General features: G+C 65.7%; 212 protein-coding genes and 4 tRNA genes (2 of these 216 running past the window's edge). 97 read left to right on the top strand and 119 right to left on the bottom strand.

The window, feature by feature from the left end; translation table 11 throughout:
• The 5 genes from AC6IY7_RS18415 to rnr form a co-directional block, all read right to left on the bottom strand.
• A protein-coding gene (locus AC6IY7_RS18415; protein WP_497780849.1) for a 3-deoxy-manno-octulosonate cytidylyltransferase crosses the window boundary here: on the bottom strand, positions 1-388 show its 5' portion. The gene continues 359 nt to the left of window position 1, outside the view; 388 of the gene's 747 nt are visible here — the first part of the coding sequence; it begins with the start codon at positions 386-388; the stop codon falls past the left edge of the window.
• A 61-nt stretch (positions 389-449) separates the two neighbouring features.
• A complete protein-coding gene (locus tag AC6IY7_RS18410) occupies positions 450-851 on the bottom strand; it encodes a hypothetical protein (RefSeq protein WP_497780848.1) in 402 nt (133 codons plus the stop codon).
• A 723-nt stretch (positions 852-1,574) separates the two neighbouring features.
• Positions 1,575-1,742 (bottom strand): 50S ribosomal protein L33, encoded by a 168-nt coding sequence (gene rpmG, locus AC6IY7_RS18405; RefSeq protein WP_003612885.1) that lies wholly within the window; start codon positions 1,740-1,742, stop codon positions 1,575-1,577.
• A 208-nt stretch (positions 1,743-1,950) separates the two neighbouring features.
• The gene (locus AC6IY7_RS18400) at positions 1,951-3,801 is read right to left on the bottom strand and encodes a nitrilase-related carbon-nitrogen hydrolase (protein ID WP_497780846.1); all 1,851 of its coding nucleotides are present in this window, start codon (positions 3,799-3,801) and stop codon (positions 1,951-1,953) included.
• Between the two features lie 137 nt (positions 3,802-3,938).
• Positions 3,939-6,245 carry a ribonuclease R gene (gene rnr / locus AC6IY7_RS18395; protein ID WP_497780845.1) on the bottom strand — a complete coding sequence of 769 codons (2,307 nt, stop codon included), beginning with the start codon at positions 6,243-6,245 and terminating at the stop codon, positions 3,939-3,941.
• A 301-nt stretch (positions 6,246-6,546) separates the two neighbouring features.
• On the opposite strand from rnr, the gene AC6IY7_RS18390 reads away from it, so the two are divergent.
• On the top strand, positions 6,547-8,265 hold the full coding sequence (locus AC6IY7_RS18390) for a VWA domain-containing protein (protein WP_497782885.1): 1,719 nt from the start codon (positions 6,547-6,549) through the stop codon (positions 8,263-8,265).
• 7 nt (positions 8,266-8,272) lie between these two features.
• On the opposite strand, the gene AC6IY7_RS18385 is transcribed toward AC6IY7_RS18390, so the two are convergent.
• The 3 genes from AC6IY7_RS18385 to topA all read right to left on the bottom strand — a co-directional run bounded on the left by AC6IY7_RS18385 (position 8,273) and on the right by topA (position 13,275).
• Positions 8,273-8,929 (bottom strand): RloB family protein, encoded by a 657-nt coding sequence (locus tag AC6IY7_RS18385; RefSeq protein WP_497780844.1) that lies wholly within the window; start codon positions 8,927-8,929, stop codon positions 8,273-8,275.
• Between the two features lie 3 nt (positions 8,930-8,932).
• Positions 8,933-10,237: an AAA family ATPase gene (locus AC6IY7_RS18380; protein ID WP_497780843.1), complete on the bottom strand. Its 1,305-nt coding sequence runs from the start codon at positions 10,235-10,237 to the stop codon at positions 8,933-8,935.
• A 122-nt stretch (positions 10,238-10,359) separates the two neighbouring features.
• Entirely contained in the window at positions 10,360-13,275 is a 2,916-nt protein-coding gene (topA, locus tag AC6IY7_RS18375) for a type I DNA topoisomerase (RefSeq protein ID WP_497780842.1), read from the bottom strand.
• Positions 13,276-13,639: 364 nt separating this feature from the next.
• On the opposite strand from topA, the gene AC6IY7_RS18370 reads away from it, so the two are divergent.
• Positions 13,640-14,722 carry a hypothetical protein gene (locus AC6IY7_RS18370; protein ID WP_497780841.1) on the top strand — a complete coding sequence of 361 codons (1,083 nt, stop codon included), beginning with the start codon at positions 13,640-13,642 and terminating at the stop codon, positions 14,720-14,722.
• A gap of 196 nt (positions 14,723-14,918) precedes the next feature.
• Positions 14,919-15,632 (top strand): DUF1013 domain-containing protein, encoded by a 714-nt coding sequence (locus tag AC6IY7_RS18365; RefSeq protein WP_497780840.1) that lies wholly within the window; start codon positions 14,919-14,921, stop codon positions 15,630-15,632.
• A gap of 232 nt (positions 15,633-15,864) precedes the next feature.
• Here the strand turns inward: AC6IY7_RS18365 and AC6IY7_RS18360 are convergent, their stop codons facing one another.
• Positions 15,865-16,035 (bottom strand): hypothetical protein, encoded by a 171-nt coding sequence (locus AC6IY7_RS18360; RefSeq protein ID WP_166144260.1) that lies wholly within the window; start codon positions 16,033-16,035, stop codon positions 15,865-15,867.
• A 295-nt stretch (positions 16,036-16,330) separates the two neighbouring features.
• Between AC6IY7_RS18360 and AC6IY7_RS18355 the strand changes: the two genes are divergently transcribed.
• From AC6IY7_RS18355 to AC6IY7_RS18335, 5 genes are all read left to right on the top strand, one after another.
• Positions 16,331-18,139 carry an ABC transporter transmembrane domain-containing protein gene (locus AC6IY7_RS18355; protein WP_497780838.1) on the top strand — a complete coding sequence of 603 codons (1,809 nt, stop codon included), beginning with the start codon at positions 16,331-16,333 and terminating at the stop codon, positions 18,137-18,139.
• A 221-nt stretch (positions 18,140-18,360) separates the two neighbouring features.
• Positions 18,361-19,851: an IMP dehydrogenase gene (gene guaB / locus AC6IY7_RS18350; protein ID WP_497780837.1), complete on the top strand. Its 1,491-nt coding sequence runs from the start codon at positions 18,361-18,363 to the stop codon at positions 19,849-19,851.
• Between the two features lies 1 nt (position 19,852).
• A complete protein-coding gene (locus AC6IY7_RS18345) occupies positions 19,853-20,779 on the top strand; it encodes a ketopantoate reductase family protein (protein WP_497780836.1) in 927 nt (308 codons plus the stop codon).
• Between the two features lie 66 nt (positions 20,780-20,845).
• The gene (locus tag AC6IY7_RS18340) at positions 20,846-21,229 is read left to right on the top strand and encodes a hypothetical protein (protein ID WP_497780835.1); all 384 of its coding nucleotides are present in this window, start codon (positions 20,846-20,848) and stop codon (positions 21,227-21,229) included.
• 136 nt (positions 21,230-21,365) lie between these two features.
• A complete protein-coding gene (locus tag AC6IY7_RS18335) occupies positions 21,366-21,626 on the top strand; it encodes a hypothetical protein (RefSeq protein ID WP_497780834.1) in 261 nt (86 codons plus the stop codon).
• A gap of 7 nt (positions 21,627-21,633) precedes the next feature.
• On the opposite strand, the gene AC6IY7_RS18330 is transcribed toward AC6IY7_RS18335, so the two are convergent.
• From AC6IY7_RS18330 to AC6IY7_RS18315, 4 genes are all read right to left on the bottom strand, one after another.
• Complete coding sequence (locus AC6IY7_RS18330; RefSeq protein ID WP_497780833.1) at positions 21,634-21,891, bottom strand: hypothetical protein; 258 nt, start codon at positions 21,889-21,891, stop codon at positions 21,634-21,636.
• An 11-nt stretch (positions 21,892-21,902) separates the two neighbouring features.
• On the bottom strand, positions 21,903-22,304 hold the full coding sequence (locus tag AC6IY7_RS18325; RefSeq protein WP_497780832.1) for a cytochrome C: 402 nt from the start codon (positions 22,302-22,304) through the stop codon (positions 21,903-21,905).
• 12 nt (positions 22,305-22,316) lie between these two features.
• A complete protein-coding gene (locus tag AC6IY7_RS18320; RefSeq protein ID WP_497780830.1) occupies positions 22,317-23,396 on the bottom strand; it encodes a metallophosphoesterase family protein in 1,080 nt (359 codons plus the stop codon).
• A 74-nt stretch (positions 23,397-23,470) separates the two neighbouring features.
• Positions 23,471-24,625 carry a cytochrome-c peroxidase gene (locus tag AC6IY7_RS18315; RefSeq protein ID WP_497780828.1) on the bottom strand — a complete coding sequence of 385 codons (1,155 nt, stop codon included), beginning with the start codon at positions 24,623-24,625 and terminating at the stop codon, positions 23,471-23,473.
• A 393-nt stretch (positions 24,626-25,018) separates the two neighbouring features.
• Between AC6IY7_RS18315 and AC6IY7_RS18310 the strand changes: the two genes are divergently transcribed.
• From AC6IY7_RS18310 to AC6IY7_RS18270, 9 genes are all read left to right on the top strand, one after another.
• Positions 25,019-26,080, top strand: a complete 1,062-nt coding sequence (locus tag AC6IY7_RS18310; RefSeq protein ID WP_497780826.1) for a cytochrome-c peroxidase — start codon at positions 25,019-25,021, stop codon at positions 26,078-26,080.
• Between the two features lie 136 nt (positions 26,081-26,216).
• Entirely contained in the window at positions 26,217-27,668 is a 1,452-nt protein-coding gene (gene acpA, locus AC6IY7_RS18305; protein ID WP_497780825.1) for an acid phosphatase, read from the top strand.
• 590 nt (positions 27,669-28,258) lie between these two features.
• Complete coding sequence (gene amoC / locus AC6IY7_RS18300) at positions 28,259-29,029, top strand: bacterial ammonia monooxygenase, subunit AmoC (protein ID WP_497780824.1); 771 nt, start codon at positions 28,259-28,261, stop codon at positions 29,027-29,029.
• Positions 29,030-29,289: 260 nt separating this feature from the next.
• Positions 29,290-30,048, top strand: a complete 759-nt coding sequence (gene amoA, locus AC6IY7_RS18295; RefSeq protein ID WP_497780823.1) for a bacterial ammonia monooxygenase, subunit AmoA — start codon at positions 29,290-29,292, stop codon at positions 30,046-30,048.
• A gap of 161 nt (positions 30,049-30,209) precedes the next feature.
• Positions 30,210-31,505, top strand: coding sequence for a bacterial ammonia monooxygenase, subunit AmoB (gene amoB / locus AC6IY7_RS18290; RefSeq protein WP_497780822.1), 1,296 nt, complete (start codon positions 30,210-30,212; stop codon positions 31,503-31,505).
• A 432-nt stretch (positions 31,506-31,937) separates the two neighbouring features.
• Positions 31,938-32,552: a hypothetical protein gene (locus tag AC6IY7_RS18285; RefSeq protein ID WP_497780821.1), complete on the top strand. Its 615-nt coding sequence runs from the start codon at positions 31,938-31,940 to the stop codon at positions 32,550-32,552.
• A 62-nt stretch (positions 32,553-32,614) separates the two neighbouring features.
• Entirely contained in the window at positions 32,615-32,980 is a 366-nt protein-coding gene (locus AC6IY7_RS18280; RefSeq protein WP_497780820.1) for a copper resistance CopC family protein, read from the top strand.
• 88 nt (positions 32,981-33,068) lie between these two features.
• Positions 33,069-35,012, top strand: a complete 1,944-nt coding sequence (locus AC6IY7_RS18275) for a c-type cytochrome (RefSeq protein ID WP_497780819.1) — start codon at positions 33,069-33,071, stop codon at positions 35,010-35,012.
• A 135-nt stretch (positions 35,013-35,147) separates the two neighbouring features.
• Positions 35,148-35,750 carry a copper chaperone PCu(A)C gene (locus tag AC6IY7_RS18270; RefSeq protein ID WP_497780818.1) on the top strand — a complete coding sequence of 201 codons (603 nt, stop codon included), beginning with the start codon at positions 35,148-35,150 and terminating at the stop codon, positions 35,748-35,750.
• Positions 35,751-35,816: 66 nt separating this feature from the next.
• On the opposite strand, the gene AC6IY7_RS18265 is transcribed toward AC6IY7_RS18270, so the two are convergent.
• Together AC6IY7_RS18265 and AC6IY7_RS18260 are read right to left on the bottom strand one after the other, a co-directional pair.
• Positions 35,817-36,056, bottom strand: a complete 240-nt coding sequence (locus tag AC6IY7_RS18265; RefSeq protein WP_497780817.1) for a hypothetical protein — start codon at positions 36,054-36,056, stop codon at positions 35,817-35,819.
• 165 nt (positions 36,057-36,221) lie between these two features.
• Positions 36,222-37,457 (bottom strand): glycosyltransferase family 87 protein, encoded by a 1,236-nt coding sequence (locus tag AC6IY7_RS18260; protein ID WP_497780816.1) that lies wholly within the window; start codon positions 37,455-37,457, stop codon positions 36,222-36,224.
• Between the two features lie 206 nt (positions 37,458-37,663).
• Between AC6IY7_RS18260 and AC6IY7_RS18255 the strand changes: the two genes are divergently transcribed.
• Together AC6IY7_RS18255 and AC6IY7_RS18250 are read left to right on the top strand one after the other, a co-directional pair.
• Positions 37,664-38,866 (top strand): pyridoxal phosphate-dependent aminotransferase, encoded by a 1,203-nt coding sequence (locus tag AC6IY7_RS18255; RefSeq protein WP_497780815.1) that lies wholly within the window; start codon positions 37,664-37,666, stop codon positions 38,864-38,866.
• 305 nt (positions 38,867-39,171) lie between these two features.
• The gene (locus AC6IY7_RS18250) at positions 39,172-40,137 is read left to right on the top strand and encodes an OmpA family protein (RefSeq protein WP_497780814.1); all 966 of its coding nucleotides are present in this window, start codon (positions 39,172-39,174) and stop codon (positions 40,135-40,137) included.
• Between the two features lie 170 nt (positions 40,138-40,307).
• Here the strand turns inward: AC6IY7_RS18250 and AC6IY7_RS18245 are convergent, their stop codons facing one another.
• Positions 40,308-40,907 carry a superoxide dismutase gene (locus AC6IY7_RS18245; protein ID WP_497780813.1) on the bottom strand — a complete coding sequence of 200 codons (600 nt, stop codon included), beginning with the start codon at positions 40,905-40,907 and terminating at the stop codon, positions 40,308-40,310.
• Between the two features lie 185 nt (positions 40,908-41,092).
• Positions 41,093-41,716, bottom strand: a complete 624-nt coding sequence (locus AC6IY7_RS18240; RefSeq protein ID WP_497780812.1) for a hypothetical protein — start codon at positions 41,714-41,716, stop codon at positions 41,093-41,095.
• A gap of 395 nt (positions 41,717-42,111) precedes the next feature.
• Between AC6IY7_RS18240 and AC6IY7_RS18235 the strand changes: the two genes are divergently transcribed.
• The gene (locus AC6IY7_RS18235; RefSeq protein WP_497780811.1) at positions 42,112-42,654 is read left to right on the top strand and encodes a hypothetical protein; all 543 of its coding nucleotides are present in this window, start codon (positions 42,112-42,114) and stop codon (positions 42,652-42,654) included.
• Positions 42,655-42,717: 63 nt separating this feature from the next.
• Here AC6IY7_RS18235 and xth read toward each other — a convergent pair whose 3' ends face one another.
• The 5 genes from xth to AC6IY7_RS18210 all read right to left on the bottom strand — a co-directional run bounded on the left by xth (position 42,718) and on the right by AC6IY7_RS18210 (position 47,564).
• Positions 42,718-43,518 (bottom strand): exodeoxyribonuclease III, encoded by an 801-nt coding sequence (gene xth, locus AC6IY7_RS18230; RefSeq protein WP_497780810.1) that lies wholly within the window; start codon positions 43,516-43,518, stop codon positions 42,718-42,720.
• 48 nt (positions 43,519-43,566) lie between these two features.
• Positions 43,567-44,652 carry a YcjF family protein gene (locus AC6IY7_RS18225; RefSeq protein ID WP_497780809.1) on the bottom strand — a complete coding sequence of 362 codons (1,086 nt, stop codon included), beginning with the start codon at positions 44,650-44,652 and terminating at the stop codon, positions 43,567-43,569.
• 262 nt (positions 44,653-44,914) lie between these two features.
• Positions 44,915-46,282: an HTH domain-containing protein gene (locus AC6IY7_RS18220; RefSeq protein ID WP_497780808.1), complete on the bottom strand. Its 1,368-nt coding sequence runs from the start codon at positions 46,280-46,282 to the stop codon at positions 44,915-44,917.
• 180 nt (positions 46,283-46,462) lie between these two features.
• Positions 46,463-47,254, bottom strand: a complete 792-nt coding sequence (locus AC6IY7_RS18215; protein WP_497780807.1) for a helix-turn-helix transcriptional regulator — start codon at positions 47,252-47,254, stop codon at positions 46,463-46,465.
• 37 nt (positions 47,255-47,291) lie between these two features.
• Positions 47,292-47,564, bottom strand: a complete 273-nt coding sequence (locus AC6IY7_RS18210) for a hypothetical protein (protein WP_497780806.1) — start codon at positions 47,562-47,564, stop codon at positions 47,292-47,294.
• Between the two features lie 219 nt (positions 47,565-47,783).
• Here AC6IY7_RS18210 and plsY point away from each other — a divergent pair, with 219 nt between their 5' ends.
• Both plsY and dprA read left to right on the top strand, forming a co-directional pair.
• Positions 47,784-48,380, top strand: coding sequence for a glycerol-3-phosphate 1-O-acyltransferase PlsY (gene plsY, locus AC6IY7_RS18205; RefSeq protein WP_497780805.1), 597 nt, complete (start codon positions 47,784-47,786; stop codon positions 48,378-48,380).
• Complete coding sequence (dprA, locus tag AC6IY7_RS18200; protein ID WP_497780804.1) at positions 48,377-49,639, top strand: DNA-processing protein DprA; 1,263 nt, start codon at positions 48,377-48,379, stop codon at positions 49,637-49,639. Before plsY ends, dprA begins: the two co-directional genes overlap by 4 nt.
• Positions 49,640-49,651: 12 nt before the next feature.
• Here the strand turns inward: dprA and AC6IY7_RS18195 are convergent, their stop codons facing one another.
• Positions 49,652-49,870 (bottom strand): hypothetical protein, encoded by a 219-nt coding sequence (locus AC6IY7_RS18195; RefSeq protein WP_497780803.1) that lies wholly within the window; start codon positions 49,868-49,870, stop codon positions 49,652-49,654.
• Positions 49,871-50,466: 596 nt separating this feature from the next.
• Here AC6IY7_RS18195 and AC6IY7_RS18190 point away from each other — a divergent pair.
• Positions 50,467-50,976 (top strand): hypothetical protein, encoded by a 510-nt coding sequence (locus AC6IY7_RS18190; protein WP_497780802.1) that lies wholly within the window; start codon positions 50,467-50,469, stop codon positions 50,974-50,976.
• A gap of 10 nt (positions 50,977-50,986) precedes the next feature.
• Here AC6IY7_RS18190 and ruvX read toward each other — a convergent pair whose 3' ends face one another.
• Complete coding sequence (gene ruvX / locus AC6IY7_RS18185) at positions 50,987-51,469, bottom strand: Holliday junction resolvase RuvX (protein WP_497780801.1); 483 nt, start codon at positions 51,467-51,469, stop codon at positions 50,987-50,989.
• 154 nt (positions 51,470-51,623) lie between these two features.
• On the opposite strand from ruvX, the gene gatC reads away from it, so the two are divergent.
• From gatC to AC6IY7_RS18160, 5 genes are all read left to right on the top strand, one after another.
• A complete protein-coding gene (gatC, locus tag AC6IY7_RS18180) occupies positions 51,624-51,911 on the top strand; it encodes an Asp-tRNA(Asn)/Glu-tRNA(Gln) amidotransferase subunit GatC (RefSeq protein ID WP_497780800.1) in 288 nt (95 codons plus the stop codon).
• A gap of 72 nt (positions 51,912-51,983) precedes the next feature.
• Positions 51,984-53,483, top strand: coding sequence for an Asp-tRNA(Asn)/Glu-tRNA(Gln) amidotransferase subunit GatA (gatA, locus tag AC6IY7_RS18175; RefSeq protein WP_497780799.1), 1,500 nt, complete (start codon positions 51,984-51,986; stop codon positions 53,481-53,483).
• Positions 53,480-53,815, top strand: a complete 336-nt coding sequence (locus AC6IY7_RS18170) for a chorismate mutase (protein WP_497780798.1) — start codon at positions 53,480-53,482, stop codon at positions 53,813-53,815. The genes gatA and AC6IY7_RS18170 overlap by 4 nt, the downstream gene beginning before the upstream one ends.
• Positions 53,816-54,060: 245 nt before the next feature.
• Positions 54,061-55,533 carry an Asp-tRNA(Asn)/Glu-tRNA(Gln) amidotransferase subunit GatB gene (gatB, locus tag AC6IY7_RS18165; RefSeq protein WP_497780797.1) on the top strand — a complete coding sequence of 491 codons (1,473 nt, stop codon included), beginning with the start codon at positions 54,061-54,063 and terminating at the stop codon, positions 55,531-55,533.
• 573 nt (positions 55,534-56,106) lie between these two features.
• The gene (locus tag AC6IY7_RS18160) at positions 56,107-56,553 is read left to right on the top strand and encodes a histone (RefSeq protein ID WP_497780795.1); all 447 of its coding nucleotides are present in this window, start codon (positions 56,107-56,109) and stop codon (positions 56,551-56,553) included.
• 215 nt (positions 56,554-56,768) lie between these two features.
• Here AC6IY7_RS18160 and AC6IY7_RS18155 read toward each other — a convergent pair whose 3' ends face one another.
• Complete coding sequence (locus AC6IY7_RS18155) at positions 56,769-57,200, bottom strand: hypothetical protein (protein WP_497780794.1); 432 nt, start codon at positions 57,198-57,200, stop codon at positions 56,769-56,771.
• A 192-nt stretch (positions 57,201-57,392) separates the two neighbouring features.
• On the opposite strand from AC6IY7_RS18155, the gene hemB reads away from it, so the two are divergent.
• A complete protein-coding gene (gene hemB, locus AC6IY7_RS18150; RefSeq protein ID WP_497780793.1) occupies positions 57,393-58,418 on the top strand; it encodes a porphobilinogen synthase in 1,026 nt (341 codons plus the stop codon).
• Positions 58,419-58,643: 225 nt separating this feature from the next.
• Here the strand turns inward: hemB and AC6IY7_RS18145 are convergent, their stop codons facing one another.
• Positions 58,644-61,163: a hypothetical protein gene (locus AC6IY7_RS18145; RefSeq protein WP_497780792.1), complete on the bottom strand. Its 2,520-nt coding sequence runs from the start codon at positions 61,161-61,163 to the stop codon at positions 58,644-58,646.
• A 382-nt stretch (positions 61,164-61,545) separates the two neighbouring features.
• Between AC6IY7_RS18145 and AC6IY7_RS18140 the strand changes: the two genes are divergently transcribed.
• Together AC6IY7_RS18140 and pyk are read left to right on the top strand one after the other, a co-directional pair.
• Positions 61,546-61,869 (top strand): DUF1036 domain-containing protein, encoded by a 324-nt coding sequence (locus tag AC6IY7_RS18140; protein WP_497780791.1) that lies wholly within the window; start codon positions 61,546-61,548, stop codon positions 61,867-61,869.
• A 44-nt stretch (positions 61,870-61,913) separates the two neighbouring features.
• Complete coding sequence (pyk, locus tag AC6IY7_RS18135; protein ID WP_497780790.1) at positions 61,914-63,347, top strand: pyruvate kinase; 1,434 nt, start codon at positions 61,914-61,916, stop codon at positions 63,345-63,347.
• 69 nt (positions 63,348-63,416) lie between these two features.
• Here the strand turns inward: pyk and AC6IY7_RS18130 are convergent, their stop codons facing one another.
• Both AC6IY7_RS18130 and AC6IY7_RS18125 read right to left on the bottom strand, forming a co-directional pair.
• The gene (locus AC6IY7_RS18130) at positions 63,417-63,908 is read right to left on the bottom strand and encodes a GNAT family N-acetyltransferase (protein WP_497780789.1); all 492 of its coding nucleotides are present in this window, start codon (positions 63,906-63,908) and stop codon (positions 63,417-63,419) included.
• 2 nt (positions 63,909-63,910) lie between these two features.
• Complete coding sequence (locus AC6IY7_RS18125) at positions 63,911-64,702, bottom strand: inositol monophosphatase family protein (RefSeq protein ID WP_497780788.1); 792 nt, start codon at positions 64,700-64,702, stop codon at positions 63,911-63,913.
• A 208-nt stretch (positions 64,703-64,910) separates the two neighbouring features.
• Between AC6IY7_RS18125 and AC6IY7_RS18120 the strand changes: the two genes are divergently transcribed.
• Together AC6IY7_RS18120 and rcdA are read left to right on the top strand one after the other, a co-directional pair.
• Entirely contained in the window at positions 64,911-65,180 is a 270-nt protein-coding gene (locus tag AC6IY7_RS18120; RefSeq protein ID WP_497780787.1) for a hypothetical protein, read from the top strand.
• Positions 65,181-65,529: 349 nt separating this feature from the next.
• The gene (rcdA, locus tag AC6IY7_RS18115; RefSeq protein WP_497780786.1) at positions 65,530-66,066 is read left to right on the top strand and encodes a protease adaptor protein RcdA; all 537 of its coding nucleotides are present in this window, start codon (positions 65,530-65,532) and stop codon (positions 66,064-66,066) included.
• Between the two features lie 111 nt (positions 66,067-66,177).
• On the opposite strand, the gene rpmE is transcribed toward rcdA, so the two are convergent.
• Together rpmE and cpdR are read right to left on the bottom strand one after the other, a co-directional pair.
• Complete coding sequence (gene rpmE / locus AC6IY7_RS18110; RefSeq protein ID WP_497780785.1) at positions 66,178-66,408, bottom strand: 50S ribosomal protein L31; 231 nt, start codon at positions 66,406-66,408, stop codon at positions 66,178-66,180.
• Positions 66,409-66,539: 131 nt separating this feature from the next.
• On the bottom strand, positions 66,540-66,914 hold the full coding sequence (gene cpdR, locus AC6IY7_RS18105) for a cell cycle two-component system response regulator CpdR (RefSeq protein ID WP_018265194.1): 375 nt from the start codon (positions 66,912-66,914) through the stop codon (positions 66,540-66,542).
• Positions 66,915-67,139: 225 nt separating this feature from the next.
• On the opposite strand from cpdR, the gene AC6IY7_RS18100 reads away from it, so the two are divergent.
• The 4 genes from AC6IY7_RS18100 (at position 67,140) to hrpB (ending at position 71,868) form a co-directional block, all read left to right on the top strand.
• Positions 67,140-68,060 carry an N-formylglutamate amidohydrolase gene (locus AC6IY7_RS18100; RefSeq protein ID WP_497780784.1) on the top strand — a complete coding sequence of 307 codons (921 nt, stop codon included), beginning with the start codon at positions 67,140-67,142 and terminating at the stop codon, positions 68,058-68,060.
• A 20-nt stretch (positions 68,061-68,080) separates the two neighbouring features.
• Positions 68,081-68,917, top strand: a complete 837-nt coding sequence (gene hisN, locus AC6IY7_RS18095; RefSeq protein ID WP_497780783.1) for a histidinol-phosphatase — start codon at positions 68,081-68,083, stop codon at positions 68,915-68,917.
• Positions 68,918-68,997: 80 nt separating this feature from the next.
• Complete coding sequence (locus AC6IY7_RS18090; RefSeq protein WP_497780781.1) at positions 68,998-69,363, top strand: ComEA family DNA-binding protein; 366 nt, start codon at positions 68,998-69,000, stop codon at positions 69,361-69,363.
• A 27-nt stretch (positions 69,364-69,390) separates the two neighbouring features.
• Positions 69,391-71,868, top strand: coding sequence for an ATP-dependent helicase HrpB (gene hrpB, locus AC6IY7_RS18085; RefSeq protein ID WP_497780780.1), 2,478 nt, complete (start codon positions 69,391-69,393; stop codon positions 71,866-71,868).
• Between the two features lie 13 nt (positions 71,869-71,881).
• Here the strand turns inward: hrpB and AC6IY7_RS18080 are convergent, their stop codons facing one another.
• Together AC6IY7_RS18080 and AC6IY7_RS18075 are read right to left on the bottom strand one after the other, a co-directional pair.
• Complete coding sequence (locus tag AC6IY7_RS18080) at positions 71,882-72,205, bottom strand: type II toxin-antitoxin system HicB family antitoxin (protein ID WP_497780779.1); 324 nt, start codon at positions 72,203-72,205, stop codon at positions 71,882-71,884.
• Entirely contained in the window at positions 72,202-72,456 is a 255-nt protein-coding gene (locus tag AC6IY7_RS18075) for a type II toxin-antitoxin system HicA family toxin (RefSeq protein WP_497780778.1), read from the bottom strand. Before AC6IY7_RS18075 ends, AC6IY7_RS18080 begins: the two co-directional genes overlap by 4 nt.
• 156 nt (positions 72,457-72,612) lie before the next feature.
• Between AC6IY7_RS18075 and AC6IY7_RS18070 the strand changes: the two genes are divergently transcribed.
• Both AC6IY7_RS18070 and AC6IY7_RS18065 read left to right on the top strand, forming a co-directional pair.
• Positions 72,613-74,007 (top strand): MmgE/PrpD family protein, encoded by a 1,395-nt coding sequence (locus tag AC6IY7_RS18070; RefSeq protein WP_497780777.1) that lies wholly within the window; start codon positions 72,613-72,615, stop codon positions 74,005-74,007.
• 72 nt (positions 74,008-74,079) lie between these two features.
• Complete coding sequence (locus AC6IY7_RS18065; protein ID WP_497780776.1) at positions 74,080-74,901, top strand: phosphosulfolactate synthase; 822 nt, start codon at positions 74,080-74,082, stop codon at positions 74,899-74,901.
• Here the strand turns inward: AC6IY7_RS18065 and AC6IY7_RS18060 are convergent, their stop codons facing one another.
• The 3 genes from AC6IY7_RS18060 to AC6IY7_RS18050 form a co-directional block, all read right to left on the bottom strand.
• The gene (locus AC6IY7_RS18060; RefSeq protein WP_497780775.1) at positions 74,902-75,288 is read right to left on the bottom strand and encodes a GtrA family protein; all 387 of its coding nucleotides are present in this window, start codon (positions 75,286-75,288) and stop codon (positions 74,902-74,904) included.
• A 52-nt stretch (positions 75,289-75,340) separates the two neighbouring features.
• A complete protein-coding gene (locus AC6IY7_RS18055; RefSeq protein WP_497780774.1) occupies positions 75,341-75,895 on the bottom strand; it encodes a retropepsin-like aspartic protease family protein in 555 nt (184 codons plus the stop codon).
• A 147-nt stretch (positions 75,896-76,042) separates the two neighbouring features.
• The gene (locus AC6IY7_RS18050; RefSeq protein WP_497780773.1) at positions 76,043-76,699 is read right to left on the bottom strand and encodes a nucleoside hydrolase; all 657 of its coding nucleotides are present in this window, start codon (positions 76,697-76,699) and stop codon (positions 76,043-76,045) included.
• Between the two features lie 429 nt (positions 76,700-77,128).
• Between AC6IY7_RS18050 and AC6IY7_RS18045 the strand changes: the two genes are divergently transcribed.
• Positions 77,129-78,571: a Hint domain-containing protein gene (locus AC6IY7_RS18045; protein ID WP_497780772.1), complete on the top strand. Its 1,443-nt coding sequence runs from the start codon at positions 77,129-77,131 to the stop codon at positions 78,569-78,571.
• On the opposite strand, the gene AC6IY7_RS18040 is transcribed toward AC6IY7_RS18045, so the two are convergent.
• Genes AC6IY7_RS18040 through AC6IY7_RS18020 form a run of 5 tightly spaced genes read right to left on the bottom strand, consistent with a single transcriptional unit; the run spans position 78,529 to position 81,449 of the window.
• A complete protein-coding gene (locus AC6IY7_RS18040) occupies positions 78,529-79,512 on the bottom strand; it encodes a sulfotransferase family protein (protein WP_497780771.1) in 984 nt (327 codons plus the stop codon). The genes AC6IY7_RS18045 and AC6IY7_RS18040 overlap by 43 nt on opposite strands.
• Complete coding sequence (locus AC6IY7_RS18035; protein WP_497780770.1) at positions 79,509-79,727, bottom strand: hypothetical protein; 219 nt, start codon at positions 79,725-79,727, stop codon at positions 79,509-79,511. Before AC6IY7_RS18035 ends, AC6IY7_RS18040 begins: the two co-directional genes overlap by 4 nt.
• Before the next feature lie 12 nt (positions 79,728-79,739).
• A complete protein-coding gene (locus tag AC6IY7_RS18030) occupies positions 79,740-80,330 on the bottom strand; it encodes an aspartyl/asparaginyl beta-hydroxylase domain-containing protein (protein ID WP_497780769.1) in 591 nt (196 codons plus the stop codon).
• An 18-nt stretch (positions 80,331-80,348) separates the two neighbouring features.
• Positions 80,349-80,903, bottom strand: coding sequence for a GNAT family N-acetyltransferase (locus tag AC6IY7_RS18025; RefSeq protein WP_497780768.1), 555 nt, complete (start codon positions 80,901-80,903; stop codon positions 80,349-80,351).
• 9 nt (positions 80,904-80,912) lie between these two features.
• Positions 80,913-81,449: a phage tail protein gene (locus tag AC6IY7_RS18020; RefSeq protein ID WP_497780767.1), complete on the bottom strand. Its 537-nt coding sequence runs from the start codon at positions 81,447-81,449 to the stop codon at positions 80,913-80,915.
• Between the two features lie 266 nt (positions 81,450-81,715).
• Between AC6IY7_RS18020 and purE the strand changes: the two genes are divergently transcribed.
• The gene (gene purE, locus AC6IY7_RS18015; protein WP_497782884.1) at positions 81,716-82,180 is read left to right on the top strand and encodes a 5-(carboxyamino)imidazole ribonucleotide mutase; all 465 of its coding nucleotides are present in this window, start codon (positions 81,716-81,718) and stop codon (positions 82,178-82,180) included.
• Positions 82,181-82,191: 11 nt separating this feature from the next.
• A complete protein-coding gene (locus tag AC6IY7_RS18010) occupies positions 82,192-83,265 on the top strand; it encodes a 5-(carboxyamino)imidazole ribonucleotide synthase (RefSeq protein ID WP_497782883.1) in 1,074 nt (357 codons plus the stop codon).
• Positions 83,266-83,340: 75 nt separating this feature from the next.
• Here the strand turns inward: AC6IY7_RS18010 and AC6IY7_RS18005 are convergent, their stop codons facing one another.
• The 6 genes from AC6IY7_RS18005 to AC6IY7_RS17980 all read right to left on the bottom strand — a co-directional run bounded on the left by AC6IY7_RS18005 (position 83,341) and on the right by AC6IY7_RS17980 (position 91,600).
• Positions 83,341-85,797, bottom strand: coding sequence for a TonB-dependent receptor (locus AC6IY7_RS18005; protein WP_497780766.1), 2,457 nt, complete (start codon positions 85,795-85,797; stop codon positions 83,341-83,343).
• A gap of 303 nt (positions 85,798-86,100) precedes the next feature.
• Positions 86,101-86,787, bottom strand: coding sequence for an arylesterase (locus AC6IY7_RS18000; RefSeq protein ID WP_497780765.1), 687 nt, complete (start codon positions 86,785-86,787; stop codon positions 86,101-86,103).
• Between the two features lie 219 nt (positions 86,788-87,006).
• Complete coding sequence (locus AC6IY7_RS17995) at positions 87,007-89,019, bottom strand: acetyl-CoA carboxylase biotin carboxylase subunit (RefSeq protein ID WP_497780764.1); 2,013 nt, start codon at positions 89,017-89,019, stop codon at positions 87,007-87,009.
• Between the two features lie 81 nt (positions 89,020-89,100).
• Positions 89,101-89,736, bottom strand: coding sequence for an ATP-dependent Clp endopeptidase proteolytic subunit ClpP (gene clpP, locus AC6IY7_RS17990; RefSeq protein ID WP_497780763.1), 636 nt, complete (start codon positions 89,734-89,736; stop codon positions 89,101-89,103).
• Between the two features lie 340 nt (positions 89,737-90,076).
• Entirely contained in the window at positions 90,077-91,441 is a 1,365-nt protein-coding gene (tig, locus tag AC6IY7_RS17985) for a trigger factor (RefSeq protein WP_497780762.1), read from the bottom strand.
• Between the two features lie 74 nt (positions 91,442-91,515).
• Positions 91,516-91,600 (bottom strand) — tRNA-Leu (locus AC6IY7_RS17980).
• A 282-nt stretch (positions 91,601-91,882) separates the two neighbouring features.
• Here AC6IY7_RS17980 and AC6IY7_RS17975 point away from each other — a divergent pair.
• The 3 genes from AC6IY7_RS17975 to AC6IY7_RS17965 all read left to right on the top strand — a co-directional run bounded on the left by AC6IY7_RS17975 (position 91,883) and on the right by AC6IY7_RS17965 (position 96,746).
• A complete protein-coding gene (locus AC6IY7_RS17975; protein WP_497780761.1) occupies positions 91,883-93,238 on the top strand; it encodes a multicopper oxidase family protein in 1,356 nt (451 codons plus the stop codon).
• 260 nt (positions 93,239-93,498) lie between these two features.
• Positions 93,499-94,401: a crotonase/enoyl-CoA hydratase family protein gene (locus tag AC6IY7_RS17970; RefSeq protein ID WP_497780760.1), complete on the top strand. Its 903-nt coding sequence runs from the start codon at positions 93,499-93,501 to the stop codon at positions 94,399-94,401.
• 41 nt (positions 94,402-94,442) lie between these two features.
• Complete coding sequence (locus AC6IY7_RS17965; protein WP_497780759.1) at positions 94,443-96,746, top strand: putative bifunctional diguanylate cyclase/phosphodiesterase; 2,304 nt, start codon at positions 94,443-94,445, stop codon at positions 96,744-96,746.
• 49 nt (positions 96,747-96,795) lie between these two features.
• On the opposite strand, the gene AC6IY7_RS17960 is transcribed toward AC6IY7_RS17965, so the two are convergent.
• Entirely contained in the window at positions 96,796-97,551 is a 756-nt protein-coding gene (locus AC6IY7_RS17960) for a Clp protease/crotonase-like domain-containing protein (protein ID WP_497780758.1), read from the bottom strand.
• 487 nt (positions 97,552-98,038) lie between these two features.
• On the opposite strand from AC6IY7_RS17960, the gene AC6IY7_RS17955 reads away from it, so the two are divergent.
• Entirely contained in the window at positions 98,039-98,608 is a 570-nt protein-coding gene (locus tag AC6IY7_RS17955; RefSeq protein WP_497780757.1) for a hypothetical protein, read from the top strand.
• Positions 98,609-98,677: 69 nt separating this feature from the next.
• Here the strand turns inward: AC6IY7_RS17955 and AC6IY7_RS17950 are convergent, their stop codons facing one another.
• Both AC6IY7_RS17950 and AC6IY7_RS17945 read right to left on the bottom strand, forming a co-directional pair.
• A complete protein-coding gene (locus AC6IY7_RS17950) occupies positions 98,678-99,355 on the bottom strand; it encodes an ABC transporter ATP-binding protein (protein ID WP_497780756.1) in 678 nt (225 codons plus the stop codon).
• Between the two features lie 5 nt (positions 99,356-99,360).
• On the bottom strand, positions 99,361-100,662 hold the full coding sequence (locus AC6IY7_RS17945) for a lipoprotein-releasing ABC transporter permease subunit (protein ID WP_497780755.1): 1,302 nt from the start codon (positions 100,660-100,662) through the stop codon (positions 99,361-99,363).
• A 261-nt stretch (positions 100,663-100,923) separates the two neighbouring features.
• Here AC6IY7_RS17945 and AC6IY7_RS17940 point away from each other — a divergent pair, with 261 nt between their 5' ends.
• Positions 100,924-101,250, top strand: coding sequence for a GNAT family N-acetyltransferase (locus AC6IY7_RS17940; protein ID WP_497780754.1), 327 nt, complete (start codon positions 100,924-100,926; stop codon positions 101,248-101,250).
• 109 nt (positions 101,251-101,359) lie between these two features.
• On the opposite strand, the gene AC6IY7_RS17935 is transcribed toward AC6IY7_RS17940, so the two are convergent.
• Positions 101,360-103,207 carry an ABC-F family ATP-binding cassette domain-containing protein gene (locus AC6IY7_RS17935; RefSeq protein ID WP_497780753.1) on the bottom strand — a complete coding sequence of 616 codons (1,848 nt, stop codon included), beginning with the start codon at positions 103,205-103,207 and terminating at the stop codon, positions 101,360-101,362.
• Positions 103,208-103,387: 180 nt separating this feature from the next.
• Between AC6IY7_RS17935 and AC6IY7_RS17930 the strand changes: the two genes are divergently transcribed.
• A tRNA-Glu gene (locus tag AC6IY7_RS17930) sits at positions 103,388-103,463 on the top strand.
• Positions 103,464-103,481: 18 nt separating this feature from the next.
• Here AC6IY7_RS17930 and AC6IY7_RS17925 read toward each other — a convergent pair.
• Positions 103,482-104,621: a HupE/UreJ family protein gene (locus AC6IY7_RS17925; RefSeq protein WP_497780752.1), complete on the bottom strand. Its 1,140-nt coding sequence runs from the start codon at positions 104,619-104,621 to the stop codon at positions 103,482-103,484.
• A gap of 284 nt (positions 104,622-104,905) precedes the next feature.
• On the opposite strand from AC6IY7_RS17925, the gene AC6IY7_RS17920 reads away from it, so the two are divergent.
• Complete coding sequence (locus AC6IY7_RS17920) at positions 104,906-105,466, top strand: copper resistance CopC family protein (RefSeq protein WP_497780751.1); 561 nt, start codon at positions 104,906-104,908, stop codon at positions 105,464-105,466.
• A gap of 82 nt (positions 105,467-105,548) precedes the next feature.
• A complete protein-coding gene (locus AC6IY7_RS17915; RefSeq protein WP_497780750.1) occupies positions 105,549-106,118 on the top strand; it encodes a hypothetical protein in 570 nt (189 codons plus the stop codon).
• A gap of 71 nt (positions 106,119-106,189) precedes the next feature.
• Here AC6IY7_RS17915 and AC6IY7_RS17910 read toward each other — a convergent pair whose 3' ends face one another.
• From AC6IY7_RS17910 to AC6IY7_RS17890, 5 genes are all read right to left on the bottom strand, one after another.
• Entirely contained in the window at positions 106,190-107,350 is a 1,161-nt protein-coding gene (locus AC6IY7_RS17910) for a PepSY-associated TM helix domain-containing protein (protein WP_497780749.1), read from the bottom strand.
• A 640-nt stretch (positions 107,351-107,990) separates the two neighbouring features.
• Entirely contained in the window at positions 107,991-108,209 is a 219-nt protein-coding gene (locus AC6IY7_RS17905) for a YdcH family protein (RefSeq protein WP_497780748.1), read from the bottom strand.
• A gap of 121 nt (positions 108,210-108,330) precedes the next feature.
• Positions 108,331-108,924, bottom strand: coding sequence for a hypothetical protein (locus tag AC6IY7_RS17900; protein WP_497780747.1), 594 nt, complete (start codon positions 108,922-108,924; stop codon positions 108,331-108,333).
• Between the two features lie 10 nt (positions 108,925-108,934).
• Positions 108,935-110,371 carry a protein adenylyltransferase SelO gene (locus tag AC6IY7_RS17895; protein ID WP_497780746.1) on the bottom strand — a complete coding sequence of 479 codons (1,437 nt, stop codon included), beginning with the start codon at positions 110,369-110,371 and terminating at the stop codon, positions 108,935-108,937.
• Positions 110,372-110,516: 145 nt separating this feature from the next.
• Positions 110,517-110,696, bottom strand: coding sequence for a YdcH family protein (locus AC6IY7_RS17890; protein WP_331939441.1), 180 nt, complete (start codon positions 110,694-110,696; stop codon positions 110,517-110,519).
• Positions 110,697-110,959: 263 nt separating this feature from the next.
• Between AC6IY7_RS17890 and AC6IY7_RS17885 the strand changes: the two genes are divergently transcribed.
• Both AC6IY7_RS17885 and AC6IY7_RS17880 read left to right on the top strand, forming a co-directional pair.
• Positions 110,960-111,034, top strand: a tRNA-Val gene (locus tag AC6IY7_RS17885).
• 298 nt (positions 111,035-111,332) lie between these two features.
• Positions 111,333-111,788 (top strand): Ros/MucR family transcriptional regulator, encoded by a 456-nt coding sequence (locus AC6IY7_RS17880; RefSeq protein ID WP_497780745.1) that lies wholly within the window; start codon positions 111,333-111,335, stop codon positions 111,786-111,788.
• Positions 111,789-111,861: 73 nt separating this feature from the next.
• Here AC6IY7_RS17880 and AC6IY7_RS17875 read toward each other — a convergent pair whose 3' ends face one another.
• Both AC6IY7_RS17875 and AC6IY7_RS17870 read right to left on the bottom strand, forming a co-directional pair.
• Entirely contained in the window at positions 111,862-113,865 is a 2,004-nt protein-coding gene (locus AC6IY7_RS17875; RefSeq protein WP_497782882.1) for a GumC family protein, read from the bottom strand.
• Positions 113,866-113,972: 107 nt separating this feature from the next.
• Positions 113,973-114,692, bottom strand: a complete 720-nt coding sequence (locus tag AC6IY7_RS17870; RefSeq protein WP_497780744.1) for a metallophosphoesterase family protein — start codon at positions 114,690-114,692, stop codon at positions 113,973-113,975.
• A gap of 129 nt (positions 114,693-114,821) precedes the next feature.
• Here AC6IY7_RS17870 and AC6IY7_RS17865 point away from each other — a divergent pair, with 129 nt between their 5' ends.
• Positions 114,822-116,528 (top strand): sugar transferase, encoded by a 1,707-nt coding sequence (locus AC6IY7_RS17865; protein ID WP_497780743.1) that lies wholly within the window; start codon positions 114,822-114,824, stop codon positions 116,526-116,528.
• A 31-nt stretch (positions 116,529-116,559) separates the two neighbouring features.
• Positions 116,560-117,834, top strand: coding sequence for a glycosyltransferase family 4 protein (locus tag AC6IY7_RS17860; protein ID WP_497780742.1), 1,275 nt, complete (start codon positions 116,560-116,562; stop codon positions 117,832-117,834).
• 38 nt (positions 117,835-117,872) lie between these two features.
• Here AC6IY7_RS17860 and AC6IY7_RS17855 read toward each other — a convergent pair whose 3' ends face one another.
• The 15 genes from AC6IY7_RS17855 to AC6IY7_RS17785 form a co-directional block, all read right to left on the bottom strand.
• Positions 117,873-118,703: a glycosyltransferase family 2 protein gene (locus AC6IY7_RS17855; protein ID WP_497780741.1), complete on the bottom strand. Its 831-nt coding sequence runs from the start codon at positions 118,701-118,703 to the stop codon at positions 117,873-117,875.
• A 1-nt stretch (position 118,704) separates the two neighbouring features.
• Complete coding sequence (locus AC6IY7_RS17850; protein ID WP_497780740.1) at positions 118,705-119,823, bottom strand: glycosyltransferase; 1,119 nt, start codon at positions 119,821-119,823, stop codon at positions 118,705-118,707.
• Between the two features lie 79 nt (positions 119,824-119,902).
• Positions 119,903-120,976 (bottom strand): glycosyltransferase family 4 protein, encoded by a 1,074-nt coding sequence (locus AC6IY7_RS17845; RefSeq protein ID WP_497780739.1) that lies wholly within the window; start codon positions 120,974-120,976, stop codon positions 119,903-119,905.
• Entirely contained in the window at positions 120,955-122,397 is a 1,443-nt protein-coding gene (locus tag AC6IY7_RS17840) for a hypothetical protein (protein ID WP_497780738.1), read from the bottom strand. The genes AC6IY7_RS17845 and AC6IY7_RS17840 overlap by 22 nt, the downstream gene beginning before the upstream one ends.
• Before the next feature lie 6 nt (positions 122,398-122,403).
• Entirely contained in the window at positions 122,404-123,591 is a 1,188-nt protein-coding gene (locus tag AC6IY7_RS17835; protein WP_497780737.1) for a glycosyltransferase family 4 protein, read from the bottom strand.
• Positions 123,592-123,646: 55 nt separating this feature from the next.
• The gene (locus AC6IY7_RS17830; RefSeq protein ID WP_497780736.1) at positions 123,647-124,543 is read right to left on the bottom strand and encodes a glycosyltransferase family 2 protein; all 897 of its coding nucleotides are present in this window, start codon (positions 124,541-124,543) and stop codon (positions 123,647-123,649) included.
• Positions 124,540-125,496 (bottom strand): glycosyltransferase family 2 protein, encoded by a 957-nt coding sequence (locus tag AC6IY7_RS17825; RefSeq protein WP_497780735.1) that lies wholly within the window; start codon positions 125,494-125,496, stop codon positions 124,540-124,542. The genes AC6IY7_RS17830 and AC6IY7_RS17825 overlap by 4 nt, the downstream gene beginning before the upstream one ends.
• Complete coding sequence (locus AC6IY7_RS17820) at positions 125,490-126,659, bottom strand: glycosyltransferase (protein ID WP_497780734.1); 1,170 nt, start codon at positions 126,657-126,659, stop codon at positions 125,490-125,492. The genes AC6IY7_RS17825 and AC6IY7_RS17820 overlap by 7 nt, the downstream gene beginning before the upstream one ends.
• Positions 126,660-126,674: 15 nt before the next feature.
• Positions 126,675-127,973, bottom strand: coding sequence for an ABC transporter ATP-binding protein (locus tag AC6IY7_RS17815; RefSeq protein WP_497780733.1), 1,299 nt, complete (start codon positions 127,971-127,973; stop codon positions 126,675-126,677).
• Positions 127,970-128,842, bottom strand: coding sequence for an ABC transporter permease (locus AC6IY7_RS17810; RefSeq protein WP_497780732.1), 873 nt, complete (start codon positions 128,840-128,842; stop codon positions 127,970-127,972). The genes AC6IY7_RS17815 and AC6IY7_RS17810 overlap by 4 nt, the downstream gene beginning before the upstream one ends.
• Before the next feature lie 49 nt (positions 128,843-128,891).
• Positions 128,892-129,539: a hypothetical protein gene (locus AC6IY7_RS17805; protein ID WP_497780731.1), complete on the bottom strand. Its 648-nt coding sequence runs from the start codon at positions 129,537-129,539 to the stop codon at positions 128,892-128,894.
• Positions 129,536-131,788 carry a GumC family protein gene (locus AC6IY7_RS17800; protein ID WP_497780730.1) on the bottom strand — a complete coding sequence of 751 codons (2,253 nt, stop codon included), beginning with the start codon at positions 131,786-131,788 and terminating at the stop codon, positions 129,536-129,538. The genes AC6IY7_RS17805 and AC6IY7_RS17800 overlap by 4 nt, the downstream gene beginning before the upstream one ends.
• Positions 131,782-133,314: an O-antigen ligase family protein gene (locus tag AC6IY7_RS17795; protein WP_497780729.1), complete on the bottom strand. Its 1,533-nt coding sequence runs from the start codon at positions 133,312-133,314 to the stop codon at positions 131,782-131,784. Before AC6IY7_RS17795 ends, AC6IY7_RS17800 begins: the two co-directional genes overlap by 7 nt.
• Positions 133,315-133,520: 206 nt before the next feature.
• Positions 133,521-134,891 (bottom strand): outer membrane beta-barrel protein, encoded by a 1,371-nt coding sequence (locus tag AC6IY7_RS17790; RefSeq protein WP_497780728.1) that lies wholly within the window; start codon positions 134,889-134,891, stop codon positions 133,521-133,523.
• A gap of 107 nt (positions 134,892-134,998) precedes the next feature.
• Entirely contained in the window at positions 134,999-135,586 is a 588-nt protein-coding gene (locus AC6IY7_RS17785; protein WP_497780727.1) for a polysaccharide biosynthesis/export family protein, read from the bottom strand.
• 222 nt (positions 135,587-135,808) lie between these two features.
• Between AC6IY7_RS17785 and AC6IY7_RS17780 the strand changes: the two genes are divergently transcribed.
• From AC6IY7_RS17780 to AC6IY7_RS17760, 5 genes are all read left to right on the top strand, one after another.
• A complete protein-coding gene (locus tag AC6IY7_RS17780) occupies positions 135,809-136,453 on the top strand; it encodes a DUF1190 domain-containing protein (protein WP_497780726.1) in 645 nt (214 codons plus the stop codon).
• 75 nt (positions 136,454-136,528) lie between these two features.
• Complete coding sequence (locus tag AC6IY7_RS17775) at positions 136,529-137,125, top strand: TadE/TadG family type IV pilus assembly protein (protein WP_497780725.1); 597 nt, start codon at positions 136,529-136,531, stop codon at positions 137,123-137,125.
• Between the two features lie 24 nt (positions 137,126-137,149).
• A complete protein-coding gene (locus tag AC6IY7_RS17770; RefSeq protein ID WP_497780724.1) occupies positions 137,150-137,722 on the top strand; it encodes a TadE/TadG family type IV pilus assembly protein in 573 nt (190 codons plus the stop codon).
• 22 nt (positions 137,723-137,744) lie between these two features.
• Entirely contained in the window at positions 137,745-139,172 is a 1,428-nt protein-coding gene (locus AC6IY7_RS17765) for a TadE/TadG family type IV pilus assembly protein (protein ID WP_497780723.1), read from the top strand.
• A 106-nt stretch (positions 139,173-139,278) separates the two neighbouring features.
• Positions 139,279-140,670: a carbohydrate porin gene (locus tag AC6IY7_RS17760; RefSeq protein WP_497780722.1), complete on the top strand. Its 1,392-nt coding sequence runs from the start codon at positions 139,279-139,281 to the stop codon at positions 140,668-140,670.
• Between the two features lie 4 nt (positions 140,671-140,674).
• Here AC6IY7_RS17760 and AC6IY7_RS17755 read toward each other — a convergent pair whose 3' ends face one another.
• Entirely contained in the window at positions 140,675-141,121 is a 447-nt protein-coding gene (locus tag AC6IY7_RS17755) for a four-helix bundle copper-binding protein (RefSeq protein ID WP_497780721.1), read from the bottom strand.
• 164 nt (positions 141,122-141,285) lie between these two features.
• Here AC6IY7_RS17755 and AC6IY7_RS17750 point away from each other — a divergent pair, with 164 nt between their 5' ends.
• Positions 141,286-141,516 (top strand): hypothetical protein, encoded by a 231-nt coding sequence (locus tag AC6IY7_RS17750; RefSeq protein WP_497780720.1) that lies wholly within the window; start codon positions 141,286-141,288, stop codon positions 141,514-141,516.
• Between the two features lie 21 nt (positions 141,517-141,537).
• Here the strand turns inward: AC6IY7_RS17750 and AC6IY7_RS17745 are convergent, their stop codons facing one another.
• The 5 genes from AC6IY7_RS17745 to tpiA all read right to left on the bottom strand — a co-directional run bounded on the left by AC6IY7_RS17745 (position 141,538) and on the right by tpiA (position 144,695).
• Positions 141,538-141,846 (bottom strand): hypothetical protein, encoded by a 309-nt coding sequence (locus AC6IY7_RS17745; RefSeq protein ID WP_497780719.1) that lies wholly within the window; start codon positions 141,844-141,846, stop codon positions 141,538-141,540.
• An 82-nt stretch (positions 141,847-141,928) separates the two neighbouring features.
• On the bottom strand, positions 141,929-142,144 hold the full coding sequence (locus tag AC6IY7_RS17740) for a hypothetical protein (RefSeq protein ID WP_497780718.1): 216 nt from the start codon (positions 142,142-142,144) through the stop codon (positions 141,929-141,931).
• Between the two features lie 103 nt (positions 142,145-142,247).
• Entirely contained in the window at positions 142,248-143,285 is a 1,038-nt protein-coding gene (locus AC6IY7_RS17735) for a 3-deoxy-7-phosphoheptulonate synthase (protein WP_497782881.1), read from the bottom strand.
• Positions 143,286-143,608: 323 nt separating this feature from the next.
• On the bottom strand, positions 143,609-143,839 hold the full coding sequence (locus AC6IY7_RS17730; RefSeq protein WP_497780717.1) for a hypothetical protein: 231 nt from the start codon (positions 143,837-143,839) through the stop codon (positions 143,609-143,611).
• A gap of 97 nt (positions 143,840-143,936) precedes the next feature.
• The gene (tpiA, locus tag AC6IY7_RS17725; protein WP_497780716.1) at positions 143,937-144,695 is read right to left on the bottom strand and encodes a triose-phosphate isomerase; all 759 of its coding nucleotides are present in this window, start codon (positions 144,693-144,695) and stop codon (positions 143,937-143,939) included.
• 214 nt (positions 144,696-144,909) lie between these two features.
• Here tpiA and ndk point away from each other — a divergent pair, with 214 nt between their 5' ends.
• On the top strand, positions 144,910-145,332 hold the full coding sequence (ndk, locus tag AC6IY7_RS17720) for a nucleoside-diphosphate kinase (RefSeq protein WP_497780715.1): 423 nt from the start codon (positions 144,910-144,912) through the stop codon (positions 145,330-145,332).
• A 3-nt stretch (positions 145,333-145,335) separates the two neighbouring features.
• On the opposite strand, the gene AC6IY7_RS17715 is transcribed toward ndk, so the two are convergent.
• From AC6IY7_RS17715 to AC6IY7_RS17655, 13 genes are all read right to left on the bottom strand, one after another.
• Positions 145,336-146,046 (bottom strand): glutathione S-transferase family protein, encoded by a 711-nt coding sequence (locus AC6IY7_RS17715; RefSeq protein ID WP_497780714.1) that lies wholly within the window; start codon positions 146,044-146,046, stop codon positions 145,336-145,338.
• A 506-nt stretch (positions 146,047-146,552) separates the two neighbouring features.
• Positions 146,553-147,155 (bottom strand): phosphoribosylglycinamide formyltransferase, encoded by a 603-nt coding sequence (gene purN, locus AC6IY7_RS17710; RefSeq protein WP_497782880.1) that lies wholly within the window; start codon positions 147,153-147,155, stop codon positions 146,553-146,555.
• 47 nt (positions 147,156-147,202) lie between these two features.
• On the bottom strand, positions 147,203-148,273 hold the full coding sequence (purM, locus tag AC6IY7_RS17705; protein WP_497782879.1) for a phosphoribosylformylglycinamidine cyclo-ligase: 1,071 nt from the start codon (positions 148,271-148,273) through the stop codon (positions 147,203-147,205).
• Between the two features lie 119 nt (positions 148,274-148,392).
• On the bottom strand, positions 148,393-148,671 hold the full coding sequence (locus tag AC6IY7_RS17700; protein ID WP_497780713.1) for a CPCC family cysteine-rich protein: 279 nt from the start codon (positions 148,669-148,671) through the stop codon (positions 148,393-148,395).
• 37 nt (positions 148,672-148,708) lie between these two features.
• Positions 148,709-149,077, bottom strand: coding sequence for a HesB/IscA family protein (locus AC6IY7_RS17695; protein WP_497780712.1), 369 nt, complete (start codon positions 149,075-149,077; stop codon positions 148,709-148,711).
• Positions 149,078-149,133: 56 nt separating this feature from the next.
• The gene (locus AC6IY7_RS17690; protein ID WP_497780711.1) at positions 149,134-149,559 is read right to left on the bottom strand and encodes a VOC family protein; all 426 of its coding nucleotides are present in this window, start codon (positions 149,557-149,559) and stop codon (positions 149,134-149,136) included.
• A gap of 15 nt (positions 149,560-149,574) precedes the next feature.
• A complete protein-coding gene (locus tag AC6IY7_RS17685) occupies positions 149,575-149,931 on the bottom strand; it encodes an iron-sulfur cluster assembly protein (RefSeq protein WP_497782878.1) in 357 nt (118 codons plus the stop codon).
• Positions 149,932-149,998: 67 nt separating this feature from the next.
• On the bottom strand, positions 149,999-151,249 hold the full coding sequence (locus tag AC6IY7_RS17680) for a cysteine desulfurase (protein ID WP_497780710.1): 1,251 nt from the start codon (positions 151,247-151,249) through the stop codon (positions 149,999-150,001).
• Entirely contained in the window at positions 151,246-152,550 is a 1,305-nt protein-coding gene (gene sufD, locus AC6IY7_RS17675) for a Fe-S cluster assembly protein SufD (protein ID WP_497780709.1), read from the bottom strand. Before sufD ends, AC6IY7_RS17680 begins: the two co-directional genes overlap by 4 nt.
• 10 nt (positions 152,551-152,560) lie before the next feature.
• Positions 152,561-153,310, bottom strand: coding sequence for a Fe-S cluster assembly ATPase SufC (gene sufC / locus AC6IY7_RS17670; RefSeq protein WP_497780708.1), 750 nt, complete (start codon positions 153,308-153,310; stop codon positions 152,561-152,563).
• A gap of 143 nt (positions 153,311-153,453) precedes the next feature.
• The gene (gene sufB, locus AC6IY7_RS17665; RefSeq protein WP_497780707.1) at positions 153,454-154,923 is read right to left on the bottom strand and encodes a Fe-S cluster assembly protein SufB; all 1,470 of its coding nucleotides are present in this window, start codon (positions 154,921-154,923) and stop codon (positions 153,454-153,456) included.
• A 67-nt stretch (positions 154,924-154,990) separates the two neighbouring features.
• Positions 154,991-156,151, bottom strand: coding sequence for a cysteine desulfurase family protein (locus AC6IY7_RS17660; RefSeq protein WP_497780706.1), 1,161 nt, complete (start codon positions 156,149-156,151; stop codon positions 154,991-154,993).
• A 9-nt stretch (positions 156,152-156,160) separates the two neighbouring features.
• A complete protein-coding gene (locus AC6IY7_RS17655; RefSeq protein ID WP_497780705.1) occupies positions 156,161-157,258 on the bottom strand; it encodes an acyltransferase family protein in 1,098 nt (365 codons plus the stop codon).
• A 270-nt stretch (positions 157,259-157,528) separates the two neighbouring features.
• Here AC6IY7_RS17655 and AC6IY7_RS17650 point away from each other — a divergent pair, with 270 nt between their 5' ends.
• On the top strand, positions 157,529-158,203 hold the full coding sequence (locus AC6IY7_RS17650; RefSeq protein ID WP_497780704.1) for an alpha/beta hydrolase: 675 nt from the start codon (positions 157,529-157,531) through the stop codon (positions 158,201-158,203).
• Positions 158,204-158,272: 69 nt separating this feature from the next.
• On the opposite strand, the gene AC6IY7_RS17645 is transcribed toward AC6IY7_RS17650, so the two are convergent.
• From AC6IY7_RS17645 to AC6IY7_RS17635, 3 genes are all read right to left on the bottom strand, one after another.
• The gene (locus tag AC6IY7_RS17645) at positions 158,273-159,112 is read right to left on the bottom strand and encodes an outer membrane protein (RefSeq protein WP_497780703.1); all 840 of its coding nucleotides are present in this window, start codon (positions 159,110-159,112) and stop codon (positions 158,273-158,275) included.
• 403 nt (positions 159,113-159,515) lie between these two features.
• A complete protein-coding gene (locus AC6IY7_RS17640; protein WP_497780702.1) occupies positions 159,516-160,109 on the bottom strand; it encodes a redoxin family protein in 594 nt (197 codons plus the stop codon).
• A gap of 101 nt (positions 160,110-160,210) precedes the next feature.
• On the bottom strand, positions 160,211-161,341 hold the full coding sequence (locus AC6IY7_RS17635) for an anhydro-N-acetylmuramic acid kinase (RefSeq protein WP_497780701.1): 1,131 nt from the start codon (positions 161,339-161,341) through the stop codon (positions 160,211-160,213).
• Between the two features lie 118 nt (positions 161,342-161,459).
• Here AC6IY7_RS17635 and nhaA point away from each other — a divergent pair, with 118 nt between their 5' ends.
• The 3 genes from nhaA to AC6IY7_RS17620 all read left to right on the top strand — a co-directional run bounded on the left by nhaA (position 161,460) and on the right by AC6IY7_RS17620 (position 163,506).
• Positions 161,460-162,662: a Na+/H+ antiporter NhaA gene (gene nhaA, locus AC6IY7_RS17630; RefSeq protein ID WP_497780700.1), complete on the top strand. Its 1,203-nt coding sequence runs from the start codon at positions 161,460-161,462 to the stop codon at positions 162,660-162,662.
• 51 nt (positions 162,663-162,713) lie between these two features.
• Positions 162,714-163,052 carry a hypothetical protein gene (locus AC6IY7_RS17625; protein WP_497780699.1) on the top strand — a complete coding sequence of 113 codons (339 nt, stop codon included), beginning with the start codon at positions 162,714-162,716 and terminating at the stop codon, positions 163,050-163,052.
• A 91-nt stretch (positions 163,053-163,143) separates the two neighbouring features.
• Positions 163,144-163,506, top strand: a complete 363-nt coding sequence (locus AC6IY7_RS17620; RefSeq protein ID WP_497780698.1) for a hypothetical protein — start codon at positions 163,144-163,146, stop codon at positions 163,504-163,506.
• A 151-nt stretch (positions 163,507-163,657) separates the two neighbouring features.
• On the opposite strand, the gene AC6IY7_RS17615 is transcribed toward AC6IY7_RS17620, so the two are convergent.
• Both AC6IY7_RS17615 and AC6IY7_RS17610 read right to left on the bottom strand, forming a co-directional pair.
• Positions 163,658-163,731, bottom strand: a tRNA-Cys gene (locus AC6IY7_RS17615).
• A 150-nt stretch (positions 163,732-163,881) separates the two neighbouring features.
• Positions 163,882-164,199, bottom strand: a complete 318-nt coding sequence (locus AC6IY7_RS17610) for a GCG_CRPN prefix-to-repeats domain-containing protein (protein ID WP_497780697.1) — start codon at positions 164,197-164,199, stop codon at positions 163,882-163,884.
• Between the two features lie 175 nt (positions 164,200-164,374).
• Between AC6IY7_RS17610 and AC6IY7_RS17605 the strand changes: the two genes are divergently transcribed.
• The 5 genes from AC6IY7_RS17605 (at position 164,375) to AC6IY7_RS17585 (ending at position 170,676) form a co-directional block, all read left to right on the top strand.
• Positions 164,375-165,640 carry a hypothetical protein gene (locus tag AC6IY7_RS17605; RefSeq protein ID WP_497780696.1) on the top strand — a complete coding sequence of 422 codons (1,266 nt, stop codon included), beginning with the start codon at positions 164,375-164,377 and terminating at the stop codon, positions 165,638-165,640.
• 386 nt (positions 165,641-166,026) lie between these two features.
• A complete protein-coding gene (gyrA, locus tag AC6IY7_RS17600) occupies positions 166,027-168,768 on the top strand; it encodes a DNA gyrase subunit A (protein ID WP_497780695.1) in 2,742 nt (913 codons plus the stop codon).
• Positions 168,769-168,996: 228 nt separating this feature from the next.
• Positions 168,997-169,632: a glutathione S-transferase family protein gene (locus tag AC6IY7_RS17595; RefSeq protein ID WP_497780694.1), complete on the top strand. Its 636-nt coding sequence runs from the start codon at positions 168,997-168,999 to the stop codon at positions 169,630-169,632.
• A 45-nt stretch (positions 169,633-169,677) separates the two neighbouring features.
• Positions 169,678-170,235 carry a Uma2 family endonuclease gene (locus AC6IY7_RS17590; protein WP_497780693.1) on the top strand — a complete coding sequence of 186 codons (558 nt, stop codon included), beginning with the start codon at positions 169,678-169,680 and terminating at the stop codon, positions 170,233-170,235.
• Between the two features lie 105 nt (positions 170,236-170,340).
• Entirely contained in the window at positions 170,341-170,676 is a 336-nt protein-coding gene (locus AC6IY7_RS17585; protein WP_497780692.1) for a hypothetical protein, read from the top strand.
• 63 nt (positions 170,677-170,739) lie between these two features.
• Here AC6IY7_RS17585 and AC6IY7_RS17580 read toward each other — a convergent pair whose 3' ends face one another.
• On the bottom strand, positions 170,740-171,399 hold the full coding sequence (locus AC6IY7_RS17580; protein WP_497780691.1) for a class I SAM-dependent methyltransferase: 660 nt from the start codon (positions 171,397-171,399) through the stop codon (positions 170,740-170,742).
• Positions 171,400-171,451: 52 nt separating this feature from the next.
• Between AC6IY7_RS17580 and AC6IY7_RS17575 the strand changes: the two genes are divergently transcribed.
• Entirely contained in the window at positions 171,452-172,048 is a 597-nt protein-coding gene (locus tag AC6IY7_RS17575; protein WP_497780690.1) for a glutathione S-transferase, read from the top strand.
• Between the two features lie 59 nt (positions 172,049-172,107).
• Here AC6IY7_RS17575 and AC6IY7_RS17570 read toward each other — a convergent pair whose 3' ends face one another.
• From AC6IY7_RS17570 to AC6IY7_RS17550, 5 genes are all read right to left on the bottom strand, one after another.
• Positions 172,108-173,565, bottom strand: coding sequence for a replicative DNA helicase (locus tag AC6IY7_RS17570; protein ID WP_497780689.1), 1,458 nt, complete (start codon positions 173,563-173,565; stop codon positions 172,108-172,110).
• A 461-nt stretch (positions 173,566-174,026) separates the two neighbouring features.
• A complete protein-coding gene (rplI, locus tag AC6IY7_RS17565; RefSeq protein ID WP_497780688.1) occupies positions 174,027-174,593 on the bottom strand; it encodes a 50S ribosomal protein L9 in 567 nt (188 codons plus the stop codon).
• 44 nt (positions 174,594-174,637) lie between these two features.
• Positions 174,638-175,648, bottom strand: coding sequence for a DUF2232 domain-containing protein (locus AC6IY7_RS17560; protein WP_497780687.1), 1,011 nt, complete (start codon positions 175,646-175,648; stop codon positions 174,638-174,640).
• Between the two features lie 163 nt (positions 175,649-175,811).
• On the bottom strand, positions 175,812-178,370 hold the full coding sequence (locus AC6IY7_RS17555; protein WP_497780686.1) for an ABC transporter permease: 2,559 nt from the start codon (positions 178,368-178,370) through the stop codon (positions 175,812-175,814).
• Positions 178,367-179,056, bottom strand: coding sequence for an ABC transporter ATP-binding protein (locus tag AC6IY7_RS17550; RefSeq protein ID WP_497780685.1), 690 nt, complete (start codon positions 179,054-179,056; stop codon positions 178,367-178,369). Before AC6IY7_RS17550 ends, AC6IY7_RS17555 begins: the two co-directional genes overlap by 4 nt.
• A 180-nt stretch (positions 179,057-179,236) precedes the next feature.
• Here AC6IY7_RS17550 and AC6IY7_RS17545 point away from each other — a divergent pair, with 180 nt between their 5' ends.
• Together AC6IY7_RS17545 and thpR are read left to right on the top strand one after the other, a co-directional pair.
• A complete protein-coding gene (locus tag AC6IY7_RS17545) occupies positions 179,237-179,848 on the top strand; it encodes an arylesterase (protein WP_497780684.1) in 612 nt (203 codons plus the stop codon).
• Between the two features lie 284 nt (positions 179,849-180,132).
• Positions 180,133-180,717, top strand: a complete 585-nt coding sequence (gene thpR / locus AC6IY7_RS17540; protein ID WP_497780683.1) for an RNA 2',3'-cyclic phosphodiesterase — start codon at positions 180,133-180,135, stop codon at positions 180,715-180,717.
• Between the two features lie 3 nt (positions 180,718-180,720).
• Here thpR and AC6IY7_RS17535 read toward each other — a convergent pair whose 3' ends face one another.
• The 4 genes from AC6IY7_RS17535 to ftsE all read right to left on the bottom strand — a co-directional run bounded on the left by AC6IY7_RS17535 (position 180,721) and on the right by ftsE (position 184,102).
• Complete coding sequence (locus AC6IY7_RS17535; RefSeq protein WP_497780682.1) at positions 180,721-181,497, bottom strand: lysophospholipid acyltransferase family protein; 777 nt, start codon at positions 181,495-181,497, stop codon at positions 180,721-180,723.
• A gap of 153 nt (positions 181,498-181,650) precedes the next feature.
• Entirely contained in the window at positions 181,651-182,289 is a 639-nt protein-coding gene (locus AC6IY7_RS17530) for a YdcF family protein (RefSeq protein WP_497780681.1), read from the bottom strand.
• 162 nt (positions 182,290-182,451) lie between these two features.
• The gene (locus AC6IY7_RS17525; RefSeq protein ID WP_497780680.1) at positions 182,452-183,453 is read right to left on the bottom strand and encodes a cell division protein FtsX; all 1,002 of its coding nucleotides are present in this window, start codon (positions 183,451-183,453) and stop codon (positions 182,452-182,454) included.
• Positions 183,440-184,102 (bottom strand): cell division ATP-binding protein FtsE, encoded by a 663-nt coding sequence (gene ftsE / locus AC6IY7_RS17520; RefSeq protein ID WP_497780679.1) that lies wholly within the window; start codon positions 184,100-184,102, stop codon positions 183,440-183,442. The genes AC6IY7_RS17525 and ftsE overlap by 14 nt, the downstream gene beginning before the upstream one ends.
• A gap of 144 nt (positions 184,103-184,246) precedes the next feature.
• Between ftsE and AC6IY7_RS17515 the strand changes: the two genes are divergently transcribed.
• The 4 genes from AC6IY7_RS17515 (at position 184,247) to tuf (ending at position 190,141) form a co-directional block, all read left to right on the top strand.
• Positions 184,247-184,837, top strand: coding sequence for a hypothetical protein (locus AC6IY7_RS17515; RefSeq protein WP_497780678.1), 591 nt, complete (start codon positions 184,247-184,249; stop codon positions 184,835-184,837).
• Between the two features lie 43 nt (positions 184,838-184,880).
• A complete protein-coding gene (locus tag AC6IY7_RS17510) occupies positions 184,881-186,185 on the top strand; it encodes a dihydroorotase (RefSeq protein ID WP_497780677.1) in 1,305 nt (434 codons plus the stop codon).
• Positions 186,186-186,413: 228 nt separating this feature from the next.
• Complete coding sequence (locus tag AC6IY7_RS17505; RefSeq protein WP_497780676.1) at positions 186,414-188,759, top strand: TonB-dependent receptor; 2,346 nt, start codon at positions 186,414-186,416, stop codon at positions 188,757-188,759.
• Between the two features lie 191 nt (positions 188,760-188,950).
• On the top strand, positions 188,951-190,141 hold the full coding sequence (gene tuf, locus AC6IY7_RS17500; RefSeq protein WP_497780675.1) for an elongation factor Tu: 1,191 nt from the start codon (positions 188,951-188,953) through the stop codon (positions 190,139-190,141).
• 191 nt (positions 190,142-190,332) lie between these two features.
• Here the strand turns inward: tuf and AC6IY7_RS17495 are convergent, their stop codons facing one another.
• Positions 190,333-190,539, bottom strand: a complete 207-nt coding sequence (locus tag AC6IY7_RS17495) for a hypothetical protein (RefSeq protein ID WP_497780674.1) — start codon at positions 190,537-190,539, stop codon at positions 190,333-190,335.
• A 169-nt stretch (positions 190,540-190,708) separates the two neighbouring features.
• Here AC6IY7_RS17495 and AC6IY7_RS17490 point away from each other — a divergent pair, with 169 nt between their 5' ends.
• Positions 190,709-191,485, top strand: a complete 777-nt coding sequence (locus AC6IY7_RS17490) for a DUF1499 domain-containing protein (protein WP_497780673.1) — start codon at positions 190,709-190,711, stop codon at positions 191,483-191,485.
• A 67-nt stretch (positions 191,486-191,552) separates the two neighbouring features.
• Here the strand turns inward: AC6IY7_RS17490 and AC6IY7_RS17485 are convergent, their stop codons facing one another.
• Together AC6IY7_RS17485 and AC6IY7_RS17480 are read right to left on the bottom strand one after the other, a co-directional pair.
• Positions 191,553-192,464, bottom strand: coding sequence for an MBL fold metallo-hydrolase (locus AC6IY7_RS17485; protein ID WP_497780672.1), 912 nt, complete (start codon positions 192,462-192,464; stop codon positions 191,553-191,555).
• Positions 192,461-195,766 carry an error-prone DNA polymerase gene (locus AC6IY7_RS17480; RefSeq protein ID WP_497780671.1) on the bottom strand — a complete coding sequence of 1,102 codons (3,306 nt, stop codon included), beginning with the start codon at positions 195,764-195,766 and terminating at the stop codon, positions 192,461-192,463. The genes AC6IY7_RS17485 and AC6IY7_RS17480 overlap by 4 nt, the downstream gene beginning before the upstream one ends.
• A 332-nt stretch (positions 195,767-196,098) precedes the next feature.
• Here AC6IY7_RS17480 and AC6IY7_RS17475 point away from each other — a divergent pair, with 332 nt between their 5' ends.
• Complete coding sequence (locus AC6IY7_RS17475) at positions 196,099-197,982, top strand: methanol/ethanol family PQQ-dependent dehydrogenase (RefSeq protein ID WP_497782877.1); 1,884 nt, start codon at positions 196,099-196,101, stop codon at positions 197,980-197,982.
• 21 nt (positions 197,983-198,003) lie between these two features.
• Here the strand turns inward: AC6IY7_RS17475 and AC6IY7_RS17470 are convergent, their stop codons facing one another.
• Together AC6IY7_RS17470 and AC6IY7_RS17465 are read right to left on the bottom strand one after the other, a co-directional pair.
• On the bottom strand, positions 198,004-198,846 hold the full coding sequence (locus tag AC6IY7_RS17470; protein WP_497780670.1) for an RNA methyltransferase: 843 nt from the start codon (positions 198,844-198,846) through the stop codon (positions 198,004-198,006).
• Between the two features lie 36 nt (positions 198,847-198,882).
• On the bottom strand, positions 198,883-199,128 hold the full coding sequence (locus tag AC6IY7_RS17465; RefSeq protein WP_497780669.1) for a type II toxin-antitoxin system ParD family antitoxin: 246 nt from the start codon (positions 199,126-199,128) through the stop codon (positions 198,883-198,885).
• 245 nt (positions 199,129-199,373) lie between these two features.
• Between AC6IY7_RS17465 and AC6IY7_RS17460 the strand changes: the two genes are divergently transcribed.
• Both AC6IY7_RS17460 and dksA read left to right on the top strand, forming a co-directional pair.
• Positions 199,374-200,594 carry an NADP-dependent isocitrate dehydrogenase gene (locus AC6IY7_RS17460; protein ID WP_497780668.1) on the top strand — a complete coding sequence of 407 codons (1,221 nt, stop codon included), beginning with the start codon at positions 199,374-199,376 and terminating at the stop codon, positions 200,592-200,594.
• Between the two features lie 79 nt (positions 200,595-200,673).
• Positions 200,674-201,090 carry an RNA polymerase-binding protein DksA gene (gene dksA / locus AC6IY7_RS17455; RefSeq protein ID WP_024880015.1) on the top strand — a complete coding sequence of 139 codons (417 nt, stop codon included), beginning with the start codon at positions 200,674-200,676 and terminating at the stop codon, positions 201,088-201,090.
• A 73-nt stretch (positions 201,091-201,163) separates the two neighbouring features.
• On the opposite strand, the gene AC6IY7_RS17450 is transcribed toward dksA, so the two are convergent.
• The gene (locus AC6IY7_RS17450; protein ID WP_497780667.1) at positions 201,164-202,021 is read right to left on the bottom strand and encodes a hypothetical protein; all 858 of its coding nucleotides are present in this window, start codon (positions 202,019-202,021) and stop codon (positions 201,164-201,166) included.
• A 253-nt stretch (positions 202,022-202,274) separates the two neighbouring features.
• Between AC6IY7_RS17450 and cckA the strand changes: the two genes are divergently transcribed.
• The 11 genes from cckA (at position 202,275) to AC6IY7_RS17395 (ending at position 211,867) form a co-directional block, all read left to right on the top strand.
• On the top strand, positions 202,275-204,788 hold the full coding sequence (gene cckA, locus AC6IY7_RS17445) for a cell cycle histidine kinase CckA (RefSeq protein ID WP_497780666.1): 2,514 nt from the start codon (positions 202,275-202,277) through the stop codon (positions 204,786-204,788).
• A 183-nt stretch (positions 204,789-204,971) separates the two neighbouring features.
• Positions 204,972-205,472 (top strand): pantetheine-phosphate adenylyltransferase, encoded by a 501-nt coding sequence (coaD, locus tag AC6IY7_RS17440; RefSeq protein WP_497780665.1) that lies wholly within the window; start codon positions 204,972-204,974, stop codon positions 205,470-205,472.
• Positions 205,473-205,504: 32 nt separating this feature from the next.
• Positions 205,505-206,053 carry a peptidylprolyl isomerase gene (locus AC6IY7_RS17435; protein ID WP_497782876.1) on the top strand — a complete coding sequence of 183 codons (549 nt, stop codon included), beginning with the start codon at positions 205,505-205,507 and terminating at the stop codon, positions 206,051-206,053.
• Positions 206,054-206,156: 103 nt separating this feature from the next.
• Positions 206,157-206,609, top strand: coding sequence for a peptidylprolyl isomerase (locus tag AC6IY7_RS17430; RefSeq protein ID WP_196409817.1), 453 nt, complete (start codon positions 206,157-206,159; stop codon positions 206,607-206,609).
• 235 nt (positions 206,610-206,844) lie between these two features.
• On the top strand, positions 206,845-207,897 hold the full coding sequence (queA, locus tag AC6IY7_RS17425; protein WP_497780664.1) for a tRNA preQ1(34) S-adenosylmethionine ribosyltransferase-isomerase QueA: 1,053 nt from the start codon (positions 206,845-206,847) through the stop codon (positions 207,895-207,897).
• Positions 207,894-208,238, top strand: a complete 345-nt coding sequence (locus tag AC6IY7_RS17420; protein WP_497780663.1) for a hypothetical protein — start codon at positions 207,894-207,896, stop codon at positions 208,236-208,238. Before queA ends, AC6IY7_RS17420 begins: the two co-directional genes overlap by 4 nt.
• Before the next feature lie 14 nt (positions 208,239-208,252).
• On the top strand, positions 208,253-209,383 hold the full coding sequence (tgt, locus tag AC6IY7_RS17415; protein WP_497780662.1) for a tRNA guanosine(34) transglycosylase Tgt: 1,131 nt from the start codon (positions 208,253-208,255) through the stop codon (positions 209,381-209,383).
• Between the two features lie 22 nt (positions 209,384-209,405).
• Positions 209,406-210,620: a DNA methyltransferase gene (locus AC6IY7_RS17410; protein ID WP_497780661.1), complete on the top strand. Its 1,215-nt coding sequence runs from the start codon at positions 209,406-209,408 to the stop codon at positions 210,618-210,620.
• A 70-nt stretch (positions 210,621-210,690) separates the two neighbouring features.
• On the top strand, positions 210,691-210,963 hold the full coding sequence (locus AC6IY7_RS17405) for a BrnT family toxin (protein ID WP_497780660.1): 273 nt from the start codon (positions 210,691-210,693) through the stop codon (positions 210,961-210,963).
• Positions 210,944-211,171, top strand: coding sequence for a BrnA antitoxin family protein (locus AC6IY7_RS17400; RefSeq protein WP_497780659.1), 228 nt, complete (start codon positions 210,944-210,946; stop codon positions 211,169-211,171). Before AC6IY7_RS17405 ends, AC6IY7_RS17400 begins: the two co-directional genes overlap by 20 nt.
• Before the next feature lie 36 nt (positions 211,172-211,207).
• Positions 211,208-211,867, top strand: a complete 660-nt coding sequence (locus AC6IY7_RS17395) for a M15 family metallopeptidase (protein ID WP_497780658.1) — start codon at positions 211,208-211,210, stop codon at positions 211,865-211,867.
• Here the strand turns inward: AC6IY7_RS17395 and AC6IY7_RS17390 are convergent, their stop codons facing one another.
• The gene (locus tag AC6IY7_RS17390) at positions 211,868-213,550 is read right to left on the bottom strand and encodes a cation:proton antiporter domain-containing protein (RefSeq protein ID WP_497780657.1); all 1,683 of its coding nucleotides are present in this window, start codon (positions 213,548-213,550) and stop codon (positions 211,868-211,870) included.
• Positions 213,551-213,668: 118 nt separating this feature from the next.
• Positions 213,669-213,923, bottom strand: coding sequence for a hypothetical protein (locus tag AC6IY7_RS17385; protein WP_497780656.1), 255 nt, complete (start codon positions 213,921-213,923; stop codon positions 213,669-213,671).
• 183 nt (positions 213,924-214,106) lie between these two features.
• On the opposite strand from AC6IY7_RS17385, the gene AC6IY7_RS17380 reads away from it, so the two are divergent.
• Positions 214,107-214,397 (top strand): hypothetical protein, encoded by a 291-nt coding sequence (locus AC6IY7_RS17380; RefSeq protein WP_497780655.1) that lies wholly within the window; start codon positions 214,107-214,109, stop codon positions 214,395-214,397.
• A 169-nt stretch (positions 214,398-214,566) separates the two neighbouring features.
• On the opposite strand, the gene AC6IY7_RS17375 is transcribed toward AC6IY7_RS17380, so the two are convergent.
• Together AC6IY7_RS17375 and AC6IY7_RS17370 are read right to left on the bottom strand one after the other, a co-directional pair.
• Positions 214,567-215,811: a CCA tRNA nucleotidyltransferase gene (locus tag AC6IY7_RS17375; RefSeq protein WP_497780654.1), complete on the bottom strand. Its 1,245-nt coding sequence runs from the start codon at positions 215,809-215,811 to the stop codon at positions 214,567-214,569.
• Between the two features lies 1 nt (position 215,812).
• The gene (locus AC6IY7_RS17370) at positions 215,813-216,073 is read right to left on the bottom strand and encodes a DUF6111 family protein (protein ID WP_497780653.1); all 261 of its coding nucleotides are present in this window, start codon (positions 216,071-216,073) and stop codon (positions 215,813-215,815) included.
• Between the two features lie 372 nt (positions 216,074-216,445).
• Between AC6IY7_RS17370 and AC6IY7_RS17365 the strand changes: the two genes are divergently transcribed.
• Genes AC6IY7_RS17365 through AC6IY7_RS17350 form a run of 4 tightly spaced genes read left to right on the top strand, consistent with a single transcriptional unit; the run spans position 216,446 to position 223,224 of the window.
• Positions 216,446-217,438 carry an AAA family ATPase gene (locus tag AC6IY7_RS17365; protein WP_497780652.1) on the top strand — a complete coding sequence of 331 codons (993 nt, stop codon included), beginning with the start codon at positions 216,446-216,448 and terminating at the stop codon, positions 217,436-217,438.
• Between the two features lies 1 nt (position 217,439).
• Positions 217,440-218,366 carry a DUF58 domain-containing protein gene (locus tag AC6IY7_RS17360; protein ID WP_497780651.1) on the top strand — a complete coding sequence of 309 codons (927 nt, stop codon included), beginning with the start codon at positions 217,440-217,442 and terminating at the stop codon, positions 218,364-218,366.
• Positions 218,366-221,146 carry a DUF4159 domain-containing protein gene (locus AC6IY7_RS17355; protein ID WP_497780650.1) on the top strand — a complete coding sequence of 927 codons (2,781 nt, stop codon included), beginning with the start codon at positions 218,366-218,368 and terminating at the stop codon, positions 221,144-221,146. The genes AC6IY7_RS17360 and AC6IY7_RS17355 overlap by 1 nt, the downstream gene beginning before the upstream one ends.
• Positions 221,143-223,224: a hypothetical protein gene (locus AC6IY7_RS17350; protein ID WP_497780649.1), complete on the top strand. Its 2,082-nt coding sequence runs from the start codon at positions 221,143-221,145 to the stop codon at positions 223,222-223,224. The genes AC6IY7_RS17355 and AC6IY7_RS17350 overlap by 4 nt, the downstream gene beginning before the upstream one ends.
• A 135-nt stretch (positions 223,225-223,359) precedes the next feature.
• Here AC6IY7_RS17350 and mazG read toward each other — a convergent pair whose 3' ends face one another.
• Positions 223,360-224,178 (bottom strand): nucleoside triphosphate pyrophosphohydrolase, encoded by an 819-nt coding sequence (gene mazG / locus AC6IY7_RS17345; RefSeq protein ID WP_497780648.1) that lies wholly within the window; start codon positions 224,176-224,178, stop codon positions 223,360-223,362.
• 351 nt (positions 224,179-224,529) lie between these two features.
• On the bottom strand, positions 224,530-224,755 hold the 3' portion of the coding sequence (locus tag AC6IY7_RS17340) for a cold-shock protein (protein ID WP_497780647.1). It continues 449 nt past the right edge of the window; 226 of the gene's 675 nt are visible here — the last part of the coding sequence; its start codon lies off the right edge, out of view; the stop codon is at positions 224,530-224,532.

The following is a 224,755-nucleotide window of genomic DNA, read 5'->3' as shown; positions in this document are numbered from 1 at the left end:
CCGCCAGCGTGGCGATATCGACCGAAGAGTCCTGCAGCGGCTCCAGCGCGGTCGTGAGCGCGGCGGGCGCAATATCGGGCTGGTCTCCCTGCAGATTGACGATCACGTCATAAAGCGCCGCCGGATCGAGCTCGCCGAGCGCCTCGCCGATGCGGTCGCTGCCACAGGCGTGATCGCCGCTGGTGATCACGGCGCGCCCGCCCGCCGCCTCGACGATGCGCGCGATCTCCGCCGAGTCGGTCGCGACTGCGACCGGACCGATGGTGGCGGCGAGCGCCTTTTCCAGCACATGCAGGATCATCGGCCGGCCGGCGATCGGCGCGAGAGCCTTGCCCGGAAGGCGGGAGGAGCCCATCCGGGCGGGGATGACGACCAGCGGGCGGGTCATTGCGGGCGGGTCATTGGATAAAAACCGCTCTCCTTCGCCGGGCGGCCGCTCTCGCGGCGCCTCAGTAGGCGTTCTGGTCCTCGCCGACCCAGCCCTTGTCGGACCGCACGAAATGCAGCGTGCCCTCGGCCTTCAGCACTTCGCCCTTCTGGAAGCTCTGGCTCTGCGCGAGGCCGAGATAGGCGCAGCGGCCACGCGCGCGCTCCTCCGCACAATTGGCCTCATAAGCCTCGGGGAATTGCACTTCGGCCTCGTACCAGAGCTCATAGGCTTCGGCGCTCGGCGTCTTCAGCGCGCGGCCGTCGGTCTTTTTGAAGGAGATCAGCTTGCCGCTGACGCTCTGCTTGGCGAGCAGGTTGCGCAGCACCTTGGCGCCGACCGCGTCATTGGGCTCGCTGCCGCCGCTGCAGGCGGCGAGCGCCAGGGCCGCCGCGCCCGCCAGCGCCAATCCAAGACCTCGCATTCCGAGACCTCGCATCCCAAGAGCTGGCATCCCAAGAGCCGGCATCCCAAGACTCCGCACCCCAAGAGCTCGCATCGTCATCGATATTTCCTCCCGCGCCGGCGCCGGCGCTCTGCTTGGTGGCCAGTGGCCCGTCGCTTCCGAAGGCCCCCGGCCGGGTGGGTTTGCCACAAAGCTCGATCCCGAGCAAAGGCGGCGTAGACATCCGCATCCCTTCGATGTGACAGAGCAGGCCCACCGCGACGGGGTCGTTTCACAAGCCACTGTTTTTGACTTAATATCTGGAAACTTGTAGAAAATCTTGCCAGATGGTTGCATTTTTATGCAGCTGAGCTAACCTCAGCCATGCCAAAACGTGGTGCGCGTCAGGCAGCGTCGGGGGGCAAGAAGAAGAAGAACCCCAGGCGTGCTTTTGTGTTCGATGCGTATCGGCAAACAACTTCGAATACCCTGCGGAGTGCTCAGGTCCGCCGCATCTCCTGGGTCCGTGGGGTTGGCCGGCTGGCGTTGGTTGGAGTGGCCTCCTTAAAGCCAGCGCCAGTCGGCCGCCTTCGTTTCGGGGGAAACGAAGGCGGCCGCTAGCCGGCAGGCGCGAAGACGGAGAAGAGAAATCTTCTCCTCCGGCCTGAAACGAAACGAGCCCGGAACGGATTTTCCGTTCCGGGCTCGTTTCGTTTTATCGGCTCGTTTCGAGAGAGAAGAGGCGGGGAGGCCCGCCTCGCCTCACTTGATCTTGGTTTCCTTGAACTCGACATGCTTGCGCACGACGGGATCGTATTTCTTGAACACGAGCTTCTCGGTCTTGGTGCGGGCGTTCTTCTTCGTCACATAGAAGGTGCCCGTGTCGGCCGTCGACAGAAGCTTGATCTTGATCATGGCGGATTTGGCCATTGCCGTCAGTCCTGAACTGGTGAGGGGACACTCTCGCTCCCGATCCATCACGAACCCGGCGGCGAATTGGCCGGCACCATAAGGACGCGGGCGCCTTTGTCAAGGCAGGCAAAGACGGTGGCCGGGCAAAGGCGCGTTTTCGCTCCGAATTCACCCTTCTGGGCGTGTTTTGCGTCCATTTCACAGATGTTTCGCCTGTCCGACGTCGTCAGCGCCGCGACGGACAGGCGCCGCCGTCGCGCCAGCGATTCAGGCAGGCGTCGTCATTGCGCAGGGTGAGCGGAGCGAACCATCGCGCCTGCTGGCCGTCGATCAGCTGGCTCTGATCGATCCAGGTCCCGACCGCTGGAATCACGGTCTGATAGCGGACCGCGTCTTCGCCTGGCGCGGCGGTGAGCGTCGGGGTGGAGACGACAGGCTCGGGCCCATAGATTGCCGCTGCCGTGCTTTCGCCTTTGCGGCGGCCGCCGCTCACCAGCCAGAGCTGATTCTGCTTCGCCGCGGCATAGGGGAAGAAATCCGCGCGGCCGGTCGGCGGATCGGGAACGCCGAACAGCGCCGAATCGATCTCGACCTTCAGCGGCGAGGGCGCGCCGGCCGGCGCCGCGAGAATATCGACGCGTTGGACGCCATAGAGTCCGCCGAGTTCCGGCGTCGCGAGCTCTTCCGCCGTGGCGAGGCCGATGCGGCCGAGCGGCGTCGAAACGACGGCGATCTCATTTCCCGGCTTCGCCCAGGCCCGCGCCTCGCCCGGATGCGTCGCGCGATAGCGGCCGAGAATGGCCCCGTCCGGCCCGGCGAGAACGACCGTATGATAGACGCGCTCGCCTTCCCGCTCCGGGTAGCTGCCGGCGACATAGGCCTTGTGCGCGCGGGCGAGAGAGGCGAGCACGCGCTCGAAAGCGCCGCCTTGCTCTTCCGCGCGGGATTTTATCTCCTCGGGTGAAAGGCTCGAGGGAAGGCCGGAAAGCTCGGGAAGGACAGTCAGCGAACCTTTCTGTGGCTTCGTCTTCTCCATCAGCGACGGCCCCTCGGGCCATTGGGCGGCGACCAGCGTCGCCTTGCGCCTGGTCTTGGCGGCGTTGGGGTCGATGGGGCTGCGATGGAGCGCGAGCCACGGCGTGTAGAGCTCCGGCCGGCGCAGGGCCAGCCGTTCGGCGCGGGTCTTGCCGGCCTCGGCCGGCGTGATGTCCGTGCTGTAGACGCCTTTGAGCCCGGGGGGCAGCTCTTCCGGCGGCGCGACGGGCGCCTGGACGAGCCTATGCCCCTCGGGCGACCATATGCTCGAGCCGCCATTGTAATAGAGCTTGCCGCCCGTGATGGGGTTGGTCTCGACGCCGCTGCGGGTCGCGCCGATCACCCATAGGCCGTTCTGCGCGCTCAAATATTGGACGTTCGCGACGGTCGAGTGATCGCCTTTGGATTGCGCAGCGGGCGTCCCTGGCATCACGCGGTCGGAGACGGAGTGCCAGGCGATGATCTCGGCCCCGCGCAGCGCCGCGAGACGCGCATATTGCCAATAAGTGTCGTCATAGCAGATCAGCAGCGCGATGCGGCCGATCGGCGTGTCGAAAACCTCGACGCCGGTGTCCCCGGGCGCGAAGACCTTTTGATCCTGCGGATTGAGCCCGATCTTGCGATATTTGCCGATGACGCCCTTCGGTCCGAGCAGCACGGCCGTATTGTAGGGTAGGCCGGTTTCGGCGTCCCGCTCGGCGATCCCGACGCTCATATACATGCCGGTCCGGGCGAGGACGGGAAGCAGAGCCTTCGTCGTGTCGCCGGGAATCGTGTCGAGATAGGGCGCGATCTGCGACGGATCGCTGAACAAATAGCCGCTGACGGCGGTCTCTGGAAAAACGGCGAAGGTCACGCCCTGCCGGGCGACCTGTTCCACCGCGTCGGCGAGACGGCGGATGTTGCCGTCGAGATCGCCCCAGGCAGGGATGAAATCCACCGCCGCGACCTTGATGGACCGCGCGGACGGCGCCTGAGCCGCGGCGACGCCCGCAGTCCAGAGCAGAGCGAGAAGGATAGCGACTGCCGTTTTCCGCTTCATGCGCGCGTCCCCGCGAGACGAGACCGGCCGCTGCGGCCGGGTCCTTCGCATGAAATATCGGGCGCTATCGCCCCGCGACCGCCGCGACCACCGCGGACGGCGCTCGAGGCGAAAGTTTCGTCAAACCGCCGGCCGTCTCATTTGCGCCGCTTCTGCTTCGCGCGCTCGACGCGGCCGCGTCCCGAGAGGCGCCCGCTCTTCATCGGCGTCGATCTGCGTGCGCCGCCCGCCACCTCGAAGCGCAGCGCTCCGGCGATCGGCGTCGCCTCGACGAGCCGCGCCTCTATCACGTCGCCGAGCCTGAAGCTCTCGCCCGAGCTGCTGGTCAGCGCATGGCCGGCCTCGTCGTAGCGAAAATATTCGCGCCCGAGCGTCGCCGCCGGAATGAAGCCGTCGGCGCCGGTGTCGAGCAGCCGCACGAACAGCCCCACGCGCGTCACGCCCGAGATGCGCGCCGGAAAGCGCGCGCCGATCTGCGCCGCGAGATGGGCGGCGATGAGCCGATCGACGGTCTCGCGCTCGGCCGCCATGGCGCGCCGCTCGGCGCCGGAGATGCGCGCCGCCACCTCGGCGAGCTCGCCCGCCGCAATATCCGGCATGGCGCCGGGGCCGAAATTCAGCGCGCGGATCAGCGCGCGATGCACGACGAGATCGGCGTAGCGGCGAATCGGCGAGGTGAAATGCGCATAGCGGCGCAGGTTAAGGCCGAAATGGCCGTAGTTCTCATGCGTATATTCGGCCTGCGCCTGCGTGCGCAGAATGATCTCATTGACGATATTCTCATGCTCCTTGCCGCGCACGCGCGCTAGAATGACGTTGAAATGCGAGGGCCGCAGCACCTGGCCCTTTGCGAGCTTCACGCCGATCGTCGAGAGGAATTCCGAGAGCGCCGCGATCTTCTCGCGCGAAGGCTCGTCATGGGCGCGATAGATGAGCTTTTGCCGGTTCTCCTCGAGGACTTCCGCCGCCGCCACATTGGCGAGGATCATGAATTCCTCGATGAGCCGATGCGTCGAAAGACGCGGCGGCACGACGACGCGGTCGACCGTTCCGTCGGCTTTCAGCAGAATTTTGCGTTCCGGCAGCTCCAGCTCCAGCGGCGCGCGCAATTCGCGCGCCTGATCGGCGGCCTGATAGGCGCGAAACAGCGGCTGCAGCACATGCTCCATCAGCGGCGCGCAAATCTCGTCCGGGCGTCCGTCGAGCGCCTCCTGCGCTTGCGCGTAATTGAGCTTGGCCTTGGAGCGCATCATCACGCGATGGAAAGAATGGTCGAGCTTGTGGCCCTTCGCCGTGATGCGCATGCGCACGGCGAGCGCGGGCCGATCCTCGTGCGGTTTCAGCGAGCACAGATCGTTGGAGATGCGCTCCGGCAGCATGGGCACGACGCGATCGGGGAAATAGACCGAATTGCCGCGCTCCAGCGCATCCTTGTCGAGCGCCGAATGCGGGCGGACGTAATAGGCGACGTCGGCGATGGCGACAGTGACGATATGGCCGTCCTCATTGTCCGGCGCCGTGTCGGGCTCGGCGAAGACGGCGTCGTCATGGTCCTTGGCGTCGGGCGGATCGATGGTGACGAGCGGCAGCTCGCGCCAATCCTCGCGATGCGCCTCGATGCGGGCGGCTTTCGCCGCCGCGGCCTCGGCGATCGCCTCGGCGCGGAACTCGTCCGGAATGCCATGGACGCGCAGCGCGATCATGCTGATCGCCTTTTCCGTCGCCAGCGAGCCCAGCGTCTCGCGCACGCGGGCGCGCGGCGCGCCGAGCCGCGTCTTGCCGACGAGGTCGACGGAGACGAGATCGCCGTCCTTCGCCTCGCCGCGATCTTCCGCCGCTATGGCGAGCTCGCGGCCGGCCTGCTTCTTGTCGACCGGCTCGATATGCGCGACGCCATTGGCGGCGACGCGCAGCACGCCGATGACGCGCGCGCGCGCCTTCGACAGTAGCTTTACCACGCGCCCGGCATAGGGGGGATCATTGGGGCCGGCGTCGCGATCCGGCTCGGCGCGAACCAGCGCGCGGTCGCCGACGCCGGGCAGCGGCTCGCCGGGCTTGGGCCGGCGCGGCGCGGAGATGCGAATGCGGGGAGGGGCCCCGAGCTCGTCGGCGTCCCATTCGGCCGGCGCGGCGATCAACTCGCCGTCGGAATCGCGTCCCACTATATCGGCCAGCACGACGGCGGGCAGCACGCCCGGCCGCGTGAGCCGCTTGCCGCGCCGCTCGAGCGCGCCCTCCGCTTCGAGCTCGGCCAAGAGGCGCTTCAGCCCGATTCGATCGGAGCCGGTGACGCCGAAAGCGCGCGCGATCTCGCGCTTTCCGATTTTTCCCGTATTGCCCGCGCGGCTCATCGCCTCACGCTCACGGGCGATGAAGGCGAGAATGTCCTCTCGGGAGGGAAGGGGCGAGGGAGGCGAGCCGAGCTCGCGGGGTTTTCTGGTCAAAGTCGGTCTCGAAGGCCGCGGAATCGTCCGGTCGGCGGGCGCCGGGACGTCGATATATACACCGCGCGCCGCCCGCCGCGCGTCGACGATTTGCGCTCCGTTTACGCTTTCTCGAGGTTATCGGACGTCAATCGTATTTGCCCGGATCCATTTAGAGCCGGATGAGAAATTTGCCGTAAGCATAAGCTGTTCTATTTTCACAAACCTCGAGAGCTCCACTATGCGGCCTATATCGGGATCGGCTCGCTCTTTCGCGCAAGATCGGGGCGGAAATGTCGCGATCATACTCGGCTTGAGCTTCGTGCCGGTCATCATGATGATCGGCGCAGGAATCGATTACGGCCGCGTAGCCGCGGCGCGCGGCTCGCTGCAGCAGGCGGCGGACGCGGCCGTGCTCGCTGTGGCCAAGGGCATTGTCACCTCCACCACCGATCAGCAGGCGCGCAGCCAGACGCAGGTCTATCTCGGCGCCAATTATCGCAACCTCACGGCGACGGTGACATCGGCGACGATCGCCACGGATCGGCTGTCGCTCTGCATCACGGCGCAGGCGCAGGTCGCGACCACCATCATGCAGATCGCCCGGATCAGCACGATGTCGACTCGAGCGACGTCCTGCGCGGCGCTGCAGGGCGGCATCAGCCCGACCGACACCTATGAGATCGCGCTGGTGCTCGACAATTCCGGCTCGATGAGCGAGAGCACCAGCGGCACGACGAAGATTCAGGCGCTTCAGAGCGCCGCGACGAGCTTCGTGAACACCATGTTCTCCAAGGCGCCGGGGCGGGCGAAGTTCTCGGTGACGCCTTTCGCGGGCGGCGTCGTCGCCCTCGATCCGACCGTTTCGACCAATCGCAGCCTGTCGTGGATCGATCTCGCCGGCGCCAATTCGCAGCATTGGATCGCTTTCAGTAATGGCGAGGTCGCCAGCAACGGCAAGGTCGACCCGGTAAAGGCGAAGGCGGACGCCAACGCTGCCGGCTTCACCAATCGCTTCGATATTTTCAACAAGCTCAAGGCGCGAAATTCGAGCCTCGATTGGCGCGGTTGCTTCGAGGAGCCGGCATATCCGTATGATGTGCAGGATCTGACGATTTCCTCTACGAACGCCGAGACGCTGTTCGTCCCCTATCTCGCGCCCGACGAGCCCGACAGCGACAATGATTACGGCAACAGCTATCTCAACGACAACGACACCGTTTATTCGGGTTGGGGCGGAGGCTGGGGTTGGGGCTGGGGCTCGTCTTCGTCCTCGTCTTCGTCCTGCAGCGACACGGCGAGCACCGAATGGGGCAAGCTCACCCATATCTGCAAATACAATACGAGCAATTCGATCAGCGGCTCCTTCGGTCCGACGAGCTTCTTCGGGCCGAACCAGTTCTGCCCCGACAATTCGACGCAGACGGTTCTGCCGCTCTCATCGACGCAGACGACGGTCAACAACAAGATCAGCCAGCTGACGGCCAACGGCAACACCAATCTGCATGTCGGATTCATGTGGGGCTGGCGGACGATCTCGCCGGTCGGTCCCTTCACGCAGGGCAGGGCCTATAGCGCGTCAGGCAATCACAAGGTCATCGTGTTCATGACGGACGGATTCAACAATTGGGGCGCCCAGACGCGCACGCTCGTCGGTTCGGACTATGAGTCGCTCGGCTATTACACCTACAATGGAACGGCCAATGGGCGCCTTCCGGACGGAAGGACGGGCGACGGCGTCAATTACCAGTCGTCGCTGACGGCTTCGGCCGGCAGCAGTTCCAGCTATCTTTCGACCTCGCGCAGCGCCGAGGACGAGCTGACGCTCGAGGCCTGCGCCAACGCCAAGGCGGCGGGAATCGAGATTTTCACCATCGGCTTCTCGATCGCGAGCGATCCGATCGACGATCAAGGCCTGACGCTGCTGAAGAACTGCGCCACCAATACGGCCCATTATTTCGCGGCGACCGACGCCGCGAGCCTCAACCTCGCCTTTTCGACGATCGGCACCGGGCTCGGCTCGTTGCGGCTGACGCAGTGAGGGGACGTCAGCGCTTGGGCCTGTGAAGCTCGGCGGCTTCGCGGATCGCCGCCGTCAACTCGCCGGCGGTGGTGGACGGACGCCCGAAAGGCGTCCGTTCTTTTTCGCGGCTTTGAAGCTGCGCTATGGCGCGCTCTTCCGCGATCTCGACCCGCCCGACCATTTCCTCGAAATCGCAGGTCTTGGCGCCGTTCGGGTCATATTCCGGCCGCAGGCGTTCGAGAAGCGCGCATACAGAGTGACGGTCGGCGGGGCTGTGAAATTCTTGCTCATGCAAGATGAGCCACACCTCGAAGCAAGGGTTCGAGCGGCACACGCCGACGCCTGTCGAGACGCATAGCGCGACGGCTTCGTCGAATCGAGGATGGTCGTCGACATCGAAGGCCGCCCAGACTTGATCGCCCTCCTCGAACGAATTTTTCGGCTTGCGGCGGCTTCGCTTCGCCAGCCCTTCCTCGACCGCCCGAGCGACCGCTCGTTCCGCGACGGTCATCGGCACGCCGGCTTGGATGGTCTCGACCTTTATCAGCGCATTCCGATAGTGGCGCTCCAGCGCGCGAAAATAGGATGGCTCGGTCTTCTTGCCCTCGCAATAGATGATGATTCGACGCTTCGGCTGGCGCTTGGCCTTGTCGCGCGCGAGGTCCCAGCGGTCCCGCGCCATGCGTCAGTTCGTCTTCAGCAGATCGGCGGCGGCGCCCGCGAAGGGAATGGCGCCATAACGGCCTTGCAGATAGCCCTTCTCGAGATTGTCGCCCTTACGCGTTTCTATGTCGCTCAAGGGATAGAGATGCGTCGCGCCGGTCTCATCCTTCTCTGTGAACCAGACTTGATCGCGCCGAAGGGCAGGGGCGTTCAGCAGATTGGTGTCGTGCGTCGTCACGATCAGCTGGGCGCCTTTGGGGTTTGTGTCTTTCGAGGCGAAAAGGGAGAGGATCAGCTCAGAGGCGCGCGTGTGGACGTGGCTACCGAATTCGTCGATGACAATGGGGAAGCCGTCGTCCAAGGACCGAAAGATCGGGCCGAGCATGGAGAGGATATGGACCGTACCTGCACTTTCATCCGTCAGGTCAAGAAATGTTACTTTTCCATTTGCAGCATTGTGGCCTAGTTGGAACGATGACCGATTTTGTCGAACATTATTTCTGCTATCAACAGCATGTCCGCTACGAAGAAGGCGGACACCTGCATTGTTCGAGTAAATGCATGTGTTGGCTTCATCGTATAGGACGCCGCCAACCTCAACATTATACTGAGTTCTAATGATGCGAGCATCGTTTATCCCAGCTTCAATGCGAGAGAGAAAATTTATCACTCGTAAATCAATTTTCGTATTTGCAAGTATTTGTGATACATCTTCTAGCATCTCTGGAACTTCACTATCAATTGTAATTAAAGAGAAAAAGCTCGCGACCTCGCCCAACTCCTCATGATTATTCTGCGCCGCCGCCGACAAAAAAAGACTATTCGGCCGCGTCAAATCCTCGATGACCTTGTTCCGCCCCTTCAAGCTCCGACCGAATTTGAACTCCTGCCGCTCGCGCTCGAACAGCAGCGTGACCGGCCCGCCGCGCCAGACATGCAGCGATTCCTGCGTGAATTCATTTCCCAGCGCCTCGAAGCGATAGGCGTAACGCGCGCCGTTCCAAATGAACTCGATGGAGAAGACGCTGGGTTTCGTCGCATAGGCCGGGTCGAGCAGAAAGGGTTTCAGCGGGATGGGCGCGCCCGGTTCGCCCTGGCGGTGCGAGTTGCGCACCAGCAACTGCATATGCGCCAACGCCCGCACGAGATTGCTCTTGCCGGAAGCGTTGGCGCCATAGATCACGGCCGAGGGCAGGATTTTTTCGGAGCGCAGCGCGGGCGTGTCGATGAGGCCGCCGGGCTCGTCCTTGAGCGCGGAGGCGATCATCGACAATTGCTGCTCGTCGCGGATCGAGCCGAAATTGGCGACGGAAAAGCGCAACAGCATCGGATCGTCCTTCAGCTATTGCGCAGTCTATAGGCGATTTTCATCGACATTCTGTGAATATGACGTGTGAAATGCGTCAAGGCAACGAGAGGCGGCGCGAAATCGCGGCTTCGCGCCTCCGCTCACTTCCCCGACGCCGCTTTCTTGACGGGCTTCTTGGCCGGCGCCTTCGGGGCGGCGGCCTTTTTCACGGGAGCCTTCGCCGCCGGCTTGGAATCGGCGAAGGGAACCTCGTCGCTCTCTTCTATGTCCTTCTTGGCGGCTGCTTTTTTCGCCGGCGCCTTGGCCTTCGAGGCGGGAGCGGCCTTCTTTGCCGGCGCCTTCTTGGCCTTCACCGGGCCGCCCTTCTCCTCGATCAGACGGATCGCTTCATCCAGCGTCACATCCTCGACGCCCATGCCCTTGGGCAGAGTGGCGTTGACCTTGCCGTGATTGACATAAGGACCGTAGCGGCCCTCGCGCACGGTGATGGCGCCGCCCTGCGGATGGTCGCCGAGCGACTTGCCGCTGGCGGAGCCGGCGCCGCTCGCCTTGGCGGCCAGGAGCTCGACGGCCTGCTCGATCGTCAGGCTCGCCGGATCGGTTCCCTTGGCGAGAGTCGCATTGACCTTGCCCCAATTCACATAGGGGCCGAAGCGCCCGCTCTTCACGCTGATCGCGCCGCCTTGCGGATGGTCGCCGAGCGTGCGGCCCGGGTCCGAGGCGCGGCCGAAGCGCGATCCGCCGCCGCCGCTCTCCTTGGTGACGATGAGGTCGATGGCGCGATTGCCGCCGATCGAGAGAATATCGTCATCGCGGCCGAGATTGGCGTAGGTCTTCCCATGCTGGACATAGGGCCCGAAGCGGCCGATGCCGGCGACGATCGGCTCGCCGCTCTCTGGATGTTTCGCCACCTCGCGCGGCAGCGACAAGAGGCGGATCGCCTGCTCGAGCGTGAGCTCGTCGGCCTTGATGCTCTTGGGGATGGAGGAGCGCTTGGGCTTCTCGCCTTCCTCCGCCTCGCCCTCCTGCACATAATCGCCGAAGCGACCGCCACGCAGAGTGATCTCGGCGCCGCTCTCCGGGTCCTGGCCCAGAACCCTCACGCCGGGACGCGCGCCCTCGGCCGCGTCGCCGGTCGGCGGGGAGAGCGTGCGGGTGAAGCGGCATTCGGGATAGTTGGAGCAGCCGATGAAGGCGCCGAATTTGCCGAGCTTCAGCGACAATTGTCCGGCGCTGCAGGCCGGGCAGGCGCGGGCGTTCGAGCCGTCGGGCTTGGCCGGGAAGATATGCGGGCCGAGCAAATCGTTGAGGCTGTCGAGCACCTGGGTGGTGCGCAGCTCCTTGGTGCCGTCGACGGCGCCCGAGAAATCGGTCCAGAAGTCGCGCAGCACCTCTTTCCAGTCGATCTCATTATTGGAGACCTTGTCGAGCTTCTCCTCGAGATCGGCGGTGAAGTCGAACTCCACATAGCGGGAGAAGAAGCTCTCCAGAAAGGCCGTGACGATGCGGCCCTTGTCCTCGGGGACGAGGCGCTTCTTGTCGAGCCGCACATAATCGCGCTCGCGCAGCACGGCCAGCGTCGAGGCGTAGGTGGAGGGGCGGCCGATGCCGAGTTCCTCCATGCGCTTGACCAACGTCGCCTCGGTGAAGCGCGGCGGCGGCTCGGTGAAATGCTGGCTCGCGTCGATCTTCTCGCGCGTCGCCGGCTCGCCGGGCTGCATCGGCGGCAGGCGGCCGCCGTCCTCGTCCGCTTCGTCGTCGCGGCCCTCCTGATACAGCTCGAGAAAGCCGGAGAAGCGCACCACCTGGCCGGAGGCGCGCAGCTCCAGCGCGCGCTTGCCGACGGCGGCGTCGATGTCGACGGTGGTTCGCTCGAGCTCGGCGGACTCCATCTGGCTCGCTATGGTGCGGGTCCAGATCAGCTCATAGAGCTTGGCCTGCTCCGGCTCCAAATGCTTGGCGACATGCTTGGGCAGGCGCGAGAGCTCGGTCGGACGGATCGCCTCATGCGCCTCCTGGGCGTTCTTGGCCTTCACCGTATATTTGCGCGGAACCTTGGGCACGAAGCGCTCGCCATACTCCTTGGCGATGACTTTCCGCGCCGCCGTTACGGCTTCCGGCGCCATATCGACGCCGTCGGTTCGCATGTATGTGATGAGGCCGGCCGTCTCGCCGCCGATGTCGACGCCCTCATAGAGGCGCTGGGCGATGCGCATGGTCTGCGCCGGGGCGAGGCCGAGCTTGCGCGACGCCTCCTGCTGCAGCGTCGAGGTGGTGAAGGGCGCGTAAGGGTGCCGCTTGACCGGCTTGGCCTCCACCGAGCGAATGGTGAAGGCGGCGCTCTCCAGCGCCTTTTTGAAATCCTCGGCCTCCTGGCCGGAGCCGATGTCGAGGCGCGTGATCTTCTTGCCGTCCGCGCCCGAGAGGCGGGCGGTGAAGGGGTCGCCGGCCTTGGTTTTGAGATGGGCGATGAGCGACCAATATTCGCGGGTGACGAATTTCTCGATCTCGAGCTCGCGGTCGCAGACGAGGCGCAGCGCCACCGACTGCACGCGGCCGGCTGAACGCGCTCCGGGCAGTTTGCGCCACAGCACCGGCGAAAGGGTGAAGCCGACGAGATAGTCCAGCGCCCTTCGGGCGAGATAGGCGTCGACCAGCGCCTGATCGATCTCACGCGGATGCGCCATCGCCTCTTTGATGGCGTCCTTGGTGACGGCGTTGAAGACGACCCGCTCGATGCGCTTGTCGCCGAGCGCTTTCTTCTTCTTCAATATGTCGAGCAAATGCCAGGAGATGGCCTCGCCCTCGCGATCCGGATCGGTCGCCAGAATGACCTTGTCGGCGCCTTTGACGGCTTCGGCGATCGCCGAGATGCGCTTGGCCGATTTGGCGTCGCTCTCCCATTTCATCGCGAAATCTTCCGAAGGGTCGACCGAGCCGTCCTTGGGCGGCAGGTCGCGCACATGGCCGTAGCAGGCGATCACATTGAAATCGCGGCCGAGATATTTGTTGATCGTCTGGGCCTTGGCGGCCGATTCGACGATGACGACGTTCATCGAGCAGTCCTTCAGAAATCCGGTCGCGGGCGGCCCGCCTGGGGCGTTGCCGGGGGCCCGGCCCGCGGTTGGGGCGCGAACATGGGCAAAAGGGGGGCGTCCTGTCAAATAGGGGGTGAGACGGCCCTCCGGCGGCCGCGGCCGGATCGGACGTTGATCGCCAATTGCGGCGGCACACATTTTCGTCCCCATCCGCGCTCTATGCAGGGGTGAATTCGGGGCGGGACGGCTATAGTCCGCGCGAGAAAGCGCAGCCGAGGCCGCGCCCGCTCCCGAATGCTCTAGGCTTTTGTTTTGACGCGTTTCCAACGCCGAACCGGCGCCCACTTCGGCTGGAAACGCTCTAGGACGGGAAGAATTCGCCATGGCCCGATCGAAATTCACCACCGACGATCTTTGCGCGGCGCGCGAGGCCGGGGTCATAGACGCCGCCGCCCATGAGCGCCTGTCGCGATTCCTCGACGAGCGGGGAGCGGCCGAGCGCGGAACGATGGCGGAGGGCGCGCCGCGCTTCGATATCGTCAATGTGCTCTGGTATATGGGCGCGCTGATCGTGATGGGCGCGATGAGCCTGTTCAGCACGACCGCCTTCGGCCTCTGGGGCCCGCGCGCGCTCATGCTCACCTCGCTCGCCTATGGCGTGGGCTTCGCCGGGGCGGGCGCGTGGCTCTGGCGCCGTCGCGGCCTGCGCACGCCCGCCGGCCTGCTGGTGACCTGCGCCGTGTCCATGGCGCCTCTGTTCGTCTTCGCGCTCCAGCTCCTCGGCGGCCATGATCCGACCGAAGCCGCGCCCTATCATGACTTTTATGTCTGGATCCGCTCGAGCTGGCTGCCCATGGAACTCGGGACCATTGCGGCGGCGCTCCTCGCCCTCGTCTTTTTCCCCTTTCCTTTCCTCACCATGATCATAGCCTTCGCTCTGTGGTTCATGTCCATGGACCTGACCCCCTGGCTCTTGGACGAGGCGCATTTCACCTATCAGCAGCGCGCCAATGTGAGCCTCGCTTTCGGCGCGCTCGTCATCGCCGTCGCCTGGCTCGTCGATCTGAAGCGCTGGCGGGGAGGGGACTTCGCCTTCTGGCTGCATCTGTCCGGGCTCCTCGCCTTCTGGGGCGGGCTGACGGCGCAGCACAGCGGCGACGAGATCGGCAAGGCGCTCTATTGCGCGATCAATCTCTGCCTTCTGCTGCTGTCGCTGGTGCTCATGCGCCGCGCCTACGCCGTGTTCGGCGCTTTTGGAATCACGCTCTATCTCGGCCATCTGGCGGCGGAGGTGTTCAAGGATTCGATTCTGTTTCCCTTCGCTCTGTCCGGGATCGGCGTCGCTGTGATCGCCGCCGGGCTGCTGTTTCATCGTCACGGCCCGCGGCTCGGCGCGGCGATCGGCGCGGCCCTGCCCGATTATGTGCGCGGACTGCGGCCCGCCCATGCGCGGGACGGGCTTTGAGAATGGCGCGGAAAGGGGGGCTGAGGGGCGCGAAAGCGCGCCGATCGGCGATTGCGCTTCGTGGGCGGCCGGTCTATATGGAGAACATCCCCCGCATGGTTATCCGTAAATATCGCGGCTTCGGCCCCGCGGCGCGGGCGCGGCTTTTCTCGCGCGCGGACCTATGGCGCATGGACCACTGAAGGAGAATCGATCGATGAGCACCGCTCCGCTCATGCCCAAGGCGACCGCCGTCTGGCTCGTCGAGAACACGTCGCTCGCCTTCGACCAGATCGCCGATTTCTGCAAGCTGCATCCGCTCGAGGTGAAGGGCATCGCCGATGGCGAAGTGGCCGCCGGGATCCGCGGGCTCGATCCGATCAATTCGGGGCAGCTCACCCGCGAGGAGATCGCGCGCGGCGAGCGGGACCCGGCGCATCGGCTGTCGCTCCTGGTCTCCAAGGTCAAAGTCCCGGAGGTCAAGCGCGCGCGCGGGCCGCGCTACACGCCGCTGTCGCGGCGCCAGGACCGCCCCAACGCCATTCTCTGGCTGGTGCGCAACCATCCCGAGCTCAAGGACGCGCAGATCATGCGCCTCGTCGGCACGACGAAGAGCACGCTGAAAGCGGTGCGTGAGCGCACCCATTGGAATTCCGCGGCGCTCGCGCCCATGGACCCGGTGACTTTGGGCCTCTGCTCGCAGATCGATCTCGATTTCGAGGTCAATCGCGCCGCGAAGGACCGTCCCGCCGTGCTCGAGGAGCAAGGCCAGACGCTGCAGCCGGCCGAGATCACCACCGCGCCCCATCACGAGCCGACGACGACCGAGGATGTGTTCGGCAAGCGCCCGCCGGCGCCGGTCGAGGAGGAGGATCACTTCGACGCCGACCGCGTGTTCGGCCGCCTGAAGAGCCTCGATTTCGACGACTGAGGAGGGGGCGCGACAATCTGGCGCATTTACCGCAGGCGGCGCCCTGTGGTTATTTGCGCACAGGTCGAGCCTCTCGCGTCTCACTCAGCTGGGATCGGCGATCGGTAGGGTCGACAAAAAGTAACGCCAGCGACAGGCGGTCGCCGGCGTTACAATTTGGACGTGTCGTCAGGGAGCCTGCAGACTGCACCCCCGTGTCGCGCCCAGAGGGGGAGAAGAGAACGGCTCGTGCTTATTTGAAGTAGAAGCCGAGAATGCCGCCGGCGAGAGCGCCGACAACGGCCGCAGAAAGCGTATTGGCGACGCCGCCGAGGCCAGCAGCGCCGAGGCCGCCGAGCAGAAGGGCGCCGACGCCCGCGAAAATATAGACGGTGGTGTTGAGTTCGAATTCTTTTTCAGCCATTGGTGTCACTCCTTTGGTTTCCGGAACGTCCCGTCTTATCGTTCAGCCGGTGACGGGTGCGCTCCTGCCCCTCTCTGCGGGGCCGTCTTTTCGACGATGACAAGCCTAACATAACCTTGTCGACTGTCCAGCGCGCTGCGGGAGCAGATTCTCGCGAAACTGTGGCGATTTTTCCTATGTGGAGCCAAATCAACCGCTTGGCGCGGCGGGCGGCAAGATGGGCCTCGCCGCGAAAATTGCGCGGCGGAGCGATACGGCTTGGAATGCTCCCGGTTCGGCGCCTATATCCGCCGGCATGACAGCAGAAACCCCTTCTTCCGATTTTCGATCGCGGCTACGCGCCTTCGACGCGCTGAAGCCGCTTCTTCCTTACGCCTTTCGTTACAAGGGCCGAATCGCGCTCGCGCTGGTCGCGCTGGGCGTGGCGGCGCTGTCGACGCTCACTCTGCCGCTCGCCGTGCGCGGCATGATCGATCACGGATTTTCCACCGACGACCCTTCGGCCGTGAACGCCTATTTCGGCGCGATGGTGGTCGTCGTCGCGATTCTCGCTCTCGCCTCGGGCACGCGCTACTATCTGGTGATGACGTTGGGCGAGCGAATCGTCGCCGATCTGCGCGACGATTTCTTCCGCCATCTCACTCTGCTCGACGCGTCCTTCTACGACAGGTCGAAGACGGGCGAGCTGACCTCGCGGCTCACCGCCGATACGACGCAGCTGAAATCCGTCTTCGGCTCCTCGGTGTCGATCGCTCTGCGCAATCTCTTCATGTTCGCCGGCGCGGTGGCGATGATGGTTCTGACGAGCCCCAAGCTCACCGGCGTCGCGCTCACGGCGATCCCCTTCATCGTGCTGCCGCTCATCGCCTCGGGGCGCGTGATGCGGCGGCGGTCGCGCCATGCGCAGGATCGGCTGGCCTCGGCGAGCGCCTACGCCACGGAAAATCTCGCGGCCGTGCGCACCATGCAGGCCTGCAACGCGCAGCAGGTCGCCGCCGAACGATTCGGAGCGGCCGCGGAAGGAGCTTATGCGGCCGCGCGTGACGCGACGCAGACGCGCGCCTTGGTCACTTCGGTCACGATCTTTCTCGCCTTCGGCAGCGTCGTCGCCATGTTGTGGTTCGGCGCGCAGGATGTGCTGGCGGGCCGCATCACCACGGGCGTTCTGTCGCAATTCGTGCTCTACGCCGTGCTGGCGGCGAGCTCGCTCGGGGAATTGTCGCAGGTCTGGAGCGAGGTGTCCGCGGCCGCTGGCGCCGCCGGCCGCATCGGCGAGATTCTCGCCGTCAGTCCCGCCGTCGCGCCGCCGGCCGTTCCGCTGCATCTGCCCAAGCCGGTGAGCGGCCGCATCGTTTTCGACGAGGTCTGCTTCTCTTATCCCGGGAGCTCGGGGTCTGCCGCCGTCGAGGGACTGAGCTTTTCCGTCGCGCCGGGCGAGCGCGTCGCCATCGTCGGCCCGTCGGGCGCCGGCAAATCGACGGTGTTCCAGCTGCTCGAGCGATTCTATGACGTGTCGGAGGGCGCGATCACGATCGACGGCGTCGATCTGCGCGCGCTCGATCCGGTCGAATTGCGTAGCGCCATCGCGCTGGCGCCGCAGGATCCGGTCGTCTTCGGCATGACGGTCGCCGAGAATATCGCCTATGGCCGCGTGGGCGTCTCGAGAGGGGCGATCGTCGAGGCGGCCGAGCGCGCGCAAGCGGCGCAATTCATCGAGGCTCTGCCGCAGGGCTATGACACGGAGATCGGCGAGCGCGGCGTCACGCTCTCGGGCGGCCAGCGCCAGCGCCTCGCCGTAGCGCGCGCCATTCTCGCCGATGCGCCGATCCTGCTGCTCGACGAGGCGACCTCGGCGCTCGACGCCGAGAATGAGGCGCTGGTGAAGGAGGCGCTGCATGATGTGATGCGCGGCCGCACCACTCTGGTCATCGCCCATCGCCTCGCCACAGTGCTCGAAGCCTCGCGCATTCTGGTGATGAGCGAAGGCCGCATCGTGGAGGAGGGCACTCATGCGAGCCTCGTCGCCGTTGGCGGCCTCTATGCGCGGCTCGCGCGGCTGCAATTCGATACGAGCGCGGAAGCGGCGGCGCTGGAGAGCGTTTGATCGCCCGCTCCCCGGCCCTTCTCCGCTTTCGCGGTAGAGGGCCGGGGAGGGCGCGTCGGCGGCCCGGATCGAGTTTTCCACCGCCGCCTCGCGCAGATTTTGCCTTCCGTCACATTGGTGCTATGAGCACGCGCCAACCCGGAAGATGGCCTCGCGTCGCCGTCTCTTCGTCGTCCGGCCTCGAGCGTGGCCGGTTTTTGCGCCCCGAGGGAGTTGGCTCCATGACATCTTACGCACGACCGCCGTTGCACGAGGCTCTGACCTTCGACGATGTGTTGCTGCGCCCTAGCCATTCGCTGGTCATGCCGTCGCAGGTCGACATATCGACGCGGCTGACGCGCGATATCACGCTCAATCTGCCGATCATCTCCTCGGCCATGGATACGGTGACCGAGGCGCGGCTCGCCATCGCCATGGCGCAGGCCGGCGGCCTCGGCGTCATCCACCAGAATCTCACCCCCGCCGCCCAGGCCGCCGAGGTGCGCAAGGTCAAGCGCTATGAGAGCGGCATGGTGGTCGATCCCATCACCATCTATCCGGACGAGACGCTCGCCGATGCGCTGGCGCTGATGGCGCGCAACGGCATTTCCGGCATTCCGGTGGTCGAGCGCGGCCATGGCGAGAAGGCCGGCAAGCTCGTCGGCATTCTCACCAATCGCGACGTGCGCTTCGCCGATAATATGCGCGAGCCGGTCGCCGAGCTGATGACCAAGCAGCTCATCACCGTGCGCGAGGGCGTCGATCAGGAGGAGGCGCGCCGCCTGCTGCATCAGCACCGTATCGAGAAGCTGCTCGTCGTCGACGAGGATTATCATTGCGTCGGCCTGGTCACGGTGAAGGATATCGAGAAGGCGACGCTGCATCCGCACGCCGCCAAGGACGCCGAGGGCCGGCTGCGCGTCGCCGCCGCCGCGACGGTCGGCGACCGCGGCTATGAGCGCGTGTTGCAATTGATCGACGCCGGCGTCGACCTCATCGTGATCGACACGGCCCATGGCCATTCGCAGGCGGTGCTCGATCAGGTCGGCCGCATCAAAAAGGTCTCCAACAAAGTCTCGATCGTCGCCGGCAATATTGCGACGCGCGAAGCGGCCAAGGCGCTGATCGACGCGGGCGCCGATGCGGTCAAGGTCGGCATCGGCCCCGGTTCTATCTGCACGACGCGCATCGTGGCGGGCGTCGGCGTGCCGCAGCTCACCGCGATCATGGACGCCGCCGAGGAGGCGCATAAGGCCGGCGTGCCGGTCATCGCCGATGGCGGCGTGAAATATTCGGGCGATCTCGCCAAGGCCATCGCCGCCGGCGCCTCGGTCGTGATGATCGGGTCGCTGCTCGCGGGCGCCGAGGAGGCCCCCGGCGAAGTGTTCCTCTATCAGGGCCGCTCCTTCAAATCCTATCGCGGCATGGGCTCGGTCGGCGCGATGGAGGCGGGCTCGTCCGCCCGCTATTTCCAGCAGGATGTGAAGGAGAGCCTCAAGCTCGTGCCGGAAGGCATAGAGGGCCAGGTGCCGTTCCGCGGGCCGGTGGCCCCGATCCTCTATCAGCTCGCCGGCGGTCTGCGCGCGGCCATGGGCTATGTCGGCGCGCCGACCATCCCCGAGTTCCAGGCCAAGGCGGAATTCGTGCGCATCACCAACGCCGGACTGCGCGAGAGCCACGTCCATGACGTGTCGATCACCCGCGAGAGCCCGAATTATCCGACCGGGGCCTGACATGCGCATCCTCGTCCTGGGCGCGGGGGCCGTCGGCGGCTATTACGGCGGACGGCTCGTCGAGGCGGGCGCGGATGTGACCTTTTTCGTGCGGGAAGCGCGAGCGCGGCTCCTCGCCGAGCACGGGCTCACGATCGAGAGCGCGCTCGGCGGCGCGCAGCTCGCGGCAAAAGCGGTCTGCGACCCGAAGGCGCTCGCGCCTTTCGATCTCGTGATCCTGACCTGCAAGGCCTATGATCTCGACGAAGCGCTGGAGAATATCGCCGGCGGCGTCGGACCGGAAACCGGCGTGCTGCCATTGCTCAATGGCCTCGCCCATCTCGAACGTATCGCGGCGCGCTTTCCGCAGGCGGGCGTCTTCGGCGGCGTGGCGCGGATCAGCGCGACGCTCGGCGAGAACGGCGTCATACGGCATTTCGGCGAATTGAACCGCATCGATTTCGGCGCGCTCGACGGCGGGACGGACGCGCGGCTCAAGGCGCTGCGCGCTTTTTTCGCGAAGACGGTCGTGGATGTGCGGCTTTCCGACGACATAGGGCAGGAGCTCTGGGACAAATTCGTGTTTCTGGCGACGTTGGCGGGAACGACTTCGCTGATGCGCGCGAGCATAGGGACCGTGTTGGCGACCCCCTCCGGCGAGTCATCGATCCTACGGCTGCTCGCCGAATGCCAGAGTGTCGCGCGCGCCGAGGGTCATCCGCCGGAGACGGGGACATTCGCACAGCTCCGCATGGAGCTGACGCGGCGAGGCTCGCCGCTCAAATCCTCCATGCTGCGTGACATCGAGCGAGGAGGGCGCACGGAGGGCGAGCATATTCTCGGCGACATGCTGGCGCGGGCGCAGCGGGTCGGCGTCGAGGCGCCGGCGCTGGAGCTCGCCGCGACGCATGTCCGCGCCTATGAGGCGAGCCGGTCCTGCGCGGGCTGACGGCACGAAATTCGCGTAATTCTCGGCCTCTTCGGCGAAAGGCGCCGCAGACCGGGGACAAGACAGATGACCGATCCGAGCGCGAGCCTCGCCAAGGCGGAAGAACAGGTGCTCGCCGCCGCGCGGCGCAATTTCGACAGCTTTTTCCGCTGGATCGCTTTTCTCGACGATTCGATCAAGAAGGATATCGGCCCGAAGTTCGGCGTCGAGCTGGCGCTGAAGGCGAGCGCCGTCGAGCAGAAGGCGATGGGCCTGCTCTTCGTCTCGCGTCCGCTGAAGGAGCCGCTGCCGATTCCCTTCGAGATCGAGGGAACGACGATCCGCTTCGGCCATCCGAAGTTCGAGCGCGACGACGAGGCGACGGGCGAGAAAACCAGCCGCTACGACCTCTCCACCATCGACGATGTGAACCGCATTCTGGGCGATGTCGTGCAGGATTACGTTGGTTGAGCCGAACGGGTCTGGGCTGAGCCGGCGGGGGCATGGCACGTCGATTGGCATGTCGATTGCTATCTAATTCTGAGACAAGCAATCAGACGGGTCTTGGTCCTTTCACGGGGACTCGGCCCTTTGTCGGAGATCGGACATGCTGCCGCAAGTCGTCCTGGTCGATGGCGTCCCCAGATGCGTCATTCGCCCGACCGATCAAAAAGCGCTCGATCGCTTCGTGCGCAACAGCAGGAAGTGGCTCCAGGCGGGCAATTCCGACGCCAAATGCACTCACCGCCCCGCGGATGACACGGAGACGGCCTATTGGAAGGACGCCTTCGAGCTGCACAAGGCCGCCGGCGCCGACGACGAGAGCTTTTTCGGCATTCCCTTCGTCGTGGCGACGGCGTCGGAATAGAAGCGCGTCAGTCGACGCTGCAGCGGATCGGCGCGGCCGGCGGCTGCGCCGTCGCGCTCTCCCCCGCCGCCGCGAGCGCCATCGGACATTTGGCGCAGTCGTGACCGGCGCAGCCGGCGCAGGGCGCTGGCGCGGCCACGGCCTCGCTCGAGGCGGGCGCCCCCGTGAGGCCGGCCGCATCCGCGCGCGGCTCGTCGCTCGCCGCGGCGAAGGCGGCGCCGGCGATCAGCAGAGCGGGCAGGACGAGAGCGAAGCGTTTCGACATGGCGAGCCTCCTCAATGCTGGCCGGGCGTGAGCTTCACGCCGCGGCGCTCGAACGTAATGTAGGAGACGAGCGCGGTCATGCGCGGATCGTCGGGCGCGAGATTTGCGCCCTGCAGCGGATTGCGAATGCACCAATTCACCATCTCGAAGAGCTGCGCCACCTTGCCGAGCTGCTTCTGGAACTTCGGATAGGTTTCGGGATGGGTGTTGGCGGCGTTGGGATGGCATTGCGCGCAGGCGACGCCATTGGTCCCGACCGCGCCGCTCGTCCATAATTCGCGACCCTTGGCCGCCACGAGCTCGAATTCCTTCTGATAGCGCTCGACGTCGGTCTTGGTGAATTCGTCGGCGCGCGCCGCCGTCGCGCCGAAGGCCGCGAGGCCGAGAGCGAGGAGCAGTGTCGAGCGAAGCATGGCGAACTCCGATCAATAATGGGTTTGCGGCAGACGACGCTGCGTCGGCTCCTGATAGGCGACATCGACTGGACGCCCGGCCTTGTGATCGAAGGCGACGGTGCGCTGATCATTGTCCCAGAGCTGATAGCGCGCGGTGACGCGGCCCGAGCCTATGTCGATCAATTGCCAGCCGGTGGCGTCGCGCTCGAAGAAAGGATCGGCGCGGTTCATCGGAATGGTGAGCACGGGCAGATGACTCTCCGCCTGCGCATAGCTCTGCGGATAGGGCCAGGGCCAGGCGGTCGCCATCACCGAATTGAAGCTGATGTTGCCGATCTGATTATATTGGATCTGATGGACGTGGCCGTAGATGACGTTGACGCTGTCGAAGGGCGCGAGCAGCGCCTGCACCTCCTCGGCGTCGTCGGTCCAAAAGTTCCAGCCCTTGTAGATCTTCTGCAGCGGCGAATGGGAGAAGACGACGAGCGGCGTCTTCTTGTCCAGCTTGGCGAGATCATTGGCGAGCCATTTGCGCTGCTTGTCGCCGACCATGAAGGGCGAGCCATTGGGATTGTCGAGCCCCGCCATCTCCAGCATGCGCTGCTCGGCCGTCGGCCAGCGATGGAAGGTCCATTGCTCGCTGGTCAGAATCGAGTTCAGCACGACGAAATGCACGCCCTTATGGTCGAAGCTGTAATAATGCGGGCCGTAGAGCTTGCTCCAATAATCGCCGAGATCGAGATAATAGTCGTGCTCGCCCATGACGGCGTGCAGTCTGCCTTTCAGCTTGGAGAGAATCTCGGCGCCGTGGTCGAGCTCCTCGCGTTTGCCGAGCTGAGCGAGATCGCCGCCGAAGATGACGAAATCCGATTCCGGCTTCACCAGATTGGCCTCGGCGACGGCGCGCTTCAGTCCCTGGTCCCAATTGCGCACGAAGCTCGCGCCTTTGATCTGCTGAATATGCGCGTCGGAAATATAGGTGAAGGTGAAATCCTCGCGCGTCCCGCCGAAGGCGAGCGTGACCATGCTGATCGGCAGAGTGGTCAGCGCCGCGCCGGCGCCGGCTCCGGCTCCGGCGAGCACACTGCGCCTGGTGATGAATTCGCTCATCTACTCGGCTCCTTTTCGTGATCGCGCCGCGGCGTTCAGCTCATCTCGTCTTTGCACTCATCTCGCCTTGGCGCTTATCTCGTCTTGGCGCCGAAATAGGCCGGCGTGGTGAGCGTCTCCATGAAGGCGACGAGATCGTCCATCTGCTGCTCGGTGAGGTTCAGCGGACGAATGCCGCCGGACAGATAGTCGTTCACCTGGGCCGGATCGCCCTCGCTGCGGCCGCCATTATTATAGTGCTTGACGACGTCTTTCAGCGTCTTGAGCGAGCCGTCGTGCATATAGGGCGCGGTCACTGCGACATTGCGCAAGGTCGGCGTCTTGAAGGCCCCGATCACGTCGAACTGGTCGGTGACGGCGAAACGGCCGAGCTCGGACGTCTTGGGGTCGGTGAGCACGGCCTTGTCGACGTCCGCGCCCTTGGATTTGGCGGTCAGGAACTCGGCGGAGAGACGAGGCACGTCGAACTGCGCCCGATTGATGCCGACGCCGATATTGTGAAAGCGATTATCGGTGAACAGCGCCTGATCCTGCTCGATCACATGGCAGGAGACGCAGCGGCCCTGGCCGACGAAGACCTCGAAGCCGCGCTTGGCGCCTTCCGATATCGCATTCTCCTCATGGCCGAAGCGCCAGTGGTCGAAGGGCGAATCGGCGGAGACGATGGTGCGCTCATAGGCGGCGATGGCCTTTTTCACTTCCTCCATCGTCACGCCGTCGCCGCTCTTGCCGAAGGCCTTTTTGAAAAGCTCGACATAAAAGGGATCGGAGCGCGCTATGGCGAGGATCGGCTCATGCGAGGGCAGGCCCATCTCGACGGGATTGAGGAAGGGATGCTGCGACTGATCCTCGAGCGAGGCGGAGCGTCCGTCCCAGAACAGCGTCGTGAAATAGGCGGCGTTGATGACCGTCGGCGCATTGCGCGTGCCGGTCTTCTTGCCGATTCCATCGGAGGCGCGAATCCCCTCGGAGGTGCGCAACGGGCTGTCTGTGAAGGCGTGGTCGTCCTTGTGACAGGTCGCGCAGGCGACCGTGCCGTCGGAAGAGAAGCGCAGATCATGGAACAGACGATTGCCGAGCGCGATCTTGTCGCTGGTCTGCGGATTGTCCTGCGGGATCGGGACCGGGGGCAGGCCCAGCGGCTCGGCGAAACCGACGCCCGCGAAACCGAGCCCCGAAAGACTGAGCATTGCCGCGAGCAGTGTCGCGGCGCGCTTGCGCACGGCCATGTCTTCCTCCCCGACTCGTCGCGCCCTGTCGGATGGACCCGCTTCTCTCATCGGCGTGACGGTCATGATCCTGCCTGGAATTTTTCTAATCGGCAAGGCTTCTCATGGCTCGGAGCGGGCTTTTGTCTTTGCCTTGGCCAGCAACTGCAGCTGTGCAGCGCAAAAATATTTTCCGCGTTCGGGGACGAGAACAATAACTGCGACGGAGATGATGTCGCCAAATCGACATAATCGAGAAAATAGCAGAGTTATAGTTGCAATTACATGATTTCTCGCAATTTCCTGCATTATTGCCTTTGCCCGAGAGCCCAGCTTGTGGTAGGCGGGCGGCGGTTCGGGCCGAGGCTGTTTCGCAGCGCACGCTCGTTTCCCAATCGGAGGAGCCCTCGGAAAATGTCACGTGCATTCATCGTCACGCTGAGCGTGATGGCGCTGTTCCCGTTCGCCGCGATCGCGGGCGATCTGCGGAGCGACGCCAACGCCGTCTTCAAGCCGATCACCCCGGTGGCCGCCGCCAAGGCCGTGAAGAACAACGACCTCACACCCGCCAAGATCGAGCTCGGCAAGCAGCTGTTCTTCGATCCGCGCATCTCCTCGAGCCAGCTCATCAGCTGCAACTCGTGCCATAATCTGAGCCTCGGCGGCGTCGACGCCGGCTCGACCTCTGTCGGCCATGGCTGGCAGAAAGGCCCGCGCCGCGCGCCGACCGTGCTCAATGCGGTGTTCAACGTCGCTCAGTTCTGGGACGGCCGCGCCGAGGATCTGAAGGCGCAGGCCAAGGGCCCCGTGCAGGCCGGCGTCGAGATGAACAACACGCCCGCCAATGTCGAGGCGACGCTGAACAGCATTCCGGGCTATGTCGCTTCCTTCCAGAAGGCCTTCCCAGGCGACAACAAGGCCGCCAATTTCGACAATTTCGCCAAAGCGATCGAAGCTTTCGAATCGACGCTGGTCACGCCCAATGCGCGGCTGGACAAATTCCTCGGCGGCGACGAGGCGGCGCTCGACGCGACGCAGAAGAAGGGCCTGCGCCTTTTCATCGACAAAGGGTGTAGCGGCTGCCACGACGGCGTGAATGTCGGCGGCGGCAATTACACGCAGTTCGGCGCGGTGGAGAAGCCCGTGGCGGCCGTTCTGCCCGAGGGCGACAAGGGTCGTTTCAACGTCACCAAGAGCCCGGCGGACGTCTTTTCCTTCCGCGTCGCGCCGCTGCGCAATGTCGCGCTGCGCGCGCCCTACTTCCACACCGGCCAAGTGTGGACGCTCGAGGAGGCGGTCTCGCTCATGGCGAAAACGCAGCTCGGCTTCGAGCTCGCGCCAGACGAGACGACCGCGATCGTCGCCTTCCTGGGAGCGCTGACCGGCGAGCAGCCGCACGTCGACTATCCGATCCTGCCGGCGCGCACCAATGCGACTCCGCATCCGCAGTTGGAGGTCGGCGCGAAGGGCCACTGAGCGGCTTCGCCCGAGCAATAGACAGAGCCTCCGCGCCCACGCGCGGAGGCTTTTTCGTCAAGTCACGAAATTGCGCCATTGTATTTCTAGTGTATTGCCAGCCTTCGACACGACGATTTTCAAAACGGAGTCGCGCATGACGCTCTCGCGAGTTTTCGCCCAAACATTCGCTCGGGTGCTGCTCTTCGGCCTGGCCGGCTCTGCCGCCGCGCAGGAGGCTTCGAATCCTTTTGCCGCGATCGGCCATATCGTGGTGATCTACACGGAGAACCGCAGCTTCGATAATGTCTTCGGCCTTTATCCCGGCGCCGATGGGCTCGGCATAGGCGCCGATCGTTTCGCCCAAGTCGACGTCGACGGCGCGCCTTTCGGCGAGCTGCTGCCCATTCGCGGCGACAAGGGCGTCGACAGCCGCTTCCCGTCGGTTCTTCCCAACGCGCCTTTCCCGATCGACGCCTTCCTGCCCAATGCGGAGAAGACGCCGGATTTGACGCATGACTTCTTCCAGGAGAAGGAGCAGATAAACGGCGGAAAAATGGACCGTTTCGCCTCCGTTTCCGGCGCGGGCGGGCTGGTCATGGGCTATTACGACGGCCGCGCGCTCGCGCAATGGCGTCTCGCCGAGGAGTTCACGCTCGCCGATCATTTCTTCCACGGCGCCTTCGGCGGCTCCTTCATCAATCATATGTTCCTCGTCTGCGCCTGCACGGCGGTGTTTCCCGCGGCGCCGGCGTCGCTGATCGCCGAGGTCGACGAGACGACCGGCTTTCTCGCGCGCGTCGCGGATACGCCGAAGAGCGCTCATAGCGGCCCGCCGCATTATCGAAAGCCCGGACCAGTGACGAGCGACGGCTTTGCGGTGAGCACGCTGCAGCCGCCGACGCCGCTCTCGCCGCTCGATGCGGCCACGCCGGCGGGATTCGGCCTGCCGCCGCAGACGCTGCCGACGATCGGCGACCGACTCACGGACAAGGGCGTGTCATGGGCCTGGTACGCCGGCGGCTGGAACGACATGCGCGCCGGGCGCATTCGCCAGCGCGAGGCGCCGGAGTTTTTCCAGACCCATCACCAGCCCTTCCTCTATTTCGCGAATTTCGCCGCCGGCACACAGGCGCGGGAGCTGCATCTGAAGGACGCCGACGATTTCTTCGCGGCCGCGGAGGCGGGGACGCTGCCCGCCGTGTCCTTCTATAAGCCGGTCGGCAAATTCAACGAGCATCCCAACTACGCCGATCTGAAGACCGGGGACGCGCATCTCGCGGATGTCGTCGCGCGGCTGCGGCGCAGTCCCAATTGGAAGGACATGCTGATCATCGTCACCGCCGATGAGAACGGCGGCGCCTGGGATCATGTGGCGCCGCCGCCGATCGACCGCTTCGGCCCCGGAACGCGTGTGCCGACGCTGATTCTGTCGCCCTTCGCGAAAAAGGGATTCGTCGACCGCACGATCTATGACACGGCGTCGATTGTGGCGACGATCGAGACGCGTTTCGGATTGCCGCCGCTCTCGGCGCGCGACAAGGGCGCGGCGGATCTGCGCAATGCGCTCGAGACGACCGTTGCGGCGACGGGAAGCGCTACCCGCTGAGCGGCGCCGCGCTGCGGCTGAAGTCATTCTGTCACAGCCTGAGCGGGGAGGCCAATTCTAGGGGATGGCGCCGAATCGATAGGCGAAGCTCTCGTCACATCGCTTTGAATAAAGCCAAATTCAGCTGACATCCCGCGGCGGCGGCGCCCGGCGGCGTGGGTGGGACCGCCCGAAATTGCGGCGCCGCATAAACCACCCATTGGAGTGCAAGATACTACTCTATAGATTATTTTGACCCACCCCATTGGATATTGTCATTACGAGGCGGAACGGAAATGGTTGCGGCTCGCCGAACGGGGGCGTTTCGGATGTTTTGGTCGCTGGGAGGCGTCGGACGTCCGGGGTTTTCGTTTCGCGCGGCGATTTCGAAAGAATTCGTCTCCGAGCAAACAAGAAGAAAGCCTTCGGTCGGTCCTTTCGAAAGGATTGGCGCGGGGGTGAGAACGGGAGGTCGGGACAGCGCTTCGTCCGATGCGAGGAAGCGCCTGCTTTGACAATCAACCGCGGAGACGAAGGCGCGTGCCGAGCAGGGAGGCGGGACGCGGCGAAATCGCTTCGAGAATCCCTGGGAGCACTTAGGAGGAATTGAGATGAGCGTTACGACAGAGACATCGGCCGGCGCAGCCGCCGGCTCAGATGCCATCGTGGACCTGAAGACCATGTGGATCGGCATCGCCGTCCTCAACATTTTCTACCTGTTCATCCGTATCTACGAGCAGATCTTCGGCTGGCGCGCGGGTCTCGACTCGTTCGCTCCGGAGTTCCAGACGTATTGGCTGACGATGCTGTGGACGGAAATTCCGCTGGAGCTCGTCGCCGGTCTCGGCCTCGCCGGCTATCTGTGGAAGACCCGCGACCGCAATGTCGACGCGGTGACTCCGCGTGAGGAGCTTCGTCGTCACGTCGTGCTGCTGCAGTGGCTGACCGTTTACGCGGTCGCGATCTACTGGGGCGCGAGCTTCTTCACGGAGCAGGACGGCACTTGGCACATGACGGTGATTCGCGACACGGACTTCACGCCGTCGCACATCATCGAGTTCTATCTGAGCTATCCGATCTACTCGATCATGGGCGTGGGCTCGTTCTTCTACGCCAAGACCCGCATCCCTTACTTCGCTCACGGCTATTCGCTGGCGTTCCTGATCGTGGCCATCGGCCCGTTCATGATCATCCCGAATGTCGGCCTGAACGAGTGGGGCCACACCTTCTGGTTCATGGAAGAGCTGTTCGTCGCTCCGCTGCATTGGGGCTTCGTGTTCTTCGGCTGGATGGCGCTGGGCGTGTTCGGCGTGGTCCTGCAGATCCTGGGCAATGTGAAGCGCCTGCTGGGCAAGGACGGCGTCGAGGCGCTGATCGGCTGATAGCGGCCTGAGCTCTGGCCGCCCGCGTCTCGACGCGGACGGCCGCCTCTGGCGACTGAATTTTCCGAATGCTCCCGGGACGAAGGCTTCGTCCGGACAGCCGCACGCCGGCGGTTCGGACGGGGTTTCGGCGAGGAGTGGAAAAGAGCCCGCCGGAGAGAGGCGTATTTCAAAGGACAATCCGGCGCGAGAGAGCCGGAGACAGGTCTCGAGACGCCGGCGCAAAGACGTCGGGCGGACAGACACCAAGGAGAAGAGTGATGTCTACATCGAAGAGCGGGGGGGCTATCGGGCCTTTCCATTCCGTCGCGGAAGCGGCGGGATGCGTCAAGACGTCCGATTGGCTGATTCTGACGCTGCTGTTTCTGGCAGTGCTGGGCGGCTATCACATTCACTTCATGCTGACGGCGGGCGACTGGGACTTCTGGGTCGACTGGAAAGACCGTCGTATGTGGCCGACGGTCATCCCGATCCTGGGCGTGACCTTCGCGGCTGCGTCGCAGGCGTTCCTGTGGGAGAACTTCAAGCTCCCGTTCGGCGCGACCTTCGCGGTTCTGGGCCTTCTGATCGGCGAGTGGATCAACCGCTATGTGAACTTCTGGGGCTGGACCTACTTCCCGATCAGCCTGGTGTTCCCGTCGGCTCTGATCGTTCCGGCTCTGTGGCTGGACATCATCCTGCTGCTGTCTGGCAGCTATGTGATCACGGCCGTTGTCGGCGCTCTGGGCTGGGGCCTGCTGTTCTACCCGAACAACTGGCCGGCGATCGCCGCCTTCCACCAGGCGACCGAGCAGCATGGTCAGCTGATGTCTCTGGCCGATCTGATCGGCCTCCACTTCGTCCGCACCTCGATGCCGGAATACATCCGCATGGTCGAGCGCGGCACGCTGCGCACCTTCGGTAAGGACGTCGTGCCGGTGGCCGCGTTCTTCTCGGGCTTCGTGTCGATGCTCGTGTACTTCCTGTGGTGGTTCGTCGGCAAGTGGTACTCCACCACGAAGGTGATCAGCAAGATCTGATCGACCGCAAGGTCGTGGATCACGAGATCCCTCACGCGAGGAGGGGCGGCTGCGAAGGGCTCCTGCAAGAGAGTCCGGGACCGAGCCGCTCCCGACAAGGACGACAGCGGACGACCGGCCCGCAGGGCCGGTCCGCGAAGAGAAACTTGGGAGGTTGTTCCATGAAACTGTTGGAGAGAATGGCCGTGCTGGCGACCGGACGGGTCGCTCGGCTCTTCGGCCTGGGCATGGCGGCTGCGGTCGCTGCGACAATGGGCTCCGTCGCTCCGGCGTCGGCGCATGGCGAGAAGTCGCAGCAGGCGTTCCTGCGCATGCGCACGCTGAACTGGTATGACGTGAAGTGGTCGAAGACCTCGCTGAACGTCAACGAGTCGATGGTGCTTTCGGGCAAGGTGCACGTGTTCTCGGCTTGGCCGCAGGCCGTCGCGAACCCGAAGTCGTCGTTCCTGAACGCCGGCGAGCCGGGTCCGGTTCTGGTTCGCACGGCTCAGTTCATCGGCGAGCAGTTCGCTCCGCGCTCGGTTTCGCTCGAGGTCGGCAAGGACTATGCGTTCCAGATCGATCTGAAGGCGCGCCGCGCGGGCCGTTGGCACGTTCATGCGCAGATCAACGTCGAAGGCGGCGGCCCGATCATCGGACCCGGCCAGTGGATCGAGATCAAGGGCGACATGGCGGACTTCCGCGACCCTGTCACGCTGCTGGACGGCACGACCGTGGACCTCGAGACCTACGGCATCGACCGCATCTACGCTTGGCACTTCCCGTGGATGATCGCTGGCGCCGCCTGGATCCTCTACTGGTTCTTCAAGAAGGGCATCATCGCTTCCTACCTGCGCATCAGCGAAGGCAAGGACGAGGAGCAGATCGGTGACGACGACCGCCGCGTCGGCGCTATCGTTCTCGCTGTGACGATCCTGGCGACGATCATCGGCTACGCCGTGACGAACAGCACCTTCCCGCGCACGATCCCGCTTCAGGCCGGCTTGCAGAAGCCGCTGACGCCGATCGTCGAGGAAGGCACGGCTGGCGTGGGCACCAAGGTTGTTCTCGCCGACCTCAAGGGCGGCGTCTACAAGGTCCCGGGCCGCGAGCTGACGATCCAGGTCAAGATCACCAACAAGACGGACGAGCCGCTGAAGCTCGGCGAATATACGGCTGCCGGCCTTCGCTTCCTGAACCCCGACGTGTTCACGACGAAGCCCGAGTTCCCGGACTATTTGCTGGCCGACCGCGGTCTGTCGACGGATCCGACGCCGATCGCGCCGGGCGAGACGAAGACGATCGAGGTGAAGATTCAGGACGCGCGCTGGGATATCGAGCGTCTCTCGGATCTGGCCTATGACACGGACAGCCAGATCGGCGGTCTGCTGATGTTCTTCGGCCCGTCGGGCAAGCGCTACGCCACCGAGATCGGCGGCCCGGTCATTCCGAAGTTCGTCGCCGGCGACATGCCCTGATCGAACCCATGCTCTGATCGAACCTCGGATAGAGGCTGAAACATTCGCCGGCCGGGCCTCGCGCCCGGCCGGTTTCTTTTTGTGATCGCGCCTCTGGCGGCCTTGCGATTACGAGTCTTCGGCGCCGAGAGCCCGAACTCGGCGATTATATCGTGATGCGATAGAATGCGGCGTTTCGACGCAGGAGAAATTGTCGCGTCCGCGCCGAAAGACGCTTAGAGTTTCTGCATAGAGTCTCACGCCGAGGCGATCTCACCGGAGCGAGCGTCTCCGCGGCGTCGCCGACGAAATAGCGATTTCAAATCGGTTCCTTTTTGCACTAATAAAAATCGGGATAGGCGGGGGCGAGATCATCTTCGCTCCTCGCGGCCCGAAACAAAAAAAGGCGACGCGGCGGCCGTGAGGCGCGCGTGGTCGGGAGGAAGGAAAGCGATGATCGTTCGATCTGTGAACTTCTGTCTATTGGCGCTCGCGCTGTTCTTCGCATCCTTTTCCGCGACTCCGGCTCGCGCCGGGGGCGATGGTCCGGAAGCAATGGTCATGGACAATATGTGCATGGTCATGTTCGGCTATGACATGATCCACATCACGGCCTATGAAGCCGAAGGCGCGCGCGACCAATATTGCGAGCATATTCCGATCGTCGGCCGGATCATCTTCACTTTCGACATCGCCAATCCGGATTTTCGCGATCTGCCGATCGAGCTGCGCATCATTCGCGATCCGCTGGTGCCGATCTCGGCCGACGCCGATCTCGATCCGATGACCATCATTCATCTGCCGCCCAAGCTCTACAAGACCGGCACGTTCAATTTCGAGCATAAATTCACCGACAAGGGTCATTTCATCGGCTATGTCACGCTCACGCGTCCCAATGGCCAGAAAGAGACCCAGCAGTTCAAATTCATGGTCGGACAGACGCTGTGGTCCTATGTGCCGCAAGTTCTCGGCGCCGTGCTGATCGCGCTGATGGTCGGCGTTTATTGGCGCCACAGCCGACCAAAGGCGAAGACCGTGGATGCTGTGGACGCGGTGAAGTCTTCTTGAACAGGCGCGGCCGACCGCCCAGATCATGATGCGAATAAACGAATAATATGGGAGGAGCGACGATGAGGGTGAAGTTCGGAGCCGGCCTCGTGGCGGCGTTTCTATGCATGAGCGCGGGCGCGGCGTCGGCCCATTCCTTCCTGGTCGACGCTTCTCCGTCGGCCAAGGACCATGTCGCCGCCTCGCCCAAGCTCGTGAAGCTGCGCTTCGGCGGCGGCGTGGAGGCCGCCTATTCGACGATCTCGATCCTCGATGCGAGCGGCAAGGTGGTCGTCGAAGGCGCGAAGGGCGCTCCCGACAAGCCGCGCGAGCTGACACTCGACGCGCCCGAGCTCGCGACGGGCAAATATGTCGTGAAATATCGCGTTCTCTCCTCGGACGGCCACATAGTCGAGGGGAAATACGAGTTCACGGTCGACGCTCACTAACTCTGGCTCACGAACATCCTTGAAAGCGGGCGGCGCCGATCGGCGGGGCGCCGCGCCGCGTTCGCGAGCGTAACGGAAGTCGAAATCCATGGAATTGGCGACGCTTCGCTTCGTAGAGAGCGTTCTGTCCGCTCTCGCCGTCGGTCTATTGCTGCTGCCCCGCCTCATAGAGGAGGACGGCGCGCGTTTCAAAAAGCCGGTCGCAGCGGCGGCGGTCCTGCGCCTGCTGTTCGGCTTCGGCCTGATCGTGGCCTCGGCGCGCAACATCATCCCCGCCGAGCGGCCGCTCGACTGGCCGTCGCTGACCCAATTCATCGCCGGCACGGTGATCGGCAAGGCCTGGGTGGCGACGCAGATTCTCGCGGCCATATTCGCCGCGGCGACGCTCGTGCGGCTGCGTGTGGCGAATGTCTGGCTCGATCGCGTAACGCTGGGGCTCGGCCTCGCCGTGCTCGCGGTCGTCTCGGTCACCGGCCATGCGGTGGACGACAGCCTGCCGATCTACACGCAGCTGAGCTTCCCATTCCACACTCTGGCGGGCCTCACCTGGATCGGCGGTCTGCTCGGCCTCGTCTATTGGATGTTCACCGGCCGCGGCAAGCCGCCGGAGGTCGCTCGGCGCCTCGCCGAGCGCTGGTCGCTCGTCGCCAAAGCGGCCATGGTCATCGTGCTGATCAGCGGCCTCATCCTCGCCTGGGAGACGGTCGGCAGCTTCGGCTTTCTTCTGGCGACGCCTTACGGGCGACTGCTTTCTGTCAAGCTGGCGCTGCTCTGCGCGGCTCTGCTGCTCGCGCTCTCGCTCGCGAGCTATCTGACGCTCGCCGAGTCGAAGAAGAATTTCGATTTCGCCTGGTACGGCAAGATCGGCGGCTTCGAGGGGGCTTGCGCGCTCGGCCTCTTGTTCATCGCCGGATGGATCGCGACCATCACCCCGGCGGCGCATGAGACCAATGTCTATTGGCCGCTGCCCTTCCGCGTCACTTACGCCGGCACCTGGGGTCTCAAGGTCATTCCCTGGATCGATCCCACCTGGCAATGGGGCGTCGCCGGTGCGGTTCTCGCGCTCGCCGCCGCAGCGGCCTGGTTCGCGCCCGCGATCGTCGCCGCAGCGGGTTTGCCGCCGGCGCCGCAACTGCTCCAATGGCGGAAATATTCGACCTCCGCTCTGGCGCTGGCGGCCGCTGTCTGCGGCACGGTCTCCTTGTCCGTCCAGGCCTATCCAGAGACCTATACCGATCCGCCCATCGCTTACACGGCCGCCTCGGTGAAGCGCGGCTTCGAGGCCTTCCAAGCCAATTGCATCCCCTGTCACGGCGTGACCGGCGAGGGCAATGGGCCGATGGCCAAGGGTCTCAAAGTGCCGCCGGCCGATCTCACCGCGCCGCATGTCGCGACGCATACGCTCGGCGATATTTTCCATTGGCTGACCTATGGCGGACAGAGCGGCGTCATGCCGGCCTTCGGCGACACGGTCACCGAGGACGAGCGCTGGGACCTCATCAATTTTCTCACCGTTCTGTCGAACTCGAACCAGTCGCGCTTCCTGAGCCCCAAGGGCGTCATTCCCTGGCTGGTCGCTCCCAATTTCGCGCTCGACGATCCCAAGGGGGAGATCGACGACATAGAGAAGCTGCGCGGCGTGCCGACGCTCGTCTCCTTCGCGCGTTGCAGGCCGGAGGACGCCGATTTCGCCGATCGCGTCGCGAGCCTGAAAGCCGCCGCGGAGACGGTGAAGGCGACGGGCGCCCATCACGTCACCGATTATTTCGGCGAATGCCCGGCCGATCCGAATGCGCTGACGCCGAGTCATCCCGACGCCACGGAGCTCACCTATTCTCTCATCAATCATTATCTCGACGAGCCTGTGATCAACGAGATTCCGGAAGGTCATTTTCTGATCGATCGCTCCGGCTATGTCCGAGCCCGCTTCCGCCATTTCGGGACGGATGACGGCAATGTCGCGCTGCTGAAGGCGCAGATCGCGCTGACCGCGAAAGAGCCGATCGTCTATGTCTCGCCGCATCAGCACTGAGCGGCGAAAGGAGTGGCGCGCAATTCGTCGCATGGTCGCGATGCGGCGGAACGAGGCTCGAAGAGCCTCGCTGACAATCGAGCGACGAATGCAACGGACCGACGGGCTACGTCGGGCAAGTAAGGGAGAACGCACATGATGATCAAGCGGCGTGATCTGTTGGCGGCGGGTGGCGCTCTATTGGGCGGCGCAGCGTTCGACGCGTTGACTCCGATGCGCTCGGCGCAGGCTCACGAATATGAGCTCGGCAAGCTGACGATCGAGCATCCCTGGGTGCGCGCGCCCAAGGACGGCGAGACCACGGCCTATTTCTACGCCTTCATCCATAATAAGGGCGGCGCCGACAGACTGATCGCAGTCAAATCGCCGAATATCGGCAAGACGACCTTGCACGCAGACGCCAACCACGCCCTCGCCGAGGGCGGCATCGCCATCGCGGCCGACAAGACGACGACGCTCTCCCCCGAGGGCCCGCATGTCGTGCTGGCCGAGGTCAAGAAGATCAATCCCGTCGGCTGGGGAATTGAGCTCGTTCTCGTCTTCGAGAAGGCGGGCGAAGTGACCGTCGACGCGGCCGTCGATGCGCCCGACGCCAAGCATGCGCATGATGCGGAAGCGTTGGAGCGCTGGGAGAAGGCTCATGCCGCGGGCGGCGAGGCCAAGCACGCCGATCACGATCACGGCGGCCATGAGCATCACCATCATCACGAAGAGCCGGCGGACGCCAAGAAGCAGTAACGCCCAGCTCTCGGCGGAGCCGCGTGCGAACGCGGCTCCGTGGCGACCGATCGATCGACGCCGAGATCAATCGACGGAGATGAGACGGCCGATGAACAGGTCGCCCGCATCGGAGGAGATGGCGGGCGCCGGCGGCGATGTGCGCGGCGCGTTGAGCGGCAATGCGAAGCCCAGGATGAAGGCCGCGAGCGCCATTGCGGCGACGAGGAAAAGAGAAACCCTGAACTGACGCCGCGCCGACTCCGGATCGAAGCTGCGCGTAAAAGCCGGCTCCATGCGATCTTCGAACTTGTCCACCAACGACATGACGCACCCTCTCCGGGACGCTCCCCCGAACGTCCGACGCGTCGCGAGCGATCCTGCGAAGGATCATCCGCTCAGCGAAGAATAAACGGCGGCGCAACCCGAAAAGTTTCATCTCTCGAGCGGCCGGCGCCGAATTTTTTCGCGAGGTGAATTTTTTATGGTCTTTCAGGGCGCTGATCGCAGCGACGCAGCGGCGTCCGCATGGCGAAAATATGCGTCGCGCGCATTTGAGAGAATTATCGCGAACAATGCCGCGATCGTGACCGCGCCCGAGGGGAGCGACAGCGCCGTGGCGATGGGCCGCGCCGCGAGCGGGATGACGAAGGCCGCGGCGAGAGCTGTTTTCATATAGGGGCCGAAGCCTCGCTCCAGCCCTTGCGAGACGAGCAGAGCGAAAGCCGGCGCCAGCGCCGTCATATCGTAGTCGAGACAATAGGGCGTCGTGAGGAATGTCGCGACGATCGCGCCGGCGGCCTTGGCGCGATAATCGGCGCCGCTGCGCCACAGCCAGACGAGGCCGGCGACTGTCGCCGTCGTGACCAGTGTCTGCGCGGCATAGGCCGTCGCTATGTCGGCGCCGAGCAGGCGGGCCGCGGCGAAGACGCTCTGGATTTTCGGAAACCCGGCCGCGCCGCGCTCGACGACGAGATCGCGGGTGACGTCGAGGCTCCGCAGGAAAGCGATCCAGCTCTCCGGGCCGAAGACGAAGACGCTGGCGAGCGTCATGACGAGCAGCGACGCCGCGGCCGCAGCGAGCGCGCGCCAATGGCCGCCGGCGATGAGCGCGACCGGCAGCGCCAGAGCGAATTGCGGCTTATAGGCGAGCAGCGCGAAGCAGGCTCCGGCGAGCGCCGGCCGGCGCCGCAGCGCGAGAAAGCCGAAGCCGAGCAGAGCGGCGGTCAAAAACCCATTCTGCCCATGGCCGAGATTGACGAGCGCCGCAGGAAAGGCGAGCGCCGTGACCGCGACGCGCCAGGGTGGAGCCACGCTTCCGCGCATGAGCGCGAGGACGGCGGCGAGATAGAGCGCGAGCGTCACCATCTGCCAGACTGCGAGCGCCTCGAGATAGGGCAGATGCGCGAGCGCCGCCGCCGGCGCGAGAAAGAAGGGCGGATAATGCCAGCCATAGACGTCGCTGTCGGCGCCGAATTCGGCGCGCTGCTCGGTGATGTGGCGCTCGAGATCGAAAGGCGTTTCCGGATGGCCGCGCAAGGTCTCGAGGCCCGCCACCCACACCTGGCTGAAATCTGTGCCCAGCGGATGGCCATTGGCGTCGAAACGGCCCTTCGCCGTCATCAGCACGGCCGCGACGCAGCCCGCCGCCAGCAGCAGCAGCATCGCCGGATAGACGCGCAGACGCTCTTCGTCGAGCCAGGCGCCGCTGCGCAGCTTCTCCCACATTTTCCGCGCCTCTCCTCTTTCCCGCCTCTCCTCGGGGCATCGGCGAGGTCGAGAGCGCAAGTCTAGGGGCGCAAGTCTAGGGGCGAGAGGTTAATCGCTTCGTTTCGACGCGGGGGAGGGGGCGATTTTCGATTGCTCCGCAGGACGCCGGCGTCTATCTTCGAGATGCGATTGTGCACCGCACACATCCCAGAGGAGCTCTCCAAATGGCCTTCATCGCCGACGCTTTGTCACGTGTGAAACCTTCCGCCACGATCGCCGTGACGCAGAAGGCGCGTGACCTCAAAGCGCAGGGCAGGGAGGTCATCTCGCTCTCGGTCGGCGAGCCGGACTTCGATACGCCGACGCATATTTGCGACGCGGCCGTCGAGGCGATCCGCCGCGGCGAGACGCGCTATCCGCCGGTGCTCGGCATTCCGCAGCTGCGCGAGGCCGTGGCGAAGAAGTTCAAGCGCGAGAACGGCCTCGACTACAAGGCCTCGGACGTCATCGTCGCCAGCGGCGGCAAGCACATTCTCTTCAACGCTTTTCTGGCGACGATCAATCCGGGCGACGAGGTGATCGTGCCGGCGCCCTATTGGGTGAGCTATCCCGAGATGGTCGCCATCTGCGGCGGAACCACCGTCTTCGTCGATACGACGATGGAGCATGGCTTCAAGCTGCAGGCGGCCGACCTCGAGCGCGCCATCACGCCGCGCACCAAATGGCTGGTGCTGAACTCGCCGTCCAACCCCTCCGGCGCCGCCTATAGCCACGATGAATTGAAGCAGGTCGCCGAAGTGCTGCTGCGCCATCCGCAGGTGCATATTCTCACCGACGACATCTACGAGCATCTCGTCTATGGCGATTTCAAATTCGCCACCATCGCGCAGGTGGAGCCCGGCCTCTTCGACCGCACGCTGACGATGAACGGCGTCTCCAAGGCCTATGCGATGACCGGCTGGCGCATCGGCTTCGCCGCCGGCCCGGCGCCGCTCATCAAGGCCATGGACATGCTGCAGGGCCAGCAGACCTCGGGCGCCTGCTCTATCGCGCAATGGGCGGCGGTTGCGGCGCTGGAAGGTCCGCAGGATCACCTCGCCGTCTTCCGCAAGGCGTTTCAGGAGCGGCGCGATCTCGTCGTCTCCATGCTCGGCCAGGCGAAATATCTGCAATGCCCCTCGCCCGAAGGCGCCTTCTATGTCTTCCCCTCCTGCAAGGAGGCGATCGGCCGCAAGACGCCGGAGGGCAAGGTGATCGGGAACGATGTCGATTTCGTCACCTCGCTGCTGGAGGCGGAGGGGGTGGCCGTGGTGCAGGGCTCGGCCTTCGGCACGGGACCGAATTTCCGCGTCTCCTACGCCGCCTCGACGGAGCTGCTCGAGGACGCCTGCTCGAAGATCCAGCGCTTCTGCGCGAGCTTGAGCTGACGAGGAGTCTGCGCCCTTGTCGCTTTCGGGCGCCGGGGCTTCGACCTTCGTGATCTCGCCATCGAGCGCGATCCTCGCAATTTCATGCATCGATGGGCGGTGGACGATGTGTCCGGCCGAGGAGCCGAGCGTCGTGCTGTCGATGCTTTGAAATCCGTCGAAGCGCGTGGCGCGTTATGGGCGCAGACCTTGTCGGATTTGCCGAATAGGACCATGCTGACTCTAAATCGGCGATCATTGGGCGAGACGCCCGTTCGAATTTTTTAGAAAAGAACTTATTATTCTTACATGAAGGTATTTTCGAGATGAAATGGCCGAGATATCCATCTCCATTTGAATCTGAAAAGATGTTTCGGGAGCTACCCAAGCACAGCTCCTTGCCCTCCGTCACCATCGGCGGGTTTACGCGCTACAAGACCGAAGTCGCCGAGCTTCCGGCGAATGAAGGAAATAAGGTCGATGCGATCGGCGATGGGATCATCGCCAGCTATCGCCCGGGACGTTGCCGGATCATCGGCGCGCTGATCACCGGACATGCGGACCGTGACATCGCCCGAGGTCCAGCATTCGAGCACAAAATCAGCGTCGAGCGCGCTGACAAGGTGAGAGAAGCCGTCCTTTCCGCCATTCAAAAAAAGTCGCCCAATTGCTTCGCGCCGCAGGTGGGCGAGGTCGTCCTACGCTCGATCGGCGTCGGCGCGACCGAGCCCATCGTCGCGTTTCCGCGCGATGAGGCGCAGCGTGCGCGAAACCGGAGAGTTACGGTTTATCTAGCGGAAGCGCTCAAGGAGTTCTGGACATTTTGGACGATATCTCGCCAACGATATCAACCAGAGCTTACAAGTCTTGCGACGGATGCGAGCATTCCACGAACCTCGGGCGTGAAAGGCGGCATACCGTTTTTTATCAATCCGGATGTCTTCGACTTCAAGCCCGACCCGAGCGTTTCCAATTGGCAAGTTACGAGCTGCGTCGCCATCATCTTTGGCTATGGTGTTACTTTCATGCCGAGATTGGAAATCAAGGTGGGTGTCGTTGTCGGCGCGCCTCTGGAGCTGCGAGACGGCAAGAAGCTCTCGGTCCGGGAGGCGCAGCTCGACTCCGCCCTCGCGGCGGAGGCGGCCGCGACGATCATAAAGGGCATGCTCGACGCTGGATCGATCGGTCTCTCCGAGGTTCAGCCGCGTTTCGTCGGCTTCATGGGAGGCGCCATCATGAGCACCGGTCTCGGCTATCGCGTGCGGGGTTGTCACCCGAAGACCGCGGCTTAGAACGAATTGCCGCGTTTCACCGTCGCCATCGGCGGGCAACCGATCGTCGACCAGGAGGCGATCGGATCACGTGGGAGATGAAAGCGACGCGTCGTGGTCCCGAGCGCTGAGAAGTTTGACGGCGGCGACGCTGCGCGCCGCCGCCGTATGAAAACGCTTCTCTTCGCAGCTTACTTCGTCGCCGCCTCGTAGAGCTCCTCGACATATTCCCAGTTCACGAGGTGCTCGAGAAAGGCCTTGAGGAAGTCGGCGCGGCGGTTGCGGTAGTCGATGTAATAGGCGTGCTCCCACACATCGGCGACGAGCAGCGGCTTGGCGCCATGGACGAGCGGGTTCTCGGCGTTCGGCGTCTTGCGCACGGCGAGCTTGCCGTCCTTGATCTCGAGCCACACCCAGCCCGAGCCGAACTGGCCGAGGCCCTGGGTCTGGAACTCTTCCTTGAACTTGTCGACCGAGCCGAAGGAGTCGACGATCGCCTTCTCGACCTTGCCGGGGATCGCGCCGCCGCCATTGGGCTTCAGCCACTTCCAATATTCGGAGTGGTTGTAGATCTGGGCGACATTGTTGAAGATCGGCGCGTTCTTGCCGAAGGAGGCGACGATGATCTCCTCGATCGGCTTGCCCTCGAACTCCGTGCCCTTGATCAGATTATTGGCGTTGGTGACATAGGTCGCATGATGCTTGTCGTGATGATACTCGAAGGATTCCTTGGACAAATAGGGCTGCAGCGCATCATAGGCGTAGGGAAGTTCGGGTAGGGTGAAGCTCATAATCCATGCTCCTGACTGGGGTTCGCGAGCGCAGCATGCTCCGCTCGCCTCTACCTAGAACCCGGCAGGGCTCCAAGCAACTTCGCACGACCGCAGTCTAACAAGTTTCATGCAAAGCTCGGACGACAAGCCCGCTGGCGCGCGAAAAACCCGCCCGAAGAGATCGGGCGGGCTCGAAGGTCACTTCATTCCGCCTGATGGAGGGCGCCGTCCGTGGCGGACTCCGCCGGCGGACGCCGCCAGGCGATGAGCCAGAGGCCGGCGCTCAGCGCGAGGAAGCCGATCCCATAGAGAATATATTCGATCGTGTTCCAGATGCTGAAGACGCCCACTCGGAAGGGAAAGCGGGAGCTCCACTCGTGGCCGTCGCGATCGGCGACGGTGATGATGGCCACATAATTGCCCGCCTCCTTGAAGTCGTGCTCGAAGGTCATGGTGGCGTTGCGGTGGATTTTCGGCGGGGCGTAGAACTCGGTCGCCGCGCCGATATCGGCCTTTTCTTTCTCCTCGCCGACATCCTTGACGATGCGCACGCCGATGGCGATGTCGCGCAAATCCACGGCCGGGCTCGCGGGCGCCTGATTCTGGGCCATGTTTTGCGCCATGTAGGAATCGGGGAGGCGACCCAATTCCAATGCGGTGAGCGCGATCACGGTGGGGCCGGTGCGGACGATGTCGTCGCAGAATTCTTCCGGCTCGCCTTTACGCTGGTAGCCGATGAAGTGAACCTTGACCGGTCCCACCGCCGTCACACATTCGTCCTGCTCCAACTTCACCCCGCCATGCGCCAGGGCAGAGCTCGGCGCCAAAGCAGAGCCTCCCATCGCCAAGGCGAAGAGAAAGGTAAGTGTAAATAAACTACGCCTCTTCGAGCGCGTATCCATGGTTTCGACTCCCCTGATCTAGGCGGATCGTTGCCGAGTTTCCTGCCAGAGACATTCGTCTCTTCTTTTGATGTCTGCATTGGCTCCGCTGAATTCCATGTGGCGTTACGACGCATATATATTGTTTTCTAGGGGATTGAATATTATGTGGAAGCGCCGTTGCGCGTCGGTCGGGGCGCGACCACAATCGCGCCGGAATTCTCGCGCCGAATGCGCGTCGAAAACCGTCGCAGCGGCGCGCGCGCAGGCGTGCTAACAGATGGCGGGCGACGCGAATCCGGCGTGATCTCGGTCGCCGTGCGAGAGCGAAGAGGCGGAACATGCGGGGCGTCTGGTATTTTCGTCTGACGCGTTGGGGCGTCTTCGGGCTCGGCGCGGCGCTCGTGACCTGGGGCTTCGCGGCCATGTTCGAGGGCTGGGACAAGATCCAGATCGAGCGTGGCTGGAGCCTGTTCATTTCCGGCGCCGTGGCGCTGTCCGGCGGCGTGGTGACGCTGGCGATCGCCGCCGCTCTGTCACGCCTCGACCATGCGCTGCTTGCGCTCGCCCCGCGCGTCGCTCCGGCCGCCGCAGAGGCGCCGGCGCATCCCGCGCCGGCTCCTTCTCCCGCTCCGCCGCCGATGGCCCCGCCGACAGCCATGGCGCCGCCGCCGGGCTTCGAGGCCTATGCGCCGAAGCGCTATGTCGAGGAAGCGCCGGTCGAGGAAACGCCGGTCGATTACGCGCCGGTCGAGGTCGATCGCTATGAGAACGGCGGCGCGCTCTATGTGATGTTCTCCGACGGCTCGGTCGAGATTCGCGGCGATGGACGCGTGCGGCGCTTCGCTTCACTCTCGGAGCTCAGGGCGCAAGTCGGCGCTTGAAATCAAGTCGGGGCCTGAAATCGAGTCGGCGCCTGAACAATGGTCGTCGACCGAGCGCTCGCGTCAGATCGAAAGAGAGATCGTCACCGGTACGTGATCGGACGGCCGCGTCCAATTGCGCGCCTCGCGCAGCACGCTCATCTGCTCGAGCGACTCGGAGAGCGCCTCGCTCGCCCAAATGTGATCGAGCCGGCGGCCGCGATCCGATTTCTCCCAATCCGAGGCGCGATAGCTCCACCACGTATAGAGCTTCTCCTCCTTCGGCACGAAACGGCGCATGGCGTCGATCCAGCGTCCGGCCTCGACCACGCGGGCGAGCTTCTCCACCTCTATGGGCGTGTGGCTCACCACTTGGAGCAGCGCCTTGTGGCTCCACACATCCTGCTCCAGCGGCGCGATATTGAGATCGCCGACCAGCACGACGCGGCCGTCGGTCACGCGATCACGCACGATCCATTCGGCCATCTCGTCCAGAAAATCGAGCTTATGGGCGAATTTCGGATTGATCTCGCGATTGGGCTCGTCGCCGCCGGCCGGCACGTAGAAATTATGCACTCGGAGCGGCATCCCGCCATTGGCGAAGCCGACCGAGACATGGCGCGCGTCGCCTTTCTCGCAGAAGTCGCGCGTCTCCAACAGTTCGAGTGGATGTTTCGAGACGATGGCGACGCCGTGATAGCCCTTCTGGCCGTTGATGGCGAAATGCTCATAGCCGAGCGCGCGAAAATCCGAATAGGGGAATTCGGCGTTGCGGCACTTGGTCTCCTGCAGGCAGAGGATGTCCGGCGCGTGCTCCTTCAAGAATTGCGCGACGATCGGCATGCGCAGGCGCACGGAATTGATGTTCCAGGTGGTGATCTTCATCCGCTTGTCGTTTTCTCGAGAGGGGAAAATTCTCGCGTCGCCGCAATGTCAGCCACTACCGCGGTCGCCGAACAAGAAAGGCGCCACATCGGCGACGCCGGGCGGCTTTTCGGCGCTGAACGGCATGGGCCGGCAGACCGCCATGGCCGAGAGGCCGACGCGCGCCGTTAATAGGCCGTTGAGCACGCCCTCGCCGAGCCGCGCGGAGAGTTTCGCGGCGATGCCGTGGCCGACCACCTGCTGCAACAGCGAATCGCCGATGGCGAGGCCGCCGGTGATCGCGAGATGCGCGCCGACCGAGCGCGCGAGCTTGAAGAAGCCGAGCATGCCCGGTCGGCCGCCATAGATTTCCGCGATGCGGCGCATCAGCCTGATCGCCTGCGCGGCGACGAACAGCACATCGAGCAACGCGCGCGGGCTGACCGTGGTGACGATGGACACGCGCTTGGACGCGTCCGCGATCTCGCGGCGCGCCAGAGCGTCGAGCGGATGGGCGAGATGACGCTCGGCGAGATCGACGAGATCGCGCCCGTCGATGATCTGCTGCGAGAATTCCAGCACCAGCGCGCGCGCGCGCCCGGTCTCGGGGCGGTCCTCATAGAGCTTGCACAGCTCCTTCACATGCTCGCGCGCGGCTTTTATGTCGTCGCCGAGACGCGCTTCCGCGAGCGCGATATGCAGCTTGGCGATGCGATTCTGCCGCGCGATGGCGGCGATTTCCTTGGCGAGCATCGCCAGGGCTGCGACCAGCGCCGCGCCGGCGAGAGCGAGGCCGACCGTTCCGAGCAGCGCCGAATGGGCGAAGAGGTCTTCGACGAGATTGGTGATCCAGAGGCCGCCGGCGAGCGACAGCAGTCCCATCGCCGCCGAGACGAACAGCCCGCCCCAGGAGACCAGCATGCTGCGCAATACGCCGCGCTTCTGCGCGGCCTCGATCGCTTTCTCCTCCTCGATGAAATCGCGCGGCGGCGTCTCGGCTTCGAGCGCGAAGACGTCGATCTGCGCCTCGACCATGCTCGGCTGGGCGTGCTCCGCCTCCTGGGGCCGCGCCGTTCGCGGGCTCTTGGGCGGGACGATCTGCTCGCCGTCGAGGCGGAAGGCGCGTGGGCGCGGTCTGCGTTCTGGTTCCGTCATCTCTGTCGCTTCGTGGCGCGCTTTCGCCCCGCGGATTTCTAGCGCATGGAGAACGGCTCCGCTCGGGAAAATTGCGGCGCGCGCCGAGCTCTCGACAGAAAACCGAGTTCTCGACAGAAAAGATGGCGGCGGGGCCTTCGCGCCCCGCCCGTAGAGCGCCATCCGATCCAGTTGGATCAGATGGCGCTCTAGCTTTCTTTCGTTGGAGCGAATTCTGATCGATCGAACGATTCCGTTCGATCGGAAAGCGCTAGGGGTCGGCTCAGGCCGGAGCCCAAGCCTGGCGCGTGGCGAGCTTCTCGTTCTGCTCGAGGGCGCGCAGTCGCGCCGGGCGGTTCTCGAGGCCTTCCCAATAGGCTTCGAATTCCGGCCGCTTCTCCAATGCGCCGAAACGCATGCCGAAGCCGATCATCGAGCCGACATAGACATCGGCCGCGCTGAAGGCGTCGCCGGCGATATAGCGCCTTCCCGCCACAGCCCCCGCCAGCGTGTCCACGACGGCGGCGTAGCAGCCATAGCCGAAACGGCGCCGCATATCCGCCGTCGGGTCCCAGCCGACGGAATGATTGGACATCGCCGGCTCCAGGCAGCCGGCGGCGAAGAACAGCCAACGATAATAGGCGCCGCGCTCGGCCGGCGGCGGCGCGAGGCCGGCCTGCGGAAAGGCGTCGGCGAGATAGGCGCAGATCGCGCCCGATTCGGTCACGACAGTGTCGCCGTGGCGGATCGCCGGCACCTTGCCCATCGGATTGATCGCCAGAAACTCCGGCGCCTTGATCGTCGTCCCATAGTCCTCGACCTCGACCCTGTAGGGCGCGCCGATCTCCTCGAGCAGCCAATGGACGATCATGCCCCGCGATTGCGGATTGGTGTAGAAAACGAGCGCATCGGACATGGAGTCTCCCTTTGTCTGTCCCGATATGGAACATCCATAGACCGTGATGCTGTCAGATTCTGTCAGTATGATACAGCGCCACTCCTTTTGTAGCGCATGGCGTCGGCGCGGCGGGCGCTCGTCGAGCATTTCCGCCGCCTCGATCCGGTCGGTGCGGAAATGGCGGAAGTCTCCTCTGAGCTCGCACCAGGCGACCAGCACGCGGGCGGATTCGAAAAAGCCGAGCGCCACCGGCCAGACGATGCGCCGCGTGCGCGCGCCCTTTCCGTCACTGTAGGAGATCGCGAGCTTGCGCTCCTCGCGCAATGCGCGGCGCAGCAGCTTCAACTCGCCCGCCTGCGCCTTGCGCCATCCGGGGCCGATGATGAGCGCGTCGTCCTGCGGCCGCGTCCGCAGGTTCTGCGGGAGAACCGCGGCAATTTTCGCCATGGCGCTGCGCGCCGCGCTGGACAGCCCCTCGTCGGTGCGCTGCGCGACCCATTTGGCGCCGAGGTCCAGCGCCGCGATCTCCTCTTCGGAGAACATCAGCGGCGGCAACAGAAACCCCGGACGCAGAACATAGCCGACGCCCGGCTCGCCTTCGATTTCCGCGCCCATGGCCTGCAGCGCGGCGATGTCGCGATAGAGCGTGCGCAAGGAGACGCCCGCCTCGCTCGCCAGCTCCGCGCCGCTGACGGGGCGTCGGCGGCCGCGCAGGAGCTGCAGAAGTTCAAAGAGGCGGCCGGCTCGAGACATGGGTGTGAAAATAGAGCGCTTTCCGATCGAACGGAATCGTTCGATCGAAGAGAATTCGCTCCAACGCAAGAATGTGAAGCGCTTTCCGATCGAACGGAATCGTTCGATCGATGAGAATTCGCTCCGACGCAAGAATGGGAAAGCGCTTTCCCACGGGACGCGCCGAGACGGCTCGCCGCGCTATTCCGTGGGCGGATAGGGCAGTTTCAGCTGCGTCGCGAGAAGCGCGACGAGCTGAGATTGGCGGCCGACGCCGGTCTTGGCGAAAACCCCTTTGAGTTGGCAGCGCACGGTCGCCGGCGTGGTGCCGTGTCGTTCGGCGATCTGATCCGGCGACAGACCCTCGACGATTCCGCTCGCGACGCTCGCTTCGGCGGCGGTGAGATCGAAGAGGCCGCGGATCAGCGCCACGTCCGGAGCGCGGCGCGCGGCGACCGCCGTGACGACGAGCAAGGCGCATCCGCCATCGAAGAGATCGCGCGCCTCGCCGGTCATCGGAACGAGATGGACGACGACTGTGTCGTCGGCGCGACCGCGGGCGGGAAAAGAGCGCGCCGTCGCCGCGGCGGGATCGGACACATCGGCGAGAGCGCGCCGCAGCAGGGCGTTGGCGACGGAATCGGCGAGCGCGATCCGATCGTCGGGCAACCATTTGACATGCCGCGTCATCTTCTCGATGAGCAGATTCGCCGCCAACACTCGGCCGCGCGGATCGAGAACGGCGGCGGGAAGCCCGATCAGCGCGAGCGCCTGCGTCGTGGCGCGCAGGCGCTCGAGGCGCCATCGCGCAGCCAGAAAGCCGGCGCGCGCGAGATGCGGGCGATACGCGTCGAGGCGCGCGATGTCGTCGGGCTCGAAAGGGGCTTGCCCGATGCGGCGGGTGAGATGGACGACGACGAAATCCTCGGTCGGCATGGGCATGGCGGTGGCGGCGGCGTGGAGCATGCCGGCGGGCGTTCCCCACTGCGTCATGACCGGATCAGCGAGCCATTCCTCGGGCGTGAAGACGTCATAGGCGTCGATGAAACCCGCCCGGTCGGCGGCGATGAGCCGGACGGTCGCCCGCCTGGCTCTCCGCGACGGCCGGCGATCGGAGATAATCGTCGACCCCGGCCATGGCGGAGGAATAGCGCCAGCCGACCCACGCGTCGCTGCGTCGCGTGAGGATGACGCCGCCGGCCGCGCTCACCGAGGCGGCCAGATCGTGCAGCACCTGCGGCCACAGGTCGGGATCCGTGGCGGCGCGGTAGATTTGATCGACTAGAATTTCAAATTCGGCCATGGTCGGCTCGAAAATAGTGTCTCAAATTGAGATTTTAAAGCTTTGGCCAGGTTATCAAGCAGTTTCCGAGCCAGCTGGGCGCGCTGTCGGCGACGTTCGCTCTCCGGCTTCGTCTTCTGCTTCGTCTTACGGCTTCATCTTGCGGCGAGCCGCGGCCTCGACTAGTTTGCGCGCCGCGTTCGGCGAAAGGCGCCGGCCGCGCGGCGCGAGTCTTTCTCCTTGGCGTTCTTTTCTTTTCCAGAGCTCGGCGCGCTGGCGGTCGGCTATCTTCTCGGCGCGATCCCCTTCGGCCTGCTGCTGACGCGGCTCGCCGGGACGACCGATATTCGCTCGATCGGCTCCGGCAATATCGGCGCGACCAATGTCCTGCGCACCGGGCGCAAGGATCTCGCCGCGGCGACCCTGCTGCTCGACGCGCTCAAGGGCGCGGCCGCCGCAGTCGTCGGCGCGCAGATCGCGCCGGACGGCGCCGTCATCGCCGCGGCGGCGGCCTTCATCGGCCATATCGCGCCCGTCTGGCTGCGCTTTCGCGGCGGCAAGGGCGTCGCGACCTTTCTCGGCGCGCTGTTCGGTCTGAGCTGGCCGGCGGGCCTCGCCTTCGCCGCCGTTTGGCTGTCGATGGCCGCGCTGTTCCGCTACTCTTCGCTCTCGGCGCTGGCGGCGAGCCTCGCCGCGCCGCTCGTCCTGGCGGCGAACGGCCATGGGCGCGAGGCGATCGTCTTCGCGGCCATGGCGGCGCTCTTGTGGTGGAAGCATCGCGACAATATCCGCCGGCTGCTCGCCGGCAGCGAGAGCCGCATCGGACAGAAGGCATGAGCGAGCCTTCCTCCGCGAGCCGATTGACGGAGGAGCAGCTCTTTTATTGGCTGCGGCTGATACGTTCGGAGAATGTCGGGCCGCGCACCTTTCGGCAGCTCGTCAATAAATTCGGCGGCGCGCAGGCGGCGCTGGAGGCGCTTCCCGATCTTCTCGCGCGCTCCGCCCATGGGCGGATGATCCGCATCGCGGAGCCGGACGATGTGCGCGCGGAGATGGAGCGCGCCGCAAAGCTCGGCGTGCGCTTCGTCGCGCTCGGCGATCCCGATTATCCGCCGCCGCTGCGCGAGATCGAGGCGGCGCCGCCGCTGCTGGCGCTGCGCGGCTCGGCGGAGATTTTGTCGCGGCTCTGCGTCGCCATCGTCGGCTCGCGCAACGCCTCGGCCGCCGGGCTCACTTTCGCCGAGCGGCTGGCGCAGGGTCTCGCGCGCGAAAATTACGTCATCGTCTCTGGCCTCGCGCGCGGCGTCGATCTCGCCGCGCATCGCGCGAGCCTCGCCGCGGGAACCATCGCCGTGCTCGCCGGGGGCCATGCGCGGCCCTATCCGTCCGAGCATCTGCCGCTCATCGAGGAGATCGTCGCGCGCGGCGGCGCGGTGGTGACGGAGATGCCGCTCGAATGGGAGCCGCGCGGCCGCGATTTTCCACGCCGCAACCGCATCGTGTCGGGGCTGTCGCGCGGCGTCGTCGTCGTGGAGGCGGCGCGTCGCTCGGGCTCTCTCATCACCGCGCGTTTCGCCATGGAGCAGGGCCGCGAGGTCTTCGCCGTTCCCGGCTCGCCACTCGATCCGCGCGCCGAAGGGACCAATGATCTCCTGCGCCAGGGCGCGACGCTCTGCGTCGGGCCGGACGATGTCACGCGCGCGCTCGCCGCGAGCGCCGGCCGACAGGGCGATCTCTTCGGTGAAGGGGAGGGCGCGGGCGAAGGGGAGGGCGCGCGCGCCGAGGAGCCGTTCTGGGAAGAAATGGACGATTTGTTCTCCCTGCAGGAGCGGACGACGAATTTCGCGCATGATCGCGCCGCGCCCGTCGCGCCGGAGCCTGCGAACGCGCCGTGCGTCGCGCCGCCCCCGGAAGAGGAGGAGGCCGTCGATCCGGTCGCGCGGATCGCGGCGCTGCTCGGTCCCGCGCCTGTCGCCATCGACGATCTCGTGCGCGCCGCAGGACTTCCCGCGCGCGAGGTCAACGCTGCGCTGCTGGAGCTCGATCTCGCCGGCCGGCTCGCGCGGCACGGATCGAATCTCGTCTCGCTGGCGTGAGCGGGCGCCGGGTCACGCGCGCCCGCGCGCTCGGGCGACGACCGCGGCCGAAAGCTCGCGTGATTTCCCCTCGGCCTCGACACGCGCCAGATTGAGGAAATAGGCGAGCATGGTGAGCTCGGAGCGATCCGCCATCGTCGCCAGCTCTCCCGCCATTTCCGCGATGTAATTGGCGAGAGACGCCGTTGTCGCGTCGGTCTCTGTGTGGAGGGCGTCTCGGCTGTCGGACATATCTTCCTCGCGTCGGCGCGAGTGGAGCGCCGGCAATTCAAATTTTCAACCTATAGTCGTAAAATGCCTATCGTCCTTCGACTTGTCAACGCGGTCGGAGGCCGTTTTCGCGTCGCTCGTCGTCAGGAGCTCACGTCTTCTGGGATGATGGCCTCGGGTCGCGGCTCGCATCGAAATATGATGCGATACAACTCAAAGTATTCCTATTTCAGGCGCTCCTGCGGGGACGGGAGCGTTAACGGAGGGTTTTTTTTGATCCTCGATGGTCTGGACGGAAGGTAAGCGCGCCTTAGTTCCCCTTCACCTGGGCCGCGCTTCTCACATCGGAGCGACGGCGTAATTGGGAATTTTTCTCGAGGCGCGACTTGAGCGACCGATGAGTTGGGGGACTGATATATGCGTTGGCTTCCCTTCACCGACCAGGCTCCTCCCTGCGCAGGTCGTCGGCGCCGTCGCGACTGCCGTCACACGATGATCGTCCGCGCCGGCGCCAGCCGACGCGCAGCCGGCGCGCGGATCGCGCCGTGACGAAAAGTTCCGGCCGCCTGGTTCGGGCGGCGGGAAAGGGGGGCTAGAGCCACGAGGAGGCTTGGGTCATGAGCAAGGTTGTGAAGTTGTCTCTACTGGGCGCCGCGAGCGCCGTGATCGGCTTCGCCGCGCCCATCGGCGGCGGCGCCGCTTTGGCCGGACCGGTCGGAATGGCCGATGTCGCGTCGGTGTCTCTGCCTGCCGCGACCGATCAGGTCCACTATCGCCGCTGGCGTCACGAGGGCCGTTCCGCCCATTATTGCCCGCCGCGTCGCATCGAGCACCGCACTGTCTATGTGCGTCGCATCATCGAGCGCCGCACCGCCTACTATCCGTTGTATGAGCGTCGCACGGCCTATGTCGCGGCTCCGGTGGCCACGGCTGTCGCCGTGCCGGTCGTCGCGGCCGCCTACGCCTATCCCTCCTACGGATATGGCTATGGCTACGGCAGCCCGGGCATCATCGGCGCGGGCGCCGGCCTTCTCGGCGGCGCGCTGAACATCGGCTTCGGCGGCGGCGGCTGGGGTGGCGGCTGGGGTGGCGGCTGGGGTGGCTGGGGGCGTCGCGGCTGGTGGTGAGCCGGTCGTTCTAGCCTCCCGTAGCGAGGCGCCCGAGCCTGTCTAGGGCGCCTTGCAGAATATAGGCCGCGGCCATGCGATCCACGACCTCGGCCCGTTTGGCGCGTGATACGTCCTGCGCCAGCAGCTCTCTGGTGACGGCGGCGGTGGAAAGCCGTTCGTCCCAGAAGGCGTAGGGCGTTCGTCGCGTCGCGTCGAAATTGCGCATGAAGGCCCGTGTCGCTTGCGCGCGCGGGCCTTCAGAGCCGTCCATGTTGAGTGGCAGGCCGACGATCAGCGCGCCTATGTCGAATTGCGCGAGGAGCGCCGCGAGCCGTTCGGCGTCCTTGGTGAATTTCACGCGGCGTATCGTCTCCAGCGGCGTCGCGAGGCTGCGTTCGATGTCCGACAGGGCGAGGCCTATGGTTTTCGTGCCGATGTCGAGCCCCATCAGCCGGCGCTTTTGCGGCAGCAGCGCGGCGAGCTCCTCGAGCGACTTTGGTCCAGCGGTCATCGCATCCGCCTAGCACGGCGCGCCGCTATCCGGAAATCCGGCGCGGCCGTTGCATGTTCGGTCGTTGCATGGGCGAAAGCGGACGTGCGCATTGCGCCGTCGAAGCCGCGAGTGGTATAGCGCGCGGGACGAAGTCGGAACGGAGCTCCACACAATGTCCGTCGATCAGGCGACTGTCCGCCGCATCGCCCATCTCGCGCGCATCGCCGTCGAGGACGAAGAGGTCGAGCGCCTCGGGGCGGAGCTCAACGCAATATTGGATTTCGTCGCCGAGCTGTCGAGCGTCGACGTCGAAGGCGTCGAGCCTTTGACCTCCGTTCTGCCCATGCAGATGAAGAAGCGGCAAGACGTCGTCACCGACGGCGGCTTCGCCGACGCCATTCTGGCCAATGCGCCGGAGCGGGAAGATCATTATTTCGTCGTGCCCAAGGTCATCGAGTAACAGCCTTCCGCAACGACGAGCGAGCGCCCGCGCGAGACGCGGGCTCAAAGACCGAACGAGCGAAACGCATTCATGTCCGATCCTACGCATTTCTCTCTCGCCGAAGCGCGCGACGCGCTCGTTTCGAAGAAGCTTTCGGCGGTCGAGCTGACCCGCGCCCATGTCGACGCCATAGAGAAGGCGCGCGCGCTCAACGCCTTCATCACCGAGACGCCGGAGCTCGCGCTGGAGGCGGCGCGCGCGAGCGACGCGCGCCTCGCTCGCGGTGAGGCGCGCCCGCTCGAGGGCCTGCCGCTCGGCATAAAGGACCTCTATTGCACCAAGGGTGTGCGCACCACGGCGGGGAGCCGCATCCTCGACGGCTTCACGCCCACTTATGACTCTACCGTCTCCGCCAATCTCTGGCGTGACGGCGCGGTGATGCTGGGCAAGCTCAACCTCGACGAATTCGCGATGGGCTCTTCCAATGAGACGAGCGCTTTCGGCCCCGTCGTCTCGCCCTGGCGGCGCAAGAAGGACGGCGGCTTCGACGAGGCGAAGATCGTGCCCGGCGGCTCGTCGGGCGGGTCTTCCGCCGCTGTGGCCGCGCGTCTCGCGCTCGGCGCCACGGCGACCGACACGGGCGGCTCGATCCGCCAGCCGGCGGCGTTCACCGGCACTGTCGGCATAAAGCCGACCTATGGCCGCTGCTCGCGCTGGGGCATTGTCGCCTTCGCCTCCTCGCTCGATCAGGCGGGGCCGATCACGCGCACGGTGCGCGACGCGGCGATCATGCTGCGCTCCATGGCCGGCCATGATCCCAAGGACACGACCAGCGTCGATGCGCCGGTTCCCGATTACGAGGCGGCGATCGGCGCCTCGGTGAAGGGCCGCCGCATCGGCATCCCGAAGGAATATCGCATCGGCGGCGGCGCCGAGATCAATGCGCTCTGGGACCAGGGCGTCGCCTGGCTGCGCGACGCGGGCGCCGAGATCGTCGAGATTTCTCTACCGCATACGCGCTATGCGCTGCCGGCCTATTACATCATCGCTCCGGCGGAGGCCTCCTCCAATCTCGCGCGCTATGACGGCGTGCGCTACGGCCTGCGCGAGAAGGGCCGCGACATCGCCGACATGTATGAGAAGACGCGCGCCAAGGGTTTTGGAGCCGAGGTGCGCCGCCGCGTGATGATCGGCGCCTATGTGCTCTCGCACGGCTATTACGACGCCTTCTATGTGCGCGCGCAAAAAATCCGCAGCCTCATCAAGCGCGATTTCGACGAGGCTTTCGCCGCCGGCGTCGACGCGGTGCTGACGCCGGCGACGCCCTCCACCGCTTTTGCGCAAGGCGAGAAGGGCGCGGCCGATCCCGTCGAGATGTATCTGAACGACATTTTCACCGTGACGGTGAACATGGCCGGCCTGCCGGGCATAGCCGTGCCGGGCGGGCTCGGCGCCGATGGCTTGCCGCTCGGCCTGCAGCTCATCGGCCGCCCCTTCGACGAGGCGACCTTGTTCTCGCTCGCCGCGGCGCTGGAGAGCGCGGCGCCGAAGATCGATTTCCCGCAGCCCTGGTGGACAGAGACGAAATGACGCGCAGAGCAGAGGCCGCAAAGCGCGAACCGCGCGACGAAATGTCGGACGTGCGCGCCACCATAGACGCGCTCGACGACGAGCTCGTCGCTCTGCTCGCCCGCCGCCAGCGCCAGATCGAGCGCGCCGCCGCGGTGAAGCCCTCTCTCGGCATACCGGCCCGCGTGCCCGAGCGCGTCGACGAGGTGCTGGCGCGTGTCGCCGCGGCCTCGCAACGTGAGGGACTCTCCGGCGAATTGGCGCAAGCGCTGTGGCGCGCGCTGATCGAATGGTCGATCGCCCATGAGGAGCGGCTGATGGGCCCTGGCGATCGGGGCGAGGATGAGGCGTGAGCTGCTGAGCGAGGGATACCGTCCCGAGGCGTCTCCCTCACGCTGAGGCGCGAAGCGGACGTCTCGAAGCACGCCGAGCCTTTCGGTTCCTCCCTCTGGAGCCCTCGCGCTTTTGAGACGGCTCCTGCGGAGCCTCCTCGGCGTGAGGGGATTGCAGATAGTCGCCAGGGACGCCGGCAATGACGGGCGCATGTCCCTGATGTAAGCTTCCCTGAACAATAGACACGGTTCGAGGACGAAGAGACATGAACATGCGCGAGACGCAGCCGAGCAAACTCATCAAAGGCGCGACAGGCGACTGGGAAGTCGTCGTCGGCATGGAGATCCACGCCCAGGTCACGAGCAAGGCCAAGCTCTTTTCCGGCGCCAGCGCCGAATATGGCGGCGAGCCCAACGACCATGTCTCGCTCGTCGACGCCGCCATGCCGGGCATGCTGCCGGTCATCAATGAGGAATGCGTCCGCCAGGCGATCCGTACCGGCCTCGGCCTGCAGGCGAAGATCAATCTTCGCTCTGTCTTCGATCGGAAAAATTATTTCTATCCCGATCTGCCGCAGGGCTATCAGATTTCCCAGTACAAGCATCCGATCGTCGGCGAGGGCGAGGTGATCGTCGATGTGACGCCCAGCGAGCGCATCACCGTCGGCATAGAGCGGCTGCATCTCGAGCAGGACGCCGGCAAGTCCATCCATGATCTCTCCGCCACCGAGAGCCATGTCGACCTCAACCGCTCCGGCGTCGCGCTGATGGAGATCGTCTCCAAGCCGGACATTCGCTCGGCCGAGGAGGCGCGCGCCTATGTCTCCAAGCTGCGCACCATTCTGCGCTATATCGGCTCCTGCGACGGCAATATGGAGCAGGGCTCGCTGCGCGCCGACGTGAACGTCTCGGTGCGCAAGCCCGGCGCGCCCCTCGGCACGCGCTGCGAGATCAAGAATGTCAACTCCATCCGCTTCATCGGTCAGGCGGTCGAGGTGGAGGCGCGCCGCCAGATCGGCATCATCGAGGATGGCGGCGTCATCGCTCAGGAGACGCGCCTCTTCGATCCCGGCAAGGGCGAGACGCGCTCCATGCGCTCCAAGGAGGAGGCGCATGACTACCGCTATTTCCCGGACCCGGATCTGCTGCCGCTCGAATTCGACCAGGCCTATGTCGATGCGCTGAAGGTCGAACTGCCGGAGCTGCCGGACGAGAAGCGCGCGCGCTTCGTCGCCGATTACGGCTTGCCGCCCTATGACGCCGGCGTGCTCGTCGCCGAGCGCGCGAGCGCCGACTTCTTCGAGGAGGCGGCGAAAGGCCGCGACGCCAAGCTCGTCGCCAATTGGGTGATCAACGAGCTGTTCGGCCGCCTCAACAAGGAAGGGCTCGACATTACGCGTTCGCCCGTGTCCGCGCAGGCGATCGGCGCCATCGTCGATCTCATCTCGAGCAGCGTCATCTCGGGCAAGATCGGCAAGGATTTGTTCGAGATCGTCTGGCAGGAGGGCGGCGATCCGCGCGAGATCGTCGAGACGCGCGGGCTGAAGCAGGTGACGGACACCGGCGCGATCGAGAAGGCGATCGACGAGATCATCGCCGCCAATCCCGACAAGGTCGCGCAAGCCAAGGCGAAGCCGACAATGCTCGGCTGGTTCGTCGGCCAGGTGATGAAAGCGACCGGCGGCAAGGCCAATCCGCAAGCCGTCAATGAGTTGCTGAAGAGCCGTCTCGGCGTCTGAGACGCTTCCGACAGAGCCGAAACTCGAATCACTCGACGCGTCGATTCGATCGAATCGGCGCCGCGCGAAGGCCGCAGCGCGGCTTTCGCGACGCTGGGCGCGCGCGCTGCGCACAATTTTTTTTTCAGTCGCTCTGCAGCCTTCGACGAGCGCGCGCGACAGTGTTCGCGAGCGCGGCGCCGGCTCGTCGCGCGTGCGTCGAGACATGCGACGCGATCGGCGTAGAGCGTCGGCGACAGCGTGAGACGAAAGCGCGGAATGTCGATCGGTCACGCGGCTGTTGTCGAGCGCATGTCTTTGGCGCAATTGCGCGCGCGTGCTGGTTTTTGAAGAAAAACAATAGATTGAATGGCAGCGTCGATGGTCGCGCGCCGCGCGTCGACGCGATGACGGCGCATTTTCGCCGATGCGTGACGCGCGCTTCCGACACTGTCGAGATCGCTATCGCCATGCGGCGCGCGCGCTGCGTCTTTCGCTTTTGCGATGCGCGCGTCGACGTGTCTCGCGTCGCGCATTCGCTCTTGTTTCGCGATATGCGACATCACATTGGCGAGCAATTCGTGAAAGCGCCACTTGAACGACTGGTTAACCACGTTACGCTATTGCGGCCTATTGTCGGTCATAGCGACATTCCGACGATATGGATCAAGGGGACTGAAGATGGCGAAACCAACGACGAAGCGTAAGCCTGCGAAAAAGGCGGCCGCGAAGAAGGGTGCTCGTAAGACTGCGACCAAGAAGGCCGCGACCAAGAAGACCGCGACCAAGAAGGCCACCGCCAAGAAGGCCACGCGGAAGGTCGCGCGCAAGGCCGCTTCGAAGAAGGTCGCCCGCAAGACCACGCGCAAGGTGGCGACGAAGAAGCGCGTTGCGACGAAGAAGCGCGTCGCGACGAAGAAGCGCACCGCGACGAAGAAGACCGCCACGAAGAAGACCGCGCGCAAGGCTCCCGTCAAGCGTCGCGCTCCGCGCAAGCCAAAGGAAACTCCTCCGGCGCCGGAAAGCTCGGAGACGGTCTGACGAAAGACACGCGGCCGAAACGCGTTCGCCATGCGCAGCCGATCCACCTCGCATCGTGAACGCGTTTCGCAGCAATCTTCCTGCCCGGGCCGGCTCGGCCCGCGCTCCTCGAACGCCTGACGCGCGTCCGTTTCGGACCTCGACGCGACGGAGCTCGACTCGACGGACCTCGACGCGACCTTCCCGGACCGATGGCGGAGCGGCTCTTCAGGCCTTCAGCGGGTCAGACATCTGGTCGCGAATTCGCGCCAACTCGTCCCGCTTGCGCGACCTTCCTGCTTGATCTTCATCCATTGCACGGCGCATTGGCGCATGCGCTCGCGTGACGCGCGCGGCAGCGACGGCGGCGGGACCGATGTGTCGAGCGGCGGCAGCTCGCGCGGCGCGGCCGGAGGCGTCTCGGGCGCTGGCTGCGGCGCGCGCTGCTCGGGCGGACGCCGCGGCGGCGCTGGCGCGCGCGGCGCGCGGCGGGCGGCGACATGCGGTTGCCGATCGCTCGACGGCGTGGGCTGAGGCGCTGCGGCGACAGCGGTCGCGAGCGCGCAGAGCGAGGCGATGATCGCCGCATATGCGCTCCGCTGACGAGAGGGAGCGCCGGGGTCTCGCGCGATCACTTCCGCCATCGGCTCCCAATGCTGCGTCGCCATCTCCGCCGACAAAAGCGCGGCGTCGGGCGTGACGACGGCTCTAGACCGGAACGCTGCGGGGCGTCAATGTTCGGAGGTTTCGCGGTCTTCCCATTGTGGCGAGCTACGTGTTAGGCACGTTCTATCGCGGCGCGCTGCTCGCGCGGCTGCGTTGCAGGTCGCCCGCAGAAGGACGCCCGCAGGAGGTCGCCCATGGAATCTCCCGGAAATAAATTCATCGCCTCGTCCGCACGGCTCACGCTCACATCGCGCCCGCGCCGCAATCGCAAGAGCGAATGGGCGCGCCGCCTCGTGCGGGAGACGCGGCTCTCCGCCGACGATCTGATCTGGCCGCTGTTTCTGCTCGACGGCGTGGGGCGTTGCGAGCCGATCGCATCGATGCCCGGCGTCTATCGTTATTCGATCGACACGGCGCTGGAGGCGATAGAGGAGGCGGCTTCGCTCGGCGTGCCGGCGATCGCGCTCTTTCCCAACACCGATCCGGCGTTGCGCGATCCGCACGGCTCCGCCGCGCTCGATTCGGAAAATCTCGTCTGCCTCGGCTGCCGCGCGATCAAGAAAGCCGTTCCCGACATAGGGATTATTACCGATGTCGCGCTCGATCCCTATACGAGCCACGGCCATGACGGGCTGCTCGTCGGCGACGAGATCGTCAATGACGAGACCGTCGCCGTGCTGGCGGCGCAGGCGGTCAATCAGGCGCGCGCCGGCGCCGACGTCATCGCCCCCTCGGATATGATGGACGGCCGCATCGGCGCAATCCGCGCCGCGCTCGACGCCGGAGGTTTCGAGAGCGTCCAGATCATGAGCTACGCCGCCAAATACGCCTCGGCCTTCTACGGGCCGTTCCGCGACGCCATCGGCACCAACAAGACTTTGCGCGGCGACAAGCGCACCTATCAGATGGACCCCGCCAACTCGGACGAGGCACTGCGCGAGGTGGCGCTCGATCTCGAGCAGGGCGCCGATATGGTGATGGTCAAGCCGGGCATGCCCTATCTCGACATTGTGCGGCGCGTCGTCGACGCCTTCCATGCGCCGACCTTCGCCTATCAGGTGTCGGGCGAATATTCGATGATCCAGGCGGCGGTCGCCAATGGCTGGCTCGACGGAGAGCGGGCGATGATGGAGAGCCTCACCGCCTTCAAGCGCGCGGGCGCGGCCGGCGTTCTCACTTATTACGCGCCGCGCGCCGCCGCTTTCCTGCGCCGAGGATAGTGGTCTGCTTCATCGGAGCTGAAGGGTTTTAAAAGAGCGAGCCTGACGGCTCGCGGTCCATGGGCGCGTTTGGACTGCGAGCCGTCAGGCTCGCTTCTCGAGACACGTCAATTCATCTGACGCGGACCACCAGGGCGTTTCCAGCCGAAGTGGACGCCCGCTCGGCGTTGGAAACGCGTCGAACGAAAGCCGTCGTCGCTTCGCTCGCGCGACGACGGCCGTTCGTCACCACACGGATTTCACCAGCGGCAGCTTCTGCTTCAGCCGCGTCAGCAGGTCCTTCAGGCTCTGGCGATTGTCCTTGTCGCAGAGCTGCGCGTCGAGATCGGCCTGCACCGATTGCGACAGCCACCAGCTCATCGACACTTTGGACATGGACAGCGTCTGACCCTTGAAGCGGGCGCAGGTCTTGTCGAGCAGCGGATCGTCGCCGCCGTCGGCGACGAGCACGGGCTGCACGCGCACGCCGATCTGGAAGAAGCTCGCGGTCATGTCGCCGGCGTAGCGGTCGGTGTCGGCGTTCATCTCGACGAGGCTGCGCTGGGCGAGCGCCGCCTGTTCCGCCGCATGGCCGGCGCGCGTCGCCAGCAGCGCGTCGACGGGCGTCGCGACGAGGCCGAAGAGATCGGACACGAAATTCACGCCCGTCGCGCCGAGCCGCGGCGTGCCCGCGGCGCGCGGCGGCAAGGAATTGTCGACCAGCGCGCCGACCGGATCATTCTGCACCCACAGGATCAGCGGCGTGATCCCTTGGCCCTTCAGCGCGCGCGCCACATCGAGCGCGGAGGCGAGGCCGGCATTGTCGAAATAGCCGCCGTCGACGATGCGGTCGCCATGGACGCCGTCGTCCTTGGCGCGCAGCGCGCCCGCCGGCGAGATCACGGGGAAGCGCGCGCTGAGCAGCGCCGCCGTCGACAGCAGAATGTCCGGACCGTTGCGCAGGGCCGCGACATCCTTGTCGCCTTGCGCCGCGGCCGGGCACATGTCGCCCCGCGGCGACTTGCAGGGCGTCGAGATCATCTCGAAGAAATCATAGGCCGCCGGATAGAGCGGCGCGCGCGAATTGGTGGCGGGGGCAGGGCGCGTCGAGATCAGATCGGTTCCGATGATGCGCGCGCCACTGTCCACGGACGTGCCGTTGAGCAGCAGCAGCGGCGCCCATTTGCCCGGCGGCGTCGCGCGCGCATAGCCCAAGCGGCGGCACATGCCCGTCGCGGCGCCGCTCGCGCAGGGCTCGCCGGTCTGGATCAGCTCGCCGGTCCAATAGTCTTTCTTATAGGCGGGGTTGGTCACGAAATCATAATGGCGCTCCCACGACTTCTCGAGCAGAGCGGCGCGATCCTCCATCCAGCTCTCGTCGCCGAAGAAAAATTTGCGCGGCGAGAAATTGTCGCGAAAGCCGAGGCCGACGACGGCCGGCGAGAGATAATCGCCGGAGACCAGCAATTGCAGGCAGTCGCGCCAGCTCGTCGTCGGGTCGCGGTGCTCGCTGGCGCCGACCCAGACGCGCGCCGTATTGACGCAGGGCGGCGTCGCGACGCCCTTCTCCGCAACGTCCGAGAGCGCGGCGCGGAAGATCGCCGAGCCGAAGGCGCCGCCGGAGACGCCGGAAAAAGCGAAGACGCGCCGTCCCGGCGAGGTCAACGCCGGCCCATCGCCGAGATCGCCGTCGCGATCGATCAAATGGCCGATGACCGTCGCCGCCATATAGGCCGCGCGGCTGGCGCCGCCTTCGGCCGCGACGATGAGCGCCGGCGGACATTCGTTCTCGGCGCAGCCATTGGCGGCCTTCCAATTTCGCACCGCTTCGGTGATGTCGATCTGCCGATCCGCCTTCGAAGGCGCGCCGGCGGCCTCGGGCAGCATGCGCACATCGTCGAGCCGCGTGTTGGCCGCCGTGATCGCGGCGGCGAACAGAAACGCGATCAAGAGCAGCGGCCTGCCTGTCTCATAGCCCTTGCGCACCAGCCAGCTCGCGCCGAGCACGAGGCTGCCGAGCAGAAAGGGAGCGATCAGCGCGCGCGGCGCATGGTCGGACAGAAAGAAAGGCCAGATCAGAGCCGAAACGAACACCGCCGTGGTGGCGTAGAGCGAGGCGTCGGTCAGCAGCTGCAGATTCATGCTCGCGCCGATGAATTTGGCGATGCGCTGACGCTTCACGACGAAGTAGACGAAAGCGGCGGCCGTCACGGCGTCGAGCGCCAGCAGCGCGTTGATCTGGTCGCGCGTCGCGGTCGCCTCGGGAAGAATGGCGGCGTTCTCGATCGAGGACTGCGCGCCCATGAGGCCGAGCGCGACGGCGACGAAAGGCGTGAGGCCGAGAAGGCGCGGCGTCCAGGCGATGACGCGCCCGAAACGTCGGCGCACATGGTCGCGGACCGAGCGAATGTCGTTGTCGCGCATCTCTATGCGGAGAAGATAGGGGATCATCCAGGCCGAATCGGCGTCCTCGAGCACGCGGCGCGCGCCGTAATGGACCGGGAAAGCCCAGACCAGGAAAACTGCCGCGAAAACCGAGAGCCAGTAATGCGCGCCGAACAGAAAGGCGTCGAAGGAGCGATCGGCGAAGAGATTTTGCGCCTGATCGACCAGTCCGAACAAAAGTAGGCCGGCGAGAGCGCTGGCGACGCTCACGCGGCAGGCCCAGAGAATGCGGCAGACCCAATAGAAGTCCGTTTTCCACTGCGGCGCGGGCGCCGTGACCTCGTCCTGATTCTCGGTTTTCGTCTCGAGCAATTGCGTCATGATGCGCTCCATCGAAAAATCTTGCCCGGACCTCTGCGGTCCGCCGGAAATCCGGTCTCGAAGTCTACGCTAGGCGCTGACGGTGACAAGACGGCCACGCCTGCGACCCGCGTCGTGCATGCGATGGCGCATCGGGTGTGGCGTCATTGGGTGTGGCGCCGTCGGGCGGCGTCGTCGGGGTGGACAAAGCGGCCGTCCCGTGGTTTGGCTGTGCGTGCGTCGCTTCGGGCCGCGTGCCCGCGGCGCCGCTTCTTCGACCCTCTCGCGACTGTCATCCACAATGTCCGGCCGCTCGACTCTGTTTGTGATCATTTCGTGTTGTCTTTGCGCTATATCCGCCGCGAGAGCGGATTTTCGCCTGTGCAACAACACGACGAACCGGGTGAGCGTGGCCTTGGCCTATACGGATGGACGCAACTGGCTGGCGGAAGGGTGGTGGAATTTGCGCTCCTCCGCCTGCGAGACTTTGTTGCGCGGACCGCTCGCGGCGCAGTACTACTACGTATATGCGATGGACGAGCGTGGCGGAGAATGGAAGGGCAAGGCGTTCATGTGCACGCGCGATCGCGAGTTCCGCATCGACGGGCGCGAGGATTGCTTCGCGCGTGGCTTCGACCGCACGGGCTTCTTCGAGATCGACACGGGGCGCGACGCCAAGAATTGGACGGTGCAGCTGACCGATCCGACGCCGTCCTCGACGCAGTGACGAGGGCGGCCGCGCGGCTCTGACAACACAGGATTGGGCGAAAAATGAGAAGGTTGCGGCGCGTGAAGATCATCGCGACGCTCGGTCCGGCGAGCGTCGAGAAGACCGTCGTGGCCGGCCTGTCGACGGCCGGCGCCGATGTGTTTCGGATCAATATGAGCCACACCGACCATGCCGGGCTCGCCGCCTATGTGCGCATGATCCGCGAGATCGAGGCCGAGACCGGCCGCGCCATCGGCATATTGGTCGATCTGCAGGGCCCCAAGCTCCGCATCGGCGCTTTCGCCGACGGGCCGGTGCATTTGCGCAAGGGCGATCATTTCGTGCTCGACGCCGACACGACGCCGGGCGACGCGGCGCGCGTGCAGCTTCCGCATCCGGAAATCCTGCAGGCGCTGAAAGTCGGCGACTCGATCCTCATCGACGACGGCAAGGTTCGTTTGCATGTGGTCGAGACGTCGGACGTCATGGCCCGCGCCGTCGTCGACATCGGCGGCCGCGTCTCCAACCGCAAGGGCGTGAGCCTGCCCGACACCGACATTCCGATCACCTCCATGACGCCGAAGGATCGCGCCGATCTCGACGCGGCGCTGATCGAGGGCGTCGATTGGGTGGCGATCTCCTTCGTGCAGCGGGCCGAGGACGTGCTCGAGGTCAAGCAGGTGGTCGGCTCGCGCGCGCTGGTCATGGCCAAGATCGAGAAGCCGCAGGCCATCGCCCGGCTGGACGAGATCATAGAGGTGGCCGATGCGCTGATGGTGGCGCGCGGCGATCTCGGCGTCGAAGTGCCGCTCGAGAAGGTGCCGAGCCTGCAAAAGCGCATCACCCGCGCGGCGCGGCGGCTCGGCAAGCCGGTCGTCGTGGCGACGCAAATGCTCGAATCGATGATTTTGGCCCCGCTGCCGACCCGCGCCGAGGTGTCGGACGTGGCGACGGCCGTCTATGAGGGCGCCGACGCGGTCATGCTCTCGGCCGAGAGCGCCGCGGGCCAATATCCGATCGAGGCCGTGGCCACGATGAGCCGCATCGCCGAGGAGGTCGAGAGCGACGGCGTCTATCGCTCTATCCTCAACGCCCAGCGCAATGCGCCGCCCAATCCCACCGCCGCCGACGCCATCGCCGTCGCCGCGCGCGACGTCGCCGAGACGCTCGACTCCATGGCGATTTGCGCCTGGACGGCCTCCGGCGCGACGGCGCTGCGCATCGCCCGCGAGCGGCCGCGCCCGCCGATCCTGGCGCTGACGCCCAATCGCGACACGGCGCGCCGGCTGGCGCTGGTCTGGGGCGTGCATTCGCTCGAGACTCAGGATGCGCGCGACGTCGAGGACATGGTCGACCGCGCCTGCGTCAATTCCCTCGGCGAGGGTTTCGCGTTTCCGGGCGACCGCATCATCATCGTCGCCGGAATGCCCTTCGGCTCGCCGGGCGCCACCAATATGGTCCGGCTCGCGCTGGTCGGAGAAAAAGGCGGCGCCTAGAGCGCTTTCCGATCGAACGGAACCGTTCGATCGATCAGAATTCGCTCCAATGAAAGAATGCTGGAGCGCTCAGGGGCCCGCCTTGGCGGCCGACGACCATTCCATGATCAGCGTCGGCCGTCCCGAGAGGCTCGGCCCGCCATTGGCGACGCGCACAAATCCTTCGCGCTCATAGAAAGCGACCGCGCGCTCATTGTCCTGATTGACGTCGAGCCGCAGCCGCGCCGGCGAGAGGCTGCGCGCCGCCTCGATCAGAGCCTCCGCCGCGCCGGAGCCGAAACGTTCGGGACGCACGCAGAGCTGGTCGAGCCAATGCGTGGCCGGATCGATGGTGACGAAGCCGACGAGCGCGCGGCCGGCTCCTTCTAGCAGGAGCAGCGTGCGCGCGCCGCCGCACTCCAGCTGGACGATATGATTCTTCAGCCAGTCGCGGCGCGCCTCGAAATCGATCTCCGCATAGGTCCGCCGCCAGGCTGCGACCCAGAGGTCGAGCAGCTCGGCCCAGTCCGAATCGCGGCGGGCGACGATGCGCGGGCTCGATATCGGGCTGCGGTCGTCCACGCTCAGGCCTTGCGGACAGTGTCGAGCAAGAGCCGATGGATCGCCTCATTGCCGGCGCAGATCGCGCCTTTCGGCAGCATGTCGCCGCCGCCTTCGAGATCGGTGACGAAACCGCCGGCTTCCCGCACCAGCACGATTCCGGCCGCAATGTCCCAGGGCTTGATGCCGCGCTCCCAATAGCCGTCGCTGCGGCCGGCTGCGACAAAGGCGAGATCCAGCGCGGCGGCGCCGAGCCGGCGAACATTGCCGGTCTTGGCCATCACGGCGGCGAGCTCGGTCTGGAAGCGGGCGTGGCGGTCCAGCGCGGCGAGGGGAGGGATGCCGCAGGCCACGAGCGAGTCGGTCAGCGATTTGCGCGAGGCGACGCGCATGCGCCGATTGTTGAAATAGGCGCCCTGGCCCTTCTCGGCGACGAACATGTCGTCGGTCGCCGGATTATAGACGACGCCGGCGACGAGCTGGCCCTCCCGCTCGAGCCCGATCGAGACCGCGAAAATCGGGATGCCGTGCAGGAAGTTGGAGGTCCCGTCGAGCGGATCGATATGCCAGGTGTGGGTCTTGTCGCTGCCCTCGACCGCGCCGCCTTCCTCCATCAGGAAGCTGTAGCCCGGACGGGCGCGCGACAGTTCCTCGAACACGACCTTTTCGGCGCGCCGGTCGGCGGCGGTGACGAAATCGCCGGGGCCCTTGACGGACACCTGCAGATTCTCGACCTCGCCGAAGTCGCGCTTCAGGCTGCGCCCTGCCTTTATAGCCGCGGCAGTCATGACGTTCATCAAAGCGGATCGGATCATGGAGTCCTGGGGAAAATCGCATGGGAGGGGGCGAGGGCTTCAAATGACAGGCAGGCGGCGGGCGCGTCAAGCATTCACTGCGCATCCGCCGCCCCGGCCTTAACCGCCGATAAACCCTGACGAGGACGCGCGTCGCGGCCTTCACCGTTTCGAAAGCGCCGTTTCGCCAGAGTGTGGCCTTGGCGTCCCGCTCATGGAGACTATTCCCATGCCGTTCGATCCTGTGGACATCGTCGAGACGAGCGCGCGCCGATCCGCCGCGGTCGCTGGCCGGAACGGTTCGGTCCCGAAGCGAGCCGGCTCGCGCGCGCTTTCCGGCCGACCGACGCCCTCCAGAGGACAATTGCTGCGCGTCGGTCTGCTGCTGGCGATCGCCGCGCTCTGCGCCGGCGTGCTGAAGGCGGGCCTCGGACGCACGGTCGCCGGCGCCGACCGCACGGCCTTCCCGCTGACCTCCAGCGGCACTGTAAGAGCTTGATCCAAAGCACTATGCTAGAACCATTTTCATGGATGTCGCCGCGCGCTGGAGGCGGATTTTGCGGCGATCTTCGAGCGATGGTTAAAGCAGGCCGATAAAACGCGATATTTCATTTGCTTAAAGCAGTCGGTTAATCTTCTTCATCAACATCGGCCGCGCCGCGACCGGCAGGCTCTCGGGGCGTCGGGAGTGGGCCTCACACCGCGACCTCGGGTGTATTACGTACGGAATCAGAGATTAAGGTTAAGCAAAACCTAATAAGGCGCGCCCCGAAATTTTGCGTTACATAGGGACCTATCGGAACGGCGTGACCCAATCGCGGCGTTCGAGCGTTCGAGAGCGTCGTATCATGGGGCAAGCGTCGGATTCGGTGGAAATCATTCAGACTCCGGTCTCCTTCGCGGAGAAGCTGGCCGGGTCGGAGGCCTTCGGGGCCATGTTTCGCGAGGGCATGGCGCTGGTCGAGGAGGCGGCCGCTTATCTCGATGGGGCCGGCCGTGACGACGCCAAGGCGCTGCCACGCCCGGAATCTCTCGCCTATGCGGCCGAGAGCATGCGGCTGACGACCCGGCTGATGCAGATCGCATCCTGGCTGCTGTTGCAGCGGGCGGTCAATCAGGGGGAAATCACCAGGGCCCAGGCCGCGAGCGACAAGCATAAGGTGCGGCTGTCGCAGCAGGAGCTCGCGTCCAATCCGGACGTTTTTGCGCATCTCCCGCAAAAGCTGCGCGATCTCGCCATTCACTCGCTGCGCCTGCAGGCGCGGGTGATTCATCTCGATCAGCTGATCTATGGATCGGATGCGGGCTATGCTCCGACTCAGTCGGAGAGCCCCGTCGAGGCGCAGCTACAGAGGCTGCGCAACGCCTTCGCTCCGGGCCTCTGAGGCAAATCCTCGAAGCGCCAAGAGACAGAGCGACAGGCCGCCGAGCGACAGATCAAAAAAAGCCGCGCTGGAGCGCGGCTTTTTTTTGGCGCCGGGAAAGGCTGGCCCGGCTTACTTCTTGCCGAAGGACAGATTGCCGAAGCGCGAGTTGAAGCGCGACAGGCGGCCGCCACGGTCGAGCAGCTGCGCCGAACCGCCGGTCCAGGCCGGATGCGTCTTGGGGTCGATGTCGAGATTGAGCGTGTCGCCCTCGGAGCCCCAGGTCGAGCGGGTGAAATACTCCGATCCGTCGGTCATCACGACCCTGATCGTGTGATAGTCGGGATGGATTTCTTTCTTCATCGTCTTTCCTCGAACTGAGAGCCGCCTCGAAATGAGAGCCGCGCCGACGCCGGCGTTTGGCGGCGCTCATAGCGCATGGCGCGCAAAGGAGCAAGGTCGCGCGCGCCGCGCATCGTCACGCGGCGGCGCGATCAGGCGGCGAGCAGACGCTGCACCTCATTGACGAGGTCCTTGAGATGAAAGGGCTTGGAGAGGATTTTCGCCTGCCGGGGAGCCTGATTGTCCGGATTGAGGGCGACCGCCGCAAAACCCGTGATGAACATGACTTTTATGTCCGGATCGAGCTCTGTCGCCCGCCGAGCCAGCTCTATGCCGTCCATCTCCGGCATGACGATGTCGGTGAGCAGCAGCTCGAAAGGCTCGACGCGGAGCTGATCATAGGCGGAGAGGCCGTTGTCGAAGGACGTCACGGCGAATCCGGCCGTCTGCAGCGCGCGCACCAGAAAGCGGCGCATGTCGGTGTCGTCTTCCGCCAGCAGGATTTTCGCGGCAATCTTGTCGGTCATATCGCTCCTCGCATGTTCTATGACATAAGGGGGCAGTTTGGTAAAAATCGGGTGAAAATAAGGACCCGCTCACGCCGGCGGGCGAAATTCTGGCCCTTGTTTCGCATGAACGGAAATTTTCGGGAATATGCGCGCCGAAGAGACTATGCTGCTGGTCCGCGATATTCTCTCCGCGATATTCTCTCGAGGGGGCGAAATGAGAGTGAGATCGATGAGGTCCGGACGATGACCGACGACGAGCGGGCCGAGAGCCCGCGGCCCGCCGATCCCGAGCTCCATGTTCCGTTCGAGCTGGTCGAGCCCGCCGAGCTCTCGTCGCCGCTGGTTTTCTCGTCGCCTCACTCGGGCGACATCTATCCGGCGAGCTTCCTCGCCAGCTCGCGTCTCGATATTTCGAGCCTGCGCCGTTCCGAGGACGCGCATGTGCACGATCTCTTCGCCCTCGCGCCGGCGCTCGGCGCGCCGCTGCTCAAGGCGCATTTTCCCCGCGCTTTTCTCGATTTGAACCGCGAGCCCTATGAGCTCGACCCCCGCATGTTCGAGGATGCGCTGCCCGAATTCGTCAACACACGCTCGCTGCGCGTGGCGGCGGGCCTCGGCACCATTCCCCGCGTCGTCGCCGATGCGCGCGAGATCTATTCCGGCCGGCTGCGCGTCGCCGAGGCGCTGCAGCGCATCGACAGCCTGCACAAGCCCTATCACGCGGCCCTGCGCTCTTTGATGGAGCGGGCGCGCCGCCGCTTCGGCGTGGCGCTGCTCGTCGACTGCCACTCCATGCCCTCCAATGTCGCCAAGGAGAGCGCCGCCGGGCGCGATAAGCGCAAGCCGGATTTCGTGCTCGGCGACCGTTTCGGCGCGAGCTGCTCATCCGATGTCGTCGACGCGATAGAGGCGCGGCTGCGGCAATGGGGCTATCATGTGCAGCGCAATCGGCCCTATGCAGGGGGCTATATCACCGAGCATTACGGCAAGCCCGGCGCCGGCTGGCATGCGGTGCAGATCGAGATCTCGCGAAATCTCTATATGAACGAGGCCGATCTGCGCCGAAGCATCGACTTCGATCTGCTGGCCTCGAGGCTCGGCGAGATCGTGCGGCTGCTGGCGCAGCTCGTCGGCCCGCGCGAGCAGCGCGCCGCCGCCGAATAATATCAGCGCCCGGAGAGGCAATGACCGCCGTCGATTTCGAGAAATTCGTCGAACGCCTCGCCGACGCCTCAGGCGAGGCGATTCTGCCCTTTTTCCGCACCAGCCTCGCCGCCGAGGACAAATCCCCCGGCGGCGCTTTCGATCCGGTGACGGAGGCCGACCGCGCCGCCGAGACCGCCATGCGCAGGCTCATCGAGCGGACCTTTCCCGATCACGGGATCATCGGCGAGGAGTTCGGCAATGTCCGCGCGGACGCCGAATATGTCTGGGTGCTCGATCCCATCGACGGCACCAAGAGCTTTATTTGCGGCCTGCCGCTATGGGGCACGCTCATCGGCCTCCAGCATCGCGGCCGGCCCTGCTACGGGCTGATGCACCAGCCCTTCACGCGCGAGCGCTTCTCCGGCGATGGCGAGGCCGCCTATTGGCGCGGGCCCGCCCGCCACCATCACCCCGAATCGGGATGGAAAGCGTCGCCGCCGCCGGCCGAGGATCGCCGCAAGCTGCAGACACGTCCCTGCGCCTCGCTCGCCGAGGCGACTTTGATGACGACCTCGCCGCGACTCATCGACGAGCGGCGGCGCGACGATTTCTTCCGCGTGGAGGCGCAGACGCGGCTCTCGCGCTATGGCGGCGACTGCTACGCCTATTGCGCGCTCGCCGCCGGCCATGTCGATCTCGTGATCGAGACCAATCTCAATCCTTACGACATTGTCGCGCTGATCCCGATCGTCGAAGGCGCGGGCGGGATCGTCACCACTTGGGACGGCGGCCCAGCGGCGCTGGGCGGCGCGATCATCGCCGCCGGCGACAAGCGCGTGCATGAGGCGGCGATGCGGGAGCTGGCCGCGGGATGACCGCATCCTCCCCCGCTTGACCTCGCTTTCGCGAGACGCCACCCTCCGCGCGCCGTTCCCTCGAGACGAGAGGTCTCGCCATGCGACATATTTTGCGCCTTTGCCTTTTTGCCCTCCTTTCGACCTTCGCCGTCAGCGCGCTTGCCCAGGCGCCGCAGCCGGCGGCGCCAACCGCCAAGCCAGCCAAGAGCGCGCCCGCCAAGCCAGTCGCGCCGGCGCCGGAGCCCGCCAAGGAGCCCGCCGCCGCCAAACCTGCCGAGCTGCTCGACATAAATTCGGCGACGAAGGAGCAGCTCGACGCGCTTCCCGGCATAGGCGAGGCGCGTTCCGTGGCGATCATCAAGGGACGGCCCTATAAGGGCAAGGACGAGCTCTATCAGAAGAACATCCTACCCAAAGGCGTCTATGAGAAGATCAAGGACAAGATCATCGCCAAGCAGAAGTGAGCGCGCGCGTCATGCGCGGCGTCGTCCTTGATCGCATTCTCGGATAGGCTGCCGATCGACGAGGTTCTGCCGCGCGTGACCGCGGCGCTCGGCGAGGCGGGCAATCTCGTCGTCGTCGCGCCGCCCGGCGCCGGCAAGACGACGCGCATCCCACTCGCTCTGCTGGACGCCGATTGGGCGAAGGGTGGCAAGATCATTTTGCTGGAGCCGCGCCGCCTCGCCGCGCGCGCCGCCGCCGCGCGCATGGCCGCGACCTTGCGCGAATCCGTCGGCGACACGATCGGCCTGCGCATGCGGCTCGAATCCAAAGTGTCCGCCCGGACGCGCGTGGAGGTCGTCACCGAGGGCGTCTTCGCGCGCATGATCCTCGACGATCCCATGTTGGAGGGGATCGCCGCGGTTCTCTTCGATGAATTCCACGAGCGCTCGCTCGACGCCGATGTCGGGCTCGCGCTGGCGCTCGATGCGCAGGCGGGGCTGCGCGATGATCTGCGCATCGTCGCAATGTCGGCGACGCTCGACGGCGCGCGCGTCGCCGGCCTCATGCGCGGCGCGGAGATCGTCGAGAGCGAGGGCCGCGCCTTTCCGGTGGAGACGCGCTACCTCGGCCGCGATTCCAACGAGCGATTGGAGGAGGCGATCGTCCGCGCCGTCTCCCGCGCGCTGGCGGAGGAGAAGGGCTCGCTTCTCGTCTTCCTGCCGGGGCAGGGCGAGATACAGCGCGTCGCCAATCTGCTCGCCGAGCGGCGCCTGCCCGCCGATGTCGATGTCGCGCCGCTGTTCGGCGCGATGGACCGCAAGGAGCAGGACCTCGCCGTCGCGCCGGCCGCGCCGGGACGACGCAAGGTCACGCTCGCCACATCGATCGCCGAGACATCGCTGACGATCGAAGGCGTGCGCGTCGTCATCGATTGCGGCCTCTCGCGCGTCGCGCGTTTCGAGCCCGATCTCGGCCTCACGCGGCTCGAGACGGTGCGCGCCGCGCGGGCCAGCGTCGATCAGCGTCGGGGCAGGGCGGGGCGCACCGAGCCGGGCGTGTGCTACCGCCTGTGGGACGAGGCCGCGACCGCCTCGCTTCCCGCCTTCGCGGCGCCGGAAATTCTCGCCGCGGACCTTTCCGCTCTCGCGCTCGATCTGCGCTCTTGGGGGCTCGACGACCCGAACAAGCTCGCCTGGCTCGATCCGCCGCCGGCGCCGGCCTGGAAGGAGGCGGTCGCGCTGCTGCGCGAGCTCGGCGCGCTGGACGAGACGGGCGCGCTCACCGCCACGGGCCGCGCGATCCGCGCTCTGCCGCTCGCGCCGCGCCTCGCCCGCATGATCCTCGAGGCGGCGCGCCATGGCGAGGCGGAGCGGGCCGCCGATCTCGCCCTGCTGCTCTCCGAACGCGGGCTCGGGGGAACATCCTGCGATCTCTCCGAGCGCCTCGATCGCTTCCGGTCGGACAATTCGCGTCGCGCGCGCGACGCGCAGCGGCTTTCGGCCGGCTGGGCGTCGCGGGCGAAAGCCTCCGCCGCGCGCGAGCCGGAGGCCGATCTCTCCGATGGCGCGCTGGTCGCCATGGCCTATCCCGATCGCATCGCCAAGGCCCGCGGCGCGGACGGCGAATTTCTGATGGCCAATGGCCGCGCCGCCGCCGTGCAGCCGCACGACCGTCTCGCCCGAGCGCCGTTTCTGGCGATCGCCGAAATCACCGGCCGCGCGGCGCAGGCGCGCATTCTCGCGGCCTGCGCGCTCTCGGCGGAAGAGGTGGAGAGCATCGGCGTCGATCGCATCGAGACGCGAGACGAGACCGTCTTCGACGCGCAGAGCGCGAGCCTGCGGCGGCGGCGCTTTCGGCTGCACGGCGCGATCCGCCTCGCCGAGCAGAATCTCTCGGTGGAAGCGAGCGAGGACAGCGCGGCCATTCTCGCCCGCGGCGCCGCCGGCCTCGGAATCTCCCGTCTGCCCTGGAGCAAGGCGCAGGCGCAATTGCGCGACCGCGTCGCTTTTCTGCGCCGCGCCGAGAGCGACGACTCCTGGCCGGATGTGAGCGACGAAGGATTGGCGAAAAACGTCGAGGATTGGCTCGCGCCTTTCATCCTCGGCCGCGCGAGCCTCGCCGCGATCACGGCGGAGGATCTCGACGCCGCGCTCGCGGCGTTGCTGCCTTACGAATTGACGCGGCGGCTCGACCGGGAGGCGCCGGCCTTTTTCGAGACTCCCGCCGGCTCGCGACATGCGCTCGACTATTCGGCGGCGAACGGCCCGCTGCTGTCGGTGCGGGCGCAGGAACTGTTCGGTCTCCAGGCGCATCCGACGCTCGCCAAGGGCCGCGTTCCCTTGACGCTGGAGCTCTTGTCCCCGGCGCATCGGCCCATTCAGACGACGCGCGATCTGCCGGGCTTTTGGGCCGGCTCCTGGGCCGAGGTGAAGCGCGAGATGAAGGGCCGCTATCCACGCCATCCCTGGCCCGACGACCCCGCCGGCGCCGCGCCGACGACGCGGGCGAAGCCGCGGGGGACGTGAATCGCCAACCGCGTCACGCGACGTCTTCGAGTCGGTCGGCGATGAACTGATTGATGCTTTCGCCGGCCTTGGCGGCCTGTTCCGCTATGCGCCTGTGAAGCTCCGGCGAAATTCTCAGCGACAGCGTGCCGGAATAGGGCTTCTCCGGCTCGACGCCGCGCTCCGCGCACCAGTCTCGATAATCGTCGATCGTCTCGGCGAAGGCCCGGCGCAGTTCCTCTATGTCCCGGCCGGCGAAGTGGAGCGTCGCGCGCGCATTGACGACGACGCCGTTCATGAGAGCGTCGCCTTCTTCATAGGAGACCTCGGCGATATAGCCGTCATGTTTCAGGATCATGGCTTTACTCCCGCGCTCTCGAGGAAGCGGCGAACGGCGACGATTGCTCCCTTGTCGGTTTCCGGCTGCGGATGCGGGCGATGGAAAACCGCCTCGGCGCCGCCGAACGAGAAGCGGACGCGGGAGCCGCGCCCCTCGGAACGCTCGGCCCCGAGCGCGACCAGAAGGCTCTCGATCTCCGCCCATCGCAGGCCCGAAGGGACGGGACGGGCGAAAATCGCCTCAAATGTGCGTCGATGCTTCGCGTTCATGCTAATTTGATACCATCATATGGTAGCATTCGCCAGACGTCAATCGAAGACGATCGCGCGCCGCGCCGACCACGCATTAGAAATGTGGCCTCGCTCAGAGGCTTGATCCTGCGCGCCGCCGCGACAGGTACTCGCCTCCAGCAAGGAATCTCGCCAATGACCGAGGTTCAGACGCTCGCGGAATTCGTCGAACGAGCGCGGCTCGAGGAGATGAGCGAGGCCGCGCTGCGGCAGCTGAAAATCCGCGTTCTCGACACGATCGGCGTCGCCATAGGGGCGCTCGACGCGCCGCCTATCGCGGCGATCCGTGAGCTGACGCGCGAGCTCGGCGGCGCGCCGCTCTCGACGCTCATCGGCGGCGGCCAGACGGCGCCGGATCGCGCCGCCTTCTATAATGGCGCGCTGTCCCGATATCTCGATTTCATGGACAGCTATCTCGCCCCGGGCGAGACCTGCCACCCTTCCGACAATCTCGGCGCTGTTCTCGCCGCTGCAGAATCCCGCAACGCCAGCGGCGCGGAATTTTTGACGGCGCTCGCGGTCGCCTATCAAATTCATACGCGGCTCAGCGATGTCGCGCCGGTCCGGGCGAAGGGGTTCGATCATACGGTGCAGGGCGCCTATGCCGCCGCCGCCGGCGTCGCCAAGGCGCTTCGGCTCTCGCGCGAGAAGATCGCGAACGCCATCGCCATCAGCGGAACCGCCAATAATGCGCTGCGCGTGACGCGCACCGGCGCGCTCTCGCATTGGAAGGGCCTCGCCTATCCCAATACCGCAATGGCGGCGACCCATGCGGCGCTGCTCGCGGCGCATGGGATCACCGGGCCGGCGGAAGTCTTCGAAGGCAATAAGGGCTTCAAGGAAGCGATCGCCGGCGCTTTCGAGATCGACTGGCTGCGCGAGGATCTCGAGAGCGTCACGCGCACCATCGTGAAGAAGCACAATGCCGAGATCCATTCGCAATCGGCGCTCGACGCGGCGATCTACATTCGCGCGCGGCCGGGCTTTTCCGCGGCGGCGGTGCGGGAGGCGCGGCTCGAGACTTTCGCGGTCGCCTTTCAGATCATCGGCGGCGGCGAGGAGGGCGACAAGCGCCTCGTGCGCAATAAGGAGGAGGCCGACCACAGCCTTCCCTATATGCTCGCCGTCGCGCTGATCGACGGCGAGGTGCAGCCGGAGCAATATGCGCCGCGGCGCATATTGGCCGAGGATGCGCAGACGCTGCTGCGCAAGGTGAGCGTCGCGCCTTCGGCCGAGTTGTCGGCGCTGTTTCCGAAATGGCTGCCGGCGCGGCTCGCGATCGAGCTCGAGGATGGGCGTCTGCTCGCCTGCTCGCGCGACGATTATCACGGCTTCTACACCGATCCTTTCGATTGGGAGGCGGCGCGGCGCAAATTCGACCGCGTGTCGCGCGCGAAGACGAGCGCGGCCGAGCGTGACGCCATCGCCGATGTGGTCGAGACGCTGGAGCGTCGGCAGGTCGCGGAGCTGACCACGCTGCTCGGGCGGATCGGCGGATCGGCGCAGGGGGAACGACGAATGCGAGCCTGAAGGCTCGCGGTCCAGAGACCTCATTGGACCGCGAGCCTTCAGGCTCACACTCGAGCACGCTAGGTGAACGCCATGGCCGAGACCACATTCTCCTTCATTCCGCGCGCCACTCGCACGGCGAAGCCGCGCCAGCGCGGGCTCACGGAAATCCGCGGGCCCTATTACAGCGCCTATGGGCGGCGTCATCTTTCAGACCTCTTCGAGACGATGGGCGCCTGGATCGACGGCGTGAAATATGCCGGCGGCTCCTTCGCGCTGATGCCGCCCGAGGCGGTGAAGACATTCAACAAGACTGTCCACGACCATGGCGCCTATGTCTCGACCGGCGGCTGGATCGAGAATGTGCTGCGCTTCGGCCCCGACGCCGCCGCCCGCTATATCGAGGAGGCGAAATCGCTCGGCTTCGACGTGGTCGAGATTTCGGCGGGCTTCGTCAGCCTGCCGATCGAGAGCATGTTGCGGCTGGTGCGCATGGTGAAGAAGGCGGGGCTGAAGGCCAAGCCAGAGGTCGGTATTCAATTCGGCGCGGGCGGCGACACTTCCGCGGCGGAGTTGGAGGCGGAGGGGACGCGCGACGTCTCCTGGCTCATCGCGCAGGCCGAGCGCGCGCTCGACGCCGGCGCCGACATCATCATGATCGAGAGCGAAGGGATCACCGAGAATGTGACGCGCTGGCGCACCGATGTCGCGGCGCGCGTCATCGACAAGCTCGGCCTCGAGAAAGTGATGTTCGAGGCCGCCGATCCGCCGGTGTTCGAATGGTACGTGAAGAATTACGGCAATGAGGTCAATCTATTCGTCGACCACAGCCAGATCGTGCAATTGGAGGCGCTGCGCCAGGGCATATGGGGCACGAAGAGCACTTGGGGGCGCATTCAGAATATCGGCGCGTGATCAGGCCGGCCCGGCGCGGAAGGTCCACAGGCGATTGCCGAGATAGGACCAGAAGAAGACGACGCCCGTGGTGACGATCTGCGCCGGCAGATAGGGCGCGCCCATCCTGTCGACGAAAAGGCCCATGAAGCCATAGGTGAGGCAGAAGCCGACCAAGGCGACGAGGGCGAAGCGCCATGTCGTCTCCTCATGCGGCCGGTCGCTCGCGAATGTGTGTCGGCGATTGAGGTAATAGGAGACCACCCCGCCGGAGAGATAGCCGGCGAGCGCGCCCGGCACGGGCGCCCAGGCGGCGAGCTCCACCAGGCCGACGAGCACGGCGTAATGAAGGGTCGTCGCGACGACGCCCACCAGTGCGAAGACGGAGAGCTGGCGGGGGAGCGGCATGCCGAGACAATCGCATGTTTCACGCTCCCGCGCGAGAGGGCTGCGCCCGCGCCTACTGACGCAGAACCAACCTTCCGGCTCCCGCTTCGATATGGGACAGCCGCGACAGGAAGGTCATGCCGAGCAGGCTCGCCCCGAGCGCGCCGCGCTCGGCGACATAGGCGTCGACGTCGCGCAGCGCGACCTGGCCGAGACGCGCCTCGCGCAGCTTCACGCGCGCCATATGGGCGACGCCATTGGCGGTCTGGGCAGGATATTTGAAATCGGCGGGCGCCGGCAGATAGCCGATCGCGGCGGCGTCCTCATAGGAGAGGACCACAGTGCTCGCGCCCGTGTCCACCAGCATGCGCACGCGCTGGCCTTCGATTTCGACATTGGCGGAATATTGGCCGAGACGATCGGCGACGACGGTCGCCTCGCCGAGCGTGGCGCTCGGCGCCGTGGGGGCGACGAGCGCATAGCCGCGCATCGGAGCCGCATATTCCGCCTGATGGCGGTAGGGCGAGGTCTTGGCCTGGACCTGGGAGAGAACGTGGACGAGCGATTGAGACGCAACAAGCGTGAAAAACGCGCCGCCAATGGCGGTTCGGAGGATAGAGCCGGACATCGACATGGTCCCTTGATGCCGGCGACACACCGCCGGCTACGGAAGGCAGAGTAGCGGGGGGACCCTGATTAATACTTAAGGCGATTTCCGAAACTCTCGCCTGTCACGATAAAGCTGTCGGCGCTTCTCGGATCAGCGTTTCTCGGTTCAGCGTTTCTTGGAAAGGCTGTGCTGCTCCAGGGCGGCCTCCGGCTCGGGCGTCGGATCGCGGATCGAGGGCGCCGAGCCGAAGCCCGCGCTCACCACATGCACGAGGGCGGTCCGCACATCCCAGCCGTGATCCGTCAGCGCGATGTCGTAGCAGGCCCGCGGCTCGCCTATGTCGGACGCCTTGCCGGCCTTCGCCAGAACGGACAGCACCTTGGCTTTTGTCTGCGGATTGTCGACGAGCGTGGCGAGGCCCCGGTCCTGCAGGTGGCGATCGGTGCTGAAATCGTCGATCATCGATGTGGTCGCCTTGTCGAATTCGCAGAGATTGGTGAGCAGGCCGACCTGCAGCAGCCGCAGCGCCATGCGCGGCTCGAGCGCGTTCAAATCGCGGGAGACGCGCCGCTTGTCCTTCGTGTCGAGCCGCTCGAACAGATCGGGCGGCACGCGCTTTTCGATCGTCGCTTCGCCGAAATCGAGCTTGACGCCGGCGATCTCGGCCCCGCGCAGTCCGCCGAAGCGGTCGGCGAGGGTGGAGAGGCCGTTGCCGATGGCGTCGGCGTTGACGATGGCGAAGCCGATCGCCAGGACGAGGCCGAGCGTCGCGATCAGGCTTTTCAGCGCGGCGAGCGCGTCCTGCAATCCTTTGATGTCCATTTCGCCTCCGAAAATGCAAATAGTAATCTGTCTCGATGATAGCGGACGTCGACCGGCTTCGCCATTCGGGCCCTGCGGATGCGAATGCGCCATTCGCCGTGGGCGGGGCCGACGCGGCTTCGCGCGCCGTTTGCGAACCGCGTCGGCATTCGCTTAAGTAATTTGTCTGATTTGATGTTTCTGCGGCGGGCCGGAAAAATGACGGCCTTCGTTCCGAAGCGATCGCCACAGGAGGCGTCGCGCTCCCACAGACGGTTTGGACGAGAAATCTTGACTCGATCTCATTGCTAAACTATCAACGAATTGTTTCACGCGATGAGGCGTCGCCTCATAGATTGATGAATTCGGGGGCTATTCATGGGAACGGCGACGATTTCGTACACTATTCCGGCGAGCGCGATCGGCGTCCCTGCGAATACCCAAATCGACGTGACGCTCAATTTGACTTATAGCGACACGCTCAACGGGGACGGATCATACACCGTCACCAACGCCACCGGGACATATAAGGTCGGCGGCACGACCTACCAGATCAATGGCGTTGTCGACCCGGCCAGCCCCGCCGGCTTGGCGGAAGGGTCGGACAATCATTTCTGGCCGGCGCAAAATGGGCCGAACGGCGCCTATGTCAATTTCAACGGGATCAATTTCATCACCAATGATCCGACCGCGAACGGCAATAGGTTCGTCAACGGCTACACGGGTCCGAACGTCGATTTCTATTACGATAGCGCCAGGGGCGCCTATCTCCAGGACACGAACGCCGGCGCCGGCTTCGTGAATGCGAACAGTGTTTCTGTGACCATCACCTGTTTTGCGGCGGGAACGCTGATCCGTACGCCGCGCGGCGACGTCGCCATCGAGGAATTGCGCGTCGGCGATCTCGTCCTGACGGCGCAGGGCAGGGAACGTCCGATCGTGTGGATGGGTCATCGGATGATCGACTGCGCGCCGCGCGCGACGCCGCGCGACGCTTGGCCGGTGCGCATCGCGGCGGGCGCCTTCGCGGAAAATCGTCCGGAACGCGATCTGTATGTCTCGCCGGCTCACGCGATATGCGTCGATTTCCTCGGCGAGGTGCTGGTTTGCGCGACCGATCTGGTCAATGGCGCGACGATCACGCGCGTTCCGACCGAGGTCGCCGATTATTGGCACATCGAGCTCGAGAGCCATGACATTCTGATCGCGAACGGCCTGCCGGCGGAAAGCTACAGCGCGACGGGCGAGCGCAGCGCTTTCTCTGAAAGCTACGGCGAGGCGCGCGTCGAGCATCTGTCCGAACCGGATTTCTGCCGGCCTTTCGCTTCGAAGCTCGTCGTCGCGGCGGTGCGCATGCGGCTCGAGGCGCGGGCCGAGCGTCTCGGCTATACACGCGACTTCGACGCCGATTTGCGGCTCGTGGCGGATGGAGTCGAATATCGGCCGCTGCTGGCCGATGGTTCGGCGGTGTTTCTGTTCCCGAGGACGGCGCGGGACATTCGCCTGCTGTCCTCGAGCTTCGTGCCCGCCGATGTCGGCTCTCATCGGGACAGCCGGCGGCTCGGGATTTCGATCTACGGCCTCTCGGCCTCGGACGGGCGAACCGCGACGCAGATTCCGCTCGATCATCCTCAACTCGCCTCCTGCTTTCACGCCGAGGAGGAGTTGGAAGGGGCCGCCTGGCGCTGGACCATAGGCGAGGAAGCGATGATGCTGCCGTCATCGCTCTTCGAGCAGTTCTCGGGCTCCCATGTCGCGCTCACCCTCGCTTACGAGTCGACTGTTCGGCGCGGATGGGCGACGCCTGCGCCGCATGAGGAAAAGAGTGAGCCGGCGATGCAACGCAGGCTCTATGCGGTCCCGAGCGAGGCGTCGGCCGCGCGCGCGGCCTGAGTCAGCGCCGCATAGGTCGGGCCGACGAGGAGCTCGGCGAGCTCGGCGAAAGGGGCCGCCGCGGCGCGCTTGATCGCCGAGTCTTCTTGGAAAGCAACCGAAGGATTTTTGGAGTTGCTTCCGAGGATCGCCGCCATCGCCGCTCTCGACGTATCGTCGAGCGCGAGGCCGAAATGCGCCGGCAGGCGATCGAATAGCGCCGAGGGCAGGTCGTGATAGTCGAGGATGAGGCTCTGGCCCGGGCGATGGGCGGCCAACGCCGCTCGCCCGAAGGCCGCCATCACGCGGCAGAGATAGACTTCATTGGTCATGTCGTCGATGTCTTCGGGCGCTAGCCCGAGGAGCCGCGGCGGGATGTTTCCCTTCGTCGTGTCGACGCCGCCGGATGTGCGCTGGGAGGCGAGAATCTCCAGCGGATGACGAAACAGGAAGACCCACGGCGTTTTCGGGAAGACCTCCAGAATCAGCGGAAGATCGAGCACGTCCGCCGCGAAGAATTTCACGAAGACATGCTTCTCTTCGGAAAAGCGCCTTTGTGCGAAGGCGTTGACGATCCCCGCGAGCCAAGTGGCCTGCTGCTGACGCGTCGCGGGGCCGAAGCGATCCGCCTGCAGAATGTTGCGGATGGGCGATGCTTCCGAGACGACGATATTGGCGGGATCCGCTGCGAGCGCTCGGCCGAGCAGCGTCGAGCCGCAGCGCGACATATGAAAGACGAAGCCCGTGGGCGCGAGACCCGGCGGAACGAGATCGAGATCCGCCGCCAGAGTGCGTCTCTGGAACAATTGATTGAACGGCTGGGTGAAGGCCCGCGCGATCGTTTCGTAGTAGAAGGGCTCGGTGAAGCGCCGCGATCCGTGATGGCACCAATCGACGATCATCTGATCGCCGAGCCATGCGGCGCGATAGGGCGTCCAGCCGATGAAATCGCGCGCGGTCATAGCACCGCCGCCCAGGGCGACAGCCAGAGGCGCTGGCCGACGCGGAGCGCCGCGACGACATCCTCCGCGTCGAAGACGAACCCCTCTTCCGCGCCCGCTGCGACGACATTGTGGACGAAAGCATCCATGTCCTCGAGCGGCCGCAGACGCGCCACGAGATCGGCGCGTCCGGCGACAAAGAGACGAAACTCTTGCAAGGCTTGCGGGTTCTGCATTCGGGCGTCTTTCTAAGCGGCGATGAAAAGCGCCTCGAGCCAGTCGTTGACGCCGACGTCGAGAACGAGATGGACGCGCGCGCGTAGTCCGCGATTGACGACGTTGTGCGGATCGGAGAGCCGCAGATACCAGCAGCTTCCCGCCTCCATCGCCACGGGGAGGCCGTTGAGCGTGAAAATCACCTCGTCACTGGTGATGATCGGAATATGGAGCCGCGCGACGCCCTGCGCGAAGTCGAGATCGAAGTCGCGATGTTCCTTGATGGTCGAGCCCGGGCCGAGACGCATCAGGCGAACCGAGAGCAAAGGGCAGGCGAAATGCTTCAAGACCCTTTCGCAGGCTGGAAACAGTCGCAGAAACGACGTGTCCGCGAACTCGCGGCACAGCGGATCGGAATAGATCATCGTGATCGGATGCGTCGCGCCCGCCTTGGCGCGCAGCGGGATGACGCTCCAATCGCCGTCGTAATGCTCCGGCACGAAATGGGCGATCCACTCCTCCGCTCGCGTCGCGATCTCCCGCGCGAGCGATTCGGCGTCGAAGCGAAGCGGCAGCCGCAGGCGGTCCGGCAGGTCGAGCATTGCTTGGTGCGGTCCCGTCATTCGAAGCGCGCGAATATTTCACGGCCGCGCTGGCGCGCCGCCGAGGGGAGGAGCGGCGAACTCGGCGTCCCCGCGCAATTCCCAGACGATCTGTAGCTCGGTTCGGGCGACGGGCGTGAAGCCGAGGCGGTGAAAGAGCCTGTTTGCGTCCACGTTTTGCAGGAAGGAATGGAAACGAGCCAGAACGCCCGCCGCGCGCGCCTTGCAGACGAGCTCCCGAAGAAGACGCGCGCCAATGCCGCGGTTTCGCCATTCCGGCATGATCGCCAGATCGACGATATGCAGCGCCTCTGCGCTGCGCTCGACGACGAGGCGGCCGATGGGCTGTTCCTCGATCTCCAATATCTCGTGACGCGCCTGCGGAAATTGCGCGCGATAACCTGCGGTCTGACCCTGGAATTGCTGCCGTAGCAGAATATCGCGGACGGACGGGTCGAGAAACGCGAAATCCTCGCCGGGCGGACGCGATCGACAGAAGAGGTCGAAACGAAACGCTGCGTCGGCAGGCGTCTCGTTCCGGCGGCGCAGGAGTATTTCGCCTGCGCCGTGGGTTTCGTCTGCTCGCGCGGTCAAGGCCGGCCCTCAGTTGCGGGACGGGAAAACGCCTTGCAGAGCGATGATGTAATTGATGACGGTGAAGGGGTTCAGCACCGAAAACGGCTGGCTGCCGCCCACTTGCGAGATCATCGACGTCGCCATGGTGACGGCCGTGCCGGCATTGGCGGGTCCATAGAGGTTGGTCGCGGCTTTGCCCGCGCCGATCTCGGCGAGAAAAGAGCCGGCGGGGCTGGGCACGCTCGCGGCGGTCGCCTGCGCGCTGACCAGATGCGAATGCGTGGGCATTTGCGTGGTCGTCAACGTCGTGCTTTCGACGCCGGCCATTTCGCCCAGCGTATAGGGGGCCAATCCGGGTCCCTGGCCCTGGCCGACGATGGCGCGGCCGCGCAGGTCGGGCAAAGCGAAAGTCGTCTGTCCATTGCCGCCATAGGTCGTGCCGAGGATGGAGAAGAGCGCGGTGTTCGACGCTATGCTGAGGAGCTGTCCCTGGCAGAGCGCCCATCCTCTCGGCGCGAAATTTCCACCGAACGCGACGATCATTCCGATAAACGGCTCGGACATATATTTTCTCCACGAGTGAAAAAAAGACCAATAGCGCTCCTTGCTTATCCTATCGCGAAGAATAAGTCCACGGCGCCGGTCGAGGCGTCGAGCGCGCGGCGATCGCAGCAGCGCCGGCGCGCCGCGCCGCGAGGAGGGCTCGTCCTCTCGATAATCTGGGGCGCGCGCTTGCGCCCCGCCGCCGGTTCGGCTAAGGGGCTGTGCTTCATGCACTCCAGCCCGCCGGAAGAGCCGTGGCGAAGTCGAAGAAGCCAGTCGCGATCATCATGGGGTCCCAATCCGATTGGGCCACGATGCGGCATGGGGCCGAGACGCTCGAGGCGCTCGGCGTCGGCTATGAGACGCGCATAATTTCCGCCCATCGCACGCCGGACCGGCTCAGCGCCTTCGCCAAGGGCGCCGAGGAGGAGGGCTTCGAGGTCATCGTCGCCGGCGCTGGCGGCGCGGCCCATCTGCCCGGCATGACGGCGGCGCATACGACGCTTCCCGTGCTCGGCGTGCCGATCGAGACCGCGGCGCTCTCGGGGATGGATTCGCTGCTCTCCATCGTGCAAATGCCGGGCGGCGTGCCGGTGGGCACTCTGGCGATAGGCAAAGCCGGGGCGATCAACGCGGCTCTCTTGGCCGCCGCCATTCTCGCCCGCGGCGACGCCGAGCTCGACGCGCGGCTGAAGGATTGGCGGCGGCGTCAGACCGAGCAGGTCGCGACAACGCCCCGCGACGACGCATGACGAAAACGACGATGCTGCGTCCCGGCTCCACCATCGGAATTTTGGGCGGCGGCCAGCTCGCCCGCATGTTGGCGAGCGCCGGCGCGCGGCTCGGCCTGCGCGCCCATGTGTTTTCGCCCGCGGCCGATGATCCGGCCTTCGAGGTCTGCGCCGCGCGCAGCGTCGCCGCCTTCGAGGACCAGGCGGCGCTCGCCGCCTTCGCGGTTGCGGTCGACGTCGTCACTTACGAGTTCGAGAATGTGCCGGCCGAGACGGCGGCGTTCCTCGAGGCGCATTCGCTCGTGCGGCCAAATCCGCGCGTGCTGGCGTTGACGCAGGATCGGCTCACCGAGAAGAATTTCGTTCGCGGCCTCGGCATAGAGACGGCTCCTTTCGAGAATGTCGAGAGCGTCGACATGCTGGCGGCCGCTGTGGCGCGTCTCGGACTGCCCTCCATTCTGAAGACGCGGCGTTTCGGCTATGACGGCAAGGGTCAGATCCTGCTGCGCGAGGGCGCCGATCTTTCCGCCGCCTTCCAGTCGCTCGGCGGCGCGCCTTGCGTTCTCGAGGGCTTCGTGCCCTTCGCGCGCGAGGTCTCGGTGGTGGCGGCGCGCGGGGCGGACGGCGCCTTTCGCGCCTATGACGTCTGCGAGAATGTCCATGAGCATCATATTCTCGCGCTGACCGTCGCGCCGGCGCGGATTTCGCCGCAGACGGCGGCGGCGGCCGTCGAAATGGCACGCAAAATCGCCGAGGCGGCCGATTATGTCGGCGTGATCGCGGTGGAGATGTTCGTCGTCGAGGCGGCGGGCGGCGAGCGGATCGTCGTCAATGAGATCGCGCCGCGCGTGCATAATTCCGGTCATTGGACGCTGGACGGCGCCGTGACCTCGCAATTCGAGCAGCATATGCGCGCCGTCGCCGGCTGGCCGCTGGGCTCGACGCGCCGCCATGGCGCTCGCGTCGAGATGCGCAATCTGATCGGCGAAGAGGCCGATAAATGGCCCGAGCTCCTCGCGGAGGAAGGCGCTTGTCTCCACCTCTACGGCAAGAAGGAGACGCGCCCCGGCCGCAAGATGGGGCATGTGACGCGGGTGTTTTCATAGGCGCGGCGATCGGGAGTCGGCCGCGAATGATCGATCGCCTTCTCGGCGCGCCGCCGTTGCGCGCCGAGAAGAAGCTTAGTCGAATTTCACACGGAATGTGCCGCCGAAAGCGCGCACTTCGGAGGGGGACGGCAAGCCGATCGACGCCGCGGCCGTGCCACTGCCGACGCTGAAGGAGCTCGCTGGGCGCGCGTCGAACGCATTCTTGACCCAGAAGCCGAGACTATATTTTTCATCGTCTGTGCGGAGGCCGACGCCGGCGTTCACGATCGCAAAGTCCGGCTGCCAATACTGGACGACAGAATGTGGGTCGGTCAGCCGCGCCTTGTCGGACCATGTCACATTCGCATAGACCGAGCCGGTGATCGACCGGTTCGCCAGTTCCGAGACGCTGGTGAACAGCACGCCGAGCGGGCGGTCATAGTTGAAGCCGGCATTGATGGTCCACATCGGAATGCCCTCGACACGCGTGTTGGAGCGCGACAATGTCGAGGGGGCGGAGACGCCGCCGACATTCAAGCTCGCCGGCCAGGACCAGTCCGCGGGGGCGGAAGCCTTGTCGTAGGAGACATATCGGGCGTCGGTGAAAGCGCCAGTATAGCTGAACCGCAGGCCTTCGATGGGGCTTTTCCATCGTCCGTCGAACTCGAAGCCGCGCAAGCGTAGCAGCGGCACATTGGAAAGATAGGAGACCGATACCGGGTTGCCGTCTTGATCGTGGAGAATCTCGTTCTGGCTGGCCTGATAATTGAAGAGGTCGTTCCAGTAGAAATTGAAATTGGCGATGAGCGTCTCGTCGAGCCATTTCGTCTTCACGCCGATCTCATAATCCCAGGATACGTCCGGCTTGTTGAAGACCGGTGGGAAGGCGACGAATTTGAGGCCGGACCACACGGGGTTGGCGCTGGTGTTCACCGCCGCGACCTTCTCGCCGCGGCCGACGAGGCCGTAGAACAGTAGGTTGTCGTCGTATTTATATTGCGGGTTGAAGATGCCGGTCACCGAATTGCGAAAAGGCAGCCTCTGACCGCCAGTGTCGCCGAAGCCTCTGGAACCGGCCCCGAGGATCGCCAGCTGCTGCGCGCCTATGTCGATTCCCGGAACGAGATCGAGCCAGTTGATGACCGAGCCCTGGCGCATCTCATAGCTGTCGCGCAATCCGAAGGTGAGCGCCCATTGCTCATCGATGTGATAAGTCGCATTGCCATAGGCGGCGAATTGAAGGTCGCGCGATTTTGTAAAGGACCAGTTTCTGATGCCCTTTGCATAGGTCGAGCTTCCGTACCATGCGGCCATGTCGGAGCCGAAATCCGTATGGTGCATCTCATTGCCGGCGTCCTCATAGACCGAATAGAAGCCGACCCGCCATTCGAGTTCCTGATCCTTGGGAGACGCGAGCCGGAATTCTTGCGACAGCTGGCCGACCTTGGTGTCCATGCCGGTGCTCTTGAGCTCGACCAGATTATTGCCGTCACTGAAGCCGTGCTGCTTGTTGCCTGCGAAGCCGTAAGCCGTGATCGCGGTGAAAGTGTTGTCGCCGAGCTGCCAGTTCAGCTCGTTGGAGAAAGTGTAGACATAGGCGGGATCCGTGCCCTGCCGCGTCAACGCCGCGTCATAGGGCCTCCAGAGAAAGGCCGGCCTGCCGAGCCGTTTCAGAAAATTCTGCGCGAATGTGGCGGCAGGAACCCGGCCATTCGCATACATCAGATAGGAGTCGCCCGTCGGGCCCGTGACATAGTCGTTATATTCATTCGACGAGCCATAGCTCGCGATGAAGCGATCGGTGACGTCGTCGCCGGTGAAGAGCAACTGCCCGCGCACGCCCCAGCGATTGAAATTCAGATAGCCGGCGCCGCTGACGATGTCGTGGAAATAGCCGTCGCTCTTGTCGAAATAGCCACTCAGGCGATAGGCGAGCTTGTCGTCGACGATCGGTCCCGTGACATTCACTTTTTCGGTGATGCGGCCGTAATTCCCATAGGAGGTCTCGATCGTCGCCTTGCGCGTGAAGGACGGCAGTTGCGTACGTAGGATGATGTTGCCGACCGTGGTGTTCTTGCCAAAGGCGACGCCTTGCGGACCGAGCGCGACCTCGACCGATTCGAGATCGACGAAGTCACCCCATTGGAAGGCGGGGTAGATCCAGAAGACATTGTCGATCATGAAGCCCGTCGCCGATTGGGAGCCGACGCCGGTGCCGCCGCTCGCTATGCCGACTCCGCGGATCGAGGCGCGCGAGCCGTGGGGTGTCACAGTATTCGGCCGGTAGCTCGGAAGCTTCTGCGCGAAATCGTCCAGACAGAAGAGATGCTCGCGCTCGGCTTGGACGGGATCGATGACGACGATCGCGCGTGGCGTCTTCAGCACCTCCTCCTTGCGCCGCTCGCCGGGGTCTCCGACTGTGACCTGAACGTCTTGGATTTGGGCCGCATCCTGGGCCATCGCCGTCGATGTCAGCCCCGCCGCCGCATAGATGGCGAAGGATGTTCTCAATGCTGTTCCACGCAGAGTCTCGACGCCAATATGTTTCATTCTTATACCCCCTCCGCTCGCTCAATATAACATATTACTAGTAGTTTTATATGATTAAAGCGAGTCCGATTTGAGGGCTGTCGCGCATAGGCCGCGCACGGCGAGGCCGAGCGCGGTGGCATACAGTTTTGCCGATTTTTATAGGATTTTGGGACTATGCATCGCGGCCCGGCTCGAAGGGCTGGTGTCATCCAAAAATCCGTCTCGAATGGATAATATCCTACAAAAAATATATAATTATAAGAGCGCGGCGTCTCCCGTCCGGCTGGCGCGTGGCCGATCCTGCCCGGTGACGCCTGAAACTCAATGGAGGCCGATCCGGACGCGGTGTTCGCTCGCCGCGTCGAGATTGCGCTCCACCAACGGGGCTATGCCGGCGGCGATTCTCACGACGCCCGCCGCATTGGGGTGAATATGGTCCTCCTGCATCAGCGCCGGATGTCCGAACACGCCGGCGAGGAAGAATGGATAGAGCGAGGCGCCCCAGCGCGCCGCGAGCTTGGGATAGATCTGATCGAAAGTCACATTATAGACAAAGCCGAGCTCGGGCTTCGACAGCATCCCGCCGATGACGACGCGCGTTCCGCGCTTCTTATAGCCATCGATGATCCAGTCGAGATTGCGCGCGACGACGGCCGGATCGGTCTGCATGAGCATGTCATTGCCGCCGAGCTCGACGATGACGACGTCGGCGTCATAGTCCTGCGGCGTCGAGGCGAGGCGGGTGGCGGCGTCGGCCGTCGTGTCGCCGGCCATGGAGCCGTTGACGACGTCGACATTGCGATAGCCGTCGGCGCGTAGCCGGCGCGCCAGCGCCGGGCCGAAGCCATAGCCTTCGGGGACGCCCAGGCTCGTGCTGAGGCTGTCGCCCAATATCAGCAGCTTGAGCGGCGTAGAGGGCTGGCTCCGCGCAGGCGAGCCATGGATCGAAACGGCGAGCGCGATCGCGGCGCCGAGCGCGGCGCCGAAACGGAAGAATTCGCGGGCCATAATTCACCTCGAACGCGTGAATTGAAACGAGGCGATCATAGGGACGGCGTGTCAAGCACCCGTAAAAAAAGCCCGGCGCATTCGCCGGGCTTCATGACTTTCAAGCCGAGAGGCTTTCCGTGTTTCATCGAAACACGGAAAGCCTCTCGGATTTTGTTTTGACGCGTTTCCGACGCCGAACCGGTGTCCACTTCGGCTGGAAACGCTCTAGCTGAACCGTTACTCGGCGAATTCCATGATCACCGCATCGACGGCCAGGCTATCGCCCGGCTTGGCGGCGATCTTCTTGATCGTCACATCGCGCTCGGCGCGCAGCACATTTTCCATCTTCATGGCTTCCACCATGCACAGCGGCTCGCCGGCCTTCACCTCCTGCCCCTCGATGACGTCGATCGTCTTGACGAGGCCGGGCATGGGGCAGAGCAGATGTTTGGAGACGCCGACATTCTTCTTCTTCGGCATCAGCGCGTTGAGCTCGGCCTCGCGCTGGGTGAAGACGCGCGCGTCCACCGCCACGCCCTGATGCGAGAGCTGGAAGCCGTTGAGGATCGGCCGCACCTGCACATAGAGGGCGGCGCCGTCGATGGTTCCCTCGAAGACGGGGTCGCCGGGCCGCCAGGAGGAGGAAATGCGCCGCGTGCGGCCGTCCTCCTCGTCGAAGTGGACGATCAGCGCCTCGCCCTGCGTGTCCAGCGTTACATGGAAAAGCTGGTCGCCGAGCGCGCAGACGCGCTTGCGCTCGAACTCGAAGGGGCGGCCATGGGCGAGCTGGCCGCTGATCAGGCGTTTGCGCTCATTGCCGATATGGTCGACGAGCGCGGCCACCGTCGCCAGCACATGGGCGACCTCGCCGTCCGGCTGCGGGGCGGCGAAACCGCCCGCATATTCCTCGGCGATGAAGCCGGTGGAGAGCCGGCCAGAGCGCCAGCGCTCATGCTGCATCAGCGAGGCGAGGAAGGGGATATTGTGGCGAATCCCGTCGATGACGAAACGATCCAGCGCATTTCCCTGGGCGTCGATCGCCGCGAGGCGGTCGGGGCCATGGGTGACGAGCTTGGCGATCATCGGATCGTAATGGATCGAGATCTCGCGGCCTTCGGCGACGCCCGTGTCGTTGCGCACGGTGATCGCGCCCTCGCGCTTCTCTTCCGGCGGGCGGTATCTCACCAGCCGGCCGATGGAGGGCAGGAAATTGCGGGTCGGGTCCTCGGCGTAGATGCGGCTCTCCACCGCCCAGCCGTTGATTGTCACCTTCTCCTGGCGCAGCGACAGCGGCTCGCCGGCGGCGACTCGGATCATCTGCTCGACAAGATCGATGCCGGTGATGAGCTCGGTGACCGGATGCTCCACCTGCAGGCGGGTGTTCATCTCGAGGAAGTAGAAGCTCTTGTCCTGCCCCGCGACGAACTCCACCGTGCCGGCGGAATCATAGTCCACCGCCTTGGCGAGGGCGACGGCCTGCGCGCCCATGGCGGCGCGGGTCTCCTCGTCGAGCAGCGGCGAGGGGGCCTCCTCGATCACCTTCTGATTGCGGCGCTGGATGGAACATTCGCGCTCGTTGAGGTGAATCACATTGCCGTGCTTGTCGCCCAGCACCTGAATTTCGATGTGGCGCGGATTGAGGATGAATTTCTCGATGAAGACGCGGTCGTCGCCGAAGGAGGAGGCGGCCTCCGAGCGGGCGCGGTTGAAGCCCTCGACCACTTCCTCGGCTTTGAAGGCGACGCGCATGCCCTTGCCGCCACCGCCGGCCGAGGCCTTCAGCATGACCGGATAGCCGATCTCATTGGCGATGCGGACCGCCTCTTCGCCGTCCTGGATGACGCCGAGATAGCCCGGCACGACGCTGACATTGGCGGCTGAGGCGAATTTCTTCGACTCGATCTTGTCGCCCATCGCCTCTATGGCGCGCGGATTGGGGCCGATGAAGACGATCCCGGCCTCCGCCAGCGCCCTGGCGAAGGCGGCGCGCTCGGAGAGAAAGCCATAGCCCGGATGCACGGCCTCGGCGCCGGTCTCCTTGCAGGCCGCGACGATCTTGTCGATGAGCAGATAGGATTGCGCGGCGGGGGGCGGACCGAGATGGATCGCCTCGTCGGCCATTTCGACATGAAGCGCGTCGGCGTCGGCCTCCGAATAGACGGCGACGGTCTTGATGCCCATGCGGCGAGCGGTCTTGATGATGCGACAGGCGATCTCGCCACGATTGGCGATCAGAATTTTACGAAACATGCGCGCCCCGATACATGCGGAACGGCGCGCCTGCCGTTTTCGATTGCCGAAAAAAGCGGGCGCGCCGGGATTTGATCGTCGTCAGGCCTTGGCCTCGGTCGCATCGTCCGGGTGGTTGATCTCCACCTTGTCGACGATGCCGAATTCCTTGGCTTCCTCGGCGGACATGAAGTGATCGCGATCGAGAGTCTTGTCGATCGTCTCATAGTCGCGGCCAGTGTGCTTGACGTAGATTTCGTTGAGACGCCGCTTGATCTTCATAATGTCCTCCGCATGGCGGAGGATGTCCGAGGCCTGGCCTTGGAAGCCGCCCGAGGGCTGATGCACCATGATGCGGGCGTTGGGCAGGGCGATGCGGTTGCCGGCCTCGCCGGCGCAGAGCAGCAGCGAGCCCATGGAGGCCGCCTGGCCGATGCACAGCGTCGCGACCTTGGGCCGGATATATTGCATCGTGTCGTAGATCGCGAGGCCGGAGGTCACCACGCCGCCCGGCGAGTTGATGTAGAGATAGATCTCGCGCTTCGGGTTCTCGGCCTCGAGGAACAAGAGCTGGGCGATGATGACCGAGGCCATATGGTCCTCGACCTGGCCGGTCAGAAAGATGATTCGCTCGCGCAACAGGCGCGAATAGATATCGAAGCCGCGCTCGCCGCGGCTCGTGTTCTCGATCACCTGGGGGATCAGATATTGATTGTAGACGTCGATCGGATCACGCATCTGTTTTGCGCCTTTTTTAGATTTGACTGGCCTGCGACCGGAGCGCCGTGAGGGCGAGAGCGTCGTGCTCCCGGCCTCGCGGCGCCTCTTCGACCCGCCGTTTCTTTCCCCCGATTTCGAGTGAAAGCCACGAGCCAGCTTTTGACTCGTTGGTAGCATATTGCGGCAGGCCGTCCAGACACAAACCGCAAAAGAGGCGCGCGGGAACCCCGGGGCCGCCCTTAGAGCGCTTTCCGATCGAACGGAATCGTTCGATCGATCAGAATTCGCTCCTCCGAAAGTAGATCACTATCCGATCCAATCGGATAGTGATCTCGGGGCCCCGGGTCGGCAGGCCGGATCAGGCGGCGGGCTGCGCCAGATCGTCGTCTTCCTCGGCCGCGAGGAGCTCCTCGCGGGTGACGGTCTTGTCGGTGACGCTGATCTTGGTCACCAGATGGTCGACGACCCGCTCCTCATAGAGGGGCGCGCGAATCTGGGCGAGCGCCTGCGGATTGTTGCGATAGAAGTCCCACACCTGCTTCTCGCGGCCCGGGAAGGCGCGCACGCGCTCGACCAGCGCGTCGGTCACATCCTTGTCCTCGACCTTCACCCCGGCGCCTTGGCCGATCTCGGCCAGCACCAGGCCGAGGCGCACGCGGCGCTCGGCGATCTTACGATATTCCGCGCGGGCGGCGTCTTCCGTCGTGCCCTCGTCCTCGAAGCTCTTGCCGGAGCGCTGACGCTCGGCCTCGAGCTGGTTCCAGATCGTGTCGAACTCCTGGGAGACCAGCCCCTCGGGCAGCTCGAAGGAGTATTTTTTGTCGAGCGCGTCGAGCAGGGCCCGCTTCAGCTTGGCGCGCGAGGCCTTGGCGAAATCCGCCTCCAGATTGCCGCGCACGGCGAAAGTGAGCTCGGCGAGCGATTCGAAGCCGTATTTGGCGGCGAAAGCGTCGTCGATCGGCAGCTCCGCAGGGGCGGCCACGCCCTTGACCGTCACGTCGAATTCGGCGTCGCGGCCAGCGAGCGTCGGCACGCCGTAATCGTCCGGGAATTTCACCTTGACGACGCGCTGCTCGTCCTTGGCCGCGCCCTCGAGCTGCTCCTCGAAGCCCGGAATGAAGGAGCCCGAGCCGAGCACCAGAGCGACGTCGCCGCCGGTCCCGCCCTCGAAAGGCTCGCCGTCGAGCTTGCCGGTGAAGTCTATGGTGACGCGATCGCCCTTGGCGGCGACGCCCTCCTTGTCCGCAAATTCGCGGATGCGGTCGGCGAGGTCGGAAATGGCCTTCTGGACCTCCTCCTCGGCGACTTCGGCGATCGGGCGTTCGACCGTGATATCGTCGAATGTGCCGATCTCGATCGCCGGCAGAACCTCGAAGGCGACCGAATAGGAGAAGTCGCCGTCCGCCTCCAGCGCCTTCTCGACCGAGGCCTGGTCGGTCGGGAAGTCGAGGCGCGGCTCCATCGCGACGCGCAGGCTATTGTCCTCGACGATCTTGCGATTGGCCTCGTTGACGGCCTCCTGCAGGACCTCGCCCATTATGCCCTTGCCGTAGATCTTCTTGAGATAGGAGATCGGCGCCTTGCCGGGGCGGAAGCCCTTGATCTGCGCCTTGCCGCGCAGCTCGACGAGCTGGGACTCGAGCTTGGCGGCGAGCTCCCCGGCCGGGAGGATCACCTTGAATTCGTGTTTCAAGCCCTGCGACAGGGTCTGCGTCACCTGCATGTCGTTCTGCCTTCTCGAATCTCGACCAGTCCGGCGTTCGCCGGGAAAATATCTCTGCCGCCGGCGTGCGTCGCTGGTGCGGGCGGAGGGAGTCGAACCCCCACGACTTGCGTCACCGGAACCTAAATCCGGCGCGTCTACCAGTTCCGCCACGCCCGCCGCCCCGACGCGCAAACACCCGACGAGCCGCCGGCTCGACGGGGCGAAACGCCAAAGGACCGAAGCGCCGAGCCGTCCGGCGTCGAAACGCTCGCGGCGACGATCGAAACACCGGCTTCGAAATACCGGCGTCGACGCGCGGACGCCGCCACGCGCCGGCTCGGGCGGGGGGTCTATAGCACGGTCGGCCGCCGGCGCTAAAGAAAATGTCACGCGCAGACCCTGTTGAAAGCCGAGCGCCGGTCGGGCCATATGCGGCGGCGAGGAGAAATCGGAGAGCCCATGCCGCCCAAATGCTCACGCCGCGCCGTTCTGGGCGGAATCGCCGCGACCCTCGTTTCCCTCGACGCGCGCGCCGAGCCGGCGGCCGGCGGGACCAAAACGCTGGAAGCGCGCAAGGGGACGGCGCGCCTGCTGCCGGAGCCCGCCCATGCGACGGAAATATGGGGATTCGGCGGGAAGACTCCCGGGCCGCTGCTGCGCGTCGCGCAGGGCGAGGACCTCGCCGTCGGCCTCGTCAACGGCCTCGACAGGCCGCTCTCCCTCCATTGGCACGGCATGCGCGGCGACAACGCGATGGACGGCGTCGCTCCGCTGACCCAGGCGGAGGTCGCGCCGGGCGGGCGATTCGATTATCGCCGCAAAATGGCCGACGCCGGCCTCTTCTGCTATCGCCCCTCGGTGTTCGGCGCGACGCCGGAGCTGATCGGACGCGGCCTCAAAGGCCTGCTCGTCGTCGACGAGCCCAAGCCGCTGGAAGCCGACGCCGATCTGCTGCTCGTTCTCGACGATTGGCGGCTGGACAAGGACGGAGCGATCGAAGGCGATTTCGCCGCGCCCGCCGCCGCGGGCGCGGCCGGGCGCATCGGAACGCTCGTCGCGGTGGACGGCGCGCCGGCGCCGGCGCGCCGCGACTTTGCGCCCGGCGCGCGCATCCGCCTGCGCTTCGCCAATCTCGCCAATGCGCGAATCATGTTCGTCGGCTTCGAGAATATCCAGCCTTTCGTGGTCGCCGTGGACAGCCAGCCCTGCGACGCTTTCGAGCCGGTGCGGCGCACCATTCCCGCTGCGCCCGGCGCGCGATTCGAATTGCTGTTCGATCTGCCGCCGGCCGAGAATGCGAGCGCAAAGCTCGTCCTGCGCGGGATCGACGAGCCCGACCGCGATCTGGCGATCCTCACCACGAGAGGCGCCAAGGCGCGCGCCCGGCCCGCCATAGCGGCTCTGCCGCAGAATCCGCTGCTGCCGACCGAGATCAAGCTGCAGGCGGCCAAGAAGGTTGATCTCATATTGGAGCCCCCGGCGTCGCCCGGCGCGGGCTGGCGCGTCAACGGCGCGGCGAGCAAGGCCTATGGCGGGCCGCCGCTGTTCCAGGTGAAGCGCGGCAGCCCGGTGACATTCGGCTTCGTCAATCGCGCCGAGGTTCCGGTCGTCATGCATGTGCACGGCCATTGCGTGCGGCTTCTTCATGATCTCGACGACGGATGGGAGCCTTACTGGCGCAATGGCGTCGTCGTGCCGCCCGGCAAGACCAAGCATGTGGCCTTCGTCGCCGACAGCCCCGGCAAATGGGCGGTCCATGACGATATTCTGGAGCACGAGGCGGCCGGACTCGCGGCCTGGTTCGAGGTGAAGTGACTGGCAGACCAGCGAATTCGAGACACCCCGGTTGCACAGCGCGACCGCCCCGTGCAATATGACGAGGTCGTCGTTTCACGCTTAGAAAAGTGACTTCCCGAGGTCGTCTTGGACGCCCTCTCGCCGATCGGGGTAACTCTACGATAACCGATCTCGAATAATAGCATGTAACTGCACTGAAATAGGGCTACTTTTGCGACGACGAGCTCCAGTCGGGGCGCTACACACATCGACTTGCGACATCGACTCCCGGAGTGGCCATGGCGACGGCAGCCTTGGAGCATAAGCTTCGAAATCCGCATGAGTTTCCTGATTGGGAATTCCAGAATCTCGAGGTCGCTTACGAGGCCGAGAGCCGTTCTGTGTGGATGAATTACAAAACGACGGCGCCGCATTGCTTTAGTCTCGCGATGCTTCTCGAAGCCGTCGAAGTGCGCGAGTCGCTGCGGGCGCTTGCCGAATCTCGTTACGCCGAGCGCTGGCCGATCCGCTATTTCGTGATGAATTCCAACAAGCCCGCGGTCTTCAGCCTGGGCGGCGATCTGGCGACCTTCGCGACCTCGGTCAGAAAGCGGGACAGGGACAGCCTGCTCACCTATGCCTATGTCTGCATCGATGTGATGTATGGCCTGACATCGGCTTTCGGATTGCCGCTCGTCACTGTTTCCACGGTTCGCGGCCAATGCCTCGGGGGAGGCTTCGAGGGAGCCATGGCGACCGACTTTCTGATCGCCGAGGCGAGCGCGAAGCTCGGCGTTCCCGAGGTCGCCTTCAACACTTTTCCCGGCATGGGCGCCGTGACCTTTCTCAAGCGCCGATTGGGCGCGGCTCTCGCCGAGCAGATCATTGCGACGGGCGCGGCTCATTCGGCGACGCAAATGCACGAGTTCGGGATCGTCGATGTGCTGGCGCCCGACGATCGCCTGCGTGAGACCGCGCTCGCCTGGATGTGCGAGGGCGGCGAGGAACGGTGGATGCGACGACGCGCGCTCGCCGATTTGCGCCGCGATTGCTTTCCGATCACGCGCGATGAGCTCTTGCGTGTCGTCGAGCTCTGGGTGGATTGCTCGTTTTCGATCGGCGAGTCGGATTTGCGTCATATGGAGAGGTTGGTCGCTGCGCAGGGGCGACTTTCGGGCCAGAAGCCGAGATCGGCGCAATAATGCTCCGCGGGCCCGCGGCAGCGAACTGGAAAGACCGTTCCATGTCGTCGAACGTGAATGCGAACGACACAGAGAATCGAGAGGTTCGCGAGGAAATCCACCGCGACCTCGTAGAGACGCTCTTCGGCACGCCCGGTTCGTTCGCGGCTGGACTGGTCGGAGGGTTGATCGCGCCGGTGAGCGCATGGCTGATGACCGGTCGCGATGTCTATATCGTGCTGACGGTGGTCATGGTGTTTTTCGCCGCCTATCGGCTCTATGTTCTCTATTCCCACACCATGACGCCCGTCGAGATCCGCCGCCGCGACGCGCGACTGTGGGAGATCCGCTATGCGGTCGGCGGCGTCGGATTCATGACCGCGGTCGGGCTCAGCGTCGCGATCCTCTTCTCGGAGCATCACAACGAGGTCGGCGGCTATTACGGCATAGTGATCATGATGAGCGGCGTCGGCATGCTGGCCGGACGCAACGCCGGGAGCCCGCAAATCGTCTATGCGCAAATGGTCGGCCTATGCACTCCGCTGACGATCGCGGCTCTGCGTCATGACGATCTGCGCTATTGGGGGCTCGCGTCGATTTTCGTCCTCGTCATGGTCTCATTGCGCTCGACGACGAAATTCCTGCACGGGAATCTCGAATCCGCGCTGCGCAACGGGCGAGACGCCAATATACAGCGCAGGCGGTTCAAATCGGCGTTGAACAGCATGAGCCATGGCCTGTGCATGGGCAATTGCGACAAAACGCTGACGGTGGTCAATCGCCGCCTGCTCGAGTTTTTCGACATAGCCGAAGACGGCGCGCCGACGACGCTGGGGGGGCTTTCGCGGCGGATCGCCGATAAGACAGGCATGTCGGAGTCCGAATGGCGCGCATTCGCGGAGCAATGGGAATCGCATTCCACGCTTCCTCGCACGAGCGTGTTTTCCCGTGAGATCGGCGCCCGAATTTTCGATTTCCGCTGCGAGCCGGCCGACAATGGCGCCTTCGTCACCGTCGTCGAGGATGCGACCGAGCAGCGTCGCGCGGCGCGCGAGATCGAGCGCATCGCGCATTTCGACACATTGACCAATCTCGCCAACCGTTTCCAATTCCAGCAGCGATTGGAGCGCGATCTTCGGCACATTCGCAAGCGCGGATTGAGCCTCGCCATGCTCTGCATCGATCTCGATCAGTTCAAGGAGGTCAATGACACGCTCGGCCATACGATCGGCGACCTTCTCCTCTGCGCGGTCGCCGAGCGTCTGCGCGACTGCGTGCGCTCCGTCGACATGGTCTCCCGCTTCGGCGGCGACGAATTCTGCATTCTCATGCATCCGACGATCGAGACGCCCCCGGCCGACGCGCTGGCGCGGCGCGTCATCGAGGCGATCGCCCGCCCTTATGTCATCGAGGGGCACACGATCGTGATCGGCGCGAGCGTCGGCCTGTGCGTCGCCCCGCGCGACGCGATGTCGGCCGAGGGCCTGCTGAAATGCGGCGATCTCGCAATGTATCATTCGAAGGCTGCGGGACGCCGGCAGGCCATATGGTTCGAGACGGCGATGGAGGATGCGCTGCTCAGCAAGCGGCGCATCGAGCGCGAGCTGCGCGAGGCGCTGCGGAGCGAGACGCTCGAGGTCCATTATCAGCCGATCTTCGACGCGCGCGATCAGTCCGTGTCGACCTGCGAGGCGCTGACCCGTTGGCGACATCCGCAATTGGGCTATGTGCCGCCCTCCGCCTTCATTCCGATCGCGGAAGAGACCGGGATGATCGTCGAGCTCGGCGAATGGGTGCTGCGCCGGGCCTGCCGGGACGCGCATCTCTGGCCATCCGCGGCGCGGGTCGCCGTCAATTTCTCGTCGAGGCAGTTTCAGCAGCCCGATATGGTCGAGCGCGTCCGCAGCGCGCTCGAGGCCGCGGCGTTGGAACCCTGGCGCCTCGAGATCGAGATCACCGAATCCACGCTCATGCAGGACACGGAGGACGCCGCCGCCAAGATCGAGGCGCTGCGCGCGCTCGGCGTCCGCCTGTCGCTCGATGATTTCGGAACCGGATTCAGCAGCCTGGGCTATCTAAATCGTTTTCCGGTCGACAAGGTGAAGCTCGATCGCAGCTTCGTGTCGGAGCTGAGCGTCTCGGGCAAGACCCAGGCGATCATCGGCGCCGTCTCGCTCCTGACCGCCGAGCTCGGCATCGATCTCGTCGCGGAGGGGGTGGAGACCCATGAGCAGCGGGCGCTCCTCCTCGCGAAGAATGTGTATTTGATGCAAGGCTTTCTCTTCAGCATGGCGAAGCCGCAGGACGAGCTGGCTCTGCTCTTCGCCGGCGCGGCGCGCGGCGGCAAGCTGAAGGTCGTGGCCTGACGGTCGGCCGGCGCCGGCGACGCGCGGGCGCTGGCCGACGCGCCGGGGATCAGACACGGCGGCTCGCCGCGGCGGCGGCGGCCGCCTGCCGGCGAACCGGCGGCGCGCTGATGCGCTGAGCGCGAAACATGCTGTAGGAGGAGTTGTAGCGGCGTCCGCACTGCCGCACATAGCTCTCCGCGCCCATGAGACCTTCTCCGTTTTCGACGATGTGCTTGACCAGGCAGAGCTCGTGCATCTGCTCGGCGGTCAATATCTCGCCATTTTCCATGAGCCGCTCCGCCTTCACGAAGCCGAGCTTCTGCGCGAGCGCGCCATAGACGCCGACCGCCGAGGCGAGATCGGCCTCGAAGCAGAAGCGCGCATAGCGATCCGCCACCATCATCGAGCAGGACAAAGCGAAGTCGAGATCCGCTCCGTTCAGATAGGTTCTGGCCCATGCGATCGAGATCACCGGAGCGTCGAGGATGAGGCGAGCGGTCGCCGACGCCAGCTCGTCGAAGCCGTCTGCGGCGACAGCTGGAGCGTCGTCGCAATGCGCGAAGTCGAAAACCAGATATTTGAGCCCCGGCAGATGCCCTTCCGAAATTCTACGGAGCAACAAGGTCAAGCCGTCGATGCTGTCTCGATCGAAACCGCAGGCCAGTTTGCTCACCAAGATCGTATCCAGCTCATCCATGCGGTGGATCTCCAGCGATGAGCGCTGGCGGATGAAATCGAGCGGATCCGAAAAGTCGGAAGGTGAAACATAAGTCTCGGTGGCGACAGCGGAGGTGATGTCGTTTTTCGAAACTACCGCATTCATGTTTCGTCTCCTATCTGGAATGGTTTCGCAATTCTTACCGAGTTACTTAAATTTTTAAAGAATTTTCGGCTGCGTCTTCGGTCATGGTTAATTTCTGTGTCCAAAAATTACGTACGTACCCCAGAGATTCGAGCCGACTGAGCAGGTTGCGACTTTTTGCCGCTGGCGGGATATTCAACTTGCGAGACTCCCGCCCGAAAGTGCGGATTCGACCCGACCGGCGACGGAAAGGGGAGGCGGAAATCCGCATTCGACGTCTGCGGCGCATGGCGGACCGCGGCATTTTCGCGCTTTCGCGTTCGCAGGCGAAAACTTCGCCCCTATGTCGATGAGAGTGTGTGCTAAAAGCCGGGAGCGACAGTTGGCCCGTCGGGCCCAAGTCGTATCGCGGTCGAAGTCGTATCGCGGTCGTTGACGCCACAGTCGGCGAGAGTGAGTGCTGCAGCCGCTCGCAGAAGCGGTGAAAACATGGATAGGGAGAGGAAAGATGAATCTTCGACTTCTGGTCGCTCTTGCCATGGCGACGGCCGGACTGGTCGGCGAGGCCCATGCGCATGGCGGCGTGAGCCTCGATTCCGGTCAGTGCATCATGAAGATCGGCCCCGACACGATGAACTTCACCGGCTATCAGCCGCTGAAATCGCGCGAGGTCTTCTGCGACGACATTCCCGATGTCGGCCCGACCATCATCGTGCTGGACGCGGTTCAGGACGAGCTGCGCGACATGGCGCTGGAAATCCGCATTCTTCGCAATGTGGGACAGACCGACGACAACGAGAATCTGGAGCAGAACACGGAAGTCTATGTGCCCGCGAAGAAATACCGCACCGGCACGCTCAACTTCGAATATAATTTCACCAAGAAGGGCGACTTCATCGGCCTGGTGAAAGCGAAGGCGGACGACGGACGCGAATATGTCTCGCGCTTCCCCTTCGCGGTCGGCACGACCGAGGACAAGAATATCATCATCGCCGTGTTCTTCGCGGTGCTCGGCCTCGTCGGCTTCGGGCTCTGGTACAAGAACAGCTTCATCGACAAGAAAAAGAAGTCGGCCTGACCGCCACAGAGCGAATGCTTCGGCCGGGTGAGGACCCGGCCGGAACGCGCCTTTTCATTTCGAGCGTGTTTATTTCATCTCGACGATGCGTCCGTCGCAGAGCGTGACGCGGCGATCCATCTGATCGGCGAGATCGAGATTATGCGTCGCGACCAGAGCGGCGAGGCCGGTGTTGCGCGCGAGCGTCAACAATGTCGCGAAGACATGCTCCGCCGTGCGCGGATCGAGATTGCCGGTCGGCTCGTCGGCGAGCAGCACATGCGGCGCATTGGCGACGGCGCGAGCGATGGCGACGCGCTGCTGCTCGCCGCCCGAGAGCTGCGAGGGAAGGTGCCGCGCCCGCGCGCCGAGCCGCAGATAATCCAGCAGCTCGGCGGCGCGCCGCTCCGCCTCGCGGCGGTCCAGACCGTTGATCGCCTGCGGCAGCGCGACATTCTCGAGCGCCGAGAATTCCGGCAGCAGATGATGGAACTGATAGACGAAGCCGATCGTCGAGCGGCGCAGGCTGGTGCGCTCATTGTCGCTCATGCTCGATGTCGCGCGTCCGCCGATGATGACCTCGCCATCGTCGGCGCGCTCCAGCAGGCCGGCGATATGGAGCAGTGTCGATTTGCCGGCGCCCGATGGCGCGACCAGCGCCACCGTCTCGCCGGCCGAGAGGGCGAGATCGGCGCAAAGAAGAATGTCCAGCCGCCCATCGCCTTCGCGATAATGGCGGGCGACGCCGGAAAGCTCGAGAACGGTCATGGGGCTCACTCGTGGCGCAGCGCGTCGATCGGATCGAGGCTCGCCGCTTTCCAGGCCGGATAGATGGAGGCGAGAATGGCGAGGACGAGCGTCATGACGACGACGAGCGCCACCTCGCGCGGCTCGACGATGGAGGGCAGGCGCGACAGGAAATAGAGCTCCGCCGGAAACAGATTGGCGTGCATGAGCTTGTTGAGCAGCAGCCGGATCGCGTCGAGATTCTTGGCCAGCGTCAGGCCGAGCAGAAAGCCGGCGAGATCGCCGACGATGCCGATCGAGGCGCCGATGATGAGGAAAATGCGCAGCACCGCGCCGCGCGTCGCGCCCATGGTGCGCAGAATGGCGATGTCGGAGGATTTGTCCTTCACCAGCATGGTGAGGCCGGAGACGATATTCAGCGCCGCCACCAGCACGATCAGCGTCAATATGATGAACATCACATTGCTCTCGACCTGCAGCGTGTCGAAGAAGGTCTTGTTGCGCTGCCGCCAGTCGGTGAGCATCAAGGGCCGATCGATATTGGCGTCTATGTCGGCGCGGAATTTGTCGACGGCGTCGGGCGCGTCGAGAAAAGCCTCGATCACCGTCGCCTCATTCTCGTGGTTGAAGAACAATTGCGATTCGGCGAGCGGCATATAGACGAAGACTCGGTCGTATTCCGACATGCCGATCTGAAAGATCGCCGTCACCGGATAGGCTTTTATGCGCGGCGCGACGCCGAAGGGCGTCGACGCGCCTTTGGCGATGAGAATGCTGATATTGTCGCCGACGCGCACGCCGAGCGTCTCGGCGAGGCGCTGGCCGATGGCGACGCCGCCGCCGCTGTCGAAGCCCTGGAAGGTTCCGTCCTTCACATTGCCGGCGAGCCCGGGCAGCCGCAGAACGTCCTGCTCGCGAATGCCGCGCACCAGCACGCCCGACTGCCCATAGGGAGAGGAGACGCCGGCCGCGCCCTCCACCATAGGCACGACCAGCTTCACGCCGGGGAGGCGTTGCATTCGCGCCGTGACCTCGGTCCAGTCGGTCAGCGGCCGCTCGGCCGCCTGCACGAAGGCGTGGCCGTCTATGCCGACGATCTTATCCATCAGCTCGTGGTGAAAGCCGTTCATCACCGACATCACGACGATGAGCGTCGCGACGCCCAACATGACGCCGAGAAAGGAGAAGCCGGCGATCACCGAGACGAATCCATTGGCGCGCCGCGCCCGCACATAGCGGAAGGCGACGGCCCATTCGAAGGGCGCGAAGACGCGCGTGCGCGGCGGCGGCTCGATCTCGACATCGGAGGACAAAGTAGATTCGCTCATTCCGGCATTGTGCCCATCCGCTCGAGCCTTTCAAGCGCGCCACAGAAATGGGCGTTTCTCATGAGACAGCGGCGAATCGAAGGCGGGACGCGCACGGCGAGGGGCAGAAAGACGACAAGGGTTCCGAGCGGGTCGGGTTCCGAGCCGGTCGAGTTCCGAGCTTGTCTCGCGCGGCCAGAAAAATTAACGCTTGGCCCTTAATTTGCTGCACTGCGGTCACCACCTCGACGTTCGGCGGTGGGCAATCGAGGAGGACGACACATGGGTTCGATCGCCCAGCTGAAGAGCGCGCCGCGCAAGGCGCATGGCGCTGTCCACGACAATGTCGAACTCGATCGCTTCGAGCTCGATCTCGAAGACGGCACGGCCGTCGCTTATTATCGTCTGGCGCCCGGCGCCCTCGTCTTCACCCATACCGAGACGCCGCCGGCGCTGCGCGGCAAGGGCGCGGCCTCGGAGCTGATCCGCGGCGCGCTGGAATGGGCGCGGGCGCGGGGCCTCAAGGTTGTTCCCGAATGCTCGTTCGTCGCCGATTATATCGCGCGTCACCAGGAATTCGCGGATATCGTCCTTCGCAAATCGGCCTGAGCGGTCCGAGCCGGCATTCCTCGCTTCGCCGACGAACGCCCGCTCGGAATCGTTGGAAGCAGCGGGATTTTTATCGAAGAGCTGGTTCCTGCTTTTTTTAAAATTCCGCTCAGCCCTCGTCCGATAGCGCGAGCCATTGATCTTCGGCGTCGGCGAGCGCCGTAGCGAGATCGGCGCGCTGCTGGGCGAGACGATTCGCCTCCTGCGGATTGCGCGAAAAAGCGTCGGGATCGGTGAGCGCGGCATCGACGCGCGCCAGCAATTCACCGAGTTTCTTCATGCGCTCTTCCGCAGCCGCGAGCTTGCGACGCGCCTGGCCGGCGTCGCGCTTTCCCTCGACCCGGCGTGGCTTCTCGCGCGGCTCCTCTTCCTCTTGCTTGCGCGCGTCCCCATTGGCGCGGGCCAGCACATAGCGGGCATAATCGTCGACGTCGCCGTCGAAAGCGCGCACAGTGCCGCCTTCGACGAGCCATAGCTGGTCGGCGCAGGCCTCCAGCAGATAGCGATCATGCGAGACGAGCACGATCGCGCCTTCATGGGCGTTGATCGCCTCGACCAGAGCGGCGCGGCTGTCGATGTCGAGATGGTTCGTCGGCTCGTCGAGAATGAGCAGATGCGGTCCGGCGAAGGAGGCGACGCCGAGCAGCAGCCGCGCCTTCTCGCCGCCGGAGAGACGCTCGATCTTCGTTTCGGCGCGCGCGCCGGAAAAGCCGGTCTGGGCGGCGCGCGTGCGAATGCGCGCCTCGGGCGCGCCGGGCATCAGCGCCGCGAAGACGGAGTAGGGCGTATCCTGCTCGTTCAGATCGTCGATCTGATGCTGGGCGAAGAAACCAGCCTCGAGCTTCGCCGCCCGCACCACATTGCCGCTCTTGGCCTCGAGACGCCCCGACAGCAGCTTGGCGAAGGTCGATTTGCCATTGCCATTGGAGCCGAGCAGGCCGATGCGGTCGTCATTCGAGAGGCTCAGCGACAGGCGCGACAGCACCGTGCGATCGCCATAGCCGACGCTGACATTTTCAAAGGCGATGATCGGCGGCGACAATGGCTTTTCCGGCGAAGGCAAATAGATGGGCAGCACCTCGTCGTCGACGATGGCGGTGACCGGCTCCAGCCTGGCGAGCATTTTGAGGCGCGACTGCGCCTGCCGCGCCTTGGTCGCCTTGAAGCGGAAGCGATCGACGAAGGCCTGCAGCTCGCGGCGTCGCTCCTCCTGCTTCTTTCCCGCCCTGGCGGCGAGCGCGCGCGCCTCGAGCCGCTGCGCCTCGAAGGCGCTGTAATTGCCCTTGTAGAGCGTCAGCCGGCCGCGCTCGAGATGCAGAATATGCGTCGAGACGGCGTCGAGCATGTCGCGGTCATGGCTGATGACGACGATATTGGCGGGATAGCGCGCGAGATAGTCGACGAGCCAGAGCGTGCCCTCGAGATCGAGATAATTGGTCGGCTCGTCGAGCAGCAGAAGCTCCGGCTGCGAGAACAGCACGGCGGCGAGCGCGACGCGCATGCGCCAGCCGCCGGAGAATTCCGAGAGCGGGCGCCGCTGCGCCTCGGGGTCGAAACCGAGGCCGGAGAGGATAGCCGCCGCCCGCGCCGGCGCCGCATGGGCGTCTATGTCGACGAGGCGGGTCTGGATCTCGGCGATCTCATGGGGGTCGGTCTCGGTTTCGGCGCGCTCCAGCAGCGTGGCGCGCTCGATGTCGGCGGCGAGCACGAAATCGACGAGCGCCGTGGGTCCGCCCGGCGCCTCCTGCTCGACGCGGCCGATCTTCAGCTTGGCGGGTAGCGATATGGTTCCGGTCTCGCCTGCGATCTCGCCGCAGATCATGCGGAACAGCGTCGTCTTGCCGGCGCCGTTGCGGCCGACGAAGCCGGCCCGCGTCCGCGGGGGCACGAAAACGGAGGCCTTGTCGAAGAGAAGCCTCGCGCCGAGCCGGTAGGTGAGATCATCGATGGAGAGCATGGCCTCGCCTCTAGGGCCTTTGCGGTCGATGTGCAACGTCGGCGCCAGGGGAAAGGGTCCGCAGAGGACGGGGAGCTGCGCGGAGAGGCTTGCGACAAAGGCCTTCTTGGCGCTTGTCAGCCCGAGCGCGGCCCTCTATATCTGCGCCCGCTTCGCGCCGGCCAGCCGCCGGCGCAGCCCGCGCCCATCGTCTAGAGGCCTAGGACGTCGCCCTTTCACGGCGAAAACACGGGTTCGATTCCCGTTGGGCGCGCCAGTCGCGACGGCTTCCGGTTCACCCGATCCCAAAAACCCGCTCGAACAGCCAGTACGCGCCGAAACAGGCGATGACGCCCGAGCCTGCGCGCACCAGGCGCGGATCGCGCAGCCCATGGGTGAAAATCCTGTCGATCGCCAGAAGCAGCGGCAGAACGACGAGCACCACGCCGATCTGCCCGGCCTCGACGCCGAGATTGAAGCTCGCCAGCGCCGGAACCAGCGCGCGCTGCGGCACGCCGATCTCGATGAGGCCGCTCGCAAAGCCGAATCCATGGATGAAGCCGAAGACGAAAGTGTCGCGCCAGCGGCCTTCGACCTTGCAGGTGAAGAAATTCTCGACCGCGACATAGATGATCGACAGCGCGATCGCGATTTCCACCCAACGGCTCGGCAGATCGACGAGACCGAGCGCCGCCAGCGACAGCGTCACCGAATGCGACACGGTGAAGGCGGTCACCAGCTTCACCACTGGCCAGACGCGCGTCGCCCATAGCATCACTGCTATCAGAAAGCACAAATGATCATAGCCGGTCATGATGTGCTCGACGCCGGCGGCGAAAAACTTCGGCGCGAGCTGCCAAGGCGTCAGCAGCGGCTTGGAGAGATCGACCATCGCGTCGCCGGGGAAGATCATCACCTCGCCCGGCGCCGGCTCCAGGCCCTGGAACTGCGCCTCGGTCAGGCGCTCCCCCGCGTCGCGTTCGCCGACGCCGACGAGATGTTTGGCGCGCTTTCCCTGCGCCTCGAGCAGCTTGAACGGATTGTAGAAGATCTGGCCCGAGACGGCGCTGCAATCCATGCGCAGCACGACTTTGGAATCGCGCGGATTGGCCGGATCCGCGCCCACCGAGACGATTTCGCTCGGGCAGGTCGCGCCGGCCTCGTTCTGTAGCGCGACGCGGCTCTGAATGAATTTGCCGATCATCGCCTCGATCACACCCGGCTCGGTGAGATCGACATCGGTCTGGCTCGGCTTATTCTCGGCGAACATGCGCTCGATGTCGGCGCCGAGGAAGCCGACATCGACGCGATAATGGCCACTCCCTTCGGGAACGATGCGGCTGCTGGAAATATCGGCCGTATGGGCCTTCGCCGCCCCCGCGCCGCCGAAACTCATGAGAAGGACGATGAGCAGAGCGATCGGCGAAGGCGCCATTCCTGTCGACTCCCATTCCTGTCGACGTCCATTCCTGTCGACGTCCATTCCTGTCGACGTCCGGTCCTGTAGACGCCCTTGACGCCTTGCGACAAGGCGACGTATGCATAATATCAAGCTAGTGCATATCACGCTCGCGCTGACAAGTCGAAGGCGGCTCGGGCTTGGCTCGGCTCGCCGTGCGGCCGTCTGCTGCTGCGCCGCACAATCGCAGGTGGAACGGAGCGCCTTGCTCGAGCTCGAGAGGCCGCCTAGCATCGACGGATGCACGACAAACGGAAACCATGATCCTTCGCGCCGCGGCTCCCGCTAGCAATCCACCTCGAACCGACGTCGCTCGACAGACTCCTGCGCGCAGCGGCGCACTACTGCTGCTCGGTCTGGCGATGTTTCTGTCGATCGCACCGGCTCCACGCGCCTCGGCGCATGGAAGCGGCTCAGAGACGATCGTCGACGATCGCCTGCCGCGCTCGGCGGCGCCTTCGGCGATCGGGATGCTCGCGCCGTCGCAGCCGCCGCCGATGGCGGAGCCGCCCATTCTGCTCGCCCATGCGATCGTCGTGCGCATGTCTCCGCCGCAGGACGGCGCGGCCGCCGGGAATATCGGCAAAGTCGATGTCTGGTATGACGCGGGCATAAGGGACGCCTTCGCCGCTCTGGCGGTGATCAGCGCCGCCGGCGAGCGCGTCGACAAGCGCGACGCGGCGATCGACAGATCCGATCCCGCCCATGTCTCGGTGAGCGTCAATCCGCTCGCGCCCGGCAAATATACGGTTCGCTATCGTGCGCTGTCGGCGGATGGCCATCTCGTCAGCGGCGCCTGGAATTTCGAGGTGCGGCCTTGAGAGGCGCGGTGGCCCGCGGTGAGCGGCCGGCTTCGCGCGATGCGAAAACGCCGCTCGACAAAGGGAAAAGGAAACAACGACGATGAGCCCGAACGGCCGGATGAATCTGATGTTGTTCCTTGCCGTCATTCTGATCGCCGGCGGCAATGTCGCCGCCTTCTCTTATTCATTCTGGGGGCCGTCCTTCAATTTATATTGGAATGATTTTCTGGACGCGCATTTCTATCGGCCGGCCGTCAAGGCGGGCGATCGCACCATGGCGAATTGCCTCAAGGTGAGCGACTTCTACTCCGCGCGGCTGACGACCTATTTCCTCGCAGATTCGGACCAGAGCGCCGGAGGGCCGACGAACGACCTCAGCAAATATGACGAATATTGCGATCGGCTTCCCGGAACGGGAAAGGCCATCTTTTCCGTCACGCTCATGGAGAAAGATGTGAGAGGGCAATCGGTCGCGCTCTCTTTCTACAAGACCGACCCGAAAGGGGCGCTGGAGCTTTTGACCTCCGTGCCGTCCAAGCCACGTCCCGCAGGCTTTGTGACGTTGGAGTCTTCGCTCGACCACAGAGGGAAATATGTTCTCGAGCTCGCCTTCGGCGAAGGCAAGAGCGAAGAGGACAGGATCGCGATGCCGATCTCCGTCGGCCAGTGACGAAGGTCTAGAGCGTTTCCAGCCGAAGTGGACGCCGGTTCGGCGTTGGAAACGCGTCAAAACTCTATGCGTCATGCCGGCGGCGCCGGGCGCCGCCGTGCGCGGCGCTTGTGACTCCATCGCAGAAAGCCGGTCACATAGAGGAGGAGGGGCGCGAGCCCCGTCAGCAAAACGAGCGAGCGGCCGAGCGCGCCGAAGGCCTCGCCGCAATGCAGCGGAAACAGCCACTCCAAGACCCTCTCGCCCGCGGTGAAATCGTCCCGGTCCTGCGCCTGCAACACGCGGCCGCTGTAGCGATCGACGCCGACATTGCGGAATGTCTTGGTCCGGTTGGGCTCGTCATCCGACTGTTTGCCGACGACATAGACGCCGTCATCGCCGCTCGGCAGGAGAATCCAATGCAGCCGTCCGGCGGGGAAAACTTTGTCCGCGATCGCGACGGCCGCGTCGAGGCCGATCGGCGCCTGGCCGGGAACAGGCGTCGATTTTCCATAATCGGGCTCGGAACGCACCGGGGAGATCAACGTCGCCAGCGAATGCGTCGCCGGCTTGAAGATCATCGCGATACCGGTGGCCAGCGTCACGAGCAGGAGAAGCGCGAAATAGACGCCGACGCTCCGATGCGCGTCATAGGCGATCCTCTCCGGGCTCGCGCCCCATTTGATCGTCAATCCCAGCCGCCAATCGCCATTGCGCGGCCGCCAGAGCCAAAGCCCCAAGAGAATCGAGAGGAACAGGAGAAGGCCGATCGCGCCGACGAGATAGGCGTTGTTCGCGCCGAGCAGCAACGTCCAGTGAAACGCCATGACGATCTGGACCAAGGGCTGCGAAAACACATCGTCGCCATGCGAATATAAGCGGCTTCCGGTGACCTTGGCCGTATAGGGATCGACGAACAGTTGGTGGAAATAAGTGTCGAGATCGTCGGTCTCGACCATATAGCTCACGATCGCCGCCGCATGCGCATGACGCGGGAGCGTGAGGCGCTCCGGCCTGCCTTCCGCCGGCGTCGCCGCGGTCGCCGCCGCGAGAATTTCATCCAGCGGGCGCGGGGACGACCGCTCCGGCGCATCCACGCGCATGAGCGGAGCGTTCAGCCATTCGTCTATGTCTTCGCGAAAGGCGAGCACGCTGCCGCTGAGTCCGATGAGGACGAGGATCGCGCCCGCGAAGAGGCCGATGATGCGATGGGTCGCCTGAAATATTTTGCGGCCCAGCTCGTTTCGACCCATGATGGACGCCTCCGACCGACATCTCGTCTCTATCCCTCGGAGCGCGGCGAGATTTCGGTTCGGCTGCGCCCGCGCCTTAAAGCGTTTCCAGCCGAAGTGGACACCGGTTCGGCGTTGGAAGCGCGTCAAAACAAAAGCCTAGAGTCTTTCCGTGTTTCAATGAAACACGGAAAGACTCTAGGGCCGACGGATGGGAGCCTCTTGCGGCGGACGTGTCAACGGCGCGGATCGCCGGGCTTTCGAGGCGAGCTCGCCCGGGCTCGAGGCGGCGCCCGCGGAGAAATTCCGATTTGCGGAAATCTCGGATCGGCGGAAATCTCGGATTTGCGCGTCGGGAGGTTTTTGTTCTCGGGCGCAAATGTGTAATATCGATCTGTCGAGGCGCCGGCCGCCATGTCGCGCTTCGAGTGGGCGATCCTCACTGCGCTGTTCCGTCGCATCTTCGCTTATTGTATCTCTCTTGGACAGGCATAGGCTCGTCAAAGTTGAAAAAGCACGGCGGAGGACCGTATGGGGAGCGCCCAAGAAAGCAAGGAAACGGTGAGGCTGGTGGCAGTCGTCGCGATCGTGGCGGTCGTCTCGCTCGCCGTCGCGGTCGGTCTCAGAATGTGGAAATAGCGTTCCGCTCTCGCGCCGCCGCTCAAGCGATGATATCGGGCGTGAGCTGGTCTTCCAGAAAAGCGATGCGATCGCGCAGCAGCAATTTTCGTTTTTTCAGCCGCTGAATTTGCAGCTGGTCCACGGCGCCGACCGCGAGAAGGGCGTCGATCGCATCCTCGAGATCTCGGTGCTCGAGCCTCAGGCGCTCCACTTCGACCAGGATCGAGTTACGTTCGGCTTCGTTTAGCTCATCGACCATTCGTCAACCTGCCCGAGCGCCGCGTCGCAGCGAGTCGTGACGCGACGATTATCGCCTCGCGTCATGTTCATCTTCAAGTCTAAATACGTATGCGGCGGCGTGTTCACGCAATTTTCCCGTTTCAATCGACCGCGACCGATTTGTCCAGCTCGATGCAGGCGGCGGGATCGACGCGCTCGAGCCGGAAGACGCGATTTTGGCGCGCAAGCTCGAGATAGGTCGCTTTTTTCTTCTGGTCCGGGCCGCGCCAGCCGCTCACGCCTTCATCCATGTAGAGCGTGAGCGAAGCGCCATCCTCGGCGAGGTCGATGGGGAAGTCGCCGCCTTCCTCCGCCGAGTCGCCGAGGCCGCCGCGCGCCATGCATTGCGCCGCGGCGTCCTTGCGGAAGGATTGAATGAGGCGGACGCCGCGGACGTCGCGATTGGCCTCCTCGCTCCAGGCGCAGCCGCCGACGACATAGAACGGCTTGGCTTGCCCTTTCTGGCGAAATTCGATGCGCAGGTCGCGCGCGTCCTCCGGCGTGAAGGGAAGCTCGCGACGAATCGAGATCCGCACCGAGACGATGGTCTGGCCGGGATGCTCGCGAAGATGCGCTTCGTCATAGCGTCGGAAGAAACAGGCCCCGCTCGGCGGGATTTTCTCGATCAGCAGATTTTTGGCGGCGGCGGCGCTCGAGAGAGCGAGAAACAGACAGGCGCAGATCGAGCGGCTCATCTTCCGAATGTCATCCCCCGGCAGGCGCCGGCGTATAGGCTTCGCGCATGGAGGCGATCTGCGCGATCTTGTCGCCGAGCGCGCTCCAGTCGTCGCGTTCGGCGATTTGCGCCCAGATCGATTCGACCTCTTCGATGAGCATAGTGCAGGGGACGGCGTGACGGAAATAGGGATGGTCGAGATTGGCGGCGGGCGCCGTCTCATGAGCGGCCAGCGCCTCGCGCAGTCCGCCGAACTCCGGCGCGTCATAAAGCGCGGCCTCCGGGCTCACGGCGGCGCGCTCGCGGCTCGCCAGACCCCCGCGCCAGTCGAAGAATGTCTGCTCGAAGGGCGCCTGCGTCTTGCCGAGAAATTCGAGCAGACCCTTGGCGAGCGCGGCGTCCTGCTCCGGATCATCCGCCGGCAGCAGGCCGAATCGGTCGAGCAGCGCGAGCTGGAACTCGCGCTGAATGACGCTCTGATAGCCGCCGAGAATCTGCTCCGTCCGCTGGAGCCCGACATGCGGCAAAATGGTCTCGGCGAGCCGGGTGAGGTTCCAGCCGAGCGCGCCGGGCTGACGGCCGAAGGCATAGAGGCCGCTGTCGTCGAAATAGGCCGCCGTGAACTGCGGATCATAGCGCGGCGCGAATCGCCATGGCCCATAATCGAAGCTCTCGCCGGTGATGTTGATATTGTCCGAATTGAGCACGCCATGGACGAAGCCCGCGGCCATATAGCGCGCCCCGAGCCGCGCCACGCGCGCCACGACTCGCTCCAAAAAGGCGCCGGCGCGGCTTTCCGCCGGCTCGTCGGCGAGCTCGGGGAAATAATGGGCGACGCAATAATCGATGAGCCGCCCGAGCGCGGCCTGGTCGTCGAGATGGGCGAGGCGCTGGAAGGTGCCGATGCGGATATGGGAATGGGAGAGACGCGCCAGCACGCTGGAGCGCGTCGGCGAGGGCTCGTCGCCGCGATAGAGCGGCTCGCCGGTCTCGATCAGGCTGAAGCTCTTGGATGTGTCGACGCCGAGCGCCTCCAGCATCTCCGTGGCGAGAATCTCGCGCACGCCGCCCTTGAGCGTGAGCTTTCCGTCGCCTTGGCGCGACCAGGGCGTGCGGCCGGACCCCTTTGTGCCGAGATCGAGCAGCCGGCCGTCCCCCGCGTCGCGGAGTTGGGCGAACAGAAAGCCGCGGCCGTCGCCGATGTCCGGATTGTATGTGCGGAATTGATGGCCGTGGTAGCGCAGCGCCAGCGGCTTGGAAAAGCCGCCGGGCAGGGGCTCGAAACGCCCGAAATGGCCGATCCATTCCGCCTCGGTCAGCGTGTCGAGGCCGACGCGCTCGGCCCAGCGCTGGTTGCGATAGCGCAGGATATGCGCGGGGAAGCGCGCGGGCTCGACGAGGTCGAAAAAGCCGTCGCCGAGCGAGGCGTGGAGGGTTTCGGCGCGATAGCGCGGGGAAAGGGGCATGGTGTCTTCGCTCTCGCGTTGAGAAATAATGCGTTGGGCCATGCCAGGAAAGCAAGCCGGGCGCCCGCGGGCGCGCAAGGGCGCGGCGCAAAAAAAAAAGGCGGAGAAGAGCTCTCCGCCTCGACGCTAGACCTCTCTAGGGCCGTCAATGCAGGCTGACGCCCTGCCGCAGCTTGTTGATCTCGTCCTTTAGCTGAAGCTTTTTGCGCTTCAGCTCGTGGAGCTTCGAATCGTCGTTTCGGGGATGATGCTGCTTCTGCTCGATCTCTTTCTTGAGCGCCTGATGGCGGCGTTCGAGCTCGACGAGATGGGTCTGTAGCGACATTCAGCGCCTCCGTTGGTTCATGACAGAAGGACGACGCCAGTGTGACACGAATTCGAGGCCCCGCAAGAGGCGACGAGGTCGCAAGGATGTGAATTATTTTGCCCAAAGGCCCTGTTTGCGGAAGGAAATCTTAAACCTTCCGAGCTTGCGGCGGCGCTTGGCCGCGGCGCGCGGAAAGGTGTCGAACGGCGCTTGCGCCTCGGCCCGACAGCCATTATACGAGCGTCACTCGCGCCGGACCGAAGCAATCCGGTCGGCGCCGGGGGCGCGTAGCTCAGCGGGAGAGCACTACGTTGACATCGTAGGGGTCACAGGTTCAATCCCTGTCGCGCCCACCATTCCGAGCCGCTGATTTCTCATGCTCGATCATTCCATCGTCCGATGACGTAAAGGCGACGTCGGGCCACTGTCTCGTCTACCCACGGCGGCGACATCGCCAATCGGGCGATATTGCAGGGGTCGGTCGTTTCGCAATATTTCGACTCGCGCTCCGTCGACCCTAATCTCGAAAATGAGCTCGCTATTCGACGCGCGTCCTTTGGCGAGGCGCACGTCTCTTGGCGAGGGAAGTCGCCGATTGCAATCGACATCGATATCGGCTCCAATAGAAAAGATTCGAACGCCGAGGAAACGACCATGTCCGAAGCCGAAGACAAAGCTCTCGTCGCGCAGATACTCTCTTCTTATCTTTCGAATAATACTGTTGCTCCCATGGATCTTCCTTCCGTCATCGCGGCTGTGAAAAAGGCCTTCGGCGGCGACGTCGAGCCGACGGACGGCGAGGCCAAACAATGGCGGCCGTCGGTTCCGGTGAAGAAATCCGTCAGCCCGGACGCGATTACTTGCCTTTGTTGCGGAGAGCCGTTCAAATCCTTGAAGCGCCATCTCCAAGCCGAGCACAAGCTGACGCCGGACGAATATCGCGCCGCCTTCGAGCTGAAGAGCGACTATCCGATCGTCGCGCCCAATTACGCCGCGCAGCGCTCCGCCTTGGCGAAATCGCTCGGCCTCGGCCGCAAGCCGGCGGCGAAAATCCTCGTCGCGCCGAAAAAGCGCGGCGCGCCGGTCAGGAAGGCGGCCGCCCCGGCCTGACGCGCATCCATCACGCCGACGCGTCTCGCCCGGCCCGATGCTCCCTTGCGCCGCCCGTTCCGACGGCCGCGCCTCACTCGACGTGATAGGATTCGAAAGCGCCGCCGCCGTGATAGCGGGAATAGGCGTATTGGCCGTATTTCCGGGCTTTCGCTTCGATCACGCGATTGAACACGACGCCAGCGATCTTGCCGCGATCCGGCAGACGTTCGATCGCATGCGCGATTCTCTCGCGCGGGGTCGCCGCCCAGCGAATGACCAGAACCGTCTTGTCGACGAGCCCGGCGACGATGATCGGATCGACGATAGAGCCGATCGGCGGCGTGTCGACGATGACGAGATCGAACCGCCCGCGCAATGCGGCGAGAAGCGCCCTCATCTTGTCCGATGCGAGAAGATCGGCCGAATTCTGTATTTCGCCGCCCGCCGGAAGAACCCATGTCCGGCGCGCCTCATCGAAGAAGATCGTCTCGCTCGGCCCGGCGGAGCCGATGAGGAGATCGACGAGGCCGGGCCTGTCGCCGGCCGAGAAAATTCGCGACAGGGCCCGATTGCGGAGATCGGCGTCGACGAGCAGCGTCCGCAGGCCAGATTGCACGGCCGAGGCCGCGAGCGCCGCGGCGATCGTCGTCGTTCCCTCACCCGGCGCGGTCGCGGCGAGCTGAATCAGTTTTGGCGGATCGTCGACGTCGCTCATCTCGATGGCGCTGCGCAGCGCGCGGAGCGCTTCGCTCGCGCGTGACAGGGGCCTCGCGCGCATTTGGTCCGCGAGGATCGGCGCGACGCCGCGCGCTCGCGTTTCGAGAATCGAGGCCAGAAGGGGAAGCGAGAGCGTCGCTTCGATCTGGGCGAGCGTCGTGAATCCGGTGTCGGTCAATTCGCAGAGATAGGCGACGCCGAGGCCGGCGAGCAAGCCGAGCGCGAGCGCCATCAGCATGGTTCGCCCATTGTCGGGCCATGACGGAGCGCTCGGCGCGAGCGCGGGCGATATGATCCTCGCTTCGCGCGGGTCGAATCTGGATTGCTCCTGGACCAGTCGCGCGCGGCGCAGCGTGTCGTCGAGAAGCTTTCTGTCGGCGGCGGCGGCGCGCTCCAGCTCGTTTCGCGTGATCGCCTCCGACTTGCCGCGATCATCGGCCGAGGAAATTTCGCGCAGCGTCGTCTCGGCGGCCTCCCGGCTTCCCTCAGCGAGCGCGAGATCGTTGCGGACACCGACGGAGAGCCGGCGGATCTCCGCCTCGATGGCGCGATCGACGTCTGCGATCTGGGCGCGAAGCGCGACGACCGCAGGGTGGGTTCTGTTGTAACGCGAGCGAAGCTCGGCCTCCTGTCGAGAGAGCTGCGCGGCGCGCAGGCGCAATTCCGCAATCGCTCCGCCGACGCCGGGGAGTTCCGCGGCGCTGCCGCCGCGATCCTCGATCCGTCGCAGCAGATCGAGGCGCGCTTCTCGCTCGGCCGCCTCCGCCCGCGCGCCCGCCGCTCGTCGCGCCAGACGCGCGCGCTGCTCGGGTTCGATATTCGCTCCATCGGCGTTCCCCGAGGAGCCGGTCGCGGCGCGAAAGCGCGTCAGCGCCTCCTCGGACTCGCGCGACTGCCGCCGCAGCGCGACGAGCCGATCGGCGAGCCAGGCGGAGGCGCGCCGCGCCGCCTCGAGCCGCGTGTCGAGCTTGTCGACGAGAAAAGCGTCGGCGACGGCGTCGGCGAGCCGCGCCGCTTTCGTCGAATCCGCGGAAGTGACGGATATTTTGATCACCGGCGAGTAGCGCGGCACAGCGACGGCCAGGGCGTTCCTCAGGCGGTCGATCGTCGCGGCGGTCGAGCCGGCGCCGAATTCGGAATCCTCGTTCAATCGCTCCCGCTCGACGACGCGCCGCAGCAGCGCGGCCGATTTGATGACGGCGATCTCGCTCTTCATCGTCTGCCGGCCGATCTGCGCCTGCGTCAGTATCGCGTCGGCGCCGATCGCGCGTTCGCGGCGCATCTCGATCAGCAATTGCGTGGAGGCGGTATAGAGCGGCGTCGCCGATGCGATGAAGAGCGCGCCGGCGAAGAGAGCGAGAAGCGTCGCGCCGAGCAGCGGCGGCCAGCGCCTGCGGACGAATTGCGCCGCAGCGCGAAACTTGCGGCGGCGCGCGTCGAGCCAGGACGCCGTCTCCGATCGCCGGAGCAGGGGTCTCGGGGCGGTCAGACGCGGCCCGCGAACAACATGCGGCGACTGTCTCCTTCGAGCACCAGAGCGGTGAGGACAGAGGTCGCGAACGCGCCCGTATCGACATTGATGCGATTGTGCTGGACGTCGGGCTCGGAGACGGGCGTATGGCCGTGCACGATCATCTTTTCCCAGCTTCCTTGGAAATTCAGGAACTCCTCACGAATCCAGAGCAGATCTTCAGCCCTCTGCTCGTCGAGCGGCACGCCCGGCTTCGCCCCCGCGTGGCAGAAGAAATAATCGCCATAGCTCGCCGTCAGCGGCGTTTCCCCGAGGAATTGCCGGTGGTGGTCCGGGAAGCGCGCGACCAACGCGCGGCGCGCCTCTTCATAGCCTTTGCTGCGCATGACAGAATAGACGTCCACGCCATAGGAATGGAGCGTCTCCATCCCGCCGAACTTGCGCCAGCGCTCGAGGACCGAGGCGTCCTCGAGGAAACGCAGCAATATGTCTTCGTGATTGCCGCGCAGCGCATGAAATGGCGTCGGAAAAACGCCGCGGCTCAGGGATTCGACGACAGCCGAGGATTGGAGGCCGCGATCGACATAGTCGCCGAGAAAAATCGTCAGCGCCTCGACCGGCGCCGAGGCGAGCTCGTCTTCGATCTGGCGCGCGAGCGCTTCGAGGAGGTCGGCGCGCCCGTGGATGTCGCCGACCGCATAGATGCGCAGATTCGGTGGAAGGACAGTCGGCAAGCCGATTTGTAATGTCTGAAATCGCGCCAATCGTGAAATCGTCATTTAGCCGACCCGGTGCAGTCGCGCCCGGGGCCCCGCCGCGACAGTCGGCCCGAAGTCTAGAACATATCGTCGACCGACGAAATCGTGAGGGGAGACGATCATCGCGCTTTTATCCGCGATCGATCGACATACGCCGCATTGTTGACATATTGCCTCGGCTATGCTCAAGATGACAAATGCTCAATTTGGCCAGTAAAGCTCTGTTTACACTGGGAAATTTCCAATATGAGAGTGGCGTCGCCGGCATCGAGGGATAGGACGGCGTTCCGCCTCCGGCTGGCCGATCTCGGCTGGGCGGCGGCGGCGCCTTTCATCGCGCTCGCGCTACGTGATCCAGCGCTTCTCGACGCCACCGATTTCTCCCGGGACATGCCCGCTCCCTATCGCTACGCCTTTCTTTCGATCGCCTGCTCGCTGCTGATCTTGTGGGGCTTCCGGCTGAGCGACCGGATGGGGCAGTTTTTCTCGCTCCGCGATGCAGTCGATGTCTGCGCGGCGTCGGCCTGCGCCGTGGCGTCGAGCAGCGTGGTTCTCTTCACCTTCACACGGCTCGAGGGCGTGCCGCGTTCGACCCCGGTGATCTATGGGCTCGTTCTGAGCGCCGGCCTGATCGCGATCCGGGCGGCGACGCGGCTGCGCCACAGGGACGTCCGGCGCAGAGAGCTCGAGACCGATGTCGCCGACCCATCGGTCGCCTTGCGACGCGTGATTCTGATCGGCGTGGACCGCTTCGCCTCGGTCGCGATCAAGCTGACCGACTATCAGCGACCGCGGACGACGCAGGTCGTCGCGGCGCTGGACGCGCGGCCGTCTTTCGTCGGGAGGAAGGTCGGCGGAGTCTCGATCGTCGGTCTCCCGCAGGAAATAGGGGATGTGCTCGACGAATATGCCGAGCACGGCGTCGACATCGACGAGATATGGCTCGCCGACGACAAAGAGGCATTGCCCGCCGAACTGCTGGAGGAGGTCGCCGCGCAATGCGACGCCCGCGGTCGCGATTGCCTCGCAATTTCGGAAGCGCTCAATCTCGCGCCGCGGCAGGCGAGGCCGCAGACGCCGCTCGGAGCGCCACCCGACCGCCGTTTCGACGCGCCGGATTATTTCGGCTCGAAGCGTATGATCGACCTTCTCGTCACCAGCCTGCTGCTCGTGATCGCCGTGCCGACCGCCGTGATCGTCGCTTGCGCCATTCTGATCGACGTCGGCGCGCCGATCGTTTTCTGGCAGCAGCGGGTCGGGCGCAATGGCGAGCGATTCTACGTCTATAAATTCCGCACGTTTCGCCCGCCCTTCGACCGCCATGGCCGCCGCGTGCCGAAAGAACGGCGCCTTTCGAGAATCGGCCGCGCGATCCGAGCCGCCCGGCTCGACGAGATTCCGCAGCTCTACAATGTGATCATCGGCCATATGTCGCTGATCGGGCCGCGGCCGCTGCTACCCGTCGACCAGCCGATGGACCCGCGGCGCCGGCTCAGCGTGCGGCCGGGCGTCACCGGATGGGCGCAGATCAAAGGCGGAACCCTGGTTTCGCCCGAGGAGAAGAATGCCCTCGACGTCTGGTATATCCGGCACGCTTCCATGCGGCTGGATCTGGCGATCGCCCTCGGCACGCTGGCGGTCGCTTTCACCGGCGAAAAATTGAATCGGGCGGCGGTCGATCATGCGACCGGCTGGTATCGGCGCGAATTCGAAGGCGCCGCGCGCGGCAGGGCCGAACGTCCGGAGGCCACCGGCCTGCGCCCGCGAGCGCGGCCGAAAGCGGCCGCGCTCGCCCCCGGACGACCGATTTGACGTCGCCGTCCGATTTGCCCGTAGCGCCGCGATGAAGGTCGTCTTCTTCAATCGCTTCTTCGCGCCCGATCTTTCGGCGACCAGCCAGCTGCTGTCCGATCTCGCCTTCCATCTCGCCGCGAAAGGGGCGGAAGTCGTCGTCGTGACGAGCCGTGGGCTCTATGACGACCCCACCGCGGAGCTGCCGGCGCGGGAGACGTCGAACGGCGTCATTGTTCACCGGGTCTATCGATCGCGCTTCGGGCGGCATTTCCTGTGGGGCCGCGCCCTCGACGCGGTCGCGCTCTATCTACATTTCGCGGTGGCGGCGATGCGCCTGGCCGCGCGTGGCGATTGCCTCGTCGTCATGACCGATCCGCCGCTGCTCTCAGTCGCGCTCGCGCTGGTGGCGCGGGTCAAATCCTGCCGTCTCGTCAACTGGCTTCAGGACATTTATCCCGAGGTGGCGCTGGGGCTCGGCCTGCGTCTGCCGGCGCCCTTCGGCGCGCTGCTCGCCGGAGCGCGCGATCTCAGCCTGAAATTCGCTGCGCGCAATGTCGCGATCGGCGAGCGCATGGCGGCCCGTCTCAACGCGCTGGGCCTGCCGCCGGAGAGCGTCTCCGTCATCCCCAATTGGTGCGACGACGAGCATGTGCGTCCGCGCCCGATCGAAGACAATGCCTTGCGCGCCGAATGGGGATTGAGCGGCTGCTTCGTCGTCGCCTATTCGGGCAATCTCGGCCGCGCGCATGAATATCGCACGCTGCTCGACGCCGCCGAGCGGCTGCGCGAGGAGGCCGATCTGCTGTTTCTCTTCATCGGCGGCGGCTATCTCACGAGCCGCCTTCGCGCCGACGTCGAGACGCGCGGTCTCGCGCCCATGTTCCAGTTTCACCCCTATCAGGACGCAGAGCTGCTGCCGCTCTCGCTCACCGCCGCGAATATCCATTGGATATCGCTCCGGCCGACGATGGAGGGGCTGATCGTGCCGAGCAAATTCTATGGCGTCGCCGCCGCCGGCCGCGGCGCGATCGTCATCGGCGACCCGAAGGGCGAGATCGCGTCGCTGGTCACGCGCCACGACTGCGGGGCCGCCATCGCCAGCGGCGACGGCGCCGGCCTCGCCGAGCTGCTTCGCCGATCGATGCGCGATCCCGCGACGATCGCCCGATGGGGACGCAATGCGCGCGCTCTGCTGGACCGTGAATTGGGCCGCCGCCGATCGCTGCGGGAATGGGAGATGCTGCTCGCGAGCCTGCAAGAGAGCAGGGTCGATGCGCGCGAGCTCGATGCGCCGCGCGTCGCGGCCCGTCCAGCGGCGGAATGATCGCTCGAACGATCTCGCTCGCGTGGAAAATGCTCGCGCTATCGCGCATCCTCGCGCTTCGCGGCGTCTCGTGTCGAAGGCGCGACATCCGACGGAAGGGTCAGCCGCTTCTCCAGCGCCATCAATGCGAGGATCGATTCTGCGACCAGCCGCTGCAGCGCATAATAGAGACCCGCGCGGCCGTCGAGAAACAGGCCTTTGACGAAATAGGCGTAGAGAAAGACCGCGATCGGCGCCAGCGGCGGATGGCTGCGCAGACGCGATTTCCATGAGCGCGGCTCGGCGCCGAGCCGCTCGACCTCGCGCGACATATAGCCGATTTGCGACGAGACGAAGCGCATCGACGATTTTCGGTCGTCGTGGACGATCCGGCCCGCGAGCCTCTCGACGCGGCCATCGACGCGCCAGCGCTCCGTATGTCCGCAATCGAGGACCGTGAAGCGCCCTCGGCGCAAAAGCACGGTTTTCGGCGGATAGAGGGAGCCTCGCAGCGGGCGGCCGAAGATCGCGTAATCGAAGGCGATCTCATAGGCCGAGACGTCGGGCGCCGGGCGCAGCGCGCGCATCTCCGCGACGAGCGTGTCGCTCGGGCGATAATCGGCGTCGAGTCGCAATATCCAATCGGTGGCGACGCCGGTCTCCATGACGGCGAAACGCCATTGATTCGTATGTGTGTCGAAAGGTCGCGTGAAGAGGCGCACGCGCGCGTCAGCGCGCAGGATGGCGAGCGTTCCATCCGCGCTGCCGCTGTCGACGACGACGATCGTCTTCGCCCAGCGCAAGCGCGACAGAGCGCGGCGAATATTCGGCTCCTCGTCGTGAGTGAGCAGAACAGGGGTGATCCGATCGAGCAGGGAAAGGGCTGTCATCTTATGGGAGCCTCGCATGTCGGATCGCGGAAACGCCTTCATATTGCGCGATCATCTCCTTTGCGGCGGCGCGCCAGCTCCATCGCCGCTCGACCGCCCGGCGTCCGCGCGCGCCCATGTCATCCGCGGCGCGAGGATTCGATAGAAGCGCCGCCAGGCCGTGCGCGATCGACGCGACGTCGGGGGCGACGAGGACGCCCGCCGAAGCCGCCGCGACCGCCTCCGCCGCGCCCGTGGCGCTGGAGACGAGAACCGGCCGGCCGTGCGACATCGCCTCGAGCACGACATTGCCGAAATTCTCGTTGAATGAGACGAGAGCGAGGCACAGACAAGCGCGATAGAGCGCCGCTCGATCCGGTTCTCCGATCTGACGCGCGATGATCGTCAAGCGGTCGGCGACGCCGAGCCGAGCGGCGAGACGCGCCAGTCCGGCGGCGCCGCCTTCATCGTCATTGCCGGCGATGACGCATCGCAGATCGGGCGTGCGCGCGACCGCCTCGACGAGCGCCTCGATATTTTTCTTCCAGGTGATGCGTCCGAAGGCGAGGACGAAGGGCGATCCTGCGATCGCCGCGGCGACATCGGCGCTGACGTCCCGCCGCGTCTCCCCCAGCGGCGCAGCGTCGACGCCGAGGCCGATGATCGCCACGGGCGGCAGACCAAAGCGGAAGCTTTTCAGATCATTGGCCTCGCGCCATGAGGTGACGTGGATCGCCGCCGCTTCGCGGATCGTGCGTCGCTCGAACAGCGCGATCCAGGCGGATTTGAGCGCCGCGCTCTTGGCGCGCACGAGGGATGCGACCAGCATTCCGTGCGGCGACAGAATATAGGGCGCGCCGCTGCGCGTCGCGATGCGCGCGGCCGCCAATGTCGGCCAGAGGAAGACGGAATGGAGATGGAGAACGTCGAATTCCGCCGCATGTCGCCGCAGCGCGTCGCCCATGGTCGGCGATCGATAGAGACGTCGCCCGAGGCCGGTCTCGAAATAGGTCACGCCGACGCCGTCGAGATCGACCCGCGCGCCGACCGGCGTAGGCGACACGCCCGGTCCGTCGACATTGGTCGTATAGACCTCGACCTCATGGCCGAGCGCGGCCTGCGCTTCGGCGAATCCATGCACGGCATGGATCGTCCCGCCATAGCGGACCGACGGTAGATAGGTCGGCGTGACATGCAGAATGCGCAGCCGTTCGTCTCCCTCAGGCCTCGTCGGCGAGGCAGCTTTCGATCGCCTCGATCATACGATCGCGTCCGGCCTCGACGCTATAGTCGCGGCTGCGCGCGCGCGCAGCCGCGCCCATGGCGCGCAGCCGCGTGATCGGCGTGCGCGCGATTTCGCGCAAGGCCCGCTCCAGCGCGGCCGCGTCGCCGGCCGGGATCAGCCATCCAGTCTCGGCGGCGCCGCGCTCGACCGCCGCGCCCGTCCGATCGCTCGCCAGCACCGGCATGCCGGCGGCCATCGCCTCCATGACGACGAGGCCCCAGCCGTCGTGACGGGAGGGCGCGACGAGGACGTCGGCGCGGGCGTAGACGTCCGGCAGCGCGTCCATCTGCGTGAATCCGACGCGCTCGACGCGGTTCGGATGATGGCGCGCCAGCCGCTCCACCTGCGGACGCAGCGGCCCGTCGCCGACGAAGATCGTCTCGAGGGCGACGCCGTCGGCGAGCGCCCGCTCGAGAGCGGCGACGAGGAGATCGACGCCCTTGCGCGCGATCAGCGAGCCGGAGAACAAAAGGCGGGGGGCGCGCGTTTCGCCGGCGCTTCGGTCGATCGCCGAAAACCCCGTGAGATCGGATGTGTAGGGGACGTTTCGATAGCGGCGGCGCGGACCAAATTCGCGGCGATGGGAGGCGATGGCCATTTCACCCATGCCCCACATTTCCGATCGGCTCGCGTGAAAGGCGCGCATGGCCCAGCGCCGATAGATCGCCCCGAAGACGAGCGGCGTCTGGTAGCCGAAACGCTCGCCCCAGAACACGAAAGAGCGGCGCGCAGCGAAGCGCTGCTTCAGCAGCCGTCGCAAGAACGGATCGCGATAGCCGCCGAACACGCAGAGATCGCTGTCGCGCACCCATTGCTCGAGACGCGCGAAGGGCGCGTCGCGGCAATAGGCGTGCTCATGGGCGAGGGCGGGCGCATCCCATTGGCGGTCGGCGGCCGTCATCCGCTCATAGATCACCCGCAGCGCGATACGTCCGTCCGCCGCGAGGAGATCGAACAGCCGCACCTGATAGGGCGAGGGCACGCAGGTCAGGATGACGACGGTTCGCACGGCTTCTCGCTATCGTCTCGGGCGGGCGGCGTCGTGGCGCGGGCCTTTTTGGAGGTGACGAGGCTGACGGCCGTCCAGGCGAGCACGGCGTAGGTCATCAAGACGATTTCCTGCATCGAGCGCATGCCGACGAAAAAGACCATCAGGCCGAGGCAATAGAGAACGCGGGCGTTTTCATTGCGCTCGCGCAGCAGCGCCGTCCAGGATGCCGCGGCCCCGCCGAGCAGCAGTGCGCCGATGACGACGGCGGCGAGCCCATAGGAAGCATGCAGCTCGCCGATGATCGAGCTCGACAGAGAGACATCGGATTTGCCGACCAATCCGGGCAGGCTGAAGCCGGCGTCGATCGGCTTGTCCGGCCATAGCGCGCGCGGAATGGGGCGGACCAGCACGTAATAAATCTGCTTCCAGCCGACATATTCGACGACGTCGGGGAAATAATGGATGATCTGCGCGAGACGCAGAAAATTGTCGTCGACGTGGAACTGGCCGGCGAATTCGAAATCCTCGAGGTCCACGTCGCCGCTCAAAAATCCTTCGAGCCCGACATTGCGGATGAGGAGGATGAATTGCAGCAGGCTCAGCACGCCGATGGCGCCGCCCGCGACCGCGGCGGCCCGCACGATGGAGAAGCGCTCTTTCAAGATCATCCATAACAGGAGTCCGGAGCCCAGCATCATGCCGATGATCCGGCGGCCCCCGCTCTGGGCGAGAAAAGCGCAGACGATCGCCGTGAACAGGATGGATATCCAGACGCGCGGATCGGCCCAGCGCACCTTGGCGCGTGTCGCCACCAGCACGGTCGCCGCGGGCAGCACATAGCCGAAATAGGCCAGATGATCGATGAAGGCGTCCCAGCCGCCGAGATCGCCACGCGACCAGGGCGCGCCGAAACGGGGTTGATAGAGGCCGTCGATCATCCGCGCCGGATCGAAGCTCGTCGGTATGCCGAAAGATGAGATGCAGAGAACGAAGCAGATGCAGACGGCGATGAAGGCGTTCTGCGCCGGCAGATCGGCTCTCGCCGCGCGCGCGATGGGCCTCGGCGGGTCGATCATCGGCGCGAGCCGGCCGAGCGGGATGCACATGGCGAAAATCGCGATCGTCTCCAGCGCGGCGATCACATCTTCGCGCGCCAGCTCGTCCAGCGGATAGGCCCCCTGCAGCAGATCGAGCAGCACCCAATAGATGATCGCGACGAGGAGAAGGTTTTCGGCATGGAGCAGGCCGTACAGCCCTTCGAGGACGGCGCGCATGAGCGGGATCGCGAGCAGGCTCGCCGACAAAACGGCGGCAGGCCAGAACATGGCGCCTGGAGGCGCATAATCGACCGGCGTCAGCGAGATCGCGAAGACGGCGCCCGCGCCGATGATCGCCGAGCCGGCGAGTGCGACGCCGGCCTCGCCGGGAAGGGAGCGCATGCGCCGCTAGGCTCCCGCGCCGAGGTCGCGCCGGCGAAGCGCCTCGCGGCCCATTTCGCGCAGCTGCTCGACCACTCTGGCCGGATCGAAATCTTCGGCGCGGGCGCTCGCGCGCGCCGACATGGCGCAAAGGCGCTCGGGATGGCCCAGCGCCCAGAGGATCGCGTCGCGAAGCGCCGCGGCGCTCGGCTCCGCCAGCACGAGGCCGCTCACGCCGTCGAGAACGACGTCCCCGCAGCGGCGGGAGACGATCGCCGGCAGCCCATGCGCCTGCGCCTCGAGCTGCGTGAGCGCGAATCCGTCGGAATGCGTCGGCAGGACGAACACATGCGCCTTTCGATAGAAATTCGGCGTTTCGCCGCGCGGAACCTCGCCGACGAAACGAATATTGGCATAGTCCTTTTGCGCGGCGGCGCCCAGCTCGTCGCGGCCGACGATGAGGAATTGGACCGGCTGGTCCCGCAGGGCGGCGGCGGCCTCCAGCAGCGTCCGCGCGCCTTTGCGCGGCGAGAAGGCGCCGAGAAAAAGGACGGTGAGCGGATCGTCCGCGTCGAAGCGCGCGGGATAGCGCGGTTTCACGCTCGGTCTCTCGGCGCGATACATCAATGGAACGACGCTGAGCTTTTCGCGCGCGACGCCCTCGGCGATGAGACAATCTCGCGCCCAGGCGGAGTTGACGAGGATCATATCCGCCGTCTCGCATTCGTCGCGCCAGCTGCGCCAATAGGCCTCCGGAGGCGCGGCCGCCGCTCTCGATCCCTCGCCTTCGGCCAGCGCCGAGATCAGCCGGGCCTCCTGCGGGCCGCCGTCGATCTGGTTCAGAATGGTGGCGAAGCCGCGGCTCCTCGCGGCGCGTAGCGTCCACGACGCCGCATAGCTATAGCAGAGCGCGACGCCGCCGGGGGACGCCGGCATCCGCAGCAATCGCGCGGCGGAAAAACGGTCGAAGCGGCGATTGTCGGCCGAGACGCCCGACCAATTCGCGCCTTTCGGCGCGATCCGCGCGGCGCTGCGCGACAGAAGCGACGGGACCGTGTCGGCGAAGACGCGCGCTCCTGCGAGCTCCGCCGCATAGCGGGAGGCGAGACGCAAGCTCGCGGCGCGCAGCGCGCGGCTCCACGGCCGATCGGGCGGCAGCCATATATCGGTGACGAGCGCGCGCAGCAGGCCGCGCTCGGAAAGCGCGGCGGGCAAAGCATAATGCTCGCGCGCGCCGATCTGGCAGACGATCCAATCCGTGGCGTCTCGGTCAGAAATCGGTCCAGGCTCCCTTGCGCAATGCGCGCTTCTCGGTGACAGCGGCCGCGGATACGAGACGTCGATGCGCGCGCATCCGCCAAAGATGGAGCGGGATCATCCCCAATCCGGAGGCGCAGCCGCGCAGCCGCCCCATCCGTAGGCAGAATCGAACTCGATTGGCGAGCTGCAGCATCGCGCGCGGATAGAAGCGCGGCGGATAGCGCAAGAAGGCGAGCAGCGCGATATTGGCGATGGTCGCCGCATTCACACGCGGCTCGGCGTGATGCGCGCGATCGGTATTGTGAAACACGCGCAGAAAGGGCGTGAAGACCAGCAGCCGTCCGCGATCGATCAGGCGTAGCGCCATGTCTTCCTCCTCGACGCCATAGGCGATCGGCAGCGGCAGATAGCCGCCGGTCTCGAGGAGATGGCTGCGCCGAAACACGGCGCCGCCGCCGTTGAAGCCGCCGGTCGCGCGGATGACGCGCCGATCCGGCGCGAGCGCTTCTCCGGGATGGACGATCTGCGCCGTCGCCAGGGAAACTCCCGGCAGAGAGTCGAAGAGCGCGGCGGCGCGCGCGAAGAAGTCGGCGTCGATCGGATAGGAATCGTCGTCGAAAGCGGCGACGAGCTCGTGCCTCGCGGCCTCCATCAGGCGATTGCGGCCGCCGCCCGGTCCGACGCCCGTCTCGCTGACGATGACGCGCGCCGCCGGAAAGGCTGCGCGCACGGCGGCGGCGCAATCATGGCGCGCGGCGTCCACATGCACGATGATCTCCGCGGGCGGCGGACGACAGGATTCGAGCCGGCGCACAGTGTCCAGCGTCTGCGCGATCCGCGCGAAAGCGGTCACTGTCGCGGTGATCTTCGGCCGATCGACCGTGGATGGGCTCGCGGCGCCGCTCATCGATCGGCTCGGCCGGCGATGATGCGCCCGAGGCCTCTCGACCGCCCACGCAAAATCTCGCGCGTGCGGACCCCGGCGGCGCCCGACAGCCGGCGCGTCGAGCCGAGAGATTCCAGAATGGCGTAGGCGATGATCAGGAAAAGCGCATAGGCGCGCGAGCGTCCGAGCGTGCGGCGCAGGATCATATAGCGGTTGAACACATCATCCTCGGCGGCGATCTCCGCCGTCACTCGGCCGGCCGGCGCATGGAAATGCGCGAGGCGCGCGCGTGGCGCGAGATAGAGCGCGCCGAAACGACGCAGCTTCAAGGAGAGATCGATGTCCTCATTCATCGTGCAGCGATGCAGGAAGAAATCCGAAAATCCGCCCGCGGCCTCATAGGCCGATCGCCGGATAAGGGAGCCGCAGGCGCTGATCCAGTCGATCGGGACGATCTCCGCGGGCGTCGGCGAATAGCCGAAGCGCAGCAGCGGGCCGATCACGCGCCCCTGCCATTCGCCCTCGCGCATGCCGAGCCCGCAGCGCAGCGCGAAACGCCAGGGGCGGGTCGGCGGCGGCCAGCCTTCATTGCTCAAATCCGCCATCGCGCCGACGCTGTCGGCCCTCGCCGCGAGCGCCCGCGCGAGCTCGGCGACGCAGTCCGCCTCGAGCTCGACATCGTCGTCCACCAGCAGCAGCAGATCGCCGCGCGAGGCGGCGACGGCGGCGCGCCGCTGCCGCACCGCATTGGGCGGCGAAACGGCGAGCAGGCGGATCGCGAGACCGCGCGCGCCCCAGGCGGGGTCCTCGGCGACCGCGCGGGTCTCCGGGTCGCCGCCGCCGTCGGCGATGACGATCTCGGCGACCGGCAGCGTCTGCGCCGCCAGCGAAGCCAGCAGACGCCGCAACGATTGCGGGCGATCGAAGGTCGCAACGATCGCGCTGATCCGCGGCTCGGCGGCGCCGTCTAACATGGCGCCGCGCCGCGGCGGAGCGCCGCCTCGAATGTCGCCAGCGCCGACCGATGCGCGAAATCGCGATCGCCGGCGGCGCCGGCCGTCTCGCCGAGGCGCCGCCGCAGCTGCGGATCGCGCGCGAGCGCGCCCAGCGCCGCGGCGAGCGCCGCCACATCCGGCGTCTCGACATGCAGCAGCGCGTCGCCATTGGCGCGCGACCAAGCCGCCGCCGAGCAATCGCGCGGGCCATAGAGCAGGATCGGCAAGCGCATCAGCGTATAGTCGGCGAGCTTGCTCGGAAAGGAGAGGCGCATCACGCGCTGCTCGTCCGGGCAGAGCGACATGGGAAGAAATAGCGCATCCGCGCGCGCCGCGATCTGCGAGAGGAAATCCGCCGCCGGGATCATGCCGCCGACCTCCACTGTTGGGCCGCAAAGCTCCATCGCCTCCGCATGCGTCGCGGCGAGCGAGCCGAAGATCAGCAGCCGCCCGCCGATCGTCGCCGCGGCGGCGGCGGCGTCGCGAAGCGCCGCGATATAGCCCGGCGAATAGACGCTTCCCGCGAAGACCAGCGTGAAGGGACGATCCGGTCGAGCGGACGGCGCCGGCGCCACTGCGTCGCGGCCGCGGAAGGGCGGCAGGACGCTTCCCTCGACGCCGTAGCGCGCGGCATAGGCCTCCGCCATTCTGGCGGAAATGCAGAGCCGCGACGCGGCTCGCCGATAGACGGCGCCGAATTGCCGATCGAGCGCGCGCCGATGCGCCTCGCCGCGCAGCGACATGCGCGGCCAGTCGTCATGGACGATCAAATGGAGAGGCAGGCCGCGACGCGTGGCGAAGGCCGCCGCCGTGCGCCAGGAATTATATTGCCCCACGGTGACGACGGCGTCGACGCGCCAGTCGCCGACGCAGCGCGCCAGGCGATGCGCGTCGAAAGCGGCGAGGCGCTCGACCGCCGCCTCGAACCAGGGCGCGAAGCGCGTGGTCTGGAGGCGCGGCGGCTTGCGCGTCAGCGCCGCATAGCGCACGCCGGGCAGACGATGATCGGCGTCGGACGGCCCGAGATAGCCCTCGACGATCCGCAGACGTTCGGCCGGCCAGCTCTCCAGCAGCCGATAGAGAAACAGCGAGCCGTGACGGGAGCGTTCGACCGGAGGGCAGCCGCAATAGAGGAGATTCACGCCGCGTTTCTCCGGTCAGTCCGTGCGCTCGCCGAGCTTCGCCAGCGTCGGCGGAGCGATCGAGGGCAGCGCCACGAAGCCATAGCCGAAGGATTGCTTGAAGTCCCAGCTTCCCCCTCCGACATTCGAGAAGGGCGTTTCGAACTCGATCGCCTCATAGACCTGATGATCCCAATTCACCATCGTGACCGCCGTGGCGACATCGATGCAATAAGCTCCCGACGCCAGAAAGATCGGCGCCGCCTCTATCGTGAGCTCATAGGCGCCGGGCTCGGTCGGCAGCGACATGGCGTCGAAATGATGCATGGACCAGAGCGCGATACGCGCGCGCAGCGCATTGGTCAGGAACACATCGACAGAGAGGCCGGGCGTTCCGTCCGTGTCGAGCAGGATGCGCAGACGCAGCGGCGTTCCCGGCACATAGACGCGCGTCGGGCCATCCGGTCCGATCATCTCGACCGAGCGTATGCGCGTATGCGCGCCCGCGCCCCAGTCGCGCTCCGCTGCGTCCGTCGCGCCGTCCTGCTGGAGCCGGCCATAGGCCGCGATCGCCTCGTCGACGCCGCCCTGCAGCACGAGCCGCCCACGGTCCAAGACGAGGCCGCTCGTCGCCAGACTCTTCACCGCAGCGAGATTATGGCTGACGAGCAGCACGGTGCGGCCGCTGCGGCGCGAGACCTCGTCGATCTTGCCGAGACATTTTTGTTGGAAGCGCGCGTCGCCGACCGCCAGCACCTCGTCGACGACGAGAATGTCCGGCTCGAGATGGGCCGCCACCGCGAAAGCGAGGCGCATATGCATTCCGCTCGAATAATGTTTGACCGGCGTGTCGATGAAGCGCTCGATCTCGGCGAAATCGACGATGGCGTCGAAGCGCTTCGTTATGTCGGCGCGGCGCATTCCGAGAATGGAGCCGTTGAGAAAGACATTCTCGCGGCCGGTGAGCTCCGAATGGAATCCGGTGCCCACCTCGAGCAGGCTGGCGACGCGGCCCTCGAGAGTGACGCGGCCTTCCGTCGGATCGGTGATGCGCGAGAGGATTTTGAGCAGCGTCGACTTGCCGGCGCCATTGCGGCCGACGACGCCGACGATCTCGCCCTCGGCGATCTCGAAGGAGACGTCGCGCAGCGCCCAGAAGGCCGCGTCGTCTTCCGGCGCAGGGGGGCGGCCGCGCAGCCGCGCGAAGGGGGCGGCGACGGCGGCGGCCAGCGCTTCGCGCAGCGTGTGATAAGCGGGCGCGGTCTTGCCGATGCGATAGCGCTTCGACACGCCTTCGGCGCGGATCGCCGTTCCGCCTCGCCTCGTCGTTTTCATACTATGTCCGCGAAACGGCGTTCGACCCGCGCGAAATAGGCGACGCCGACGCAGAAAATGGCGAGAGCGGAGGCGCCGGAGAGGGCGACGCCGCAAAAATCCGGGGCCGTTCCGATGAGCGCGTGACGGAAGCCGTCGATCATTCCCGCCATCGGATTGAGAAAATAGAGCCAGCGCCACTCCGCCGGCACGAGGGCGACCGGATAGGCGACCGGCGAGGCGAACATCCAGAATTGGATGAGAAACGGCACGATATGGCGGAAATCGCGATAGGCGACGGTGAGCGCCGACAGCAGCACGCCGACGCCCAGCGCTGCGATCATGGCGCCGAGCACGAAGAAGGGCGCCGCGAGCTGGCTCCAATGAAAGCCGATATGGCTCCACGCCAGCACGGCGACGAGCAGCAGAGCGGAGATCGCGAAATCGACGAGCGGCGCGCCCGCGGTCGACAGCGGAATCAATATGCGCGGGAAATACACCTTGGTGAGAATATGCGCCGAGACGACGAGCGAATTGCCCGCCGTCGGCGCGACATTGGCGAAGAGGGTCCAGGGCAGGAGACCTGCGATGGCGAAGACCGGATAGGGCGCGCCATCCGATGGAACGCCGGCGAGACGTCCGAAGACGATGGAGAGGACGATCATCATCGTCAGCGGCTGCAGCAGCGCCCATGCGGCGCCGAGCGCCGTCTGCTTGTAACGCACTTTGAGGTCGCGCGCCGCGAGGACATAGAGCAGCTCGCGATAAGCGAACGCCTCGCGGAAATCGAAGACGCGCCAGCCGGGGCGCGCTTCGATGACGGTGATCGGCTTGCGCGCGCGCGGCGACGGCGTTCCTTCGCCGACATGAGTCGAGGTCAGCTGGTCCATTTCGGCTCGTCTCCATAGGAGAGGCCGCGATCGGCCCGGCGTCGCGATCTCATCGAGGCGGCCCGTTCGGCGCGGACGCGAGGCCGAGCTCGGCGACGACGCGCTCGCCCGCGGCGCCCGCTCGCAAAAGGGCCTCTCTCATGTCCTCCTTCGTCTCGCTCGGCGACAGATAGACGATCGAGACGAGCGCCTCGCGCTCGACGCCCGGCGCTCCCTCCCAGCCGCCGAGGAGATCGGCGACGAGGTTGCGGCGCGCCGCGACGGAGAGCCGTGGCCAGAGCGGAACGGCGAAGGCCGTGCGCCGGCTCATCAGCCAGCCTTCATTGGGCGCGACGAGGCTCGACATTGCGAGCGCGCTCTCGACTTGTCCCATAGCCTCGTCGGTTTCGAAACGCGCCTGTGCGAAAGCGAGCCACGCGCCGCCGGAGAGCGGAATGCGCGACAAGAGACGGCTCAGCCGCTCGCGCCGATCGCGGTCGCTCGCGCCTGCGTCGAGCTCGAGCAGCCGCGCTTCGGCCAGCGCTCCCACCATGGGATCGTCGATGAAGGGGGCGAGCGTCTTCGCCGCATTCGTCGGCTCTGCGGCGAGGTCGGCGAGGCCGAAGGCGAGCAGCCGGCCGGCCGCGAGCATGGCGCAACCGGCGAGCGCGACGACGACGACCGCGGTCCAGAGGCGCAATTCCAGCAGCCTTCTCATTCGGTGTAGTATTTCTTGTAGTAGCGGCCGCTGTAATAATAGGAATAGGCGTATTTGCCGTATTTCTGCGCCTGGGCGTCGATCGTGTGATTGAACACGACGCCCGCCACTTTCTTGTGACCGGACAGCCGCTCGATCGAATGCGCCACCATTTCGCGCGCCGTGGACGCCCAGCGCACGATGAAGACGACTTTGTCGACGAGATTGGAGATGATGAGCGGATCGACGACCGGCCCGATCGGCGGCGTGTCGATGACGACGAGATCGAATTGCTCGCGCAGGCTCGCGACGAGCGTCTTCAGCCGCTCGGACAAGAGCAGATCCGGCGGATTTTGCGTCTTGCCGCCCGCCGGGAGAAACCACAGCTTCAAGGTCTCGCTGTAGATGATCGTCGATTGCAGCTCCGCCGCGCCGACCAGGCAGTCGACGAGGCCGAGACTTTTCTCCGCGCCGAAATATCGCGAGGCGGAAGGGCGCCGCAGATCGCCGTCGATGACGAGGACCTTTTGTCCCGATTGCGCCGCCGAGCCGGCGAGCGCTATGGCGAGCGTGGATTTTCCCTCGCCGGGAATCGTCGAGGTGAATTGCAGCACCTTGGGCGGATTGTCGACGTCGCTCATCTGTATCGCGCTGCGCAGCGAGCGCAGCGCTTCGCTGAGGCGCGACAGCGGCTTGGCGAGCGGATATTCGGGAATGGACAGCACGACGCCATTCACCGAGAGCTCGCGCTGGTCCATTTTCGAGATCGAGGCGAGCAGCGGCAGAGCAAGGAAATCCTCGATCTCGCGCGGCGTGGTGAAGCCGGCGTTGAACGTCTCCAGCGCATAGGCGCCGAGCGTTCCGGCCATCAGGCCGAGAAACAGGGCGACGAGCATGGTCTGCATCGTCTTGGGCGAGGTCGGCGTCATCGGCGCCAGAGCCGGCGTGATGATGCGCGCGTCGCGCGTCTCGAAGGTCGACTGCTCCTGCGTGACGCGCTCGCGCTGCAGGAAATCCTCGAAGAGGCTCTTGTTGACGGCCGCGGTGCGCTCCAATTCGCGCAGCGTGATGGCTTTCGTATTGTCGAGATCATTGGCGCCGTTGATTTCGCGCAGCGTCCTCTCGACCGCCTCCTGTCGCGCTCTCGCGAGCTCATATTCATTGCGCATGTTGGCGGCGAGCCGCTGCGCCTCGGCGCCGATGGCGCGATTGACGTCGGTTATCTGAGCGCGAAGATTGACGACCGACGGATGATTGGCGTTGTAGCGCGCCAGCAGCTCGGCCTCCTGGCGCGAGAGATCATTCGCCTGTCGGCGCAATTCCGCGATCGCGCCATTGGCGACGTCCGGCAGCTGCGTGATATTGCCGCCGCGCGCCTCGATCTTCTGCAGCGTCTCGAGCCGCGCCTTCTTGTCGGCCGCCTCCGCGCGCGCCTGGACGAGACGGCCCGTGAGCTGGGCGAGCTGGTCCTGATTGAGCGTCGCGCCCGGGGTGGAGCCGGAAAGGTTATTCTCGGCGCGAAAGCGCGCCACCGCCTCCTCCGACTCGCGCAGCTGCTGGCGCAGCTCGACGAGGCGGTCCGACAGCCAGGCGGAGGCGCGCCGCGCCGCCTCGAAGCGCGCGTCGAGCTTGTCGACGACATAGGCGTCGGCGACCGCATTGGCGAGACGCGCGGCCTTCTCCTTGTCCGAGGAGGTGAAGGAAACGTTGATCACATAGGCTTGGCCGGCGCGCGCGACGGCGACCGCCAGCTTGACGTTCTCCACAGTGGCGGTCGTCTCCGCGGACGCTTCGAGCGATGATTTCGGCGCGAGCCGGTCGGGCGCGGATCTCGGCGGCGCATTGCGCGAGAGCAGGCCGCGCAATCGGTCGAGGAGCCCGTCGCCTGCGCCGCCGCGCGCCCGCGCGCCGCCGAACTCCAGATCGTCGACGAGCCGCTCTTTTTCCACGACGCGCCGCAGCAGAGCGCTCGATCGGATGATCGCGATCTGGCTTTCGATCGTCGGGAGATCGAGAGCGGCCTCGGTCATGATGGCGTCCTGCCCGCCGGCCTTCTCCTTGCGCGGATCGAGGAGCAGCTGCGCCGATGCGGTGTAGAGCGGCGTCGTCCGCGCGATCTCGACGGCGGCGACGAGGAGGAACAGCGCCGTCACGCCGGCGATCAGTTTCCATTGGCGCCAGACGAAATTGACATAGCCATGTATGTCGAAGCCTCCGTCCGCTTCCGCCGGCGCAGGCGCGTCCCTTTGCGCGTCGAGACGTTTCAGCATCGAATGTTTCTTTCTCGATGTCCTGGTGGCCGATCGGACAGGCAGTGGCGCGAGCTCTCGGCCTGCGCGACGCCGGCGCCGAGAATGGCCATATAGGTGAGGGCCACGGCCTCGATCTGAACGCCGAAATCGACGAGAGCATGGACGCCGACCAGCAGGGAGCACGCCGCGGCCGCCGTGGAAGGGGCGGGCGCGCTCCGACGCGCGGCCGCGCCGATGAAACATTTCGCCGCGAGCCAGACGAGCGCGCCGACGAGCGCCGTTCCAAGGACGAGACCGAGGCCCAGAAAGACCTCGAGATAGGCGTTATGCGCCTTGTCCCAAATATCGGCCGTCGGAATCGAGCGATCGCGATAGAGCGGAAACACATCGGCGAAGACGCCATAGCCATAGCCGAGGAAAGGCGTGTCGAGGATCGCGCGCATGGCGATCGAAAAGACCGCGAGGCGGCTGCCGTCGTCGAGGCCGGAGGCGAGCAAGCGTCCGACGATCAGATCGCCGAAGAAGAAGATCGTCGCGCCGAGCCCGGCGAGGACGAGGGCGATCGCTCCCGCGTTTTCGCCGCGGCGGCGTCGGCCACGCGAATAAGCGACGCCGAGAAGGGCGCAGGCGCCGAGAATCGTCGCGAGAACGCCGCCGCGCGAGACCGTCCCGAGCAGCGCGACGAAAATCACGAAACCCGCCGCGAGCAGGAGCCAGCCGCGCAGCCCGGCCGTTTCGACGAGCTGCGCGAAGCGATAGGCGCGCGAGCCGGGTCGCGTCGGCGCGTCGCGGTCGGCGAGCGGGACGATGAGCGCGAGCATCGTCACCAGGCCGAGGCCCGCATAAGTGGCGAAATTATTGCGATTGACGAAGGTGGAGCGGACAAAGAGCCCCTGCGCGGGCGCGTCGAAGAAGGGGATGGTCGCCGAGAAGAACGTCGAGAGAACGAGCCCATAGGCGGCATAGGCCGCGACGATGATGGCGATGGCCTCCAGCAGCAGTTGCGCGCGGCGCGCGCGGCGCGACAATTGGAGCGCGAGCCAGAAGACGCTCGCCGCCGTCGTGAGGCGCAGGAGCGAGACGAGCGTCTGGCCGCGGTCGACGGAGACACCGCCCTCGAGAGGACGCTCGAGCATCTCGCTCGCCATGCCCCAGATCGGATGGGCGAAGGCTCCCGCGGCGAGGGGCGACGCCTGGAAGACGATCCATAGCGAAACTGCGCCGAAGAGCGCTGCCGGACCGGCGATCATCGCGATCGAAACGGGATGGCTGCGCCCCGCGAAAAGGACGCCGAGCTCGAAGAGAATGACCAGCGCCGGGAAATAGAGCCCGTTCACGCCCCAGGCCGGCAGGCGATTGCCGCCGAGCCAGAACGGCGCCCAGGCCAGGCCGGCGATCAGACCGCAGAGCAGCAGGGCCTCGAAGCCGCCCTCCGCCCACAGCGCGGCGAACCGGCTGGGCGTCGGCTCCGCGTGGGATGCGGCGGGCGGGGGCGGGGCCTCCCGCGACCAGGGCGCGAATTCGGGCAAAAGGCGCTTTTCCATGCTGCCGCCATTCGGGTGAAATGCGGCGTTTTCACCCGTCGGCGCGGTTGCGGAGAGACGCGCCGGAGCGCGCGGCCGATCATATCGCCGGGAGGGACGACGGGTCGAGACCGCCGGGCGCGAAGGGCCGATCGCCTGCGAGATGAAGCCGAGGATGTCGGCGCGCGCGCCGTTTCCGCGTGACCGGGGTTCCGTTCCCGTCGCGCTCAATAGCGATAGGTCAGGCCGGCCGACACGACATTCTGCGCATAGCCCCAATCCGTGGCGACATTCGGGGCGTTGAACAGGCCGCCGGCGTTGGAGCTGGTCTTCTGGAACTGATAGTCCAGCGTGATCGCCATATTGCGCCAGAATGTGTAGCCGAGGCCGACGCCGGCCGCCCAGACGGCGTCGGCGCGCGGCGAGTTGGTCCAGCGCGTCTCGCCATAGCCGCCGCGCAAATAGGCGGTCCAGAAGGGCGAGAAGGCGTAATCGATCTGGAGCTTGGACTGCGTGCTCAGATTCGCCGGCGACCATTGGCCGAGACGGGCGGCGAAAGCGGTCGGCGCGGCGGAGGCGACCAGCGTCTGGTCGACGGTCGCGGTGAATGTCAGATAAGGCGTCGGAAAATAGCGCAGCCGCGCGCCATAGGTCGGCTTGGAGACCTCGCCGCCGGGGAAATTCTGCTCGCTCGACTGGCTCTGAAAGCCGCCATAGACCTCGCCGCGGAACAGGCTGACGAGGTCCGACCCGAATCCGCCGATGATTCGATAGCCATTGGTGTCCGAGATCGAATTCTCGTAGCGGCGCAGATCGAGCGCCGGCTCGACGAAGCCGTAGATCATCGGCGAGAGCCACAGGCCGCCGCGCAGCGCGGCCGTGTAGCTCAATCCGTTCTGCGCGTCGCCGCTCGCGTCCAGAAACGGGAAACTGCCGCTCGGCCGGCTGTCATAGGCGACATATTGCACGCCGGTCGAGGCGCGCACGAACCAGTCGGAAATCTTCTTCTCGACAGCGACGGAGCCGGAGAGCTGATTGGAAAACTGCTGAGAGGCCGACACCGTATAGCCGACCGGAAAATAGACGGCGGGCGCGCTCGCCCCGAAATTGGAGCCGAACAAGCCGTTCTGCCGGGTGTAGTCGACAGTGAGATACACGTTCAGGTCGCTGAACGGCGACCAGATATGGTTCAGTCCGGCGCGCCCGGTCAGATTGGTCGGGTCGACATCCGTCGTCGGCGTGGGCGACAGCCGAAATTGCGAGCCCAATCCCGGATAGAGCTGGGCGTCGGCGCTCAGATAGGCCGTGGTCTTGTGCAGGCCATTGTCGACGCCCGCCTGAATCGACGGCCGCACGCGGACGCCGACATCGGCGCGGCGATTATAAGCGGTCGAATAAATATTGTCGTTGAAGACCGAGCCGATGAAGAGGGAGGGATAGACGATCCACCCCTCGATCGCCAAGCCTTCCTCTGGATTGGCGCCCATGGCGGTGACGCCGGCCGGAACGTCCTCGCCCTTGGCGACGGAGCCGGCGACGGCGGATATGAGGAGCGCGATCCCCGCCGCGACGCCATTCGGCAGCAAATTGCTCTTCATAACGCCCTCTCGAACGCGTTCAGCTTGTAGGTGAAACGCGCTCGCAGTCAAGCCTTCGCCGCGGCTCTGTGCAGGGGCGGCGCGCGCGGGCGTCCGAGGGACGGCCGTCAAAAATAGCGCTCCGGCACGCGAATGAGATCGCCGGGCAGCACGGGGATCGTCGGAGCCAGCGGATATTCCTTGAAACCCTGCTCGCCCACATGCTGGATGAGAATGGTCGATCGGCTCGCCCGATAGGTCGAGCCGCCGGCGAGCGCAGTGGCGCTCATCACATTGAGTCCGCTCTTATAGGCATATTCGCCGGGCTTGCCGACCTCGCCGAGGATATAGAAGGGGCGAAAGCTCGCGACATCGACGGTCACTTTGGGATTGCGCAAATATTCGCCGCGGAATTTTTTGGCCAATTCCTGTTCGAGCTGCGGCTTGCTCGAGCCCGCCGCCTTCACCGTGCCGGCCAGCGGCAGCGAGATATAGCCCGCCGGATCGATCTCATATTCTCCCGACAGCCTGTCCTCGCCGAAGACGGTGACGCGAATTTTCTCGCCCGGCTGCAGATTCGGCGCGGTCGTCGCCGCGTTGCGAATCAGCGCCTCGCGCTCCTCCGCGGAGACCGGACCGAGATTGGAGCCGCCGTCGCATCCCGTCAGAAGGAGGCAGAGCGAGAGGCAGAGGCCGGCTGAACGGAAAAACGACATCGATTTCGAATGTCCTCGTCCTGGAATGGCGCGCAGCGGGAGTAGATAAGTGCCCCGCGCGCAGCGCGTCAATATCACGTCCGAGCGCCTCGCGGCGAGCGGCGCCGGTGACTTTTGCGCGGCGCGACGCTACACGATCGGACGGATTTGCGGCAAAGCCGCGCAAAACAACGTCCCGCGCCGGCGCCGGCCGCGCGCGAGGGACATGAGAGGGCGCCGCGCATGGCGACCGCGAGACGGGTTTTCACCGCGGCTCTGCTGCTGCTTTCGCCGGCGGCGCCGCCCTGCGCCGCGGCGGCGGAATCGGCGAGGGGCGCCTTTGTCTTCTCCTCCGCCCGCAATTGCGCCGCGAGCGGACGTTTTCCGGCCGAGCTCTGCGCCTTCGCCGAGAGCAACGCCGCCGCCGAATTCGAGGAGAAGGCGCCCCGTTTTCCGCAACGCGGCCTCTGCGAGCGCGCCTATGGGGCTGGGGGCTGCTCGCTCGGCTTTCTCGGCGCGGACGGATGGGCCGGGAAAAAGACCGCCGTCTATTTCTCGCCGCGCCAGCGCGGATTTCGCATCACGGCGCGATCGGAGCGCGACGTGACCGTGACGCCCTCGACCGTGACGCCTCTGGCCGGCGATCTGCGATTTGCGCCGCGTTCGGCGCTGCGACGCGACGCGTCGATCAATCCGAGGGCCGCGCAGGCGCCGACGAGCGCGCCCGGCGGAGGCGGGGAGTTCGGCGTGTCGAGCCCGGACGGGCCCGCCGGCCCGACGCCGCCGCGCGCGCCGGTCGATCCCGATTTCGACTGCGCTGCATTTCTGGAGCCGACCGACAAGGGCGATCCGGCGAGCGGCTGCGCGCCGATGCGATCACGGCGATAGGCGCCGAATAGTCTAGCTCTGGTAACCGTTTCTTTGCCGGCCCCGGCGATCCTGCGGCGCGAAGCGAGGACGCGCATGCAAATCGAAGAATCCGTCCGTCGAACGACGCGCGAGGCGCCGCCGAGCAAAACGCCCCTTCGCCCGAGGCCCCGCCCGAGCGGCGCGGGGCTTCTCGCCTGCCGTCGCGGCGCGGCGATCGTCGAATTCGCCTTCATCGCCGCTCCGCTGTTCGCGGTTCTGATCGCGATCTGCCAGGTCGGCGTCGTGTTTCTCGCGCAGCAGGAGCTCGAATCCGCCGTCGAGAAATCGGCGCGCACGCTTTTGACCGGTGAGGTCCAGAAGAGCGGCCTCAATCGGGAGCAATTCACCACCAAGGTCTGTAGCGGTCTCACGGCGCTGTTCACCTGCTCGCAGGTGCTGATCGATCTGCAGACCGCGAGCGCCTTCTCCTCCGTCGACACATCGGCGCCGACGCTCACTTATGATTCCAGCGGCAACGTCACCAATAGCTGGAAGTTCCAGACCGGCGGCGTCGGCGCCATCCTCGTGCTGCGCGTGATCTATCAGTTTCCCATCGTCGGCGGGCCGCTCGGATTCAATCTGGCCAATCTCGCCAATGGTAGACGTCTGTTGATGGCCACCGCCGTATTCCAGGTGGAGCCCTACTCTTAAAGATCGGAAGCCGACCCCTTGCGAATGCGTTGTCTCAGTCGCCTCGTCTCGATCTCCGGCCGGCAAATGCGGCGTGGCGCGCGCGCGCTGCGGCGCGACGAGCGCGGCATGATCGCGGTCGAGTTCGCGCTGATGATTCCGATCGCGGTGCTGATCCTCGTCTGCGAGTTCACGCTCGGAGAAGCGCTCAGCATCAGCCGCAAGGTGGCGATCACGGGACGCACGCTGACGGATCTCGTCGCGCGGCGAGCGCTCGTCTCCACCGCGGACCTCACCACCATATTGAACGCCTCGACGCAGATCATCGCGCCCTTCTCGAGCGCGAATCTGACGATCGTCCTCGCCGAGCTCGCGACAGATGCGCACGGCGCGACGACGGTCGTCTGGAACGAGCCGTTCAACACGACGAAGCTGGTCGATGGATCGACTTTCATTCTTCCCACCGGCATGGCGCAGGCGAGCACATGGCTGATCTACGCCTATGTGCGTTACGACTACACGCCGCCTTTCGCCACGAAGATGATCCCCGCCGTGCCGATCCGCTACACCTTCTACATCAATCCACGTATCACCTCATCCGTTCAGCGGGTGAACTGAGGGAAAAGGCGGCACGACGCCCATGACGATCTTCTCGAGATTCGTCGCTCATCGCAGCGGCAATGTCGCGATCATATTCGCGCTCGCGGCGATTCCGCTGATGATCGCCGCCGGCGGCGCCATCGATTATGCGAGCGCCGGGCGCGTCAAGACGCAGCTCTATGCGGCGGCCGACGCCGCCGCGCTCGCCGCGACGACGCCCCCGATGATGCTGAAATCCTCCGCCGTCGCCAAAGCGGCTGCGACGACGATGTTCGCCGCCCAGGTCGCGCAGATCACGCGGCAGACCTACAACGCCGCCAATCTCACCATCGACGTCGCCGACGTTCCGGCGTCGGGCTCGATGACGCGCAGCGTGTCAGTCACTTATGCGACGCAGGTCCAGAACTCGTTCGGCGGCTTCTATGGCTTGCGGACGTCCAACATAACGGTGAGCGCCAAAGCGAGCGCGACGACGGCGCGCAACATCGATTTCTATCTGCTGCTCGACAATTCGCCGTCGATGGAGCTGCCGGCGACGCAGGCCGGCGTCGACGCCATGAACGCCTTCGGCTGCGCTTTCGCCTGTCACGAGAAGAATTTCACCGACAGCGAATATACGAGCCAATATCCCGGCTGGGGCGTCACGGACAGCTACACTTATGCAGAGAATAACGGGATAAAGCTGCGCATCGACAATGTCCGCGACGCCGCCAAGAGTCTTGCCTCGACGGCGCAGTCGCTCATGGCCTCCAATGGCGCGACCTATCGCCTCGCCGCCTATAATTTCAATTATGGGGTGACGATGATGCAGAGTCTCGTCCCCACGACGAGCGCCAATGTGGCCGCCATCCAGTCGAACATCGGAACAATGACGCCGCCATTGATGGACTCGAACAATGTGCTCGCGGCGAATTTGTCGTATACCTATCCGACCGGCAATGCGACCTATAATACGGTCACGACGACCAGCGCGCTCAACACGAGCGATGCGATGACCGATCTCAATCAGGCGCTCACCAAGCTGAACACGATTATGCCCGTCCCGGGCAATGGCACCACCGCCACCGGCGACACGCCTCAGGAGGTGCTGATGCTGGTGACCGACGGCGTCATCGACGCGAGCTATTATTCCAGCACGACTTGCACGACCTCGGTGAATTGGAGCTATTCGAACGGCTATGGCTCTTTCTATCGCTGCCTACAGCCGGTCGATACCTCCTTCTGCACGACGATCAAGAATCGCGGCATTCGCATCGCCGTCCTCTACACGACCTACTATCCGGTCCCGAGCAACGGGTTCTATCAGGGCACGGTCGCGACTTTCGCCTCGCAGATATCCGACAATATGAAAAGCTGCGCCTCTTCCTCCGATCTCTTCTTCGAGGTCAATACGAATGGCAATATCACCTCCGCTCTGGCGACCTTGTTCCAGAAGGCCGTTTCCACGGCCTCGCATCTCACGCAGTGATCCGGGCCGCGTTGCTTTCCCGCCTGTCGGCCGCTAATCTGCGCGCGGACCGCGCTTTGGCGTCGGCCGGAAGATTTTCGTCTCGACGCGAGCGTGCGAAATAGGGATGCGGGCGTTTCGTTCGATCTATGGCCTCGGCGCAGGGCTCGCCGCGCTGCTCGCAACCGGCGCGGCGCTCGGGCGCGGCGGCGATCACCATGATCCGACGCCTGCGAGCGACAATCCGCCGACGATCGCGACGAGCCTCCCCGAATCCCTGGCGCAGCCCGCCGCGGCGCGCGACGCGCTCGCCGAGCGCGGCTTCGAATTCGGCCTCAAATATATCGGCGAGAGCTTTTCGGACGTCTCCGGCGGATTGCGGCGGGGAACGATCTATGACGGCAAGTTGCGCGCCGCTCTGGACGCCGATCTCGACAAGGCCTTCGGCCTCTCGGGCCTCGTCTTTCACGCCAACGCCTCGCAGCTGCATGGACGCGGCATCGACCAATTCTACACGGGCGCGCTGATGCCCGTGAGCAACATAGAGGCGACGCCGACGACGCGCCTGTTCGAGGCCTGGCTCGAGCAGAGCTTTCCCGAGGGCGCGTCGATCCGCCTCGGGCAGATGGGCGCGGATCAGGAGTTCATGACGCGCGCCGCGGCGAAGATCTTCGTCAACAATAGTTTCGGCTGGCCGGCGCTCACGATCGCCGATCTTCCCGCGGGCGGCGCGGCCTTTCCGCTGTCCAATCTCGGCGCGCGGGTGAAGGTGGAGACGGAGCGTTTCGCTCTGCTCGCCGCGATCTTCGACGGCGATCCGGCCGGGCCGCAGGGGGCCTTCGAATCTCGCGATCCGCAGCGCCGCAATGCGGACGGACTGCGATTCCGATTGAAGGATGCGCCTTTCCTCATCGGCGAGGGGCAGTGGAAATATTCCGTAGACGGCCTCGACGGCGTCGCCAAATTCGGCGGCTGGCGGCATTTCGGCGCCTTCGCCGATCAGCGCTCGGGCGCGGACGGTCTCTCGCTCGCCGATCCGGCGAGCAGCGGCGTTCCGCTGCGCCGGCGCGGCAACTTCGGCCTCTATGCGCTCGTCGATCAGCAGATATTGCGCACCGGCGGACAAAGCGCCGGCGTTTTCGCCCGCGCCGAAGCCGCGCCCAATGATCGAAATCTGGTGAATTTCTACGCCGACGCCGGCGTCTCCATTCGCGGCGCGCCGTCGCGGCCGGACGATCTCTTCGGCGTCGCTGTCGGCTACGCCAGAGTGTCGAGCGGCGCGCGCGGTCTCGACCGCGACGCGGCCGTTTTCGGCAATGGCTTCGCGCCCATTCGCTCCGGCGAAGCGCTCGTCGAGGCGACCTATATCGCGAGCATCGTTCCCGGATGGACGTTGCAGCCGGATCTGCAATATATCCGCCGGCCCGGCGGCAATATCGCAGATCCGCGCGATCCATCCGGCGTCAGGAGTCTGCGCAACGCGCTGGTCGTTGGACTGCGCACGCTCATTCGTTATTGAAGCGTCAGACCGAGACTTTGCGGCACTCTTCCGCGCAGGCCTTGCAGGAGTCGCCACAGGCCTTGCATTCGGAAATTTGCGGGAAGCGGTCGCATTCTTTCTTGCAGGCCATGCAGACGTCGCCGACCGCCTTGGCGAGAGTCGGCGTGAGCGGCGAATTGACCGCCGCCATGGACTCGAGCGCGGCGCAGGCGGACACGAGATCATAGGCGGCCTTGGTGCAGCCCACCATGCTCGTATCGTTCATCGACAGCATGCCGAAGCAATGACGCAGGCATTCATTGCCCGTCGAGACGCATTCGGCGCTGGTCTTCATCAGCGCCTGGAATTTCGGCCCGTGCATCATGTGCTCGGCGTGCGGATTGGTGATCTGATCTTCGGCCAGAGCGCGGGTGGCGGAGAGGGCGGCGGCCGCGCCGACGGCGGCGGCGACGAATTCGCGGCGTTCCATTGGAGAGCCTTCCTTTCGTTTCGAGAAGTTTTCTCGCTCGAGAAAGTTTTGCTCTAACTGGCGCGGACCGCAGAGGCTTCAATCCTTTTCTCCGCGAGAGGGCGGTGGCTTCATTGCGCACGCGCGAGGCGGACGCCATCTAGGGTGAAAAAGGGAGGATGAAGATGCAGCCGAACATCGTGCTCACGCTCGCGCGTAGCGACGCCGAAGCGCTCGTCGGCAGCCTGCGCCGCCGCTTCGAGCGACTCTGCGACATTCGCAAGGAGCTCTGCGAGCCGGATGAATTCGACGAATTGGAGCGCGAGGAGCGCGCCTATTTCGACGCGGAGAATGCGCTCGTCGAGCGCGTCATCGTCGAGCTGACGCGCGCGCTGGAAGAGGATCGACGCCACTGAGGCGAAAGCGCGGCCCTCGGCTCACGCGTCGCGCGGCGAAGGCGTCGTCGCGTCCCAGGCCAGAGGCCGCGGCGCGCGGCGGCGAGTCTCCGGCCATCGCGCGAGCAGCATGCGCAGCACGACCATGAGATCGGCGGCGGCGTGCGACTGACCGAGATCGACGAAGGCGCGAATATCGGCGACGAGAATGTCGCGCACGGCGGCGGCGCCGCGGTGGCGGTTGAGGAGATAGCTGGCGAGGGTTCGCTCATGCGCCTTCGAGGGCGCGGCGCCGTCGAACGGCATGGGAACGAGGCCGCTCGGCGCCAGTATGTCGGCGATCTGCATCATCGGTCGGCTCCACGACTCGCTTTCTGACGCAGAGCGCTAAACCGATGACGATGACCTTTTGTGACAGAACGTATCGGGGGAATTACCTATTCGGCGCGGCCTCGGCGGCGTGGGCTTTGTCGCCGAGCAGACGCTCGGCGCTCTCGGCGACGCGCAACCAGACGCCATGCCCCTCGCTGTCGCCGGCTCTCTGGAAATCGACGGCCCGCTCCCGCGCATTGGAGGGCGCCTCGCGCTGCAACCGGCGGGTCAGCGCGCGTGCGTGAATCTCGACGGCCTGGTCCAGAGAAACTTCCATGGGTCAACTCCTCTGTCGGGCGGGCGAGCCCCAGCGGGCCCATTGGGTCATTTTGTGTCGCACATAAGGCGTCATTATGGCCCTGCGGCGTATCGTCGCGGGCTCATGTCGAGCTCGCGACGCGCCCAGTCGCGGCGATCCGCGTCCCGCCGGAGGAGGAACGCCGCCGCTCGACAGAGGTTGCGAGACGGCGCAGCGCCTCGAGCGAGGTCGGCCAGTCGATGCAGCCGTCGGTGACGCTCTGGCCATAGACGAGCGGCTTGCCCGGGACGATGTCCTGCCGCCCGGCGACGAGGTGGCTCTCGATCATCAAGCCGATGATCCGCCGTTCTCCGGCCTCGATCTGACGCGCGACATCGTCGACGACGGCGGGCTGGTTCTCCGGCTTCTTGCTGCTGTTGGCGTGCGAGGCGTCGATCATCAGATAGGGCGAAACCTTCGACTTTTCCGCCTCTTTCGCCGCGGCGTCCACGCTGGCCGCGTCGTAATTCGGCGTCTTTCCGCCGCGCAGGATGATGTGGCAGTCCTCATTGCCGCTGGTCGAGGCGATGGCCGAGCGGCCGTCCTTGGTGACGGCGAGGAAATGATGCGGCTGCGAGGCGGAGAGCACCGCGTCGAGGGCAATGCGCACATTGCCGTCGGTGCCGTTCTTGAAGCCGACGGGGCAGGACAGGCCGGAGGCGAGCTCGCGATGCACCTGGCTCTCGGTGGTGCGCGCGCCGATCGCGCCCCAGCCGACGAGATCGGCGATATATTGCGGCGTCGTCATATCGAGGAATTCGCAGCCGGCCGGCAGGCCCAGCTCATTGACCTCGAGCAGCAGGCGCCGTGCGAGGCGAAGCCCGGCTTCTATATCGAAGCTGCCGTCGAGACGCGGATCATTGATGAGACCCTTCCAGCCGACCGTGGTGCGCGGCTTCTCGAAATAGACGCGCATGATGATCTCGAGCCGGTCGCCGAGCTCGCGCTTCGCGTCGGCGAGCAGTCGGGCGTATTCCAGCGCGGCCTCGGGATCATGGACGGAGCAGGGACCGATGACGACGGCGAGGCGATCGTCGCGCCCGCGCAGTATGTCGCGCAGAGCGGCGCGGGCGCCGAGCACCATGGCGCTGGCCGTCTCGCTGCGCGGCAATTCGTGCATGATCTCGGCGGGCGGGCTCAATTCGGTGATTTTGACGATGCGAAGGTCGTCGGTTTCGATCGGCACGGCGGGCTCCTTTTTAAAGCATCACGCCGGCGGAACAAAAAAGCCGCCAGCGGGACTGGCGGCTCTCAGGGTTTTCAGGCTTCGCGTTGGTTCGTCACACGCGCTCGCCTCCCGTCGCCGCCGGCGCAGGATAGCTAAAATACCAGTAATAGCGCGTGGAGCGGGCGAGGGTCATGGGCTCGGAGTTAAAGCGGAGCGGGGGCGGAAGTCAAGCGGGGGGAGGACGTCACACGACGTCACGCGGGGGAGGAAGGACGTCACGGCGCGGGCACGCAGAGTCCCGCATATCCGGTCATGCGCGTGTTCAGTGGCGTGCCGTTTTCCTTGCCTTCCGCGGCTATGCCGAGAGAAGCGCGCGGCTGCAGCTTGCGCGCGGCCTCGACGCATTTCTCCTCTGTAGAGTATCCGGGAATGGCGTTTGTCGCGACCGCGCCCGCGGCCTGGGAGGTGGTGACGACGAAGGTCGCGATGACGAGCGTATAGGACATGGCAAATCTCCGCGAAGAATCGAAAAACGATGAAATACTGCGGCGCGCGCCGCCCGCCGTCTCCCTTATCGCGAAACGATTGCGAAACTGTCGCCGGTCAGCGGTAGATTTCGGCGATCGCCAGAAAATCCTTCGCCGTCAAGGACGCGCCGCCGACAAGCGCGCCGTCCACATTGGCGATACGCAATAGCTCGGCGGCGTTGGCGGGCTTCACCGAGCCGCCGTAGAGAATGCGCGTCGCCTCGGCGCCCGCGCCGAAGAGCGCGACGAGCCGAGCGCGGATCGCGGCGTGTATTTGCGCCACATCCTGCAACGTCGGCGTGAGGCCTGTGCCGATCGCCCAGACCGGCTCATAGGCGACGACCAGCCTCTCCGGCGCGACGTCCTGCGGCAGCGAGCCCTCGAGCTGGCGTTCGACGATCTCGTTGGCGCGGCCGGCGTCGCGTTCGGCGCGCGTCTCGCCGACGCAGACGATGGGCGTGAGCCCGGCGCGCAGGCCCGCCTCCGCCTTGGCGCGGACCAGCGCGTCACTCTCGCCATGATCGCAGCGCCGCTCGCTGTGGCCGACGATGACATAGGCGGCTCCGGCGTCGGCCAGCATCTCGGCGGAAATGTCGCCGGTATGGGCGCCATTGGGCTTTGCGTGGCAATCCTGCCCGCCGAGCCGGATTTCGGCGCTTGCGGCGATCGGCGCGGCCCGAAAGAGAAGCGTCGCCGGCGGGCAGATCGCCAGCTCGACTTTGGCGCGCAGGGCCACGTCGTAGCGCTCCGCGATCGTCTCGATCTCGCCGAGCGACGCCGAAAGCCCGTTCATTTTCCAATTTCCGGCGACGAGCGGGCGCGGCGTGGAAGACATGTCCGGGCGTTCCTCTGCAAATCGAAAACAATGAAGCGAGCAATTCTGGCCATATCAGCGCTCGCCGCCCTGGGCAATTCGCCGCGACGCCGCGCGGTTGCGGCCGCAAGGGAAAATTGTCGCCGCTCGGCGAGCGGGTTGCCGGGCGTCCGGCCGACGGCTATAAGCGCGCGATCCTAAATCCCATCCTCGAACTCGACGAGACGACGCGCCCATGGCGATCGAACGCACATTCTCCATCATCAAGCCGGACGCCACCAAGCGTAATCTGACCGGCAAGATCAACGCCCTCATCGAGGACTCTGGGCTTCGCATCGTGGCGCAGAAGCGTATCCGCCTGACCCGCGAGCAGGCCGAGACCTTCTATGGCGTCCACAAGGAGCGCCCCTTCTTCGGCGAGCTGATCGAATCGATCACCTCCGGCCCGGTCGTGGTGCAGGTGCTGGAAGGCGAGGGGGCGATCGCCAAATATCGCACGGTCATGGGCGCGACCAATCCGGCCAGCGCCGATCCAGGCACGATCCGCAAGGAATTCGCGGTGTCGATCGGCGAGAACTCCGTGCATGGCTCCGACGCGCCGGAGACGGCCGCGATCGAGATTCCGCAATTCTTCTCGGGCAATGAGATCGTCGGCTGATTTTCAGGCCGAGGCGTAGCTCGGGAAATAGGCGGTGAGCAGCCGGTCCCGATAGGCGACGAGATTGGCCTTGGCCGCGACGGCGTCCCGCAGCGGCGAAACGAGTTCGGCGACGAGCGACTCCGCCACCATGGCGAAGGCGCTCGCGTCGGCCGCGCTCGGCGCATCGCCGAAGAGATAGGGCTTATCGCCGAGCAGGACGGAAAGCGCTTCTATGTCGCGCCGTCCGAGCTCGGCGAGTTCGTCGTTCGAATGCCGTCCGAGGCCCTGCGCCTCGAGGCTGCGCGCGACTTTCTTGCGGATCAGCGCCTTCACCAGCGGACGGATGAATGCGGGCGCGCCGACGAAGAATTGCGCCGGCCCGCGCGCGAAATTGCCGTCGTCGATCCAGCGGGCCTGCACCAGCAGCCAATAATAATGCTCTTCCAGCATTTTCTCGATCGCCCAGCCGGCGGCGCGCTGCTCCGGCGTGAGGCCGGCGTCGAAATCTATGCCATAGTTTTTTTCGAGATAGACGCGGATGAACGTGGAATCGGCGACGATCTTCCCATCGTCGTCGATATAGGGAAGCTTGCCCTTGGGCGCGCGGCCGTAGCCGGTGTGGTCCTCGACATAGCGCAGGCCGCAAAATTTCAGCAGCGTCATCGTCTTGAGCACGAAGGGGCTGGCGTCCGGGAGACCGAAATAAGGCCCGAATGAGTATAATTTGATCATCGGCAAAACCTCTGTGTCTTTCCGTGTTTCAAGGAAACAGGGAAAGATTCAATGCTTTTGTTTTGACGCGTTTCCTGCGCCGAACCGGCGTCCGCTTCGGCTGGAAACGCTCTAGCGCCCTCACGGCATATGATCGTCAAAACCCGCCGCGCCACTTCGCGCGCCGCCGAGATCGAGGAATTCTCGCCTTTTTAGGTTAACACGGAACAACGCGCGCAGCAGGCCGCGCGCGGACCAGCGAGGCCGAAAGACGCCATGACGAAACCGCGAGTGACAAAACCGCGAGTGACGAATCGGAGAGCCTATTGGACATGGCGCGCGGCCGGTCTGCTCGCGCTCTCCATCCTGCTTTTGGCGACGCCCTTTGACGGCGCGCTCGGTCTCGCCAAGCTCCTGGCCTTGGGCGTCTATCTCTGCGTCTTTGCGCTGCCGAGCCCCTGCAAGGGCGGGGCGGCCTATCCTTTCGGACATGGCTTTCGACCTGGGGCGGGATGCCCGCGGTCGGATCAGCCGGAGGAGGGGACGGCGAGCGCCGGCGCCGGCGAGGAACTCGCGCCGAGCACGCGATTGCCCTTGGCTGCGACCGCGCCGGAGGCGACGAGCCGCAGCGCCCGCGGATAGAGGAGATGCTCCTGCTCGAGAACGCGCGCCGCCAGCGTCTGCGGCGTGTCGGCATCGAGCACGGCGACCGCGGCCTGCGCGACGATCGGCCCTTCGTCCATTTCCGGAACCACGAAATGGACGGTGCAGCCGTGGATTTTCACGCCCTCGGCGAGCGCCCGCTCATGCGTGTGGAGGCCGCGAAAAGCCGGCAGCAAAGCGGGGTGGATATTGAGCATGCGGTCGCGCCATTGGCCGATGAACCAGGGCGTCAGCAGCCGCATGAAACCGGCGAGGCACAGAAATTCGATGCGGTGGGTCTCCAGCACGATCTGCAGCGAGCGCTCGAACTCCTCGCGGCCGGCGTAGATTTTGTGATCGACGGCGGCGACCGCGATACCGGCGGCTTTGGCCTTGGCAAGGCCGGCGGCGTCCGGGCGATTGGACACGACGAGCGCGATCTCGGCCGGAAAATCCGGCGCATGGGCCGCCTCGATCAGCGCGTCCATATTGGAGCCGCGCCCGGAAATCAGGATCGCCGTGCGCAGCCGCCGGCTCACAGCGGCAGCGTCCCGCGCGTGACGACGCGCGGCCCGTCGCCGGTCGCCGCGATCTTTCCTATGGCGATCGGCGTCTCGCCCGCCTCGCGCAGCGCCGTGAGCGCTTCGTCGACGCCGTCCCGCGCGATGACGACGACCATGCCGATTCCGCAATTGAAAGTGCGCAGCATTTCCGCCTCGGCGACGCCTCCCTGCCGCGCCAGCCAGGAGAAGACCGGCGGCGGCCGAAACGCGCCGAGATCGAGCGAGGCGCCGAGCCCCTTGGGCAACACGCGCGGCAGATTGTCGGGAAAGCCGCCGCCGGTGATATGGGCAAGGGCCAAAATGGCGTCGCTGCGCTTCAGCGCCGCGAGCAGAGGCTTCACATAGATCCGCGTCGGGGCCAGCAGAGCGTGAGCGAGACTCTGGCCCGATGCGAAGGGCGCCGGGGCGTCCCAGGCGAGGCCGGCCTCGGCGACGATGCGGCGGATCAGCGAGAAGCCGTTGGAATGGGCGCCGGAGGAGGGCAGGCCGAACAGAAGATCGCCCTCTGTCACCTCGGCGCGCGGCAGCAGGCGGGAGCGTTCGGCCGCGCCGACGGCGAAGCCTGCGAGATCATAGTCGCCGTTGGAGTAGAGGCCCGGCATTTCCGCCGTCTCGCCGCCGAGCAACGTGCAGCCGGCCTCGACGCAGCCGGCCGCTATGCCGGAAACGACAGCGGCGGCGGCGTCCGGCTCCAGCTTTCCGGTCGCGTAATAGTCGAGGAAGAACAACGGCTCGGCGCCCTGCACGACGAGGTCGTTGACGCACATTGCGACGAGATCGACGCCGATCGTGTCATGGACGCCGGATTCGATGGCGATCTTGATCTTGGTGCCGACGCCGTCATTGGCGGCGACCAGCACGGGATCGGAGAAACCCGCCGCCTTGAGGTCGAACAGGCCGCCGAAGCCGCCGATCTCGCCATCCGCGCCCGGCCGGCGCGTCGAGCGCACGGCGGGGCGGATGAGATCCACCAGCCGATTGCCGGCGTCTATGTCGACGCCAGCCTGCGCATAAGTGAGGCCCTTGCCTTCCGCCATTCGGATGTCCCGCGCTCGTTTTCGAGCCTGCGGCCTAGCGCCTTATGCGCGCCGGCGCAATCCGTTTCGGACAGGGGACGAAACGTTCCGAGACTCGGCCAACTCTCCAGGATACGCTTCCCAATCTAGCGCTCTGCTTCCGTGGGAGGGCGGACATGCATTTGCTGCGCTGGGTCCGAAGCGCTGCACAGTTGGAAGTTTTGCCGCGCTCGGGTGAGTGACATCGAGCCATTCGGGCCGCCACGAACCTCGTCGGCGTCATGATCGTCTTGCCCGTCGTCCTCCCAAAAACACACGGGACAAATCTCATCGGCGCCCCGTTCGTAGAGCGTGCGATAGCTGCAACACGGGCAACGATGCGCGGGCGCCTCCGAGAATGGCGCGATAATATTTCCCAATATCATCGCCCCAGTTAGACCCGTGTCCGGGAGGAAGGACGACTCAGCCGTGCAGATGCTTCTCGATCGCGCTCGGATCGACCGGATTGAGCTCGACGCTCTCGCCGCAGCCACAGGCCGAGGTCTGGTTCGGGTTCTGGAACACGAAGCTCGACGAGAATTGCTGCACGTCGAGGTCCATGCGTGTGCCGAGCAGATAGAGGACGGCCGCGCTGTCGACGATGACGCGCGCGCCCTTCTCCTCGATCACCTCGTCGCCGGGCACGGGCTCGGCCAGCGCCATTTTATAGGCCATGCCGGCGCAGCCGCTCTTTTCCACCGAAATGCGCAGCCCGATGTTGGGATTCTCGGCGCCGACGAGCAGGCCGCGCACGCGTTCGGCGGCGGAGTCGCTGAGGCTCATGACGTTCATTCTTCGCTCCTATTGCCGTCTCTTCGTCGTCCGCTTATCGCGGCCCGACGTTGCGATCAATAATTCTTCCATACGCCCGGCGTCGCGAGCTCGACGAGATTGCCGTCGGGATCGCGGAAATAGAGGCTGCGCCCCCCGCGCGGCCAGTCCATCCGCGCCTCGACCGGCGCGCCCGCTTCGGCGAGCCGACGCTCCCAGAGGCTCAAATCCTCCAGCCGGATCGCGAGCGCGAAATGTAGCCGCCCGCGACCCTCATGCGGTGGAATCTCGCCTCCCGGCAGAACCACCGTCTCCTCCGTCGTCCCGCGCGCGAACAGCAAAAGCACGCTGCGCGGGCCGCAATCATAGGCTATGAGCCGCTGATCGGCGAACATGGGCGAAAGGCCGAGGACCTCCTCGTAGAAACGCGAGGCGCGCGCCAAATCGTCCACATAGAGCGCCGTCTCCAGACACCCGTCGATTTTCGGCGCGGGCGCGTCCATCGGCTCTCCTCGCGCTCACCACATATCGAGCGTCATGCGCGCTTCGTCCGACATGCGGCTCTGGTCCCATGGCGGCTCGAAGACGAGCTTGACGATGACGGCCATCACGCCCGGCACGAGGCTCACCGAGCTCTGCACCTGCTCGACGATCTGGCCGGCGACGGGACAGCCCGGCGCAGTCAAGGTCATGTCGATATAGACGACATCCTCGGGCGAGATGTCGATATTGTAGATGAGGCCCAGCTCGAAAATATCGGCTGGAATTTCCGGGTCCTGGACGGTCTTCAGGGCAGCGACGATGCCTTGCGTCAAGCGCTCGACCTCATCTTGCGATCGGCCCGTGGGCAGGGGCTGCTGCTCGTCCCGCGTCAGCTCCCGACCGGTCACGACTTCCTGCGGCTCGGCCGCGTCATCGGTCTTGGTCACGATTCTGTCTCCTTCAAGAAAACAGCGCCTTCGCCTTCAGCAGCGCTTCCGCCAAGCGGTCGACCTCGCCGCGCGTATTATACATAGCGAAAGACGCGCGGCAGGTGGAGGTGACGTTGAAGCGTTGCAGCAGCGGCATGGCGCAATGGGTTCCAGCGCGAACGGCGACGCCGGAACGGTCGATGACGGTCGCTATGTCGTGAGCGTGGGCCTCCGGCATGTCGAAAGCGACGATCGGTCCCTTGTCCTTGGCGTGACCGAAGATTCGAAGCCCCGGTATATCGGAGAGGCGCTCATGCGCATAGGCGGTGAGGTCGGCCTCATGGGCGCGGATCGCCGGGCGGCCGATCTTCTGCATATAGTCGAGCGCCGCGCCGAGCCCCGCCGCCTGCACGATGGGCGGGGTGCCGGCCTCGAAGCGATGCGGCGGCGTATTATAGGTCACATAGTCGCGCGTGACCGTCTCGATCATCTCGCCGCCGCCGGCGAAGGGCGGCAGCTTCTCGAGCCATTCGCGCTTGCCATAGAGAGCGCCGATGCCAGTCGGCCCATAGAGCTTGTGGCCGGTGATGACGTAGAAATCGACGTCCAGCGCACGCACGTCGACGTCGAGATGCACCGCGCCTTGCGAGCCGTCGACGAGCACAGGCACGCCATGGGCATGGGCGATGCGCACGATATCGGCGATCGGCGTCGGCGCCGCCAGCACATTGGACATATGCGTCAGCGCGACGATCTTCGTCTTCGGCGTGATCAGCTTCTCGAAATCCTCGAGCGAGAAGACGCCGTCATCGTCGGTCTCGATCCATTTCAGCACCGCGCCCTTGCGCTCGCGGAGGAAATGCCAGGGCACGATATTGGAGTGATGCTCCATGATCGAGAGGATGATCTCGTCGCCCTCGCCGATATTGGCGAGGCCGAAGGAGGAGGCGACGAGATTGATCGCCTCCGTCGCGCCGCGCGTGAAGATGATCTCCTCGCGATCGCCGGCATTGAGGAAGCGGCGCAAAGTCTCGCGCGCGCCCTCATAGGCGTCGGTCGCCGCATTGGCGAGATAATGCAGGCCGCGATGCACATTGGCGTATTCGTGCTCGTAGACCTGCGAGATGCGCTCGATCACCTGTCGCGGCTTCTGCGCCGAGGCGGCGTTGTCGAGATAGACGAGATCCTTGCCATAGGGCTTTTCGGCGAGGATCGGAAAGTCGCGCCGGATCGCCTCGACGTCATAGGCGGCGGTCGCTTCGGCCAAGAGCGGCTGGTTCATTTGCCGGCCCCCCGATTGCCGAGCCAGGCGCGGATGCGCTCGAAATAGATGTCGCGCGTCGCTTCCTCGCCGAGCGCCTCGATGATCTCGCCGGCGAAGCCTTCGATCAGCAGCGCCTCGGCCTCATGCTTGGGCAGGCCGCGCGCCACGAGATAGAAAAGCTGGTCGGCGTCGAGACGTCCGCAAGTGGCGCCATGGCCGCAGACGACGTCGTCGGCGAAAATCTCCAGCTCCGGCTTATTGTTCATCGTGGCGTTTTCGCTGATCAGCAGCGCCCGCGACTGCATGGAGCCGTCGGTCTTCTGCGCGCCGGGGCGCACCACGACCTTGCCCTGGAACACGCCGGTCGACTGGCCGTCGAGCACATTGCGGAAACGCTCGCGGCTCTTGCAATTGGCGGCCGCATGCTCGACGACGAGCGTGGTGTCGGCGTGATCCTTGCCGCCGAGCAGGGAGATCCCGTCGAGGGAGACATCGGCCTCCTCGCCGGCCAGCCGCGCGAAAATCTGCCGCCGCACGAGTCCGCCGCCTTCGATGAAGCCGAGCGATTTGAACGAGGCCTTCGCCTGCGTGGTGACGAGCAGGCTGAACAGGCGGATCGCCGCTTCCGATTGCGGGCCGATGTCGGCGATATGCTCGACCTCGGCGCCGGCGCCGATCGAAAAGGCGAGCACGTGGTTTTCCTGCGCGCCGGAGGGCGCGAGGGCGAGCGAGGTCTCGACGATCTTCGCCTTGGCGCCGTCGCCGACGACGACGAGCGACCGCGTGAAGGAGGACAGCGCCTCGCCGCCCGTCGAGAGCAGCAGGATCTCGATCGTCTTCGCCACTTCCGTCGCGGGAGCGATGCGCAGCACGACTCCATCCTGCATCAGCGCCGCATTCAGCGCGACGATCGCGTCCGCTCCGGCGTTCTCGGGCAGGCCGAGCGCGGTCAGCGACGCGGCGTCCTCCTTGGCGAGAACATCCGCCAGAGAGGCGAGCTCGACGCCGGCCGGCAGGGCCGCGACATCGGAGAGCTCGGGACGGAAGGCGCCGTCGGCGACGACGAGCCGAACGCGTCCCTCGGTCACCGGCGGCAGCGTGATCGCGCCCGGCGCTCCGAGCGGCGCGACGATGCGCAGCGACGCCCGCAGATCGGTGTAGTGCCACGCCTCGACGCGACGCGTCGGCAGCCCTTTACGCGTGAAGAACTCCCACGAGGCCTGGCGCAACGCCGGCGCGCCCTTGCCCTTCATCGCCTCGAAGGCGCCGGCGAAAGCCGCTTCGGCTTCGCTTTTCTTGTCGATCGCCTGCACGGTCATGTTCGTATCCTCACGCCGCTTCGCCGACATAATCGCGATAGCCGCTCTTCTCGAGCTCCAGCGCGAGCTCCGGCCCGCCGGTCTTCTGAATCTTGCCCTGGGCCATCACATGCACAGTGTCGGGCTTGATGTAGTCGAGCAGGCGCTGATAATGGGTGATGACGAGGAAGCTGCGGCTCGGCGAGCGCAGCGCGTTGACGCCCTCGGAGACGATGCGCAGCGCGTCGATGTCGAGGCCGGAGTCGGTCTCGTCGAGAATGCCGAATTTCGGCTGCAGCAGGCTCATCTGCAGAATGTCCATGCGTTTCTTCTCGCCGCCGGAGAAGCCGACGTTCAGCGCGCGCTTCAGCATGTCCATGTTGATGCCGAGCTTGGTGGAAGCCTCGCGCACCGTCTTCATGAATTCCGGCGTCTGCAATTCCTCTTCGCCGCGCGAGCGGCGCTGCGCGTTCACGGCGGCCTTGAGGAAGGTCATCGTCGCGACGCCGGGGATCTCGACCGGATATTGGAAGGCGAGGAACACGCCCTTGGCGGCGCGCTCATGCGGCTCGAGGCCCAGAATATTCTCGCCGTCGAGCAGCACCTCGCCCTCGGTGACATCATAGCCGTCGCGGCCGGAGATGACATAGGAGAGCGTGGATTTACCGGTGCCGTTCGGCCCCATGATGGCCGCCACTTCGCCGTCCTTCACCGTGAGGTTCAGCCCGTCGAGGATTTTGCGCTCTCCGATGGAGACGTGGAGATTCTTGATTTCGATCATGGTGTCGTCCTGTTGGCTGTTCGCTGTCGTGCGAGGGACGTTTGCAAATCGGGGGCCGCTTTATCAGAGCCGTTTCGTCGCCCGCCTGCCTCGTAAAGAGGCGCTCTTAAAAAACGCAGAGCGCCTCTTTGCTCATCGATACGTCAACCCACGCTGCCTTCGAGGCTCACCGCGATCAGTTTCTGCGCTTCCACTGCGAATTCCATAGGCAGCTTCTGCAGAACGTCGCGCACGAAACCATTGACGATGAGCGCCGTCGCCTCTTCTTCGGAGAGTCCGCGCTGCATGCAGTAGAACAGCTGATCCTCGGAGATTTTCGACGTCGTCGCCTCATGCTCGAACACGGCGGAGGCGTTCTTCGACTCGAGATAGGGCACCGTATGCGCGCCGCATTTGTCGCCGATGAGCAGGCTGTCGCAATTTGTGAAATTGCGCGCGCCTTCCGCCTTGCGATGCGCCGACACCTGTCCACGATAGGTGTTCTGCGAATGGCCGGCGGAGATGCCCTTGGAGATGATGCGGCTCTTGGTGTTCTTGCCGAGATGGATCATCTTCGTGCCGCTGTCGACCTGCTGATAGCCGTTCGACACTGCGATCGAATAGAACTCGCCCTGCGAATTGTCGCCGCGCAGAATGCAGGACGGATATTTCCACGTCACCGCGGAGCCCGTCTCCACCTGCGTCCAGGAGATGTGCGAGCTCTTGCCGCGGCAATCGCCGCGCTTCGTCACGAAGTTGTAGATGCCGCCCTTGCCCTCGCTGTCGCCGGGATACCAGTTCTGCACCGTTGAATATTTGATCTCGGCGTCGTCGAGCGCGACCAGCTCGACGACGGCGGCGTGCAGTTGATTCTCGTCGCGCTTGGGGGCGGTGCAGCCCTCGAGATAGCTGACATAGGAGCCGGCGTCGGCGATGATCAGCGTGCGCTCGAACTGTCCCGTATTCTTCTCGTTGATGCGGAAATAGGTCGAGAGCTCCATCGGGCAGCGCACGCCCGGCGGGATGTAGACGAAGGAGCCGTCCGAGAAGACGGCGGAGTTTAGCGTGGCGTAGAAATTATCCGTCACCGGCACGACCGAGCCGAGATATTTGCGCACCAGCTCGGGATGCTCGCGCACCGCTTCCGAGATCGGGCAGAAGATCACGCCGGCCTTGGAGAGCTCCTCCTTGAAGGTCGTCGCCACCGAGACGGAGTCGAACACCGCGTCGACGGCGATCTTGCGCTGCTCGACGCCGGCGAGGACTTCCTGCTCGCGCAGCGGAATGCCGAGCTTCTCATAGGTGCGCAGAAGCTCCGGATCGACGTCCTCGATCGAGGTCGGCCCGGGCGTCGATTTGGGCGCCGAGTAATAATAGAGGTCTTGAAAGTCGATCGCGGGATAGTCGACGCGAGCCCATTTGGGCTCCTCCATCGTCAGCCAGCGTCGATAGGCCTCGAGCCGCCACTCGGTCAGCCATTCGGGCTCGTTCTTCTTCGCCGAAATGAAGCGGACGATATCCTCACTGAGGCCTTTCGGGGCCTTATCGGATTCGATATCGGTGGTGAAGCCGTATTTATATGCGTCGACGTCGATCTCTTCGACGCGCGCCACCGTCTCCTGGCGAGCCGCCATATGTCCTCTCCTCGTCTCGACGGGTTCAAGGCCCGCCGGCCGAAATTAGAGCCGCCGAAGCCGCCCGTCAGGCGGCCGTCCGCCGCGCCTTGATCCTCTTCGCGACCCCTGCAAAAGCGATACCAAACAAATCTACATGCTCCTCGGTCGAACTCCAGCCCAAACTCGCCCTGAGCGCGGCCTTTTCCGGAAGACCCATAGCGGCGAGCACATGGGAGGCTTTCACCTTGCCCGAGGAGCAGGCCGAGCCCGACGAGAGAGCGACGCCTTCGACGTCGAGCGCCATCAGCAGGGTCTGCGTCTTCTGGCCGGGCGTGAGAAACGCCGACGTATTGGCGAGCCTTTGCCCTTTTGCGCCGAGAAATGTGGCTTCCGGCCAGATTTCGGCGATTTTGGCCTCCAGTCTGTCGCGCAGCGCGGCGAGCCTTTCGGCCTCCGCGGCGGCGCTTTCTTTCGCGACTGCGAAGGCCGCGGCGAAGCCGGCGATCGCGGCCACATTCTCTGTGCCGGCGCGGCGGCCGCCCTCCTGGCCGCCGCCGCGCAGAAGCGCCTCTCTGATATGGAGTCCTTCGCTCGCGAACGCCAGGGCGCCGGCGCCCATCGGCCCACCGATCTTATGTGAGGAAAAGAACAATGCATCCGCCCCCAGGGCGGCGAATGTGGTTTCCAGCCGCCCCACCGCCTGGGTCGCGTCGCAGACGAGCAGACCGCCGGCGGCATGGACGAGTGCGGCCGCCGCGGCGACCGGCTGGATGCTTCCGATCTCATTGTTGGCGGCCTGCAGGGCGAGAAGAATTCGTTTACCTTTGTTGCACTGCAGCGTATCCGCCAGCGCGTCGAGCGACAGAGCGCCCTCCGGGTCGAGCCCGACGCTCTCCACGCGCGCGGCGGGAAAGCGATGACCCGCGAGTACGGCCGGATGCTCGCCGGCGCCGAGCAGCAACAACTCGATCTCCGCCGTAGTTTGGTCCCGTTGTAAGAAAGGCGTCAAAATCAGATTGGCGGCCTCGGTCGAGCCGGACGTGAAGACGACATTGCGCGCTTTCGTCCCCAGTCCCGCGCCGATCTCACTGCGCGCGGCCTCGACCAGCGCCCGCGCGGCTCGGCCTTCGGCATGGATGGAGGAGGGATTGCCGAGCGTATCCAGCGCGGCGAGCATGGCCTGGCGCGCCTGCGGCCGCAGCGGCGTGGTGGCGTTGTGATCGAGATAGGCGCGCGGAGCGGACATATCGCGAAGCTAAACGTTTCGCGCGAAGAATGGGAGAGCCGGCAGCCGGCCCCACAGAAGTTGCGCGCCGGGCAGCCGGCGGGCGAGGGCGACGAGGGCCGCAATTCCCGCGACGATCGCCGCGGTCGCCGCCACGGCGACGAGATAGCCGGCCGTAAATTCCGGCAGCAGCGAGGTCGCGCGAAAGACCACCGTCTGCGCCAGATAGATTTCCAGCGTCATTGTGCCGATCGCGATCAGAATCCGCGCCGCGGCCCAATGCGCTATCCGGTCGTGCAGTGCGATGGCCGCTCGCGAGAAGGCGAGCGTCGCCGCGACGGAGACCGGCAACATCAGCGCCACATGGCCGGCGACCGCGGCGCGCCAATAGGCGAAGCCATTGTTGTAGATGTAAGCGTCCTGCGTCCAGAACAGCCATCCGACCGCGGCGACCGCGCCGGCGGCGCCGGCGACGGCCGGCGGGATCGAGCGGATCGTCACGCCGGCTCGTCCGCCGAGATAAGCGATGAGATAGAAGAACGCCGTGTAGCGAATGGCCGAGAGCGGAAAATCGGGCAGAGGCGCCAGCAGCAGGGCGGCCGCGATCAGCAGCAGCGCCGCCCGCTCATAGGCGGCGAAGCGCGTCGCGGCGAAGGCTCCGGCGGAGCCGACGACGACGGCCCACAGGAACCAGTAGGAGCCGCGAAAATCCCTCCACATGTCCGAAAAGACATGTGTTTCGAGACCGACGAAAGCGCGCGCGAGGTTCGGCCAGGCCAAAATGCCCGCCCAGACCGCCATTGCGAGGAGCAGAGGCAGTGTGCGGCGAAAGAGGAATTCGCGAAGGCTCGTCGCGGCGTCGATCTTGCGCGCCGCGAGATAGCCGGAAATCGCGATGAAGGCCGGCATATGGAAGAGATAGATGGCCTTGAACAGCCCGTCGGCCCAATAGTCTTCGGTCCGCGCATGGACGATCCATTGGATGGAATGGCCGAAGACGACGAGGAGGATCAAAATTCCTTTGACGAAGTCGAGACCGAGATCGCGGCCGGCGGAGGTGCGCGCCTCCGATGGCTCGAGCGGAGCCGGAATCTCGAGCGGAGCATGACGCTGGGCGATATCGACCAAGAAATCTCGACCCTTCGAGCAACGCCGTCAGCCGTCGAGCTCGCGATCGGCAGGCCAAGAAAGCGCCGCGACCTTCAAAACTCTTGCATCCAGCGCCGTCACACATGCTAGAAGGCCCGCTCGGCCGTCAACGAGCCGCGGGTTCGGAGCGCGCCGGACGCGCGGAGGCCCGGCAAGGGCGCTCCGGCCGGAGCATAACGCATTTTCGGCGCCGGCGGAAACCGCCCGGCCAAAAATGGTGTTTTTCGCGCGGGGGAGACGAGGAACTTCATGCCCGAGGTCATTTTCACCGGCCCCGCCGGCCGGCTCGAAGGCCGCTTCCATCAATCGGCGCAACGCGGCGCGCCGATCGCTATCGTGCTGCATCCGCATCCGCAATTCGGCGGCACGATGAACAATCAGATCGTCTACCACCTCTATTACGCTTTCGCGGAGCGGGGCTTTTCCGTGCTGCGCTTCAATTTCCGCGGCGTCGGCCGCAGCCAGGGCGCCTTCGACCATGGGGCCGGCGAGCTCTCGGACGCCGCCGCCGCGCTGGATTGGGCGCAGGCGGTCAATCCGGAGGCGCGCGCCTGCTGGATCGCCGGCGTCTCCTTCGGCTCATGGATCGGCATGCAATTGCTGATGCGCCGGCCGGAGATCGAGGGTTTCGTCTCGGTCGCGCCGCCGGCCAATCGCTTCGACTTCTCCTTCCTGGCGCCATGCCCGTCATCGGGCCTGTTCATTCATGGCGACATAGACCGCGTCGCGCCGTTGAAGGAAGTGACCGGCCTGATCGAGAAGCTCAAGACGCAGAAGGGCATCATCATCGAGCATGCGGTGGTGCAGGGGGCGAACCATTTCTTCGAGAATCGCATCGAGCCGCTGATCGCCCAGGTCGATTCCTATCTGGACAAGAGGCTCGGCAATCCGCCGCGCATCGCCATCCCCGCGCGGGGCGACTGACGTCGATCGCGAGTCTTCGGGCTCGCTTCGAGACGAGAGCGCGACGCCCGGGCGCCGCGCTTTTTCGCGTCAGAATTTCGCGACGATCGGCGTCGGCTTCCACCAGTCGAAGTGATAGTTGAGCCCGGCGCGGGCGATATGGCCGTCGAAACGCGCGGTCGACTGCGCGCCCGAGATCTGCGCGCCGAGCGCCGAGGTGTAGGCATAGGCGGCGCCGGGCGTCGAGGCCGAACCGAGATCATAATAGAGATATTCGACCTTGGCGCTCCAGCCCGGCGAAAACAGCCATTCGAGCCCGCCGCCGACCGCGTAGCCGATTCGCAGGTCCGAATAGGAATCGGCGGCCGCGATGGCCGGCGCGCCGAAATAGCTCGCGGAGAGATTGGTCTGGCCATAGGCGAGGCCGCCGGTGGCGTAGGCGAGCAGCGTCGGCGTGACGAGATAGCCGAGCCGTCCGCGCGCCGTGCCGATATAATCGATCCCGCGCGAGAGCGTCGTGGCGGCGGATGGTCCGACCAGCGTCGCCGAGCCGCCGCTCGAGGCGAGGCCCTGAATATCCGCCTCGAGACCCCAGAGGAATTTGTCGGAGACCTGGGAATTATAGCCGATCTGGCCGCCGCCGATGAATCCGTCGACGCTGGCGTTGATCGCGGACGGGAAATTGCCGATGAGCGCATTGGCGCCGAGGCCGGCCGCGTCGGTATCCCAATAGTTCTGCGCGACGGTGTCGCTGTTGGACCATGTGTAGCCGGCGTTGAGGCCGACATAGAAGCCGGTCCAGATCGGGGGCGGCGCGAGCGGAGGGGTGAAGGCCGGCGCGCTTTTCGTCGACGGAAGGTCGGAGGCAAGCGTCGGGCCGATGGAGCAGGCGAGCGCGAGCGCGCTCGCCACGACGATGATTTTCGTCATGGGACAAGACCTCAGGATGGGACAAGACCTCTGGATACGACAAGACGTGCGCTCCCGCCGTCCCCACGATCCGTGAGACGGGGCCGGGGCGGGCCGGATGGCGGGGGCGGTCTCGAAAACGCGAGCCGCGAACCGGCGGGAGCGAGCAGAGGCTCTGCTCTATGCCGCCAAAACTCAAGTTAACTTTTGTCAATATTGGAAGCGGCGAGCAATAAGTGCCGGACCCTGTGGGTATATTCTTTCATTACGAAAATTTAATATTATTAAGTTTCGGCAATGTGCTGTGCCGCCATTGTCGGCGAGGCCGACAGGCGCACCGAGGGCCGTCCTTGCGCTTTCGCGTCTGCGACAGAACGAGACTTTTCTCGAAAACCCGGTCCCGCGTTTTCGACACCCTGCTCGGTCACGCGCCCTTGGCCAACGCCGGCAGGACGCGGGTCGTGATCGCATCCTCGTCGATCGGGCCGAGAATCGAGACATCGATCTTCGGCCCCGGCGCCACCACGAAGCTCGCGGGAACGCCGCGCGCGCCGAGCGCCCGCTGCAGGAAGGCGCGCTCGTCCCGGCCCACGGCGACGAAAGGATTGCCGTGCTCGGCCAAAAAGCGGCGAGCATGGGCGGGATCGTCCTTCACATTCGCGCCATAGATGGCGACGCCCCTCGCGGCCAGCGCCATCACCAGAGGGTGCTCGGCGCGACAGCTCGGGCAATAGGACGCCCAGAGATAAAGGAAAGAGTGTTTTCCGGCGAGATCGGCGGAAGAAAAGCCGGGGACCGGACGCCCATCGGCGAAGGTCAGCCCCGGCGTCGGCGGCAGATCGAAAGCCGCGATCGACAGCGTGTTGAAGAAGCGGGCCGACAGATCCTTGCGCTTCCAGACATGTTCGGCGGCGGCGGCTCCGGCGCCGGCCGAGACCGCGCAAAAGGCGCCGAGAAGGAGATTGCGCCGGCTCGGCCAAGCGGGGGCGCCCTCGTCTCGCTGGATCGTCTCGCTCATCTCTCGCTCCCTACATTCGCGTCGCCGTCCCATCTGAAGACGAAACCCTCAATGCGGAATGAAAGAGGCAGCGAAAGCTCGACCGATCTCGTCTCGCCAGCTCAGCCGACAGCGCGGCGTCTGCCGCGCGCGGCCATGGCGATTGCGCCGCCCTTCGTCGGCGCGTGGACTCCCGTCGTCCCGGGGAAGGTCAGTGGAAGACCTTTCGATACACGCGCCGCGAGAAAGGCGAAGGCCTGGGCCTCGATCGCATCACCCATCCAGCCGATCGCGCCGGCGGTCGCGACCGGGCAGGGGAGGCGCCTGGCGAGCTCGCCCATCAGCGTCGGATTATGGGCTCCGCCGCCGCAGACGATCGCCCGCCGCGGCGCCGAAGGCGCCTGCGCGAAGGCGAGGGCGAGCGATGCTGCGGTGAAGGCCGTCAGCGTCGCGGCGGCGTCCACCACCGAGAGCTCATCTGTAAGATGAAATGAAAAATCATTTCTATCTAAAGATTTAGGCGGTCGTTTCTGAAAAAATGGATGAGCTGTCAGCGATTGCAGAATCGCTTCGTTGATCCGGCCTGCGGCGGCGGTCGCGCCGTCGCGGTCGACCGGCTGGCCGGTCCGGGCGAGCATGAGATCGTCGATGAGCGCATTGCCGGGGCCGGTGTCGAAGGCGAGGGGCTCGGCGTCGGCATCGACGAAAGTGACGTTGGCGACCCCGCCGATATTGATCACGGCGACCGGGCTGGCGAGCCTGCTGGCTGCAACCAGAGCGCGATGATAGGCGGGAACGAGAGGCGCGCCTTCGCCGCCGGCGGCGACATCCGCGCCGCGAAAATCATAGGCGACGTCGACGCCGAGCCGGTCGGCCAAGGCCTGCGCGTCGCCGATCTGGACGGTGAGCCGGTCCTGCGGCCGATGCAGCACCGTCTGTCCATGAAAGCCGATGATGTCGATCGAGGCCGGGTCCAGCTTCTCGTCGCGCAGAAATGATTCCACCGCCTGCGCATGGCGCTCGGTGATCAGCCGCTCGGCTGCGCCGACGGCTCCCGGCCGCGCCGCTCGGTCGGGGAGGCGCGTCGCCTCCGTGAGCGCGGCCCGCAGCAGATCGCGATCGTCCCCGGAATAGGGGAAAAAGCCGGTCGGCCCGAAGACGAGCCGCGTTTCGCCATCCGTATCCAGCAACGCGACGTCCACTCCATCCATAGAGGTGCCGGACATGAGGCCGATGGCGCGGTAGAGGGTCATTTGCGTCTCCTGCTCGCGTTCATATGGGGCGCGCTGCGCTCTGGTCCGGATTTCCTTGCCAGATCAGCACAAATCGCTCAAGGGTTGCGCGTCTTTCTCACCTCGGGCGGCGCCCGCCATGAAACATCATTCGCATCACGCGGAACCTTCGACGCTGCGACGCTTCCTCGCGAGCGAGGCGGCCGGCGGCGTGGTGCTGATGGCGAGCGCGGCAATCGCTCTGACGCTCGCCAATTCGCCTTGGGCGGAGGCCTATCACGGCCTGCTCGCGACGCCGATGGCCGGCCATTCGACGCTCCACTGGATCAACGACGGGCTGATGGCGGTGTTTTTCCTGCTCGTCGGCCTCGAGATCAAGCGCGAGCTCCTCGATGGACATTTGCGCCATTGGTCGGCGCGCGTGCTGCCCGGCGTCGGAGCGCTCGGCGGCATGCTCGTTCCGGCGCTGATCTACGCCTATTTCAACGCCTCTTCGCCGGAAACGGCGCGCGGCTGGGCGATTCCTTCGGCCACCGACATCGCTTTCGCGCTCGGCGTGCTGGCGCTGCTCGGCGACCGCGTGCCCGGCGCGTTAAAGGTGTTTTTGACCGCGCTCGCCATTCTCGACGATCTCGGCGCGATCGTCATCATCGCGGTCTTCTACGCCGGCGAGCCGGCGGCGGCGCCGATGCTCGGCGCCGGCGTGATGCTGTTCCTGCTGCTCGGACTCAATCTCTTCGAGGTGAAGCTCCTCACGCCCTATCTGCTGCTCGGCGTGGCGCTGTGGCATTTCGTGCAGCTCAGCGGCGTGCATGCGACGCTCGCCGGCGTGCTGCTGGCCGTCATGATTCCGCTGCGCCTCTCCGGGCCGGACCAAAACGAGCATACGCCGCTGCACCGGCTAGAGAATGCGCTCGGCCCTTTCGTCGCCTTCATCGCGCTGCCGCTTTTCGGCTTCGCCAATGCGGGCGTGGCGCTCGGCGGCGGAGATCTCGCGGCGGCCGGCGCGCCGGTTCTGCTCGGCGTTGCGCTCGGCCTCTTTCTCGGCAAGCAGGCGGGAGTCTTCGCGGCCATTGCGCTGGCGATCGGGACGCGCGTCGCCTCGCGACCGCCCAAGACCGGCTGGGCGCAGCTCTATGGCGTTTCCGTCCTCTGCGGCGTCGGCTTCACCATGAGCCTATTCATCGGTCAGATCGCTTTCGAGACCGACGAGGGCGCGATGCGCGCGACCAAGATCGGCGTGCTCGCCGGCTCGGCCGCCTCTATCGCGCTCGGCTCGCTGGCGTTGTGGTTCGCTTCGCGCCGCGGCGGTGCGCCCGCGCATCCGCTGACCGATTCGTAAAAAATAGGTTAAGCTGCCGCGTCGCTCCCATTTTTCACGAGGCGTCGGCCCATGCCCAATTTCAAGCTTCCCCTTTCCGGCGACGTCACCCAGACGATCAATCCCTGGACCGCTGTTTTCAGCCCTTACGGCGGCCAATTCGGACTCATCAACATAAATCTCGGGCGCTCGAGCGCCCCGCAGGTCGAGGAGGACGTGCTCGCGGACGTCGGCAGCTATGGCAAGCAGCTTGGCCGCATCGGCGACGCTATGGCCGTGCTGCTGAAGCATTTTCATCCGCAATGCGAGCTCACGGCGGAGGAGCGGAAGGCGATCGACGCGATGAAGGCGATGCTGGAGGAGATCGACGCGATCAAGCGACGTCATCATCGACCGGTGACGGCGCCCTGATACGCGAGCGCCGGCGCTCGACACAACCTTGACAAGCGTGCGGAACCGGGTTGAACTCGAAAATATTGAATTCAAGAGAGTAGGATTTCCGATGGATCAACTTTTCCGAGCATCCAATAGCCCCGAAGTCATCGAGCTCTATCGGCTGATGCGCGCGCTGCTCGCGCTGCGGGATATGTTCGACGGCGCTTATGAGCGCGCGGTTCTATCCATGCTGCCGGAATCGACGCGGGCGCGCTTCGATCGCCTCGCCCAATCCGTCGACGACCAGTCCGGCGTCGCGCTGGCCCGTCCGATCCTCGACGACTCCTACGACGCGCTGGAAACCGTCTTCGACGAATATAAGCATGAAGTGGCGGAGAGTCTGCTCGCCGCGGCTCTCGCGGATACGGTCGCCGATCTGCCGGAGAAATTGGGCGCTCTCGAGAAAACTCTGCTCATCGAGCGGCTTTAGAGCGCTTTCCGATCGAACGGACTCGTTCGATCGGTCCGAATTCGTTCCAAGAAAAGAAAGCTAGAAGGTTTCCAGCCGAAGCGAACGCCGGTTCGGCGTTGGAAACGCGTCAAAACAAAAGACTCTATCCGCTCGCCGTCCAGGCGGAGACTGGAGGCCTCGGAGGGAATCGAACCCCCGTACAAGGATTTGCAGTCCTCTGCGTAGCCACTCCGCCACGAGGCCCCGGACGTCGACGCCGAAAGTTCGACGTCGACGTGAGAAGGCTCGCTCATACAGGACCTGTCGGCGAACGGCAAGACGAACGGCAAGACTTTGCGCGGCGCTCGGCGAGAACTCGGCGAATTCTTCGTCGTCTCGGCGCGCAGCGATCGATCACCAGCGATTCGGAGCGCAGCGACCCCATTGATTGGCGTGAAAGCCCGGGCCGCAGCGGCCCGGACGCGGACCATAGGCCGTCGGCGGCGGACGGAAGCCCGGGCGCGGACCATAGGCGGGCGGCGGCGGACGACGATGCGGAACGCAACGGCCCCAGGGATCGGCGTGCCAGCCCGGACCGCAGCGCCAGCCGACCTCCTGCGTCAGCGGGGCGGCGGCGCCGTCCGCGAGCGGCGCGACGGGCAAAGCCATAGCGGCCGGCGCTTCGACGCCGGCGAGCGCGAGTGCGGCGACGAAAGCGAGCTTGAACTTCATTTGTCTCCTCCTATCGGAATGCGAAGCGATAACGCGAGCATTGGCCCACACGGGTGAACCAGTGGTGAATGGTGCCCGAGAAGAACGGCGTTAACCGATCGTTCATCGCAATGCTAAGGCTTTGTTCAACTCCGCGAGGCAAGCTCGTGACTCCTCAGTCCAGCGGAGCTCGCAGATGAGATCGATTGTCGCGCCGTCCAGGCGCCTACTGGCCGGCGGCCTGATCCTGGCGGCCGTGGCCGCGAATATCGGATGCGCAGCCGCCGACCCGCGCCGCCCCCGCGGCGGCGGAGCGATCATCGAGGAGCTCGGCGCCCCCAATGGCAAGGGCTTCGACGACATCGTCGTGAGGCTCGCGCCCCTCGTCGCCTCCAAGCCGGAAAAGGCGGCGCGTCCGACCGAACGCCCCGCGCCGGCGGCCGCTCCCGAGGCCCCGACGGTCGCGGCCGCCGCCGCGCCGCCGCCATCGGCCAAATCGACGAAATCAGCTCCCGCGGCTCCGATTTTCCTGCGCGAGCCGCTTCCGACCATCGAGAGCGCGCCCGTCGAAGCGCTCGCCGAATCTCCGCAGTCCGCCATCGCCGCGCCGTCCGCGGAGCCGGCGGCGGTGGCGACGCAGGCCCCGGCGGAGATCGAAGCCGCGGTCGAGGCGAGGTCCGAATCTGCGGCGGAGAAGCCCCCGGAGTCTGCGATGCCGGGAGAGGCCGCGACGAAAGCCGAATCGCCAGCAGGCGAGGCGCCCGTCGCCGAGCAAGCCGAGCCGGCGCCTCAGGCCGGCGCCGCGCCGCGCGCCGAAGAGCCGCCGCCGCAGGACGAGAGCGACTCGCCCCTCGCCCTCTGGCAGGCGCTCGTCGCCGCTGTCGCGCTCGTCGGGCTGCTCGCCATGAAATATGTCAAACGCGCGCCCACCGCCCCCAAGGCCGCCGAGAGCGCGCCAATGCCGGTGAAGACCGCAGAGAACGGCTCCGCGGCCGAGGGCGTGAAGACGGCCCCCGGGAAGACGGCCGCCAGCCGTTTCGCGGCGCTTCAGACGGCGATCGCCGCCCTGCGCTCCAAGGTCGAGCCGATAGGCGCCAAAATAGCAACGCTCCGCGCCGGAAAGGCTGACGCGCGGCCGCCCCAGCCGCCCCAGCCGCCCGTCGCCGCGCCGCAGGGCGCGCCGAAGAAGCCGAAGAAGCCGAAGACCATGGACTGGACGGAAGTCGCAACCACGCTGCGCGCGCGGTTGGGCGGCGCGAAGGCGGCGGGCGAGCCGGCGGGGGCCAAATCTGCGGCCGCCTCCAATCGCGTGATCGCCCTGGTCGAATCGGAGGGGCGGGAACGAAACGCCGACTGGGAGGCGAGCGAGGAGGACGGGCCCGAGCTGCTGGAGCCGGGCGACGCCAGCGCGCGGACGATCGTCATGAACGCCCGGCGGAGGCTGCGCGCGGCGCAGAGCTGACGATCGAAATCGAATTGGATCGAAATTGAATCGGAAGCGATTTGAGGAGTTTTTCTAAACCCGTGTTTCTCCGAGAGGAACCGCGACGGCGCGCGCCGGGGCGAACTGGCGTCGCAGACGAGAATCGCCTATAGGAAAATGGCGGTTTCGAGCGTCGTCTATGGCTGCCGCGAGGCTCCCTCCGGCGCGCCTCGCTCGAAACGTCCTGCGAGCGCGACCTCCGCGGCCCGCCTCTCTCTCGAGCGGCGATTCTACAACTCGCCTCACCTTCGTCGGCGAGACGGGTCGACGACGAGACGACGCTCACTCCACAGAGCCGGCGCAAAAGCGCCGCGGCAGGTTTGCGCCGCGGCGAGCGCCGGACGATCGATCGGATTGGCGAGCCATTGGCCGAGAACGACACAGACGACACTGGACCGACCCCGCCCGGCTCCGATATTCGCCCGGTTTCGATCGCCGACGAGATGAAGCGCAGCTATCTCGATTACGCGATGAGCGTGATCGTGAGCCGCGCTCTGCCGGATGTGCGCGACGGTCTGAAGCCCGTGCATCGGCGCATCATGTTCTCGATGCACGAGAACGGCCATACGCCCGATAAATCTTACGTGAAATCGGCGCGCATCGTCGGCGACGTCATGGGTAAATATCACCCGCATGGCGACGCCGCGATCTATGACGCGCTGGTGCGCATGGCGCAGCCCTTCTCCATGCGGCTGCCGCTCATCGACGGGCAGGGCAATTTCGGCTCCGTCGACAATGACCCGCCGGCGGCGATGCGTTACACCGAGTCGCGGCTCGCCAAGCCGGCGCTGGCGCTGCTCGAGGATATCGACGAAGGCACCGTCGACTTCAAGCCGAACTATGACGACAAGGAGATGGAGCCGACCGTCCTTCCGGCGCGCTTCCCCAATCTTCTCGTCAATGGCGCGGGCGGCATCGCCGTCGGCATGGCGACGAATATTCCGCCGCATAATCTCGGCGAGGTGATCGACGCCGCCATAGCGCTGATCGACCGGCCCGACATGACCGTCGCCGAGCTGATGGAGATCGTGCCCGGCCCGGATTTCCCGACGGCGGCGACGATTCTGGGGCGGGGCGGAATACGCAACGCCTATACGACCGGGCGCGGCTCGATCATCATGCGCGCCAAGGCCGAGGTCGAGACTTTGCGCAAGGAGCGCGAGGCGCTCATCTTCACCGAGATCCCCTATCAGGTGAACAAGGCGGCTCTGATCGAGCGCATCGCCGACCTCGTCCGCGAGAAGAAGCTCGAAGGCATTTCCGATCTGCGCGACGAATCCGACCGCGACGGCATGCGCATCGTCATCGAGCTGAAGCGCGACGCGGTCGCCGATGTGGTGCTCAACCAGCTCTGGCGCCACACGGCGCTACAGTCGAGCTTCCCCGTCAATATGATCGCGCTGAACGGCGGTCGTCCCGAGCTGCTGACGCTGAAGGACGTTCTGCTCGCCTTCGTCGACTTCCGCGAGAGCGTCGTCACCAGGCGCACCAAATTCCGCCTCGCCAAAGCGCGCGACGCCGCGCATCTGCAGGTCGGCCTCGCCATCGCCGTCGCCAATATCGACGAGGTGATCCGCCTCATCCGCACCTCGGCCGACACCGCCGCCGCGCGCGAAGCGTTGATGGAGCGCGAATGGCCCGCCAAGGACATGGCGCCGCTGGTCGCGCTGATCGCCGATCCGCGCCATGTGCTCACCGAGGATGGCGCGATCCGCCTTTCCGAGGCGCAGGCGCGCGCCATTCTGGAATTGCGCCTGCAGCGCCTCACCGCGCTCGGCCGCGACGAGATCGCCGAGGCGCTGAACAAGCTCGCCGCCGAGATCGCCGAATATCTCGAGATTTTGCGCTCGCGCGAAAGGCTGTTCGGGATCATCAAGGACGAGATGATCGCGGTCAAGGAGGCCTATTCGACTCCGCGCCGCACGCAGATCGTCGATGGCGACGGCGACGTCGAGGACGAGGACCTCATCGCCCGAGAGGATATGGTCGTCACCGTCTCGCACGCCGGCTACATCAAGCGCGTGCCGCTCTCGACCTATCGCGCGCAGCGGCGCGGCGGCAAAGGCCGCTCGGGAATGCAGACGAAGGAGGAGGATTTCGTTCAGCGCCTCTTCGTCGCCTCGACCCATACGCCGGTGCTGTTCTTCTCCTCGCTCGGCCGCGCCTATAAGGAGAAAGTGTGGCGTCTGCCGCTGGCGGCGCCGCAGGCGCGCGGCAAGGCGCTGGTCAATCTTCTGCCGCTCGAGCAGGGCGAGCGCATCACCACCATCATGCCGTTGCCGGAGGACGTGTCGAGCTGGGCGACGCTCGACGCCATATTCGCGACGACGGGCGGCACGGTGCGCCGCAACAAGCTTTCGGACTTCTCCGATGTGCGCCGCTCCGGCATCATCGCCATGAAGCTCGACGAAGGCGAGGCCATCGTCGATGTCGCCACAGCGGCGGAGCAGGAGGATATTCTGCTCACGACGCGCGAGGGGCAGTGCATCCGCTTCCCGGTGAGCGACGTGCGCGTCTTTCAGGGGCGCACCTCGATGGGCGTGCGCGGCATAGCGCTCGCCGGCGACGATCGCGTGATCTCCCTGTCGATCCTGCGCCATTTCGAGGCCGTCGGCGACGAGCGCGCAGCCTATCTCAAGCGCGCGGCGGCGCAGCGGCGCAATGCGGGAGCCGAAGGCGTGGAGGAGGGCGCGGCGGAGACCGAGGAGGCCTCGACCGCGATCGAGCTGACCGAGGCGCGCTATCGCGAGATGGAGCAGGCCGAGCAGATCATCCTGACCGTCTCCGAGAACGGCTATGGCAAGCGCAGCTCCTCCTTCGAATATCGCATCACCGGACGCGGCGGCAAAGGCATTGTCGCCATGGCGGTGAACGCCCGCAACGGCAAGCTCGTCGCCTCCTTCCCTGTGGGGCGCGGCGATGAGATCATGCTGGTGACCGACGGCGGCCAGCTGATCCGCTGCCCGGTCGAGGGCATACGCATCGCCGGCCGCGGCACGCAGGGCGTCATCGTCTTCGACACGGCGGAGGGCGAGCGCGTCGTCTCGGTCGAGCATTTGGCGGATGCGGGCGAGGCGGAGGACGAGGCCGGCGGCGAGGCGGGCTGAGCCTCGGATTTCTTCCAAGATCGCGTTTCGCCGAGACTTCCATTCGGCGAAACGCCCGGTTTTTCATGAAATTCGTTTATGCATAGGCGGAGCGAGAGTTTCTTCTCGCCATGCGTCGCATCGACGTCAGGGCCCTTCGACAAACGCAACCTCACGTCAATGGCGCTCGCGCGCGCATCGGTCTAGAATCGTCTCGTCGCACAGCCTGTCGAAGAGGGGGAAGAACGCATGCTCACGATCTGGGGACGGCGCAACTCCTTCAATGTGCAGAAGGTCATGTGGCTCGTCGGCGAGCTCGGGCTCGATCACGCCCATGTGCCGCTCGGCGGCGCTTTCGGCGGCCTCGACGATCCGCAATTTCGCGCGCGCAATCCGCATGGCCGCATTCCGGTCATCGACGACGAGGGCGTCGTGGTGTGGGAGTCTCACGCCATATTGCGCTATCTCGCGGCGCGCCACGGCGGCGAAGCGTTCTGGCCTTCCGATCCGGCTGCGCGCTCCTATCTCGATCGCTGGATGGATTGGGCGCAATCGTCGTTGCAGCCGGCTTTCGTCGATGGCGTGTTCATGGGCTATTACCGAACGCCGGAGGAAAAGCGCGACTGGACGGCGATCCGCACTGCGATCGCGCGCTGCGCGCAGCATTACAAATTTCTCGATAGCTGGCTCGCGGACAGGCCCTTCCTTGCCGGCGAGGCGCTCACCCTCGCGGATATTCCCGCCGGAACGACTTTGTTTCGCTATTTCGCGCTCGACATAGAGCGGCCCTCGCTTCCCAATGTCGAGGCTTGGCATGCGCGCCTTTGCGAACGGCCCGCCTATCGCCAGCATGTGATGGTGCCCTTCGACGATCTGAAAGGCTGAGACGCCGAATGGCGCGAGGGGCGAAATCGGGATAGGATCGGTCTCATGAACGCGCTGCCGAAGACGAAGATGACAGCAGAGGAGTTCGTCGTCTGGGCCGAAGGTCGGCCCAGCCGCTATGAGCTCGTCGACGGCGAAGTCTTCGCTCAGGCGTCGGAGCGCGTCGCCCACGCCAAAGCCAAGGGCGCCGCTTACATCGCCTTGCAGGACGCCGTCCGCCGGGCCGGCGCGCCTTGCCATGTTCTCCCGGACGGAGTCGCCGTGCGCGTCGACGCCGCCACCGTCTTCGAGCCCGACGCGCAGCTCTATTGCGGTCCCGAGCTTCCGCCGGACGCGCTGCTCGTCGAAAGCCCGCTCGTCATTGTCGAAGTGCTGTCGCCATCCACCGGACGCAATGACGTTCTCGGCAAGCTCGATGGATATGTCCGCATCGCGAGCGTCGCGCATTATCTCATTTTCGATTCGGATGCGCCGCTCGTGATCCATCATCGCCGCGGGCAGGGCGGCGATATACTGACGCGCGCCATTCGCGAGGGCGATGTGCTGCTCGACCCGCCCGGTCTCTCCTTTCCGCTCTCGGCCGTCTACGGCGAAGCGCGGTGAGCGCCTCTGTGTCCGCGCGCACAGCCGCACGGGAGCGTCGCGCCTAGTTTCCTCTGCATCCGATCGCATTCATTTCACGCGACGGTTTCAAAGAGGAAATTGAAAATGTCGAAAGTGCTTTTCGTCGATACGAAGACCGAGCTCACCCTCGCGCCCGGCGCGACTGTTCATGGCTGGTGGAACAATGCCTCGCCGTTCAACGCGGTGTGGGATGCGCAGGCTGTGCCCTTCGCCACCGGCAGCACGGCGAGCGGCTTCGCGCAGGACACGTCGCTCGAGGTGACGCGCGTTTGGCGTCATTACACGGTGACGGAGGTCAAGCCGAACCCGCAGTCGCAGACCGTCGACACCAAGGACGAGACCGAGATCCATTACGAGATCAAGAATATCGGCAATTCGGTCGCCAAATTCCATGTGGTGCTGAGCGCGATCTACGAGTGAGTCTGCGGGGCTCGCGAGCCGCGAGGCTCGCGCGTCCGTTCGATCGCGCGTCAATCGCGCGCATCAATCGCGCGCGACGAAGAGGGCGGCGCAGCCGACAATGTCGATCTCGACATTGCGGAAGCGCCGCTCGAGCGCATTGCGCAAGCGATCGAGATCGTCGGCCGTATTGGAGAACACGCCTTTGCGATTGTAGACCTCCATCAGCAGCCGCGCCGCGGCCGAGCGCTCGACGCCGCCATGCAGCAAGGTCGAGCCGAAAAAGACGGCGCCGTCATTCGTCAGCGCCTTCAGATGATCGAAGACGACGGTCTTTTCCGCGATCGCGCCGGGAAGGCAATGCAAGAGATAATTGACGCCGACGGAATCGAATTTCGGCGCATCGAAAGCGATCGGCTCCAGAATATTGCGGCGATAGGTCTGCGGCGAGAAACGCGCGATACGCTCCGCCGCGAAGCGAAGCGCGTCGGGATTGAGATCCATGAGCGCGACGCGCGGCGCGGCGACGGGAAAGCGGCAATGGTCGAGAAAATATCCCGTGCCGACGCCGACGTCGAGATGATTGCCCGAAACATGCGCGTCATAGAGCGCCTGCAGGCGCGGCGTCGGGCATTTCCAGATGAAGCGATTGGAGAGGCCGAGCACGAGCATGTCATAGAGCCGCAGAACGGCGGGCGAATAGACGGCTTGACCGGCGACGATCTGCTCGGGACTGGCGGTCATCTGCGTAACGTCCTATTGCTCGTCCATCCGCCTGTTCGACGGGAAAGAACCTATGCCCATTCTACGCTATTCCGCCGCCTCGCCCTATGCCCGCAAAGCGCGGATCGTCGCCGAGATTCTCGGCTCGGGCGCCGGCCTCGAGCTCGTCGGCGCCGACACGACCGATCCGGCCGATTCCCTGCGCGAGCAGAACCCGCTCGGCAAAGTGCCGACGCTGATTCTCGACAGCGGCGAGACGCTCTACGACAGCCGCGTGATCTGCGAATATTTCGACCTGCTCGCCGGCGGCGGCAAGCTCTTTCCGGCCGAGCCCGCCGAACGTATCGCGGCGCTGACGCTGCAAGCGCTCGGCGACGGAATCAATGACGCGGCGCTGCTGATCCGCTACGAGGCGATGCGGCCGGAGAATTTGCGCTCGTCCGATTGGATCGCGCTGCAGACCGGCAAGGTGGAGCGCGCCCTCGCAATGCTCGACGCCGATCCGCCGGCGGGCCCCGTCACGATCGGCCATGTGGCCGTCGCCGCCGCGCTCGCCTATCTGGACCTGCGCTTCGAAGGCGCCTGGCGCGCGACGCATCCCGCGCTCGTCGCCTGGCTCGACGCTTTCTCGCGCGAGGTTCCGGCCTTCGAGGCGACGCGCGTTTCCTGATCGCCTTCGCGTCCTTTGTGTCTCGGTGGTGAAACGCGCTGCCAAGACATGAAGAAACCTTACATCCGCGCCGGCAGCTTGTCCTCCTCGGCGAGATTGGAGAAGCGCGTCACCTCCGCCTCGAAGGAGAGCGTCACCGTGCCTGTGGGCCCGTGGCGCTGCTTGCCGAGGATCGCTTCGGCGCGTCCATGCACGCGCTCCATCTCGTTCTGCCAGGCGATATGCTCTTCCGTGCCTTCGCGCGGCTCGCGATTGCGCAGGTAATATTCCTCTCGATAGACGAACATCACCACGTCGGCGTCCTGCTCGATCGAGCCGGATTCGCGCAGGTCCGAGAGCTGCGGCCGCTTGTCGTCGCGGCTCTCGACCTGACGCGAGAGCTGCGAGAGCGCGATGACCGGCACGGCCAGCTCCTTGGCCAGCGCCTTGAGGCCCGTGGTGATCTCGGTCAGCTCCTGCACGCGATTTTCGTTGCGCGATTTGGAGCCGGAGAGCAGTTGCAGATAGTCGACGACGAGCAGATCGAGCCCGCGCTGGCGTTTGAGGCGCCGCGCCCGCGCGATGAGCTGAGCGATGGAGATGCCGCCGCTCTGGTCGATGAAGAAGGGCACGCTCTGCATTTCCCGCGCCGCCTCGGCGATGCGGCGGAAATCGTCCTCGTTGATGTCGCCGCGGCGGATCTTGTAGGAGGGCACGCCGGATTGCTCGGCGATGACGCGCGTCGCCAATTGCTCGGCCGACATTTCGAGCGAGAAGAAGCCGACGATGCCGCCATTCACCGTCTTTGCCGAGCCGTCCGGCTGTTGCTCGGACACATAGGCCTTGGCGATGTTGAAGGCGATGTTGGTGGCGAGCGCCGTCTTGCCCATGCCGGGACGGCCGGCGACGATGATGAGGTCGGATTTCTGCAGCCCGCCCATCTTCTCGTCGAGATCGACGAGCCCTGTCGCTATGCCGGAGAGGTGGCCGTCGCGCTGATAGGCGCTGCTGGCCATATCCATGGCGGTGGCGAGCGCCTCGGCGAAACGCTGGAAGCCGCCGTCATAGCGGCCGGTCTCGGCGACCGCATAGAGCTTGCGCTCGGCCTCCTCGATCTGCTGGCGCGGCGCCTGATCGACCGCCGCGTCGAAGGCGGCGTTGACGATATCCTCGCCGATGACGATCAGCTCCCGCCGCACGGAGAGATCATGGATCGTGCGGCCATAATCCTCGGCGTTGATGATCGTTGTCGCCTCGCGCGCCAATCGCGCGAGATAGGCCTGCATCGTCACGCCGCCGGGCAGCTCCACATCGCCGAGATGCGTCTTCAGCGTCACGACGGTGGCGACGCGGCCGGCGCGAATGATCTGCGAGGAGACCTCGAAGATGCGCCTGTGCAGCTCCTCGGAGAAATGCTCCGGCCGCAGAAAATCCGAGACGCGATCGAATGCGTCATTGTTGACGAGAATGGCGCCGAGCAGCGCCTGCTCGGCTTCGATATTATGGGGCGGCGTGCGATAGGCGGGCTGGTCGAGCATTTCTCTCTCGGGAACGGAACGTAGCGGGGTAATCGCAGCGACGACGACATCGCGCAGAAGGCCGGAGCTTTGGGTCCCCTCGGGAGAGGAGGTCGAGCGCGAATGGCGATCGGGAGGAGATCGTCCCCATCTCGGGGATGCTCAGCCCGGCCGTTCGTCTGATTGCCTCTGATGGATGTCTTCGATGCACTTGAACGCGTTGCGACAGGCACTCGAGAACGGCCGCGACATTGCCCGAAGCGGAGAGCGGCGCCAATGGCAAAGATCGCGCGCGGCCCGTCCAATGCGCGAGCGGCGTCTTTGTGAGTCATTTCCACATGCGCGGCGCATCTTTCGGCGCGCTCACGCAAAATCAATTGTGTGTGACAATTTCGCCACGGCGAATCGCCGGCGTATGAAAAAGGCCGGAGACGCGAGCGTCTCCGGCCTTTTTTAAATCGAACAGAAGCGGTCGCGAGCGATCAGAGCTCGACGTCGCCGGCTTCGGCCAGCGCCGCGCCGACCTCGAGGCCGAGATCGTCGAGCGTCGTCTCCTCGCGGGCGGCGGCGGCCTCGCCGCGCGCCTGGCGCTCGGCCTCTTCCGCCGAGCGGGCGACGTTGACGATGATCTTCACCTCGATTTCCGGATGCAGATGGACCGGCACATTATGCAGGCCGAGCGCCTTGATCGGATGCTGCAGATCGACCTGATTGCGGTTCAGCGTGAAGCCGCCGGCGGTGGCCGCCTCGGAGATGTCGCGCGGCGCCACGGAGCCATAGAGATGGCCGCTCTCGCCGGCCTGGCGGATGATGACGAAGGTCTGCCCCTCGAGCTTCTCGGCGACGGCCTCGGCCTCCTTGCGGGCGGTGAGATTGTGCGCCTCGATCTGGGCGCGCTGCGTCTCGAAATGCTTCTTGTTCGTCGCGGTGGCGCGCAGCGCCTTGCCGCGCGCCAGCAGGAAGTTGCGCGCATAGCCGTCGCGCACGCGAACGGTGTCGCCCATCTGGCCGAGCTTGGCCACGCGCTCCAGCAGAATGACATCGACCATGGGTATTATCTCCTCGTGTCTCTCTCGAATTTACCGCGGCGCTCTCAGCCGCGCCGCGCCTGCGCCGCTCGCTTGCGGCTGCGGAACGAAAACACCGCGTCGACGACGCCGATCACGGTGAACAGGACGATCGGCCAGGCGAACAGGCCGATGACGATATAGATGACGGTGAGCGTGACGCCGCCGACGCGCGTCCCACGCAGCAGCGCATGGACGACCGCGAGCCCCTGCATCGCCAGAGCGAGGCCGAGCGTCTCGGCGAAAACGAGTCCGATCTCGCCGGCGAGATCGCCGAGGAAGGCCATGGCGCTGGCGACGAGGAACAATCCGGCGACCGCGCGCGGCAGCACGAAGTCCTGGGCAATGTCGGGCCAGGGGCGGGGGAGCGCGTCGGAGGCGCGCGCCAGCAGGCCGGCGCCCCACAAATTGAGCGCATGGCTGAACAAAGTCAGCGCGGCGAGCGTCGCCGGAAAAGCGAAGACGACGAGCGCCGAGAGCTGGCTCGGATCGAGTTTGTCGCCGAGCTCCTGCGTGCGCACCAGATCCTCGATCGCCATGAAGGCGCGGGCGCGCAGCGGATTGAGCGCCTCGTCGAGGCCGCCGAATCGAATCGCCGCGATCGTGACGGCGATGGAGACCGCTGTCGCCACCACGCCGCCGACGGCGAGAACCGCCCAGGCCGGCGCATGGGACGTCACGAGCTCGCGTCCGCGCCAGGGCGCCCCGGCCGCGACATAGGCGGCGGCGAGAGCAGGAACGGCGACGAGAAGGGCGTAGATGACGCCGAAGACCGGATTGGGCCAGATCGACAGAAGGCCGGTCGCGATGAGGGCGGAGGTCGCGCCATGGCGCAGGCCGAAACCCAGCGCGACGATCAAGATCGGCAGCGGCGCGAGAAAGGCGAACAGAACCGCCGCCGAAGTGCCCTTGGTGAGGACCGCGAACACGGCCGCGCCGGCGAGGCCTCCGCCGATCGAGGCGAAGATTTGCGGCAGCGAAAAATCCCCATTGTCGGGAACGGGCAGTTTCTTGCGTTCGGGTAAAAGCTGGGGCATGGGCTCTACGCTTGTTCGAGGGCGAGCGCGATCATCTCGCGTCCAGCCCCCTGAACGCCGGCGAAGCCCGCCTTTTAAGGCGACCGCTCTCTCACGGCAAGGGTGCGTGACGAAAAAGCCGCTTCCGACAGCCGAAAACGTCGCCGTTCGGCCCTTTTCGTCCCTATTGGCGGCGCAGCGCCGGGCCGGGCCTCTCTCCGAGCGCGCGCCAGCTCCCCGCCAGTCCGAGGACGACGGCGAAGACGAGCGCGCCGAGCGTCGTCAGCGCGACCGGCCAGGAGAGGAAGACGAACTGCATTTTCATCAGCGCCTCGAGAATGAAGCCCGCCGCGCCGGCGCCCGCCACGACCGAGAAGAGTCCGGCCACGAGGCCGAGCAGCGCGAATTCGAGGGCGAAGGCGCTGGTCAGCCAGCCGCGCGTCGCGCCGAGCGTCTTCAGCACGATGGCGTCGCGCTGGCGCCCGCGCTGGCTCGCCGCCACGGCGCTGCCGAGCGCCAGCGCCGCCGTGACGATGGCGAGGCCAGCGGCCGCCCGCGCGGCGAAAGTGAGCTGATCGGCGATCTTCTCGACCGCCTCCAGCGCATCCTTGACCCGCAGCGCCGCGATCTGCGGAAAGCGCGCCGCCACGTCGCGCACGAGCCTTTTGTCGCGAGACGGGTCGTCGCGATCGGCGAAAGCCGCGGTGAAGATTTCCGAATAGGGCGCGTCGGCGAAAGCGTCGGGCGAGAACACCATCATGAAATTAATGCCATAGCTGCGCCAATCGACGCGGCGCAGATTGGCGACGCGCGCGGCGACGTCGCGGCCGAGCACATTGACGGTGATCTCGTCGCCGATCTCTATGCCGAGCCCTTCGGCGACGCGCGCCTCCAGCGAGACGAGGGGAGAGCCGCTGCGCTCCGCCCCCCACCAGCTTCCGGCGACGATCTCGGAGCCCTTCGGCGGCGCGGCGGAGAAGGTCACGCCGCGGTCGCCCTCGAGCGCCCAGGCGATCTCCTCCGGCGCCTTCAGATTTTCGGAGCGGACGCCTTTCACGGCGACGATGCGGCCGCGCATCATCGGCACATGCTCGATATGGGCGTCGGCGGCGAAAGAGGAGAGAAAGGTCACGAATTCGCCGACCTGCTCCTTGGCGACATCGACGAAATAGAAGCTCGGCGTGCGGCTTTTCTGCGCCTGGAACAATTCCGCGTGGATCGAGCCTTCGATCAGCGCCAGCGCGACCAGCAGCGTCTGGGTGACGCCGATCGAGACGATCAAAGTCGCGGCGAGGCTCTTCGGCCGGCGGATATTGCCGATCGCATGGCGCAGGCGCGCGCTCCGCACATGAGAGACGCGCCGCGCCGCGCGGACGACCAGCGACGCGACGCCGCGCAGCAGCGCGAAGGCCGCCGCCGTGGCCACGATATAGGTCGCGGCGAGCTTCTTGTCGGCGGCCGTGGCCATCACTAGAGCGACGAGGAGCGCGGCCGCCACGAGCGCGGCGAGCAGAAAGATGCGGGGAGGGGCTGTCTCCTCGGCCTCGTCGCGTAGCAGGCGGGCGACCGGCGTCCCATAGGCGCGGCCGAGCGGCGGCAGCGCGAAAATCAGCGCCACCAGTAGCCCATAGGCGGCGCCGACGCCGAGCGAGCGCGCGTCGACCGAGGGCGAGAAGGGCAGAGGGATGGACGCCGAAAGAGTGAAATCGGCGAGATAGGGGAAAGTCGCGCCGAGCGCCAGGCCGGCGACGACGGCGAGGCCGGCGACGAGCAGGACCTCGACCAGCGCCATGGCGAAGACGCGCGAGGCCGGCGCGCCGAGCGCCTTCAATATTGCGAAAGCGTCGCGCTTTCTGTCGACGAAGCCGGCGACCGCATTGGCGACGCCGGCGCCGCCCGCGACCAGCGCCGTCAGCGCGACCAGCGTCAGGAGCTGAGTGAAGCGCTCCTGATTGCGCGAGAATTGCGGAGAGACGGCGTCGCGCTTGCGCAAATCCCAGCCGGCCTCCGGAAAGGCCGCGGACAGCGCCGTCGCGAAACGCTCGACCTCCGCGTCGCTGGCGATCGCGCCGGCGCCGCCGAGCGAGATTCGGGTCAACCAGCGCAGGACGGCGCCCGGCTGCACGAGCCCGGTCGCCTGCAGAGCCTCCTGGCTCATCACGACGCGCGCGCCGAAGCCGAAGCCGCCGGCGAGCTTGTCGGGCTCGCTCGCCAGCTCCGCCGTCAGCGTGAAGGAGCCGGCGCCGATCTTCACGTGATCGCCCACTTTGAGGTCGAGACGGGCGATCAGCGTCGAATCGGCGACGAGGCCGAAGGCGTCCTCGCGCTGGCGCAGCGCCTCGGCCAACGCCTGCGGCGGCGCGAGCTCGACCGCGCCGGCGTTAGGATAGGCCGAATCGACCGCCTTTATTTCGACGAGCGCCGCCTCGCCGCTCGCCGAGCGCGCCATGGCCCGCATCAGCGCGATCTCGCAGACGCGGCCATTTCGCTCGAAAAACGCGCGCTCCCGCGGTGACAGCCGCCGCATGGTGGTGGCGACGGAGACATCGCCGCCCAAAATCACGCGCCCCTCGCGGGCGAGGCCCTCGGCGAGCGATTGCGACACGGCGCCGACGCCGGAGATCGCGGCGACGCCGATGACGATACAGGCGATGAAGACGCCAAAACCGCGCAGATCGCCGGAAAGATCGCGCAAAGCGAAACGCAGCGCCAGCGGCAGACGCGAGGCGAGGCCGAGTCTCACGACTTCCGCGCCTCTTCGCCGTCGATGCGGCCGGAGCGCAACCGGATCGCGCGGTCGCAGCGGGCGGCGAGCGAGGCGTCATGCGTCACCAGCACCAGCGTCGCCGAGCGTCGCGCCTTTTGCGCGAAAATGAGATCGACGATGGCCGCGCCGGTCTCCGAATCGAGATTGCCGGTCGGCTCGTCGGCGACGAGAATGACGGGATCGGGGGCGAGCGCCCGGGCGAGCGCGACGCGCTGCTGCTCGCCGCCGGACATTTGCGCTGGATAATGCGAGAGGCGATGGCCGAGGCCCACCGCCTCGAGCTCTCGGCTCGCGCGCGTAAAAGCGTCGGCGCGGCCGGCGAGCTCCAGCGGCACGGCGACATTCTCCAGCGCCGTCATCGTCGCGATGAGCTGGAAAGACTGGAAGACGACCCCTATCTTCCCCCCACGGAACCGCGCCAGCGCGTTTTCGTCGAGGCGGGCGAGATCGCTCCCGTCGACGAGCACCTTGCCGGAATCGGGCCGCTCGAGCCCGGCGAGCGTCATCAGCAATGTGGATTTTCCGGAGCCCGATGGCCCGACGAGGCCGACGGCCTCGCCGCGCGCCACGCAGAGGCTTATGTTCTTGAGCACATGGACGCGCGCCGCGCCCGCGCCGAGGGTGAGATCGACATCCTCGAGTTCGATGACCGGACGCTGCACTTTGGGGGAGGTCCTGAAATGGTTTGCCGCTGCGCCGCTCGCCGGTTCGCGTTCCGCGATCCGGCCCAGACGCCCGCCCCGACATATGCGAAGGCGGCCGCTGTTTCCAGTCTCCGGCCGCGCTTTCGGCCTCTCGGCCCGATCGCTCTCCTGTGCGCCGCCGCTTTTCTGGCGCTTTTGATGACATTCGCGCGCCCGGCGGCGGCCGAGCCGCTGCGCGTCATCGCCTTCGGCGACAGTCTGAGCGCCGGCTTCCAGCTCCCGGCCGACGCCGCCTTTCCGGCGCAGCTCGAGGCGCGGCTGAAAGCCGACGGCTATGACGCCCGCGTCGTCAACGCCGCCGTTTCCGGCGACACGACCCGCGGCGGCGCTTCCCGCCTCTCCTATGCGCTGCGCGACGGCGGCGATCTGCTGATAGTGGAGCTCGGCGCCAACGACATGCTGCTCGGCTTCGAGCCGGCGACGACGCGCGAAAATCTCGAGAAGATCGTCTCCGCGGCGCAGGAGCGGGGCCTCGACGTCCTGCTCGCCGGAATGCTGGCCAACGCCAATTTCGGCGCGGATCACAAAAAATCCTTCGACGCTATTTTTCCCGAGCTCGCGGCGCGGCGCGGCCTGCCGCTCTATCCCTTTTTTCTCGACGGCGTCGTCGGCGAAAAGGGCATGACCCTCGTCGACGGATTGCATCCGAGCCGGGCGGGCGTGGCGAGGATTGTCGCCGGCGTCGTCCCGCTCGTCGAAAAGAGCCTCGATTCGCTGCAATCCAAGCGCCGGGCCGCCGCCCAGCGCTGAATCGCGCGGCGGCGGACGAGCGAATTCACGCGCAACTCTCGGCCGATCGGAAAAAAACTCCCGCCGCCTGCGGGATTTTCGTTACAGCCGTCCCATTCTGGCTATAGTGCGCTCACCGTCCTTAGCGCGCGCCGGGCGATGCGGCGCGCCGATCCGCGAGGAGGCGCCGACATCGGCCCCGGGCTCCGCCGCGACGCGGCCGGGCAGGGGCTCAGCGAGCAGACAGCGACTTCGGCCTTTTCTCGCTCCCGCGCGCCTTGCGAGGCCAGGATGGAGGACCTCCGATGCCCAGACTGTTCACCGCCCTCGAAATCCCCCGTCTTATCGCCGGCGATCTCGCCGCTCTGCGCGGAGGCCTGCCGGGAGCCCGCTGGATCGACGCCGAGAATTATCACATCACGCTGCGTTTCATCGGCGATGTGGACGATGCGCTCGGCCATGACGCCGCCCTCACCCTCGCCGCGATCCGCCGCGCTCCGATTTCGATCACTCTGGAGGAGTTGTCGAGCTTCGGCGGCGACAAGCCGCGCGCCGTCGTGGTGAAGGCGCGCGCCGATTCGGCTCTCGCAGAGCTGCAGGCGGAGCAGGAGCGACTGCTGCGGCGCATCGGCATCCCGCCGGAGCCGCGCAAATTCGTGCCGCATGTGACGCTCGCCCGCCTGCGCGGCGCGTCCTGCTCGGCGGTCGCGACCTATCTCGGCGCGCGCGGCTATTTCCCGCCCATGCGCTTCGAGGCGGCGCGCTTCGTGCTGTTCTCCTCGCGCGATTCGGTCGGCGGCGGCCCCTATATCGTCGAGGCCGACTATCCGCTGCGCGACCGCAAGGCGGTCGGCGCCGGTCAGCGAGAGCTCACCGCCTACGATCGCTGAGGCTCAGGCGGCCGCCTCGGCCGCCTTGCGTCCGCGCTCCACGACAGCGGCGAGCGAGGGATCGCGCGCGACCGCCTCCGCGATGAGGCGGTCGGAGGCGCTCTCGATCGTGTCCTGCATGCGCTGGAAGAATTCGCGCGGCTCGAGACCCGCGGGGATCGGCGGCAGATATTCGATGACGACGGTTCCCGGCCGCACGATCCAGGCGCGGCGCGCCCAGAACAGGCCGGAATTCAGCGCCACCGGCAGGCAGGCCGCGCCGGTCTCGCGATAGAGATGGGCGACGCCGAATTTATAGAGCGGCGGCGCGCCGGCGGGCCGCCGCGTCCCTTCCGGAAAGATGAACAATTGCCGCCCCTCGGCGAACAACGCCTTGGTCTTCTCGATGAGCTGCGGCAGCAGCTTGCCGCCCTTGGCGCGATCGATGCCGATCTGCTCGGCGCCCATCAGATACCAGCCGAAAAACGGGATGAACACCAGCTCGCGCTTGAGAATGTAGGAGAAGTCCGGCGAATGCAGCGGCAGGACGAAGGTCTCCCACATCGACTGATGCTTGCAGGCGACGATGATCGGACCTTCGGGAATATTCTCGAGGCCGCGAAACTCGAATTTCAGCCCGACGATCGTCTCGAGCCAGAACAGCGACGTTCGCCCCCAGACGCGGCCGAGCTGCATGGAGGCCTGCCGCCGCATCAGCAGGCCGGGCAGCCAGAGGATCTGCAGCGTCATCAGATTGACGAAAAAGACGATGTGGAACAGCAGCGAGCGCAGGAAGAGCATTGCGTTGGTCGCCTGACGGTTTCGCGGGGCTAGGGCGGGTTGGCGACGCCTTCTAAGCAGGATTTCGAAAAAGTGGGAACCAGTTTTTCAACAAAAAATCCTGCCTTCTGCTCGGAGCATTTCTCGCCGCGAGGGCGCCGGGCCGGCGAATTTTCAGCGCGGCTGCGCCCGAGGCTCCGAGACGGCGGCCGCCCCGACCGGTCCGGAAGCCGTGGCCGAGAGGCCCGGCTCGAGCAGCCGGGTGCGCAGCAGCGCATAGAGATATTTGACATATTCGGCCGCGATGAGCCGCGTCACCGCCAGATCGCCGAGCCAGTCCTCGACGCGCAAATGATCGCTGACGACGGAGAAGGGATAGAGCTCGACTTCCGGCAGCGCCGCCGAGAGCTCGGCCAGCGCGCGCGGCATGTGGTAATTGGAGGTGACGATGATGAGCGAGCCCTTGCTGATCCCGCGCGCCCGCGCCCAGTCGCGCGTCTCCAGAGCATTGCCGATCGTGTCCTGGGCGCGATAGCCGAGATCGACGCAGCAGTCGAACAGCTCGCGCGAGACAGGCAGGAGCTTGGCGATCTCATGGCCGCGCGTGGCGCGATTGACCCCGGTGATGAGCAGCCGGCGCGCCTGACCGCGCGCCAACAGCCCGCCCGCCTCATAGACGCGGTCGGAGCCGCCGGTCAGCACGACGACGCCGTCGGCCTGCACCGTCAAAGTCGATTCGGTCCGCTCCAGCGAGAGCGCGAAGCCGATGAAGCCGGCGACAAAGGCCGAGGCGAGAAAACAGAAGAGAAGCAAGGCTACGCCGCGCCAGCGTCCGCGCGCGGCTCCTTTTGCTCCCGCGTCTCGCGCATAGGCTCGCAAGCGTTGTTCCTCGTCGCCGGCCTCGGTTCCTCGGGCAAGATGGAAGCGGCGCTCGAGGCCGTCCAGCGCCGGGCGATGATTATGCCGAAGGAGAGTTTACTCGGCCCCGTCCAGCCGCCGCAATTGGCGAAAGACGATCTCCTGCGACATGAAGCCGGTGAGCAGTCCCGCCGCCGCCGATATGCCGCCGACCACGGTGAAGCCGAGCGGTCCCAGCGAGAAGCTGCCGAACATGGCCTCGAGCTGGTCGCCGTCCGGCGTCGCCGTCCAGCGGCTCGCCAGATAGCCGGCGAAGAGAAAGAAGACCATGGCCGAGCCGCCGCCGATGAAGCCGCCGCGCAACCCCAGCGCGAGAAAGCGGCGCTGAAACTGCTGGGCGATGTATTTGTCGGCCGCGCCGACGAGATGCAGCACCTCTATGATCTCGCGATTGCCGACCATGGCCGCCCGCGTGGCGAAGGCGACGGCGAGCCCCATGGCGACGACGATCAGCACGAAGACGAGCGCCGCCACCGCCACCACTGTGCGCGCCATCTGGCCGAGCCGCTCCACCCAGAGCCGATGATCGTCCAGCGCCGCGCTCGGAATGGACTGAGCGAGCTCCCGCCGCAGCGCGTCGAGATCGGCGCGGCGGCTATCGTCCAGCTTGACGACGATCATGCGCGGGGCGGGCAGCTCGGCGAAATCGAGGCCCTGGCCGAGCCAGGGCGCGAGCAGCGCCTCGGATTCGGCCTTGGTGTAGACGCGCACGTCGCGCACCCCCTCGGCGGCGACGAGAACGGCGGTCGCCCGGCTGACGTCGGCCTCTATGTCGCGGCCGGGCAGGGGGCGGATCTGCACGCTCGCCTCGCGCGCCACCTCGCGCCGCCAGTCGACGCTGGCGTCGGCGACCATCAGCGCCGCCCCGGCCGAGAGCGCCGCGAGAAAGGTCATGATGGCGATGACGATGACGAGCGAGCGTCCGGCGATGGAGGAGGTCGGAACGAGCGGCGTCTCGCGGCCGAGCGTCTCCTCGAGCGCGGCGTCGCGCGGCCCTTGGCCCGACGGCTGAGCGGGGCGGCGCAGGCCCGGCGGGGATTTGGCGTCATTCGAAGACATGCAGCCGCCCGTCCGCGAGCACCAGCCGGCGCGCGCTCTCATATTGGTCCATCAGCGCCAGATCATGGGTGGCGATGACGACCGAGGTCCCGCTCTTGTGCAATTCCACGAAGAGCCGCAGCAGCCGTCGCGCCAGAGTGGGGTCGAGATTGCCGGTCGGCTCGTCGGCGAGCAGCAGCTCCGGCCGCACGATCAATGCGCGGGCGATGGCGGCGCGCTGCTTCTCGCCGCCGGAGAGCACGCTCGGCCGGCTGGCGATGCGCTCCTCGAGCCCGACCCAGCGCAAGAGCTCCAGCACCTCGGCGCGATAGCTCGTCTCCTCGCGGCCGATGACGCGCAGCGGCAGAGCGACATTCTCGTAGAGCGTCAGATGGTCGAGCAGGCGGAAGTCCTGGAAGACGACGCCGATGCGCCGCCGGATCTCGGTCACCGCGTCCTTGTCGAGCGTTTCGGCGTCCTGGCCGAAGAGGGTGATTCGTCCGCGTGTCGGCTTCAGCGACATCAAGACGAGCTTCAGCAGCGTCGTCTTGCCGGAGCCGGAGGGGCCGGTGAGGAATTGGAACGAGCGCGGCGTGATGGAAAAAGCGAGATCGCTCAATATCTCGCTTCCGTTTCCATAGCGCAGGCCGACGTTCTCGAAGCTCAGCAAGGGCGTGCATCCATTGGCGGCCGGGTCAGAATCGCTGCCCGAGAGATTAGCAGTTCATCGCGCATTAACCATATCGGCGGTTAATCGACGACAGGTTCGGCGGCCGATTCCGAAGACGGGCGCCGGCGGCTCGGAGACCGGCCCATGCGCAACGACCTCGTCAGGCATAATCCACCGGTCTGCTCGCCACCGGTCTGCCCGGCCCCTGCGCCGCATTCGGACGGGCGGGACGATTCCCCTCTGTGGCGCGAGCCGCCGCGCGAGAGCGATCTCGTCGACAACCGGCGCGAGCGCGTGCTGCCGCTGATCGCGGCGATCATCGCCATCATCTTCGGCGCCATGGCGCTCATCGGCATGCGCGAGAAGATCGTGCGAGTCGTCCCCGCGGCGACGGCGCTCTATTCGGCGATCGGCCTCAAGGTCGGCGCGGCAGGGCTCGATCTGCGCGGCGTCACCTCCAAAATCGTCACCGAAGGCGCGCGCAAAGTCCTGACGGTGGAGGGCGAGATCGTCAATCTGCGGCGCTCGGCCAGTCGCGTGCCGCCCATGGCGCTCGCCGTGCGCGGGGCCGACGGGCGCGAACGCTATGTCTGGACCGCCGCCGCGCCCAAGATGCGGCTTTCGGCCGGCGAGAGCGTGCAGTTCCGCGCTCGCCTCGCCTCGCCGCCCGCCGACGGGACCGAAGTGCAGGTGCGATTCGCCAGCCTCGACGAGGCTGATCGATCGGCGAGATGAAGCGACGTTCCCTTGGCGCAGGAAATCGCCTAAGGAGGCGTCCATGCCGCCGCATGCGCCTCTTCTCTTCGTCAACGCCCGCCTCGTCGACCCCGCCTCGGGCGTGGAGACGCGCGGGGGCCTTCTCGTCCGCGACGGAAAAATCGCCGATCTCGGCCCCGCTCTGAAGGCCGAGGCCGCGCCGCAGGGCGCGCGAATCGTCGATTGCGCGGACGATGTGCTCGCGCCCGGCCTCATCGACATGCAGGCCTTCGTCGGCGAGCCGGGGGCCGAGCATCGCGAGACCATCGCCACCGCGACGGCCGCGGCCGCGGCGGGCGGCGTCACCACCATCGTCGCCACGCCCGGCACCTCGCCGCCCGTCGACGATCCGGCGGTCGTCGATTTTGTGCTGCGCCGCGCCCGCGACACCGGCCGCGTGCGGGTGTTGCCCATGGCGGCGCTCACCAAGGGGCGCGAGGGGCGCGAGATCTCCGAATTCGGCCTGCTGCGCGAGGCCGGCGCGATCGCCTTTTCCGACGGCAAGCGCTCTCTGCGCAACGCCCAGACCATGCGCCGGGCCATGACCTACGCCCGCGATTTCGACGCGCTGATCATTCATTTCCCGGAGGATCGCGATCTCGTCGGCGAGGGCGTGATGAATGACGGCGAGCTGGCGATCCGCCTCGGCCTCATCGGCGTGCCGCGCGAGGCCGAGGCCATCATCGTCGATCGCGATCTGCGGCTCGTGGCGCTCACTGGCGCGCGCTATCACGCCTCCATCGTCGCCAATGGCCTGTCGCTGGCGGCGCTGGAAACGGCCAAGGCGAGCGGCCTGCAGGTGAGCTGCGGGACCACGATCAACCATCTGACGCTCAATGAAAACGACATAGGCGACTACCGCACCTTCCTGAAGCTGCGGCCGCCGCTGCGCCATGAGGACGAGCGCCGCCTCTTGGTCGAGGCCGTGGCGAGCGGGCTCATCGACGTGATCGTCTCCGACCATGATCCGCAGGATGTGGAGATGAAGCGCCTGCCTTTCGCCGAGGCCGAGGCGGGCGCCGTCGGCCTCGAGACCATGCTGGCGGCGGGATTGCGGCTCGTCCATTCGGGCGATGTGCCGCTGGTGACGCTTTTGCGGGCGATGTCGACGCGGCCGGCGGAAATTCTGCGCCTGGAGCAGGGGCGCCTCGCCAAAGGCGCGCCGGCCGATCTCATCCGCTTCGATCCCGACGAACCCTTCGTCGTCGATCCGGCCGAATTGCATTCCCGCTGCAAGAACACGCCTTTCGACACTGCGCGCCTGCAAGGTCGGGTGAAATCGACCTTTGTCGCGGGACAATCCGTCTTCGAAAGACGAGACGGTTGAAACGTAGCCGGACCTGAAAAAGGCGCGTCTCCGCCGTGTTTTCGCCGGTTTCGGGAAAAACCGGCAAGTCGAATGTGAATCTTTGAAATAGATACGTAGGTTTCCCGCCCGTAACTTCCCGAAACCGAAGGCGGGGCGTTAACCCTGATTCTGCGTTCGTTTTCCTGCGGCGCCGTCTTCGACGAGAAAATCGCCCGAGCGGCCGGGCCGTCATGTGGAAGAGAAACGATGCTTGGTTCCCGAATTTCCCTCGTCGCGCTGATGGTCGCCGCGGCGCCTGCCCTGCAGGCGCGCGCCCAGGAGGCGCTGCCCGACATCGACATTATCGCGGCGGCGCCCGAGGCGGGCGCGGGAGTCGAGAAGTCGAAGGTTCCGACCAATCCCATCGTCACCAAGCGCAGCGATCTCGATCGCGATCGCGCGCTCGTCATCACCGACACGCTGCAGCGTCGCAACGCCTCCGTCTCGATCGTCGATGTGGCGGGCAATCCGTTTCAGCCCGATCTCACCTATCGCGGCTTCACCGCCTCTCCCGTGCCCGGCACGCCGCAGGGCCTCGCGGTCTATCAGGACGGCGTGCGCATCAATGAGGCTTTCGGCGACGTCGTCAATTTCGATCTCATTCCGACGGTCGCCATCGCCAATAGCGAGCTGGTCAGCGGCAATCCTTTGTTCGGCCTCAATGCGCTCGGCGGCGCGCTGACGCTCGAAATGAAGAACGGCTTCACCTGGCAGGGATATGAGCTCGAAGGGCGGGGCGGCTCCTACGGGCGTCGCTATGGCGCGGCGCAGGTCGGCCAGCAATTCGGCGATTTCGCCATTTATTCGGCCTTCGAGGCGCTCGGCGACAGCGGCTGGCGCAAGCGCTCGGGCTCGGAGCTGCTGCGCGGCTATGTCGATCTCGGCTATAAGGGCGACAAGACCGAATTCCACTTGAACTATACTGGCGCGACCACGCGGCTCGGCGCCGCCGCGGCGACGCCCGTCGAGATGATCCAGCGCGATTACAGCTCCGTCTACACGACGCCCCAGAGCTCGACCAACGAGCTGCATTTCATCAATCTGAAGGGCGCTTATGAGGCGACCAATCATCTGAGGCTCAATGGCAACTTCTATTTTCGCGACTATGCGCAGGAGCATACGGACGGCAATATCGCCGATATGGAGACCTGCACCTCCAAAACATTCGTCTGCCAGGACAACGATCCGTTTCTCGGCGTCGTCCCCACCGCACTCCAGCGTCGCCTGATCGGACCCAATGGCGCCTATATTCCAGCCTCGGTGCTCGCCGGAGGCCTGCCTGCCACGATCGATTATTCGCGCACGCATTCGCGCTCCTATGGCGGCGCGATCCAGGGAACCTATGACGAGAAGATCGCCGACTTCAAGAACAAGCTCATCGTCGGCGGCTCTTTCGATCGCCAATTCACCGACTTCCGCGGCTATTCGGAACTCGGCATTCTGCAGGGCGATTTCGGCGTCACCTCGACCGGGCTCCAATATTTCAACTCGGTCTCGGAAGGCGGCTTCCAGCCCTCGTCGGTGTTCGCGCGCAATCTCTATTACGGCCTCTATGCGCTCGACACGCTCGATCTGACCGACAAGCTCACTCTTACGGCGGGCCTGCGCTTCAACAGCGCGGAAATCACGCTCTATGATCGGCTCGGCGTGCGCCTCAACAGCGACAAGAGCTATCAGCGCGTCAATCCGGTCGCCGGCCTCACCTATACTTTCATCCCCGAATTCACCGTCTATGGCAATTATTCGGAGGCGAACCGCGCGCCGACGGCGCTCGAGAACGGCTGCGCCGACGCCAACCATCCGTGCACGATCGACAGCTTCCTCGTCGCCGATCCGCCGCTGAAGCAGGTGGTGACGCGCAGTGGCGAGATCGGCTTCCGCGGCACTCACGACATCGGGCCGGATCATGGCCGGCTCGAATGGAAGGTCGACATCTTCCGCGCCGTGAACAGCGACGACATCATCTCGCTGCCGTCCAATGTGATCCAGGGCAGGGGCTATTTCGCCAATGTCGGCGCCACGCGCCGCCAGGGCGTCGAGGCTGGCGTCTCCTGGCGCAACGACTGGCTCAACCTCTATGCCGATTACGCGCTGATCGACGCGACCTTCCGCAGCGCCTTCAATGTGCAGTCGGAGAGCAATCCCTTCGCCGACGCCAACGGCCTCGTCCATGTGCGGCCGGGCAATGTGATGCCCGGCGTGCCGCGCCATCGCGTGAAGCTCGGCTTCGACTATTACATTACGCCCGAGTGGAAGTTCGGCGCCGATTACGTCTTCACCAGCGGCGTGCGGCTGCGCGGCGACGAGTCCAATCTCGACACGCCGCTGCCCTCCTGGGGCGTCGTCAATCTCAAGACCTCCTATAAGGTCACCGAGAATGTCGAGATCTATGCGCTCGCGCAGAATCTCTTCGATCGGCGCTACTATACTTTCGGGACCTATTTCGACAACAACGGCAATGCGACCGCGTCGGCCGGCGGCTTCACCAATTCGCGAACTTATGTTCCAGGCGCGCCGGTCTCCGTCTATGGCGGCGTCAAGGTCAAGTTCTGAGCTCATGGCTCTGATCTAAAAAGATAAAATTCTTTGTCCGAGGGGGAGGCGGCGTTCGGCGGCGCCTCCCCTATGTTGTTTGGGCGGCCGGTCGGAATCGCGAATGCTCTTGAAGAAAGGCGGCAATCGCCTTAAAGGCTCGCGCGCGCAGGACGCGAGGCGCGCCGCAACCGAAGCTGGAACCTGAAAGCATGGCCAAGGAAAAATTCTCACGCACGAAGCCGCATTGCAACATCGGCACGATCGGTCACGTGGACCATGGCAAGACGTCGCTGACGGCGGCGATCACCAAGGTTCTGGCCGAGAGCGGCGGCGCGACCTTCACGGCCTATGACCAGATCGACAAGGCCCCCGAGGAGCGCGCGCGCGGCATCACCATCTCGACGGCCCATGTCGAATATGAGACCGCCAATCGCCATTACGCGCACGTCGACTGCCCCGGCCACGCCGATTATGTGAAGAACATGATCACCGGCGCCGCGCAGATGGACGGCGCCATTCTGGTCGTCTCCGCCGCCGACGGCCCGATGCCGCAGACCCGCGAGCATATTCTGCTCGCCCGCCAGGTCGGCGTGCCGGCGCTCGTCGTGTTCCTGAACAAGGTCGACATGGTCGACGATCCGGAGCTGCTCGAGCTCGTCGAGCTCGAAGTGCGCGAGCTGCTGTCGAAGTATGAATTCCCCGGCGACGATATTCCGATCACCAAGGGCTCGGCTCTGGCGGCGCTCGAGAACAAGACCCCCGAGATCGGCCATGACGCGATTCTGAAGCTGATGCAGACGGTCGACGAATATATTCCGCAGCCGGAGCGTCCGAAGGATCAGCCCTTCCTGATGCCGGTCGAGGACGTGTTCTCGATCTCGGGTCGCGGCACGGTGGTGACGGGCCGCGTCGAGCGCGGCGTGGTCAAGGTCGGCGAGGAAGTCGAGGTCGTCGGCATCCGCCCGACGATCAAGACGACGGTGACGGGCGTCGAAATGTTCCGCAAGCTGCTCGATCAGGGCGAGGCGGGCGACAATATCGGCGCGCTGCTGCGCGGCACGAAGCGCGAGGATGTGGAGCGCGGCCAGGTGCTGGCCAAGCCCGGCACGGTGAAGCCGCACACCAAGTTCAAGGCGGAAGCCTATATTCTGACGAAGGAAGAGGGCGGCCGTCATACGCCGTTCTTCACCAACTATCGTCCGCAGTTCTACTTCCGCACGACGGATGTGACCGGCATTGTGACGCTTCCCGAGGGCGTCGAGATGGTGATGCCGGGCGACAATGTGACGATGGAGGTGAACCTCATCGTTCCGATCGCCATGGAGGAGAAGCTGCGCTTCGCCATCCGCGAAGGCGGCCGCACGGTTGGAGCAGGCGTGGTCGCTTCGATCATAGAATGATCGAAGCGAGCACGCCGTCGCGACAACCGCATATTCGTTTGCGCAAGTGCGAAACATCGCACTTGCGCTCGGCGCCGGCGTCGTCGCCTCGATCATCGAATAAAAAAGCGAGTCTTCAGGCTCGCTGCGAAAAAAGGACTGCGAGCCCGAAGGCTCGCGGTCCAAAGTCTCTCGAAAGAGAATTGCGGCCCTCAGGCCGCCAGCTGCTCGTCGAGCAGGATCGCCGGCAGACGCGCGTCCTCGGAGGCTTCGGTCTCATCGTGGCTCGAATGGGTCATCACCTCGAGCGCGGCTGCGACGGCCGAAATGCCGATTTCCCGATAGAGACGGGCGAGCAGATCGTGCGGACGGTCGGCGGATTGCGTTTCGCTGAAATCGGTGGCGACGAGCTTCGACATGGCGGCTGACTCTTCTACTGACGGTTAAGGGACGCTCGAGGAATGTCGTGCATTTGATTTAAAGTCTCTCTTACCCCGGTAAACTATTCGTAAAATCGCGGAGCCCGCCGCGCATCTTCCACATCCCGCTGTGGATGAGCCGCGCCGCGATCGATGCTATGATCGCCCCATGCTGCGCCATATCCCAGAAGAGCCCGTCTCCAACGCCGCCGTCTGGTGTCGGCGGCTCGCCGTTTTCGCTCTCCCCGTGGCGGCGATCGCCGTGCTCCTGGCGCGCGCCAATGCGGTGGAGCCGCAGGCGTCGCTCGCCGTGCTCGGCGGCGCGATCGTCGTGGCGCTCGTCGCGCTGCTGCTGTTTTTCGCGGCCTGCGTCGTCATCTGGCAGGAGGGCCGGCGCGGGCTGGGCGAGGCGCTGGGCGGCGCCTTTCTCGCTGCGCTGACGCTCGGCTATCCGGCCTATCTCGCGGTCCAGGCCGTGCGCCTGCCCGTGCTCTCGGACGTCTCGACCGACACGGCCGATCCGCCGCGCTTTTCCACCTCCCGGGCGGCGGTCGCCGCGCGCTCCGGCTTCACGCCCGCCGGTTTCGACGCCGATCAGGCCGAGCGGCAGCGAGATGGCTATCCGGATATAGAGCCGATCGTCGTCGACCTCGAGCCGGACGAAGCCTATCAGCTGGTGCTGGAGACAGCGCAGAGCCGTGGCTGGCGCGTCATCGACCAGCGCCCGCCGGGCGGCCGCTCCGGCATCGGCCATCTCGATTTTATCGATCGCACTCTGGTGATGGGCTTTGCCGACGACATAGCGGTTCGGCTGCGTCCGCTCGCCGGCCAGACGCGCATAGACGTGCGCTCGGCCTCGCGCTACGGGCGTCACGACTTCGGCGCCAATGCGAAGCGCATCCGGCAATTCGCCGAAGAGCTGCAGGCGGGGCTGAACGAGAAGTGAGGGAGTAGGGAGTTTGTAGCGAATAGCGAGTAGAACTGGGACGCCGCTATTCGCTATTCGCTACTCCCTATTCGCTCACTCTGAAATACCGCGCCTCCAATGTCGCCGGCCCTTCGGAGCGGACGAGCCCGCGCTCGATCAAATCTTCGAGATGGGCGAAGACGGAGAGCGCCGCCGCCCTCTGCAAGCTCGCGTCGAAGCCCTCGTAAATGCGCGCGACCATGGCGGCGATCGTCTCGTCGCCGGCCTCGAGCCGCTCGAGGATCGCGGCCTCACGCTGCCGGCGATGGTGGAGCAGGGCGCGCAAATAGCGTTGCGGCTCCTTCACCGGGCCGCCATGGGCGGGCCAATAGAGGCGGTCGTCGCGCCCGCGCAGCTTCTCCAGCGACGCGAGATATTCGCTCATGGAGCCGTCCGGCGGGGCGATGACGGTGGTCGCCCAGGCCATCACATGATCGCCGGTGAAGAGCGTCGCCTCCTCGGCCAGCGCGAAGCAGAGATGGTTGGTCGTATGGCCCGGCGTCGCGACGGCCTCTATGGTGAGGCCGCCGAAGCCCAGCCGGTCGCCATCGGCGAGGGGAATGTCAGGCGCATAGGTTCTGTCATGCGAGGCGTCGAGGCCAGGGCCTGTGACCGAAAGATCGGGCGGAGGCGCATAAGGCGCGCAGCCGGCGATGGTCGCGCCGGTCCTCTCCGCCAGAATGCGCGCCGCCGGGGAGTGGTCGCGATGCGTATGGGTGACGAGCAGATAGCGCAACGTCTCGCCGTGAATGGCGGAGAGCAGCGCCTCTATGTGCGAAGCATCCGCCGGGCCGGGGTCGATGATCGCCACCTCGCCTTCGCCGATGATATAGCTGCAAGTGCCCGTATAGGTGAAGGCGCCGGGATTGGGCGCGACGATGCGGCGCGTCAGCCGCGAAACGCGCTGCGGCGCGCCGGGCGGAGAGTCGAAGGTGATGAGGAAGTCGTCTCGGGTCATTGAAAATTGCGTCCCTTCGGGATTGCCTCGCGCGCCTTGGCCTCGCGCGCATTGGCGCCGCGCGATTGCTCGAGCAGGCGCAGATCGCCGGTCAGATCCTCGATCTTCTGCGCGATCATATGGACGACGCCGGATTCGTTCTGCACGCGCCCCGTGACCGCCACTAGCCGCGCGCCGATGACCTCGGGACGCTGCCGCTCGAACAGTTTCGGCCAGACGACGATATTGGCGATTCCCGTCTCGTCCTCGATCGTCATGAAGATCACGCCGCTCGCCGAGCCCGGCCGCTGCCGCACCAGCACGAGACCGGCGACTGTCACGCGCGCCCCCTCTCCAACCCTCCCCCGCAAGCGGGAGAGGGGGCCGGCTCTGCCCGTCATCGAGATTTCGCTCATCGCCGGCAGCTCCCCTCTCCCGCGTAGCGGGGGAGGGTGAGGGAGGGGGCCGCCGCCGAGCGCCCCACAGGGCATGATCCCCTTGGCCTCGAGCCGCCCACGCAGAAACGCCATCGGATGCGCCTTCAGCGACAGCGACAGAAAGCGATAATCCTCTACCACCTCCGCCCCGAGCGGCATGGGCGGGAGGTTCGCGTCCTCCTCCTGCGGCGCGAAGGAGAGCGCGCGCAACAGCGGCAGATCGTCCTTGTCGCCGGCGCGATTGAGCGCCTGCACGGCCCAGAGCGCATCGCGGCGCGGCAGGCCGAGCGAGGCGAAGGCGCCGGCCTCCGCCAAGCGCTCCAGCGTCGACGGCTCGAGCCCGCCGCGCAGCCACAGATCGCGCACGGAATCATAGCCCGCGCCGCGCCGCGTCACGAGGCGCTTCATATCCTCCTCCCGCAGGCCGACGATCTGGCGGAAGCCGAGCCGCACGTCATGCGTCGCGCGAATGTCGCCCGCCATGGAGGCGTGGCGCGAATGCAGCGGCGTCGCCTGCGCGCGCGTCTCCAGCGTGCAATCCCAATCGGAGGCGTTCACATCGACCTCATGCACGCCGACGCCATGTTCCTGCGCGTCGCGCACGATCTGCGCCGGGGCATAGAAGCCCATGGGCTGCGAATTCAAAAGCGCGCAGCAGAACACGTCCGGATAACGGCATTTGAGCCAGGCGGAGGCATAGACGAGCAGAGCGAAAGAGGCCGCGTGACTCTCCGGGAAACCATAAGAGCCGAAGCCTTCGATCTGCCCCCAGCAGCGCTCGGCGAATTCGCGTTCATAGCCGCGCTCCGCCATGCCGGCGAGCATTTTGGCGCGGAAGGTTCCGATCGTGCCGACGCGCTTGAAGGTCGCCATGGCGCGGCGCAGCCGGTCCGCCTCATCGGGCGTGAAGCCGCCGGCGACGATGGCGATGCGCATCGCCTGCTCCTGAAACAAAGGCACGCCGAGCGTCTTGCGCAGCACCTGCTCGAGCTCCGCCGAGGGAAAGGAAACCTTCTCCTTGCCCATGCGACGGCGCAGATAAGGATGCACCATATCGCCCTGAATAGGGCCCGGCCGTACGATCGCCACCTCGATGATGAGATCATAGAACTCCCGCGGCCGCAGCCGCGGCAGCATGGACATTTGCGCGCGGCTCTCGATCTGGAACACGCCGATCGTATCGGCGCGCGAGATCATGTCATAGACGCTCTCCTCGTCCGCCGTGATCGACGAGAGGCGATGCACGACGCCATAACGCTCGGCCAGCAGGGCGAGGCCCTTGCGCAGGCAGGTGAGCATGCCGAGCGCCAGCACGTCGATCTTCAAAATGCGCAGCGCGTCGAGATCGTCCTTGTCCCATTCGATCGTCGTGCGGCCTTCCATGGCGGCGGGGGCGAGCGGGACGATTTCGTCCAGCCGATCGCGCGTGATGACGAAGCCGCCCGTATGCTGCGAGAGATGGCGCGGAAAGCCGGTGAGCTCGCGCGTCAGCTCCAGCGCCTTGGCGAGACGCGGCTCGCGCGCATCCATGCCGGCGCGGGCGACGCCTTCCTCGGAGACGCCGCCGCGCGAGGAGCCCCACACATTGCCGGGGAGCCGCGTGATGGCGTCGGCCGAAAGACCGAAAGCTTTGCCGACCTCGCGAATGGCCGAGCGCGAGCGATAGGAGACGACCGTCGCCGTCAGCCCGGCGCGCTCGCGGCCATAGCGCGCGTAGATATATTGCATCACCTCCTCGCGTCGCTCATGCTCGAAATCGACGTCGATATCGGGCGGCTCGTTGCGCGCGGCGGAAACGAAGCGCTCGAAAAGGAGATCATGCTTGGTCGGATCGACCTCGGTGACGCCGAGGCAGAAGCAGATGACGGAATTGGCGGCGGAGCCGCGCCCCTGCGCGAGAATCGCCTTTGCGCGCGCGAAACGCACAATGTCGTGCACGGTGAGAAAGTAAGCTGCGTAGCCGAGCTCGGCGATCAGCTTCAGCTCATGGCTCAGAAGCGCCTCGACTCTTTCGGGAACGCCGTTCGGATAGCGCGTCCTCGCGCCCTCCCGCGCGTAATGTTCGAGCGCCTCCTGCTCGCTGGCGAATCCTTCGCGCAACTCGCTCGGATAATTATGCGCGAGCGCGTCGAGGCCGAAGGAGAGGCCTTCGAGAAAGCGCGCCGTCTCCTCCACCGCCCGCGGCGCCTGCGTGAAGAGCCGCGCCATTTCCGCGCCGCTCTTGAGACATCGTTCGGCGTTGGCGGAGAGCAGATAGCCGGCATTGTCGAGCGTCGTCTTCTCGCGCACGCAGGCGAGCGCGTCGGCGAGCGGACGGCGCTCGGGAACATGCATATTCGCGTCGTTCACCGCGATCAGCGGCAGGCCGGTCTCGCGCGAGAGCGCGATGCGGCGCGCGAGCGCGGCGCGCATGTCGACGCCATAGAGCGCCGTCGCCGCGAGCCACAGCCGGCCGCGAGCCGCCTCGAGCAGGGCAAGGGGAGGGGCTGCGCCCTCCATGACGATGAGCTGCTGGCCTTCGGCGAATTCCAGGAGATCGTCGAGGAAGAGGCGGCATTCGCCTTTCTCGGCGCGCATATTGCCGCGCGTCAGCATCCGGCATAGGCGCCCATAGGCGGCGCGGTCTTGCGGATAGCAGAGAATATCCGGCGTCTCGTCCGAAAAGACGAGGCGTGCGCCTATGGCGAGGCGAAAACCGGGCGCTTCGGCCGCATGCTCGCGCAAATAGGAATGGGCGCGCACGACGCCGGCGAGCGAATTGCGATCGGCTATGCCTATGCCGATATGGCCGAGCGCCATCGCCTGCGCGACCATCTCCTCTGGATGCGAGGCGCCGCGCAGGAAGGAGAAATTGGTCGTCGTCGCGAGTTCGGCGTAGCGGGGCATCGCGGGCTCCGGTCTTGTTCATGAATTGTCCCGCATTTCCCGCAACGGAGCAAGAGCGCCAAAGCTCCCGAAAAGCGCGCGGCGCACATCATTCGCCCGACGATGTTCGGATGACCGTCGCGCCTGTCGCAAAACTGCGACAGTCCGAGACGCGTTGCGATTTCGCGGTCTGGCGAAGGCCGCGGCATTCATGGAACCTCCTCCTCGAGCGGCGTCACATGCGGCCGCTGCATGAGCTCGCGACAGACGGCGCGCGGTTTCCCGGGCCGTCGCCGCCTGTCGCGAAGAAAGCGCAAGCGAGAAAATATCAAGCTGCGGAGGAAAAAATGCAGATGAGGAAATTCCGACTGTCGATGTCCGTCGGCGCATTCGCGCTCGCGGCGAGCGGCGCCTATGCGGATACGCTGCTCGAGCTGCAGAAGGACCCGCGACAGTGGGTGTCGCCGACCGGCGATTACGCCAATCGCCGCCATTCGGCGTTGAAGCAGATCACCACGGCCAATGTCCATAAGCTCGCCGTCGATTGGCAATTCTCGACCGGCGTTCTGCGTGGACATGAGGGCGCTCCGCTCGTCATTCATGATGTCGCCATTCCGGCGACGGCCGACAATAAGAAGGCCTATGTCACCGATGTGATGTATCTGCACACGCCTTTTCCGAATGTCGTCTATGCGCTCGATCTGAGAGACCCGGATCACAAGGTGCTGTGGAAATATGCGCCGCAGCAGGACGCCTCCGTCGTGCCGGTGATGTGCTGCGACACGGTCAATCGCGGCCTCGCCTATGGCGACGGCAAGATATTTCTCGCTCAGGCCGACACGACTCTCGTCGCGCTCGACGCGGCGACGGGCGCGTCTTCCGGCGACGGCAAGGACAAGCCGATCTGGTCCGTCAAATTCGGCGATCCGTCGAAGGGCGAGACCTCCACGGCGGCGCCGCATGTGTTCAAGGACAAGGTGCTCGTCGGCAACGCCGGCGGCGAATATGGCGTGCGCGGCCATATCAGCGCCTATGACGTCAAGACCGGCGCGCTGCTTTGGCGCGGCTATTCGACCGGGCCGGACGAGGAGACACTGATCGATCCCGAGAAGACGACCCATCTCGGCAAGCCGGTCGGCAAGGATTCCGGGATCAACACTTGGAAAGGCGATCAGTGGAAGCTCGGCGGCGGCACGACATGGGGCTGGTACAGCTACGACCCCGAGCTCGATCTCGTCTATTACGGCTCCGGCAATCCCTCGACGTGGAATCCCATTCAACGTCCCGGCGACAATCGCTGGTCCATGACGCTCTGGGCGCGCGATCTCGACACGGGCAAGGCGAAATGGGTCTATCAAACGACGCCGCACGACCAATGGGATTATGACGCGGTGAACGAGATCGTGCTGGTCGATCAGGAGATCGGCGGCAAGAAGACGAAGACGGCCGTTCACTTCGACCGCAACGGCTTCGGCTACACGCTGGATCGCACCAATGGCGAATTGCTCGTCGCCGAGAAATTCGATCCCGCCGTCAATTGGGCGACGAAGATCGATCTCGACAAATCATCGAAGACCTATGGCCGCCCGATCCTCGACGAGCGCTTCTCGACCGAGGCGCATGGCGAGGACGAGACGACGCGCGGCGCCTGTCCGACGACGCTCGGCTCCAAGGACGAGCAGCCGGCGAGCTATGATCCGAACACCGGCCTCTTCCTCGTGCCGACCAATCATGTCTGCATGGATTTCGAGCCGTTCCGCGTCAGCTATTCGGCCGGCCAGCCCTATGTCGGCGCGACGGTCGAGATGTTCCCGGCCGATCGCGACAAGGGCGAGACTCATACCGGCAATTTCATCGCCTGGGACGCCAAGACCGGCAAGATCGTCTGGGCGAACAAGGAGCAATTCTCCGTGTGGTCGGGCGCCATCTCGACCGACGGCGGCGTGACCTTCTACGGAACGCTCGAAGGCTATCTCAAGGCGGTGGACACCAAGACAGGCAAGGAGCTGTTCCGGCGCAAGACGCCGTCGGGCATCATCGGCAATGTCATCACCTATGAGGTCGGCGGCAAGCAATATGTCGCCGTGCTCTCGGGCGTCGGCGGCTGGGCGGGCATAGGCCTCGCGGCCGGCCTCACCAAGAGCAGCGACGGTCTCGGCGCGGTCGGCAATTATCGCAGCCTGTCGAACTACACGGCGCTCGGCGGCGTGCTCACCGTGTTCGCTTTGCCGGAATAGGACTGCGCGCCCGGCGGCCCCTCAGCTCGGGTCGCCGGGCGTCTCGTCTTGGCTTTTGCGCCGGGTCACTTTCTTGGGCTCGCGCCGCGGGCCTTCGACCAGCCGCACCACCACGCCCCACAAGGTCCGCACGTCCTGCTCGGTCATGTTCATGCGGTGAAACATGTTGCGCAGATTGCGCGACATCACCGGCTTTTTCGTCTCGGGGCGGAAGAACTGCCGCTCGTCGAGATGCTTCTCCAGATAGTCGAAGAAGGCGAGCGTCATCTCGCGGGTGGCGGGCGGCGAGCGCTCGGTGACGTCGAAGGGCAGCGTCTCGCCATGGGCGTGGCGGAACCATTCATAGCCGGTGAGCAGCACCGCCTGCGCCAGATTGAGCGAGGCATAGGCGGGATTGACCGGAAAGGTCAGGATCGAATCGGCGAGCGCGACATCGTCATTGTCGAGGCCGGTGCGCTCCGGGCCGAACATCACGCCATGGCGCTCGCCGGCGGCGATGCGCGCGACGGTGGAGGACATGGCGGTCGCTGGCGTCACCACGGGCTTCACCTGGCCGCGCCCACGCGCGGTGGCCGCATAGACGAAGGAAAGATCGGCGATCGCCTCGCGCACGCTCTCATAGAGCTTGGCCGAATCGAGCAGATGCGCGGCGCCGGCGGCGGCGGCGTAGGAGGCCTCGCGATAGACGGGATCGCGCGTCGGCCAGCCCTCGCGCGGCGCGACGAGGCGCAGATCGGAGAGGCCGAAATTGGCCATGGCGCGCGCGCACATGCCGATATTGACCGCGAGCTGCGGCCGCACGAGCACAATGGTCGGCCCGCCTTCGAGCTTTGGCTTGGTGTGGTCGGTTCCGGCGCCGGTCACGGGATCAATGCTCGGTCTCGCCCATCACGGCGCAAATCAAAATCCTCGCGCTTTCAGTTCCTGGGCTCTCTTATCGAGATAGGCGGCCGCCTCTTCGTCGCTGTGCTCGCCCCCTTCAGCCAGCGACGCCTCGATCGTCTCGCGCAACGCCTTCAGCTTCGCCTCGCGCTCCTCCACGAGGCGCAGGCCTTCGCGCATCACCTCGGTCGCCGAGGCGTAGCGGCCCTGCTTGACCAGGGAGTCGATGAACTCTTCCCAATGCTTGCCGACGGATACGTTCATGGCGCGCCTCCTCGGCGGAATATAGCACGATATGCGCATAACGTGCTATTGCGGGCGTCGGTCGAATTTTCTCTCGGCCGAGCGCGCCGTAGGCGTCGGCGCCTGAACATTCGGCAGCAGTCGATCAAAATCGCCGTCACGAGACGCGCAAACCGCTACGCCTCGCAGATTTGCCCATGGCGCCTGCTTTGCCTCGCGCGTTACGCGCGCTATAAGGCCGGCGGCTCACGCGGGAGAGGCATTTCATGAGCAAGATCAAGGTCGAGAATCCGGTCGTCGAGCTCGACGGCGACGAGATGACCCGGATCATCTGGGCCTATATCAAAGACAAGCTCATCTACCCTTATCTCGATCTCGAGCTACTCTATTACGATCTCTCGATCCAGAACCGCGACGCCACCAATGATCAGGTGACGATCGACGCGGCCGAGGCGATCAAGACTCACGGCGTCGGCGTCAAATGCGCCACCATCACGCCGGACGAAGCCCGCGTGCAGGAGTTCGGCCTGAAAGAAATGTGGAAGTCGCCCAATGGGACGATCCGCAATATTCTGGGCGGCGTCATCTTCCGCGAGCCGATCATCGCCAAGAACGTGCCGCGCCTCGTGCCCGGCTGGACGCAGCCCATCGTCATCGGCCGCCACGCCTTCGGCGATCAATATCGCGCCGTCGATTTCCGCACGCCCGGCAAGGGCCGGCTGACGATGAAATTCGAGGGCGACGATGGGACGGTGATCGAGAAGGAAGTGTTCCGCTTCCCCGGCGCCGGCGTCGCCATGGCGATGTACAATCTCGACGAATCGATCCGTGAGTTCGCGCGCGCCTCGATGAATTACGCGCTGAACCGCAAATTCCCGCTCTACCTCTCGACCAAGAACACGATTTTGAAAGCCTATGACGGGCGCTTCAAGGATCTGTTCCAGGAGGTGTTCGACGCCGAGTTCAAGACGCAATTCCAGGCCAATGGGCTCACCTATGAGCATCGGCTGATCGACGATATGGTCGCCTCGGCGCTCAAATGGTCCGGCGGCTATGTGTGGGCCTGCAAGAATTACGACGGCGACGTGCAGTCGGACACGGTGGCGCAGGGCTTCGGCTCGCTCGGCCTGATGACCAGCGTGCTGATGACACCGGATGGCAAGACCGTCGAGGCGGAGGCCGCGCATGGCACGGTGACGCGCCATTATCGCGAGCATCAGAAGGGCCACGCGACCTCCACCAATTCCATCGCCTCCATCTTCGCCTGGACGCGCGCGCTCGCGCATCGCGCCAAGCTCGACGGCAATGAGGCTCTGGCGCGCTTCGCTCTGACGCTGGAGCAGGTCTGCGTCTCCACGGTGGAGCAGGGCTTCATGACCAAGGATCTCGCGCTGCTCGTCGGCCATAATCAGAAATGGCTGTCGACCACGGGCTTCCTCGACAAGATCGACGCCAATCTCGCAGCCGCGCTTTCGCTCGGTAAATGAACGCCGACGAAGTGATTGTGCTAGCGGAGCGTCGCGGCTATATAGACGCGCCGTTCAGGCTTAGGGAGGATTCGCGGCCATGGCGGTGGATCTAGACGCGAGCTACAGACCGTCCGAGCAAGAAGATTTCATGAACGACCGGCAGCGCGAGTATTTCAGGCGCAAGCTGCTCGCGTGGAAAGACGAAATACTGCAGGAGAGCCGCGACACGCTCGCCACTCTGCAGAGCGAGAATGAAAACCATCCCGACCTCGCCGATCGCGCCTCCTCGGAGACCGATCGGGCGATCGAGCTTCGAGCGCGCGACCGCCAGAGGAAGCTCATCTCCAAGATCGACGCCGCGCTCGCGCGGCTCGAGGATGGCACCTATGGCTATTGCGAGGAGACGGGCGAGCCCATTTCCTTGAAGCGCCTGGATGCGCGGCCGATCGCCACTTTGTCGATCGAGGCGCAGGAGCGGCACGAGCGCCGCGAGCGCGTCTATCGGGACGACTGAACCCCGCCTCGGGTTAAGCCCAAATGAAAAACAGCGCCCGCGGAGCGATCCGCGGGCGCTGTGCTTTTGCGTCTCAGGGCTTGGCGTCCGGCCGGCCGAGCAGCCGCGCCATTTCGGCCTCGAGCGAGTCGAGCGGATCGACGGGCGGCGCCGGCTCCTCCGGCGGAGGGGGCGGCGGCGGCTCGACGGCCATGGGCTCGGGCGGAAGCTCGGGAGCAGGCGGCGGCGGCTCGGGCGCCAGCGGAGGCGGAGAAGCCTCGGCGGCGGGCGGCGCGGCCGGCTTGGCGGCGCGCGAGAGGAAGGGCGGCGGCGCGGGCCGCGGCGGCCGCGGCGTCGGGGTGAAGGGCGGACGCTGCGGCGTGAAGCGCGGCGTTCCGGCCCGCGCGGGCGCCTCGGGCGGAGCGGCGGGCTTGACCGGCGGCGGGCCGAAGAGATCGGGCGGCAATGGCGCGAGACCCGGATGCGGCGCAGCCGGCTCCGGCGGCAGGGGCTTGGGCGCTTCGCTCTCGGCGAACTGAGCCGCGGGGCCGATCGGCGGCAGGATGGGCGCTGGCGGCGCGGCGGACGCCTGAGACGCGGCCGGCCCGAGCGGCCAGCCGGGGCCGCCGGCGGAGGCCTCCTTCTCGCGCGGACGCTGCTCGCGCGCCTCGACGCGGTTGATCGAGGCTTCGACCAGCAGATCATTGGGCCCGCCGATGAGCAGAAGATGCTCGACATTGTCGCGCCGCACAATGACGAGCTGCCGATCGCCGTCGACATCGAAAGTATCGACGATGTCCAGGCGCCGCGGACGGTTGCGCGGCCCTGGAGCCTTGATGCGTCGTCCGAACAAGAGCCGGTAGATATAGACGAGCAGCAGCGCCGCGAACAGGAACGCGACAATTGCGGCGAGTATCGGCAGGAGCTGCGACTGTGTGATGCTGGACGGCATGAATCGATTTTTCTTTCGTCGTGACGCGGCGCGAGCATGCAGTCTATCAGCGTTGGACGCAAGCGCGCCTCAAAGGTTAAGCAATGGTTAATAGTGCATTCTTCGCGATTCGTGCTTGCGGAAAATGCGCAAGGACATTGCCATGCGCCCCGGCCGGGGCCATTGTTCCGCCTGATTCTGCCTGCGCCGCAGCGTTCGCCCGGGCGCAGGAGCCCTTCGGACGGCCGAAGAGACGGCCCATGAGACAATTCCCGTGACCGACAGGACGGCGCCGCCCGCTTACGATCGCACCGAACGCCCCGGCAACGTCGGCTTGGTTCTCGCGCTCGCCGTCGCCCTCGTCGGCGCGATCGTCGTCGCCTCGCTGCTGCCGGCGCCGGTCGCGCCCAAATTCGCCGTCGGCCTGCTGGCGCTGCTCGCTGTGGCCGGCGTCTTCTGCGCCTTCGCCTATGCGGTCGGATTCCTGCGTTTTCCGGGCCATTCGGCGCGGCTCGACATCGCCCGGCAGATCGCCGATTCCTTCTCCGAGGGGCTGCTCGTCACCCAGGGCGACACGCAGATCGTCTACGCCAATGACGCCTATCTCGAGCTCTGCGGCTCGCGCGATCCGGCTGGTCTGCTGACCGTCGAGCGGCTGTTCTCGGGGCCGGCCGAGGTCTCGGAGGCGATTTATCGCCTCGCCCAGGCGGCGCGCGCCGGACGCGCCCACGCCGAGGATGTGCGGCTCGTCCCGCCGCTCACCGGCGACGCCGAGGTCGGCTGGTATCGCATCCGCGTGCGCCCGCTCGACCGCGAGGGACCAAACCGCGCAAATCTGTGGACAGTCGTCGACGCGACCGCCGATCGCCAGCGCCAGGAGAATGTCTTCCAGGAGCTCCAGCATGCGATCGACTTCCTCGACCATGCGCCCGCGGGCTTTTTCTCGGCCGGCCCGGACGGCGCGATCTCCTATATGAACAAGACGCTCGCCGGCTGGCTCGGCTATGATCTGACCCAGGTCGGCTCCGGCGGCGTCTCGCTCGCGGATATCGTCGCCAATAATGGCTCGACTCTGCTCACAGCGATCACTGGCGGCTCCGGCGAGGTGCGGACCGCGCAGATCGATCTCGATCTGAAGCGCCGCAACGGCCGCTCGCTGCCGGTGCGGCTGCTGCATCGCGTCGCCTTCGGCCAGGATGGCGCGCCGGGCGCGTCGCGGACGCTGGTGCTCAATCGCGCCGCCGGCGAGGAGCCGGAGGAGGATCTGCGCGCCGCCGAGGTGCGATTCGCCCGCTTCTTCAATTCGACGCCCATGGCCATCGCCGCCGTCGATCCGGACGGAAAGGTCACGCGCTCCAACGCGGCCTTCGCCAAGCTGCTGCCGCAGGCGATGAAGGGCGGCGGCTCGGCCTGGCCGGTGCTGGCCAGCGTCGTCGAGCGCGACCGCGCTGCGCTCGAGGAGGCGATCGCCGCTGCGCTCGACAATCGCGGCGACATGCCGCCGATCGACGCCACGCTCGAGGAGGAAGACGGCCTGCCGACGCGCTCGGCGCGCTTTTTCGTCGCGCCCTCCGAGGACGCCGGCAAGAAGGGCGCGACCATCTATGCGCTCGACACCACCGAGCACCGCAAGCTTCAGGAGGGCTTCGCCCAATCGCAGAAGATGCAGGCGGTCGGTCAGCTCGCCGGCGGCGTGGCGCATGATTTCAACAATATGCTCACCGCCATCATCGGCTATTCGGACCTTCTGCTCGCCAATCACCGGCCGACCGATCCCTCCTTCCAGGACATTATCCAGATCAAGCAGACGGCCAATCGCGCCGCCGGGCTCACGCGCCAGCTGCTCGCCTTCTCGCGCCGGCAGACTCTTCGCCCGCAAGTGCTGCAGCTCGGCGACGTGCTGACCGAGCTGCAAATGCTGCTGCGCCGCCTCGTCGGCGAAAAGGTCGAGGTCGATCTGAAGCACGGCCGCGACCTCTGGTTCGTGAAGGCCGACATCAATCAATTCGAGCAGGTCATCATCAATCTCGTGGTGAACGCGCGCGACGCCATGCCGGAATCGGGCGGCCGCATCCAGCTGCGCACGCGCAATATCGCCGCCGGCGAATGCGCCGCCTTCGGCGAGGCCTCGCTGACGGCGGCCGAATATGTGCTGATCGAGGTCGAGGACAATGGCTCCGGCATCGCCCCCGATGTGATGGCCAAGATTTTCGAGCCCTTCTTCACCACCAAGGAGGTCGGCAAGGGCACGGGCCTCGGCCTCTCCATGGTGTTCGGCATCGTCAAGCAGTCGGGCGGCTTCGTTTTCCCGGCGAGCGAGGTCGGGCGCGGGACCGTGTTCCGCATCTTCCTGCCGCGCCATGTGCCGGAGGCCGGCGAGATCGCGGCGAAACCCGAGGCCGCCAAGCCCGCGGCCGATTACACCGGGCAGGGGACCATATTGCTGGTCGAGGACGAGGATGCTGTGCGCGCCTTTGCGGCGCGGGCGCTGGGCTCGCGCGGCTATAATGTGATGGAGGCCGCCTCCGGCCTCGAGGCGCTGGAAGTGGTGGAGCGCGAGGGCCAGCGCATCGACCTCATCGTGTCTGACGTGGTGATGCCGGAGATGGATGGCCCGGCCATGTTCGCGGAATTGCGCAAGCGCGGCGTCACGGCGAAGGTGGTGTTCGTCTCGGGCTATGCCGAGGAGGCTTTCGCGAAAAATCTGCCGGAGGGCGATTTCGGCTTCCTGCCCAAGCCTTTCAGCCTGAAGCAGCTGATCGAGACGGTGAAGGCGAGCTTAGGATAAAGGGCGCAGTCTCCCTTCTCCCCTCGCGGGAGAAGGTGTCGCGCGACTGCGCGACGGATGAGGGCGCCGCGGTTCCCTGAGAACCCTCATCCGACCCCGCTACGCGGGGCCACCTTCTCCCGGAACGGGAGAAGGGGCGCGCACCTGGGTTACGCGCAAACGAAAATCGCCTATATCCGCGCTATGACCCGAACCGCGCTCTATACCGGCTCATTCGACCCGCTCACCCTCGGCCATGTGGATGTGATCCGCGCCGGGGCGAGCCTCTGCGACCGTCTCGTCATCGCCATAGGCGCGCATCCGGGCAAGACGCCGCTGGTCCCGCTCGAGCAGCGTATCGCCCTCATCGAGACCGTCTGCGCCCGCCTCGACGAAGCCAGCTTTTGCCGGTTCGAGGTGGTCTCCTTCGCCGGCCTCGCGGTGGAGGCGGCGCGCGCCAATGGCGCCGGGCTGATCCTGCGCGGATTGCGCGACGGCGCCGATTTCGACTATGAAATGCAGATGGCGGGGATGAATCTCGCCATGGCGCCGGAGATCAGAACCATTTTTCACCCTTCGTCTCCGGCGGTCCGGCACATTACCGCGACGCTCGTGCGGCAGATCGCCTCGCTCGGAGGCGACGTCTCACCCTTCGTTCCGCCCGAGGCGGCCGAGGTTCTGCGCCGCGCGCTCTCCGGCCGCTGACAGAAACAACCTAAAGGGAGGCACGATTGCCTATCGATCGCCGCAGCTTCACGCTCGCCGCTCTCTCCGCCAGCGCCCTCGCGGGCGCGGCCCGCGCGGAAGATGCGCCACCCCATACGCTCTATCTCGACACCAAGGACGGCCGCATCGTCATCAAGCTGCGCGACGATATCGCGCCCAAGCATGCGGCGCAGATCGAGACGCTGGCCAAGCGCCATTTCTACGACGGAATCGTCTTCCACCGCGTCATCGACGGCTTCATGGCCCAGACCGGCGACCCCACCGGCACCGGCATGGGCAAATCGGACCTGCCGAATATTCCGGCCGAATTCTCCAAGGAGAAATTCGTGCGCGGCACGTTGGGCATGGCGCGCAGCCAGAGCCCGGACTCGGCCAATTCGCAATTTTTCATCTGCCTCGCGCCGGCGCGCTATCTCGAGGAGCAATATACGGTGATCGGCGAGGTCGTCTCGGGAATGGACGTCGTCGACAAGATCAAGAAGGGCGACAAGGCCGACAATGGCAAAGTGTCGAGCCCCGACAAGATCATCAAGCTGCGCCTCGCCGGCGACAATAGCTGAGCCGCCGCAAAGGCGAGCGGCGAAGCGGTCCGAAACCCGTTCGGGCCCCGGGATTGCTACGCTTCGCTCGCAATGATGGGACACAAGACATCAAGGAGTGGACATGTCCGAAGCCGAAAACCTGAAGCTCGAGACGACCAAGGGCGATATTCTGATCAAGCTGCGCCCCGATCTCGCGCCCAATCATGTCGCGCATATCAAGAAGCTCGTCTCCGAAGGCTTCTATGACGGAATCGTCTTCCACCGCGTCATCGAGGGATTCATGGCGCAGACCGGCTGCCCTCACGGCACCGGGACGGGTGGCTCGAAATATCCGGATCTGAAGCAGGAGTTCAACGCCGCCCCGCATGTGCGCGGCACCTGCTCCATGGCGCGCGCGCAGAACCCCGATTCCGCCAATTCGCAATTCTTCATCTGCTTCGACGACGCCCGCTTCCTCGACAAGAAATATACGGTGTGGGGCGAGGTGATCTCCGGCATGGAGAATGTCGACCAGATCAAGCGCGGCGAGCCGGTGCAAGATCCGGACAAGATCGTCAAGGCGACACTGGTCTGAGATAAGTTCGCGCATTCCTTCTCCCGCTCTGCGGGAGAAGGTGGCCCTCGCGTCAGCGAGGGTCGGATGAGGGCTCTCTCCGTCTCCGCATATTTTAATCGATGCGGCGAGCCAAAGGAATTTGCCGTGCGGGCGTCGGCCCTCATCCGACCCCGCTTCGCGGGGCCACCTTCTCCCACGAGTGGGAGAAGGAGTCGCGCATGATGACTCCGCGAAACGCCGTCTGTAGTTCCCCATGCGCGTCGATCTCTTCGATTTCGAGCTGCCTCAAGAATCGATCGCGCTGCGTCCCGCCGATCCGCGCGACAGCGCGCGGCTGCTCGTCGTTCCGGCAGACGGCGCGTTCATGGACCGTTCCATCCGCGACCTGCCGGAGTTTTTCGCGCCGGGCGACGCGCTGGTCGTCAATGACACACGCGTCATTCACGCGCGCCTCTCGGGATTTCGCGCGCGCGGAGAGACGCGCGCGCATATCGAAGCGACCCTGATCGAGCGCGTCGCAGCGGATCGCTGGCGCGCGCTGGTCAAGCCGGCGAAGAAGCTCGCCATAGGCGAGACGGTTCGCTTCGGCGCCGATGGCATGCTCGCGGCGCGCGCGCTCGAGAAAGGCGAGAATGGGGAAATTCTCCTCGGCTTTTCGCTCGAAGGCGCCGCGCTCGACGAAGCGGTGGAGGCCGCCGGCGTCATGCCGCTGCCGCCCTACATCGCCGGCAAGCGCGCGGCGGACGCACGCGACGAAAGCGATTATCAGACATTGTTCGCCGCCCACGCCGGCGCCGTCGCGGCGCCGACCGCGGGTCTGCATTTCACGCCGCGACTGGTCGAGGCGCTGCAGACGAAGGGTGTCGCGCTGCATCGGGTGACGCTGCATGTCGGCGCCGGAACCTTTCTTCCCATGAAGGTCGACGATACCGCCGCGCATAAGATGCATTCCGAATGGGGCGCGCTCGACGCCGCGACGGCGCAGGCGCTGAACGAGACGCGGGCGCGGGGAGGGCGTATCGTCGCGGTCGGCACCACGGCGCTGCGCCTGCTCGAGAGCGCGGCGCGCGAGGACGGAGAACTGGACGCGTTTTCCGGCGAGACGGCGATCTTCATCACGCCCGGCTATCGCTTCCGCGCCGTCGACGCGCTGCTCACCAATTTTCATTTGCCGCGCTCCACTCTGTTCATGCTGGTCTGCGCCTTCGCCGGCCTCGAGCGCATGAAGGCGGCGTACGCCCATGCGATCGGCTCGAACTATCGTTTCTATTCCTATGGCGACGCCTGCCTGCTGTTGCGACAATGAGCGATTCCTCCTTTCTCGATGTGCGCGTTCTGGCGCTCTGGCGCGACGATCGCACCGAATGTCCGCTGACGCTCGACCTGCGCATCGACGCGGAGAGCCGCCGCGTGATCTCGCATTGGGAGACATTCGGCGCCTGCGATCTTGCGGGCGCCAAATGCCGCCCCTTCGTGCTGCGGCGCGATGGCGCGCTGGATTTCGGCGCCGGTGCGGCGGAGGCTTGGCGGACCGATCTGCGCACGATCGTGATCAAGGTCGGCGAACGCTTCACCGTCCATTGGAACGAGCGCGATTGCGGCCTCTATGAGATCGTCAAAGTGGCGTCTCTCGGCGCCAAGAGCTGAATTGAGAGAGACGCATGACGCAGCAATTCGCTTTCCAGCTACTCGCGAAAGACGGCGCGGCGCGGCGCGGCCTCGTCTCGACGCCGCGTGGCGACATACGCACGCCGGCCTTCATGCCCGTGGGCACGGCGGCGACGGTCAAGGCGATGTTCCCGCAGGATGTGCGCGCGACGGGCGCCGATATCGTGCTCGGCAATGTCTATCATCTGATGCTGCGGCCGGGCGCGGAGCGCGTCGCGGCGCTCGGCGGCCTGCACAAATTCATGAACTGGCCGCATCCGATCCTGACCGATTCCGGCGGCTTTCAGGTGATGTCGCTGTCGAAGCTGCGCAAGCTCGACGAGCAGGGCGTCGCCTTCCAATCTCACATCGACGGCTCGCGCCATATGCTGACGCCCGAGCGCTCGATGGAGATTCAGCGCCTGCTCGATTCCGACATTCATATGCAATTCGACGAATGCGTGCGCCTGCCCTGCACCGAGGCGGAGGCCGAGCGCGCCATGCGCCTGTCGCTGCGCTGGGCGGAGCGCTCGCGCAAGGCTTTCGTCGACGGCGAAGGCAGAGCGATCTTCGGAATTGTGCAGGGCGGCGCTTCCCCGCCGCTGCGCATAGAGAGCGCGCGGACGCTCGCGGCCATGGATTTCCACGGCCTCGCCATAGGCGGCCTCGCCGTCGGCGAGCCGCAGGACGTCATGCTGGCGATGCTGGAGACTGTCATCCCGCATCTGCCGGAGGGCAAGCCGCGCTATCTGATGGGCGTCGGCACGCCGGACGATATCGTGCAATCGGTGGCGCGCGGCGTCGACATGTTCGATTGCGTGATGCCGACGCGCGCCGGGCGCCATGGTCTCGCCTATACGCGCTTCGGCCGCGTGAATCTGCGTAATGCGCGCCATGCGGACGATGCCGCGCCGCTGGATGCGGGCGCCGCCTGCGCCTCTGCGCGCGAATATTCCCGCGCCTATCTGCATCATCTGGTGAAGGCGGGCGAAATCCTCGGCATGATGCTGCTGACGCAGATCAATGTCGCTTACTATCAAGAGCTGATGGCCGGCCTTCGCGACGCGATAGAGCAGGGGCGCCTCGCCGATTTCATCGCGGAAACCAAGGAGGGATGGACGCGCGGCGAGACGAAGGAGCTATAGTCGGAGCGCATAAGGGTGATTCATGCCCCGCTCGCCGGCTCGCAATCTCGTCATCACCGCCTCGACGGCATCGCCTCTCGAAGACGAGTTGCTCGCCTTCGACGCGTTTGGCGCGCCGACACGGCGGATCGAGGAGGAGGGCGTCCTCTATCTCGTCAATGAATTCTGGACCTCCGCGCAGCGGCAAGCGCATTCGCTGCACGAGATCAGCTATCGCGCCTGCTTCAAGCCGCAATTGCCGGGGTTCTTCATCTCCCGCCTCACGCGCGAGGGCGAGGCGGTGTTCGATCCCTTCATGGGCCGCGGCACGACGCCGATCGAAGCCGCGCTGCAAGGACGCCGGCCGATCGGCGCAGACATTAATCCGCTCTCCATTCTGCTGACGCGCCCACGCCTCACGCCGCCGCCGCTCGCCGCGATCGAGAAGCGTCTCGCCGAAATTCCATGGGAGAGCGGCGTGATCGAGCGCGAGGACCTGCTCGTCTTCTATCATCCGGAGACGCTGCGGCGGCTCTGCGCGCTGCGCCGCCATCTGCTCGCGCGCGCCGATGCGGACCCGGTCGACGATTGGATCCGAATGGTCGCGATCAATCGCATGAGCGGACATTCGCCGGGCTTTTTCTCGGTCTATTCGCTGCCGCCGAACCAGGCCGTCTCCATCGCGGCCCAGGCCAAGATCAACGCCAAGCGCGAGCAGACGCCGCCCGCGCGCGATGTGACGGCGCTGATCCTGCGCAAATCGCGCGCGCTTCTCTCGGACGGCGTTCCGCCGGAGCATCCTCGGGGGCTGCTCGCCACGGGCGAAGCCTGGCGCGCGCCCTTTGTCGCCGACGGCGCCGTGCGGCTCGTCGTCACCTCGCCGCCTTTCCTGGATGTGGTGCAATATGCGAGCGACAATTGGCTGCGCAATTGGTTCGCGGGCATAGACGCGGATGCGGTGCAGATTTCCTCGCATCGCGGCGAAGCGGAATGGGAGAGAATGGTCCGCGCCTGTCTCGAGGAATTCGCGCGCATCGTCGCGCCGGGCGGCCATGTCGCCTTCGAGGTCGGCGAGGTGCGCGGCGGCAAGCTGCTGTTGGAGCAGTTCGTCTGGCGCGCCGCGGAAGGGCTGCCCTTCGAGCGGCTGTTCGTGCTGGTGAACAGCCAGAGCTTCACCAAGACCAGCAATTGCTGGGGCGTCGGCAACAACGCCAAAGGCACCAACACAAATCGCGTGGTGACGTTGAGGAGGCGGTGACGGAGCCGGAGCTTCAGAATTACTGTTACTACAATATTGTTGAAAGCCGCCTGCGGATAGCGTAGCAAGCATGAAGGTCGAGTTCGATCCCGAAAAGCGCCGACGCACGCTCGACGAGCGCGGGCTCGATATGGAGCGCGCGGGCGAAATATTCGAAGGCGCGACTTTGACCGTCGAGGACGATCGGCGCGACTATGGTGAGCCGCGCTCCATCACCATCGGTTTTCTCGACGAACGCATGGTTGCGCTGGTCTGGACGCCGCGCGGCGGAGCGCTGCGCGTCATCAGCCTGAGGAAATGCAATGAGCGGGAGCAAGCAGCCTATGGCGACAGACTCCGATGAGGACGACGCTCCGGACCTATCGGCCCCGCAATGGCGCGAGAAATTCGACCATGCGAAGCTGCGGCGCGGTCGGCCGCCGGCCGAGCTGACCAAAATATCGACGACGATCCGTCTCGATGCCGATATCATCGAAGCCTTCCGCGCCGGCGGCGCCGGATGGCAGTCGCGCATCAATGAAGCGCTGCGCGAATGGCTCGCGCGGCGCTGACGCCACGAAATCTCCGAACGCCGCCGGGCCCGCCCCATGACCTCCAAAACCACCCGCGACATGCTTGCCGCCGCCAGCGCCTGCGTCGCCTGCACGGCGGCCGCTGCCGCGCTTCCGCCCGGCTTCGTGCGGCTCGCCGAGCTCGCGCCGCAGATTGTGCAGGACATGCGCTATGCGGGCTCCGACAATTTCACCGGCCGCCCCGTGCCCGGCTACAAGGCCGCGCAGTGCTGGCTGCGCGAGGATGCCGCCAAGGCGCTCATTGCCGTGCAGGCGGAAGCGAAGCACCAAGGCTTCGAGCTCATCCTCTATGATTGCTATCGGCCGCGCCGCGCCGTCGCCGCCTTCATCGATTGGGCGAAAAGCCCCGACGAGAGCATGAAGGCGCAATATTATCCGCATGAGACCAAGCGCGATCTGTTCAAGCGCGGCTACATTGCCGAAAAGTCGTCGCATTCCACCGGCCTCGCCGTCGATCTCGGCGTGCTCGGCTGGGATTTCGGCACGCCCTTCGACTTTTTCGACAAGCGCTCCTGGACGGCAAATAAGGATGTGAGCGCCGAGGCACAGGAGCATCGGCGCCGCCTCGAGACGCTGATGCGCCGCCATGGCTTCCACAATCTGCCGACCGAATGGTGGCATTTCGCCTTCACCGGCGCGAGCGAGGCGCCGAGCTTCGACGTCGAGATCGAGTAATCAGACGTCCTTGCCGAAGCGCTCGAACAAATAGCCCAGCATGCCGAGCGAGAGCTCGGTCTCCGGCGCGAAGACGCGGCCGATCTTCTCTTGCTCGAGCAGCTCGGCCTCTGTCTCGTCGCGCGCGCGCAGGGCCACGCCCACGGCGGGATTGGCGCGCCTTGCGGCCGTCACCATTCTCTGCAGATCGCAGCTGTCGGGCGTCGTCGCGACGATCAGCTCGCTGGCGCGCGCAATATGGGCCTGGACCAGCGAAGCGGGCTCGGAGGCGTCTCCGCAGACGGCGGCGATATCGCGCGCCCGCAGCGCCTCCACCAGCTCGCGATTCTGCTCGATCACCACGAAGGGAACGCGCCATTCGAGCAGCTTTTCGCCGATCTTGCGTCCCACGCGGCCATAGCCGACGAGCACCACCTGACCGCTCAAGCGGGAATCGTCGACGCTCGGCGGCAGCTCGGCCAGCGGATCCAGCGCGCGCGCCCGTTGGCCGAGCCGCGCGCGGATCGGCTCGATCGCGACGAAGACGAGAGAGTTGAGCGCGATGGAGACGAGCGCGCCGGCCAGGATCAGATTGCGCCCGTCCGGGGACAGAAGCCCGAGCCCGACGCCGAGGCCGGCCAAAATGAAGGAGAATTCACCGATCTGGGCGAGGCTCGCGCCGACGGTGAGCGCCGTATCCAGTGGATAACGCAGCGCGAGGGTGAGGGCGACCGCGGCCAGCGTCTTGCCGACCATCACTATGCCGACGACGGCGAGCACGCGCCAAGGCTCGTCGATGAAGGCGCGCGGATCCAAGGCCATGCCGACCGAGACGAAGAACAAAACGGAAAAAGCGTCGCGCAGCGGCAGGGATTCATCGGCGGCGCGATGGCTGAACTCCGACTCGCGCATCATCATGCCGGCGAAAAAGGCGCCCAGCGCGAAGGAGACGTCGAACAGCTTGGCGGAGCCATAGGCGACACAAAGCGCGGTGGCGACGACGCAGAGCGTGAATAATTCGCGAGAGCCGACGCCCGCCACCCAGAACAAGAGACGCGGGAACAGCCGCCGTCCGACCACGAGCATCAGAATGACGAAGGCCGCCACTTTGGCGAGCGTCATTCCGACGATCGGCCAAATGTTCACCTCGCCGGATGCGGCGTCCGGATCGCCGGCGCCGAGCAGGCCCGCCGCGGGCGGCAGCAGGACCAGCAGCAGCACGGTCGCCAGATCCTCGACGACGAGCCAGCCGACGGCGATGCGGCCGTTGATCGTGTCCATTTCGCCGCGCTCCTCCAGCGCACGCAGCAGCACCACAGTGCTGGCGCAGGAGAGCGAGAGGCCGAAGATAAGCGCCGCGCCGAAATGCCAGCCCCAATAAGTGGCGACGCCGACGCCGAGCGCCGTGGCGATCGCCATTTGCACCACGGCTCCCGGCGCGGCGATGCGGCGGACGGATAAAAGGTCCTCGAGCGAGAGATGCAGGCCGACGCCGAACATCAGCAGAATGATTCCGATCTCGGCGAGCTGGTCGGCGAGCGCGACATCGGCGACGAAGCCCGGCGTCGCCGGCCCGATCAATACGCCCGCGAATAAATAGCCGACGAGCGGGGAGAGCCGCAGCTTGGCGGCGATGAGCCCCATCACGAGCGCGAGGCCGAGCGCGGCGGCGAGGGTCGTCAGCAGATCGACGCCGTGATGCATCTATCCTCCCGGGAGCGTCAGACGGTCGAATAGAGCAATTCGAGCGCCAAGACGGCCCCGAGTCGAAAGACGGCCCCGAGTCGGAAGACAGCTCGAGGCGGAAGACGGCCCGAGGCGGTCAATCGGCGCTGGGCAGGCGGCGGATGATGAATTCGATGCGGCCGTCCTCGAGCTCGCGCCAGAACTCGATCTCGGTCATATAGGCGGCCTTGGGATAGAGGTCGAACCATTCGCGCGCCTTGGCGCGGGCCTCGCCGCGCTCCAGCGTGAAGGTCTCGCGGCGCCAGCCGTCGCTGCGCGCGCTTTTGATCGTGCGGGCGCGATCGGCGAGCCGACGCGCCACGTCCCTCGGCTGTCTCGTCTCGACGCCCATACGCCACTCCTGCGGTCGATGCGCGAATGATAGCGCGCCCGTCGCCGAAAAGAAAAGCCGTACGCAAAGACACGCCGAGGATTTTTCGCCTCCACGCGAAGGCTCGTCGGGGCGCCCTGGTCGGGGCGAGGCTGCGCCCCAGATTCCTCGCCGAGCCGTTCTGACGGCGCAAGATAAGGAAATATGTCGCAAAATCGCCAGCCGCATATTTTAAACGCGGCTTCCAGCCTGCTCGGCATCTGCTTCGTGCTGATCACCGGCCTCAAGATCAGCGGAGCGAGCGACAGCACGCTGCTGGACGAGGTCGCCATGGTCTCGGCGGTCGGCTTCGTCGCCGCGTGCCTCTTTTCCTTCGCGTCCTTGCTGCAGCTGCGCTCGCCCGTCAATTACGAGCTGATCGCCGATTTTCTGTTCGTCCTCTCCATGCTCTGCCTGTTCGCGGCCGTGCTGATGTTCGGGCGGAGCCTTTTGTGAATGTCAGAGCGTTTCCAGCCGAAGTGCGCGCCGGTTCGGCGTTGGAAACGCGTCGAAACAAAAGACTCCAGAGCGTCATCCGATCCTATTGGATCGGATGACGCTCTGGCTTTCTTTCGTTGGAGCGAATTCTGATCGATCGAACGACTCCGTTCGATCGGAACGCGCTCTAGGGGAAGGGCGGGCGCAGAGCGTCGCGCGTCGCCTCCTCGACGAGCCGCGTGACCGTCGCCGGATCGCGCGGAAAGCCGGCTCTGATCCATTTCGCCTGCAATTCCTTCAGCATCGCGCCCAGCGCACGGCCCGGCGAGAGCCCGCGCGCCATGAGATCGGCGGCTTTGACCGGAAAATCCGGCGCCGGCGCCTCGGCGAGATAGCGCGCCGCGCGCAGCCAGAAGGCCGCGTCCACCGCGGCGCGGCTCTCCGCATGGGCGAGCGCCAGCGCGTCGCGCGCGCCGTCGCGGCCCTCCTCGAAGAGAAGCCGCGTCAGCTCCAGCTCGGGCGGCGGCGATTGCGCGCCGTGCAACCCCTCGAGAATGCGCGCCGCATGGGCGAGGCGGCGATGCTCGGCGTTGGAGAGCCGCAGCCTCTCGCGCAGCCGGTCGGCGTCCTCGGGCGCGAGAACGCAGAGCGCGCCGAGGCGCAATAGCGGATCGACGCCATGGGAGAGCGCCGCCTCGATCGCGGCGAGCCGCTCGAGCCGCGCCGGAAAGGTCGCGCCGACAACGACCTCCAGCACGCCCGCCTGCGAGATTTCGCGCGCGACCTCCACCGCCCGGCGCACGGCGAGGAGCTTCAGCGTCTCGGCGCGGATGCGCTCGCCGGAGAGCTTGGCCAAGCTCGCGCGCGCGATGATCGCCGCATGAAGCCCGGCGGCGTCCAGTGGACCCTCGCCGAAAGCGGCGTGAAAACGGAAGAAGCGCAGCACGCGCAAATGATCCTCGGCGATGCGCGTCGCCGGATCGCCGATGAAGCGCACGTGACGCGCCTCGAGATCTTCGAGCCCGCCCGCATAATCATGGAGCTTGCCGTCCTGCGAGAGCGACAGCGCATTGATGGTGAAGTCGCGCCGTAGCGCATCCTTCTCGAAATCGTCGCCGAAGCGCACTTTGGCGTGGCGGCCGAAGGTCTCGACATCCTCGCGCAGCGTCGTCACCTCGAAGGGCGTGCCTTCGACGACCACGGTGATCGTGCCGTGATCGATCCCCGTCGGCACGCTCTTGAGGCCGGCCGCCTCGGCGGCGCGTGTCACGGCCTCGGGCAGAGCGGTGGTGGCGAGGTCGATCTCATGCGGCGCGCGGCCGAGCAGGGAGTCGCGCACGGCGCCGCCGACGATGCGCGTCTCGCCGCCAGTGGCGCGCAGAGCCGCGAGCAGGCGGATGATCTTCGGATTATCGAGCAGACGGATTGGCAATTTACTGAAATCGGCCGGGCGCGAGCCGGCCGTCCTCTATATGCGCCGGCACATAGGTCCCCTCGTTGCGCGGCGACAGCAGCGCGAGGAAGATGAATCCGGCGACCGCCGTAGCGAGGCCCACGATCGTCAGCGACGAGACCACGCCGCGCGTCCACAGCGCCGACACGAAAGGCCAGCGCCGACGCGTCAGCAGATAGAGCGCATAGACGACAAAGGGCGTGACGAACAGCAACGCCGGTTGAACGATGACCCGCCACATGAGACGCCTCGCGAAGGATCGGCGGCCGGAGCCGGCGAATGGGCTCGCGCGAATGACGATGATGCTGGGAATCGCCGCGCCGAGCCTGCGCAAATAATAGCACGAGGCGCCCCCTGCTCGCCGGATCGGCGTCGGCGTCTCATTGTCCTCGAGATATTCGCTCTGAGCGAGAGGCCCGTCGGTCGCGAGCCTCAAAAAGCCATGTTTGCCGGCGAACCCATCTCTAGCCCCGCCGCCCCCGCGCGGGACTTCGGCGGGGCCTTGTCCGAGCCGGCTGAAATTAATCATTCTTTAACGTCGACAAGCGTCCTTTCCGGCTTATCCTAGGGGGAAACTGCGACGCGGCCGGCGTCGCCGATCGAAGGACAGTCTATGACCGAGCAAGATTTGGCGAACGCTCCCGTCGCCGCCGCCGAGCGCGTCCTAGAGCAGATCGGCCGCGCCCGCGCCGCCGTCTCGACCGTGATCTTCGGCCAGGAGGAGGCGGTCGAGCAGGCGCTCGTCACGCTGCTCGCCGGCGGTCATGGCCTGCTCGTCGGCGTGCCGGGCCTCGCCAAGACCAAGCTCGTAGAGACATTGGGGAGAGTGCTCGGACTCGACGAGCGCCGCGTCCAATTCACGCCGGATTTGCTGCCGGCCGATATTCTCGGCTCGGAAGTGCTCGAGGAGACCGCCGACAAAAAGCGCGTGTTCCGCTTCGTCAAAGGCCCGATCTTCGCGCAATTGCTGATGGCCGACGAGATCAATCGCGCCTCGCCGCGCACGCAATCGGCGCTGCTGCAGGCGATGCAGGAATATCATGTGAGCGTCGCCGGCGAGCGCCATGATCTGCCGCGTCCTTTCCATGTTCTGGCGACGCAAAATCCGCTGGAGCAGGAGGGAACCTATCCTCTGCCCGAGGCGCAGCTCGACCGTTTCCTTCTCCAGATCGACGTCGACTATCCAGACCGCGCCAGCGAGCGGCGCATATTGCTGGAGACGACCGGCGATCGCATCGTGGAGGCGCGCAAGACGCTCTCGGCCGAGGATCTCATCGCCGCACAGCGGCTGGTGCGGCAATTGCCGGTGGGCGATAAGGTCGTCGACGCCATTCTCGATCTCGTGCGCTCGGCGCGGCCGGGCGAGGGCGACGCGGAGATCGCGCCCCATGTCTCCTGGGGTCCGGGCCCGCGCGCGGCGCAGTCCTTGATGCTCGCGACCCGCGCCCGCGCGCTGCTATCGGGGCGGCTCTCGCCTTCGCTCGACGATGTGGCGGCGCTCGCCGCGCCGGCGCTGCGTCACCGCATGGCGCTGACCTTCGCCGCGCGCGCGCAGGGCAAGACCATCGCCGGCCTCGTCGACAAGCTCGTCGCGAGGATCGGCTGAGGTGGCGGGACCCGCGGTTTCCACAAACGCCCTCGACCCATCCGAACGGCTCGCCGCCAGCGCGCGGCGCATAGACGCCGCCGAGCTCGCGAGCCGCCTGCCGGATATCGTCATCCGCGCGCGGGAAGTGGCGGCGACCGTCGTCCATGGCGCGCATGGCCGCAGGCGGGCGGGCATGGGCGAGAATTTCTGGCAGTTCCGGCCTTTCGGCGCGGGGGAGGCGGCGCATCGCATCGACTGGCGCCGTTCCGCGCGCGACGACCGCCTCTTCGTGCGCGAGCGGGAATGGGAGGCCGCCCATTCCTATTTTCTGTGGATGGACTGCTCGCCTTCCATGGCTTTCGTCTCCTCGCTGGCGCTCGAGCCAAAGCTCGACCGTGCGCTGACGCTCGGCCTCGCGCTCGCCGACGTCCTCATGCGCGGCGGCGAGAGGATTGGTCTGCTCGGCCTCACCCATCCCATGTCGACGCGCGACATCATCGAGCGGCTGGCGCAGGCGCTGCTCGCCGCCGGCGCGGCGGCGCGCGGCGAATTGCCCGAGGCCGTCGCTCTGCCCGGCGGCGCCAAGGCGCTGCTCGTCTCCGATTTCCTCTGCGCTCCGCAGGCGCTCGCCGAGCGCCTCGGAACGCTCGCGGCCAATGGCGCGGCGGGCGCGCTGCTGATGATCGCCGATCCGGTCGAGGAGACGTTTCCGTTCGAAGGCGAGACGATCTTCCTCGACACCGACAGCCGCGCGCAGCTGCGCGCCGGCCGCGCGCAGACCTGGCGCGACGCCTATGCCGAACGTCTCGCGCGGCATAGGGACGAGATCGCCAAGGCCGCCGCCGACGTCGGCTTCTCCTTCCAAATCCACCGCACCGACCGCCCGGCGGCGGAGGCGGCCCTCTCGCTGAGCTTCGCGCTCGCTTGCCGATCGGAGCGCGCCTGATGGGACTGACTTTCGCGGCGCCGCTCGCGCTTTTCGGGCTCCTCGCTCTACCCGCCATCTATTTCCTGCTGCGGGTGACGCCGCCGCGCCCGCGGGAAGTGGTGTTTCCGCCGATCCGCCTGCTCTTCGATCTGCTGCGCCGCGAGGAGACGCCCGCGCGCACGCCCTGGTGGCTCTTGGCGCTGCGCCTCGCGCTCGCCGGCCTCGCCGTGCTGGCGATGGCCGGCCCGGCCGTCACGCCGGCGGCGACGGCCTCCTTCTCCGGCGCGCCGCTGTTGATCGCCATCGACGACGGCTGGCCCGCGGCGCCGGATTTCGACGCCCGCCTCGAGGCGGCGCGCGCCATCGCCGCCGATGCGGCGCGCTCCGGCGCGACGATCGCGGTCCTGCCCATGTCGGACGCCGAGGCCGCGCCCGCGCTCGAGGACGGCGGCAAGATCGACGAGCGCCTGCGCGCGCTCGCGCCGCAGCCCTATGTCGTAGACCGCGCCGCCGCGACCGCGCGGCTCGGCGAATTCGCCGCCGCGCATCCCCGCGCGCGCGTGATCTGGATCGCCGACGGGCTGGAGCAGGGCGGGGCGCCCGGTTTCGCGAAGGCTCTGCAGACCGCCGCCGCCGGCGGCGCGGAAATTCGGATTCTCGCCAGCGATCATGCGCCGCGCGCGCTTTCATCGCCGCAGAACACGGCGGGCGGCCTCGAGGTGGACATTGCGCGCGCATCCCTCGAGGCGGCGGCCGCCGGATCGGTCTCCGCCTATGACCAGCAGGGCCGCGTGCTGGCGCAGACGCGCTTCGATTTCGGCGCCGGGCAAAAAGCCAAAGCGCGTTTCGATCTGCCGATCGAATTGCGCAATGAAGCGGCGCTCCTGCGCATCGACGGCGAGGCCTCGGCCGGCGCCGTAGCGCTGCTCGACGGGCGCTCCAAAGTGCGCCGCGTCGCCGTGCTGAGCGGCGCGAGCGCCGATCTCGCGCAGCCTCTGCTGGAGCCGCAATATTATCTGCAAAAGGCCTTCGCGCCTTTCGCCGAGGTGCGCGAGCCGCGCCCCGGCGCCGCCGATCCGCTGCCGGGTCTCATCGCCGAGCAGCCCAATATCGTCGCGCTCGCCGATATCGGCGTGCTGCCGCAGGGCGCGCATGAGGCGCTGATCCGTTTCGTGGAGGAGGGCGGCGTGCTGCTGCGTTTCGCCGGGGCGCGCCTCGCCAATGGCGGCGACGATCTCACTCCGGTGCGGCTGCGACGCAACGGCCGCGTGCTCGGCGGCGCCATGTCCTGGGACACGCCGAAGAAGCTCGCGCCATTCGATCCCTCGAGCCCCTTCTATGGCCTCGCGGTTCCCGACGAGGTGACAGTGACGCGGCAAGTGCTCGCCGAGCCCGAGCCCGGCCTGCCGGCCAAGACCTGGGCGGCGCTCACCGACGGCACGCCGCTCGTCACCGCCGAGCGGCGTGGCAAGGGGCTCATCGTGCTATTCCATGTGAGCGCCGACGCCGCCTGGTCGAACCTTCCGATCTCCGGCCTCTTCATCGACATGCTGCATCGGATCGCCGCCGAGAGCGGCGAGGCCGCCGCGCGCCGCGCCGAAGATGGCGCCCACAGCGACGCGCCGGCGCTGGCGCCGCTCGTCACTCTGGACGGGCGCGGCCGCATGGGCGCGCCGCCGCCCTCCGCCCGGCCGATCGCCGGCGATTATGACGGCGGCGCCAATCGCGATCATCCGCCGGGCTTCTATGGCGTCGCCGATGCGCCCGTCGCCGTGCAGCCTCTGCGTCCCGGCGATGAATTGCGCAGCTTCGATTTTGCCGGGCAGGGGCTTTCGGTCTCGGCGTTGCACGCCGGCGCGCCGATCGATCTGCGCCCTTGGCTGCTGGCGCTCGTCTTCCTCGCTTTGCTCGCCGACTGGCTGATCCTGCTCGTCATGTCCGGCGCCTTGCGCCGCGTCGCGCCGATTGCGATCGGCGCGCTCTGCGCTCTGGCTGTTCTCGGCGGAACGCCCGAGGGCGCGCGCGCCAAGGACGCGCCCTCCGCCGCCTCGGCGCGCGACCGTGAGGCGGCGCTGACGACGCGGCTCGCCTATGTCCTCTCCGGCGACGCGCGCGTCGACGAGACCAGCAAGCTCGGCCTCGAGGCCTTGTCGCGCGCGCTGAACCAGCGCACCTCTTTCGCGCCCGGCGCGCCCGTCGGCGTCGATCCCACGCGCGACGAATTAGCCTTCTATCCCATGCTCTATTGGCCGATCGTGGGCGCCGCGCCGCTGCCCACGACGCAGGCGATCGCCAAGATCGGCGTCTATCTCAAACAGGGTGGCACCATCGTCTTCGACACGCGCGACGCGCTCACCGCGCATGAGGGCGGACCGCCGACTCCCGAGACGCAATGGCTGCGCGATCTGACGCGCAATCTCGACATTCCCCCGCTCGAGGTCGCGCCGCGCGATCACGTCATCACCAAGACCTTCTATCTGATCGATGGCTTCTTTGGCCGCACGATCAACGGCAAGACCTGGGTCGAGGCGCTGCCGCCAGAGAGCAAGGACGATCCGGCGCGGCCGGTGCGCGCGACCGACAGCGTCTCTTCTGTCGTCATCACCTCCAATGATCTCGCCGGCGCCTGGGCGGCCGACCGCAGCGGCCAGCCGCTCTACACGCTGACGCCGGGCGGCGCGCGCCAGCGCGAGCTCGCCATCCGCGGCGGCGTCAATCTCGTGATGTACACGCTGACCGGCAATTACAAATCCGATCAGGTCCATGTCCGCGATCTTTTGGAGCGGCTCGGCCAATGAGCGAGCTTTCCTTCACATTCACGCCATTGCTGCCCTGGCCGGCGCTCGCCGCGCTCGCCGTCGCGGGATTGGTCGTCGCGCTGCTGTCGCTGCGCGCCGGCGGCCGCGGCGCGCCTCTGCGCCTCGCGACTTTGGCGCTTGTTCTGCTGGCGCTCACCGACCCTTCGCTGCTGCGCGAGCGGCGCGAGCCTCTGCAGACGATCGTGCCGATCGTGCTCGACCGCAGCGAGAGCCAGAGCTTCGGCGAGCGCATGGCGCAGACCGATGCCGCGCGAGCGGCGCTGGAGCCGGCGCTGCAAAAGCTCGGCGACATAGAGCCGCGCTTCATCGACGCCGCGCGTTCCGGCGGCGAGTCGGACGGAACGAAATTGTTCCAGGCGCTCGACGAAGCGCTGAAGGACGTCCCGCGCGAGCGCATCGGCGCCGCGATAATGGTGACGGACGGAATCGTTCACGACATTCCAGCGAACGCCGCCGCGCTCGGCTTCAAGGCGCCGCTGCATGTGCTGGTCACTGGCCACGCGGGCGAGCGCGACCGCCGACTCGAGCTCGTCGAGGCGCCGCGCTTCGGCATTGTCGGCAAAGACCAGACCATTCGCGCGCGCGTCGTCGACAGCAATGTCGGCGGGACCGAGCCGGTCGTCATAGAGACGCGCCGCGACGGACAAGCGCTCGCGCCCATAATCGCGCGCGCCGGCGAGATCGTCGAAATTCCCGTGCGCGTGGAGCATGGCGGCTCCAATGTCGTCGAGCTCGAAGTCCCGACGCTGCCGGGCGAACTGACCGCGGTCAACAACAAGGCCGTCGTCACCATAGAGGGCGTGCGCGACAAGCTGAGAGTTCTGCTCGTTTCCGGCGAGCCGCATCCGGGCGAGCGCAGCTGGCGCAATCTTCTGCGCTCCGACGCCAATGTCGATCTCGTGCATTTCACCATTCTGCGGCCGCCGGAGAAGCTCGACGGCACGCCGCCGCACGAGCTGTCGCTGATCGCCTTTCCGACGGCGGATCTCTTCGGCCGCAAGATCAACGAATTCGACCTCATCGTCTTCGACCGCTATTCGAGCCAGACGATCCTGCCTTCGGTCTATTTCGACAATATCCTGCGTTACGTCGACAATGGCGGCGCCTTCCTGGTCGCGACGGGGCCGGATTTCGCCACTGTGCAGGGGCTCTATTACTCGCCGCTCGAGAGCATCATCCCGGCGCGGCCGGACGGCTCGCTCTATGAGCGCGCCTTTCGCGCGAAGGTGAGCAAAGAGGGCGAGAAGCATCCCGTCACGCGCGGGCTCGAGGGCTCGAAGAGCGACCCGCCCGCCTGGGGCGAATGGTTTCGCCAGGTCGACACCGAAGTGGTGAAGGGCAATTCCATCCTCACCGGCGCCAATGACAAGCCGCTGCTCGTGCTCTCACGCGAGGGCAAGGGGCGCGTGGCGGCTCTGCTCACCGATCAAATGTGGCTATGGGCGCGCGGCTATGAGGGCGGCGGCCCGCATGTCGATCTGATGCGCCGTCTCGCCCATTGGCTGATGAAGGAGCCCGATCTCGAGGAGGAGGCGCTGCGCGCGAGCGCCCATGGCCACGACATAGCGATCGAGCGCCAGAGCCTGAAGGAGGACGCCGCGCCGGTGACGATGACGACGCCCTCCGGCGCGACATCGCCGATCGCGCTCGCGCCCGCCGAGCCGGGGCTCTCGCGCGCGCATCATGCGGCGAAGGAGATGGGGCTCTATCGCTTCCAGAGCGGCGAGCTGACGGCGCTGGTCAATGTCGGCCCGGAAAATCCGCGCGAGTTTCGCGAGGTGGTCTCGACCACGGAGAAGCTGCGTCCGCTCAGCGAGGCGACAGGCGGGACGGTGCGACGTTTGTCGAAGGACGCGAGTGGCGCGATCACCCTGCCGCGCATCGTCGAGATGCGCGAGGCGTCGGTGTTCGGCGGCGCCGATTACATTGGCGTGAAACGCACCGGCGCGAGCGCGCTGAAGGGCGTCGAGATCGCGCCGCTGGCGATCGGCCTGTGGGGCCTTGCGGCGCTGCTCGGAGCGATCGTGCTGGCTTGGGGTTGGGAGGGGCGGCGCTAGAGTGTTTTCGAGCGAAGTGGGAACCGGTTCGCGTGAAGAAAACACGACCGAACAAGGAGATCTAGCTTTCTTTCGTTGGAGCGAATTCTGATCGATCGAACGATTCCGTTCGATCGGAAAGCGCTCTAGCTCGGCTCAGGCGCGCTCGGCGGCTTTCGCCGCCTGCCACAGCGCTTCCATCTCGTCGAGCGTCGACTCCTTCGGGCTCGTTCCCTTTTCCGCGAGCGCGCGCTCGATGAAGCCGAAGCGCCGCTCGAATTTGGCGTTGGCGCCGCGTAGCGCCTGCTCGGGATCAGCGCCGACATGGCGGGCGAGATTGGCGACCGCGAAGAGAAGATCGCCGATCTCCTCGGCGACAGCGGGTGAGTGAGGCGCGCCGTCCGCGCCGAGCTCGGCTTCGACCTCCAGCGTCTCCTCGCGAATTTTATCCAGCACGAGCCGCGCATCGGCCCAGTCGAAACCGACCTTGCCGGCCTTCTCCTGCAATTTGACCGCGCGCGTCAGAGCGGGCAGGGCGGGCGGAACCCCGTCCAGGAGGCCTTTCGTCTCCTCTATGCCGCGCCGCTCGGCGCGGAGCTGCTTTTCCTGCGCCTTGATCGTCGCCCATTGAACGGCGACGTCCGCGGCAGATGCAGCCGTCTCGTCGCCGAACACATGCGGATGGCGGCGGATGAGCTTGTCCGAGATCGCTTCGACGACGTCGGCGAAGGCGAAAGCCCCACTCTCCTCGGCCAGCCGGGCGTGGAAGACGACCTGCAGCAGCAGATCGCCGAGCTCCTCTCTGAGATCGCCGAGATCGCCGCGCTCGATCGCATCGACGACCTCATAGGCTTCTTCGAGCGTATAGGGGGCGATGCTGGCGAAATCCTGCTCGAGGTCCCATGGGCAGCCGGTCCCGGGCGCGCGCAGGGCCGCCATTATGCCGAGGAGGCGCGCGACGCGATCCTGCGTCATCGACGCGCCTCGGACCGGGCCTCGGACGACGAGCGCAGACGGTCGAAAGCGCGAGCGGCGCGTTGTTTTGACGCAGCGGGGCGCGCGAAAAAAGGCGAGGAATTCGAGGAGCTTTGCTCTAGCATCAGGGCCGGATCTCGACTGCGCCCTTGGTCTACCGCCCTCCGCAGTCGATCCGAGGGTCCGGGGCCGAATTACGCCTTGCAAACGACAGCGCCTCGGACCCGACAATACGCATCAAAGGTCGAGGCGCATCCGAGGCCGAGATTGTCGCTGCCGGCAGGCGCGCGTCGCCGCAAGTCGGAAGCGACTTGCGGCTCGCATTTTCAGCGCGTCAGTCGAGCGTGCACGTCAGTCGAGCGTGATCGACAGAGCTTCGCGACCCTTTGCCGTGTCGACGACCTGCATCGTCACGGGCTGACCTTCGGCGAGATGATTGACGCCGGAAGGACCGAGGATCGAGATGTGGACGAAGACGTCCTTGCCGCCGTCGTTCGACTGCACGAAGCCGAAGCCCTTGGTCTCGTCGAACCATTTGACCTTGCCGGAGACCGGCACGGCCGTCGACGGATCAGGA

The organism is Methylosinus sp. is20ea (assembly GCF_059718135.1).
This window is presented reverse-complemented; position numbering and strand designations above follow the sequence as displayed.

Excerpts from the sequence above, each read along its gene's own strand:
- AC6IY7_RS18410 (WP_497780848.1), bottom strand. The coding sequence starts at position 851 with ATGCGAGGTCTTGGATTGGCGCTGGCGGGCGCGGCGGCCCTGGCGCTC.
- rpmG (WP_003612885.1), bottom strand. The coding sequence starts at position 1,742 with ATGGCCAAATCCGCCATGATCAAGATCAAGCTTCTGTCGACGGCCGAC.
- AC6IY7_RS18400 (WP_497780846.1), bottom strand. The coding sequence starts at position 3,801 with ATGAAGCGGAAAACGGCAGTCGCTATCCTTCTCGCTCTGCTCTGGACT.
- AC6IY7_RS18385 (WP_497780844.1), bottom strand. The coding sequence starts at position 8,929 with ATGGCGCGGGACCGCTGGGACCTCGCGCGCGACAAGGCCAAGCGCCAG.
- AC6IY7_RS18380 (WP_497780843.1), bottom strand. The coding sequence starts at position 10,237 with ATGCTGTTGCGCTTTTCCGTCGCCAATTTCGGCTCGATCCGCGACGAG.
- topA (WP_497780842.1), bottom strand. The coding sequence starts at position 13,275 with ATGAACGTCGTCATCGTCGAATCGGCCGCCAAGGCCCAGACGATCAAC.
- AC6IY7_RS18370 (WP_497780841.1), top strand. The coding sequence starts at position 13,640 with ATGGCCCGATCGAAATTCACCACCGACGATCTTTGCGCGGCGCGCGAG.
- AC6IY7_RS18365 (WP_497780840.1), top strand. The coding sequence starts at position 14,919 with ATGAGCACCGCTCCGCTCATGCCCAAGGCGACCGCCGTCTGGCTCGTC.
- AC6IY7_RS18360 (WP_166144260.1), bottom strand. The coding sequence starts at position 16,035 with ATGGCTGAAAAAGAATTCGAACTCAACACCACCGTCTATATTTTCGCG.
- AC6IY7_RS18355 (WP_497780838.1), top strand. The coding sequence starts at position 16,331 with ATGACAGCAGAAACCCCTTCTTCCGATTTTCGATCGCGGCTACGCGCC.
- guaB (WP_497780837.1), top strand. The coding sequence starts at position 18,361 with ATGACATCTTACGCACGACCGCCGTTGCACGAGGCTCTGACCTTCGAC.
- AC6IY7_RS18345 (WP_497780836.1), top strand. The coding sequence starts at position 19,853 with ATGCGCATCCTCGTCCTGGGCGCGGGGGCCGTCGGCGGCTATTACGGC.
- AC6IY7_RS18340 (WP_497780835.1), top strand. The coding sequence starts at position 20,846 with ATGACCGATCCGAGCGCGAGCCTCGCCAAGGCGGAAGAACAGGTGCTC.
- AC6IY7_RS18335 (WP_497780834.1), top strand. The coding sequence starts at position 21,366 with ATGCTGCCGCAAGTCGTCCTGGTCGATGGCGTCCCCAGATGCGTCATT.
- AC6IY7_RS18330 (WP_497780833.1), bottom strand. The coding sequence starts at position 21,891 with ATGTCGAAACGCTTCGCTCTCGTCCTGCCCGCTCTGCTGATCGCCGGC.
- AC6IY7_RS18325 (WP_497780832.1), bottom strand. The coding sequence starts at position 22,304 with ATGCTTCGCTCGACACTGCTCCTCGCTCTCGGCCTCGCGGCCTTCGGC.
- AC6IY7_RS18320 (WP_497780830.1), bottom strand. The coding sequence starts at position 23,396 with ATGAGCGAATTCATCACCAGGCGCAGTGTGCTCGCCGGAGCCGGAGCC.
- AC6IY7_RS18315 (WP_497780828.1), bottom strand. The coding sequence starts at position 24,625 with ATGGCCGTGCGCAAGCGCGCCGCGACACTGCTCGCGGCAATGCTCAGT.
- AC6IY7_RS18310 (WP_497780826.1), top strand. The coding sequence starts at position 25,019 with ATGTCACGTGCATTCATCGTCACGCTGAGCGTGATGGCGCTGTTCCCG.
- acpA (WP_497780825.1), top strand. The coding sequence starts at position 26,217 with ATGACGCTCTCGCGAGTTTTCGCCCAAACATTCGCTCGGGTGCTGCTC.
- amoC (WP_497780824.1), top strand. The coding sequence starts at position 28,259 with ATGAGCGTTACGACAGAGACATCGGCCGGCGCAGCCGCCGGCTCAGAT.
- amoA (WP_497780823.1), top strand. The coding sequence starts at position 29,290 with ATGTCTACATCGAAGAGCGGGGGGGCTATCGGGCCTTTCCATTCCGTC.
- amoB (WP_497780822.1), top strand. The coding sequence starts at position 30,210 with ATGAAACTGTTGGAGAGAATGGCCGTGCTGGCGACCGGACGGGTCGCT.
- AC6IY7_RS18285 (WP_497780821.1), top strand. The coding sequence starts at position 31,938 with ATGATCGTTCGATCTGTGAACTTCTGTCTATTGGCGCTCGCGCTGTTC.
- AC6IY7_RS18280 (WP_497780820.1), top strand. The coding sequence starts at position 32,615 with ATGAGGGTGAAGTTCGGAGCCGGCCTCGTGGCGGCGTTTCTATGCATG.
- AC6IY7_RS18275 (WP_497780819.1), top strand. The coding sequence starts at position 33,069 with ATGGAATTGGCGACGCTTCGCTTCGTAGAGAGCGTTCTGTCCGCTCTC.
- AC6IY7_RS18270 (WP_497780818.1), top strand. The coding sequence starts at position 35,148 with ATGATGATCAAGCGGCGTGATCTGTTGGCGGCGGGTGGCGCTCTATTG.
- AC6IY7_RS18265 (WP_497780817.1), bottom strand. The coding sequence starts at position 36,056 with ATGTCGTTGGTGGACAAGTTCGAAGATCGCATGGAGCCGGCTTTTACG.
- AC6IY7_RS18260 (WP_497780816.1), bottom strand. The coding sequence starts at position 37,457 with ATGTGGGAGAAGCTGCGCAGCGGCGCCTGGCTCGACGAAGAGCGTCTG.
- AC6IY7_RS18255 (WP_497780815.1), top strand. The coding sequence starts at position 37,664 with ATGGCCTTCATCGCCGACGCTTTGTCACGTGTGAAACCTTCCGCCACG.
- AC6IY7_RS18250 (WP_497780814.1), top strand. The coding sequence starts at position 39,172 with ATGAAATGGCCGAGATATCCATCTCCATTTGAATCTGAAAAGATGTTT.
- AC6IY7_RS18245 (WP_497780813.1), bottom strand. The coding sequence starts at position 40,907 with ATGAGCTTCACCCTACCCGAACTTCCCTACGCCTATGATGCGCTGCAG.
- AC6IY7_RS18235 (WP_497780811.1), top strand. The coding sequence starts at position 42,112 with ATGCGGGGCGTCTGGTATTTTCGTCTGACGCGTTGGGGCGTCTTCGGG.
- xth (WP_497780810.1), bottom strand. The coding sequence starts at position 43,518 with ATGAAGATCACCACCTGGAACATCAATTCCGTGCGCCTGCGCATGCCG.
- AC6IY7_RS18225 (WP_497780809.1), bottom strand. The coding sequence starts at position 44,652 with ATGACGGAACCAGAACGCAGACCGCGCCCACGCGCCTTCCGCCTCGAC.
- AC6IY7_RS18220 (WP_497780808.1), bottom strand. The coding sequence starts at position 46,282 with ATGTCTCGAGCCGGCCGCCTCTTTGAACTTCTGCAGCTCCTGCGCGGC.
- AC6IY7_RS18215 (WP_497780807.1), bottom strand. The coding sequence starts at position 47,254 with ATGACGCAGTGGGGAACGCCCGCCGGCATGCTCCACGCCGCCGCCACC.
- AC6IY7_RS18210 (WP_497780806.1), bottom strand. The coding sequence starts at position 47,564 with ATGGCCGAATTTGAAATTCTAGTCGATCAAATCTACCGCGCCGCCACG.
- dprA (WP_497780804.1), top strand. The coding sequence starts at position 48,377 with ATGAGCGAGCCTTCCTCCGCGAGCCGATTGACGGAGGAGCAGCTCTTT.
- AC6IY7_RS18195 (WP_497780803.1), bottom strand. The coding sequence starts at position 49,870 with ATGTCCGACAGCCGAGACGCCCTCCACACAGAGACCGACGCGACAACG.
- AC6IY7_RS18190 (WP_497780802.1), top strand. The coding sequence starts at position 50,467 with ATGAGCAAGGTTGTGAAGTTGTCTCTACTGGGCGCCGCGAGCGCCGTG.
- ruvX (WP_497780801.1), bottom strand. The coding sequence starts at position 51,469 with ATGACCGCTGGACCAAAGTCGCTCGAGGAGCTCGCCGCGCTGCTGCCG.
- gatC (WP_497780800.1), top strand. The coding sequence starts at position 51,624 with ATGTCCGTCGATCAGGCGACTGTCCGCCGCATCGCCCATCTCGCGCGC.
- gatA (WP_497780799.1), top strand. The coding sequence starts at position 51,984 with ATGTCCGATCCTACGCATTTCTCTCTCGCCGAAGCGCGCGACGCGCTC.
- AC6IY7_RS18170 (WP_497780798.1), top strand. The coding sequence starts at position 53,480 with ATGACGCGCAGAGCAGAGGCCGCAAAGCGCGAACCGCGCGACGAAATG.
- gatB (WP_497780797.1), top strand. The coding sequence starts at position 54,061 with ATGAACATGCGCGAGACGCAGCCGAGCAAACTCATCAAAGGCGCGACA.
- AC6IY7_RS18155 (WP_497780794.1), bottom strand. The coding sequence starts at position 57,200 with ATGGCGACGCAGCATTGGGAGCCGATGGCGGAAGTGATCGCGCGAGAC.
- hemB (WP_497780793.1), top strand. The coding sequence starts at position 57,393 with ATGGAATCTCCCGGAAATAAATTCATCGCCTCGTCCGCACGGCTCACG.
- AC6IY7_RS18145 (WP_497780792.1), bottom strand. The coding sequence starts at position 61,163 with ATGACGCAATTGCTCGAGACGAAAACCGAGAATCAGGACGAGGTCACG.
- pyk (WP_497780790.1), top strand. The coding sequence starts at position 61,914 with ATGAGAAGGTTGCGGCGCGTGAAGATCATCGCGACGCTCGGTCCGGCG.
- AC6IY7_RS18125 (WP_497780788.1), bottom strand. The coding sequence starts at position 64,702 with ATGATCCGATCCGCTTTGATGAACGTCATGACTGCCGCGGCTATAAAG.
- AC6IY7_RS18120 (WP_497780787.1), top strand. The coding sequence starts at position 64,911 with ATGCCGTTCGATCCTGTGGACATCGTCGAGACGAGCGCGCGCCGATCC.
- rcdA (WP_497780786.1), top strand. The coding sequence starts at position 65,530 with ATGGGGCAAGCGTCGGATTCGGTGGAAATCATTCAGACTCCGGTCTCC.
- rpmE (WP_497780785.1), bottom strand. The coding sequence starts at position 66,408 with ATGAAGAAAGAAATCCATCCCGACTATCACACGATCAGGGTCGTGATG.
- cpdR (WP_018265194.1), bottom strand. The coding sequence starts at position 66,914 with ATGACCGACAAGATTGCCGCGAAAATCCTGCTGGCGGAAGACGACACC.
- AC6IY7_RS18100 (WP_497780784.1), top strand. The coding sequence starts at position 67,140 with ATGACCGACGACGAGCGGGCCGAGAGCCCGCGGCCCGCCGATCCCGAG.
- hisN (WP_497780783.1), top strand. The coding sequence starts at position 68,081 with ATGACCGCCGTCGATTTCGAGAAATTCGTCGAACGCCTCGCCGACGCC.
- AC6IY7_RS18090 (WP_497780781.1), top strand. The coding sequence starts at position 68,998 with ATGCGACATATTTTGCGCCTTTGCCTTTTTGCCCTCCTTTCGACCTTC.
- AC6IY7_RS18080 (WP_497780779.1), bottom strand. The coding sequence starts at position 72,205 with ATGATCCTGAAACATGACGGCTATATCGCCGAGGTCTCCTATGAAGAA.
- AC6IY7_RS18075 (WP_497780778.1), bottom strand. The coding sequence starts at position 72,456 with ATGAACGCGAAGCATCGACGCACATTTGAGGCGATTTTCGCCCGTCCC.
- AC6IY7_RS18070 (WP_497780777.1), top strand. The coding sequence starts at position 72,613 with ATGACCGAGGTTCAGACGCTCGCGGAATTCGTCGAACGAGCGCGGCTC.
- AC6IY7_RS18065 (WP_497780776.1), top strand. The coding sequence starts at position 74,080 with ATGGCCGAGACCACATTCTCCTTCATTCCGCGCGCCACTCGCACGGCG.
- AC6IY7_RS18060 (WP_497780775.1), bottom strand. The coding sequence starts at position 75,288 with ATGCCGCTCCCCCGCCAGCTCTCCGTCTTCGCACTGGTGGGCGTCGTC.
- AC6IY7_RS18055 (WP_497780774.1), bottom strand. The coding sequence starts at position 75,895 with ATGTCCGGCTCTATCCTCCGAACCGCCATTGGCGGCGCGTTTTTCACG.
- AC6IY7_RS18050 (WP_497780773.1), bottom strand. The coding sequence starts at position 76,699 with ATGGACATCAAAGGATTGCAGGACGCGCTCGCCGCGCTGAAAAGCCTG.
- AC6IY7_RS18040 (WP_497780771.1), bottom strand. The coding sequence starts at position 79,512 with ATGACCGCGCGCGATTTCATCGGCTGGACGCCCTATCGCGCCGCATGG.
- AC6IY7_RS18035 (WP_497780770.1), bottom strand. The coding sequence starts at position 79,727 with ATGCAGAACCCGCAAGCCTTGCAAGAGTTTCGTCTCTTTGTCGCCGGA.
- AC6IY7_RS18030 (WP_497780769.1), bottom strand. The coding sequence starts at position 80,330 with ATGACGGGACCGCACCAAGCAATGCTCGACCTGCCGGACCGCCTGCGG.
- AC6IY7_RS18020 (WP_497780767.1), bottom strand. The coding sequence starts at position 81,449 with ATGTCCGAGCCGTTTATCGGAATGATCGTCGCGTTCGGTGGAAATTTC.
- purE (WP_497782884.1), top strand. The coding sequence starts at position 81,716 with ATGGGGTCCCAATCCGATTGGGCCACGATGCGGCATGGGGCCGAGACG.
- AC6IY7_RS18010 (WP_497782883.1), top strand. The coding sequence starts at position 82,192 with ATGCTGCGTCCCGGCTCCACCATCGGAATTTTGGGCGGCGGCCAGCTC.
- AC6IY7_RS18005 (WP_497780766.1), bottom strand. The coding sequence starts at position 85,797 with ATGAAACATATTGGCGTCGAGACTCTGCGTGGAACAGCATTGAGAACA.
- AC6IY7_RS18000 (WP_497780765.1), bottom strand. The coding sequence starts at position 86,787 with ATGGCCCGCGAATTCTTCCGTTTCGGCGCCGCGCTCGGCGCCGCGATC.
- AC6IY7_RS17995 (WP_497780764.1), bottom strand. The coding sequence starts at position 89,019 with ATGTTTCGTAAAATTCTGATCGCCAATCGTGGCGAGATCGCCTGTCGC.
- clpP (WP_497780763.1), bottom strand. The coding sequence starts at position 89,736 with ATGCGTGATCCGATCGACGTCTACAATCAATATCTGATCCCCCAGGTG.
- tig (WP_497780762.1), bottom strand. The coding sequence starts at position 91,441 with ATGCAGGTGACGCAGACCCTGTCGCAGGGCTTGAAACACGAATTCAAG.
- AC6IY7_RS17975 (WP_497780761.1), top strand. The coding sequence starts at position 91,883 with ATGCCGCCCAAATGCTCACGCCGCGCCGTTCTGGGCGGAATCGCCGCG.
- AC6IY7_RS17970 (WP_497780760.1), top strand. The coding sequence starts at position 93,499 with ATGGCGACGGCAGCCTTGGAGCATAAGCTTCGAAATCCGCATGAGTTT.
- AC6IY7_RS17965 (WP_497780759.1), top strand. The coding sequence starts at position 94,443 with ATGTCGTCGAACGTGAATGCGAACGACACAGAGAATCGAGAGGTTCGC.
- AC6IY7_RS17960 (WP_497780758.1), bottom strand. The coding sequence starts at position 97,551 with ATGAATGCGGTAGTTTCGAAAAACGACATCACCTCCGCTGTCGCCACC.
- AC6IY7_RS17955 (WP_497780757.1), top strand. The coding sequence starts at position 98,039 with ATGAATCTTCGACTTCTGGTCGCTCTTGCCATGGCGACGGCCGGACTG.
- AC6IY7_RS17950 (WP_497780756.1), bottom strand. The coding sequence starts at position 99,355 with ATGACCGTTCTCGAGCTTTCCGGCGTCGCCCGCCATTATCGCGAAGGC.
- AC6IY7_RS17945 (WP_497780755.1), bottom strand. The coding sequence starts at position 100,662 with ATGAGCGAATCTACTTTGTCCTCCGATGTCGAGATCGAGCCGCCGCCG.
- AC6IY7_RS17940 (WP_497780754.1), top strand. The coding sequence starts at position 100,924 with ATGGGTTCGATCGCCCAGCTGAAGAGCGCGCCGCGCAAGGCGCATGGC.
- AC6IY7_RS17935 (WP_497780753.1), bottom strand. The coding sequence starts at position 103,207 with ATGCTCTCCATCGATGATCTCACCTACCGGCTCGGCGCGAGGCTTCTC.
- AC6IY7_RS17925 (WP_497780752.1), bottom strand. The coding sequence starts at position 104,621 with ATGGCGCCTTCGCCGATCGCTCTGCTCATCGTCCTTCTCATGAGTTTC.
- AC6IY7_RS17920 (WP_497780751.1), top strand. The coding sequence starts at position 104,906 with ATGATCCTTCGCGCCGCGGCTCCCGCTAGCAATCCACCTCGAACCGAC.
- AC6IY7_RS17915 (WP_497780750.1), top strand. The coding sequence starts at position 105,549 with ATGAGCCCGAACGGCCGGATGAATCTGATGTTGTTCCTTGCCGTCATT.
- AC6IY7_RS17910 (WP_497780749.1), bottom strand. The coding sequence starts at position 107,350 with ATGGGTCGAAACGAGCTGGGCCGCAAAATATTTCAGGCGACCCATCGC.
- AC6IY7_RS17905 (WP_497780748.1), bottom strand. The coding sequence starts at position 108,209 with ATGGTCGATGAGCTAAACGAAGCCGAACGTAACTCGATCCTGGTCGAA.
- AC6IY7_RS17900 (WP_497780747.1), bottom strand. The coding sequence starts at position 108,924 with ATGAGCCGCTCGATCTGCGCCTGTCTGTTTCTCGCTCTCTCGAGCGCC.
- AC6IY7_RS17895 (WP_497780746.1), bottom strand. The coding sequence starts at position 110,371 with ATGCCCCTTTCCCCGCGCTATCGCGCCGAAACCCTCCACGCCTCGCTC.
- AC6IY7_RS17890 (WP_331939441.1), bottom strand. The coding sequence starts at position 110,696 with ATGTCGCTACAGACCCATCTCGTCGAGCTCGAACGCCGCCATCAGGCG.
- AC6IY7_RS17880 (WP_497780745.1), top strand. The coding sequence starts at position 111,333 with ATGTCCGAAGCCGAAGACAAAGCTCTCGTCGCGCAGATACTCTCTTCT.
- AC6IY7_RS17860 (WP_497780742.1), top strand. The coding sequence starts at position 116,560 with ATGAAGGTCGTCTTCTTCAATCGCTTCTTCGCGCCCGATCTTTCGGCG.
- AC6IY7_RS17855 (WP_497780741.1), bottom strand. The coding sequence starts at position 118,703 with ATGACAGCCCTTTCCCTGCTCGATCGGATCACCCCTGTTCTGCTCACT.
- AC6IY7_RS17840 (WP_497780738.1), bottom strand. The coding sequence starts at position 122,397 with ATGCGCTCCCTTCCCGGCGAGGCCGGCGTCGCACTCGCCGGCTCGGCG.
- AC6IY7_RS17830 (WP_497780736.1), bottom strand. The coding sequence starts at position 124,543 with ATGAGCGGCGCCGCGAGCCCATCCACGGTCGATCGGCCGAAGATCACC.
- AC6IY7_RS17825 (WP_497780735.1), bottom strand. The coding sequence starts at position 125,496 with ATGTTAGACGGCGCCGCCGAGCCGCGGATCAGCGCGATCGTTGCGACC.
- AC6IY7_RS17815 (WP_497780733.1), bottom strand. The coding sequence starts at position 127,973 with ATGAAAACGACGAGGCGAGGCGGAACGGCGATCCGCGCCGAAGGCGTG.
- AC6IY7_RS17810 (WP_497780732.1), bottom strand. The coding sequence starts at position 128,842 with ATGGACCAGCTGACCTCGACTCATGTCGGCGAAGGAACGCCGTCGCCG.
- AC6IY7_RS17805 (WP_497780731.1), bottom strand. The coding sequence starts at position 129,539 with ATGAGAAGGCTGCTGGAATTGCGCCTCTGGACCGCGGTCGTCGTCGTC.
- AC6IY7_RS17800 (WP_497780730.1), bottom strand. The coding sequence starts at position 131,788 with ATGCTGAAACGTCTCGACGCGCAAAGGGACGCGCCTGCGCCGGCGGAA.
- AC6IY7_RS17795 (WP_497780729.1), bottom strand. The coding sequence starts at position 133,314 with ATGGAAAAGCGCCTTTTGCCCGAATTCGCGCCCTGGTCGCGGGAGGCC.
- AC6IY7_RS17790 (WP_497780728.1), bottom strand. The coding sequence starts at position 134,891 with ATGAAGAGCAATTTGCTGCCGAATGGCGTCGCGGCGGGGATCGCGCTC.
- AC6IY7_RS17785 (WP_497780727.1), bottom strand. The coding sequence starts at position 135,586 with ATGTCGTTTTTCCGTTCAGCCGGCCTCTGCCTCTCGCTCTGCCTCCTT.
- AC6IY7_RS17780 (WP_497780726.1), top strand. The coding sequence starts at position 135,809 with ATGGCGACCGCGAGACGGGTTTTCACCGCGGCTCTGCTGCTGCTTTCG.
- AC6IY7_RS17775 (WP_497780725.1), top strand. The coding sequence starts at position 136,529 with ATGCAAATCGAAGAATCCGTCCGTCGAACGACGCGCGAGGCGCCGCCG.
- AC6IY7_RS17770 (WP_497780724.1), top strand. The coding sequence starts at position 137,150 with ATGCGTTGTCTCAGTCGCCTCGTCTCGATCTCCGGCCGGCAAATGCGG.
- AC6IY7_RS17765 (WP_497780723.1), top strand. The coding sequence starts at position 137,745 with ATGACGATCTTCTCGAGATTCGTCGCTCATCGCAGCGGCAATGTCGCG.
- AC6IY7_RS17760 (WP_497780722.1), top strand. The coding sequence starts at position 139,279 with ATGCGGGCGTTTCGTTCGATCTATGGCCTCGGCGCAGGGCTCGCCGCG.
- AC6IY7_RS17755 (WP_497780721.1), bottom strand. The coding sequence starts at position 141,121 with ATGGAACGCCGCGAATTCGTCGCCGCCGCCGTCGGCGCGGCCGCCGCC.
- AC6IY7_RS17750 (WP_497780720.1), top strand. The coding sequence starts at position 141,286 with ATGCAGCCGAACATCGTGCTCACGCTCGCGCGTAGCGACGCCGAAGCG.
- AC6IY7_RS17745 (WP_497780719.1), bottom strand. The coding sequence starts at position 141,846 with ATGATGCAGATCGCCGACATACTGGCGCCGAGCGGCCTCGTTCCCATG.
- AC6IY7_RS17740 (WP_497780718.1), bottom strand. The coding sequence starts at position 142,144 with ATGGAAGTTTCTCTGGACCAGGCCGTCGAGATTCACGCACGCGCGCTG.
- AC6IY7_RS17735 (WP_497782881.1), bottom strand. The coding sequence starts at position 143,285 with ATGCACGAATTGCCGCGCAGCGAGACGGCCAGCGCCATGGTGCTCGGC.
- AC6IY7_RS17730 (WP_497780717.1), bottom strand. The coding sequence starts at position 143,839 with ATGTCCTATACGCTCGTCATCGCGACCTTCGTCGTCACCACCTCCCAG.
- tpiA (WP_497780716.1), bottom strand. The coding sequence starts at position 144,695 with ATGTCTTCCACGCCGCGCCCGCTCGTCGCCGGAAATTGGAAAATGAAC.
- ndk (WP_497780715.1), top strand. The coding sequence starts at position 144,910 with ATGGCGATCGAACGCACATTCTCCATCATCAAGCCGGACGCCACCAAG.
- AC6IY7_RS17715 (WP_497780714.1), bottom strand. The coding sequence starts at position 146,046 with ATGATCAAATTATACTCATTCGGGCCTTATTTCGGTCTCCCGGACGCC.
- purN (WP_497782880.1), bottom strand. The coding sequence starts at position 147,155 with ATGGACGCGCTGATCGAGGCGGCCCATGCGCCGGATTTTCCGGCCGAG.
- AC6IY7_RS17700 (WP_497780713.1), bottom strand. The coding sequence starts at position 148,671 with ATGATATTGGGAAATATTATCGCGCCATTCTCGGAGGCGCCCGCGCAT.
- AC6IY7_RS17695 (WP_497780712.1), bottom strand. The coding sequence starts at position 149,077 with ATGAACGTCATGAGCCTCAGCGACTCCGCCGCCGAACGCGTGCGCGGC.
- AC6IY7_RS17690 (WP_497780711.1), bottom strand. The coding sequence starts at position 149,559 with ATGGACGCGCCCGCGCCGAAAATCGACGGGTGTCTGGAGACGGCGCTC.
- AC6IY7_RS17680 (WP_497780710.1), bottom strand. The coding sequence starts at position 151,249 with ATGAACCAGCCGCTCTTGGCCGAAGCGACCGCCGCCTATGACGTCGAG.
- sufD (WP_497780709.1), bottom strand. The coding sequence starts at position 152,550 with ATGACCGTGCAGGCGATCGACAAGAAAAGCGAAGCCGAAGCGGCTTTC.
- sufC (WP_497780708.1), bottom strand. The coding sequence starts at position 153,310 with ATGATCGAAATCAAGAATCTCCACGTCTCCATCGGAGAGCGCAAAATC.
- sufB (WP_497780707.1), bottom strand. The coding sequence starts at position 154,923 with ATGGCGGCTCGCCAGGAGACGGTGGCGCGCGTCGAAGAGATCGACGTC.
- AC6IY7_RS17660 (WP_497780706.1), bottom strand. The coding sequence starts at position 156,151 with ATGTCCGCTCCGCGCGCCTATCTCGATCACAACGCCACCACGCCGCTG.
- AC6IY7_RS17650 (WP_497780704.1), top strand. The coding sequence starts at position 157,529 with ATGCCCGAGGTCATTTTCACCGGCCCCGCCGGCCGGCTCGAAGGCCGC.
- AC6IY7_RS17645 (WP_497780703.1), bottom strand. The coding sequence starts at position 159,112 with ATGACGAAAATCATCGTCGTGGCGAGCGCGCTCGCGCTCGCCTGCTCC.
- AC6IY7_RS17640 (WP_497780702.1), bottom strand. The coding sequence starts at position 160,109 with ATGAGCGAGACGATCCAGCGAGACGAGGGCGCCCCCGCTTGGCCGAGC.
- AC6IY7_RS17635 (WP_497780701.1), bottom strand. The coding sequence starts at position 161,341 with ATGACCCTCTACCGCGCCATCGGCCTCATGTCCGGCACCTCTATGGAT.
- nhaA (WP_497780700.1), top strand. The coding sequence starts at position 161,460 with ATGAAACATCATTCGCATCACGCGGAACCTTCGACGCTGCGACGCTTC.
- AC6IY7_RS17625 (WP_497780699.1), top strand. The coding sequence starts at position 162,714 with ATGCCCAATTTCAAGCTTCCCCTTTCCGGCGACGTCACCCAGACGATC.
- AC6IY7_RS17620 (WP_497780698.1), top strand. The coding sequence starts at position 163,144 with ATGGATCAACTTTTCCGAGCATCCAATAGCCCCGAAGTCATCGAGCTC.
- AC6IY7_RS17610 (WP_497780697.1), bottom strand. The coding sequence starts at position 164,199 with ATGAAGTTCAAGCTCGCTTTCGTCGCCGCACTCGCGCTCGCCGGCGTC.
- AC6IY7_RS17605 (WP_497780696.1), top strand. The coding sequence starts at position 164,375 with ATGAGATCGATTGTCGCGCCGTCCAGGCGCCTACTGGCCGGCGGCCTG.
- AC6IY7_RS17595 (WP_497780694.1), top strand. The coding sequence starts at position 168,997 with ATGCTCACGATCTGGGGACGGCGCAACTCCTTCAATGTGCAGAAGGTC.
- AC6IY7_RS17590 (WP_497780693.1), top strand. The coding sequence starts at position 169,678 with ATGAACGCGCTGCCGAAGACGAAGATGACAGCAGAGGAGTTCGTCGTC.
- AC6IY7_RS17585 (WP_497780692.1), top strand. The coding sequence starts at position 170,341 with ATGTCGAAAGTGCTTTTCGTCGATACGAAGACCGAGCTCACCCTCGCG.
- AC6IY7_RS17580 (WP_497780691.1), bottom strand. The coding sequence starts at position 171,399 with ATGACCGCCAGTCCCGAGCAGATCGTCGCCGGTCAAGCCGTCTATTCG.
- AC6IY7_RS17575 (WP_497780690.1), top strand. The coding sequence starts at position 171,452 with ATGCCCATTCTACGCTATTCCGCCGCCTCGCCCTATGCCCGCAAAGCG.
- AC6IY7_RS17570 (WP_497780689.1), bottom strand. The coding sequence starts at position 173,565 with ATGCTCGACCAGCCCGCCTATCGCACGCCGCCCCATAATATCGAAGCC.
- rplI (WP_497780688.1), bottom strand. The coding sequence starts at position 174,593 with ATGGTCGATGTCATTCTGCTGGAGCGCGTGGCCAAGCTCGGCCAGATG.
- AC6IY7_RS17560 (WP_497780687.1), bottom strand. The coding sequence starts at position 175,648 with ATGCCCCAGCTTTTACCCGAACGCAAGAAACTGCCCGTTCCCGACAAT.
- AC6IY7_RS17545 (WP_497780684.1), top strand. The coding sequence starts at position 179,237 with ATGACATTCGCGCGCCCGGCGGCGGCCGAGCCGCTGCGCGTCATCGCC.
- thpR (WP_497780683.1), top strand. The coding sequence starts at position 180,133 with ATGCCCAGACTGTTCACCGCCCTCGAAATCCCCCGTCTTATCGCCGGC.
- AC6IY7_RS17535 (WP_497780682.1), bottom strand. The coding sequence starts at position 181,497 with ATGCTCTTCCTGCGCTCGCTGCTGTTCCACATCGTCTTTTTCGTCAAT.
- AC6IY7_RS17525 (WP_497780680.1), bottom strand. The coding sequence starts at position 183,453 with ATGTCTTCGAATGACGCCAAATCCCCGCCGGGCCTGCGCCGCCCCGCT.
- AC6IY7_RS17515 (WP_497780678.1), top strand. The coding sequence starts at position 184,247 with ATGCGCAACGACCTCGTCAGGCATAATCCACCGGTCTGCTCGCCACCG.
- AC6IY7_RS17510 (WP_497780677.1), top strand. The coding sequence starts at position 184,881 with ATGCCGCCGCATGCGCCTCTTCTCTTCGTCAACGCCCGCCTCGTCGAC.
- AC6IY7_RS17505 (WP_497780676.1), top strand. The coding sequence starts at position 186,414 with ATGCTTGGTTCCCGAATTTCCCTCGTCGCGCTGATGGTCGCCGCGGCG.
- tuf (WP_497780675.1), top strand. The coding sequence starts at position 188,951 with ATGGCCAAGGAAAAATTCTCACGCACGAAGCCGCATTGCAACATCGGC.
- AC6IY7_RS17495 (WP_497780674.1), bottom strand. The coding sequence starts at position 190,539 with ATGTCGAAGCTCGTCGCCACCGATTTCAGCGAAACGCAATCCGCCGAC.
- AC6IY7_RS17490 (WP_497780673.1), top strand. The coding sequence starts at position 190,709 with ATGCTGCGCCATATCCCAGAAGAGCCCGTCTCCAACGCCGCCGTCTGG.
- AC6IY7_RS17485 (WP_497780672.1), bottom strand. The coding sequence starts at position 192,464 with ATGACCCGAGACGACTTCCTCATCACCTTCGACTCTCCGCCCGGCGCG.
- AC6IY7_RS17480 (WP_497780671.1), bottom strand. The coding sequence starts at position 195,766 with ATGCCCCGCTACGCCGAACTCGCGACGACGACCAATTTCTCCTTCCTG.
- AC6IY7_RS17475 (WP_497782877.1), top strand. The coding sequence starts at position 196,099 with ATGAGGAAATTCCGACTGTCGATGTCCGTCGGCGCATTCGCGCTCGCG.
- AC6IY7_RS17465 (WP_497780669.1), bottom strand. The coding sequence starts at position 199,128 with ATGAACGTATCCGTCGGCAAGCATTGGGAAGAGTTCATCGACTCCCTG.
- AC6IY7_RS17460 (WP_497780668.1), top strand. The coding sequence starts at position 199,374 with ATGAGCAAGATCAAGGTCGAGAATCCGGTCGTCGAGCTCGACGGCGAC.
- dksA (WP_024880015.1), top strand. The coding sequence starts at position 200,674 with ATGGCGGTGGATCTAGACGCGAGCTACAGACCGTCCGAGCAAGAAGAT.
- AC6IY7_RS17450 (WP_497780667.1), bottom strand. The coding sequence starts at position 202,021 with ATGCCGTCCAGCATCACACAGTCGCAGCTCCTGCCGATACTCGCCGCA.
- coaD (WP_497780665.1), top strand. The coding sequence starts at position 204,972 with ATGACCCGAACCGCGCTCTATACCGGCTCATTCGACCCGCTCACCCTC.
- AC6IY7_RS17430 (WP_196409817.1), top strand. The coding sequence starts at position 206,157 with ATGTCCGAAGCCGAAAACCTGAAGCTCGAGACGACCAAGGGCGATATT.
- queA (WP_497780664.1), top strand. The coding sequence starts at position 206,845 with ATGCGCGTCGATCTCTTCGATTTCGAGCTGCCTCAAGAATCGATCGCG.
- AC6IY7_RS17420 (WP_497780663.1), top strand. The coding sequence starts at position 207,894 with ATGAGCGATTCCTCCTTTCTCGATGTGCGCGTTCTGGCGCTCTGGCGC.
- tgt (WP_497780662.1), top strand. The coding sequence starts at position 208,253 with ATGACGCAGCAATTCGCTTTCCAGCTACTCGCGAAAGACGGCGCGGCG.
- AC6IY7_RS17410 (WP_497780661.1), top strand. The coding sequence starts at position 209,406 with ATGCCCCGCTCGCCGGCTCGCAATCTCGTCATCACCGCCTCGACGGCA.
- AC6IY7_RS17405 (WP_497780660.1), top strand. The coding sequence starts at position 210,691 with ATGAAGGTCGAGTTCGATCCCGAAAAGCGCCGACGCACGCTCGACGAG.
- AC6IY7_RS17400 (WP_497780659.1), top strand. The coding sequence starts at position 210,944 with ATGGCGACAGACTCCGATGAGGACGACGCTCCGGACCTATCGGCCCCG.
- AC6IY7_RS17395 (WP_497780658.1), top strand. The coding sequence starts at position 211,208 with ATGACCTCCAAAACCACCCGCGACATGCTTGCCGCCGCCAGCGCCTGC.
- AC6IY7_RS17390 (WP_497780657.1), bottom strand. The coding sequence starts at position 213,550 with ATGCATCACGGCGTCGATCTGCTGACGACCCTCGCCGCCGCGCTCGGC.
- AC6IY7_RS17385 (WP_497780656.1), bottom strand. The coding sequence starts at position 213,923 with ATGGGCGTCGAGACGAGACAGCCGAGGGACGTGGCGCGTCGGCTCGCC.
- AC6IY7_RS17380 (WP_497780655.1), top strand. The coding sequence starts at position 214,107 with ATGTCGCAAAATCGCCAGCCGCATATTTTAAACGCGGCTTCCAGCCTG.
- AC6IY7_RS17370 (WP_497780653.1), bottom strand. The coding sequence starts at position 216,073 with ATGTGGCGGGTCATCGTTCAACCGGCGTTGCTGTTCGTCACGCCCTTT.
- AC6IY7_RS17365 (WP_497780652.1), top strand. The coding sequence starts at position 216,446 with ATGACCGAGCAAGATTTGGCGAACGCTCCCGTCGCCGCCGCCGAGCGC.
- AC6IY7_RS17355 (WP_497780650.1), top strand. The coding sequence starts at position 218,366 with ATGGGACTGACTTTCGCGGCGCCGCTCGCGCTTTTCGGGCTCCTCGCT.
- AC6IY7_RS17350 (WP_497780649.1), top strand. The coding sequence starts at position 221,143 with ATGAGCGAGCTTTCCTTCACATTCACGCCATTGCTGCCCTGGCCGGCG.
- mazG (WP_497780648.1), bottom strand. The coding sequence starts at position 224,178 with ATGACGCAGGATCGCGTCGCGCGCCTCCTCGGCATAATGGCGGCCCTG.